This is a genomic window from Ferrimonas sp. YIN67 (genome assembly GCF_057219095.1).
The window spans coordinates 346,028-576,713 of the sequence record NZ_JBXVVJ010000001.1; the positions used below are offsets into that span (position 1 = coordinate 346,028).

The following is a 230,686-nucleotide window of genomic DNA, read 5'->3' on the forward strand; positions in this document are numbered from 1 at the left end:
GGTAGGCCATGGCGATAAAGCTCGGCATATCGCCACGCAGATAGAGGGACAGTGGCTTGATCATCACATCCTGCGCATCAAAGTGCTCCGCCTGCTGTCTGGCACACAGCACCATGGAGCCATGCCCATCGGTATGGTGGGTAAAAGCCCCATCGATCACCTCCTCCGGCTCGACCACCCAACCGGCGTGATCCGCATCGCTGGCTAAAGCCTCCAATTGCCCCATGGTCACTGGGGCCATCGCTCCATCCGCCTGGAACAGGGGCCCATAAGTGTTCGCGATCTGAGTAAACAGCGTCTTCAGGGCCGCCCCCTGCCCCTGAGTGCGCGCCTGCTTTTGCCATGATTTCAACTGTTTGGCAGTACTATGGGGGAAACGTTGAGTCTTGATTGCCCGGGTCACCCAGTTACTGAAATAGTGAGCCTCGCTCACCGGGGCGCTAGGGATCTTTCCCTCGGACTGCGCCTGACTTAACTCTGCCAGGCCTGTGGTGACCAGGATATGGATGTCGTGATTAAAGGTACTCATGTTGCGACAGGCTGATAAAAACATTTGGCAAGGATCGCACACCCCGTCCCATCCGCAAAGCCGGTTCAAACACTGGAGCACTGTTTATGCAATGTCACAAAAAAGCCCACCGCATTGGTGGGCTTCTCTCTTATGCTGTGGGGCTCAACGCACCAATTGCCGGACGGCTCGTCGTGTCGTCTCCAACTCCGTCAGCAAGCGCTGACGCTGTTGAGTCAAAGAGCCACTCGCCTCTTCGGGCTCATCCCCAAGAGCAACGGCGATCTGCTGGCGCTGCCATTGGTTGTCCAACTCCCGCATCTGTTGACGCAGACGCAGGCTGTGTTGCGTATGTTCGAGTAATGCCTCGCGAAACGCCTTATCCTCGCTCATACGAGCCGCGTCTTTAAATACCCGCTTGTTGAGCCGGAACTGCACATCCAGTTGCAATGAAACCTCGCCCTCGGCACCGAACTGTTCCACTTCCTGGCTTTCCAGGCTTTGCATCAAACTGCTACCCAGCATCATCAACTGAGCGTGCGGCAAGCTGATCCCAACCTGACGAAGCTCTGGATCCAATTGACGTTTGATATAGTAAGCCCCTTTTAGCCGAGCCGTATGCAGTGCCTGAGTCCGCATCAGGCTCACAGGCTCTCCAACAGGGATCCCAACCCGCTCACTGACTTTAAGGATCAAATAGGTCTCATCATCGGAGAGCGGTGCGACCACGCTCGCTGCCCCAAGGCTAAAAGACAGCAACAGGGTCAATAACCCCAATAGCTTTCTCATAGGATTCTCATTAAGTTCTTGTTATGACGAGCTATGCTACAGAGTTCAACCTGGATAACCAAGACTGCCCTCACGAGTTTTGAGCCCAATCAACGCCGTTCCCGTTCAATCAGCACAGTACACCACTGCCTCGAAGGTTCTTGGCGTAGAGATACAAAAGCAGGGCGACCACAAAGATCAGCGAACTAAAAAAGAGTGAAAACGGGTCTCCCATCACCTCCAAGCCGGAAGCAAAAGCAAAGTTACGTACCATGACTGCGGAAAGGGCACACCAGGAGACCAAGAATACCGGCACCGCACTCGCCCGCCGCAGGAGTAACATGGCTGATCCCAGGAATCCGCCCCAGACCGCAACAGCCCAGATCGCCTCAACCCAAGCCGGAAAGCCATAGAAAAACGCCTGCTGCTCCAGGGAAAATGCGTTCATATACTCAGGATCACGGATCTGAGTCAGGTAGTAATCCACCCCTCCCATGGCATGCCACAACAGTGAGAGCAAGCCCACAGGCCAGAGGTGCCAGGGGGTTGCAGCACGACGCTCCATTCTTGCCATACTCCTCTCCTTATCCGCAGGGTACTCACGTCAGCTTAGCTGGCCCTCTTGCCTTATGCCTGAGGTTTCGAGAGTAGTTAGGCAGCAGAAGGTGACAAATCACAAGGACAAAAAAAGCCCGGCTTTCGCCGGGCTTTGCTACGTCGTGCAGAGAGATGAGAGGGTTTGCTTAGGCAGCTGCGGTGTCTTTCTTACCTTTCACAGCCTTCACTTTAACGACTTCCGCTTGAGCAAAATCTTTGCCATCTTCGTAGGCTTTACCGTAGAAGGAGGCCAGCAGTACCTGCTTAAGCTCGGCGATCAGCGGGTAGCGCGGGTTCGCACCGGTACACTGGTCATCGAAGGCATCCACGGCCAGATCGTCCAACTTGGCCAGGAAGTCCGCTTCGTTGACGCCGGCATCGCGAATGGACTTAGGAATGTCCAGGTCGCCTTTAAGTGCTTCCAACCAGCCGATCAGGGCTTCAACCTTGGCTTTGGTGTCGTCACCGGCCTTGGTCAGACCCAGGTGGTCGGCCACTTCGGCGTAACGACAGCCGGCTTGCGGACGGTCGTACTGAGAGAAGGCAGTCTGCTTGGTCGGCTTGTCAGTGGCGTTGTAACGGACCACGTTGCTGATCATCAGGGCGTTCGCCAGACCGTGTGGCAGGTGGAACTCGGCACCCAGTTTGTGAGCGATGGAGTGACACACACCCAGGAAGGAGTTGGCGAACGCCATGCCAGCGATGGTCGCCGCATTGTGTACCTTCTCACGGGCAATTGGGTCGGCCGCCAGGTGCTCGTAGCTGCTTGGCAGGTAGCCTTTGAGCAGTTTCAGCGCCATCAACGCGTGGCCGTCGGAGTACTCGTTGGCCAGAACCGACACGTAGGCTTCCAGGGCGTGAGTCACCGCATCGTAACCACCGAAGGCGGTCAGAGATTTCGGCATATCCATCACCAGATCGGCATCAACGATGGCCATCTGTGGGGTCAGCTCGTAGTCCGCCAGTGGGTACTTGGCACCGGTCTTGTCGTCGGTCACTACGGCAAACGGGGTAACCTCAGAGCCGGTACCTGAGGTGGTGGTGATACACACCAGCTCGGCTTTCTGGCCCATTTTCGGGAACTTGTAGATACGCTTACGGATGTCCATAAAGCGCATGGCCAAGTCAGCGAAATCGGTTTCCGGGTGCTCGTACATCACCCACATGATCTTAGCGGCATCCATCGGAGAACCACCGCCCAGGGCAATGATGGTATCCGGCTGGAAGCTCTTCATCGCTTCGGCACCCTTCTCAACCACAGACAGGGTTGGATCCGCTTCTACGTCGAAGAAGGTGTGGACTTCCATGCCTTGAGCTTTCAGCAGCTGAATCAAGTTGTCAGCGTAACCGTTGTTGAACAGGAAACGGTCGGTCACGATGAAGGCACGTTTCTTACCTTCCAGATCACCCAGGGCTACCGGCAGAGATCCGCGACGGAAGTAGATGGACTTAGGCAGTTTGTGCCACAGCATGTTTTCGGCTCGCTTCGCTACAGTCTTCTTGTTGATCAGGTGCTTAGGACCTACGTTTTCGGAGATGGAGTTACCCCCCCAAGAGCCACAACCCAGGGTCAGGGAAGGCGCCACGTTGAAGTTGTACAGATCACCGATACCACCGTGGGTAGTTGGGATGTTCACCAGAATACGAGCGGTCTTCAGCTTGTCACCGAAGTACTTGATGCGATCCTGCTGGGTGTCCTGGTTGGTGTACAGGCCGGAGGTGTGGCCGATACCGCCCATCTCTACCATCTTCACTGCCATATCAACGGCTTGCTCGAAGGTTTTAGCGCGGAACATACCCAGAGTCGGGGAGAGCTTCTCGTGGGCAAACTCTTCTTCAATCTTAATTTCCAGACCTTCACCGACCAGGATCTTGGTGTCGGCAGGGACTTTTACACCGGCCATTTCGGCGATGCCAGTCGCTGGCTGGCCTACGATCTTGGCGTTCAGGTTACCGTCAATCAGCAGCACTTTACGTACTTTATCCGCTTCGGCCTTGGTCAGGATGTAGCCACCGGACTGAGCAAAACGCTCTTTCACTGCGTCATACACTTCATCCATCACGATCACGGCTTGCTCGGAGGCACAGACCACACCGTTATCGAAGGTCTTGGACATCAGTACGGAAGCGACCGCACGCTTGATGTCAGCGGTTTCGTCGATAACAACCGGTACGTTACCCGCACCCACGCCGATGGCAGGCTTACCGGAGGAGTAGGCGGCTTTCACCATACCTGGGCCACCGGTGGCCAGGATCAGGTTGATGTCATCATGCTTCATCAGGGCGTTGGACAGCTCAACGGAAGGCTGATCGATCCAGCCAATGATGTCTTTTGGCGCGCCCGCTTCAATCGCCGCATCCAGAACCAGTTTGGCCGCATCATTGGTGGAGTTCTTGGCACGTGGGTGTGGCGAGAAGATGATGGCGTTACGGGTCTTCAGGGAGATCAGAGACTTGAAGATCGCGGTGGAGGTCGGGTTGGTGGTCGGTACGATACCGCAGATCAGGCCAACCGGCTCGGCGATGGTCATGGTGCCCATGCAGTCATTCTCTTCCAGAATGCCGCAGGTCTTCTCATCTTTGTACTTGTTGTAGATAAACTCGGAAGCAAAGTGGTTTTTGATCACCTTGTCTTCGACGATCCCCATGCCGGATTCGGCAACGGCCTGCTGGGCCAGCGGGATCCGCGCATTGTTCGCCGCCAGGGAAGCCGCACGGAAGATCTTGTCCACCTGCTCCTGAGAGAAGGTGGCAAATTCTGCCTGTGCCGCTTTAACGCGAGCGATCATTGCGTTGAGTTCAGCAATGTTAGTTACAGCCATGAGTAGCTCCTAGAAATAATAAAACTTAAAAACCTTTTAGTAAGCGCATTGGAAGTCAGACTTATTATAGATAGCTGGGCTAATCCACGGGTCCGGCTGCGTTTACACACTTAGTAAACAGCTTTCGAAATTGATTATATGAGGTCAGTTTTGAAAATAGTATGACGTAGATCACCTGCTGCAACAAAGGGGGCATAATGTTAACGGCGTGACGAATGGCGCAGTTATCATGACTAAAAAGCCAATTTGAACGATCCGGATCACTGTAATGGTCAATTTGTCCCACTTGGGGGGAGACGGATTGTCCCACCATTTGTGTAAAAACATTACGAAATGTTGAGTTTTTCACCCGGCATCATAAGGGAAAAGATGGTCGGTCTCCACGCACACTTTTGCACTTCATTGTCTCCAAGATCACGCCTTGGCCGGCATTGGGGGCAACTAACTTTCCTCAACCCGCAAAATTTGACGGCCTTCGGCAAGCCGCATCCGCCCATGACTTGGTTTCAATGAATACGGCTCACCGCCGAGGTTCATCTAGCACCGAGGATCGTGAGCCCATTCACAATCCGGCAATCCGTCAACATGAACTCTCTCTTGGGACAAATTTGACCTCTCCTCTTTCGTGCAAAAAACACTCGCCCCTTAAAAGTGACTCACCAGATTGAGTGTGCCGCACGAAGGTAAGCTGACGGTTTCAGGATCCGAGGAAGCGGCGTACATTCCAATGTCTAGCCCACTCCCAAATGAGGCGGTAAGAACGTCAGGATAGGCTGCTCACAATGCCCCAATCCCAAAATGCACTGCTCGGGACAGCGGCCGCTGGGGCAATGTAAAGCCACTGCAGTCGAAGGAGCCTTGATGTAAATGCCATTCACCCAACTGGGGAGCCGGTAGGCTGGTAAAATTGGCAGTGATATAAGTCACAAAGTTTCAACTGCCCCCTGAACCACGCTCACACTTTTCCACTGAGCATTACTTACCGCCCTTCGAGTAATCGCGGTTAAGTTATTGTTTCCTATCACATTAAGCCAGTTAACACCCGTTTCTTCCGAAGGTGTATCCATCCTTGACTCGACACCTAAAATCCGACTAAATCCTCCCCCATAAGGCGCGACGGCAGTATAAAAATCGGCGTCAACAGCAATAAGCAGAACAAGTAAAGAAGGTAAATTGGATGGTTAAGTTTAAGCTGTCAGCACTGGCTGTGATGACCAGTTTGGCCCTGAGTGGTTGTGGCACCGAGTTTGAGAAGGCTCCAGTCCCTGATGAGTGTGATTACCCGGGTATGAACTGCGAAGCACTGCCGCCGTTGCCACCGGAAGAGAATGACAAACTCATTCGTCTGGCCACCCTCCCCGATGGCGCTCGAGTCGCTGGCTTGACGGCCGACAGCCAAGGGCAGTTGTTTATGAATGTCCGGAATACCACAATAGGCGAATCCAATGTGGCAGGCATTCTTGGGCAAGCGACCGTTGGCGTATTCCATAACACCGACATCAACGCACTGCCTGAAGCGATGATTTCTATCAGTTATCCCGCAGGAAACGACGTCAAAGATCTGCGCTGGGTTGATGAGTTGAACGCCTACACTCCCTTGACGCATACCACTTTTAATTTTGGACCGGGTCCCAATTTTGGTCTCGTCCCAAAAGTGATCGGTACGACTAATCTCGGCGTTACCCGAAACCTGGGGTTCAACCTGATCCGCGAAAGTGAAGACGGCCAGAGCGCCACCCTGTTTACCAGCCTGAACAACGCGCCGGCCGCGATCAACAAGCTGGAGTTGGTGCGTGATAACGAAGGAGAATGGCAGGCCGAGTCGCTGAACGTCATGAACCTGGGCGAAGTTCAAGGCTCAACCAGCCTGAACGGTGGTGTATTCTCCCCTTGGGGCAGCATCATCGCCACCGAGGGCTTCACCTATACCGCTACCCCAGCCGGCGCCTCCTACACCTCCAACACCACCAACAAAGATTGGAACAAGGCCGCCGATAATGGGACGAGCGCCAGCAACACTCAGATCGATCGCCTGTATCAGTTGTATGATCGCACACCAGAGCACTTCCCAAATCCCTACCGCCACGGTTACATCACCGAGATGACCGCCGAAGGTGATCTGGTCAAGCACTATGCCATGGGTCGAATGGATCACGGCCAGATCGCGATGATGCCGGATCACCACACCGTGTTCTACAGCGTCGGCGGCACCAACGGCATGCTGCTGAAGTACGTGGCCGAGGAAGCCGGTAAATTGGGCCAAGGGACCGTATACGGCGCCAAAGTCACCCAGAGTGCGGAAACCGATCCAGCCGAAGCGACCTTCACCATCGACTGGCTGCCGATCTATTCGGCCAGCAACAGCGACGTCGAGGAATTTATCGCCAAATGGGACGGCATCAACTTGGATGACTATGCGCACAATGACGGGGCGAACCACGAGGCCGCCAGCTCCTACCTGACCCACCTGGATACACAGGACCGGCAGGACGGTGAGCCCACCTTCCGTGCTCACGCTGACGGTGGCAACTATGTCACCGGCAGCCGAGATGGCCTGCAAGATATGGATGATCGCGCGCTGATCCTGGAGCTACGCCAGGCGATGAACAGCAACACCGAGGAAGGTGGCGCAGAAAACGCGAACCCGATGCCAACCAATGAGTGGAATCACATTCATGGCATCACCTTCAATGAGAGCCGCCTTGAGGCTACCCTCTCCGGTGACGGTGAGATCGAGCAAGCCTACATCTACTTCGCCGTCGGTAATCTTTCCGGCAGCATGAGCGAGGAGGGTGATATCAACCTGGACGACCGCATCGGCGCCTGTGGGGGGATCTATCGCATGCCGATCATTCAGACCGATGACAACCGTTTTGATGTCAACTTCATCGAGCCGGTCCTGATGGGTGCCGAGGATCAGGGTGACGAGGACCAGGGTGGTGAGAACTCCTCCGAGCCGCGCTGTTCCAACGAACTGCCTGCCCAGGTGAACAACCTGCTGGTGCTGGATGATGGCCGAGTGCTGCTGGGCGAAGGTCTTGCCGGCGTCGCCGCTGCTGCGCAGGCCAACCGCTCCCTGTGGCTGCTGGCTCCTGATGCCGAGTAAGCGCTAGCCCTGCCCGCTTGCCCAACAAAAACTCGCCAATCGGCGAGTTTTTTTATGGGCAAAAGCGCATTGTAAGACAAGCGGGCTTGGTAAGTGCGTCAATAGGCTCTCGGTGGGAAACGGCTTATTTTGTCTGAGGTTTCCCCTTCCTCCAGACGCCGAATGACAACCTGTTCCTGTTAGATAAAAGGGGATCGGCGTGGGCTATGCCATAAAAACTAACGCTCCCGCTAGCTCCTGGCCCCCAAACGCCGTGAAGAGTTCTCTCACCTGTCATCAACCCTACCGTTGGCGAGCTCTAATGCGATAAAAAAAAGCCAGCTGTGAGTCACAGCTGGCTTGATAACCGCGTAAAAACACCCTCAATGCGCTAGGGGCTTATTTTGCCTTACGCTCGGTGCCCTTGGCTTGTTCCGTGTCACGACGATCCCGCCTCGCTTCCTGCTTGGCCTTGATCTTATCCAGCTGTGCCCGTGGCATCAGGGACCCCTTCTTGGGGTAATCCGTTGCCATCAGCTGATACACTTTCTCTGGGTTGTCCTGATGATCCATCATCACTCGCACCGGATCATCATGGGCTTCCATCCAGTCGATCAGACGTGTCCGGTACTCGGCGATCTTCGCCTGATATTCCGGGTTGTCGATCAGGTTGTTGAGGCTGCTTGGATCGGCATTGAGATCGTAAAACTCCACCATCTCACGCTCACGGAACATGCGCAGACGCTCCAGTTGAACCTCGTCGCCGGACGCGGCCCACTCCGCAGTGATCTTGCCTTCATTGGCGTTGCGGTAGTTGGCGCCCTCTTTACTCCAAGGGTTGAAGATGTAGATAAAGTCCTTGTCCTGAACCGCGCGCATCGGCGTCGCCGGGCCGCCGATCTTGTAGTCGATCTGGGTGAACACGTAGTCGCGGTTGTCCTGCTTCTCGCCACGCAGCAGCGGGATAAAGGACTGGCCGTCAAACTCGGCGTCGATCTCGATCCCCGTGGCCTCCAGCACAGAAGGCATAATATCGATGAAGGAGATAAAGTTGTCTTCGTCTACATAGTCCTGCTTGATGTCGCCATTGGGCCACTTGGCAAAGAACTTGGTACGGCTGGAGAACATGTAGGTGTTGGCCTTGGCGAAGGGGAACGCCGAACCGTTATCGGACAGGAACATCACCAGGGTGTCATCTGCCACGCCCGCCTTCTCCAACTCGGCGATCACCAGGCCAAAGCTGTCATCCAAGCGACGCACCGAGTTGTAGTAGTGGCTCAGCTCCAGACGGGTCCGTGGTGTATCCGGCAGGTATTCGGGGACAATCACTTCATCGGTGGTGAACAGCTTTGAGGGCTGTGTCGCTTCTGCCCAGCGCGGGTTCTCCGGATCGTGGAATCCCCGGTGCGGATCGTGCGAGTTGACCATCAGGTAGAATGGCTGGCCCGCCTTCTTGCTCTGCGCAATGAATTCCGCCGTGTACTTGGCGTACAACTGGCCATCACGACCGGCCCCCAGATCGCCGTAATCCTGAACGTAATCCCACTGGTAATCCAGATCCGGCGTGGAGTGCGGCACTTTCCCCAACACCCCTGTCTGGTAACCATGATCAGACAGTACCCCCATCAGGGTCGGGATGGATTTATCCTTGAGATTCATAAAGCCCATCATGCCTGAGCTCACGCCATACAAGCCGGTGGCCATGATGGAGCGGCTGGGCATGCAGATGGAGGTGTTGGAGTGGGCGTGCATAAACTCCACCCCCCCTTTCACATAGGCATCCATATTGGGGGTCAGATCCGGCAAGCCATCGGTAAAACGGCTAAACACCTCGTAACCCAGATCATCGGCGGTGATCAAAACGACGTTGGTGGGGGCCTGCTCAGCCCACGCCATCGGCGATGCACCAAGCGCCAGGCAAGCCGTCGCAATCAAGGTTTGACGCATTATCCTCTCTCCTTTTCGGCCACTCACAGCAGCCTAATTGTTATTATTTGTGCACTAGCACCATCAACAAAAAAGTGTACCGACAAAGGTTCATCGAGGTTAGCCAAGGGCGCATACCTTAAATTACTTTACCTGCCTCTGTGATCCTCAGAGGAAAACGAACTCATATCTTGAAGCTAATCAAAGCGAGTCCGGCTTCAATGCCGGGCTCGAGTACCCACAAATCCAGATAAAAAAACTCGCCAAGTGGCGAGTTTTTTTATGGTTTATAGACCAGACGAGTGACTCATCCAGCCTCTTTGGGAACACTACTTGGCATTGGCCTCGCGCTTCGCTTTACGCTTAGCCTTGCGGTCGGCATCACCTTTATTGGCACCCGCACGCTTCGCCTTCTTCGCCTTCTTAGCATCCTGCTTCGCCTTCTGCTCGGCGATCTGAGCCGCAGGCATCAGGGAGCCTTTCTTCGGATACTCGGACGCCATCAGTTCATACACTTTCTCAGGGTTATCATGATGCGCCATCATGGCCAGGACAGGATCATTATGATCTTCCATCCAACCGGTCAGTCGCTGGCGATACTCTTCAATCTTGGCCTGGTACTCGGGATTATCGATCTGGTTGGTCAGGCTGGAGGGATCGACGCTGAGATCATAAAACTCCTCCATATCCCGCTCGCGGAACATTCGCAGGCGCTCCAACTGGACGGCATCGCCAGAGTTTTGCCACTCCTTAGTGATCTTACCCTCGTTGGAGTTACGGTAGTTCGCGCCCTCTTTCGACCAGGGGTTGAAGATGTAGATAAACTCCTTGTCCTGGATCGCCCGCATCGGCGTCGCCGGCCCACCGATCTTGTAATCGATCTGGGTATAAACGTAATCCCGGTTCTCCTGCTTCTCGCCCCGCAGCAGCGGAATGATAGATTGGCCATCGAACTTGGCGTCGATCTCGATACCGGTGGCGTCCAGGATGGTGGGCATCAGATCCACGAAGGAGATGAAGTTGTCCTCATCCACGCTGCCATTTTTGATGTTGCCGTTTGGCCACTGAGCGAAAAACTTGGTGCGGCTGGAGAACATGTAGGTGTTCGCCTTAGCAAACGGGAAGGCCGAGCCATTGTCCGACAGGAACATCACCAGGGTGTCATCGGCCACGCCAGCATCTTCGATGGCGTCGATGATCATCTTGAAGCTGTCATCCAATCGACGAACCGAGTTGTAGTAATGGCTCAACTCCAGGCGGGTTTGCGCGGTATCCGGCAGATAATCAGGAACGATCACCTCATCGGGAGAAAACAGCTTGGAGGGCTTAGTCACTCGACCGTTCGACATCGGGTTTTCCGGATCATGGAAGGCCCGGTGAGGATCGTGCGAGTTCACCATCAGGTAGAAAGGCTGGCCCGCCTTTTTACTCTGCTTGATAAACTCCGCCGTGTACTTGGCGTAAAGCTTACCATCACGGCCCGCACCCAAGTCGCCATAGTCCTGAACATAATCCCACTGGTAATCCATATCCGGAGTAGAGTGAGAGACCTTACCCAGCACACCCGTGCGGTAACCATGCTCGGACAGGGTACCCATTACGGTGGGGATGGACTTATCCTTCAGATGCATAAAGCCCATCATGCCGGAGCTGATCCCATACAGGCCGGTGGCCATGATTGAGCGGCTGGGCATACAGATGGAGGTGTTGGAGTGGGCATGCATAAAACTCACCCCCTCGGACGCGAACTTCTCCATGTTCGGCGCCAGATCCGGCAATCCATCGGTAAACTGGCTGAAGACTTCGTAACCCAGATCATCGGCAGTAATAAGCACCACGTTTGTCGGGGCTTGATCCGCCCATGCCATGCCGCTCAGGGAAACGGCCGCCATCGCCAATGCTGTCTTTCTCATGACGTCTATCCTTTTATGTCCCCTGCTGTGGGGTAAGTTATTCTTGTTGGTGAATTAAAAGTTAAAGGTTCTAGCCACTTCTACGCCAAACCTGTTAATAGCAAAAGCAAACTCACCAAGCTTTACCCTAGAGTAAACATCTATACAAAGGATAACGGGTAACAAAAATATCCCACCTCCCCTCACTCGGCTCTATTTCCGCAAACAGCCAAACCTTATTGCAAACGTGTCGGCAAACACCCGGTCGGACTGTCGGGAATACAATCGGCTTCATCAAACAACCGTTGTTTCTCTAAACGCAAATTATCCAGGTAGAGCCTCGCCTGCCCCTCACTCTCTTTGCTGTTGCGCTTTAAACGAAAGCCGATGCGATAGGTATGATCGCCAGGCTGACGACGATAGGTGAAGATAGAGCCCCCCTGCTCCCCCGGCACCACATCACCCAGATCCCGCCGTTCATTCAGGCATTGAGTCCCAAGCGCCTTACATTCCAGGAAGCTTGTATCATCTGCCGGGGTTCGAGGGCCATTGAGTACATCGATCTTGACCTCGAACTTGCTGTCGGGCGCATCGGTGGCATCCACGTCAAACTGAAATAGATAGCGGGTTCCCAGCGGGTCTTTCGAGACATCCAGATAGTAATAAGCCGCCCCCCAGGTGGTGACCCCCGCGCCTCGGTAAAAGCGCAAGACCGTGTCCCCTGAGGTAGCGATCTGTGGCTGCGACTCCAACACGGTCCCACCCGCCAGCAACCAATTCGTCTCAGCCAACTCAAGATCACCATTCTCCAGAACAGATAAGGCACCGAAACGCAGGGCCGCGGTATTGGCAAAACGCACAGGCAGAGTGCCATCGACCCCGTACTCTATCTGCAGATACTCGCCACCCGCCGGTTTGTTGCTGGTCAGTTCCAAAGCCTGCCAGCGTCCATTGGCGTTGAGTGCGACACGTTCGACCGGTCCGATACTTGGCCCCTGGCCAGCCTGATCGGCGGTCCAGCGCAGTTGCAGCCAGCCCTGTGCCCCGGTTTCACCATGAGCCATGGCGCTCACCACGAAACGGGTATTGTCCAGATCGACGCTCACATCCAGTCCCTGAAACAGGGTAAATTCACCGGCAGGATTGAGTTCAACCGCCGGTCCCAACGTACTCATCCCCACGGTTGCCGAGCCCGCTCCCGTTTCCTGCCAACCCTTTAAACCGTCTTCAAACCAGGGATTACGAAAACGTTCAGGTTTGCCATCCAGGCGATTGACCAGATCATCGAGTTCAATCCAATCACCACTTGGATCGCTGATCTCATAATCGGCGTGCGTTCCCCCCAAAGGCGGCGTAAACGGAGAGAACCGATAGCCATAGTCTGTCCGAGTGGCGCCGTCGATCCCCACAACGCGTCGCGGCGTGATCTTGGAAAAGTGCAGCGTCTGCCCTCCCGCCTGCGACACAGTCTTTGGCTCAGGCAAATAGAAATCGTTGCGCAACTTCGCCACCGTCCCCTCTTGGAGGGCCTCAGCCAACCCGATAGCGCCGTACCAGAAATCCGCGATCCCGACGGAATTCATTACAAAATCGGGATCATCCATCATCCAGCGAGTTAGCAAGCTTATCGGCGCACCGCCAGCCATATTGCTCATGCTCTGCCGCAGGCCATCCCGGTAGGCCAGGTAGCCGCCCACCATGGGAGAGAGGTGCCCATGCTGGCCAAAGCCAAGCAGCGCGGGGAAATGCAATATGTTATTGGGATGATCCGACGGGCCGTCATTGTAGTAAGAGCTGCAGGAGTCGGGTTTAAAGCAGGTGTTAGGGTGGTTCCCTGCCGAGAAGGCGGCAAAATAGGGCGCACCGAGTTGATCTGAAGCCGCCATGGTGATCCCATAGTAGTTGTGGTTCTGCTCCCGCCATTGTGCCCCGTCGAAGTGATGACGCAGGATCATCGTGGCTCCCATGATGATAAAAGCCGAATGAGAGGCCTTGATCACCGGCTCCCCTCCTGCCCACTGATCGTAATCAAAGTTCTCTCGTTCATAGGTGTAACGGGCGTAGTCCCTAGTGGCGAGCGGATCCTGCGCGGCCCCCAGATCACCGAAGATCCAAGTCTCGTTGGACATGCCATTGTTTGCCGAGCCTGGGCCATGATCATCATTAAGCCAAGTGATCCGCCGCTCGGCCCGAATGGTGTCACTGGAGCGCTTAAACAGCTGACGCAGGTACTCCTTGTACAACACCAAACGTTCATTATCCGGGTAAAGCTCTGCTGCCTTGTAGGCCGCTGGCAGGAACTTCATGCTGATGTAGACCTGAGGCAAGGGCGCCGTTGCATTAGGAAGCCCATCGTCCGTGTACTGCCGGACGAAATGACCATCAACGCTGCGCACCCCACCGTACCCATCGGGGTGGAGACCGGCATGACGTTTGATCAGACGCTCCAGCAACAGCTCAATATCGTCGATGGGACTCACCTGGTCAGCCGCCATCAGGGCATATAGCGCCCAACCGACGTTATCGGCGATGGGCGTCCGGTTATCGCTGACATTGATGTCGGAGATCTTACGAATAAGAAACCCAGGAGCGGCCACACTATTGGTACCGGGCAGAGCTCCGTCCGAAACGAGACTGCGCAAGGCGGTGACGTACTGCTGCAACTCATCTCGCAGCCAGGCATCAAAGCTCAGTCGTTCGTCCCGCCCATCGGCCATCAATATTGCACCGTCGCCAGCCAGCAAGAGTTTGCCATCCGCCGTCGCGGCAACAGAGCGCGTGGCCACGGACACCTCACTGTAGAGGCTCATTGTCGGCACGGACTCCGAGCGCAACTGCGACAGAGGGATCGTTTGTAATTGCCGCGTATTGCCTTCAGCCATCAAGGCAAACAGGCCCTGAGTCTCCTGGGCACCATAAGTTCGCCCCATGGTCAGGCCAATCAAACCCGAGGTCGTCAGCACAGGCTCGGCATTGGTAGACAGAGGGGCAAAACGATACAAGCCCATATCGGTTGCCGCATAGATCCGTTGCGCCACCATGTCCACCGCCAACCCAGTGACCGTGCCAGGCAGGGAGATCAACTCGGGCGCTGACACCATACCGCCATACACCGTATTGAGGTCCACCTCGTAGCGCAACACCCCCTGCGCACTGCCCACATAGAGTTGGCCGGCGAAGAAACTCAAGGCCCAGCCGGCCTCAGAGGGCTCACCCAGCACCGGCTGGGCAAGCAGGCTCAGTGCCCGGGTATTGGTATTGAGCGCAATAATGGCATCGCCTTCGCTCCCGCACAGGGCCGCAAACAGGAAGCGGCCACTGGGCGTCAGACTCATGCCGCACAGTTCCACTTCAGCGTGGTCATCGCCCAAGGGCTGGCGAAGCTGTGAGGCACTCAAGTCAATCAGGAGTTTGTGGCGAATATCGCGTATCTCGATGGCACCTTCGGCTGACGCCGTCCCATAGAGGCCGGCCACTTGAGTGGTCGCCACCCAATGGCCGCTGCCGGCTTCAAAAGGCCAATCGCTGATCAGCGCATTAGGGTTATAGGTTGGCGGCGCGGTGGCGCCACAATCGTCGGTCGCGGGATCACACTCTGGCGGCTCCGGTGGCGTGGTGGTACCACAATCGTCGGTCGCCGGATCACACTCTGGCGGCTCCGGCGGGGTCGTAGTGCCACAATCATCCGTCGCGGGATCGCACTCTGGCGGCTCCGGTGGCGTGGTGGTACCACAATCGTCGGTCGCCGGATCACACTCCGGCGGCTCCGGCGGGGTCGTAGTGCCACAATCATCCGTCGCGGGATCACACTCTGGCGGTTCCGGTGGCGTGGTGGTACCACAATCGTCGGTCGCCGGATCGCACTCTGGCGGCTCCGGCGGGGTCGTAGTGCCACAATCGTCGGTCGCCGGATCGCACTCCGGTGGCGTGATGGTGCCGTTCCCACAATCAGTCTGGTTGGGATCACAAGTCGAGGAGGACTCGCCTCCGCCACACCCACTAAGCGTCAAGGCGCCCAATATTACCAGGGCGAGTAACCCTGTCCGAGTGTTCAAGTGCGTGTGTCGTGACATATTGCTTCCATTCTTATTGTGGAATGACAACATCGAGCAAAAGATCGTAGTGAAGACCACCATTAAGCAGGGAGCGGCCCGGTCTTTGATGTCTGCCCGGCAGTGCAGGCCACAGTGTACAAACACAAGGCATCACAACCCCTCAACATTTGCACAACTTTTCAGAGCCCAACGAGGGGTTTTACTCACCGGGCTATCAAAAAAATAAAACTATAAATTTGAATAACTTAGGAAACCAATCAAGTCCAAGGATGTGGCGCCGCCAAGTGCTTAACCTCCAGCGGCGAAGAAGAGCACGATATGAGGACCCAACGAAAAAGGGAGCCTTTCACTGGCTCCCTTTAGACTCACCTAGCCTGTCTAATTGGCTAACCGCCATAGCCCAGGATGATCTGATCGGCCCGGTACTCCACCCGGAGATCGAAAGTCAGCTCTATAGCCTCAAACAGGGCCTGGGTTTCCCCCACGGCGAATCGACCATTGAGCTTAAGGGCGCCAATTTCCGGGTCTTGGATCACTATGTGCTTATCGGTATAACGTCCTACCTCACTCACCACTTCTGCCAGGCTCTGATCACGAAAGATCAAAGCCCCCTGGGTCCATGCCAACTCCTGCTCTATCTGAAACTCGGGCAAACTCAGAGGCTCAAGCAGTACCTCATCGGACAATTTCATTGCGGCCTGCTCGCCCTTAACAAGCATCACCGCATCCCGGCTTACCACATCTGCGATCTCCGCAGTGGGCATCGACGCTGGTTGACGAGAAAAGGCAACCGTCCCCTCCGTCACGGTCACCTTGACCTCCGCGTCACTCATGCGCACCAGGAAGGCTGTTCCCACGGCCCTGACCGTACTGTCACCGGCATACACCAGGAAAGGTCGCATTGGATCATGGGCCACCTCAAACAGGGCCTCCCCCCGCTTCAGGTGAACCACCCGGGCCTCGTCAGTGAAGCGGATCTCCAACTCACTGTCGGTGTTAAGAACGACTGTACTGCCATCATCCAGAGTCTGGATCCGCTGACCACCAACCTGAGTGATCAAATGTTGACTCGGGGCCGTTGGTTGAAAACCGGGATAGATCAGGAAGAGGGATACCGCCAGCACCAGCGATAACCCAAGGGCCAGTGCCGGACGCCAGATGCCGCTACGACAACGAGATTCCATCGGCACCGGAGCCGGGATCCTCTGGCCCTCCAGAGTCTCGGACATCTGTTGCCAGAGCCCCATATATTGTTTCAGTGCCAACGCATGCTCCGGGGCCTGACGCAACCAGGCATTAAGGGACTCCCGCTCTTGCCTCGATAGGCACTTGCCATCCATCTTGGCCATCCACTCTGCCGCTTCCTGCTTGATCACTTCCGGATCGCGCAATGAGGTCACCCGTGTCTGATACCGCATCCCTACTCTCCTCTCACCCGACATTGGCGTTCCCTGCCAACATCCAAATCAAACCCTTCGGCCAAAAGCATATCACCACAGTGGCGCAGCGCCGTCGCAATGTATTTCTCCACCGAACTCACCGAAACCCCCAGTTCGGCAGCGATCTGTTTATGGCTTAACCCGGAGCATTTACGCAACAGCACAGCTCGGCGAGGGTTTTCTGGCAATCCTTCCAGCGCCCGATTGAACGCTTCCAACTTTTGCCTATGGTGTAACTCATGATCCATCGGCGTATCGCTAAAGCCCACCAGGGCATCTTCGATCTCCGTCGCTATCTCCTTGGACTGACGGCTCAGATCCCGATGCATCAAGTTTCGAGTAACAATAAAGAGGTAATCCTTAGGGGACTGAATCGACCTCTTTTCCTGCTCACTGAGCACCCGGGTTACGGCCTCTTGCAGGATGTCCTCCACGTCATGCCGGGCAACACGCTTGTTAAGCAAGAACCGCGTCAAGCTGCCGCGACAGTGTATGAACGCCTTCAAGACCTGGTTGTGCTCATCCGACATCCCAGTTTTCTCCAAAAAATCCCTAAGCACTCTCTTTACGCAAGTGGTTACTCTACACCCGCGCAACTGTTCTCTCTCAACTAAAGATCTCAAACCCGGACAGACCCACAAGACACTTACACAACTTTACAATCGGGCCGCGCACAAAAAAACGGCCCCGAAGGGCCGTTTAAGACTCAGCGAACACTTAACGGTGGATCGACGGCAAACAACCGGTCGGACTGTCGGCGACACAATCCGACTCTCGGAACAGACGCTCCTTGTCCATCCGGAAGTCATCGACATAAACCCGGGCCGAGCCGACGATGTCGCTGCCAGCACGCTTCATATCCAGGGTGATCTCCAAGGTATGATCCGCCGGCCGTTTCCGATAGGTAAAGGTCCGCTCACCATAGTGACCCGGCAGAATATCGCCAACGTCATTGCGCAGCACGGTACGTTCACCATTCTCATCCTTGGCCTCCAGATTCACCGCAAACTTGAAGTTTTTCGCATCAGGCTCGGTCGCATCGGCGTGGAAGCGGAACAGGTATCGGGTCCCCACCGGATCGGCGGAGATATCGAAGCTGCGCTTCAGCCAGGCGCTGCTGGTTGCCGTGGCGCTACGAACAAAGCGAATAACCTTGTCACCACTGACGGCCAGAGTCGGATCCGTTACCTCGATAATGCCACTGCCACTGGCTTCCCAACCAGCCAGCCCCTGTTCGAAGTCGCCATTATCAATCGGCTGGTCGGCCCCGCGCAGGGTGACTGCGGTGCTCTCGAAGGTCACCGTCCCCGTGTTGGCAACAAACTCAATGTGCAAGTAGTGGGCATTCTCTGGCTTGACCGTTTTGACATCGATCAGCGCATCCTCACCCTTCACTAGATCGCTCAGAGTTTCCGCCAGAAACGGGCTGTTGCTGTCGCGATCCGCACGCCAGCGCAGGCGGATCAGCCCCTCGCCCTGGGTCGCACCAATCAAGGCATGGACGATATAGCGTGAGCCATCCAGCGCCAGGGACACGTCCAATGGCTGGCCGATAACATCCCCCGCACTCAGTTGCACTGCGCTACTGCCAATGCCGTTCACGACAGAGACGCCATTGCCCTCTACCGTCCACCCTTCGATACCCTTGGTGAAGCTTGGGTTGCTAAAGCGCGGCGTCTTACCATCGAGTGGGTTGACCAGATCGTCCAACTCAATCCAGTCACCGACCGGATCCATCACTTCGTATTGAGCATGGGTTCGAGGCAGGGTGTAGGGCGATAACTGGAAGCCGTATTCGGTACGGCTGCCATCGTCATCGATCCCCACGACGCGACGCGGCGTCATATTGGAGTAGATCAGTTGACCACCCTCTTCCTTCACATAGGGACGGAAGAAATCGCCGCGGAACTTGTCAATGGTGCCGGGCTTGAGGGTTTCCACCAGGCCGATACCGCCGTACCAGAAGTCGGCGATCCCCACCGAGCCCATCACGAAATCATCGTGCTCCATGGACCAGCGGGTCAGCATGGGGATGGGCTCTCCGCCCGAGGCGTTGTTCATCGCCTGACGTCGGCCATCCCGGTAAGCCATATAGCCGCCGACCAGGGGCGCCGTATACTGGTGCTGGCCAAAGCCCAGTACCGCCGGGAAGTGGAGGATGTCGTTGGGGTGATCGGAGGGCCCGTCATTATAGTATCCGCCGCAGGGCAACTTATCCGGGTTAGGGCTGGGACAAGGCGGGTGGTTACCGGCGGAGAAGGCGGCGAAATAGGGCGCGCCCATATCGTCGGTTTCAGCCATGGTCAGGCCATAGTAGTTGTGGTTCTGCTCCACCCAGCCATCACCATAGAAGTGGTGATTAAGGATCAGCGTCGCCCCCATGACAATAAAGGCGGCGTGGGAGGCCATGATCACCGGCTCCCCCTTGATGTAATTATCCACCTTGAAGCTGTCGCGGTTGTAGGTGTACTGGTAGTAATCCTGGGTGACGTAGGGATCCTGAGCCGCGCCAATGTCACCGTAGATCCAGGTCTCGTTCGCCATCAGGTTGGCCGCCTTGCCACCGGTGGGAATAGGACCAAAATCGTCATTGGTCCAGGTGATCCGCTGCTCCGCCTGCACCGTATCCATCGCCCGTTTAAACAACTGGCGCAGGTACTCCTTGTACGTCTGCAAGTTGGCATTATCCGGGTATAGCTCAGCCGCTTTGTAGGCCGCAGGCAGGTACTTCATGCTGACATACACCTGTGGCTGCGGGTTGGTGGCATTGGGCTTACCGTCACTGGCATAGACGCGAACGAAGTGACCATCCACGGTGCGCTCACCACCATGACCGGGAGTCAGGCCCGCATGAGTGCGAATAAGCAGCTCCACCACCCGCTCGATGTCTGGATCGGGAGCCACCTGATCGATCGCCATCAACAAGAACAGCGCCCAGCCGACGTTGTCGGCAATGGGGGTGGAGTTGGGGTTGCTCCCTGCCGCCTCAATCTTGCGCATCAGCATGCCGGGCTTGTTGATCAGGTTGCCAGTCCCGGGGATCCCATCCCCCTCCACCAGGCTGAAGATCGCCTGCTTATAGCTGTCGAGTTCATTGTGCAGCCATTGCTCATAGCTCAGGCGTTGATCACTGGTCTCATACATCATCTGCACATCGGACTGAGCCAGCATCATGCGGCCGTCGGCGGTCGCCGCGATATCGCTGAGGGTTTCGTCCAAATGCGCCGTGTAAAGCTCTGGGCTAACGTTGCCGCCACGCCTTAGTTCGTCCAGGCCGACACGCAAGATCTGCTTACCTTCATTGCCTTGTTGCAGCAGATACAAGCCGCCACTTTGCTCCGCACCATAGACCCGGCCCATGCTGAGGTTGCCCAGGCCGTCCAGCGCAGCGATCTGTTGCAGTGCCGTGCCATTTGCCGCCATCCGGTAGAGGCCGGTGTCGGTGCTGGCATAAAGGGTTTGATCCACCATATCCACGGCCAGGCCACGTACCGGACTGTCAGTGCCAATCTGTACCCCTTGACCCATCGCGGCCTGCTCATGCACCACATTGCGTGTCGCCGGATACCGGATCACCCCGGCTTCGCTGCCCACGAACAGCTCCCCCTGGAAATAGGTCATGCCTAAGTGCGCGCCGGACTCCCCCCGCAGGGCCCGGCGATCAAACAAGGAGAGGGTGTCGGTGTTGGTGTTGTAGGCCAGGATCGCATCCTCCTCACCGGCGCAAACGGCCAGGTAGAGGAAACGCCCGGACGGGGTAAAGGTCATGGCGCAGATCCCGCCATCGGCGGCGAAGTTTGCCTCGGGCACCAGCGCCAGGATCCGATCCGTACTAATCGTCACCTTGAGGTCTTCATTGATGTTACGGATCTCGATGCTCAGTGCCTGGTCATCGGCCACGGCGTACTTACCCGCCACCTGAGCCGCTGAAACCAGGGCTGCCTGGCCCGAGTCAAACGCCCAATCGGTAAAGGCGACTTCTGGAGGCAGGGGCGGCAGCTCGCCGCCGGAGCCTCCGTCTCCCCCACCGCTACTGCCGCTACCGCCACCACAACCGGCCAAAGTCAGGCTCAACCCGGCCAGCAACCCCAGACGCACGGCGCGTCCGAGTGGCACCAGAGAGTGTGCTTGTTGAATGTTCATACTGCTATCTCTTGAACGTAAGTTTTTATTATTGATTGGTCACTCAGGACCTGATGTCATTCTCACAGAGGCAGGCATTCGCCCCTTCCTGTGGTGTTTCGTCAACCCTCGAAAACCACGGAAGTGACTACATTTTTATAGAAAAATCATGCCCTGCGAGCGCCTGCCGACAGTAACTCAGTTCATTGATGGATACCAGTGAGGAAGCGTCAGGTTGTGCCCTGACCAGCAGAGGGAAAGCTCGGCCCCAGAATATGGCGCAAAAAAACGAGGGAACCTGAGGCTCCCTCGTTTTCAACATTAATAGGATCGATTTAGAACAACTGCTCCTTATCCAGACGCAGATCATCGATCAAAACATGGGCCTGGCCTATGCTGTCTGCACTGGTACGCTTTAACCGGAAGGTCAAACGGTAGCTCGCATCCTCAGGCCGTTTGCGGAAACTGAAGATCTGCTCACCGGCACTGCTGCTGAGCAGATCACCAACATCATTGCGGGTGATCAACAAGGCACCGTTGCTGTCATAGGTCTGGATCATCACTTCGAAATCCGCTTCATCCAGGCCAATCTCGCCCACCGTAAACCGATACAGGTAACGGGTGCCATCGGGATCACCACTGACGTCCAGGACCCGGTAGGCGTTTTGCCACTGGGTCTCGCCCGCTCCCGCCTCGAAACGCAGGGCCTGCTGGCCCTGAGGGGCGTTCTCGGTCACCAGGAAGACACCCGGTGCCGCCAGGGTCCAGTTGGCCACCCCCTGCTCAAAGTCACCGTTATCCAGTGGCAGATCCGCGCCCAGACGTACCAGAGAGAGATCATCAAACAGGTAGCGATGGTATTCGGCTGCGCCGGCCTCCACCACGAAGCTGATGTGCATCACCTCGGCACCCGCCGGCTTTTGCGTGTTGATGAGCAACTCGGTGCGGCGCTGGGCATCACTGAGCACGTTGCTTCGCTGCGTGCTCAGCACACCGTTGGCAGGATCCGTATCCGTATCCCACTGGATCTGCAAATACCCCTGTCCCGGTGCCCCGGCCGTCGCCAGATGGCCGTTGGCGCGAACGATGTAACGAGTTCCGTCGAGACCCGGCGTCACCACAAGACTCTGGCGAAGGCTGGATTGGGGATCCAGCACATTGCCGTTGGTTCTCAGCTCGGCGCTCTTGCCATTGATGCTGACGCCCTCGGCCTCTGGGGTAAAGAAGAGGTAGTCACCGCTGTGGATCCAGCCGGTTTTACCCTGAGCAAAATCCGGGTTAACAAAGCGGGCTGTCTCACTGGTCAGATCGTTGAGCTCCAGCCACTCCCCTTCGGGATCGTCCACCCGATAGCTGGCATGGGCCGCGCCTACCGGCAGCAGGTAAGGCGACTGCTGAAAACCGTAAACGGTTTCACTGCCATCACTGTCGATGCCAACCACGCGACGAGGTGTCAGCCTGGAGTAGCTCAACTCGGTGCGACCATCGACCAGACTCTGCTCAAGCCCAGGACGATAGAAGGTGTCACGCAGTTGATCCAGAGTCCCCGGAGCCAGGGTCTCCACCAGACCGATACCGCCGTACCAGAAGTCGGCGATCCCCACTGAGTTCATCACATAGCTGGGATCCTGGAAACTCCAGCGGGTCAACATGGAGAGTGCATTCCCCCCAGAGGCATTGAGCATCGCCTGGCGGCGGCCATCCCGGTACGCCTGATACGCCCCAACGACCGGGGCACTGTAACCCAGCTGACCCAGTCCCATCACCGCCGGGAAATGCAGAATGTCATTGGGGTGATCGGACGGACCATCGTTGTAGTAGGCGCTACAGCTGTTGGGTTTAAAGCAGGTATAGGGGTGGTTGCCAGCGGAGAAGGCGGCAAAATAGGGCGCACCCAACTCATCACTGGCTGCCTGAGTCACCGCATAGTAGTTGCGGTTCTGTGCCGCCCAGTCCGGAGATTCGAAATGGTGACGCAGGATCAAACTGCCCCCCATCACGATGAAGGCGGAGTGGGATCCCTTGATCACAGGCTCACCGAGCAACCATTGATCGCTGTTGAAATTGTCCCTGTGGTAGACATATTGCGCGTAGTCCTGGGTAGCCAGGGGATCCTGGGCCGCGCCCAGATCGCCATAGATCCAGGTCTCGTTGGCCATCAGGTTGTTGTTAGCAACCGGACCGTGATCGTCATTGGTCCAGGTGATCCTCTGGTTGGCCCGAATGGTGTCACTGGAGCGCTTGAACAGCTGACGCAGGTACTCCTTGTAATGCTGGATATTGGCATTATCCGGGTACAGCTGTGCCGCCTTGTAGGCCGCCGGCAGGAACTTCATGCTGATGTAGACCTGAGGCTGGGGATTGCTGGCCGGACTGCCGTCACTCTGGTAGTTACGGAAGAAGTGACCATCCACCGTCCGTTTGCCTCCCAGGCCATCGCCATGCAGACCGGCATGACGGCGGATCAAGAGCTCAACCAACGGCTCGATATCCGGATCCGGCGCCACCTGATCCGCCGCCATCAACAGCAACAGGGCCCAACCCACGTTGTCGGCAATAGGCGTGGTGTTAACCGCACTGCCCTCGGAAACGATCTTCCGCGCCAGGAAGCCTTGGGGGATCAGGCTGTTGGTCCCTGTAATACCCCCGTCGCCGATCAGGCTCTTAATGGCCGCCACATACTGACTCAGCTCATCGGCCATCCAGGCGTCGAAATCCAGGTTCTGATCCCGGCTGTCCGCCATCAACTGGGCACTGCCCTGGGCCAGCAGGATCTTGCCATCCGCCGTTGCCGCCAGTTGCTTCACCGTCGGCTCCAGATCGGCGTAGGTGATCAGCGTCACGCTGCCACCGGCGTCCAGCTCCCCATTGGCGATCCGATGCACTCGCGCCGAAGCCGTAAGGCTCTCCAGCAAAAACAGCCCACCTGTGTCACTGCCGCCGTACAGGTGCCCCATGGTCAGGCCGGCAAAACGGCTGCCATTGGCGATCCCGCTTGCCCTGTCGGCGCTCAAGTCCAGCCGATAGAGGATTTGATCGCTGTTGGCGTAGAGGGTCTCATTGGCCAAGTCCACCGCGATGCCAGAGATGGCGCCGTCGGTGGCGATCAGACTGGTGGGCTCAGCCCCGCCCAGGGCCACCACATTGCGGCCCGCCGGGTAGCGCAGAACGCCCTGATCACTGCCGACGAAAAGCTCACCACGGAAGTAGGCGATACCAAAGCGGCCGCTGCCCTGGGTCGCCAGGGTCTGGCGATCAAACAGGCTGAGGGTGTCGGTGTTGGTGTTGTAGGCCAGCACCGCATCCTTATCACTGCCACTGCTCGAGGCACAGGCCGCCAGATAGAGCATACGGCCACTGGGGGAGAAGCCCAGGCCACACAGGCTATCAAACCCAGGCACCAGGGCCGCCACATCTGCGGCAGGGATCTGATGGGTGAGGGCCTGACGAATGTCACGGATCTCCACCTCACCGGCATCGCTGGCCAGGGCATAGTAACCGGCGGATTGCGCTGCGGCCGTCCAGTCCGCGGTGATCCCGCTGCTCCAGGCAGCCAGGGAAACCTCTGGCGGAATATTCACCCCGCCAGCGGCCGTGGCGGTGATCGCCACATCATCCACATAGGCTTTTTCGGTGTTCAGGTTGGAGGTGACATTGAAGCGAAGCGTGACCGAGGTTTCCCCATTGAGGATCACTTCATGCTGTCGACTGGCCCAGTTGGTATCCGTCGTGCGCTCCAGTAAGGTCCAGTTACTGCCATCGCTGGACCACTCCACCGCCAGATCCTCGACACCGGACAGCCCGGAGGTGGCACGCTGGTAACTGATGTTCAGAGCGTCGTAGCCCGAGGTCTCCAGAGTGGTCTGCAGGCTCGCGCCTCGCTTGATGCGGGCACCATAGTTACCCCTGAACGCCGCCTGGCTTGCGGCCTCTATGGTACCACTGCCGCCATTGTGCCATTGGCTGACGGTGCCATCCTCAAAGTCATCGATCAGCAGCGGTGTGGTCGTCGCGGCCTGCGCCGTCACCAAGGCTGAGAGTGTCCCCAGCAATAGGGCACTGGCCAGCCTTCCGCTCGACTTACCATTCACCTGTATCCGTTTTCTGTTTTCCATATCTCTTCCATTTAAAGTGATACTGATGGAGTGATACAAAATCACTCCTGTCCATCCATTCGAAGTCAGTTCGACGGCTGTTATCTTTATGGGTCCGCCACTTCGAAACGTCAGGTCTTACGAAAACATCCACTGTCAATCTGCCCGGGCAGACTCGCCCGAACTCAGGGGCTCCCTGCCCCCTCCCTCAATCCCTATCTCTACGACCGCCATGGGTCGGTTTATCCCTGCTGTTCGCGTTCCCCCTCCTCTCCCCCGAGAGCACTGCCCAGAGGCTGCTCAGAAAACTCGGCAAACCGTCATCGATATCAAGCAAAGCGGGGGACGCACCAAGCCCAAAGGCCCAATGCCGTAACAGGGGAAAATGTGAAAAAGCGGCCCCCGTGGGGGCCGTGTATGCGCTTGGGCTCGTCATCGACGCGATCCGGAGCGATCGCGGCCCAAACGACCGCGATCGCCCTTTCCTTAGAAGGTCATCGCCAGACCGGCATTGACCCGGATCCCGAAGTCGTTAAAGGCCCGGGAGGTGCCATTCTCGTGGTAGACGAAAGAGCCACCATCCAGCACATTGCTCACCGAGAGGGAGAGGCTGGTGCGCTTAAACGGCTTGTAGGAGGCACTGACGGTCAAACGCTCGCTGGCATCCCAGTAGGTGGCGGAGAACTGATCCTCGGCGGGATCCTTGAGGTACTCGTCCCGGTAGGTGTAGGCGATGCGGGCATCGAACTTACGGACAGAGTAGTAGAGCACCATGTTGTAGTTGTGCTTGGAGGCCGCCCGCAACACGTCTGGCGCCGAGTTGTCGATATAGGTGTAGTTGGCCTTCACCCCTGTGTTGCTCAAGAAGCCAGGCAACCCGTCAAACGGCTGCTGGATGGAGACTTCATAGCCCTTGAGCTTAACCCCCTCGGCGTTACCCTTGCCCTTGATGGTCACAGGGTGATTCTCCTCCACCAGCTGACCCGCCTCGTCATAGACACTCATAAAGTCGGGACGCTCGATGGTACCCACCAGGCTCTTGAGATCTTTATGGAACAGGGCCACGGAGAACAGCGCCTCCGGGTTGTAGTACCACTCCCAGCTCAGATCCAGATTGTCCGACATAAAGGGCGCCAGCTCGGGATCCGAGGTCGCCACCGTGTCGGTATCGTCGTTAAAGCTGGCCTTCAGGGAAAGATCGTTCTTGTTGGGCCGGGCCAGGGTGCGGCCGGCGCCAAAGCGCAGGAACATGTCCGGGGTCATGCTCCAATTGAGGTTAAAGCTGGGCAACCACTCATCATAGCTGCGCTCCCGCACCACCAGGCCGCCTTCAGGATCGATCCCTCGAAGATCCATGGTTCCGTCACTCTTCAATACCAACCCCTGATCCAGATCGGCCAGACCTGTGCCATCGGCCTTCACCGTCTGATCGGTGCGAATGTAGCGAACGCCCAGGTTACCCGTGACGTTGTCAAACAGGATAAAGTCGGTACGCAGATAGGCCGCCCAACTGTCCTCCAGCAGATCATTGATGGGGGCCTGGGTAAAGTTACCCGCGGCCTTGATCTGCTCATAGCTGAAGGTATCCAGGAAATCGTGGACATCGGCGGTCAGAAAGGTCAAGGGGGCCCCCGTGGTGCCCTCACGGCCATCGAACCAGTCACCATTGGCCGGCTCTGCGGGCACAAAGTTCAGCGCATAGTCGTTGTCCGCCATAAAGGCGCTCAGTTGGGCCGCATTCATCGCCACCCGGGGCTGACGATGCAACTGCTCCTCATCGCTGTAGCGGGCCCCCCACTTGATGCTGTCCAGCAGCAGTGGCCCCAACTCCGCCTCCAGGGCGTATTGGAAGTCCAGGTTGTAGGAGAGGGAGTTGTTCTCCTGGGTTGTGCCAAACTGGATGGCGTTGAGCTTGGTGTTTTTGTAGTTGGCCTCATCCAGCAGGGCCGCCGCCGCATCCTCGGCGTTGTAGTTCACGCCCCAGGGGCCATCGTGCAGGCCATCGAAGCTGACATTCTGGGCGGGCAGGAAGGATTGCAGCAGCAGGGAGTTCAACAGCAGATCGGATTTGGCCAGGTTGATCCCGCCGGAAACACTCAAGCGTTGCCCCTCGTAGCGGGCGTTGAGCGAGTGCAGCCAGATATCGCTCTCCCGAGCGATGGGGGTGTTGTCCACAAAGGCGCCGGCATTGGTGACGTTGAACTGGCTGGCGTAGTCGTAACCGTTGGCCGAGGTGGTCACCAGACCGTCGCTCTGAAGCGCCTTGCCCTTGAGGTTGAACACCTGGCGAGCCCGGTTCTCGGCGCTCTCATAGTTGGTGTAAAGGGTCTCTGCCAACAGGCTGAGGCTGTCGATGGGGCGCCACTCAATGTTGGCAAAGGCGGACTTACGCTCTCGCTCGTTGTCGTGGTGTTCGATACGGATCTGGCTGGGCCCGTAGATCTTATCCTCAGTATCCCCATCCTCGTTGATATCGGCGCCCAGCTTGGTTTCGGTCCAGTTGGCACTGCCCATGGCCGCGGAGGTGGTGTGCTGGCTGGCGTTCTTCTCATTGAGATAGTTCAGGCCAAAGGCAAAGCCCAGGCTTTCATCGGCAAACACATTGGAGTGAACCAGAGAGAAGTCCGGGCCGATATCTCCACTGTTACCCTGATAGCTGCCCTTGAGGATCACCTTGGTGACCGCCTCACGGTTGTCAAACGCCCGGTGACTGCGCATGTCCACGGTACCAGCAATGCCCCCCTCCTCCAGATCGGCCGAGGTGCTCTTCTGTACCGCCAGTTTGGAGATAAAGGCGGAGGGCATGATCTGGAAGGAGAAGTTACGGTTGGGGTTGATGGCGGTGGTGATGGTACGACCGTTGTACAGCACCTTGCTGAACTGCCCCGGCAGGCCCCGTATGTTCACATCCCGGGCCACGCCGTTCTCCCCCCGCTGGATCTGCAACCCGGTGATCCGCTCCAGTGAATCCCCAATGTCCGGATCCGGCATTACGCCGATCTCCTCCGCGGAGATCACATCCACCACGCCATCGGCAAAACGTTTTTCATTCAGTGCCCGCCCCAGGCTTCCCCGGGTCCCTGTCACCTTGATCACCTCAATCGATTCCTCCACCTCTTCGGCGACGGCCGTCGCACTGCCGGTGGAAAAGAGCAGCGCCATCAATGCTGCTAACGGGGTCAATTTCGAAGATTGTGCTGTCATTGTCGTTATCTCTTTATTGTGGTTTGGCCGATCACGGATCAGGATCACCCCCTGTCGGCTCAACACGGCTTCCAATGACGTGTTGGCCAGCAAGTGATCCAGCGCCGCCGCCAGGCTGTACTCTCCCCGCAGGGCTGGCGTACGCACCGAATCCAGCTTGTCGGCCGGGTAAAGCAGGTTGCGTTCTGTCTGCGCAGCCACCGTTTCCAGGGCGTCGGCGGCCGGCCCCCGGGACAGTTGGAACCGGTATACCGGTTCCTGAGCCCTGACAAGACACGAGACCAGGCAGAGCAGAGCCAGCAGGCTCCAACTCGCCAGGCGCGCTATCCAGATCGCAATCCGGTGCCAACCCACACCGTTCACAAGCCGTCTTCCACAATAAAGAGTCGTCAACCCCTCACACCCACAACATTTTGTTTACCAAAGGTGACACCTTTACACTCATTGACAATACTGGCGTTATTTATCGTTGTTTTTCAAGCGATTAAAACGATTGCCGTTCGCTCGACTTAACAAGCAAACGAAACACCTTCACATCTCCGCAACAGCTGACGCTGAAACTAACATGCGGTTCGGCGCACAAACAAGCCTGCATCACCAAGGAATCTTGCCTGCCACCTCGGCCAACAGAGAGGCCCTTTTGAACAATCAAGAAAAAGGGCCTCTTTGTTCAAGACAAAGAAGCCCTTGAGCAAGGAGCGATAAGGTCCCCCAACACCCGATGCAGAAACGCAAAATACAAAAAAGGGCAAAGCGTTACCGCTTTGCCCTTTTCCCTCACCGACAAACTCAGCCGTGGTCGTAGAACCAGGCAGCGGAGCCCATCAGTGCCGTGTCACTCTTAAGTGCCAAGGAGACAGGTACCGGATCCAGATACCCCGTCATTACCCCTTTATGGCCAAAGGCCTGGGTAAAGTCGCTGTGCTGCAGGAAATCCTTGATACGAGGCAGGATCCCACCACCCAGGTAGGCGCCGCCCAGGGCGCCCTGGGCCAACACCATATCGGCGGTAACACTACCGAGCCAACGGCAGAACTCCCTCAGGGTCTCCAGTGCCAGGGGATCATTGCCGCTTTGCGCTGCCGCGGTGATCTCCGGTGGCGTAGTCAGGGTCGCTTCCATGGAGAGCAGGATCCCCATGGCCCGGTAAAGGTTCACCAGGCCGTTGCCACACAGCACGGTTTCCACCGAGACATGGGCAAAACGACGACGCAGGATCTCGATGAGGGCCGCCTGGCGCTCATTGGTGGCGGCCAGACTGATGTGCCCCCCTTCGCAGGCGATGGGCTGCCACTTACCATCTCGTGGGCTCAGGGAAGCCACACCAAAGCCGGTGCCCGGACCCAGTACCACCATGGGCGCACCTTCGGCGGACTCCCCCGGCTTAACGGTCTGCATCTGATCTTCCGGCAACAGCGGAATGCTGTAGGCGTAAGCCACAAAATCGTTGATCACGGACAACTTAGGCAGTCCCAAGTTAAGCCCCAGATCGCTGATATTGGCGTGCCAGTTAAGGTTAGTCAGGCTGACGTTCTGAGCCCCGACCGGACCCGCCACCGCCAGACAGGCGCCATCAAGCTGGATCCCCTCGGGCAGTGTGGCCATGTAGTGACGTACCACCTGCTCCAAAGAGGCAAAGTTGCGGCTGGGGAAGTGATCCACGTGATCGACGATGATCTCGCCACCCTCTTTATGCGCCAAGGCAAAGCGGGCATTGGTGCCACCGATATCGGCGACGATGATGTGATTTTGCTGTTCCATAGTGATCCAATCTGGCGCCAGAACGAAACCGGGGCGTATCGTACGCCCCGGTTCAGTGTCTTTAGGCGTCGGTCATTTTTTCCAGTTCAATGCCTTTGGTTTCCTTCACAAACTTAAATACGAAGATAAAGGCAGCGAAAGAGAAGAAGGCGTAAACGCTGTAGCTTGCGGCCAAACCCAGGCCAGCCAGCATCAGCGGGAAGCTCATGGTGATCAGGAAGTTCGCCACCCACTGGGCCAGGCCGGCAACCGCCAGGCCCGTACCCCGGATCTGGTTGGGGAACATCTCACCGAGCATCACCCACATTACCGGACCCCAGGTCATATTGAAGAGGAATACGTATGCATTGGCCGCCAACAGGGCCACAATCCCGTTGTCCCCCAGGATCAGGTTGCCATTGGTATCCACATCGGACACACCGAAGACATAAGCCAGGATAGCCAGCATCAGGCCCATGCCGATCCCGCCCAGGTAGAGGAAGGGCTTACGACCGATACGATCGACGTAGGCGATGGTAATGATACAGGCCACGATGGACACCATGGGGCCGAGGATGTTGATCAGCAGGGCATCCTGTTCGGTAAAGCCGGCGGCTTGCCACATCACAGCACCGTAGTACATCACCACGTTGATCCCCACCAGCTGCTGCAGCATGGCCAGGCCGATGCCGATCCACACCACTTTCTTCACCTTGCCGGCCGCGTCGAGCAGATCTCGGAATGCCGGCTTGTGGTGATCGGCAGCCAGGGAAGCTTCAATCTCCTGAACCTTCTGACGCCCGGTAACCTTACCGTACAGTTTGGCCAGCACGCCTTCGGCCTGAGCGGTGCGCTGCATCGCCATCAGGTAGCGCGGGCTTTCGGGAATGAGCAGCAGGCCCGCGAAGAACAGGGCCGCAGGGATGATCTCCATCCAGAACATCCAACGCCAGGCCAGGATCCCGCCCCACAACTCGACGGTAGAACCACCGGCGTAGGAGGCCAGGATGTAGTTATTCAGGAAGGCCGCAAACAAACCCAGGACGATGGCGATCTGCTGAATGGAGGTCAGGGTACCCCGGTAGCGGGCCGGAGCCACTTCGGAGATGTACGCCGGGGTCATGACCGATGCAGCCCCTACCGCCAGGCCACCGAGGATCCGGTAAAGCACAAACTCCATCGAGCTTCCTGCCGCACCTGAGCCATAGGCACTGACGATGAAGAACAGTGCCGCCACGATCAGCAGGGTCTTACGACCGTAGACATCCGCCAGGCGACCGGCGAAGAAGGCACCAAGGGCACAACCGAGCAGCATGGAAGCGACATTGAAGCCGGTGCCGATATCATCGGAGCCGAACGCTTGTTGCAGGCCATCTACGGTGCCGTTGATCACACCGCTATCGAAGCCAAACAGAAAGCCGCCGAGAGCGGCGATGCAGCTGATCAGGACGATAAAAAGGGTATTCTCTTCCGTCTGAACCGAGGCTTGGGAAACTGGGCCGTTTGCGGCCTTCTGTAGGGTCAAAACCATCTCTCCAGAAATTAAATTCTTGTAATAAAACGACACAAAAGTCGACCGCTAATACTATCCGTTCAGAAAGGAAAGAAACACTGAAAAGCATGAAAATTTGCAGAGCCTGACAGAACTGGCATTTCTTAGGCTCTTACGGCGAAACCTGTGTTCTCGTAGATGAACAGCCAAGCTCACCATAGGGCCCACGTTGCATCGCTCTTTTGGGACAAAAACGAGGTTCTTTTACATTACCGAAACCTAATGACACAAAAAAACCGGAGCCCTGGGGCTCCGGTTTGCATTCAGATAAAGACGCGCTTACTTAACGACGTTGACCACTTTGCGGTTGTCATCGTAGCTGTTTGGGTACAGCTCATGCAGCTTCGGCTTCGGAGAGCGATACTCACGCAGGTTCATCTTGCGCCACTCCTTCATCGGCGGCACATCGTACTGAGCTTCCAGCTTCTTCAGCTCCTGCTTCAGGCGCTTGATCTCACCAGCGTACTCAGGGTTATCGATGGCGTTGTTCATCTCCTGAGGATCTTTTTCCAGATCGTAGAACTCCCAGTCGTCGGTGCGGAAGTAGAAGTGCATCAGCTTGTAACGCTCATCACGAACACCGTAGTGACGACCCACCTGGTGGATAGCCGGGAACTCGTAGAAGTGGTAGTACAGGGCATCACGCCACTCGGTGGCCTGACCTGCGATCACGTCCACCATGGAGGCACCATCAACGTCGCCATACAGCTCGACACCGGCATACTCCAGGAAGGTCGGGGCGTAATCGATGTTCTGTACCATGTCTTCAACCACGGTACCCGCCTTGATCTTGTTCGGGTACTGGATCAACAGCGGGGTACGGAAGGACTCTTCGTACATGAAACGCTTATCGAACCAGCCGTGTTCACCGGTGTAGAAACCCTGATCTGAGGTGTACACCAGGATGGTGTTGTCGCTCAGGCCATTGGCTTCCAGGTAATCCAGTACCTCACCGACGGACTCGTCCACGGCGATGATGGTGGCCAGGTAGTCCTGCATGTAACGCTGGTACTTCCAGATCGCCATCTCTTCTTCGGACCAGTTCGCCTCGTTGGCGTTCATATGGTCGTTACGGGCCTGGTAGGCGTCGTCCCACTCCTTACGCTGCTCGTCGGTCAAACGGGCCAGCAGGTGTGGCCAGATGTCCTGACGCCACTCGGTCTCGCCCACGCCAGTGGTCATCTTCAGATCGTGACCTTCCTGCGCGTCGCGGTAGATGTTCATCTCCTGCTCGCCGGCGGCCTTACGTCCCTCGTAGTTATCGAAGTAGGTGTCAGGCACCGGGAACTCGACGTTCTCAAAGGTACGGGTGTGGCGCGGTGCCGGCATCCAGTTACGGTGCGGCGCCTTGTGGTGCATGATCAGGGCAAACGGCTTGGACTCATCGCGCTGCTCGTCCAGCCAGGTGATGGTCTTCTCGGTGATCATGTCGGTGGTGTAACCGTGCTCTGTGGTCACACCGTCTTTGGTGATCCAATCCGGGTTGTAGTATTCACCCTGATCGTTGAGCAGCTCCCAATGGTCCAGCTTGAAACCGTCCGGCAGGATATTGATGTGCCACTTACCGATGGCCGCCGTGTTGTAGCCCGCATCGTGCAGAGAGTTGATCCAGGTGTCCTGAGAGCCATCAAAGGTCTGACCGTTAAAGTTAAAGCCGTTCTTGTGGCCAAACTTGCCGGTAAACATGGCCGCACGGGACGGACCACACAGGGAGTTGGTTACGAAAGAGTTGGTGAACAGAGCACCATTTTGTGCGATACGGTCGATGTTTGGCGTTGGAGCCAGATCAGCCAGATCGCTGCCATAGGCACTCAGGGCACGAATGGCATGATCATCGGACATGATGTAGATGATATTTGGACGTTGATCTTCCACCTTGGCGGTGGTGGCGCCGTTGTCGACACCCTGGCCGGAGCAACCAGCCAGAACCGCAGTACCGGTCAGCAGCGCAGTGCTCGTCATTACTTTTTGCATCGTTATAACAACCTAAGTCGTGTTTTTCTTGGGCCTGAAGGCTCAGGCGGGCAACACCATGCCGGATCACACCGGTCAGGTGAACCACCTTTATACCGCTTTACGTCGCTTCACAGTCTGCACTGCACCGCGCGCTCAGCACTTCAGGCCAAACCAAACGGGATACTGATGCATCCCGATCAATAACACCCCGGTCCCCATCCCGGGACCTGGGCGTGAAGTTTACTCAATCAGAGTAAATTCGGCTTGTTGAACCCGATCCGATGCTGTCCCTACAAACAGCAGGAAACGGCCGGGCTCACTGCCCCAACTCATATCGGCGCGATAAAACGCCAGATCGGAGGGAGACAGAATAAATTCAATGGTCTTGGATTGGCCGGGCTCAAAGTGTACTTTTCGCCAGCCCTTGAGCTCTTTAACCGGACGGATCACCGATCCCACCCTCTGATGAGTGTACAGCTGGATCACCTCTTCGCCGGCGTGCTTGCCCTTGTTGGTCACCTCCACCGACACGGTCAGCTGGCCGCCCATGGTCAGGGTATCTGAGGACAGACTCAGCTCGCCGTAGTGGAAATCCGCATAGCTCAAGCCGTGGCCAAAGGCGTATAACGGAGTATTCGAGCGACCGCCGTGACGGAAGGCATCCTGATCCTGACGCGGGTTCGGATCCTGTGGTTCATACCGCCGCCCGGTGCCCTTCATGTTGTAGTAGATCGGCACCTGGCCCACGCTACGGGGGAAGGTCATCGGCAGCTTACCCGACGGCGACACATCCCCAAAAAGCAGATCCACAATGGCATGGCCGCCCATGGTGCCCGGGTACCAGGCATGCAGGATGGCATCCAGATTCTCATGCTCCCAGCTCAATTCATTGGGACGCCCTGACATCACTACCAGGACCATGGGTTTGCCCAAGGCTTTCAGTCGTTTCATCAAGGCCAACTGGTTACCCGGCAGACCCAGGCCGGTGCGGGATGCCGCCTCCCCGGTCTGACGCTCGTGTTCACCCATGGCCAGCACAATCACATCCGATCTGCGTGCCGCCCTGATGGCGGCACGGAATCCCGAGTTGCTGTCAGGATCCAGATCATGATGATAACCCGCGCCCCGAGCGTAATGTACGGTGACACGCTCCCCGAGGCGTGCCTCGAGCCCCTCCTTAAGGGTGACCGGGAGTTGTCGACGGTCCCCCATGGCGGCCCAGTTGCCGATCATGTCCCGCTTGGAGTCTGCCAGCGGTCCGATCAGGGCAATGTCGTTGATCTGGTATTCATCCAGGGGCAAGATCTGCCCCTCATTTTTCAGCAATACCATCGTCTTGCGAGCCGCATCCCGGGCTTGCTCGCGATGTGCTGCAGAGAGGCTCTGCTCCCGGGCCCGATCCATATCACCATAGCGAAAAGGATCCTCGAACAACCCCAGGCGCCATTTCATCTCGAGCACCCGTCGAACGGAAGCATCGAGTCGCGCCTCGGAAACCACCCCTTCACGCACCAGCCGGGGCAGAAAATTCAGGTAGCTTTGTCCCACCATGTCCATATCAACGCCCGCCTTAATGGCCAGTTCGGCGGCATGTTTGTCATCCCGAGCAAAACCATGGGCCACGAGATCGTTGATGGCGTTGTAATCGGTGATCACCAATCCTTCAAACCCCCACTGCTCGCGCAACACCTGGGTCAACAATGGGTATGAGGCGGTGGAAGGCACGCCATTGAGTTCATTGAACGCGGTCATAAAAGAGGTCACACCGGCATCGAGCATCGCCTTAAAGGGCGGCAACTGGGTGTTCCATAACTCATGCCGGGAAACGTCCGCGGTATGGTAATCGCGCCCCGCCTGCGCCAGGCCATAGCCGACAAAGTGTTTGGCGGTCGCCATCAGAGTATCTTCGGCCGCTAGGCTGTCGCCCTGAAACCCTTCAACCCGGGCCACCGACACCTGCGAAGCCAAATAAACATCTTCGCCGGCACCTTCGGAAACTCGGCCCCAACGCGGATCCCGGGAAATATCGGCCATGGGTGCAAAGGTCCACATGACCCCCTCGGCCGTCGCTTCCCGCGCGGCCATACGGGCATTGGCACGGATCAGCTCGAGATCCCAGCTGGCAGCCTCGCCGATGGACTGGGGATAGATGGTTCGAAAACCGTGCACCACATCATGGCCGAACAGCAGGGGGATCCCGAGGCGTGAGTCATTGACCGCGCTCGCCTGCATCCGTTGGATCCAGTCCGGATCCGAAGCGTTAGAGATCGCCCCCACACGCCCATCCCGTACCCGCTGTTGCAACGACCCATTCCCCGCTGGACCGACAAGGTCCAGTTCGCCGGACTGAAGATCCAACTGGCCCGCCTTCTCCTCCAGAGTCATTTGGGCAAGCAGTTCAGTAATAAACGCGTCCATGGTACTGCGCTCGTCCTGCCAGTGCGCAGCAGATACCGAGATCTCGGCTTTCGCCGGATCCAGGATCCGTCCGGCGTCCGAGGCTTTCGCCGTGATCGCCAGAGAGAGAAACAACAGAGACACTAAGGGGGTTTTCATGAACAGCGTTATTATCTTTCGGATTGTCTTTCGTACCTGAGCAGTCCTACCGGCTATGCCGTCGGCACTGATCCCACAACATACGAGTGGGGCACAATTGAGCCAGGTTTCTGAGGGATATTCGGCATGGAGCTTACCCTCTCACTCACCCCAACTCCGTTGGCTTTACGTAGTCTTACACGTGATTGTGACCCTCTCCCCACTGGTTATTACCGAGACCGCTCCTGGCGATGTTTGAGGCATCAAACTGCGCCACCCATCAGGGAACGCGCGGACACTCACGAGCAGGAAAACGGCTCTTTCATTGCAAATGACTTAACCCCAACTGCCCTCGGTGCCTGCCACTGAGTCTCCAAGGATTTTTGCTGTGCTCCAAACAAAAGGCGCTGCCTAAGCAGCGCCTTATCAAACCATCAGCTCTTATCGCTTAGGTTACTCAACCAGTTTAAAGTCCTTCCGCTGAACCTGATCGGACGCCGTGCCCACCATCACCTGGAAATCGCCGGGCTCACTGCCCCAGTTCATGCCAGCCCGATAGAAGGCCAAGTCTTCGGCGGTCAGAGTAAAGCTGACGGTCTTGGTCTCACCGGCATTAAAGTGCACCTTATCCCAGCCTTTGAGTTCCTGTACCGGACGGGTGATGGACCCCACCATCTGACGGGTATAGAGCTGCACCACCTCTTCCGCGGCGTGCTTGCCTGTGTTGGTGACATCGACCGACACGGTCAGCTCGCCGTCCATGGTCAGGGTGCTGGAGGACAGGGTCATCTCACCGTACTGGAACTCACCGTAGCTCAGGCCGTGACCGAAGGCGTACAGCGGGGTATTCGGGCTGTCGTCGTAACGAGACTTGTAGTGCTCCTGGCGCTGGTTCGGGTTATCCGCCAAGTAGGGACGACCTGTGTTCTTCATGTTGTAGTAGATTGGGATCTGACCAACAGAACGTGGGAAGGTCATCGGCAGCTTACCGGACGGGCTGACGTCACCGGCCAGCATGTCGGCGATGGCGTGGCCGCCCATGGTGCCCGGGTACCAGACATGCAGCAGCGCATCCAGGTTCTCATGCTCCCAGCTCAGATCGTTGGGGCGGCCGGAGAAGATCACGCCCACCATCGGCTTGCCCAGCTTCTTCAGCTCGGTCATCAGCTCACGCTGGGTGCCCGGCAGGGTCAGCTCGACGCGGGACGCCGCCTCACCGGACATGCGCCACTCCTCGCCGATGGCCAGGACGATCACGTCAGACTGCTTGGCGGCCTTGACCGCATCTTTGATCATCTTGGCGTGCTCGGGCTTGCCCAGCACATCACGGGAGATGGAGCGGGTTTCCACATGGCTGGAACGCTCGTCCTCGGCGTGCAGGTGGGCGTAGGTGGCCCCCTTGGCGTGATGGATGGTGATCTTGTCACCGAAGCGCGCTTCCAGGCCCTCCTTCACGGTCACCATCTTACCGGTCCCGCCGCCGGCACCGGCCCAGTTGCCGATCATGTCACGTTTGCTGTTGGCCAGGGGGCCGATCAGCGCCACGGACTTGATGCTGTCCAGTGCCAGCGGCAGGGCGCCGTTGTTCTTCAGCAGCACCGAGGACTTGTGGGCGGCATCCCGGGCCAGCGCCAGGTTTTCCTCGGTAAGGATCTCACGCTCGGCGCGCTCTTTGTCGAAGTAGCGGTAGGGATCCTCAAACAGGCCCAGGCGCCACTTCATCTCCAGGATCAGGCGCACGGAGTGGTCGATCTTCTCTATCGACACCCGTCCCTCTTCCACCAGCTCCTTCATGTACTCCATGTAGGACTTGCCCACCATGTCCATGTCGGCGCCGGCATTGAAGGCGATCTCGGCAGCGTGCTTGTCGTCACGGGCAAAGCCGTGAGGAACCAGTTCGTTCACTGCGGTGTAGTCGGTTACTACGAAGCCCTCGAAGCCCCACTTGTCCCTCAGAACATCTGTTAAGAGGTACTTGGAGCCGGAGGCCGGAGTACCATTCAAGTCATTAAAGGCGGTCATAAAGGTGGCCACACCGGCATCCACCATCGCTTTGAACGGCGGCAGCTGCTGAGACCACAGCTCGTGCTGGGAGACGTCGGTAGAGTGGTAGTCACGACCGCCCTGGGACAGGCCATAGCCGACAAAGTGCTTGGCGGTCGCCATCATGGTGTCGTGGGCGGCCAGATCATCGCCCTGGAAGCCCTGTACCCGGGCGACGGACATCTTGGTGGCCAGCAGCACATCTTCACCCGGGGCTTCGGAGACCCGGCCCCAGCGTGGATCACGCACCATGTCGGCCATGGGCGCGAAGGTCCACATGATCCCATCGGCAGTGGCTTCCTTGGCGGCAATACGGGCACCGGTGCGCGCCACGTCCAGATCCCAGGAGGCCACTTCACCCAGCGACTGGGGGAAGATGGTCTTGTGGCCGTGGATGATGTCGTGACCGATGATGATCGGAATGCCCAGACGGGACTCCTCGACGGCACGCTTCTGCAGCGGGTAGGCACGCTCGTAAGTGAAGTTATTGAAAACAGAACCGACTTTGCCTTCGGCCACCCAGTCTTCGTACTCGTAGTTCACCAGAGAGCCGGTGTTGGCCATGATCCCGGATTGCAGATCCAGCTGACCGATCTTCTCATCCAGGGTCATCTTGGCCATCAGTTCGGTGATAAAGGCGTCCATCTTGGCCTTATCATCCTTCCACACCGCCACCGAGGCCGGCGCTCCCTTTTGCGGATCCAGGACCTGACCGGCGCTTACCGCCAGAGCGGTCGTCGGTGCCAGGGCGCAGGCCACCAGCAGGGAAACGATTCCTTTTTTCATGCTGCTCGTTACTCTTCTTCTTAGGTTTATAGTTTTTGCTTCAAGGCCAACCGTTATAGCCAAAGATGCGCAAAGCCCTGAGCGCTTTTACCAATAATGACGTTCATTCGCTGCGCGCCAGCCAGGCCCCCGAAGGGGGGCCAGGCTGGCCTCAGGCTGGCTCAGAATTTCAGGGTAAAGGGCTTACGCTGGACCCGATCGGAGGCGGTCCCCACCATCACCTGGAACTCGCCGGGCTCGGCGCCCCAGCTCATGTCGGCGCGGTAAAACGCCAGATCATCCGCAGACAAGGTGAAGCGAATGGTCTTGGTTTCCCCTGCATCGAAATGCACCTTCTGGAACCCTTTGAGCTCCTGCACCGGGCGGGTGATGGAGCCCACCAACTGGCGGGTGTACAGCTGGATCACCTCTTCCCCGGCGTGCTTGCCGGCGTTGGTAACCTCAACAGACACCGTCAACTCGCCATCCAGGGTCAGGGTGCCTGAGGACAACGTCATCTCACCGTACTGGAACTCGCTGTAGCTCAGGCCATGCCCAAAGGCGTACAGCGGCGTGTTGGGGCTGTCGTCGTAACGGCTCTTGTAATGCTCCTGGCGCTGATTCGGGTTATCGGCCAGGTACGGACGGCCGGTGTTCTTCATGTTGTAGTAGATTGGCACCTGACCGACGCTGCGGGGGAAGGTCATCGGCAGCTTGCCGGAGGGATTGGCGTGCCCCAGCAGAATATCGGCCACCGCCGGACCGCCCATGGTGCCCGGGTACCAGGCATGGACGATGGCATCCAGATTTTCATGCTCCCAGCTCAGATCATTGGATCGGCCGGAGAAGATCACGCCCACCATGGGCTTGCCCAGTTTCTTCAGCTCGATCATCAGCTCACGCTGATTGCCCGGCAGGGTCAGCTCGACCCGGGAGGCCGCTTCGCCGGACATGCCCTGATGCTCACCGATGGCCAGCACGATCACGTCGGACTGCTTGGCGATCTTCACCGCTTCGGCAATGTCGGCGGCCAGTTTGGGATCGTTCGGATCGGCGTAAGTCACCATGTGATCGGCGCGGGACTCGGCAAAGGCGTCATCCACAAAGAAGTTGAAACTCGCGCCCTTGGTGGTCCGCAGCACCGCCTGATCGCCAATGGCCGCCTCCAGGCCACGTTTCACCCCGATCGGCTTGGAGCGGCCACCCCGGGCCCTCCAGTTACCGATCATGATGCTGTCAAAATCCGCCAGGGGGCCGATCAACGCGATGTTGTCGAGCCTGTCCAGATCCAGCGGCAGCGTCTGGTTGTCGTTTTTCAGCAGCACCATGGAGCGACGCGCCGCGTCCTGACTGGCGGCCAGGTGTTCAGGGGCCAACAGGGTGTCTTTGGCACGCTGCTCATCGAAATAGCGGTAGGGATCCTCAAACAGACCCAGGCGCCACTTCATCTCCAGGATGCGACGTACCGAGGTGTCGATGGTCTCCATCGATACCCGGCCTTCGTCCACCAGCTCCTCCATGTAACCCAGGTAGAGCTGGCCCACCATGTCCATGTCGGCACCGGCATTAAAAGCAATTTCCGCCGCGTGCTTGTTATCGCGGGCAAAGCCGTGGGGCACCAGCTCGTTGATGGCGGTGTAGTCAGTCACCACGAAGCCTTCGAAGCCCCATTGATCGCGCAGCACGTCGGTCAGCAGGAACTTGGAGCCGGAGGCGGGAGTGCCATTCAAGTCATTAAAGGCGGTCATAAAGGTGGCGACACCGGCATCGACCATCGCCTTGAACGGCGGCATCTGGGTGGTCCACAGCTCATGCTCGGACACATCCGTGGTGTGGTAATCCCGGCCCGCCTGAGACAGGCCATAACCGACGAAGTGCTTGGCGGTGGCGGCAACGGTGTCGATGGCGGCCAGATCGTCCCCCTGGAACCCCTCGACCCGGGCCACCGACATCACAGTATTCAGATACACATCCTCACCGGCCCCTTCGGACACTCGACCCCAGCGGGGATCCCGGGTGATGTCGGCCATGGGCGCAAAGGTCCACATGACGCCATCGGAAGCGGTCTCTTTGGCCGCGATGCGTGCCCCTTGCTTGACCAGCTCAGGATCCCAGGAGGCGGCCTCGCCGATGGACTGGGGGAACATGGTCATGTGACCGTGGATCACGTCATAGCCGAACAGCAGTGGGATCCCCAATCGGCTGTTTTCCACCGCCAGTTGCTGCAGGGTACGGTTGAACTTGGGCTCAAAGGCGTTAAACACCCCGCCCACCCGGCCGGCGCGCACCAGCTTCTCATACTCGGCATTGACGGTACCGCCGGTGCGATCCTTCACACTGGTCTGCAGATCCAACTGGCCGATCTTCTCGCTCAGGGTCATCTTGGCCATCAGCTCGTCGATGAAGGTGTCCATCTTGGCCTTATCGTCTTTCCAGATGGCGACCGAGGCGGGCACCTCGGCCCGGTTCGGATCCAGCAGGCGGCCAGCATCGGAAGCCAGGGCGCTGGAGGCGACGGGCGCAGCCAGGGCTACTGACACCATCAGGGGCAAAAAACGCAGTTTCATGGTACGGGGTCTCTTATCGTTATTGTAATGCAGTACTGGACAGTGCCAGTCAGGTGGCAAGCTCTTTGCCAAGCGCTATTTCAAGCCGTTCCCTTTATATCAGCCCCCCGAAATGAAGGTTGTTCAACCAGACATTTTGATTGAATTCCGTGGGGTGATTCACATTTACCGAACCCATGAAAGCGACGCCTAATTGCGGGCTCCCAAACCCAGCCTTTCCCGGTACTTTTGGGTCTAAATTCAAAGCAAAAAAAAGGCGCTGCAACTGCAGCGCCTTGAAGGCTTGTTCTAACTTAAGGGGTCAATTACTCAACCAGCTTGAAGTCTTTACGCTGAACGTTGTCAGACGCGGTACCTACCATGATCTGGAAGTCACCGGCTTCGGCGCCCCAGCTCATGTCGGCACGGTAGAACGCCAGATCGTCGGCGGTCAGGGTAAAGCTGATGGTCTTGGTCTCACCAGCCTCGAAGTTTACCTTCTCCCAGCCTTTGAGCTCCTGTACCGGACGGGTCACAGAGCCCACCATCTGACGGGTGTACAGCTGGATCACCTCTTCACCGGCGTGCTTACCCTTGTTGGTAACGTCAACGGATACGGTCAGCTCACCGCCCATCTTCAGGTGATCAGAAGACAGCTTCATCTCACCGTACTGGAAGTCAGCGTAGCTCAGGCCGTGACCGAAGGCGTACAGCGGAGTGTTCGGGCTGTCATCGTAGCGAGACTTGTAGTGCTCCTGACGCTGGTTCGGGTTCTCGGCATCGTACGGACGACCGGTGTTCTTCATGTTGTAGTAGATTGGGATCTGACCAACAGAACGTGGGAAGGTCATCGGCAGCTTACCGGACGGGCTGTAGTCGCCGACCAGCAGATCGGAGATCGCGTGGCCACCGGAGGTACCTGGGTACCAGGCGTGCAGGATCGCATCCAGGTTCTGGTGCTCCCAGCTCAGATCGTTAGGACGACCGGAGAAGATCACGCCAACCATTGGCTTGCCCAGTTTCTTCAGCTCTTCCATCAGCTCACGCTGAGTACCCGGCAGGGTGATCTCAACACGGGAGGCGGCTTCACCGGACATGCGCTGCTCTTCACCGATGGCAAGAACAATGATGTCAGACTTCTTGGCGGCCTTAACGGCTTCCTTGATCATCTTGGCGTGCGCAGGCTTGCCGATCACATCACGACCCACAGAGCGAATGCCCACGTGAGGAGAGGTGTCATCTTCCGCGTGCAGGTGCGCGTAGGTGGCGCCCTGGGCGTAGTTGATGGTCACGCGGTCACCCAGACGCGCTTCCAGACCCTCTTTCAGGGACACTGGCGCCTTACGACGGTCACCGGCACCAGCCCAGTTACCGATCATGTCTTTCTTGTTGTCGGCCAGAGGACCGATCAACGCGATGGAGTTAATGTCATCCAGCGCCAGAGGCAGGGCCGCGTTGTCGTTCTTCAGCAGAACGGCAGACTTACGGGCCGCATCACGAGCCAGCTCCAGGTTCTCAGCGGTCAGGATGTCACGCTCGGCACGATCCTTGTCGAAGTAGCGGTACGGATCTTCGAACAGACCCAGACGCCATTTCATTTCCAGGATCAGACGTACGGAGTGGTCGATCTTCTCTTCGGAAACCTTACCTTCGGCAACCAGTTCCGCCATGTAATCCATGTAGGACTTGCCTACCATGTCCATATCGGCACCGGCGTTGAAGGCGATCTCGGCGGCGTGCTTGTCGTCACGGGCGTAACCGTGAGGGACCAGCTCGTTCACTGCGGTGTAGTCGGTTACTACGAAGCCTTCGAAGCCCCACTGGTCGCGCAGAACGTCGGTCAGCAGGTACTTGGAGCCGGAAGCCGGGATCCCGTTGAGATCGTTAAACGCGGTCATGAAGGTGGCTACGCCAGCGTCAACCATCGCCTTGAACGGAGGCATCTGCTGAGACCACAGCTCGTGCTCGGAGATGTCGGTGCTGTGGTAGTCACGGCCACCCTGGGACAGACCGTAACCAACAAAGTGCTTGGCGGTGGCAGCCATGGTGGTTGGGGAAGCCAGGTCGTCGCCCTGGAAACCCTGTACCCGGGCTACGGACATCTTGGTGGCCAGCAGTACATCTTCACCCGGAGCTTCGGACACACGGCCCCAGCGTGGGTCGCGAACCATGTCGGCCATTGGCGCGAAGGTCCACATGATGCCGTCGGCAGTCGCTTCCTTGGCCGCGATTTCGGCGCCTACACGGGCCACTTCCAGATCCCAGGAAGCCACTTCACCCAGAGACTGAGGGAAGATGGTCTTGTGACCGTGGATGATGTCGTGGGCGATGATGATTGGGATCCCCAGACGGGATTCCTCTACGGCGCGCTTCTGCAGCGGGTAGGCACGATCGTAGGTGAAGTTGTTGAAGATAGAACCGACTTTACCTTCGGCAACCCAGTCTTCGTACTCGTAGTTCACCAGAGAGCCAGTGTTCGCCATAATGCCGGACTGCAGATCCAGCTGACCGATCTTCTCAGCCAGGGTCATCTTGCTCATCAGATCGGAGATGAAGGCATCCATCTTGGCCTTGTCGTCTTTCCAGACAGCAACAGAAGCCTTTTCGCCCATAACAGGGTTCAATACAGCACCGGCATCGACTGCCATGGCGGCAGGCATCACCAGGGCGCTGGAGATCAGCAAAGGTAAAATACGTCGTTTCATAACAACTCTTCGATTAATTATCGTTGGATTTCACTTTTCACTGTTGTCAGTAAGAAGTGAGGAAAATGTACACCTGGCATGAAGGAGTGAAAGTCAGGCTGGCTGTACGCTGCAAGCCTGTCGCCATCCCCTCAAGCAAGGCTAAATTTGGCGTGAAGCTTACCCTCTCACGCGGGCTGATTCCGGCTCATTTACGAACTCTTACACGCTGATGTGATGCCGAGCGAACTGAAGTTCACATTCAACCACGGAGCGTGACACTCCCATCATTTTTGACGTTTTAATGTATAGAAATTCCATGCACGAGCGGAAAAGGAGCCCTGCATTGCAAAGGGGATCACAACGCGCCGGAATGCGAGATCCGGCTCCCTTATGCTCAGACCCGCCCGGTGACCACAGCGCATTTATGGGTAAAGCGGTGATCCCAAGCGGCTCTGACCTAAACCGGCGGTAACAAAAGAGGCCCCGAAAGGCCCCTTTTACTGCTAAGTCAGTTACCCGTCTGATCAGTCGACCAGGGTAAACTCGGCTTTTTGTACCTGGTCCGATGCGGTGCCCACGAATACGTGGAAATCACCGGCTTCGGCACCCCAGTCCATCCCGGCGCGGTAGAACGCCAGATCGTCGGCGGTCAGGGTAAAGGAAACCGTCTTGGTTTCGCCCTTCTCAAAGTGCAGCTTCTCGAAGCCCTTCAGCTCCTGTACCGGGCGGGTGGTCGAGCCCACCAGCTGACGGGTGTACAGCTGAACCACTTCTTCACCGGCGTAGTCACCGCTGTTGGTCACATCCACGGAAACGGTCAGTTCACCGTCCATGGTCAGGGTGCCGGAAGACAGTTTGATCTCACCGTATTCGAAGTTGGTGTAGCTCAAACCATGACCGAACGCGTACAGCGGGGTGTTCGGAGAATCATCGTAGCGAGACTTGTAGTGCTCCTGACGCTGGTTCTCGTTATCCGCGTTGTACGGACGACCCGTGTTCTTCATGTTGTAGTACAGAGGGATCTGACCTACAGAGCGCGGGAAGGTCATCGGCAGCTTGCCGGATGGGTTGTAGTCACCCACCAGCAGATCGGCGATAGCGTGACCACCTGAGGTGCCCGGGTACCAGGCGTGCAGGATCGCATCCAGGTTGGCTTGCTCCCACTGCAGATCATTTGGACGGCCTGAGAACAGGACACCGATCATCGGCTTGCCCAGTTTCTTCAGCTCAACCATCAGCTCACGCTGATTGCCTGGCAGGGTCAACTCAACGCGGGAAGAGGCTTCACCGGACATGCGCTGATCTTCACCAATGGCCAGTACGATCACATCAGACTTCTCAGCAGCAGCAACCGCCTCGGCGATCATCGCGGCCAGTTCGGCCTCAGACAGGTTGTTGTAACCCACCATATGATCGGCACGGGAGGCAGCAAAGTCGCCGTCAACCATGAAGTCGTAGGTGGCGCCGGTGGCGTAGTGGATCGCCACCTTGTCACCCAGGCGTGCTTCCAAGCCAGACTTAACGGATACCGGCACGGTTTCACGGTCACCGGCCGCAGCCCAGTTACCGATCATGTCACGCTTGTTATCCGCCAATGGACCGATCAAAGCGATGGAGCTCAGCTCCTCCAGCTTCAGTGGCAGGGCGGCGTTGTCGTTCTTCAGCAGAACCGCAGACTTACGGGCCGCGTCGCGGGCCAGCTCCAGGTTCTCGGCAGACAGGATCTCTTTCTCGGCACGCTGTTCATCGAAGTAACGGTAGGGATCTTCAAACAGACCCAGACGCCACTTCATTTCGAGGATCAAGCGTACGGAGTTATCGATCTGCTCGATGGACACCTTGCCCTCTTCCAGCAGCTCTTCCATGTAATCCAGGTAGACCCGGCCTACCATGTCCATGTCGGCACCGGCGTTAAAAGCGATCTCGGCCGCGTGCTTGTTGTCCCGAGCGAAACCGTGAGGCACCAACTCGTTGATGGCGGTGTAATCGGTTACGACGAAGCCTTCGAAGCCCCACTGATCACGCAGGATATCGGTCAGCAGCGCCTTGGAGCCGGTAGCCGGAATGCCGTTAAGATCGTTGAAGGCGGTCATAAAGGTCGCCACACCTGCGTCCACCATCGCCTTAAACGGTGGCAACTGGGTAGTCCACAGCTCCTGCAGGGAGACGTCGGTGGTGTGGTAATCACGGCCGCCCTGGGCCAGGCCGTAACCGACAAAGTGCTTGGCGGTGGCCAGTACCGTATCGGTGGCGGACAGATCATCGCCCTGGAAACCGTGCACACGGGCAACGGACATCAGGGTGTTCAGGTACACATCTTCACCGGCAGACTCGGACACACGGCCCCAGCGTGGATCACGGGCGATGTCAGCCATCGGCGCAAAGGTCCACATGATGCCGTCAGCAGCAGCTTCACGGGCCGCCACACGGGCACCAACTTCCGCCACTTCCAGATCCCAGGACGCCACTTCACCCAGCGACTGAGGGAAGATGGTCTTGTGACCGTGGATCACGTCGTAGCCAAACAGCATAGGAATGCCCAGGCGGGTCTCTTCCACAGCCATCTTCTGCAGGTTGCGGTTGAAGTCCGGCTCGTAGGCGTTGAATACCGCGCCGACGTGACCGTCTTTGATCTGCTGCTCGTAGTCTTCGTTGATGGATGGACCGGTCAGATCGCGGAAACTGGTCTGCAGATCCAACTGACCGATCTTCTCTTTCAGGGTCATCTTACCGATCAGCTCATCGATGAAGGTATCCATCTTGGCTTTGTCATCGTTCCAGTGCTTAACGGAAGCCGGAACCTCGGCACGTACGGGATCCAGGGCAGCGGCTGGACTGAGGACCTCAAAGGTCGCGGTGCTGGCTTGCGTATCAGTGCTCGGCGAACAGGCGCTGAGCCCGCCTACCAGGGCACAGGCAATCGTTGCCGATAGAATTTTCTTTTTCATAGTTGCTCTTAGTCTTGAAGGAAGATCGTCTTCTGAGGGCGGCGCCACCATTTGGTGTAAACATCCGCCCATCTCAACTCTGCTTTCGCATTTATAACAATAATTCCCGCTTGAATGCAGTTTGCTGTAAGAAACAATCCTACATTTTTGTCCAGATCACAATTTAACATTGCTTACAGTCACTTACGTTTGCTTTGGCGCTATCGTCCCGAACGTTAATCTGATGACAAATTGAGCGCTTTTCAATCATTCAAACAAAAAAACCGAAGCCTTGAGGCTTCGGTTTACAGAGCTGTAATTAATGTTCAGCAAATGCCTTGCAGAAGGTCACTCGCAGTGGCTCTTAATGCGCGTTATCACGCTCGGGCTTATCCAGCACCATATGAGCTGGGAAATCCGCGGCCTTATCGCCACCGCGGACACGGTAGCGCTTGTTGCGCTCCCAGCCGTGTGGCTTGTTCATCGGGATATCCATGCCACCGGCTTCCGCCAGGATCTCAAACAGGGCGTCCTGCATCTCTTCGATCTTGGCCTTGTACTTAGGATCGGCGATCAGGTTGTTGGTCTCACGGGGATCTTCCTGCAGATCGTACAGTTCATCGGTATCCCACAGACCGTAGTAGGTGGTGTACTTGTAGCGATCGCCACGCAGGGAGAACACGGTGGGGGACTGCGGGAAGTTCTTCTCCCAGTAGTAGACGTAGAGGAAGTAGTCGCGCCACTGGATCTCCTTGCCCTGTGCCAGCGGGATGTAACTCTGACCGTCCATGTATTCCGGCTTCTCCAGGCCAGCCGCTTCAAAGAAGGTCGGGGCGATATCGATGTTGGCGACCACCTCAGAAACGGTCTGGCCCCCCTCGATCTGTGACGGCCACTGCATCAGCATGGGCACTCGAATGGAGGGCTCGTAGGCCACCCGCTTGTCGATCAGGCCGTGCTCACCGAACATAAAGCCGTTGTCACCCATGTAGATGATCAGTGTATCTTCATACACGCCCATCTCTTTGAGGGTCTCTTTGATCATGCCAATGCCTTCGTCCACAGAGGCGAACGCTTCGGCGTAGTTCTGGTAGTAGGTGGTGATGTCCACCTCGGAGTGATACGGGAAGTCCATACCGTGCCAGGAGTTACGCTGATCCCGCAGCCAGCGTGGGGTGTTCGGGCCGTAATCGGTGGGCTTGTGGTTCTCCGGCAGTTCAACCTTACCGTCGTACATGCCGACATGACGCTCGGCCGGAGTGAAGTTGGCGTGTACCGCCTTGTGGGACAGGTACAGCATAAAGGGCTGATCCGAGCCCTCCTGCTCTTTCAACCAGTTGACCGCGTGCTCGTTGAGCATGTCGGTGATGTAGCCTTCCTGCTCGATACGACCGCCATTGAGGTTCAGGGTGTAGCCCTCGTACGGCGGGTAGTATTCACCCTGCCCTTCGAAGCTCATCCAGTGGTCGAAGCCGGCACGGGGGTGATCGGACTCCTCGCCCATGTGCCACTTGCCCATCAGCGCGGTTTTATAGCCGGCCTTCTGCAGGTACTGGGAGAAATAGATGATGTCTTCCGGCTCTTCCCGCTGGTTGTCGATCACCCTGTGCTTGTGGGTGTACAGACCGGTCAGAATGGAGGCACGGCTCGGTGAACACAGTGCCGTGGTCACAAAGGCGTTCTCCAGGTGCACCCCTTCGGCAGCGATGGAGTCCAGGTGCGGAGTCTTCATGAACGGGTGGTCCATGAAACCCATGGCGTCGTAGCGATGATCATCGGTCAGGATGAAGACGATGTTGTGCTGTTTCTTGCCCGGGATCGGTTTGATCTCAACGGTCTCAGGGAAGACCGATGCCATCGCCGTGCCACTCAGGGCGGCCAGGCTGCCCAGCACTAAAGAGGAGGTCGCAGATCTACGCATTCTGTATCCTACAATGGTTATGATTTTTATAGATAAAGGGGCTTTCTCGGAAGACTCCGAAAAAACCCCTTTTAACATCCCTTAGGCCGACGTTATACCGTCAGGCTCACAAGGTGTGACCGTCATTTGGCCAGCCCATCAAGATTTGACATTGATAACCTTGCGGTTCTCGTCGTAACTCTCCGGGTAAAGCTTAAACAGGGGCTTCTTCTTACCACGGAACTCACGAAGATCCATGTTGCGCCACTCTTCCATCGGCGGTACGTCGTACTGCTTCTCCAACTCCTTCAGCTCGCGCTTGAGACGGGCGATCTCACCGGCATACTCAGGGTTGTTGTAGGCATTAACCATCTCGGAAGGATCCGCGTCCAGATCGTAGAACTCCCACTCATCCATCTTGAAGTAGAAGTGCATCAGCTTATAGCGGCCGTCTGAGATCCCGTAGTGACGGTTCACCTTGTGTATCGCCGGGTACTCGTAGAAGTGGTAGTACAGGGCGGAGCGCCACTCGGTTTCGTTGCCCGCCAGCAGATCCGTCATTGAGGCGCCATCCACATCGTCATACAGGTCGACACCGGCGAAATCCAGGAAGGTCGGCGCGTAATCGATGTTCTGGACCAGCTCTTCGACCACGGTACCCGGCTTGATCTTGGCCGGGTACTGCATCAGCAGAGGCGTGCGGAAGGACTCTTCATACATGAAGCGCTTGTCGAAGAAACCGTGCTCGCCGATGAAGAAGCCCTGATCCGAGGTATACACCACGATGGTGTTGTCGGTCAGACCGTTGGCATCCAGGTAGTCCAGCACCTCACCGACTGACTCGTCCACGGCGATGATGGTGGCCAGGTAGTCCTGCATGTAACGCTGGTACTTCCACACCGCCATCTCCTCTTCGGACCAGTTCGCCTCGTTGGCGTTCATATGGTCGTTACGGGCCTGGTAGGCGTCGTCCCACTCCTTGCGCTGCTCGTCAGTCAGACGGGCCAGCAGGTGTGGCCAGATATCCTTGCGCCACTCGGTCTCGCCGACACCCGTGGTCATCTTCAGATCGTGACCTTCCTGGGCATCGCGGTAGATGTTCATCTCCTGCTGACCGGCCGCAACACGCCCCTCATAATCATCGAAGTAGGTGTCAGGCACCGGGAACTCGACGTTCTCAAAGGTACGGGTGTGGCGAGGTGCCGGCATCCAGTTACGGTGCGGCGCCTTGTGGTGCATGATCAGGGCAAACGGCTTGGACTCGTCGCGCTGCTCGTCCAGCCAGGTGAGGGTCTTCTCGGTGATCATGTCGGTGGTGTAACCCATCTCTGTGGTCACGCCTTCAGCGGTGATCCAGTCCGGGTTGTAGTACTCTCCCTGATCATGAAGGATCTCCCAGTGGTCCAGCTTGAAGCCTTCCGGCGTCAGGTTGATGTGCCATTTACCGATGGCCGCCGTGTTGTAACCGGCATCGTGCAGGGAGTTGATCCAGATATCCTGAGTTCCATCAAACACCTGACCGTTAAAGTTAAAGCCATTTTTGTGGCCAAACTTCCCGGTGAACATGGCCGCTCGAGAGGGACCACACAGGGAGTTGGTGACATAGGAGTTGGCAAACAAGGCACCATTGGCGGCGATCCGATCAATATTGGGCGTCGGGGCCAGCTTAGAGATCTCGTGACCATAGGCCGATAACGCCTGAACGGCATGATCATCCGACATGATGTAGATGATGTTTGGACGTTCCTGCGCCGACGCTTCACTGCTCTCGGGTGCTTGGGCATTACCCGTACAGCCCACCAGTGCTGCAGTCCCCGCCACAATGGCGGTGCCTGGAAGCAGTTGTTTCATGGTTTTCACAATTGTTCTCCAATATTGCTGTGATTAAATCCATTGCAAGTGCGACGGGTTTCCCTCTTACCACGGGGCAAAACGAAAGCCTGAACGCACTTAATTATTCTAAAAAACGGTCTTATCCGCTCACTCCACCAGGGTGAATCCGGCTTTTTGCACCCGATCCGAGGCCGTGCCTACCATCACCTGGAATTCACCCGGCTCACTGCCCCAGCTCATGCCAGCACGGTAAAACGCCAGGTCATCGGCGGTCAGGGTAAAGCGGATGGTCTTGGTCTCACCTTGAGCAAACGCCACCTTCTGGAAGCCCTTAAGCTCCTGCACAGGTCGAGTGATGGATCCCACCATTTGGCGGGTATAGAGCTGGATCACCTCTTCACCGGCGTACTGGCCCTTGTTGGTCACCTCCACGGAGATGATCAGTTCACCATCCATCTTCAGGGTGTCGGCGGAGAGCGTCATCGGGCCATACTCGAACTGGGTGTAGCTCAAGCCATGGCCGAAGGCGTACAGAGGCGTGTTCGGGCTGTCATCGTAACGGCTCTTGTAATGCTCCTGACGCTGGTTCGGGTTATCGGCCAGGTACGGACGACCGGTGTTTTTCATGTTGTAGTAGATTGGCACCTGACCCACGCTGCGTGGGAAGGTCATGGGCAGCTTGCCCGACGGACTCACCTCCCCCATCAGCACGTCGGCAACGGCGTGGCCCCCGGAAGTCCCCGGGTACCAGGCATGCAGGATGGCATCCAGGTTCTCATGCTCCCAGCTCAAGTCATTGGGCCGGCCGGAGAAGATCACCCCAACCATGGGCTTACCCAGCTTCTTCAACTCCATCATCAGCTCGCGCTGGTTGCCAGGCAGAGTCAGCTCGGTCCGGGATGCCGCTTCACCTGACATGCGCTGCTCTTCACCGATGGCTAAGACAATCACGTCAGAGTGTTTGGCTGCTTCGATCGCCGCCAACAGATCCCGCGCCAATACCGGCTTGGTATTTTCCATGCGCGCAACCGAGTTCACCTTGACATGACTGTCCTCGCTACCCTCTTCATGCAGGTAGGCATAGGTCGCGCCCTTGGCGAAATTGATCTTCACACTGTTGCCCAGTCGGGCAGTCAGGCCCTCTTTCACCGAAACCGGGACGGTGCGACGATCACCCGCCGCAGCCCAGTTGCCGATCATGTCCTTCTTGTTGTCCGCGAAGGGACCGATCAGGGCGATGGAGTCCAGTTGGTTGGCATTTAACGGCAGCGCCTGGTCGTCGTTTTTCAGCAACACCATGGAGCGGCGGGCCGCATCACGGGCCAGTTCCAGGTTTTCCTCGGAGAGGATCTCACGCTGCGCACGGTCTTCGTGAGAGTAGCGGTAGGGATCTTCAAACAGACCCAGACGCCACTTCAGCTCCAGGATCTTGCGTACCGAGTCATCGATCTTCGCCTCAGACACCTTGCCCTCGGCCACCAACTCCTCCATGTAGGTGATGTAGGAGAGGCCCACCATATCCATATCGGCACCGGCGTTGAAGGCGATCTCCGCCGCGTGCTTGTCGTCACGGGCAAAGCCGTGGGGCACCAGCTCGTTAACCGCGGTGTAGTCGGTCACCACGAAACCCTCGAAGCCCCACTTGTCCCGCAATACATCGGTCAGCAGGTACTTGGAGCCGGTCGCCGGGGTGCCATTGAGATCGTTAAACGACGTCATAAAGGTGGCCACGCCTGCGTCCACCATCGCCTTGAACGGCGGCATCTGGGTGGTCCACAGCTCCTGCTGGGACACATCGGTGGTGTGGTAATCACGGCCGCCCTGGGCCAGGCCGTAACCGACAAAGTGCTTCGCCGTGGCGGCCATGGTGTCGTGACGGGACAGATCTTCCCCCTGGAAGCCCTGTACCCGGGCCACGGACATCTTGGTCGACAGGTAAACGTCCTCGCCCCCGGCCTCCGAGACCCGGCCCCAGCGCGGATCCCGCACCAGATCCGCCATGGGCGCGAAGGTCCAGGCGATGCCATCGGCGGTGGCTTCCCGCGCCGCGACACGGGCGCCCATGCGCGCCACTTCCGTATCCCAGGAAGCCACCTCACCGATGGACTGAGGGAAAATGGTCTTATGGCCATGAATGATGTCATGAGCGACGATCAGCGGGATCCCCAGGCGGGTCTCCTCCGTCGCCATCTTCTGCAACTGACGAGTGAAGTCGGCACCATAGGCATTGAACACGGCGCCGACCCGTCCATCGCGGATCTGCTTCTCGTAGTCCTCGTTGACGAATGGCCCCGTGGCATTGCGATAACCGGACTGCAGATCCAACTGGCCGATCTTCTCCTGCAGCGTCATCTTGCCGATCAAGTCGGAAATGAAGGCATCCATCTTCGCCTTGTCGTCTTTCCAGATGGCGATCGAGGCCTTCTCGCCCGGCGCCGGATCCAGCACCCGGCCCGCATCAGTCGCCAAGGCAGCCGGGGCGGCGAGCGTCATACCGACCACTGCAGATAACAGATGTAACTTCATGACTCTTCTTCACTCCATTGTTGTAAAAACGCAAAATGCCGCACCCATCGAGCCGGTGCGGCATTAACAGAACGAATCACAAAAAAAGCGGGCTCCCGCCGCCCCGTCCCGAAGGAGGGGCGGTGGAAGACACCGCCTTGATTTGGAAATCCGTTTCCCCTCATAGTCTCTTTCGCTTTAGAAGCTGTACACCGCACCCAAGTTGAACTTACGACCCGAGTCATTAAAGGCACGAGTGATGCCACCATCGGTGTAGATGTAGCTGTCCTGATCAAACAGGTTGCTTACCGAGGCAGTCAATCGCAGGCCACGCACCGGACGATAGCTGGTCGCCAGGGTGGTTCGATGCTGATCATCGTAGTAAGTCGCCGGGTTCACACCATCCGCAGCGTTTTGCAGGTAACCGGCACGATAGTTGTGGGACAGGCGTACATCAAACTTGCGTGTGCTGTAGTACCAGGTCATGTTGGCATTGTGCTTAGACGCCGCCGCCAACAACTCAGGCTCAGAGTTATGGATAAAGGTGTAGTTAGCCTGCATACCGGTATCGCTCAGGAAACCGGGCAGGTTGGTAAAGGCGGTCTGGTAAGCCAGCTCAATGCCGTGCAGGTCCAGTCCTTCTTCGTTGTTACGGCTACGCACCAGCACATCGATAGGGTCTTCCTGCCCTTCGACGGCAACTTGCTCATAGCGCTCAACCATACGAACGAAAGTTTCCAGGTTCTTATAGAAGTACGCCGCAGAAACCATAGAATCTTTATCGTAGAACCAGGACCAGGTCATATCCAGGTTGTTGGCAATGAACGGATCCAGAGTCGCTTCGGTGGTATTGATGGTCGGCTCACCATCCGGCGTGCTCACGCGAGTGGACCCCACCAGATCGTTCTTGTTCGGGCGTGCCATCGTACGGCTAGCACCGAAACGGAAGTCCATATCATCACGCATGGCGTACTTCAGGTTCATACTCGGCAGGAACTGATGGTCGGTTTGAGTTGCGGTGTGGAAGTCACGCTCGCCGACAAAACCATAGGTTGGGCCGTTGTTATTCTCGCCAGTGACAACCAGCCCCTTGCGCCAGTCCACATCGGTCTTCTCGGTGGTTTGCTCGGTACGAACATAACGCAAACCAACGTTACCGGTCAGGTTGTAACCAATTTCAAAGTCGGCACGGAAATAAGCGGCCAAAGTGTCTTCAAACAGGTTGTCCTCATAGGACTCGAAGGTTTTCTTACAATTGCCATTTGGCAGCGGTACACAGTTTTCCTGCTCATAACGGGCAAACTCACGCACAGCGTCAAAGCTGGTCATGTCGAACAGAGCATTCACGTTCGGTGTAATGAAATTACGCGGCCCGTAAGCAATTCCACCATTCGCACCATCAAACCAGTCGCCGTTAGACGGACGAGCATGAACAAAACCAGGGGTATCCAATCCCATTTGTTCCATCATGCGCGCAAACTGAATTTCGTCCAGGTTTACGTCATAACTGCGTTCTTTCATCTCTTCCATGGCGTAGCTTGCACCAAAAGAAACCTTGGTGATCACCGCATGATTGCCGATCTCAATGTCAGTAAAGCGTGAGGCGTCGAGAGAAACAGTGTCTGAATTATTTTCCGTTGTGGTGCCGAAGTTGGAGCTATCCAAGTACAGGTTGCCGTATGAGGCAGGGTTAGACAGGTCCAGGCTCAGATCACCGTAATCCACTCCCCAAGGGCCGCGACCACCGCTGTAGAAAGTCACGTTGTCCATCGGGTTGATAAGATCTGCCTTCAGACCTGATGCATTCCACAGCATGTCGGAGCGGACCATGCTGTAAGCGCCCTGGATCTGCCAGTCGCCCAGTTCGTACTCCGCTTCAAAGGTGTTCACCATGACGTCAGCATCACGGCTGATCGGGGTCATCTCGACGAAGCTGTTCACACCATCCAGAGTCATCTGATTGGCGTAGCGGTTACCATTGACGTTGACTTCTTCCCAATCGGTTAGAACAGTCTGAGTCCCAGTGTTAAAAGCGTGACGTTGACGATTTTCTGCGCTCTTATAATCTGTGTAGAAGGTCTCGGCAAACAGAGAAAGGTTGTCGGTCGGGCGCCACTCGATGTTTGCAAACACAGCCGCACGTTCACGCTCACTATTATTCAGTTCATAACGTAGCTGGCTAGTACCGTAAATGCGCTCACGGTTTTGGGTATCCGCTGGGTCATCCCACCACCATTTGGAGCCATACTGGTTACCGTTTTGGATCTGAGTGTGATTGTCTTCCTTCAGGTAGTTAGCACCAAAGGCAATACCAATGGTGTCGTCGGCAAACTTGTCGGAGAAGATAAAGCTCAGATCCGGGCCGAATTCTCCAGTGTTACCATCGTAAGTGGACTTGGCCACTGCACGTACCACGCGATCGCGGGACATAAATGCACGATGGCTGCGCATATCTACGGTACCGGAGATCCCGCCTTCGCCTAGGTCAGCAGAGGAGCTTTTTTGCACGGACACCTGAGAAATAAAGGCAGACGGCATGATCTGGTACGAGAAATTACGGTTGGAGTTCAGCGGTGTAGAGATGCTACGACCGTTGTACAGGGTCTTGGTGAAGTAACCTGGCAGACCACGAACGTTCACTTCACGGGCTTCGCCGTTCTCGCTGCGCTGTACCTGAACACCAGCCACCCGCTCCAGAGAGTCACCGATGTCCGGATCCGGCATCACACCGATGTCTTCGGCGGCGATCACGTCCACCTGAGCGTCGGAGAAGCGCTTTTCGTTCATGGCTTCGGACAGGGAGGCACGGGTACCGGAAACGCGGATCACCTCGACGTCTTCCGCCATTGCGAAGTCATTCTCAAACTCTTCGGCAACGGCATGGGCGCCGGAGAAGGTCAGTGCCAGGAAGGCGGCCACTGGAGTCAATTTAGTTGGGTTTACTGCCATTATCTTTGTCTCTTCAGAGTTAGCCGACGAGATGTGCTTTCTACTGTGCACTGTCGCCATCGTCGTTTATTCCAAGAACCCGGTAACCACTGCCGATGCAGGCCACAACGTTTCAACCTAAATAACGATGCGCCCTCCAGTTCAATTCCTTCCATGGACAGTTGCCAAACTAACATTACGACAACATCCGGAAGGCGATATCACCTTCCAACTGAACTGGGCTCGATTCACTTCGACCGGAATCTTAAATCACCGCCGCACTATCAACACTCCTGCCTATGACTTCAAGGCCCCAACTGTAATTTGCCTTCACAAATTTTAAAAATAAATCTCCGAAGGGGTCCTTTTTAACCCGCAGGACAAGCCAAACCTCAGAGAAATTACATAACATTCACAAGTAATGTAATTCACTTAAAATCACTTACATTTGCGCCCCATTGTCAATTAACTTCAACTCAGGAAGAAGATTCTAAAATTACTCCTCTGTCCCCGCCCTCCAGCACAACATTTTTGTCACACACTTGCGAAATTCTGACCTGGATTCCCGGCAACAGATTGGTAAGACCAATTCCCCAAGCATTCCCTTAAACCCCGGTAAACACACGATTCTTTCCACCCGCGACTCGAGGTTCTGCGGCCCAACCTCCTCCTCTATCCCCATTTCATTTACAACCTCGACCTGCGTCAGGGATGTAAAGCGATACGCAGTCTTTCGACGACAAGCTCCCTTTCACAGGGAAAAAGGAAAATAACCATCACGAATTCAGCTCATGCGAGCGTGAAGTGGCGTTGCTAAGGGATTTCATGGCTCATCGACTGGATTGCCCGTATTCCCGGCGAAATTCACAACATTTCACACAGATCCTGCCCCCCCTTTCACTCACCTTTAGAAGTGTGAAGCGGTTTTCATGCCGACTTAATTCATTCGGTGCTGTCTGCGCCGCCCGATTCAATCCCAGGCCCATCGCCAACGGGATATGGATGAACATGGTATGGACCACGCCTTCGCCTCTATAAGCGCCCTGGGCAGTAAGGTGTGCCCATATCGTTATACCTTCTTTCGGATTGCGACCGTCGAGCATAGACAAGCACTCAAGCTTCAGGCTTGTCAGCAGCCCGCCTTTTTTGTTGTGAGCCGGACAACATACCCACCTCGTATCGCCTACCCAAGACGCCAAGGCGCAACTGGGGTAGGATCGCCTTCTATTGCTTCACGCAGATTTAATTGGGCTTTTATGCGGATCCTCCACACCTCCGACTGGCACTTGGGCCAGTACTTCTATGGCAAAAGCCGGGCGGCTGAGCATCAGGCGTTTCTCGACTGGCTGCTTGAGCAGATCGACCACCTGGACATTGATGCGCTGATCGTCGCCGGCGATCTGTTCGACACCGGCACCCCGCCCAGCTACGCCCGAAGCCTCTACAACGCCTTTGTGGTGCGGATGCAGGCGCGGCGCTGCAAGCTGATCTTGCTCGGCGGCAACCATGACTCCGTCGCCATGCTCAACGAATCCAAGCAGTTGCTGGCCTGTCTGGGCACGGACATGGTGGCCGCCGCTAGCGAAACGCCGGAGCAGCAAGTGGTGACGATCAGCAATGCCCAGGAGCAACCCATCGGCCTGGTGTGCGCCATTCCCTATCTGCGCCCGCGGGACATCACCCGCTCCGAAGCCAATCAGTCCGCCGAGCAGAAACAGCGTAGCCTGCAACAACAGATCGAACGCCACTACCGTGAGGTGTACGACGCCGCGGTGGCACAGCGCGACGCGTTAGGTCAGCCGTCGCTGCCCATTATCGCCACCGGCCACCTGACCACCGTCGGCGCCAGCAGCAGCGAATCGGTGCGGGATCTCTACATCGGCACCCTGGATGCCTTTCCCGCCAGCGCCTTTCCGCCCGCCGACTACATCGCCCTGGGCCATATTCACAGGCCACAGAAAATTGGCGGCAGGGACACCATTCGTTACTGCGGCAGCCCCATTCCGCTGAGCTTCGATGAGTTGGGTCGGGACAAGGAGGTGCTGCTGATCGAGTTTAATGAGACCGATGCGCCCAAGATCTCCGCGCTGAATGTGCCACTGAGCCAGCCGATGGCGATGCTCAAAGGCGATCTGGCCAGCATTGAGCAGCAATTGAGCCAATTTGAGGGTCAGGAGTCGATCACCTGGCTGGACATCGAAGTGGTGGCCCAGGACTACCTCAGCGATCTGCAATCGCGCATTATCGCCCTGACCGAAGCCCTGCCGGTGGAAGTGCTGCTGGTACGCCGCGCTCGCAACCGCCGCACCGATCAGATAGAGCAACAGGACAAGGAAACTCTGGCCGAATTGACGGTGCAGGATGTCTTCGCCCGCCGCTTGGCCAACGAAGTGTTCGAAGGCGACGCGGCCGAGCAAAGAAAACAACGGCTGCAGGCCCGCTTCGAGGAGACGCTGGCACTGCTTGACGAACCGGACGCCGAACCTGAGCCGCCAGAGACCGCGCCCACGCCTTCCGGCCCGAAGGAGACGCAGTCATGAAGATCCTCAGCCTGCGCTTTAAAAACCTCAATTCCCTCAAAGGCGAATGGAAGATCGACTTTACCGCCGAGCCCTTTGCCAGCAACGGCTTGTTTGCCATCACCGGCCCCACCGGCGCCGGCAAGACCACCCTGCTCGACGCCATCTGTCTGGGGCTGTACCACGAAACCCCAAGGCTCAAAGTCTCGCCGACCCAAAACGAGCTGATGACCCGCCACACCGCCGATGCCTTGGCGGAAGTGGAGTTTGAAGTCAAAGGTGTCGGCTATCGGGCCTTCTGGAGCCAGCGCAGGGCCCGGGGCGCCAGCGACGGCAAACTGCAGCCCCCTTCGGTGGAACTGGCCCAACTGAGCGACGGCAAGATCCTGGCGGATAAGGTCAAGGACAAGCTGGCGCTGATCGCCGAGCTCACCGGCCTGGATTTCGGCCGCTTCACCAAGTCCATGCTGCTGTCCCAGGGTCAATTCGCCGCCTTCCTCAACGCTGACGCCAACGACCGGGCCGAGCTGCTTGAGGAGCTGACCGGCACCGAGATCTATGGCCGGATCTCCGAGCGGGTGTTTGAACAAACCGCCCAGGCCAAGGTGCGGCTCGACACCCTGCGCGCCAAAGCCGAAGGGGTGCAACTGCTGACCCCGGACGTGCGCCAGGCGCTCGGTGACGAGCTAGAGCAGCTGCAGCAACAACATCAGACACTCACCGCAACCTTGGCCGAGCTGCAGGCGCAGCAGCAATGGCTCAGCCAATCCGAAGCGCTCGAACAAGCCACGCAGCAGAGCCAACAAGGCAAACTCGAGGCCGAGCAAAATATCCGGGATCACCAGACCGAACTCGACCGGCTGAAGCTGAGCGAGCCGGCCGAACAACTGCGGACCCAACACGACCAATTGCTCCACGGCCAGAAGGCCCTGGCGGCACTGGAACAGGAGCTGGCCGAGCGCAGCGCACAACTGGCCACACTGGGCGACACCCTAAGCCAGCAACAGCGTACCTTGGCCCAGAGCCAGCAGGCGCTGGCCGAGCAAAAGCTGCGTCAGGAGTTGGAAGAGAAACAGATCATCGAGCAGATGATGCCGCTGGATCACAGCATCCACCAGCTGGACAGGGAGCAGGCCCAACTCAGCCAGCAACAGCAGCAGCTGGACAGCCAGCTTGAACAGTTGCAAGCCAATGAAAAGCAGGCACAAGCAGCCCGCCAGGCGCTGGGGCAGGAGCTGGGCCAGTTACAACACTATCTGAGCAGCCATGCCCACCTGGCACCGCTTGGCAGCCAGCTGTCCGCCTGGCAGCAACGATTGCAAGGCTATCAGCAGCGCCAGCGGCAGCTAGGCCCTCTGGATCAGCAGATCCAAAGCCATCAGCAACAGCTGGAGCAACGCCGTGAGCAAAGCCGCCAACGACAACAAGCACTGAGCGAGCAACAACAGCGGCGAATTCGGGCCCAGCAAGCGGCCGATGAAGCACAAACGCAACAGCTTGCGTATCAGCAGTCACTGGACGCCCAAGTGAATGCCGATGCACTGGAGCAGGCCCTGCAACAACAGCAAGCCCAAGCCAAGCACTGGCAGGAGCTGCAAACCCTGGCCCGGCTGTTCGACAAAGATCAGCACAGCCTGCAGCAGCTGGAACAGCAGAGGCACCAACTAAACCAGCAGCTGGATCAGGCCCAACAGGCGCTGGCCGAGAAGCGCCAGCAGTACGCCGCTCAGGTGCCGCATCTGAAAGATCTGGAGGCCCGCTTTGCGCTGGAGCAGCAGATCCAGTCACTGGAAGCCGAGCGCGCCAAGCTGCAGCCAGACAGCCCCTGCCCGCTGTGCGGCGCCACCGAACACCCTCTGGTGGAAGCCTACCAGCAGCAACAGGAGTCCGATACCCAGCAGCGCCTGGCACAGATGCGTGAGCAGGCCGAGCAGCTCAAGGCGGCGGGCCTCGCGGCCAAGCAGGCGGTCAGTCTCCATGAGCAGCAACTCACCCAACTTAACCATCAAAGGCAGAGCCTGACGGAGCAGTTAACCAGGCTGGGCGAACAGTGGCAGACGCATACAGCAGCGCTGGCCCTCACGCTGACCATCGAGCAGGGTGAAGCGCTGATCCAGCAACATCAGCAGTGGCAGCAAGAGATGGAGCAGCACAGCCAGCAACTGCAACAGCTGCGCCAGCTCGACGCACGGGTGCTGCAACAGGCCCAGCAACTGGCTGAGGCCATCAATGGCGAACAGCAAGCGCAAGCGGCGCTGGAGCAATGTCACAGTGAAGGCAAACACCTGGCCAAACAGAGCGAACAGTTTCACGTCCAATATCAGCAACTGCAGCAGGAGCAGACGGCATTGCTCGAACTGTGGCAAGCCGAAGCTCGGGAACTCGCCCTCGAACTGCCCGCCGCCGACCAACTTGAAGCCTGGTTGGGACAACTGGCCACCCAGATCCAGCAGTGGCAGGAAAGCACCACCCGGCAGCAGATCCTGCAGCAGCAACAGGCCGTGCAACAGGAGCAGGCTCAGCACAGCAATACGCGCCTGGGCGAGCTGCGCCAGCAGCGCCAAACTGGAAACGAGCAACTCAACCAGATCCACCAGCAACTGCAGCAGGCGCGCAATGAACGTAGGGTGCAATTTGGCGATCTAACCGTCGAGGAGGCCCGCGTGCAGCTCAAGCTGCGGACCGAACAGACCGAGCAGACCCTCACTCAGGCGCAGACCAGCCTGGCCAGCACCCAGCAGCAACACCATCAGCTCAGTGGCCAGCAGCAATCCCTCAGCGCACAGCAGCGCCAGAGTCACGAGGAGCAGCAACAGCGCCAGCGGGATTTCGATGCCGCCCGCACGGCAGCCGGATTTGCCGACGATGCGGCCTTCACACTGGCCCTGCTGGCACCGTCTGAGCGTGAGCAACTGACCGCCCTGCGCCAGCAACTGGAGCGGGCCAGCAATGAAACCCAGGCGTTGCTGGCACAGGCGCAGCAGCGCGTCGCCGAGCATCAGCAGTCGCGGCCGCAGGCACTAATTGAGGACAATAAGCGGACCCCGCAGGAGCACCTCGAACAGCTGACGCAACAAAGCCAACAACACACAGAGCAGCAGCAGGCGAATCTGGCCCAGCAGGGCCAGCTCAAAGAGCGGCTGGACAGCGATCAACAGCGCCGGGACGGGCTGCAACAGCTGGTGGCGGAGATCGAGCAGCAGCAAGAAGCGTTTGATGACTGGCAGGGACTCAACAGCCTGATCGGCTCCGCCAAAGGCGATAAGTTTCGCCGGTTTGCCCAGGGTCTGACCCTGGAACACCTGATCCACCTGGCCAACCGCCAGCTCCAGCGCCTGCATGGGCGCTACCAGTTGCAACGCAAGTCCTCCGATGCGCTGGAGCTGCGGGTACTGGATACCTGGCAGGGCGACTCGGCGCGGGACACCAAGACCCTGTCCGGTGGCGAAAGCTTCCTGGTCAGCCTGGCCCTGGCCCTGGCCCTGTCGGATCTGGTCAGCCACAAGACCCGCATCGACTCGCTGTTTCTCGATGAGGGCTTTGGCACCCTGGATCCGCAAACTCTGGACACCGCACTGGACGCGCTGGACCAACTCAACGCCAGTGGCAAGATGATTGGCGTGATCAGCCACGTCGAAGCGCTCAAGGAGCGCATTCCGGTGCAGATCGAAGTGGAGAAACGCTCAGGGCTTGGTCACAGCCGATTAAGCAAAACCTTTGCCCTGGGCTGAATTGGCTGAAAAAACAACGCAAAGTGGCTAAGGCCGCGAGCCGGATCTACCTTTAAGGCGTGCTCCTGAGGAACAGGACGTCGACAAACGGGAACGTGGCGCCATGGAATGGTTAGATCTGACTCAGTATCGGACTCGATTGCTCGGCCTGCTGACATTGCTCAGTTTGGCCGGGCTGTCCCTATGCTGGCAGGTCTATCAAACCGGCCAGCAGCTGCACACCAATGCCTACGAGTTGACCGATCACCACATTCCCCACCTGCTTCAGATCCAACACCTGATGGAGTCGCAGCAGGAGCTGGTGCTGATGCTGTACCAACTGACGGATACCGATCCCCCCCCTTCGCAAGCCCTTGAGCAGCAACGGCAGACCGCCCAGCAAGCCCTATCCATACTCGGCAATGAATATGCCGACGATCCCCGCCTGGCGGCACTGTGGCAAAATTTTGAGCAGCTGTGGCGCATGGAGCAGATATTGTCACAGCAAGACCTCGATGCCCAGCAACGGAAACAAACCTGGGCGGCCATCCAACAGGCCCACTTCAACAGTGAGGCCCTGCTCAACGGCCTTCGTGAGGAGCACCAAAATGCGAGCCGACACCTGCTTGAAGACACCATCAACAAGTCAGGATCGAGCACCGGCCTGGCGACTACCCTGATCCTCTTGCTGCTCAGCGCCACCTTTATCCTGGCCATGGGGCTCGCACGATTCCTGGCCGATCGGGCCGAACGGCAGAAACTGGCATCCTTTGCCGAACAAAGCCCTGAACCCATCCTTCGTTGCACCCCCCAGGGTAAGCTCCTCTACCACAACCTGGCACTGCAACAGTTGATCGCCGAGCAAGGACTCACGCCCGAGAGCCTGCTCTGCCAACTGGGCCATCGACTGGCACACTTGCAGCAACACGACAGCGCACAAACACAATGGCAATGCAAATTGGGGCAGAAACAGTTCCGGGTCTATTCGGTGATCTTACCCGGGGAAGACCAGATCCAGCTTCACCTCCTCGATGAAACCCTGGCACAAAGGGCCCGTTCCGAACTGGCTTATCGAGCCAGCCACGACCAGCTGACCGATCTGCCCAATCGCCACCATTTCCTTGAGCTGGCCACCGAGCGTTTTCACACCGGGCAAGCTCCCGGCTCTTTGGCGGTCTTGAACGTCATCAATTTTCAACGGGTCACGAGCCAGATCGGTTTTGTTCTGGCGGACGAGATCCTGGTCCAGATCAGCCAGCGGCTGACCGATAACCTGAGTCGGGTCAAGCGGGGCAACCATGCCTTGTTACTGTTCAGTTTCGAAGCGACGCATTTTTCCTTGATCATCGACGAGCCGCCGGATCTTAAACGCTTAGCCCAAATCGCTTCTGCGCTGCAGCAGGCCTTCACCGCCCCCTTTGTGACGGAAGATGGCCTGAACACCTTCTATCTGTCACTCAATCAGGGGTATGCCTGCTACCCCAAAGATGCCGATACCCTGGATGATCTGGTGCGCTGCGCCGACGTTGCCATGCGCGAATGTGGCCTCAATGCCAACAGCACTCATTGCGTCTTCTCTGCGGAGATGGACGCCAGGGAAGCCAAGTTGATCGAGCTTGAAAATGCATTGCGCACCGCCGAGCAAAAGCAGCAGCTGCAGCTCTACTACCAGCCACAACAAAACCTGAACGATGACACCCTGTGTGGTTTCGAGGCGTTGATCCGCTGGCGACACCCGGAGAAAGGGCTGATCTCCCCGGCAGAATTCATACCCGTCGCGGAGCAGAGCGGTCTGATCCTCTCCATCGGTGCATGGGTACTGAGAGAAGCGTGCCAACAGGCTCATCTCTGGCATCAGCAGGGCCATCCGTTGCAAGTGGCCATCAATCTGTCTGCAAAACAGTTTCAACAGCCGGATTTCGTCAAGCAAGTCGCGACCATCTTGAAGGAGACTCTGGTAGAGCCCAGCCTGATCGAACTGGAGCTGACCGAGAGCCTTCTGATGGACGATCTGGAACAGGCCCAGCGCACGCTATTGGGGCTCAAGGCCCTAGGGCTAAAACTGGCGATTGATGACTTTGGCACCGGGCACTCCTCCCTGGCCTATCTCAAGCGTTTCCCCGTCGACACCCTGAAGATTGATCGCAGCTTCATCGCGAATCTGCCCAACGATCCCCAGGACAGTGCCATCATCAACAGCATTCTTGCCCTGGCGCGTCACCTGAACCTGACGGTGGTGGCCGAAGGGGTAGAGACCCAGGCTCAACATGACTGGCTCAAATCCCAGGGCTGCCAGGTCCTTCAAGGCTTCCTGTACAGCCGTCCCCTGCCGACAGCGCTTTGCCATACCCTGCTCACCCAGGACAATACACCCGTCACCCAGCCAGGTTAAGTCGTTGCACTCGGGGTAAAGCAGCCGGTAGACTCAGCAGATCACTTGGCATCTTGCCAACATCAGGAAAGTTCATGAAAGTTACCATCAAGGATGTGGCCCGTCATGCCGGGGTCTCCTTTAAGACCGTGTCCCGTGTGATCAATAAAGAATCATCCGTTCGACAAGACACCATCGATAAGGTGGAAAAGGCGATCGCCGAGCTCAACTACCAGCCCAATAGCGCAGCAAGGAACCTGGCCAGTGCCAAGGCCTATGCCATCGGCTTCGTCTATGACAACCCCAATGCCTACTACGTCATCGACATGCAAAACGGGATCCTGGATGCGTGCCGACAGCATCATTATGAACTGATGATCTACCCCACAGACGCCAAGGCCAAGTCGATCTGCCAGCAACTGGCCGATCTCGTCAAACGTTCCCGGGTTGCCGGACTGGTGCTCACTCCACCCTTTTCCGAAACACCGGCCATCATCGAGACCCTGGAGCAACTGGATGTTGCCTTTGTGCGCATCGTGTCCGGCTCCGGAGAGAATCAATCGGATCCCAATTGCCTCTATATCGACGATCGATCCGGCGCCTACGCCATTACCGAGCACCTGCTCTCACTGGGGCACACCCAGATCGGCTTCTTGTGTGGTGATAAAGAGCACCAATCCAGCGATGAGCGGCTAAAAGGCTATAAACAGGCATTGGCCGATCATGGACTCGAGGTACAACCTCAGTGGGTTTTGGAAGGTCACTATTCGTTCGACTCCGGGGTGGCCAATGCACAGACATTGATGGCGCAGGACCCCCCCCCCACCGCCCTGGTTGCCTGTAATGATGAGATCGCGGCGGGTGCCCTGTTTGCCGCCCAGTTAGGCGGGGTCAAGGTGCCCGAACAACTGTCCATCGTCGGTTTCGAGAACAGCCCCTTCTCACGCCAGACCTGGCCTAAGCTGACAACCGTGGATCAGCCCATCGTTCAGATCGCCCGTCAGGCCACGGAGCAGCTGTTGCGCCAACTGCGTGGTCAGAGCGATAAAAGAACCCAGCGCTTTGTTCCCCAGCCCGTTGTTCGGGACTCCAGTACGGCTCCATCTTGAGGCGTACCAGGCAAAAGCGTTTAAGCCAGGATCAAGGCCTCATACCTTGATGAAGATCCGCTGCCGGGCCATATACCAGAGCAGACTCCACTGCAGCCCCAGCAGGGCACAGACACTGAGCAGCGCTTGCACCTGGGTGGGCACCGCTGTGATCCCACCACCAAACAGGCTGTGCACCAGGTACTGCCAGTCAAACAGGGCACTGGCCAGGTAGATAGCAATCGCGTTGACACCGATCAAGCCAAACGCAGTACCGAGGCGGTGCCAGCCGAGACCATCGATCAAGGCCAGAAACAGCACCAGCAACAGGGTACTCCAGCCGGCGGTTACCAGCACAAAGCTGACGGTCCACAAGGTTTTATTCACCGGCACCCAGGGCTCCAGCCCCCAGCCCAGTAGCAACGCTAAAACACCTGCCAGGGCCAAAACGCCACAGCGATGCCACAAGCCGTGAGGCTGGCGGAGCCAGAGTCCCGCCCAGACGCCCAGCAGGGCATTGAGTGCCGCGCTGAGGTGAGACAAGAGCCCTTCCGGATCCAGCGGAGCCCCCTGATAGGTGGTACCGGGTAGCCAAGCTTGATCCACCCAGGTATTAAGGGAGGCGTGAACGCTGTAGGGCTCCATCCCCCACATCCCCTGCCCCACCCCGTAGAGCAGGGCCAGGATCCCACCGGCCCACAACTGGGCGCGCAGCGGCAGGTGCCACACGATCATGGCAGCAATAAACCAGGCCACCCCGATCCGCCCCAGCACACTGGCAAAACGGATCTGCGACAGCTCGGCGGGGATACCACTGCCCCAGCCATGGTTGTAGATCACCCCCAGCAGGCACAGCAGCCCCAGGCGACGCAGGGCTTTGAGGTAGAGGGATCGGCGCTGTCCCGCGGGCATTGCCGGCAGGAAGCGGGGTCTCAACCCAAGGGTGACGCCGGAGAGAAAGATAAACAGGGGAAAGATCAGATCGTACGCCGTCAGGCCATGCCAGGAGCTGTGGGTCATCTGCTCCGCCGCCAGGGCAAAGCCCTGCCAGCCGGTCAGCAACAGCAGAGCGGCAAACAACTTCTCACCGCCGAGGATCCAGAACATATCGAAACCGCGCAGGGCATCGATGGCCAGCAACCGCTGCTGCTGGCCCTGAACCGCCGACGCCATTACTGGCCCCAGTGGCGCATCTTATGACCCTTGATGGCATAAAACAGGATAAACAGGTAGCAGGGCATGCCAACCCAGTAAGCCAGCTGAGTATCGCCGCTAAAGTGCGCCACCTTACCAAACACCAGGGGCAGGATCGCCCCACCGGAGATCCCCATGATCAACAGCGCCGATCCCTGGGCCGTGTACTTGCCGAGCCCCTCCAGCGCCAGCGGCCAGATAGAGGGCCATACCAGGGCATGGGCCAGTCCCATCAGGGCGACAAAGGTGACGCTATTGGGGATCACGGGAATGCCACTCCAGCCCCATAAGAGTGTCGCCAGTGTCGTACTCTCACCTGAACTGAACACCACGCCAAGCACACAGAGGATCCCGGCCAACGCCGAGCCAAGCAGGGCCTTCTCCTGGCTGAGGAAGCGAGGAATACAGGTCACCCCGATGAGGTAACCAATCACCATAAACACCATGGTGTAGGAGGTCAGCGAGGCAAAGTTGTTGACCCCGAGGCTCGCGCCATACAGGCCGATGGTATCGCCGGCAATCACCTCGATCCCGACGTAGGCAAACAGCGCCACGGCGCCGAGTACCACCTGTGGGAAATGGGTGATGTTACCTTTGCTTTGATGGGACTCATTGGACTCAAACTCCAGCTCTGGCAGAGAAGAAAACTTCACCAGGCCGATCAGAAACAGCAGCGCACCGGCCATGTAGAGATAGGGAACCACCAGGCGGGAGGAGAGTTCGCGGATCTGGGCCTGACGCTCGATTTCCGGCAGGGCCGCCAGATGTTCCGCGGTAAAATTCTCGAACCCGGCCAGGACCAGAGCGGTAAAGAGTACGGGTACAATCACCCCGGCCCCCTTGTTGATCAGCCCCATGATGCTGATCCGCATCGCCGCACTCTCTTTCGGGCCGATCATCACCACATAGGGATTGGACGCCGTCTGCAGAATGGTTAAACCCGTCCCCAGCACAAACAGCGCCGACAAGAACAAGGGATAGGCTGCGCTTTGGGCGGCCACAATGAACAGCAGCGCCCCCACCACCATCAATGCCAGTCCCAGGGCCATGCCATTCTTATAACCGGTACGCTTGAGAATAAATGACATGGGCAACGCCATCACCGTATAGGCGATATAGAAGGCGAAGGTGACAAAGAGTGCCTGGAACTCATTGAGTTCACAGATGATCTGCAAAAAGGGGATCAGCGAGCCGTTGAGCCAGGTGACAAACCCAAAGATGAAAAACAATACCCCTATGATGCACATGGGCAGAAAACTGCCCCGGGTTCCCGTTTTCGCGGGCGCTGCTTGTGTCATATCCATATTCCGCCTCTCGTTATGTTCCATGTGTCGTGGGTCGACTCAGGCGCTTTCGCCCTGTAGCCAGGTTTGGCGAACGCGGTAATCGTCCGCCAGCAGGACCATATCCGCCGGGCTCCCCACCCGTAATCGGCCATGATCAGTCAATCGTAAAAAGTCGGCCGGGTAGGCCGAAGCCATGCGCAGTGCCCGTTCGGGCGCTACGCCAAGACGTTCGATGGTGTTTCGCACCGCACTGGCCATATCGAGTATCGAACCCGCCAGTTCGCCGGTCGGTGCCACCAGGGCATCACCACGACGCAAAATTGTCCGGCCCATCAGCTCAAATTGATCTCCCGCCATACCCACAGGCGGCATGGCATCGGTCACCAGCACCATCTTCTCCTGTGGGCGTACCTTAAGGGCCAACCGCAAACTGGCATCGTGGACATGTTGACCATCGACAATCAAGCCACACCAGGCTTGCTCGTCCAGCAGGGCCGCGCCCACCATGCCCGGCTCCCGGGAGGTAAAAGGTGACATGGCATTAAACAGGTGAGTAAACCCAGTGGCACCGGCCGCCAAGGCCGCCTGCACCGTGGCAAAATCCGCATTGGAGTGGCCCAGGCAAACGCGCACACCGGCTTCGACCAGGGTGTGGATCTGAGCCGGTGTTACCGTCTCCGGTGCCACCGTTACCATCACCCGGCCCAGATCGGTGCGGCAATACTGCGCCATCTCCGCCTCGCCCAGGGGACGAATGTACTGGGCACTGTGTACCCCCTTCTTGGCCACCGACAGATGCGGCCCCTCGAAGTGCACGCCAAGCAGGCCGGGCAGCCCGAGGGCGATCCCCTTAGCCACCGCGTCGGCACCGCGACGGATCACCGCCAGCTCATCGGTGATCAGTGTCGGCATCAGCCCGGTACTGCCAAACGCGGCATGGGCCTGGATCATCCGCTGTAAACACTCCACGGAGGGATCGGCATTAAACAGAGCGCCGCCACCGCCATTGACCTGAAGATCGATAAACCCGGGTACCAGCAGCCCATCAAGGCACTGCGCCTCCTTCGGCCCCTCGCCCTGGCCCATGGCCTGGATCTGGCCATCGGCCACGGTCAGCCAGGCATCACTCCACCACTGCTCCCCATCAAACAGTCGGGCGACGCGATAACTTCGGAGTGGTTCTGCCTGTTTCATCATTCTCTTCACTAAGTTTTTGTCCCTTTGAAGGGATCATTACAGGGTCTGGGTGACTTTTTTCAGGCCTTTGGGACTGTCGGGATCGATCCCCCGGGCCCGGGCCACACGCTCCACATCCAGATAGAAGCGCTGCATCAAAGACAGGGCCGCCACCCGGGGATGAGCCGCACCAGTTTGCCCCAACTCCACCACGGCTGCACCCCGTCCCTGGATCTCGGCCATCTGCTCCCTGTGAGCGGGTGCAGACTCATCCTCGATATTCAGGCTCAACAGCGCCAATTGCTGCTCTACCAGGGTCACCGGGCCATGAAGAAACTCGGCACTGGAAAACGCTTCGGCATGGATCCCGCACACCTCCTTGAGTTTAAGCGCGATCTCCTTGGCCACGGCATAACCCAGTCCACGCCCAAGTACCACCAGGTTAACCAGCCCCTCGACGCCATCGGCCGTCAACTGCTGCGGGGCCTGGATCGCCTGCCTGAGTAGCTCGGGGATCCCCTGTACCGCCTGTTGCAGCTGCGCATCCCCTTTCCAGGCGCTGATCAGATGAAGCAGCGCCGACAGGGTCGCGAGGTAACTCTTGGTCGCGGCCACGGCCTTCTCCTCCCCCGCACCAAGCGGCACCACATGATGGGCCAGCTCCGCCAGGGGTGAAGACTCATCGTTGACCAAAGCCACCACCCGTGCCCCCGCCTGGATGGCCTGCTGAGCCTGCGCCAGGATATCCGGGCTGCGGCCTGACTGGGAGATCAGCAGCACCAGTCCTCCCTCCAGCGCCAGGGTCCGGCCATAGATACTGGCCACTGAGGGTGCCGAGGCGAAAGTGGGCACCCCGAGTTCGATCTCGATCAAATACTTGGCGAACACTCCGGCATGATCCGAACTGCCACGCCCCACCCACATCACGAACCTGGGTGGGCAGGCGCGCAGCTGTGCACCCAACTGCTGCAGGGCGGGATCATTGCGTTCCAGTTGCTCGGCGATCCGCTGTGGCGCTTCACGCGCTTCCCTTTCCATAATGCTGCTCATCATTACCAACCTTGTGCTTCAAACCTGTTATTGCCGGCCCATCTGGGCATCTTGTGCGTAGTAAATCGCCCCCATCTCCGGGGTCGCTATGGCCGGAGCCATGGCGCTTTGAACCGTCTCGTCAAGATAGGGCAGCAACAGGGGGCCGAGCCCACCCAGCAGGGCCAGGCGCGGGGCACCATCCCGCAGTAACTGCTGAGCCAAGCGTGTCATGTAACTCGCCCCCTCCTGCAGGATCTGCAGGGCCACGTCATCGTCATTTTTCACGGCACTGAACACGGTTCCTGCCAGGCGAGCGTAGGCTGTAGAGCGTTGCCCGGCGAGCTGCTCCACCCACTGCATGGGATCGGCACTGTCAAAGTGCTGGCTCACCCCCTCCACCAATGCGGTATGGGGCCCTAAACCATCGCAGGCCTCCAGTGCGCGCTGCACCGCCATCAGGCCAAACCAGGCGCCACTGCCCTTATCCCCCTGGGGAAAGCCATGGCCACCATAGATCTTGCCTCTCCCTCCCAGGCTGATGTAGCCACAAGAGCCGGTGCCCGTGATCATGATTGCTCCGTCCTGCCTGCCGTGGGCCCCCAGGCAGGCGATATGAAGATCTGTGGTCAGGTGAAGATCGGCAAAGGGGTGCTGCCAGTTCTCCATCGCCGCTTGGCAGGAGGGTAGGTTCACCCCGGCCAGACCCGCGCCCACCACGCAGTGGCGCAGGGTATCGATCCCAAAACCCGCCACCTTCAGCGCCTGCTCACAGGCATCCAGAATGGAAGCCTGCGCAGCGCCCAAGCCATTGACCGGGTTGGCCGCACCGGACAAGCCGCTGCCGATGACCCCCTCATTGGCGTGAAACAATACGGCCCGGCACTTACTGCCACCACCGTCGATCCCTAACATCATCGGAGTACTCCCCTTTTCCATGATTGCGTCCCCCACTACCCCTGTGTATCCCGTTGAGAGAAACGCTGCCCAGCGGCCTCCTGTTTGAGGAGTAAACTGCGCCCGGGTCTGCGCCCATCGGCCGAGCGGGCGCGGATCTGGACGGATCCCTCAACCGCCACGGGGGCTCGGTATGGCCGCCAGGCCCCGCCATCCTTGCGATATTCCAATGCCAATCCAGGGTAGAGGCCCACGGCGTGCAGCAAGCCCTGCTCGAATCGAGCCCCAACCGTTGGAATGCGATAAGCCACTCCTGCCCTATCCAGCTTGGCCAGCTCCTGCTGACCCACCAGAGCGGCAAAGCGTTGCCAATCCTCCAGCATCATCGACTGTCCCTGGAAATACTGGCTGTGTGCATCGTAACTGCGCCCTCCGATATAGGCCTGTTCCCACGCCGCCCTGTGCCAGGCCCGCTCAGCCAACGCCAGCAACCGGGGGAACAGCTTGTACTCGATCTCCTCGGGGTGACGAACGGTTTCGGTCCACAGCTGAGCCTGGATCCCCTTGACCCTTTCTCCCGACAGGACAAACTCCGTGTCTTTTGCCTGATAGGGGTTGCCCTGACGGTCCCGCCAGTACTCCGCCAGCAGCGGCAGATTATCCGGCTGAAAGGTAAAGACCTTATGAGTGTCAATCCGGCGTGCGCCCCAGTAATAGCCCCCTTCGTCCGGATCCGCTTCATAGGGGAAGTCAAAGTAGAGGACATCCGGGCTGGACAGCACCACATCCCAGCCCAGCTTGAGCTGTTGATGAGTCTTGTTGTGGCCGCCCCAGGACAGCAGATCCCAGCTGTAAGAGGTAACGGGTCCCGCCAGCCCTTCTCGGGCCTCCAGCAGCCCATCACTCCAACCGGCGGCACCGATCCCCCGCTTTGCCAACAGCTCACTGACCCGCCCCAGGAAGTAACCGGTCAACTGCTCAGTACTGTGCAGATCCGGGTTTGAGGCGATCAGTGCCTGACAGGCGGGCGAATGCTCCCAGGCCTGCTCCGTCTCATCGGCGCCTATGTGGTAGAGGCTCAGGGGGATCCCCGCTTCTGCGTGCATCGCGCTGATCTCATCCATCACCTTATCGATAAAGGCGTAGCTCGAGGCCAGGCAGGGGTTGATGGTGTTGTCTCGATAATACTGAACCGACAGATAGTCCGGCTTATCCAGGGGATCCTTAAGCCGATACTGCTCGGCAGCCGCCAGCTTCCCCTGAGCCGCCAGACGGCGGTAGCGCTGCTCCATGGCGACCACGGCGGCGCGGGCATGGCCCGGCATGTCCAGTGATGGGATCACCTCGATATGTCTCGCCTTGGCATAGCGCAACAGGGCGATATAGTCTTGGCGGCTGAAAAATCCATTGTTCACCGCATCGGGATCGGGATCGGCGCCCAACTGGGGCAATAGGCAGGTTTGCTCCGTTTCATCCAGGCAGCGGAAGGCCCCTATCTGGGTTAACTCGGGCAGATCCGGGATCGCCAGGCGCCACCCTTCGTCGTCCCCCAGGTGGAGGTGCAGCTTGTTCAGCTTGTAGGCGGCCATCTGATCCATCAGCTTCTCCAGAATTGGCGCCGCCGAGAAGTTGCGGGCCAGATCCAGGTGCAAGCCGCGATAATCGTAGCGGGGGCGATCGGAGATCCGCACCGCCGGCAGGCTCGGCCGCTCAAGATGGATCAACCCCGCCAGACTCTGCAGGGCATAGAAGGCACCGCTGTCTGAGGCCGCCTCGATGCGGATCGCCTCATGTCCCAGCTCCATCCGATACGCCTCATCGGCCAGGGAGCTTACCCGCTGAATGTGCAGCGGCACGCCTCCCTCCGCCGGGGCAAAACCCAACCGCGCGAGTCGTTCCAGGGCCGCATCAAGCCGGTCAAAATCATGGGGTAACAAACGCCAGCCTACGCTGAGTGCTGGCCCGGCACCATCGAGCCATTCAAGGGCGTCAGGGGTGGGGATCAGCCCGGGAGGCAGCGGCTCCTGGCTATCCCCGCCCAACTGCTGATAGCGTTGAAACAGCCAGTCCGGCGACGCGATCGGTGTGTTGTCATCCGCACTGCGGCGCAGATGGCGAACCGGATCCCAGATGGGCACAACAAAGGGCAAACGCCACAGGCCCGTTTCGTCGTCACGTTGCTCACGCGTGGCTGTGATCAACTGGGGAGCATGGCCCTCCACCAGCAGTTGGTAATTGGGCATGGCATCACGATTAGACAGGCTCCAGTAGTTCGCCCGCAGTAACAGCTCGACGCTTTCCCCCGGTGCCAGCCCCTTAAACTCGCTCCCAGGTGCCAGGCTGTGCAGATCGCCATTGATGTGGGTCAGCTCGAGGGGTCCTTCGACGCTTTGGACGTAAGACACTTGGCTAAAGCGGATCGTCCAGCCCGAGGCAGGCAGCGGCTGCTCCCCGGCCGTCAGGGTTAGACGGATCCGGTAGCAGGCCCCATCGGCCCTGGCTGGATCGCACAGAGGATCCGGTCGATTGTCGACCACCTCGTAGCGAACCTGAAGCTGCTCGGCCAGACGCAGGGGCTCCACAGTGCTGAGCGCCAAGGGTGCTGCTCCCTGCTGGCATCCGGTCAAGCACAGGAGGACCAGCCACCCGAAGTGTCGAACGTGTTGCAACATGCTGTCTTCCCTGTGTCGTGTTGCCCGAAGGCACAATAAAAAACGCCGCCCATCAGTACGTCATAAGCAGCGGGTGCCAGGACCGCGGGGGAGTGGCAAGCGTGTCGAGGCATTGACTCACTATAGGGAGAGAGACCCCGCCGAACCCTGCTGGCACCGAACTGTCTGCCGAATGCCCGATTCCGTGGCAAACGACTCAATCATCATGGTGAGAAGACCCGCTCTTTTCGGTCTTTCCCACCTCACTTGAAACCCATAATGACAACGCTGTCATTTGCTGTCCAGCATAAATTTCACTTTTTTGTTACTTTTCGCCTTTACCCCCTTTCAGCAAAGGTTCAATTTTCCACCGTTGTAGATTCGAAGCCGGAAATCCTTATCTCGTCTCAGCCAGGTTTGGGAGCAATGCAAGCCGGACCCGGTAAACTTCCCAAAAACAAGACAGCTAGCGACAAAAAAGGGGGGTCCTAGTTAACTGTTGCACTGAACTGCCTTATGCGGCTCATAGACTTAGCCGCCAGCATCCGTGTCGCGTTGGCGACAGGGCAAGTGGCACTGGAGTCCATGCACCCAGAATGACAATAAAATGCACAACGGTGAGTTGATACACAGCCCAAAAAAAGGGTGACCCTTCGGCCACCCTATTTCCTCTGGAACAATGGACTTAGCTCGCCAGTTGAGCCTGCATATGTGCCAAGCGATTGATCTGCTGCAGCGAGCCCAGGTGGGCATAGATGGGGCCCAGGGCACCGCGCTTACGCAGATCGGCAAAGGTTTCATCACTCAGTTCGTTGAGCTTCTTCTCATCGACGGTGTAGATCCCGTTGAGGTTGATCTCCTGCTCATTCACCCGAACGGTCAGGGGCTGGGTGGTCAACAGATCCAGTTCTACCAGCAGGGCAAGGAATGCACGGCTGATCTGATCGGACTCCACATACTGACCCAACTTGTCCTTACGTTGTTCAACGTAGGCAGAGAGCTTGCCCTCCTCATCAAACACCGGCTGGCCCTCTTCCTCGTTGACCAACTCACTGCTTTCATTCAGTGCCAGGATCATGGAGCCCTCCTGCTTCGCATCGGGCACCAGAACAAAGGGGTAGTGACCCACGGCGGCCGGAATGTAGATCCCCTTCCAGCGTTCACCCACAAACAGGTTCTCACCGGGCTTGAGGCCCATCATTACCACAGATTGGAACTGACCGTTTTCACTGTTCTTGACGAAGATAATGGGAAACTCAGTGGATGCAGAGACAAACTCATGCACGACGACCGGCGCAATATGCTGATCTTTAACGTGAGAAAAACCCGGGTCTTGCTTAATTTTGGTCTTGGCGTGCTTGCCTTTTTGCACTGCGGCAATTGCTGCGGTCATTCAATGACTCCGAAATAATAGTTGTCGTTAGCCGCTCTAAAACTACCGGCCTTGGGGAGCAGAGAAAAGGGGGGGACTGCACATTTTCTCCCGCTCACCGTCGTGAAGGCCAATAACATCGAGTCGATCAAGATACTCAGATCTGCTGCAGGCCGTACTTATGGATCTTTTCAATCAGGCTGCGGTGGCTGCCCAGCTGTGACAGGACCCGCTCCGCCTGCTGCAATACGGCCCGATGATGCTGGGCAAAGTGTCGTACCCCGTCCCCCCACCGGACACGCTGCTGACAGAGGCTGTCGAACTCCATGCCGTAGAGTACATAACAGTAACTGGCCAAATTAAAGACCTCGATCCGGCTATCAAAATCAAACGGGGCCGGGGTACGATAACGCCACATGGACAACCGTTCCTGTAGCCGTTCTGACATAACCGGGTTATGTCGGTTATCACGCCAGAAGTCGCTGTCTTCCCGGCGGCTCAGGCGGTAATGCAACTGGATAAAGTCCACGACTCCCTCCCAGATCTCCGTAAGCTGGCGATTGAAGCGTGTTTGTGCCGCATCCATATCGAGGCGGGAGCTGGGCAGCAGGTCGACCAGGGCCCGACACGCCGTGTCGGTCACCAAAATGGCCGTGGCTTCCAGCGGCTCAACAAATCCCTGAGACAGGCCGATGGCAACGCAATTGCTCTGCCAGAAGCGCTGGCGATATCCGATCTTCATCGGGATCTTGCGACATTCACGCCCATCCGCCACCGGTCCCAGATACGCCCTTAATGCTTGCTCTGCCGCATCGTGGCTTTGATGGCTGCTGCTGTATACATGGCCGACCCCACGACGCTGCAACAAACCTATGTCCCAGATCCAGCCTGCGCTCTGTGCCGTGGCCAGGGTAGCACTGGGGATCGCTTGATCCGCGTGTTCATAAGGCACTTGGATGGCCAACGCCGAGTCCACCATCAGCTGAGAGGACTTGTCGACGAAGCCTACCCCTTGCTGCTGGCCGATCAGGTAGCCGGCAAACCCGGAACAGTCGATAAAGAGATCGGCGGCCAGTGCCCCATGCTCCGGGGTGATCAGCTCGGCAATCGCGCCATCGGGGTGGCAACGTACATCAATCGCATTGCCATAAAGGTGTTTCACCCCTAATCGTTCCACCGCGTTATCCCGCAGCAAGCGGGCAAATTTGCTGGCATCGAAGTGATAGGCGTAATCAAACAGCCCGTCGTACTCTTTATGGGTAATGCTCTTGGGCGCCAGCCCCGCATCAACCCCCCTTCCCTGCCATGATAGGCTGTCGACAAAGCTGGCATCACCCTCGGTATTTAACCATTGGGTTGCCATCTCACCGTAACGTATGGGCTGGTGCTCAAAGGGATGGTGATAATAGTGTTTGCCCCGGCGGGCCGGATCGTCCAGCCAATTGACGAAGCAGATGGATTGCTTAAAGGTCGCGTCACACTGACGGATCACATCGCTTTCCCGGATCCCGAAGCGCTGCAGGGTTTCTCGGATCATCGGCACCGTCCCTTCCCCTACGCCTATGGTCCCTATCTCTTCAGACTCCAGCAGGGTGATCTCGATATCACTGCCCTGGGTCGCCACCGCCAGGTGATTGGCCGCCAGCCACCCTGCCGTACCTCCCCCCAGGACCAGAATTCGCCGGATCTCGCTCATTATGCACTTCCTTGTTTCGGCTTCAGTGACTTCATGCTAACGAAGGCACCGGGATAGAAAAAGACAAAAAAGCTCCGCAGTCAGACTGCGGAGCTTTCCTCTGACGCCCTGTTAGAACCTCAGGTTCACACCCACGGTGTACAGGGAGTCACGCTCGTAGGAGGTGACCGGATAACCCTGGGTAAATCGCGGGGCACCGGTATTACCGCCCAGGGCGGCATTATCATTGCCCAGTTCGATATCATCCTCACCCGTCACATTCACCGCATCGAAGGTAAACGTCAGGTTGTCGTTGAAGGCGTAGGTCAAACTCAGATCCAGGGTGCCGATATCGTCATGCAGACGATTGGCATAGAAGCCGACCTCTCGCACCATATACTCACTGCGCCAGTTGTAGGCAGCACGTGCGGTAAAGGCGTCGTTTTCATAGAAGGCCACGACATTGACATAATTCTCGGAACTGTCAGAGAACACGCCGTTACGGTCCGCAAAGTTCTCCGGATCAATGGGCGCATCGGCATAGGTGTAGTTAAATACCCCACCAAAGCCGTTATCAAAGGTGTGCATCCATTGGAACTCAACGCCCTTGATCTCGCCACCATCGCCGTTGACCCGGCTGTCTATGGTCCAGCAATCCGCACTGATACAGCCCTCAGGCAAGTTTTCCGGGGCCACACCGACCAGATCCGGCGCCTCGATCCCTACCTGCTGAACCAAACGGCGGTCGATGCGGGTGAAGTTGTCCACGTCCTTGTAGAACACACCCAATGCCACCATGGAGTTTGGCGTGTAGTACCACTCCACACCCAGATCGGCCTGATCGGCCAGATAGGGATCAAGCGCCACCGTCCCCTGGATCAGGGTTTCATTACCCGGCGTATTATCCTGCTGGCCGGCAAACTTCAAGTTGCTGAACATGTCGTCGTAGTTTGGCCGAGTCAGGACCCGAGCCGCACTGGCACGCAGGATCAGATCAGGCGTCAGATCGAAGGCAAAGTTAACGCTGGGCAACCACTCACTGTAGTCGTACTCGTCATAAACCAGGCTATCGGAGAACTGAACCCCACCATCCACAAAGCTCTGCTGGTAATAGCCGCCCTTGGCATCGGTATTGATATAGCGCACACCAAAGTTGCCGCGCATCCGATCGGCCTCATAGGTCGCCATCACATAGGCAGCCGTATTCTTCTCTTCGATCGTCGCCGTCGCCGTCTTATCTTCATTCCAGGAGGCGATCTGAGCCTGGGTGTGGGCCAGCATAAAGTCCCAGTCCGGTGCCGCGATCCGCTTACCGTCCATGCCCGCTTCCAGACTGCCATCGGTCATCTGGGATCCCGTCGGATGGAAATCGGCATCCTCTTTGTATACGGGACGGAACTGCAGAGTTTCCACCTCGTGCTTGGCATAGCGCACGCCCAGATCCAGCGCAGTGATGATCCCCCAGTCCGTATCAAACTGCAGATCCGCCTGGATGTAGCTCTCTTCATCCGTGTTGGGCTGACGCACCACCTGACTGCCCTGCAGGCCAAGCCAGCCGGTGATCTCCTCGGGTACCGCATCGGCACCGTATCCCGGGGTGTCAATCACGGCGACATCACCGGTGGCATCGATGGTCCCAACCGTCAACGACGAGTCCAGCATCGCCGCATAGTTGGTCTCAAAGGCGGTGCCACCTTTGGCCTTGGTATTGCCAAACTGGGTGCTGAAGGTATAGCTGTCACCGCTGTAGGTCAGTTTGAAATCGATGGTTTCTGAATCCATGGTGCCGCTACGGGGCCGCACATCCCAGAATACCTGATCTTCGGTATCGGCCCCCGTGGTCTTACGCAAACACAGATCACTGCCGGTCTGGCTCTGAGACGGAACGTCACAGTTTGCATCGTTGGCAATGCCGCCCTGCTGTGGCACCCAACTGGCGGTGTTGACGTTATCGGCCCCCAACTCCAGATCCAGGTAGTGCAGCGTCATATCCAGATTATCGGTCGGCGCATACTGCAGGGTCACATCGTAGGCACGGCGCTCCCGCTCCTGGCGGAAGTTTACGTCGGCGTAGCGTCCGCCCCAGACCACCAGGGCTTCCTGCCCCTTACGTTCCAGGGTGTAATCCTGATAAGCCGCTCCCACCAGGATCCCAAAATTCTCTTCCTCATTTTTCCAGCTGTAGAGGCCAGACAGGGCAGGCTCAAACTCCTCCGAACCACTCGCATATTGACCCGCAACAGAGCCAAATACCGAATTGGCATCCAATTCCAGTGGTTTACGTGTATTAACCTGAACTGTTCCCCCGACACCGCCCTCGACCAGGTTGGCCTGAGAGCTCTTGTACACCTGAACACTTGAGACCATCTCCGAGGGCAGGAGGGAGTAATTAAAAGAGCGATCGATCGCCTGCTGTGAATACCAACCGGTCGACGCGACACTTTGGCCGTTGAGCGTGGTTAAAGTCTGCTGGTTGCTCGCCCCCCGGATCGACACGGTGGCGCCTTCACCAAATTGCTTGGAAACGGCAACCCCGGGGATCCGGCTCAGTGAGTCTGCAATATTATTATCGGGAAACTTACCAATATCCTCGGCCGTGATCGCATCCACAGTCGCATTATTAAAACGCTTTTCGTTCATCGAAGCCGTTAGTGACGCTCTAAGACCCCGCACTTCGATCACTTCGACATTTTCACCGGCTTCCGCAGCGACTGCCGGTAATACGGCTCCCGTGCCTAACGCGGCCGCAATGGAGGCCGCCAACAGATGGCGCTTGTAATTATCTGAACCCATCGAGATCCCCTTCCTTGTGCTTGTTATCTGTCACTTATGTTCCATGGCGAATGACAGCGTTGTCATGGATAGAGCTTAAGTTACACAAGGCTGGTTAAAATGGCTACAGTTTTGAACAATTTTTTTAACCTTTCATATTCATTAACTTAGCTTCAAAGATTGCCGGCCTTAAAGGGAGCTCGATGCTGTAGCCTGTGTAAGCTCCCCGACAAAGTATCCCAGTTCGAACGAAGAAATGACCACAAGGTTGGCACCAGGTTAACCCTTCGTGAAGTTATATTTGGCATCGCTCGCCATCTCGAACCTTATTCGCAAAAAAGGGATTAAAATTTCATTTTTGACCTCCAGGCGGTGATCTGATCGATATTTTGATGCAGGAATCAGTAAAAAATTAACTTCTGATCAGAAAGAGTGTGTAAAATCGCTCACCAAGACGCCCAAAGTGAAAGAAAATGACATTTTGAGCCCATGTGCTCTGTCACCCCTACTCCCGACACCTTGGACCGCGCAAAAACGTGGCTATCTTCTAAGGCTGAGTCGGCGTCAAAAGAATTCTTAATACTTATAAATCGGAGTCAATAATGACCAAGATCGTAGTTGTCGGCGGTGGTGCTGGCGGTATGGAGCTGCTGGGTAAGATCGGCCGTAAACTGGGTAAAAAAGGCAAAGCCGAAATCACCCTGGTTGACGTGTGTGATCACCACATCTGGAAAGCCCTGCTGCACGAACTGGCAACCGGCAGCCTGGACGAAGGGATCAACGCCGTTGATTACCGCGTTCACGGTGCCAACACCGGCTACAAATTCGAGCAAGGTGCCCTGGCTGGCGTCGACCGCGAAAACCGCAAGGTTATCCTGGCCCCAATGAAGAACAAGGAAGGCGTTGAGATCCTGCCTGAGCGCCAGATCGATTACGACTACCTGGTACTGGGCATTGGTGCGGTAACCAACGACTTTGGGATCCCTGGCGTTCAGGAACACTGCAACTTCCTGGATCTGACCACTCAGGCCATGGATCTGCGCCAGAAGATCCTGACCAGCTTCCTGCAGTACGCGAAAAACCCGGATCACGACCACTTCGAGATCGCCATCGTAGGCTCAGGTGCCACCGGCGTAGAAATGGCCGCCGAGATGCACCACGCTGCAGACATCCTGCGTGGTTACGGCTACGAGATCCGTCCTGATCTGCTGAAAGTGAACCTGATCGAAGCCGCTGACCGCATCATGCCAGGCCTGGAGCAGGAAAGCCTGCAGCAAGCCGTTGACAAGCAACTGCGCGATCTGGGCATTGAGCTGCACACCAGCACCATGGTGACCGAAGTGACCGCCGAAGGCATGCACACCAAGTGTGGCAAGTTCATCCCGGCCGACATGATGATCTGGGCCGCTGGCGTAAAAGCCCCTGAGGTACTGAGCACTCTGGATCTGCAAACCAACCGTGGCAACCAGATCAAGGTCGGTCAGAACTGTCAGTCCATCGACGACAAGCGCATCTTCTCCTTTGGTGACTGTGCCGAGTGTCCTCAGCCAGACGGCTCTTACACTCCACCACGTGGCCAGACCGCCCGTCAGATGGCCCTGCTGATCGGTGATCACCTGATCAAGCTGCTCAAAGACGAGAACGCCGAGCTCAAGCCTTACGTCTACCACAACCTGGGCGGCTTCGTGAACATGTCCAAGTTCCACACCGTGGGCAACATGTTTACCTTTATGAAAGGCGGCGTAAACGTGCATGGCTGGCCAGCCCGCTTCGTCTACACCACCCTGTACCGTCGCCACATGCTGGCCCTGCACGGTCCGGTTAAAGGTGTCTTCATGCTGGCACTCAACGGCATGCAGCGCTGGATGCGTCCTGAGCTGAAGATCTGGTAATTCGTCCTTCGGACTCGAATTAGCGAAAAAAGGGGGAAGCCATCGGCTTCCCCCTTTTTCATCTTTTCATCGCTGGGTGTTGAACGCGAGTTCCCAGGGCTAGGCTCCGGGAAAAAGCCTGGGTTCCAGGAAAGGGCCTGGGTGCTAGGGAAAAGCCAAGGTCCCACGTCCTGGCACAACACCACTCCCCCTCATTCCAGCGTTCATCCAAAATAGAGAAGATTTAAGAACCGACAGCTAGGCACCGTATTGGGACTCGAAATAGCTTTCGATGATCACCGCCGCCGATTGGGCATCCACCGCCCCCTTGCTCAGCGCCTTATAGCCGCCCCGCTCAAACAACCTTGCCTTCGCATCTGTCGTGGTGAGACGCTCATCGTGAGTGACCGTTTCCACCCCGAACCGACCAAAGAGGCGGTTGGCAAATTTACGGGCCGCCCTGGTCACATGCTGCTCAGTGCCGTCCATATTCAGCGGCAATCCCACCACCAGCTTATCTGGCTGCCACTCCTTGATCAGCGCCTCGATCTGGTCCCAGTTGGGGATCCCATCCTGGGCTTTGATCCCCACCAGGGGGCTGGCCGTTCCAGTGATGGTCTGACCGACGGCCACCCCAATGCTCTTGGTGCCAAAATCGAATCCGAGAATTGTGCTCATGAATGTCCTACGTCGTTAGAGATCTGCCACACGTTCACGCCGAGGCGGCGGGTCGCCTCCTCCCAGCGCTGTGCATGGGGTACGGTAAAGAGAAGATCCCGAGAGGCGGGAATGACCAGCCAGGAGTTATCGGCCAGTTCCTGTTCCAGTTGACCGGCGCCCCAACCGGCATACCCCAGGGCGACCAGGGATTCACTGGGCTGACTGTCACTGCCAAAGGTACCGAGGATATCTCTGGATGTGGTGATCATCAGGCCATCAGGCAAAGCATGGCTTTGATCAAAGCCCGCCGCCGCCGTATGCAGGACGAAACCGCGATCCGGCTTCACCGGCCCACCGAGCAGAACCTGATTGGCGATGCCCGCAGGCAGGGTAAACTCCTCCCCCTTAACCGACATCTGCCGCAGCAGGTCATCCAGGGTTACATCCACAGGACGATTAATGATCAATCCCATCGCTCCCTCCTCGCTGTGGTCACACAGGTAGGTGACCGAACGGGCAAAATAGGGATCCTGCAAGGAGGGCATGGCGATCAACAGGTGGTGCTCAAGACTTTGCATAGCGAATTCCTCACCGGCCCTCACCGGGTTTAGCCCCCAGCCAACTTAACCTTATGACCTTGCTGTTCCAGCAGTGCTTTGACCTTGGCACGGTCATCCCCTTGGATCTCGATATCAAAACCTTTGACCGCCCCACCACAACCAAGTTTCTTTTTCAGTTCGCCGGCCAGTTTCTTCAAGTCCGCGGCAGGCAGACCCAGGCCGGTGATCACCATCGCCCCCTTGCCCTTGCGTCCCTTGCGCTCCATGCGGATCCGGACGATGCCGTCGCCTTGGGGGACCTCATCTTGCTGGGCCTGTGGTTTGATCCGGCCAGAGTCGGTGCTGTACACCAGATTCGAGTCACTCATAATCAATCTTCATCGAGGAAACAAGGAACAGATTGTACCAAACCCTCCCTCCTCTTGGGATCGCGGTGTCGTTCCCATGACACCTATGCCATGCTGAACACAAGCTGTGCATGGAAACAAAAATCCGGAATAAATCGCCTCGATGCGTTCCTCTTGCCGCCATGGACTGGCAGGATATGGAGAGTGCCCAGATCTCACACTGGAACAAAGCCCTGTCTGACAAGGTCTTCTCTTTAAGACAGGCCGTAACCAAGGTAAGCCCATGATGAAAAATTTATTCCTCGCCGCCACCGCCCTGTTGATGGCTGGTTGCAGCACCATCAGCACCGATGCCGATTTCGACACCGGCACAGACTTCAATCAATACCGCAGCTGGGCCTGGGTGGAAAACAGCGAAACCCCGGGTAACAAGCAATATCACATGGATGGGCTAATGGATCAGCGGATCCGGGCGGCCATAGAACGGGAGCTAACGGCCAAGGGCTTAACCCAGGTGACAACCGGTGATGCCGAGTTGCTGGTGAACTATCTCACCGAGATCGAAAAGAAGGTCAACGTCGACACCTTCTACTCCAGCTTTGGCTACCACCCCTATTACTACGGTCGTTATCCCTTCCACGGTAACGTTCAAACGGAAACTCGGGTGCGCGAATATAAAGAAGGCACCATCCTGGTGGATCTGATCGACAAGAAAACCCAGTCACTGATCTGGCGTGGCAGCGGGACCGATACGGTCAAGACGAAGCAGACACCGCAACAGCGCACCGAGCAGGTCAATACCATCGTCAACCAGATCCTGGCCCAGTTTCCGCCCCAGTGATCCCTGGGCTCGGCCCACAAATCACAACGCCCGAATCGGTAAGACTCGGGCGTTTTTAATCCGGACGAATAACCATGCCTAGCGTGGCTGAGGCAAGGCCCGGGGGCGGCCCAACTCGTTGATGGCCACGTAACTGAAGACCGCTTCGGTCACGCAATAGTGCTCATCCGAGTCCTCCACCACGGGGCGTACCCAGACTTCGAGTCGGATCTTCATCGAGGTACGCCCCCGGTGCTGCAGCTCACCGTAGACGCAGACCGCATGTCCCACCGCCACCGGCCGATGAAACGTCATGGCATCCACCGATACGGTGCAGATCCGCCCCCGGCTGATCTGCTTCGCCATCAAGCCTCCGGCGATATCCATCTGCGACATGATCCAGCCACCAAAAATATCCCCATTGGCATTGGTATCCGCAGGCATCGCCAGGGTACGCAGCAACAGTTCCCCCTGCGGGCTCTGAATCATCCAATCACTCCTTCTCAAAACGTGCCAGGGTCGATAACAGTTGCTCGACACCGGCTCGACTGATGTCCCGATGCAACACCAGGCGACTGGCCCGGCCTTCATTCAGTGACACGCGAAACCCTTCCTGCTCGAGTCTGGCCTGCAGCTGGGCTGCCTGGGTAAACTGAGCAAACACCATATTGGTATGTTGTGCCTCGAGTGTCACGCTGTCCAGATTTGCCAGCCCCTGGGCAAGATAAGTCGCATTATCATGGTCCTGTGCGAGGCACTCAACCTGCTCCCTCAACGCCAGTCGACCGGCTGCCGCCAGGATCCCGGCCTGGCGCATGCCGCCGCCCAGCATCTTACGCCAGCGCCGAGCCTTGTGGATCAACGCTTCGTCGCCGATCAGCACTGAGCCGACCGGGGCCGCTAACCCCTTGGAGAGGCAGATGGTCAAGGAGTCGAAATGCTGCGCGATGGTGGCCACGGGTACACCCTGTGCCACGGCCGCATTCATCACCCGAGCACCGTCCAGGTGAAGCTTCAAGCCTCGCTCAAACGCAAAAGCCTGCGCCTGGGCCAGGTAGTCCAACGGCAAGACCTGGCCACCTATGGTGTTCTCCAGGCTCAGCAGCCGAGTGCGGGCAAAATGGATATCATCGGGTTTGATCGCCGCAGCCAGCTTAGTCAGACACAGGCTGCCGTCCGCCTCATTCTCTATGGGCTGAGGCTGGATAGAGCCGAGCACTGCTGCACCGCCCCCCTCGAACCTGTAATTGTGGGCCTGCTGACCGCACAAGTACTCATCGCCACGCTCACAGTGGGCCATCAATGCCAGCAAGTTGGCCTGGGTGCCGGAGGGGGTAAAGAGCGCGGCCTCAAAACCGGTCAGCTGAGCCGCCTCGGCTTCCAGTGCGCACACCGTGGGATCGTCACCATAAACGTCATCCCCTACCTCGGCGCGGGCCATCGCCTGGCGCATCGCCTCGGTGGGCTGGGTCACGGTATCGGAGCGAAAATCAAACATCTGTCATTGGCCTGGAGAAAATGTGGCCATAGGGTACCAAAAGTGAAACAGGATACCGTGATCCTCGACGCCACATGAGCAGCGATCATGCGAAGGGGATTTTTCCTCGTTTTACCTCGGCTCAAAGTCAATGCAAAATGCGTCCCATCAAAACAGTTCATGTCGATACGGCTGTACTGGGGAGTTCGAGTTAGCGCCAAACTCCACCGGCATCAGCGGCACGACAGCGGCACAGGCAAAGCCTGTGTCGACCCCTTTTCAAGGAGTTCCTTATGTTGAGCGTTACCCTGTTTTCCCTGGCTCCTTTGGCCGCCGTGGCTCTGCAACGACACTTCTCTGTTGCCCCAAAGATCAACGCCTGGTGGAGCTAACGCTTCGCAAGCCAAACAAAAGCCCGCCCCCTTCCACAAAGGGGCGGGCTTTTTTGATTCTTGCGATTATTCGGCCTTGGGCATCGACTGGACGTGGAGATCCATCTGTGGGAAGGGGATCCCAATCCCGGCGGCATCCAGGGCCAGTTTGATATCCCGGGTGAGCGCGAAGTGCACCGCCCAGTAATCGGCCGTCTTCACCCAGGGGCGCACCACAAAGTTGACGGAGGAATCCGCCAGGGCCACCACCTCCACCACAGGCTCAGGACTCGCCAGCACCTGCTCGTTGCCCTTCACCGTCGCCAGCAGCACCTCTCGGGCCTGCTTAAGATCGGCATCATAAGCCACACCTATGGTCAGATCGACCCGCCGGGTCTCCTTGGCGCTGTAGTTGACGATCACCCCATCGAGGATGGCCGAGTTGGGTGCCACGATCCGCTTATTATCCGGGGTCACCAAGGTGGTAGAAAAGATGGAGATCTCCTCCACCACGCCGGCTGTGCCGGCCGCCTCAATAAAATCACCGGCCTTGCAGGGACGAAACGTCACCAGCAGAACACCGGAGGCAAAGTTGGACAGGGAACCCTGCAGCGCCAGGCCCACGGCCAGGCCAGCGGCACCGACTACAGCCACCAGCGACGCAGTCTGAACCCCAAGCTGACCCAAGACGGCGATCAGAGTGATCACAGTGATCAGCGCACTGACAATATTGCCAATAAAGCCCACCACGGTGACGTCCATCCCACGAGACGTCAGCACCTTGCGTACCATGCTGGACACTATCTTGGCCACCCAGCGACCCAGAACAAAGATCACCAGCGCCATCAAAACCTTGGTGCCATACACCATGATCAGATCCGGGCCTTTATCGACCCAGCCTTCAAACATTTCCATCGATGTCTCCTTCGACCAGAACTCTCGCCGCCACACCACGGCCACACACAGCTAACAAGTTAGCATCATGAACTCAGTCGCGCCCGAAATCTGCCAACTTCTGCATAAAAAACAGTTATAAGTGTGATCTAAACAGGGAGAGTCAGAAAAGCTGATCCTGCCTTGGCCCCTCACGGGTCATGGGCTGAATGTCACAAGGAGGGCCAGGCTCTACCCCAAGGGGCAGTATCGAGGAAAACAGCCAGGCAGACGCGGTTTCCCTTGTCAGCAGCAAAGGCATGCGGGCATGGTAGTTGGCGACCGGGTCCGTCGCGGCCGTGGTAAGCAATACCACGGCGCCCTCCTCCATGCCCCGTTGCGGCGGCCACCACAGCCCCGCCACCTGCAACAAGGGCTCGCGGGTAAAGCGGTAACCCACCTTGCCGCTTCCCTCCTGTCGCCATTCGAACCAAGCTGTCATGGGGATCAGGCAGGGGTGAGAAATACAGGCATCCCGAAACAGAGGCTTGTGCTCCACGCTCTCCCGGCGGGCATTGATCACCGGCCGGGACAGGCCAGGTAGCCGCAAGCCCCAGGGCAAACGCTGATGCATCGCCTGTTCAGCTTGGTGGTAGATCACATCGATCCCCTGGGTTGGACAGCAGCGGGCCGACGGCGTCAGTCGAAAGTATCCCCCGCCCACACCCAATTGGGTACGCACGTCGTATGCCACCGCATCCTGGGCAAATTGACCACACATGCTCTTCATCCCCTCCTCGACTTTTCGGCGGCTAAGGTGTTGCACCTGCTTAAGTTATTCAGGATATGCTAAAAATAGATAACCCCTTCAGCCAGTAAGTTACCTGCGCTTGAACCTTATTAGCCTCTTACACCTACAACATCGGCGTAGCTTGACCCAGATGCTCTGCTGCATCCTATTGGTCGGCTGCAGCAGTGTGCCCAAAGAGCAGCACCTGTCGGCCAGCTTCGCCCGGCCTCAGGCCTACCCAGGCACCCTGGCAACTGTGCTGGCCCCAGCCAAGGAAGCCCATCCTCAGCTCAGTGGCTTTGGCCTGGTTGAAAATGCCGAGGATGCCCTGCTGGTTCGGCTGGCCCTGGCAGACACCGCCGAGCATACCCTGGATCTCCAATACTACATCTGGGAGGGCGATCGGGGGGGCATTGCCCTGCTGGAGCGCATCGCCGAGGCCGCCGCCCGGGGGGTAAGAGTGCGACTGCTGCTGGACGACCACACCATCACCAGCAAGGATAAAGGCCTCAAACAACTGGCCTCCCTGCCCAACCTGCAGATCAAGCTCTATAACCCCTACGGCAAGCGCCGCTCCGGCAGTTTTGCCCGTACCCTGGCGTTTCTTGGAGAGTTTGGTCGGCTTAACCACCGCATGCACAACAAGATGATGGTGGCCGATAACCAGATCGCCGTGGTCGGCGGCCGCAACATAGGTGATGAATACTTTGGCCTGAGTCCCCAGCGAAACTTCCAGGATCTCGACCTGTTTGCCGCGGGCCCCGTGGTGGGGGATCTGTCCGCCAGTTTCGATCACTACTGGAACTCCAGCTGGTCGGTCAGCATCGAGAGCATCCACCAGCGCTCGGTGCCCCCCATCGACTTCGATGAATTGGCCGACAGGATCGAGGCGGCGTGGCAGAGCGAGGCCCCCTTGCCCTACGACATCCGCTTTAGTGAGAGCGAGCTGGAGGCGGCGATCGCGGCCCTCCCCGGCAAGCTGATCTGGGGAAAGGCCATGGTCACCGCCGATCCCCCCCGTAAGGATCTGAAAAAGAAACTGCCTGAGCACGCCGTCGCCGAAGTCATGACGGTGCTGGGAGCCGATGCCCAGCGGGAGATCCTGGTCAGCGCTCCCTATTTTGTGCCGGGGGATCTGATGATCGAAGGGATCCGTCGGCTCACCGATAAGGGGATCCGGGTGAAGATCCTGACCAACAGCCTGACGGCCACCGACGTCAAGGTGGCGCACTATGGCTATGTCAATCGCCGCCGTGAGGCACTGGAGGCCGGTGCCGAGCTCTATGAATTCCGTCCCGATGCCGCCAGTGGACGCGCCAAGCAACCCCTTGCCAAGGCTCGGGTTCCGGTCGGGTTGCACGCCAAGGTGGCGGTATATGACCGTAAGCGGGTCTACGTCGGCTCGGCGAACCTGGATCCCCGCTCCCACCTGATCAATACGGAGATCGGCCTGGTGGTGGACAACCCGGAGTTGGCCGAACTGATCGCCGATCTGATGCTGGCCGATATGGCTCCAGACTCCGCCTATCGGGTGACGCAGGAGGAGGGTCAGCTCTGCTGGCACTGGCTTGAGACAAACGCCGAACAAACGCAATGCAGCGAGCCGGACAAGGGCTTCTGGGACAGCCTGGGGATCTTCTTCAACTGGCTGCTGCCGATAGAGGGCCAGCTATAAGCCAGAGTGTCATGTTGGAGTCCGAAGGGCCTCTTTGTCTCACTGGCCGAACCGGGGCGCCCCGTTAGCCAGGTAAGCCGCTTCCTCTTCGCTATCTTCACGGCCCAGCACCGCATTACGGTGGGGAAAGCGACCGAAGCGCTCGATGATCGCCAGGTGGGCCTTCTGAAACCTCAGGGTATCGGCCACCTTGGCCAGTGCCGCTCCCTGCAAACCGGTTAACATCCGCTCCAACTGCACCACCCCCAGGAACTGATCTTCGATCTGCTCCGAATGCTGCAACGGCATATAGAAAAACAGCTTCTGCGCCAAAGGCAGGGCCTGATCCTCTCCGGACTCTATCCCCTGTTTACACAACCCCAGGGCCGTGACGTCATAGGCAAAGGCCTCGGCACGGCCCCGGTAGATATTGCGGCTGAATTGATCCAGCAGGATGATCAACGCCAGCCGTCCCTGAGGGCTGGCCAACCAATGACTCAGTTCCCCCTGAGCCGCCTGTTGATGCAGGGCGCCGAAGTGTTGGCGAATAGCACTGTCGGACAACTCGCTGGCACCAAACCAGAGCTTATCCATCGGCTCAACCGGCATCCCCTGCTCATCCAACCGGCCAAACCAAAACTCCAATACGTGATTGATCTCCATCGCCCTTTTCCTTCGCCGCATGCACTGCCCCTATCCTGCCTTGGCAAGCGGCGAAAAAAAAGCCAAAACGCGTTCCCAACGGAACAAGAAGGCTCGATTTTGCCACTCAGGATTACGGACGACCGCGTACGCCTAGGTGTTTTTGGCGCCACTCATGCCAACCCGGCGTAACCGACACGAGAAATCGACGTGATCCCGCTCGCATTTTCAGCATGCCAATCGAGCTAAAAGGCGAACAACCCACCCACTGGCGATTGCAACCCGTTTGGGATCCAGGCTCTTGCAGACGAACCCTAAGGGAGAAGCGGTTTTTTCAATTTGTCCTCTATTGACCCATCTCCAGTGAAAAAGCCATCCATGCACCCATGAGTTCGACGGCCTTAAATCTCATTCACCCGGTCACCAAAAACTTTCAAGCCATTGAATCAAAATGCTTCTATCCAGTACTTTTGCCTCAACCGAAGCGGCATACCCAGTGAAATGGATCCCGATCCGCCATAACGACTGCCGCTTCATCCTGCGCTCGCCCTCATTCGTAGGTACCCGGCGCACGACACAGCAAAAGGAATGTCACCGCCATGTCCATGAAACGCACCGCCCAGGCTGCCGCCCTCGTTACCCTCCTGCCAGCCACCAGTTTTGCCAATGACATTGATCTCTATGGCCGCCTGGTGTTGACCCTGCAAGCCAACGAGATCGCCGGGGAGAGTGAAACCAAAGTCGCCAGCCATTCATCCCGCTTTGGCGTACGGGGTAGCCACGAACTCTCCGACAGCCTAGAAGCCATCTATCAGGCCGAGTTTGGCATGAGCGTGACCACAGGCACCGCATTCAGCAACCGCAACCAGTTTGTCGGCCTGAAGGGCGACTTCGGCATGACCACCATCGGCCGCCGTGACACCGCGCTGAAAATGTCCCGAGGCAATGTCGACCAGTTCCTCACCTACGACGGCGATCTGAACAAGACCATGGGCGGCGAAGTGCGTGCCGCTCAGCAGGTGTCCTACTCCACCCCGGTGATCGCCAACCTGCTGCGCGGTGAAGTGACCTACCTGGCCGAAGAGGGCAACGGCGAGCACGGCGTCTCCATGGCCGTCATGCTGGGGGATCCCCGCTACGGCAAACAGCCCTTCTATGCCGCCATGGCCTACGACAGCGAGGTCGCCAACCGCGACATCCTGCGGATCACCGTCGGCGGCAAGATCGCCGGCCTGGAATTGGGTGCCATCTACTCCGATGAAGAGATCATCAGCGACGACAACGCCGCTCCGGCGGGCGCCAGTGGCGATGCCTATCTGGTGTCTGCCGCTTACGGCTTCGGCGACTACCGCGTCATGGCCCAGTACAGCGATGGCAACGTGCCCGGAAAAGCCAGCACCACCTATACACTGGGGGGTGAGTACAAACTCTCCCGTCAGCTGCGCCTGAACACCTACTACACAGGCGTCGAGTTCGACAATCGGAATGACGACGACCGCTACCTCGCCGTCGGCCTGCGTTACGACTTCTAAACCCTATTGGTTCGCACCACAGACGGCTCACTCAGGCGCGTCTGTGGTGTGCACGCCCTAGCCCTATTGTTTCGAGACCCGCTTATGTTCATCAACAAAAAGTCCTGTGCGGCCCTGCTGCTCACCGCCCTCCTGCCCTTTACGGCCCTGGCTCACAGTGGTAACCACACCATCAAGCTGGCTACCACCACCAGCACCGACAACTCAGGTCTGCTGGCCTACCTGCTGCCCACCTTTGAAAAGCAGAGCGGCTACCAGGTCCAGGTGATCGCCACCGGCACCGGCAAGGCCCTGCGCCACGGTCGCAATGGCGACGTGGATCTGGTGATGACCCACGCCCCCGCCGCCGAAGCCGCCTTTGTCGAAGAGGGCTACGGCCGCCAACCCCGCCAACTGATGGCCAATGACTTCGTGGTGCTTGGGCCGAAAGCCGATCCGGCCGGACTGCGCAACGCCAAGAACGCCATCGAAGCGTTCAGCAAGATCGCCAAGCAAAAGCAGGGGTTTGTCTCCCGGGGCGACGAGTCCGGCACCCATATGAAAGAGCTGGCACTGTGGCAACAGGCGGGGATCAGCACCGACTTCACCGGCTATGCCGCCATCGGTCAGGGCATGGGCCCGGCCATGCTCACCGCCAATGAAATGGGCGCCTATGTGCTGGCCGACCGGGGCACCTACCTGGCCTTTATCCACAAGCTGGATCTGGAGGTGGTGTTTGAAGGCGATGCCAGCCTGCTTAATCCCTACCAGGTGATCTTGCTTAACAAAGAAAAATACAGCGATCTCAACCATGAAGGCGCCCGGGCCTTCAGCGACTGGCTGGTCAGCGATCAGGGTCAGCAGATGATCGACAGCTTCACCATCAACGGCCAGCCGCTGTTTAAAGCCAGCTATCAATAACAGCCTCCGGCAAGCCCCACCTCAAAAGGGCCGAGATGGAACGCCATCTCGGCCCTTTCTGTTTAAAGCTTTCACGCACAGCATGAGCGGGTGCTCGGTACCAGGATCGCTGCGCTGCAGGGCTCTCGGAAGCGCCAGCTCGATAGGCCGGTCGGTGGCCAAAAGCGGCCATTCGGTTGGAGAAAAATGCTTGCCGTAGGTTAGGTTAGCGAGCGCTTTTTTCGCGTAACCTGACATTGAGATCTGGATTCGGTCTCGTGAAGCTGTGCCAGTAGAGAAGCCGCTGCCGTAGGTCAGGCGAGCGCTCTTTTCGCGTAACCTGACATTGAGATCTGGGTTCAGCCGCTGTGTCAGGTTACGGCACATTGAGGTTTATGGTCATGGCTACATAAGTGCGCGCTCTGACCTACGTCGAGATCTTTATGCCTGTTCGACATAGTTACCCGTGCCCATACTTCGTGTTTCGGTAGGCGACGATCCCATGTGGTGAGGCCGGTAGGTTACGCCGCTGCGCGGCTAACCAACCCTACGAAGCGCGGCATCTGATAGTTGGCCGGTGTGTGGCGAAACCGGCCTCCTAAATCCAATGCCCCACCTTGTACTTTCGCCGACTTCGAGGACGGCGCTGTCCTCGAAACTCAGTGCTCGTGCGTTAACGCCAATCCGAAATAGACCCACGAACAGCGCCGCCGCAGGGAGGCAAAGGGGGTTGTTAGGGGGCGAAGCCCCCTGGCCTGCCGTCGCCAGCGCGACAACCCAGGTTGGTGAACCACAAAGCGAACATGCCGCAGGCATCCACCACATAGAGTGTGATGACCCCTTTGGGGCACAACCAGCCCTCCGCAGGCGTGTTCAACTACGTTGGGCTTCGCTGTGCTCAACGCCAACCTTCGCGAAGGGGCCATATACAGGGGAAAAAGGGCTGTTATGGACCGAAACCAGCCCTCGGCGCCTGAGATCCCCAAAACGGCCAATGCCCAATACAGGAAAGCCTGCACAGGGCAGGCTTTCCACGATATCACTCTGTCAGAGTCAGCATCAGGCCGACACTCTTTCCTCCGGATGGTGTGACCCATCCCGAAGCCAGCCCATGTCGCCCATGATGGCGTAGGCACAGGGGATCATAAAGAGCACCAGCAGGGTCGAGGCGAAGATCCCAAAGACGATGGAGACCACCATGGGTTTCACTACCTGGGCCTGCAGGCTGGTTTCCAATAGCAGTGGGAACAGGCCCGCCGCCGTGGTCAGCGAGGTCAGGAACACGGCACGGAAACGCTCCCGGCTGGCCTCCACCACGGCGTCGAGCACCTCGGCGCCCCGCTCCATATGGTGACGGATGTACTGCACCAGCAAGATGGAGTCATTGACCACCACCCCGGCCAAAGAGACAAAGCCCATGATGGAGGGCATGGAGAGATCGTAGCCGGTCAGCCAGTGACCCCAGAGCACGCCAATAAGCGCCAGGGGGATGGCGATCATCACCACCGCCGGCTCCCGGTAGCTGCGAAACTGCAGGCTGAGGATGGCGTAAATGCCAAACAGGCCGAGCAGGAAGCCACGCTTCATGGAGTCCCCGGTCTCCTTGTTGTTCTTGGCCTCGCCTTCGAACTCAAACCGCACGCTGGGGTACTGCGCCTGAAGCTTGGGGATCTCGTCCACGATCAACTGACGGCGAATGTCACTGGCGTTGGCCACCCGATTGTCGACGCTGCCAAACACGGTGACGGTGCGCAGCCCCTCATAGCGCTGAATACGCACATAGCCCCGTTGCCAGGTCAGGGTCGCCACACTGGCCAGAGGAACCTGACTGCCGTCGGCCAGCATGATGGGGAAGCGCGACAGGGCATCCAGATCGGCGGCATCGCCTTTGTCCAGCTGCACCATCACCCGCAGGTTTTCCGCGCCCAGCTGGATCTCATCGGCCAAAGAGCCGTAGTAAGCACTTCGCAACTGACTGGCCACCAGCTGGCCGGAGATCCCATAGCTTTCCGCCCCGGGGCGCAGCTGTACCAGCAGCTCCTCCTTACCCGGCCGCATGTCATCGAGCAGGTTATGGACGCCGTTAAACTGTCCCAGGTATTGCTGCACCGCCACGGAGACCTGTTTCAGCTCGGCCAGATCGTCGCCCCGCAGGCGCAGCTCGATGGCGCGACCGCTGGGACCGTGCATCGGCTGGCTGAATACCAGAGAGAGGGGCTCCGCCAGCTCACCGGCTTCGATGCGCCAGTCCGCCAGAAAATCCTCGATGCGACTGCTGCGGATCTCCGCACCGCGCAGATCCAGGCGCACGGTGGCCACATGAGGGCCGGACTCCCCCGCGTCCATGTTGAAGTTAAACTGCTCGGCCCGGTGCAGGATCAGCGGCTCGCCGCCCTCAAACTCTCGGCTGTAGCGCTCGGCCACCCGCTCGGCGGCGGCACTCAAGTGAGCAACCACTTGCTCGGTACGGTGCAGCGGCGCGCCCGGTGGCAGGATCACCCGAGCTTCGGCCACATCACCATCCAGCTCAGGGAAACCGCTGAACTTCACCGCGCCCCCCGCCACCAGGGCAATCGAGGCAAACAGCAAGCCGATGACGCCGCCGAAGAAGCCGTAACGACGCTGCACCGCCCAGCGCACCGCAGGCACCAACTTGTCATTGCGAAACCCTTCGAAGCCACCGATGAAGTCGGCCTTGGCCTGCTCTGCCCTCAGGCGCCAGCGCGGCTTGGCCTTGGGCAGGATCCCTTGTTCGATCCGGGCCTGAGCCGCTTGTTGCCGAGCCTGCTGCTTGTGCATCGAGTGAGCCAGGTGAGCGGGCAAGATCAAGAAGGCTTCCAGCAGCGAGATGGAGAGCACCAGCAGCAATACCCGAGGCACCGCGCCGAGCACGGCGCCCATCTGGCCATCGAGAAACAGCATGCCGCCGAAGATGCAGATGGTGGTCAGGTAGCTGGACAACACCCCGGGAAACACTTTCTTGACCCCGGCGATCACCGCCTCGTCCACCGACATTCCCCGCTCCATATGGGCGGCGATGGACTCGGAGATCACGATGGCGTCGTCCATCAGGATGCCGATCGCCATCAACAGGGCCACCAGCGACATGATGTTGATGGAGATCCCCAGTACCGACATCAGGTAGATGGCGCCGAGGAAGGAGACCGGTAGGCCCGCAGCCACCCAGAAGGAGTAGCGCAGCGAGAAAAACAACCACATCACCAGAAACACCAGGACGATCCCCTGGGCGCCGTTGTTGATCATCATGGTGAGACGATCCCACAGCAGGGATGAGAGATCGTTAGAGAGCACCAACTCCAGGCCATCCGGGGCACGCAACTGCTCCTGGGCGATAAACTCGGCCACCTTCTCCTTGACTCGCAGCGCATCCTCCGCCTTGTTTTTGCTGATCTTCAGCACCGCCGACGGCTTGCCATCAAACAGCGTCTTGGCTTCATCCAGCTCAAACTGATCGGTGATGGTGGCGATCTCATTCAGGCGCACCACGGCGCCATCGGCACTGGCCGCCACCACCAACTGACCCAAGGTTTCCGGCGTCACCCGGCGCTCGTCGAAGCGGACCATCAGGTTACGATCACCGGTCTCGATGTTGCCCGCCGGCATCATGGTGTTCTGCTGACGCACCTGAGTGGCCACATCATTGACGGACAAGCCGTGGCGGCGCAGCGCAGACTCCGACAACTCGACTCGCAACAGATGGTTGGAAAACCCGGCAACATTGACCAGGGCTACGCCGGCGTCCACCTTCAGGCGGCGCTTAAGATCTTCCGCATAGGCCTTGATCTGGGGCAATGGCAGATCGGCGCTGATCGCCACATCGATCACCGGCTCGGTCCACTCCAGCTCCTCCACCACAGGGGGTTCGATCTCACTGGGGAAGTCTTTGATGGCACGAATGCGGGTCTGAACGTCCATCAGCATCCGGGTCATGTCGGCCTTGTCATTCACCTTCAACCGCAGGCTGGCCAACCCTTCACTGGCCTGACAGCTGGTTTCGTCGATGTTGGACAGGCCATCCACCGCATCTTCCATGCGCAGACAGAGGTTCTGCTCCGCCTGCAGCGCGGTCGCCCCCGGATACACAACGGTGGCGCCGATGTAGTTGAACTTAAACTCAGGGAAAGTTTCCCGTTTGACGCTGCCAACGCTGAGCAGGCCCACCATCAACAGCAGCGCCATCAACAGGTTGGCCGCGGTGGGGTGGCGTACGAACCAACGGATCATGGTGCGGTCTCCTCAGCCACATCCTCGGCCGGCGCACCGTCAAGGACAGTGTCCTGTTTGGTGCGCAGGCTCATGCCCGGCACGGCGGGCAGCAGATCATTGAGCACCACCCGCTCACCGGCTTGAATGTCCCCCTCCACGGCCACCCTGTCACCCTGGCGGAAGCGCACGGTCACCGGCACGATACGCAGTTGATGGTCTTCACTCATCAGGTACAGGGTGTCACCACGCAGGGCCCGGGCCGGAACCACGTAGGCGGACTGCTCGGCTCCGACGATCGCCGCGCTGACAAACAGCCCGCTGATCAGCGGCGGCTTCTCGGCCAGATCCAGATTGGCGTAGTCTTGTTCGATCTCAAGGACCACGCCGACGGTCGCCTGGTTGGGATCCACCGACTCACGCACCCGCACCACGGTGGCGGGCCAACTGGCGGCGAAACGACCGCTGTCCAGTTGTACCGACGCGCTCAGACCCAGGTTTGCCACATCCAGATCCCCGCGTACCGGCATGGGGCCGTCCAGCAGGCTGCGAATGTCATGAAGGGAGACAGCCGCCTCCACTTCCATCACGTCGATGCCGTGCACCTCCACCAGTACCTGGTTGGCGGTCACCACCTGATCGGTCTCCACATTTACCTGGGCAATGCGGCCATCAAACGGCATCACGATGCGGGTCTGCCTGAGGCGGCGCTCGGCATCCGCTACTCCGGCCTGTGCCACTTTCAGCTGTGCCTGCGCTACTTTGCGATCGTCCGGCAGCAGCAGCCGTTGATTTTCCAGCTCCTGCACCAGCTTACGCTGGGCCAGCAGGCTCTGCCGCTGGCCGTCCAGCTCGGACTCAGACACCAGGCCACGGGCTTTCAATGTGGCTTTGCGTTCGGTTTCCGTTTGGACCAACATCAGACGGCCCTGTTCAAGCTCCAGGCTGGCCTTCAGGTTGACCTCATTTTGCGCCAACCGGGTCAACTGAGCCTTAGCCATGTTGCGATCCGCTTCGGCTTGGGCCAGGCGCAGCTCATACTCCAGCGGATCCACTTCAAGCAGCACGGTCCCTTGTTTGAGCAGACGACCGGTCTCCAGCTCAGCATGGCGTACCCGCACCGGACCACTGATCTCCGCCACCGCCTGCCAGATCACCTTGGGCTGCACCCGGCCAAAGCCGGTGATCTGCGGCGCCAGAGTCTGTTTTTCCAACGCAACGACTTCCACCAGGCGAGCCCGTTCATAGGCCTCGTTAACCGGTGCACCAGGCCTCAGTACCACGGCCAGCACCAGGATCAGGACACCAGAGAGGATCCCTAAGGGGAGCCAGCGTTTCTTGGGAATGCGTTTCATCGTCGTTCTGCCAAAAGTCTATTACGTGGGGCGCCACAAGGTGTCGCACCAGTCCAGATAAATAAGGGGAGCTCAATGCGGGGAACACCAAACCTTTGCCACGCGGGTCTAAGTAAAATGCATTGCTCTGTCACCCGATGGGGAATAGCCCATAGAGGGGCCGCAAGGTCATCGAACGCAAGGCCCGACGCTTCGGCGAATTCTATGCCTTAGCAAGAGTCCAAGGCAGGGATTAAATTCCTTTATTGTTAGGATTTTGGTGAATATCCCGGGTGGGATCACACTTCCCGCCGCCTTGCGATCAGACGTTAGCAGCAGGGGGATAAGGCCAAAGGTAAGAGGAGCAACGATGGGCGAACGCTGGCGGGGGTACGACCCGCCCTGCCAGCGTCCAAGCGAGAGATCAGAAGGTGGATTTGCGACTTTTCTTGCTCAGGGCATCATCCCGGCTGATCAGGCCCTGATTGAGCAGCTGATCCAGGGATTGATCCAGGGTCTGCATACCATGAGCCATACCGGTCTGAATGGCGGAATACATCTGCGCGACCTTGTCCTCGCGGATCAGGTTACGGATCGCCGGTGTGCCCAGCATGATCTCATGGGCCGCAACCCGCCCCCCCCCAATACGCTTGATCAGTGCCTGGGAGATCACCGCCTGCAGCGACTCCGACAGCATGGTGCGCACCATGGACTTCTCGGCGGCAGGAAACACATCCACGATTCGATCTATGGTCTTGGCCGCCGACGTGGTGTGCAGGGTACCAAATACCAGATGGCCGGTTTCCGCCGCCGTCAGGGCCAGGCGTATGGTTTCCAGATCCCGCATCTCGCCCACCAGGATCACATCGGGATCTTCCCGCAAGGCGCTGCGCAGCGCCGAGGAAAAACTCAGGGTATCCCGATGCACCTCCCGCTGGTTGATCAGGCAGCGTTTGTTCTCATGCACAAACTCGATGGGATCTTCGATGGTGAGGATATGGTCATGACGGGTGTTGTTGATGTGGTCCACCATGGCGGCCAGGGTGGTACTCTTGCCTGAGCCGGTCGGCCCGGTCACCAGCACCAGGCCCCGTGGGTATTCCGAGATCTGCCGAAAGATCTCCGGCGCACCCAACTCCTCCAGGCTCATGACCGTGCTGGGGACGGTACGAAAGACCGCGCCTGCCCCCCGGCTCTGAGTGAAGACATTCACCCGGAAGCGCGCCAGGCCCGGCATCTCGAACGAGAAATCAAGCTCCAGCCGCTCTTCGAACTCCTTGCGCTGCTTATCGTTCATGATGTCGTAGATCAGCCCATGCACCGTTTTATGGTCCATCGCCGGCAGATCGATCTTGCGAATGTCCCCATCCACCCGGATCTGTGGCGGAACACCGGCAGAAAGGTGCAGATCGGAGGCGTTGTGCTTTACACTAAAGGCAAGTAATTCCGTAATTTCCATATCAGTGATCTGTCCATAAACTATCTATGACCACCATAGCAGAGCGAGTAAACCAAGCCCAACAACGGATCGCACACGCCTGTGCGCAGGCCGGGCGCCCGACCGACAGCGTACAGTTGCTGGCCGTCAGCAAGACCAAACCCGTAGCGATGATCCGCCAGGCCCATGCCGCCGGTCTGAATGAGTTCGGCGAAAACTACCTGCAGGAGGCCGTGGAGAAGATCGAGCAATTGCAGGATCTTCCACTCATCTGGCACTTTATCGGCCCGCTGCAATCCAATAAAACCCGGCCGGTGGCCGAACGATTCCATTGGGTTCACAGCGTCGACCGTTTAAAGGTAGCTCAACGCCTGAGCAGCCAGCGTCCGGCCCAGATGCCACCACTCAATGTCTGCTTGCAGATCAACATCAGTGGCGAGCAGAGCAAGTCCGGTGTAACGCCTGAGGCACTGCCGGAGCTGGCCGCCGCCGTGGCCGCCCTGCCCGGCCTGACCCTGCGCGGCCTGATGGCCATTCCCGCGGCCAATGATGATCCTCAAGCCCAGCAGAGTGCCTTTGCCCAAATGCAGGCCCTGTATCGGCAACTGAAGGAGCAATTCCCAGACGTGGACACCCTGTCGATGGGCATGAGTGGCGATCTGGAAAGCGCCATCGCCCAGGGCAGCACCCAGGTTCGGATCGGCACCGCCCTGTTTGGTGTCCGTCAGCCCAAACCCCAATCACAAGCATGAAGGATCGACCGTGAGCAAGATCACCCAAGAGCGCCGTATCGCCTTTATCGGTGCCGGTAACATGGCCCGCAGCATCATCAGTGGCCTGGTTCACAATGGCTATCCCAGCGATGCCATCCTGGCCGCCAACCCCAGTCAGCCCAAGCTTGATGCCCTCAAGCAGGAGTTTGCCATCCACACGGGCAACGACAACCTCGCCGCCTGTGACTGGGCGGAAGTGATTGTCCTGGGCGTCAAACCCCAGTTGATGTCCGAGGTGTGCGCTCCCATATCCACCTTAAACCTGAAAGGTAAGCTGGTGATCTCCATCGCCGCCGGGGTAACCTGTGACAGCCTGGCCGGTTATTTGGGAAGCGACCCGACCATAGTTCGCACCATGCCCAACACCCCGTCGTTACTGGGCCAGGGCATGACCGGCCTGTATGCTCCCGAGGGCACCGCTCAAACCGATCGGGACTTTGCGGGAACTCTAATGCAGGCCGTCGGTGAGATCCTCTGGCTGGATCGGGAGTCCGGGATCGATCAGGTGATCGCCTGCGCCGGCTCGAGTCCAGCCTATTTCTTCCTGATGATGGAAGCGATGCAGGAGGCCGCCGTGGCCATGGGGATGAGTGCGGACGATGCCCGCCAGTTGATCCAGCAAGCCGCCATCGGCTCTGCGGCCATGGTCAAAGCCAATCCGGACCTGTCCCTGGCGCAGCTGCGCGCCCAGGTGACTTCCAAGGGGGGCACCACCGCCGAGGCGATCGAAACCTTTGAACAACAAGGCCTGCGCAACAGCGTAGCCGATGCCATGAATGCCGCGGTGCGCCGTGCGCAGGAGATGGCCAAACAATTTTGATGCGGACCCAGTTCGTTTTTACACGGAAACAGACGAGATACTTATGACCGAAGCCCTTACTTTCCTTGGCACTACCCTGCTCAAGCTGTACCTGATGGTGGTACTGCTGCGTCTCTGGTTGCAGTTCGCCCGGGCAGACTTCTACAACCCCTTCAGCCAGTTTATCGTCAAGGCCACGCACCCCATCCTGGCCCCCATGCGCCGGGCCATTCCCGCCATGGGCCGATTCGACAGTGCCACCCTGTTGCTGGCCCTGCTCATCGGGATCGCCATCTGGGTACTAAAGCTGCTGTTCTCCAATAACCCGCTTGATCCCCTGATGTTGCTGATCCTCGGTGCCGTCACCGTGCTCAAAGAAGCGGGGTTGCTGCTGTTCTGGATGCTGCTGATCCGCGCCATTCTCAGTTGGGTCTCCCAAGGGCACAATCCGGTTGAAGCTGTGCTGCAGCAACTGACCGAGCCACTGCTGAGCCCAATCCGCCGCATCCTGCCTCCCATGGGTGGCCTGGACTTCTCCATGCTGGTGGTGCTGATCGGGATGAACTTCCTCAACATCCTGCTGCACAACTACCTGCCCTTCTGGGGCGTGGTGTGAGTCAGCCGGTAATGCAGCAGGACGACGTCCTGCTGCTTAACCTCTACATCCAGCCCAAGGCCAGCCGAGACCAGCTGGTGGGGCGGCATGGCGACGAACTCAAGGTGGCGATCACCGCGCCACCGGTGGACGGCAAAGCGAACAGCCACCTGATCAAATTTCTGTCCAAACAGTTTCGCGTCGCCAAGGGCCAGATCCAGATCGTCAAAGGCGAACTGGGCCGGCACAAACAACTACGGATAGACCAGCCCAAGGTGATCCCCGAAGTGATCGCCGATCTGCTATAAAACCTCACTCGCCAGCTTTTCGACATATTATTTGAAGACAAACGGGCGATCACAGGGTCTATAGTTTTGATCCGGGCGACTGAAAAGAGGAATTCCCATGCTTCGTGCCCTAATGACCCTGATCCTGTCAGGCCTGCTGATGATCGCCCCTGCCCTGGCAGAGCAGAAGATGCAGGTCGGCAAGTACGCCATCCACTATGTCTCCTTCGGCAGCACCTTCCTGACGCCGCAGATCGCCAAGAACTACGACATTACCCGCAGCCGCTTTACCGGCCTGGTCAATGTGTCCGTGATCGACACCAGCCTGAGCAGCGACAAGACCCACGCCGTTGCGGTAACCATCTCCGGCACCGCCAAGAACTTGCTCGGCAGTACAAAGTCGCTGGACTTCAAAGAGATAAGAGAAGGCGACGCGATCTACTACATCGCCGAGCTCAAGCACGCCAACGAAGAGTCTTTCATCTTCGATATTGAACTGACCAATGGCAGCGATCTGCATACCAAGCTGAAGTTCGAGCAAAAGTTCTTTGTCGATTGAGTCGGCTTTCTAAAGCCGGAGTGATTGGTATAAAATCTGCGCCTCGATTTTACGGGGCGCTCGAGGTGCTCCGATCCCCAAGGAGAGCCCATGTCCCAACGCATCGTCCTGGCCACCGGCAACGCCGGCAAGGTCAAAGAGTTCGCCCAGCTGCTGGCCGACTATCCGCTGACCATACTGCCCCAGTCCGATTTTAATGTCGGCAGCGTCGCGGAAGACGGCACCACCTTCATCGAAAATGCCATCATCAAGGCGCGCCATGCTGCCCGTGCCACCGGCCTTCCGGCCATCGCCGACGACTCCGGCATCGAAGTCGATGCGCTGCAAGGACGCCCCGGGATCCACTCCGCCCGCTACGCCGGTGACCACGCCAGCGCCGAACAGAACTGGCAGAAACTGCTGGTCGAGATGGACGGTAAATCCCAGCGCAGTGCCCGCTTCCAGTGTGTTCTGGTGTACCTGCGTCATGGCGAAGATCCTTCGCCGGTGATCGCCCAGGCGAGCTGGGAGGGATCTATCACCGAGGCGCCCCGTGGAGAGCAGGGTCATGGTTACGACCCCGTGTTCCAGGTGTCCGGCGACAGCCGCAACGCCGCCGAGCTCTCCAGCGACGAAAAAAACGCCGCCAGCCATCGTGGCAAGGCCATGGCTCTGCTGCTTGATGGCCTCAAGGCCAAAGGGATCCTGTAAGTGAGCAAACTGCCGCCGCTGTCGCTCTATATCCACATCCCCTGGTGTGAGCAAAAATGTCCCTACTGTGACTTCAACTCCCACGCCCGCAAGGGGGTGATCCCGGAAGCCGAATACATTGATGCCCTACTGGCGGATCTGGAACAAGATCTGCCTCTGGCGGCAGGCCGCACCCTCAGCAGCATTTTTATCGGCGGTGGCACCCCTTCGCTGATCTCCCCACAAGGCATTAAAACCCTGCTCCAGGGGGTTCACCAACGTCTGCCGCTGCAGCCAGGGTGTGAAGTGACCATGGAGGCCAACCCTGGCACCCTTGAAGCGGATCGTTTTCGCCCCTATCGCGAAGCTGGCGTCAATCGCCTGTCCGTGGGGGTTCAAAGCTTCCAGCAGGACAAGCTCCAACTGCTGGGCCGCATCCACGGCGCCGACGAAGCCCGGCGTGCCGCTACCGAGGCGCGCAAGGCAGGATTTGAACGCTTCAACCTGGATCTGATGCACACCCTGCCGGGCCAGAGTGTCGAGGATGCCCTGTACGATCTCAACCAGGCGATCGCACTCAATCCGCCCCACCTGTCCTGGTACCAGCTCACCATCGAGCCCAACACCCAGTTTGCCTCCAAGCCCCCAACCCTGCCCGACGAGGATACCCAGTGGGCGATCTTCGAGCAGGGCAAGGCGCTGCTCGAGGCCGCCGGCTATCGCCAGTACGAGATCTCCGCCTGGGCCAAACCCGGATTCCAATGCGAGCACAACCTCAACTACTGGCGCTTTGGTGACTACCTGGGGATAGGCTGCGGGGCCCATGGCAAGGTGCTCCGTGACGATGGCAGCCTGCTGCGTACCGTCAAGGTCCGCCACCCCAAAGGCTATCTTGAACCCGGTCGCAATCCCATGGACAGTCAGACGCTAGTCCCCAAGGAAGACCAGGCGCTGGAGTATTACATGAACCGGTTGCGTCTGATGGAGCCTATGCCCCTGAGCGAACTGACCGAGCGTACCCAGCTATCGGCCGCTGACGTCGAGGCCCCCCTGGCCTGGGCAAGACAGCGTGGCCTGATCCGGCAGGATGAACAACAGATGCAACTCACCGAGCTGGGGCATCGCTACCTCAACGAACTGTTGGGCCAGTTCCTGCCCGATGACTGATCCTTCCTCGTTCCAAGGTGCGAGTACCGACGCTCGGTACTCGCTGCTGCCCCACTCAGGACGCTTCCATCCGCTCTAGAGCAATCACTTTAGACCGAGTATCCTAGATTTTTTAAAAGATCATTTCCCATGCCATTGAGGCAAAGGACCGAGGAAACGCCATGTACCCCCTGATCCGCCTGCTCACCTGCTCTATGCGCGCCCTGCGCTGTGAGCCTCTGGACATTCATGACACCTGTCTAACCCAGTTCCGCTGCCGCCCTTGGGATCTCGACCTGTTTATGGAGATGAACAATGGCCGGATCCTGACCCTGTATGATCTGGGTCGGTTCGATTTCGCCATTCGCTCGGGTCTGGCCAAAATACTGAAACAAAACCGCTGGGGGTTGGTCGTTGCGGGCAGCACCATTCAATACCGAAAACGCGTGAAGCTGTTCGATGCCGTGACCATCCGTACCCGGCTCGCCGGGTTTGATCAACGCTGGATCTACATCAAGCAATCCATGTGGGTAGCAGGCCAACCCACCTCTTCCGTCCTGCTGCGCACCGGCGTGACGCACAAAGGCAGCACAATTTCTCCCGAGCAAGTGCTGAAGGCGATGGGAATTGAAGGATGGACTGCAGAGCCGACCGACTGGCCCAAAGCCTGGATAGAAAGTGAAACCCTTCGTCCCTGGCCGCCAGGCGTTGACACCAGCCTATCACCGGCTCCGTCGAACAGACGCTCAGAGAAATGAAGTCACCAAATACCCACCCTTGGTAATGGATAGTGGCTCGCAATAAAGGGGGTGGGATCATGTTTAGGGAGGCCCGATCACAGCGAAACTGCAACCGGGCCTTTGCAGGGCGGCCAGTGATGACAACAACTAACCAGTGGAGAGGATAAAACAAGGAAGGGATTTAAAACGCGAGCCGGTTAACAATTACAACAACACCTCGTTACATCCCTGGGCTGGAGGCACTATCACAGGAGCCAATGAGGGTGTCTATCTCGCCGACAGCAACGCATTCCAGCCTCGGCTCAGGAAGCGAAACCCTAGCACACTGACTTAACCTTTCATTTTTTTACCAAGCCTGGGATAGGACCCGGCCCCGCCCTGTGTCAACCTTTAGCCATTACCAAATTTTCACATTTGGCTCCCATCACAAGCGAGATCTCTAACCTGTGGGCACAAGGCGGCATTGCAGCCAGGCCTCGCGAGGACACCGCCAAGATGTCATGCCAAGGCAAGATCGACAAGGAAAGTACGACCATGAAGTTTCCCCGGCTCTTAGGTACCACAGCAGCCATGCTCAGCATCGGCTTTGGCTCGGCGCTGGCAGTAGAGCGTCCCAATATCATCGTCATCATGGCCGACGACCTCGGGATCGGCGATCTCAGCTATAACCCGGACGGTGAACAAGATTTCAAAACCCCCAACATCGACCGGATCGCCGAGCAGGGCGTCTCCTTCAGCGACGGCTATGCCATGAACATGGTCTGCGGTCCATCCCGTGCCGGCTTTGTCACCGGGCGCTACCAACAGCGCTTTGGTTACCACGACAACACAGGCCCCCGGGTTCGCAAGCTCGGGGTGAAACAGGGTCTGCCACTGGAGCTCGATACCATAGGCGACTATCTGAGTGAGGCGGGTTACAAAACCGGTCTGATCGGCAAATGGCACGATGGTGACGAGCAGGAATTCTGGCCCTATAACCGAGGCTTCCAGGAGTTTTACGGCTTCAATAACGGTGCCGCCAACTACTTTGTCGGTCCGGAAAACCAGCGACAGAAGAACCCTTGGCAAGGGGTTTTCCGGGAAGACGGCAAGCGCGTCCCCAACTTCCCAGAGTACATGACCGACGCCTTTGGCAAGGAATCCGTGGCCTTTATCGATCGCCACAAGGAGGATCCCTTCTTCCTGTTCCTGGCCTATAACGCCCCTCACGGGCCGATGCAGGCGACCGAAGAAGACCTCGCCAAGTTTGAGCACATCGACGATAAGATGCGTCGAACCAATGTTGCCATGGTCCATAACATGGATAACAACATCGGCCTGCTGATGGACAAGCTGGAAGCCGAAGACCTGCTGGATAATACCCTGATCTTCTTCACCAGTGACAACGGCGGAATGGGTTATCCGCAATCAAGTAACAAGCCCCTTAAAGGCAGCAAGGGGGGCACCCTGGAAGGGGGGATCCGCGTCCCCTACCTGGTGATGTGGAAAGGGGTCGTGATGGAAGGGGTCGAACTGGGCGAACCCGTCAATGGCGTCGATATCACCGCCACCCTGCTAAACGCCGCCATCGGCGAGATCAAACCTGAGTGGGAGCTGGACGGAGTCGACCTGCTGCCCTACGCCAAGGGCAAGACCGATGCCCTCCCGGAGCGCTACCTTTACTGGGACAACATCACCAACTCCGCCGTTCGCAACCGGGAATGGAAGTTCGTCGATACCTCGGTAAAGCAAAAGGATGGCTTCGCCCGCAACGGCCGCCACCAGGCACTCTACAAGATCTCCGAGGACCCGGGAGAAACCACCGACGTCAGCCGCCAATACCCGGAGATGGCGGAAACCCTGCGTAAAGAGCTGGAACGCTGGCGCGGTGAAAACGAATCCCCGCTGTTTGGCTGGGGCACCCATATTGGCCCCAAAGTTGGCTACCGGGGGAAACACATGCCCGGTGAAGAGAACAAGAAAAAGAATAAAAAGAAGAACCGCGATAAGGATCGCTTCAAGTAAACCCACCAATTAGCCCACACCTAGTGTGGGCTGAATCTGCTGACAAAGGCCTGGCTTTCGAGCTAGGCCTTTTAGCTTATGGAAGAGATCAATAAGCGCTCAACATTGGCGTTCAAATCAATCCCTGGATGATGCTCCGGGCCCAAGCCTCACGCTGTCCGCCCCATATTGCGATACTTGGACCGACGCTTCCGACTGGCTTCCTGCCAACGCTCATGGAGCGCCAGCACCTGCTGCTGGATCGGTTTCATCGCCGGCTCTAGAGTTGCCTGAGCATAATGGCGCGATACGCTGAGCAGCAGCAACTCGAACTGGGATAAGTCCTCACCTTCGATCCCTTTGAGTACCGCTCCCTGAAATGCCACCGACAAAAGCAGCATCAAACGCGCATCGGTCAGCTCCCCTTCCAGTAACTCCGGGGCCTGGCTGCCGATCAACGACGCCAACAACTCGCAGAATTGATCCAAAGTGGTGGCCCCGGCAAACAATCGCGGGAGCCGAGGATCCTGCTTCAACTGGAGTGCCAGGCGTTCGCCGTGTCGGGCCGCCTGCCATCGTTGCGCGACTTCTCGACGTACCGTCATCCTTCCCCCTAACGATACAGGGGAAGGATCTGGGGTGAGGCGTCCAACTCGATGCACCAATGCTCCAGGAACTGAGCCAGCAACTGGGCAAAACCGGCATAGAATCCCGTCTTCGCATGTTCACGAACGGCATCCGTAAATCGGTGACTCCAAGGCAACAGATGCTCCTGCAACAGGATTTGAGCCCCTTCATGGTCGTCCTGTTCGAGCAGCGCAGACAAAGCCGCCAGGATCAATCCAATGTGGTCCAGCGGCTCCCGATATGACAGCTCGAATTTAAGGCCTAAGCCCCGGCAAAACCGCTCGAACGCGACACAACTGTCGCCGAACATCAGGTTTTCCTTGTCGGTATACACCGAGCCCCATGGGTAGGCCTGCATGGGCCCCGGGCCGATAAAGAGCCGATAGTAATCACGCTCCAACGCCTCGATGCTGTCCTGCTCGAGGCTTGTCTGGATCAACTCCATGCTCTCCTGGGACGGTCCACCAAAGTCGGGCCAGCAAGCCAACAGTTCAGACTGGATCAATTCATAAAGAAAAGGCGGGGTGGGTTTGGCGTAAAACACATTATGAAAAACGCCACAGGCACTGGCGGCGTATAGGTGCTGATTGTTCAAGCAAGGTTCCCTTTAAATCGATTGGATCGGCAGCGTAACACTCAGGTAGAGGCAGCCATAAAGCCCTATTGTCGAGAGACAAAGGAACACGACTGCCGTACCGTGTATTACGGCAGTCGTAGCTGGCCTCTAAGGGCAATCAAACCTCATCCCAGTTCTCGATTTTCCCTGCCGTACTACCGACGGGTTGAGTAATCTTGCTTTTACCGATCAGCAGGTTGGGGCTGGTGATCCCAGGACTGGCCAAGGGCGCAATGTCCCCGACACCGGCACCCGGGTATTTGGCTTGCAGCTCCTCCATAGGACCGAAATCCAGTGCCCGGTGAGGACAGCCGGAGACACACAAGGGTTGCTCGCCCTTTTCAACCCGATCGCTACAACCATCGCACTTGACCATCACCCTGCGAATGGGATCGATCTGAGGGGCATCGTAGGGGCAGGCACGGCTGCAGCTCTCACAGCCGATGCACACCGGCTGATCGATCACCACCAGGCCAGTGCTGCGCTTTTTGTAGCAGGCCCCAGTGGGACAGGCTTTGACACAGACAGGGTTGCTGCAGTGGTTACAGGAGATGGAGGTGTAGTAACCAAAGGTGTTGCAGCTCACCGTGCCATCACCATTGTCAGAAAAGCCGCCTCCGACATACTCGTAAACACGACGAGGGATCACCCCCGCTTCCGCATCGAAACGATCCTTACAGATGATGTGGCAGGTTTTACAGCCATTGCATCTGCTGGCGTCAAAATAGAAGCCGTATTGAACATTTTGCATGGTTAATTCCTACCTTACGCTTTGTAGATTTTTACTCGATTGGTGTGTTGAGGATTGGCCTTAACATAAGGGCTACAGAAATCCTGGCTGGTCAGAGAGTTAATACAACCACCGACATCAATGCCGTTTTCCGGCTTAAACCAGGCTCCCTGGGAGAGGGAAACGACCCCCGGCATGATGCGATGGGTAACGCGCGCCCGCACCTTCACCTTGCCGCGAAGGGATTCGACAATGACCCAGTCGCCATCGACAAAATCGGTCACATCATTGGGGTGCAACCATACGGCGTCATGCACCGCCTCCCGCAGCCACTGGACACTGTGATAGGAGGAGTGGGTACGCCCCTTGGTATGGTGGCCGATCAGCTGCAGCGGCATATCCGCCAGCTCGGGACTGTCATCCTCAAAGCCTTCAGGGTGCTTCACATACTTGGGTACAGCATTGATGTAGTTATCCTGATCAAGCCAGTAGGCGGGCACTTCCCAGGTTTGAGCCATCTTCGCCAGTCGATGGGAGTAGATGTCGATTTTTCCCGAGGCGGTATTGAGCACACCGCCGTTCTGTACATAGTCGTACATGCCGCAGTTGGTGTTGGCAGCACCCTCCGACAGGTCATTGGCAACATGCTTTTTGACCACGCCGATCTTCTGAAACTCCGCCAGTGATTCGGGGAACAGTTCGGGATCTCTGGGACGCACATTGTCGTAGTAGTGATCTTCCAGCATCTGTCCGTAGCTCTTACCACCGGTGAACTCCTGCCCAACGCCCATGATCTCGGCCAACTCGGCGCACACCTCCCAGTTGTTCCGGCACTCCCCCATCGGCTCAATGGCCGCCGTCATGGCGGTGATATAGGTTTGAGACCCCGCAGAGTAACTCTGGTTGGCGAAGTCGTCCGTCTCCAACCAGGTGGTATCAGGCAGCAGATAGTCGGCGTAGCGGGCGGAGGGGGTCATGTGGTTTTCACTCACCACAATCAACTCACATTTGCTGGTGTCTTTCAGGAGCTTATCCGTGCCAAAACAGTCGGAGTGCTGGTTAATCATGGTATTACCGGCGTAGTTGATGATCGCCTTGATGTTTTGCCCCAGCTTACCGTCACCGTTTTGATCCAGTTCACCGGCCGGCAACCGGATCCCATCCTTGAACACCGTCATGTTCTCACCATCTTCCACCGCCTTGGTCCAGAGGAAAACCGGAATAACGGCAGATTCGGCGTTCTTCCCCGTTGCCAGACCAGGGGTTGAGACCGGCGGGCGGGAGTTGGGCATGTGGCCCCCGGTATTGGTCCCGCGCTTACCGACCGCCCCCAGCAATAGGGCCAGGGTGCTGACCGAGCGGCAATTGTCCTCGCCGTTGACATGACGCTGGATCCCGTAGCCAGAGGCGATATAGGGGGCCTCGGCGCTCGCCAGCTGATCGGCAATATGACGGATCTTGTCGGCAGGAATGCCACAGATGGCGGCGGCCCACTCCGGAGTACGCTCAGTACCATCCTTGAGGCCCATGATGTGGCCGTAGTAGCTCTCTTCACGGGAAACCGCGGGCAGGGTTTGGCCCGGATTGTGCGGATCGGCCCTCTCCGGCTCGGCATCGAAGCCGTAGCACTTGTCGGCCAGGAAGGCCGCATCAGTCTGGGCTGTGGTGATCAAGTGATGCGCCATCCCCTCGCACAGCGCCGCATCGGTTCCCGGTCGGCAGGGGTAATACTCATCCTCACGACCGGACATGGAATCACTGTAGCGGCAATCGATCATGATCACCTTCTTGCCTTTCCTCAGGGCATCAAACTCATAGCCCTCGCCGCTGCCTCCGTGGCGACACTCCATGGGGTTGTAACCAAAGAACACGATCAGATCACTGTGTGTCATCTCATAGACCGAGGAACGCGCATTGCTGCCGAAAACGTAGGGCATGATCCCGGCCACTTGCGCCGAGCTGTAGGTGCCGTAGCGCTCCAGATACCCCCCCTTGAGATTAAGCAGGCGTTTCCAGGCTGCGCTGCCACTGAGATCGTAGTAAGCCCCTGACTGGTATTGTACATACACGGCCCGACTGCCATAGGTATCGTAAATCCCGTTGAGCTGACTGCCGATCTCCCGGAGTGCCTGGTCCCAGCTGATCCGCTCGAACTGACCCGAGCCGCGCTCGCCAACCCGCTTCATCGGGTAGAGCACGCGGTCCTTGTTATAAACCCGGCGTTTGTTGGAACGGCCTCGAGCACAGGGCCGGACATGACGATCACTGAAGGTGTCTTCGCCATAGGTTTCATTCTCGATACGGACGATCCGCCCTTCGGAGGTGATCACCTTCAACGGACAGTTGGAACCACAGTTTGCCAGGCAGGCACTCCAGTTCACCTGCTCTTCGGCAGGCAGTTCGGGAATGACATTTTCCGGCTTGTTGCCACCACAAGCGGTGACACAGGAGACCGCTCCAGCGGTCGCACTCAGTTTTAAAAAATCACGACGTTGCATCAGGTCTACCTCGGTGATCAAAATATATGGGAGTAAGTCAGCATCAACTGATGGGCGTTGTAGTTATGTCCCTGGCTACCCAGGGTAATTAGCCCGGAAATGCTGCTGTCAGTAACTTCGGCATAGTTGGTGTCGTAGTAGCGCTCGTAGCGATAATCCAACCGCAGGGCATTGCGCGGATTAAGCTGATAAGCGGCGTAGCTCCGCACACTGTGGGACCAGTGGAAATAATCGCCATAGGTTCCCGTTGGTTGCTGTGCCTCGATATTGGTAACCGACTCACTTTCGCTGTACTGATAGTCCAGACCCAGTTGCAATCGATCGGCCATCAGCCCCTGCCAGATCACACCCGCGCCAAGATAATCAAAGCGATCCGCTACGCCGTAGCGCCAATCTGGAGCCGAGAAGCTCTGGGAGCCCGACTGAGTGCTGTCGATCCATTGCTGTCCACCAAACATCTGTAGATGGATCGCCTCATGGAGCTGCCAGGCAGCACTGAGGTCGTAGCTGAGGTTATCGGCTTCCAGCAAGCCGATGGCGGAGTTGCGGTAGTCATCCTGGGCATAACGGATATCGGCATCCAGGCTGAGTCCAGGCAGCGGGGCGTAACCCAGCTCCAAGGTCAGCTCGGTCCGGTCCCGATCTGCCAAGTAGTACTTACGCAACAGTGCGTTATCCTCCGAAGAGGTGGCTTCACTGGCCTGGAAACGGGATCCATCGCGCTGGCCATAGCTGGCCTTGAGGGCCACATCCAGGTTATCCACTGCCGTGATCCGGGTACGGGCAAAGACACTGTTGTCACGGGTCGTTTCCCGAGTCGCATAACTTCGCTCGGTCTGCTCGCCACGATAGCCAGCTTCAAGGCGAATGCCTTGATTGAGACGGGTATTGGCATCCAGGCTATAGCGGTGACGAGTGACGTCCAGGGGAGCATTTTCACGCAGACGACCATTAAAACTATCTAGGGTATAAGACTGCTCATAAGCCAGGACCTGAGTGCGGTTATCCCGATCACTGTAATCATAGCGAGCCGCCAACCGCACCCCGGCCAGGTCGCTGATCAGACGCAGATTGGCATTACGAGTCCGAACCTCAGCGTTAGCCTTGGTGATCCCATTGGGAACCCCTCCGAGCTCGACGAAGCTGGTGTCATTCTGGTACAGCCAACCTTGATTAACGCGAGCACTGAGCCGAGTTTTGCCGATGCGATATTGCCCGGACAGGTTCAACTGGTGCGCCTCATTGTCCGGTGCCAGTGCCTTAACCGCGCCTCGCTCACCGTTGTACAAACCGTCATAGCGGTTCTCAAACAATGAACCCTGGTAGCTCACTTGTGTCAGCCACCGCTGCCCACCAAGCTCAGCCCCCGCCTGAAAACGCTCGGTGGTGTGGTCCACCGGGGCACCAATGTTGACCGGAACTTTCAAGTTCACGCCAATACCTGTGACCGAGTCCCGACGCAAGCCGGTTTTGGTTTCATGGTCATAACGGGCATAAGTGCGCCAGTTCAGCTCATGGACCGTATCCTGCAACGCCAGTCCAACCCCTGCCCGCTCACGCTGCTGTGCAAGGGAAACCGTCAGTGGCTCATCGACATTCACCATATTTCGGCCATCAAACCCGAAATCGGTTTGTGCGATCGCCTCGTGATAACGCAGCTGACCGTAGTCCGCATCCAAACGCAGTGATCCGCGATCGATCCGAACAGCACCATAACCGTTATCCATACCCAGCTGATCGGCCTGCAGTTGCAGCCGGGTACTGCCCAGCAAAGCCCTGGCATTGGCATCGACGCCTGCGGCGAAGCCGTCACGACTGCCAAGCCGATCCGCGGCATGGTAATCATCGGCTTTAACGCTCCCCATGGCGACACTCACATGGCCAGCCCGTTGTGGACTATCACAACGTTTACAGTCCCAACCACTGGTATCGAGCCGGTCGGTATTCGCATCGGACAGACTAAAAGAGGCGTATGCCGGGCTTGCGATAACGGCCAGAATGGCAACGGCAGTCGGTGAGAGTTTCAGTTTCATCATGATCTCTCCTATTTATCCAGTCGGCTGCCAGCGGGGTGGTTAGACCCATGCACCTGACTGTGACAGTTGAGACAGCTTTGCCCACCCACAAACGCGGTGCCGACGCCGTCATACACTCGACTGGCATGGCCATCACTGGCATGACAGCTTTGACACAATTGCGGGGGACGACGGGTAAGCAGGGCTTCATTGACGCTGCCATGGACGCTGTGACAGCTGGCGCAATTATCGGTAACCGGCGCATGCTCCCACAGAGCCGGTCCACGCTTCTCCGCATGGCATTCAAAGCAGGTATCGTTGAGTGTTACCTGGGTTAAACCGGACTCCGTCATACTGCCGTGCGCACTGTGACAACTCGTACAACTCATGCTCGAACCCAGGGCGGCAAAACTATTGCTACCGGCCAACGGATGGCTGGAACGTTTAGCCATATCGGCCCTCTGACGGCGATGGCAACCCGTACAGGTGTCCACCTCTCCAGCCGGACTCAGAACGGGATCCGTCTTGGCGTGGATGGTATGACAATCGGCGCAGGCCAGATCGGCGCCGTCATGGCGACTGCCATGCCAATCGCCACGGCCACCGTCCTCATGACAACTCAGACAAACGGAGTTCTGCAACTGCCCACTGACGTTGGCCTTTTCACCGAAGGCGATCATCGGTTCATTACCGCCTCGATGTTTACCCTGTGGCCCGTGGCAGGTTTCACACTGCATCTTGGCCATCGGCGACTGGCTGCTTTGGATACTGCCGTGGGGGGTGGCGAACAGCTCGGTAAGTTGTTCATTCCGACCGTGACACATAAGACAGCCATCGGCCCCTTTGCGCGAGTACTGACCTTGCTCGAATTTCGCCAAGAGCTCGGCTTCAGCCTCCTGGGCCAGCACCGCGTGGCTTGGCAAGATCAGCAATCCAGCCATAACGCAGAGGGCAAATAGGTGTTTGGCGCGTTTCATAGGTTCTCTACTGCATAAGAAACGTGGAAAAGGTGTCCCCGATCCACCCACAGGCCACGAGTGAACTGATCTGTCGGTTTAGAGACGGTTTGGGCCTAAGCCGTGGCACGGAGTTTTACTGATGAAAAAATTTCGGAATGTCACTGAGGTTGCATTGTTAACGGACAGATACAAGATTCAGCGATGGCATCACAAAATGAGGTTGTCGGTGGTGGCGCCGGCCATTGTGCAGTAGGTAAAAAAACGCTCAAATACAGGGCATTAGAGTTAGTTATCTCCCCCAGTCCCCATTGAATAAACCAATCAAGCCTGATATTCGCGAAGATCAGCTCCTGCGGTTCCGGCGACAGAACTTATGTCAACGCAATCTGGCCTATTGGCTGGCGCTCAGCATCCTCCAACCCGCTCACCCTTACCGATCCCATGGAGTTGCTTTTGCCGATTTCCTGTAAAGAACCCTGCCCCCTCTCTTCCCGCCCCAAGTGGCAACAGAAACTCTGCGAGGGGGGCGTTCATCCAGACACCTTATCCAGACTGCAGGAGGGCAGTAGCTCTCTTCAACTGACAAAACGATCCCAATCCCTTCAGCTCAGCTTCGGCCTTGCCTGGCTCGATTCGGGAACCCTGTTACGTACCGTTGCGTTTCACGAGGGCACAGAAGTTGGCACCAGTCTGCTGTACTCCGGCCATTTCCTTTTCGGCAGCGATTTCTCCGAACCGGTTAACGCCAACCTGTACTACCGAAGCCTGGAAACAGCCCAGTTAACCCTCATCCCCCAGCAACTCCTCTTGAGCAACTGTGCCAAAGATCCAGCCTTACTCCGCTTTGTCTTTGAACACCGCCACCGCTACGAGCGCATGAGGGAAGACTTCTCCCTCCTGCGCATCGTCATCAGCAAAAAAGAGCATATCCTCCTGACTCTGCTCATGATCTTTTCCGCCAAGTTGCGTCGCGGTGAACAGCAGATCCGACTCACCATCGAAGATCTGTGCTCCATCAGCGGCGTCACGCGCCAGTACTGCGGCAAGGTTATCGCTGAACTGTCTGGCCAAGGCCTGTTAGACAATGATTACGGTTCGTTAAAGATCCGCGATTACAAGGGACTGAAGGCCCAGTTGGATCCCAGTGCTCGGTGCCACTATGACGCGATCAGAGCCAAACCCCTTTGCAAGCAATCTAAGCCAGACTGCCAGAGACCCGCCTTACACTGCCCAGCAAGTCACATTATCGAGTCAACATGTGCCAACCCGAGGGGTTCCATCACTCACTAGAAACCACAAGCACCTGAAAAACAAGCATATTTCTACAACCATGGTCCAAATGGCCGAGGTTTTCGAGGTGTAGATCAAAGTATCCTACCGGGGTGGCTCCTATAGTGGCTGGGTAAGGCGATTAACCAGGTTACCGACATGATTCCAGGTTGGAGCATGGACACCCTCGGCAGCTAGAGGGACAGTTCTCACAGTACCCGAAGAGCCTGCGATGGTTCACGGTTCAACTGGGAATGCCTGCCTCAGTGAGATCCGAGTCGACACTTGGAGTGAGATCCAGGGCTCAATTATGGCCAGCTCAAGGTTTTGAGCAATCAAGGATAAATGGAGTAATTCGATGAAAGAGTTTAACCAGAAAGTGGCGGTGATCACCGGCGCCGGAGGGGGCATTGGCCGTGAATTGGCTCTGCAATTGGCGCGTCAGGGGTGCAACCTGGCACTGGCTGACATCAGCGAAAAAAGCGTGGCGGAGACTCAGCGTCAGGTGCAGGAGTTCGGGATCAAGGCCTCCATGCACCTGGTCAACGTAGGTAATGCCGAGGCATACCAGTCCTTCGTGGACGAAGTAATGGACGCCCACGGTAAGGTGAACCTGTTGTTTAACAATGCCGGGATCACGCTGCAGCGCAGCTTTGAAAACCACAGCCTGGATGACTGGGAGCTGGTCCTGCGCGTCAACCTGTGGGGGGTGATCCACGGTTGTAAGTACTTCCTGCCCCATCTCAAGGCCGCAGACGAAGCCCACATCGTCAACCTGTCTTCCATGGCCGGTTTCTTGGGCCTGCCCAATCAAGCGTCCTACTGCGCCACCAAGGCGGCCGTCCGTGCGCTAACCGAAAGCCTCGGCGCCGAACTGTCGAAATTCAACATCGGCGTGACCAGCGTGCATCCGGGGGCCATTGCCACCAATATGATCCGCAACACTCTGGACCGCGCCGACGATGCGGCCAAGGCAAAGAAAACGCTGGCCACGGTCGAGAAGATCGCCATGCCCGTGGATAAGGCCGCCAGCCGGATCCTGTCTGCGGTCAACAAAAAATCCTTCCGGGTTCGCGTCGGTAAAGACTCCGTCCTGTTGGATCTGCTTAAGCGCTGGATGCCTGTGCTGTTGCACAAACTGATCATGCGCTCCATGAACAACCGAAAACAGCCAGCGAATCAGTCATAAGTGAAACGCCTGCCCTTCTTGGCACACTGTGTCACTGCGCCAAGAAAGGTTACTGTGGATCGCGGGATTGGGGGCGCCCTGCTCCCCTCTTCGTCTACCGGCAGCTTACGGAGTGGGTAGCCCCTAGGGGAATCGTCAGATTCTTCGCATGGGGCGCCGAGGAAACAGTCAGACCTCAGGCGAAGTCCAATCACTGCCGGAACGCATTGCCGTGATCAGCGCAGGCCGTGTCCGGAAGAACGCCAGGAGGAAAGGAATGGGGCAATGCACTTACTTCCGCCCTCTCTGGCATTCGATAACCTTCGCCATTAATGACCCTGCCTGAGTCCGACCAAAATCATCATGGGAACCAGGATCCCGGCAATGACGCCGGCCCACAGGCCCTTGAACAGGGAATAGCTGCCGGGGCTGAAGGTCTCTACGCCCACAATCCATAATCCCAACAGGGTGATAGGCGCCAGGATCAACAGGCCGGCACCGCCGAACAGCAGGCCATTTTTGAACAGGGATTGGGGGAAACGTGCCAGCAATGACATCAAGGGTGCGCCGGTGTTCAGCGCAACCGCATCCCGCTTGCCCGCGCGTACCTTTTTTCGCTGCACGGCGATCATGATCAGGGTCACGATAAAAGGCATCAAAAAGGCGGTGGCGAGCAGATCACCGGCAAAACCTTTATCACCGCCCCAGATCAAGGCATCACCGCCCTTAAGCAGCATCCAACTGATCCCGGCATTCAGTAATACATTGAGAAATACATTGAGTGCGACGTCTTTTTTAATGTGAGTTTTGGTCTGTCTGCTCATGCACATGGCGAGCTCTCCTCAGGGTTGAGCCTGTAGACTGGCAAACCCCGGATCCGGCTTCATCATTCGAATAGACGATGTGGGTGGCAATTTTCAATCCGGATAGGATCCCCCCTGATGCTGTGCCGGTAACGCTCTGTCGTACACGATATAAACACAAGGGCACTCCGCGTACGCAAAAACGCTACCGGTAATGGAATTCAGTCAAAGAAGGGGCAATCGAGTCGAGCCTGAAAAGCCTGAGAAGCCTGAGATCCCAGGGTAAGTGGCCCGCCTTAACGCGAGCCGATCCATTCGGGCAGCAGCGTCAGAACGTCGCCCAGTGAGGGACTGATCGCCAGGGCCTGGCGTCGTACGTCGTCCGCCGGTGTCTGCCTGTCCGGCACCATCACCGCCCGGCAGCCTGCGCCAATGGCGGCGCGCATGCCGTTGTTGGAGTCCTCCAGCGCCAGTGTCTGCCCGGGGGTGACGGCCAGCTGCTCACAGCCGAGCAGATAGCAGTCCGGCGCAGGCTTACCGTTTTGCACCGAGTCGCCGCAGACATGGGTATCGAATCGGTGCAGGTAGCCACTGCCGGCGAAGTTGTGCTCCACATCCGGCCAGTGGGAGGAGGTGACGAGGGCCCGCTTGATCCCGCGCTGCTCCAAGGTGTCGAACAGGGCTTCGAATCCCGGCTGAAACTCAAGTCCCTGCTGGCGAAGCTCATGAAAATGGGTGTCGCGCTCCCTGCGGTAGCGCTCGACATCCAATCCCGGGCCGAGCTGCTCGAGGATGCGAGGCTCGAAGTGGGCCCGCTTCATTCCGATGGTGGAGCGGTACAGGGCCAGATCCAGGCTTCGTCCCTGCAGCCTTGCCGCGTGTTGCCAGGCCTGCTCAAAATGGGCTTCGGTGTTAAAGATCAGCCCGTCCATGTCGAACAAAACGGCACGCAGGCTCATGGCGCCTCCTGACTGAGATCGATGGCGGTTTCAAACTTGACCGTACGCAACGACACCGAGGTGTGGAACTTGCGGATATTAAAGTCGGTGCGCAGGGTGTTTTCCACGAAGTCCTCGTAGGTCTGAATATCCTTGACACAGACGATGATCATAAAGTCGTAGCTGCCGGAGATCTGGTAACACTGGGTAACCTGTGGGGCCTTCATGATGGACTGACGGAACAGGCGGTAGATATCGTCCCGATCCCGCTCCATCTCGATGGAGACGATCAGCGTCATATTGTTGCCCGCCAGCTCAGGATCGATGCGGGCAACATCGGCGATGATCACCCCGCCTTCGCGCAGGCGTTTGACCCGCTTGAGGCAGGCCGGCGGCGACAGGCCCACTTCGGCGGCCAGTTCCACATTGGGGATCCGATTGTTGCGCTGCAACAACGCCAAAATTCGCCGATCCAGACGGTCTAACTCCACATTTCTCTCCAGCATCAATTTACCCAACTCAATGTCATGAAGCTTACCAAATGAGAAACTTTGCGACCATTGTTTGGCAAAATACAAAATTTAATTAATCACCGTCTGCGTATCCTATGCGTCCTCTTTTCAACCATTTTTGTCCGGCAGTGACTTGCTCAAAGCACTACCGGGCCTTTTTATGCAAGTAGGTAACAATGGCAAGCGTGGCACGGCAGTGTGGACACTCGGTAAAGCAGTTCTTCGGTGAAGTCACCTCTGTGGTCTGGACCCTGTTTAAGGTGATGATCCCGATGATCATCTTGGTCAAGATCATTGAGGAACTTGGCGGTATCGAGCTGCTCGGCCAGTGGCTGGCCCCCCTGATGAATGGCATAGGTTTGCCCAAGGAGATGGGGATCGTCTGGGCCACGACTCTGGTGACCAATATCTACGGCGGTTTGCTGGTGCTGATGGATCAGTCGGTGGCGCTGTCGGTATCCCAGATCACCGTGCTGGCCAGCCTGATGTTGCTGGCTCACGGCCTGCCTGTGGAGGGTGCCATCGCCCGCAAAGCGGGCAGCCCGTTGTGGGTGACCCTGTTGGTGCGCATTGGCGGCGGCCTGCTGTTTGCCTGGCTGCAGTTCCAGTACTACCGCTGGTCCGGCAGTGGCCAGGAGATGGTGCAAATGGCGTGGCAGCCAGACGCCAGCGGGGATGGCAGCCTGCTCGGCTGGGCCATGACTCAGCTGCAGAATCTGGCGATGATCGTCGTGTTGATCACCGTGCTGATGGCCACCCTCAAGCTGCTTAAGGCGCTCGGCATCGAACGAGTTATGGCCTTTATGCTGCGCCCGGTATTTAGGCTGCTGGGCGTCGGCCAGGCCGCAGCCAACCTGGCCATCATCGGCATCACTCTTGGGGTGTCCATCGGCGGCGGCTTGTTGATCAATGAGGCTCGAAAGGGCGAAGTCTCCGGCTACGATCTCTTCATCACCGTCATGTTGCTTAACCTGATGCACAGCATGATCGAGGACACCCTGTTGCTGCTGCTCATTGGCGCCGACTTCAACATGGTGTTCTGGGGACGCATGGCGTTCTCCATCACCCTGGTGTTCCTGGTCTCCCTGGTGGTACGGGCGCTCAGAGAGCCCACCCGCCAGCGTTATTTGTACCAGCCGGTCGGGGCATAACGGCGCTCACCGGACCCATGGCCGGCTGAGTAAAAAATGCTTGAGCTCACCCCAACTTGAGGTTGTATAGTGCGCCCCGTCATTGTCGCGCTGTTTCGACAATGGGCATGCATGGATCAACAGGAGATCAAGGTGAGCGAACAACAGGCCGGTACAGTTGTCGGCACAAAAGAAACATTGAAGGCGCATCTGGGGGCCTTTACCGCCACACTGCTGGTGGCGGGCTCCTTCCTGGTCTCCGCCCGCCTGGCCGACACCATCAACCCCATCTCACTCACCCTGCTGCGTTTCGTCCTGGCGGCCCTGTGCCTGGCCCCCTGGGTCTTGGCCAAACCGGGCTACCGGCGGGCCATCGTCACTACCCTGCCCCGGGCAGCGTTGATCAGCCTGTTCTACGCCCTGTATTTCATCGGCTTCTTTGAAGCGCTCAAATCCACCACCACCCTCAACACCGGCACCCTGTACACCCTGGTGCCCTTCGTCACGGGCCTTTTGGCCTTCGCGGCCTTCGGCCAGGCGATGCCCAAGCGTCAATGGCTGATCTATCTGATCGGCGCGTTAGGCACCGTCTGGGTGGTGTTCGGCGGCGATCTCAATGCCCTGCTGGCCTTCGAGTTCAATCCCGGCGACCGCCTGTATATGCTCGCCGCCCTGTCCATGTGCTGCTACTCCATCGCGATGAAGACGCTGTACCGCAACGACTCTGTGCTGGTGCTGAGCTTCTGCACCCTGCTCACCGGCGCACTGTGGATGAGCGCGGCACTATTCATGGCGGGCCAACCGCTGCAGTGGGACCAGTTGGCCATCGGCGACTGGCTGGATATGGCCTACCTGGCGGGACTGGCAACGCTTGTCACCTCCTACCTGTTTCAAAAGACCACGCTAGTGATCGGTCCGAAGAAAGTGATGGCGTACATCTATCTGAATCCGGCGTTGGTGGCAGCCATGGTGTGGCTGTTTTTGGGGATCCGCATCCCCCTGGCCGTGCTGCCGGGGATCGCCCTGTCGGCGTTGGCGACGGTTCTGCTGCAGCAGCAGCGCAGTTAGTCTCGATCACCGCCCTGCCCTACCGCAGTCATCCAAAGTGCGGTGATCAACTGCTAGCCTTACTCTTTGAGCGCGGTGATCGACAGGATCCCCTGCCGGTCCGGACCAGAGGAGTCACACGCGATGGCATTAGCAAAGATCGTCCAGCGGGGCTGGGAAGCGGTCGGGGCTGGAGAGTTCGATGCCCTGGTGGCGGATTACGTGGAAGATATGCGATTTATCATGCCGGGACAGACGGATCGGCTGTTGGGGCGTTCGGCCTTTCGCGCCGCCCTCGACGGCCTGGCAACGCTGCTGCCGCCGGGTTTCGAGATCACCGGACTGCGTCACCTGGAAGGAAACAATGAAGTGGTCTCCATCGTCGAATGGCGCAGTGACAAGGTGGCCGAATCGCAACTCTCCGTCCTGTTCACATTCCGTGGCGATAAGATCGAGGAAGAGCGCTGGTTTGTCGATACCGAGCAATGGAAGGGGGCCTTCTAACTCACTCAGGGAGTGTCTGACGTTTATGCCCGCTCATCTTTGGGCGACTCCATCACCACATGGGTACTGATGGTGGACACCTGAGGCAGCATACCCAGCACTTCGCTGTGAAAATGCTTATAGCTTTTCAGATCTCGGGTTTCGACCCGCAACAGGTACTCGTATGCGCCGGTGACATTGTGACACTCCAGCACCTCCGTGGATTGGGTAATGGCTTGCTCAAAGCCCTTTTGCGCTTGCTTGGTATGTTTGGACAACGAGATGGTCACGTAGGCGACAAAGCCCACGCCCAGCTGCTGGTTATCCAACACCGCCCGGTAGCCTTTGATCACCCCTTGGCGCTCCAGCTCCTGTACCCGACGCAGGCAGGCGGAGGGAGAGAGTCCCACGCTGTCCGCCAGCTCGGCGTTGCTGATCCGACCGTTCACCTTGAGTGCTTGCAATATTCTGTCGTTATGGCTGTCTTTTTTCATGGTTTATTGCACGTGGACACTTGTCACTAGACAATAAATGCAACCATTCACCTTGGGAAGCGGCTTAAGCTATTAATCACAATTTACAACTTCATGGAGAGGTAGGGATGCCACTGGAGATCCTGCTGGCCCTGTCGCTGTTTGCCCTGGTGTCGGCCATCACGCCGGGGCCCAACAACATGCTGTTGCTGACCTCCGGGGCCAACTGGGGCGTTGTCCGGACGCTGCCCCATATGCTGGGGGTGATCTTTGGCTTTTCGCTGATGGTGATCTTGGTGGGCATTGGCGTGATGCAGTTGTTTGAGCGTTTTCCACTGAGCTATCTGCTGCTCACCACGGCCAGTGTGCTCTACCTGCTGTACCTGGCCTATCAGATCGCCACCTCGGCCGCCCCCAAAGCCAATGGGAAAGGCCGAGCTAAGCCGATGAGTTTCCTCCAGGCGGTGATGTTTCAGTGGGTCAATCCCAAGGGCTGGACCATGGCGCTGACCAGCATCAGCCTGTATGCCCCGGGTCGCGAGTTCGGCGCGATCCTCTGGGTGTCGCTGGTGTTTGCTGTGGCGAATCTGCCGTCGGCGAGCCTATGGACGGTGCTGGGCCAGCAGATGCAGAAGCTGCTCGGCAGTGAAACCCGGCTTCGAACCTTTAACCTGTCGATGGCGCTGCTGCTGGTGGCGTCGATGATCCCCATGCTGCTGCCCATACTCGCTCCGCTGTCGGGCAAGCTGTGAGTGTGCACCACTGGCTAACCGTAAATTAAGCCTTCGGCTCTGCTGTGCCGATTCTTATGCGGATCACCGGCACTCGGGTGCCGGTGATGGCTTTGCTTCGAACGCCGTCGACACCCCCTAACGTAAGGCTGAGCCTGTGATGGTGCCAGAGCAGGCTTCGCCCATAACGGAAACACTCAAATGGGCAATACGAGAAATCTCTCTATCCTTGATGGCTGTTCGCAACGACCGCGTTTGACGCTAGCTGAGCAGAAGGTATCGAGGCGTGTTATTGCCATTAGTGACGGTACTGTTGCAGGTAGCTTTCGGTGATCTGGCGCAATCGGGCTTTATCATCCTCGGCAATAAAGCTGGCTTCGATGGCGTTGAAGGTAAATTGAGCGATCTCATCACAGCTCATCGGATGGGCCTCGGCCACCGCGATAAAGTTATCCTTCATATAGCCACCAAAGTAGGCGGGATCGTCGGAGTTGAGGGTGACACACAAACCCCGACGCAGTAACGCGACCACATTGTGTTGACCCATATGGTCAAACACCTTGAGTTTGGTGTTGGACAGGGGGCAAACGGTCAGCGGGATACGCTGCTCACGAAGTTGCTGCATCAACACAGGATCCTCGACACAACGCACGCCATGGTCGACCCGGCTCACGCCCAGTAGCGTCAATGCATCGACGATATTTTGCGCCGGTCCCTCTTCTCCGGCGTGAGCGACGGTGAGAAAACCGTGCTGCCGGGCCTGACGAAAGACCCGCTCAAACTTCTGCGCAGGATGGCCGATCTCGGTTGAGTCCAGGCCGATGCCGATGATCTTATCTTGGTGAGGCAACGCCTGTTTCAACGTCTCAAGCGCTGAGTCTTCATCAAGGTGACGCAGGATACACATGATCAGCCGACTGCTGATCTGCAGCTGAGACTCGGCCTGTTTGAGGGCCCGATCGATGCCATTTACCACGGTCTCGAAGGCGATCCCCCGGGCGGTGTGGGTCTGGGGATCGAAGAAGATCTCTGTGTGCATGACGTTATCGTCGGCACAGCGCAGCAGATAGGCCCAGGTCAGATCAAAAAAGTCCTGCTCGTGGATAAGCACATTCGCCCCCTGATAATAGATATCGAGGAAAGATTGCAGGTTGTTGAACTGGTAAGCATCACGCACGGCTTGCGGACTGTCGAAGGGGATAGAGACCTGATTGCGTTGGGCTAATTCGAACATCAGCTCAGGCTCCAGCGAGCCTTCGATATGCAGGTGCAGTTCGACTTTGGGTAAACCGTGGATAAAGGATCTCATAATGGGCTCTCGATCTAAAAAATCAGACAAAAAGCTCTTCTGCTTGCAGGAGAAGGATCAAACATACAAAGAGAAAAGCCATAGATAACTTCACTCTTCGTAATCAGGATTTATCGGATCCTGGTAGAGACCCCCGAACCCTATTATCGGGGTTATACGAAGTGCTTTGGCCCGGGCATTCGCCCCACACCAAATCGCGCCAATCTTCCCATCTTTTGTTGCGGCCCGCAAGCCAGGGCGTTGCCCGAGCAACACCTGGCCGTCACGTCCGCCAATAATCGGATCATCGCGGCGGTGCCGGCCAGTACAGAGAGAGAACCACGACTTTGATGGGCGCAGACGAGATGGGATCTCCGATCCCCTTGTCACTGCAACAGGGCATTTACTCTGCGTAGTCCACTTGTCGGTATACCCTCTCCTGCGGATCTGGGTGGGCCATACCGTCCATGGGGATCGGCAGGCGCTCGTATCGCACCATCAACTCTGGCTCCAGCGGAGCCAACTCAAACGGCAGTACCATGTCCGGAGGGAGCCTGGCGACGTGATACGCCAGTGACAGCAACTGCTGGGGCTCGGCATTGAGCTTTGTCCAACTTCGGGCACCACCCAGGCTGCCCTTGGCATGATAAGGCACCAGATCCGGATAACGCGCCAGCGTATCGGCATCCACCGGCAGATCATGATGGTACGCGCACAGGGGCAACACCTTGAAATGGGCGTCCGGTTTGGTGCGGCCGTCGAGGTGATGCAGGGAGATCACCGGGCTGTAGCGGCCATGAATGGCGCAGCACAGGCAGGGCAGCTGGCCGATGGCATCCATCGCGCGGCGCTCCGCAGCGGTAGCCATGCGGCCGGTCATCCCCGGGCCTCGGTTGGCCTTGGGCTTGATGCCTGCACGATTTTGCAGCGGCTTGCTGTTTTTCAACCCTTCGCCTTTTCGCTGCAATGGTGCGTTTTGCTTCAACGTGCTGTGCTGCGCCACCCCAGATCCGGTGAGACGACTGCGACTCTCCATCGGCTTCTTGTTAACCAGAGGCTTGCGCTGCCGCACCGGCTCCGCCCTGCGTTGCAGCGGGGCACCCTGACTGAGTGAAGCACTTTGGCTGAGCGATCCCTTGCTCGACAAAGGGCTCTGATTGGCCAACCCCTTCCCGTTGGCCAAAGGTTGTTTATTGACCAAAGGCTTACGCTGTCGCACCGGCTCCGCCCGGCGTTGCAGTGGGGCACTTTGCGTCAGCGTGCCGCCGCTTACCAAGGGTTTCTTGTTAGCCAATCCCTTGTTATTCGTTAACGGCCTCTTGTTGGTCAGGGGAGTCTTGCTGACCAGAGACGCTTGCCCCCGAAAACCCTCGCCGCCTTGTGGTGACGGCGCCCCCCCTTCGCTGCGGGTATCACGCCGTGCCTGGGCCTTAAGCTGTGCCCGCTCCCGCGCCTGTAACTGCTTTTCCCTTTGAGCGGCAATGTGTTCGGGATCGGTCATTTTTGCACGTTGACGAGCGATGGCACGCTCCTTGGCTTCCTGAGCCTTTTGCAAGGCGCGGGCACGTTTTTCTTCGAGGGTGAGCTTGGCCATAAAACAGCGACGGGATCCCTAAATCGGTATGAACATAAGCGATTGAAACCGGCATCCAAGGATGCGGGGTGGAGACGCTACCATGTATATATATACAGGTAAATTACCCGTCGACGAGGAAGGTCAAAAAGCCAGCCATCTGGCTTTTTTTCATTCAGAAATCGCCATTTAGCTCAGATCTTGAGCCTCAAATGGTCAGCATCTTTGGATAGCGTCCGCACAACCACACTGGGGCTCGGTCACTGAAGGCAATCGTCATTAAGCACTGCAGGCACTGGAAGCATCAGCCATTCGGATCGCCTTTCACGCCAGTGTCTCCAACCCCGAATGGGTTGACTTACCGTTAAGGCGGTATGACCCCCTGGGTCAAGCCTCGCACTTCTTTACGTACCCTTTCGTAGCCAAAGATTGAGCAGCCGTTCGCCATGATATAAGTGAATGATGATGTTCATTTTATTGGCAGTGATAGCCAAGGAACTCATTTTTAAGAGCTTTGAGCGCTTGCGGAGACAGGAGAGGTCCCTCGAACGCCCGGCTCAATGGACGAACAACCAATAAGAAAAGCAGTTATGACACAACATTTGCGTTTCCCTTCCCATCGCCTGAGTCGGGCGATCACACTGGCGCTGGCCGTCGGCTCCGCTTCCCTGATCGCCGGCTGCGGCAGCCAGCCAGAAGTTCCCAGCAGCACGGCCTTGAAGAACATCGAGCGAATACAGGATACGCTTCATCTGGCGGACTGGGCCTTCGACGGACAGCAAGCCGATTGGGTTGCGGCGGCTCAGATCGCCGGTAAATACGCGGTGGCCGACGCCCAGGGTGAGCGGATTGAGATCCGCAATATTCAGCAAAAACTCAAGTACAGTCTGGATCGCGATGCCATCAAAGCCGCAGTCCCCGGGCTCAACCTGGCCGAGGAAAACGCCCTGTGTGGCATGGCGTTCTCCTCCTCCGGCCGTTTCCTCTACCTGGCCCTGTGTGGCACCGGTGAGGGGCAGGACAAGGACGCCATCCTGGCCTTTAACACCAACACCCAGAGCCTGGATCTGATGGACCGTGTCACCCTGTCCAAGCAAGACGGCGGCCGCTTTGGCATAAGCTACTTCAAGGGGGAGCTGTTTGTCGGCAGCGATGCGGGACTCTACCGTTACCCCGCAAAGCGCAATACCGTCGCGCTCGGCGAGGCCAAGGGCAACCGAACCCTGATCCAAAGCGACGCACCCATCAATGGCGTGGCCGTGGATATGGTCGCGCGCAATGTGTACGCCAGCACCGAGCAGGGCCTGTATCGCGTGGATAACGATAAGCTGACGTTGGTTGCCGAACAGCCGGGCTTAACCGGTTTGAGCATGGGCCGAGTGTTTGGCGCCCAGGGAGAAGGCGGACTGTTTGCCCTCAAAGGCGATCAACTGCTGCGCGTCGAGTTGGCAAATTTGCGCAGTGGTAAAGCCGTTGAACTGAGATCTTTTGCGCAGCTCAACGGTGCGCAGAGCATCGCCGCCACCGCCGATGGCCGCATGCTGCTGGCGGGCGAGCAAAGCCGTTTGCTGTATGACGCCAGCGACAAACGCCTGAGCTATGAAGACTGGATGCGCAATGAGCTGGACAGCTACCTGACCGCCATCAAGAGCCTGGTGGTGCACGGTGGCATGGACGGCACCAGCACCCTGACCGGCAAAGCGGGTTTGCTCAATCGCGGCATTGGCGCCAAGGATGCGGGGCCGATCCAGTGGCCTATCGCCGATAACGTCGGCTGGGCGCTGTTTTTGCTGATGGCGATCGATCAGGTCGCGCCGGATCCGGACATCGAGAAGATCGTCGAGCTGCTCATTCAGACCCACGCAGGCCTGAACCCGGACGGTCACGGTGGCGAGCGAACCGTCGATGGCCACTTTGTCCGGGTCTACAACCGCGATGGTGATCCCTCATTGGGCATGCACCGACACGGCTATCCCAATTCTCAGCCTCAAGTCTACGTCAGCATGAAATACCTTCCGGCGGCCTACAAGGCGGCGGAAATGTACCCGGATAATGCAAACCTGCAGATCTACAAAGAGTATCTGCGCCAGCTGGTGAAACGCTCCTCCGACACCATCCGGGCCGAGCAGCGCATCACCTGGACCAACGATGATCACGGCCCGGTGGACATCAACAACCGAATGTCCAACGAGACCTGGATCTTCGGCGATATCGGCGCCGCGCAGGATCCCACCGTGTCCACCGACTATCACACCTACAGCTATGATCGCGACAGCTTCAAGGTGGACAACTGGCTGGTGGGTGAGCCGGTGATCCTCGCCTCCCACGCCGCCTTTATCGTCAATGGCGCCACCCTGATCCTCAACCACCACTTCGACGGCGATGGCTGGATCGATCAAAACACCAACTACTACGGCATTACCATGGCCACCACGGATGAGGATGGCTTCCCCTACTTCGCCGCCTTCTCCGCCGGTAACCACCCAGGTTGTCCCGGTGAGAAGGCCACCCGGGAGCGGCCCTGTGGTTATTACAACGAAGGTCCGTCGGATCACCCCCACAACATCATCCATTTCCCCGCCGTCTTGGGCCTGGGCCAGCACGGCCACAGCGCTCCCATGGTGGGTGGCTACATGGCCTATCGCGACGGCCTGCGCCAGGAGATGAACAACGCCGCCGGTGGCGATGAGATCCAGATGTTGACCCGCTGGTCCATGGACTTGCCGAACTTCGTGATGAATGGCGTCGGCATCGCCGACTTCTGGTATGGCGGCATTGGTCTGGTGGAAGCGATCATGCCGGGCACCATCGCCAAGCTGCGTGGCGACTTCTACCGGCCCTACGTCAAGGAGCAAGATGGCCAGTTGCTCTACTCCAATATGACGCCCCGCCGGGTGATCGGCATCGACGCCGACGGTTCGCGCACCGAGTACGGTTTCCAGATGGCGCCTTTCACTCTGCCGCGATCCCATGCCGAGTATGAGGTGATCGATCCGGAAGGGGATTGGATCGAGCTGGAAGATCTGGTGGCCCAGCTGGACGGCAAGCCGATGCGCTTCACCAACCCGCAGTTCGAGCGGGGCCTGGAGGCCTGGCAGGTTCAGGGCGACGCCAAGGTGATCGATGGCGTGGGTAGCAAGGCCGTGCAACTGTCCGGCGACAGCCTGATCAGTCAGCCTCTGGCACTGGCGATGGACTTGGACGACACCCGCTTCGTGGTGCGCGCCCAGGGCCGCATGCTCAAAGCCGATGGCGATGCCAGGGGCGTGCTGCGCACCCGTTGGTCAGTCGATGGCACCCTGGAGACACTCGTGGGTGAGGCCACCGAAAGCCAGGCGCTGACCGCTGACAATGTGCAGGACGCACTGGTGCTGAAGAGCCACAAGCCGGCTGGCGCCAACTACCTGCACCTGGAGTACGTCTCCGAGCAGGGCCAGTTTGCCTTTGAGAGCCTCGCGGTGATGCGTCGTGGTGCGGACTCCGGCCTGGCCAATGGCGACTTTGCCCAGGGCGGGCAACACTGGCAGTTGAAAGGGCCACAAGTGGTGACAAAGCCACAACGGGCCACCGCCGGTGACAAGGTACTGCGCTTTAACCGCAGTGCCGGTGACACTGGCTGGCAGAGCGCTAGCCGGGAGATCGATGTGTCGGTGGATCCTCTGGGTACCCGCTACCTGGTGCGTTTCGATGCCAGCACCGAGGGGGAGGACTTTAAGTTTGAGGTGAAGGCCGACTTCTATGACGCCGAAGGCAATCGCATGGTGGAGCGCCGGGACATCGGCGATATCCTGCCGGGCCATGAAGGGGAGCGGGTCGCAACCCTGCGTAAACGTCCGGGTTACCACAAGATGGTGCTGACCCTGCAGATGCAGCGCACCAATGCCAAGAGTCAGGGTGAAGCCAGCGTCTTTGTCGATAACGTACGGCTGGACAAGGAGCGCCTGTTCCACGCCGCCGAGTGTGTCGAAGACAGCCCGACCAATTGCCTGCCGTCGCAGCATGCCCGCCAAGGTGAGCAAACGGCCAAGCGTTAAATCTCAGCCATGATCCATTGAAACGCCGCCACTCATTCCGAGTGGCGGCGTTTTCCTTTCTGGGTATCATTCATCTGGTGAACCGTTGGGGGATGGCTATCGGCTTTGAACCTGGGCTCCGCCAGTTTCACCCTGTACTCGGCCCCATTAGGTGCCCCCGGCACCACCCGTTCCCCCCCTTAGTCCTTTGACGTTCGCCGCCGCAGTACGCGCGCCCCGTTTTCGACGAGCATCAGGCTCGTTGTCACCATCAGCCCCAGACTCATCAGTGCCATCAGCCAGGCAAAAGGGGTGTTAAAGCTGCCCTGGTTAAAAAGATCCATGAAAGCAGGCTGAACATCCAGTCAGCCACCACGAAGGCCACATAAACATCTCCCTTTGCCTGAGGCAGAGCATCAAATAATGGAACTCAGAGGGAATAAGGCGAGCTAACAGCGACGCTTTTAACTGGATGGCAGTGGGGAAGCCGTCTTGCGATCCAAAGCATAAGAAAGGGGGCCCCCCTCTAAAGAAGCCCCTTGACCCACCAGTCCAAGGGGGCAGATCACAGGAATAATAAAAGGGCTGCATTGGCCAAATTTTCTAATGTCGTCAAGCGCCTCCACTTGTTGCCTTGGCCGCTGTGGGTACACTCAGGTTACGACAAACACAATGAAAACAATAACGGTAACCATGACCCCTTCCCAGAACTCTCTTATTGCCGGCGCGGTGGCCCTCGGCCTCGCCAGCCCCGCCATTGCCACCGAACCATCACAGCCCAATATCATCGTCATCTACTCGGATGATCAGGGTATGGGTGACGTCGGCTATCACGGCGTCGATGACATCAAAACCCCGAATATCGACAAGCTGGCCGCCGGCGGCGTTCACTTTCCCCAGGCCTACGTGTCTGCGTCGGTCTGTGGCCCCTCCCGTGCGGGCCTGCTCACCGGGGTGTACCAGCAGCGCTTCGGGGTGTATGGCAACTTCAAAACCACCCAGATCCCCCATGAACAGCCGATGATGACGGCCATGATGAAGGAGTTTGGTTACCAGACCGGTGTGGTGGGGAAATGGCATATGACCCGCCTGACCGGCACGCCCAATGAGCGTGGCGCCGACTTCTTCTACGGCTTTATCGGTGGCTCCCACGACTACTACAAGTCCGATGCCGAAGAAGGCGGTAAGCCCTGGTTGTCCCCCATCTATCGCAACGAGGTGGCCGAGCCGCCCATTCAGGAGAAGAATGGCTACCTGACCGAGCTGTTTACCGAGGAAGCGGTTGGCTTTATCGAGCGCAATGCCGACAAGCCTTTCTTCCTGCACCTGGCCCACTTTGCCGTGCATCACCCCTGGACGGTGCCCCAGTCTTACGTCGATCGGGTACAGCACCTGGATGCGGGTGACGAGCGTAAACTGTTTGCCGGCATGGCGCTGGCCATGGATGACGGGATCGGAGAGGTGATGGAGACGCTGAAGAAGCACGATCTCTACGACAACACCCTGATCTTCTTTATGAGTGACAATGGCTCTCCACGGGGCCAGGGTTTCGCCCAGCCACGCACCAAACAGCGTGGCGAGACCACCATGTCCAGTCCTGGGATCTATAACGGCTTTAAGGGTGATACCTATGAGGGCGGGATCCGGGTGCCCTTCGTGATGCACTGGCCCGATGGGTTACCGGCGGGGGCAGTCTATGAGCATCCGGTGATCAATCTGGACATTATGGCCACCATTAACGCCATCCTGGGTGGCAAAGAGGGCGGTGCCGGTCCGGTTCCCTTTGATGGGGTCAATTTGATGCCGTATTTGTTGGGGGAAAAACCGGCCGAGGCCAAGCCCCATGAGACCCTCTACTGGCGTCGGGATATGGATTACGCCATGCGCGACGGCGACTGGAAGATGACCTGGAACGATCAATCCGGCCCACAGACCATACGCCTGTTCAACATCGCCGAAGATCCGGGCGAGTGGAACGATCTGGCCTTCAAGATGCCGGAGAAAACCCAGCAGATGAAAGACAAGTTCGATGCCTGGGAAGCTGAGCTTCCCGTCAATGAACACACCAAAAAGCGCACCAACCGCAACTATGACTACCACAAGGGCCACCGGGTCAATGTGATGAAGTTCAATAACGAGATGTCTCAGCAGTAGACACTTGCCCCGGACGCCGTCGATCTCTCAATGAGGGCGGCGTCCTGCGGTAGCCAACAGGCACGAACCCAGAGCCCATGGATTCATTCCTTGCTACCAGATCCGCCTCCCCTCTTTTCACCGTCGATTTCACCCCCTGCGCCTTCGATGCAAGGCATTGGGAAAGAGACTGTGCTTGAATCCTGGCTCATCGCCGCCGACACAAACAAAACCTTTACTTTCACAACTTTAATTTCCAACGGTTCTCCTCCCCTAATCCAACACGTAGAATCAAAATCCCGCGCTCTAGGTTTGGACAATAATGAAAACAATCCGCATCTTAGGCCCTTCTCTTATCGCCAGTGCACTGGCGGTCGGCCTCGCCCCGCCAGTCTTAGCAGAGACACAGCAACCCAACATCATCGTGATCTATTCGGATGATCAGGGGATGGGCGATGTCGGCTATCACGGCGTCGAGGACATCAAAACCCCAAATATCGACAAGCTGGCCGCGGGGGGCATTCATTTTCCCCAGGCCTATGTCTCTGCGTCTGTGTGTGGCCCTTCCCGTGCCGGGCTGCTGACTGGGGTGTACCAACAGAAAATGGGGGTTTACGGTAATTTTGATCAGAGTTTGATCCCCCATGATCAGCCCATGATGATGGAGATGATGAAGGGGTTTGGCTATAAAACCGCGGTGATCGGCAAATGGCACATGGGAACGCCAACCGGTTCGCCCAATGAACGGGGGGCCGATTTTTTCTACGGCTTTCGTGCCGGTTCCCACGACTATTACAAGTCCGATGCCAAACCCGGTGGCAAGCCCTGGCTCTCCCCCATCTATCGCAACGACATTCCCGAGCCGCCGATCCAGGAGAAGAACGGTTTCCTGACGGAGCTGTTCACCGACGAGGCCGTGGCCTTTATCGATCGCAACGCCGACAAGCCTTTCTTCATCCACCTCGCCCACTTTGCCGTGCACCATCCCTGGACCGCGCCTCAGCCCTACATCGACCGGGTACAAGATCTGGACGCCAGCGACACCCGAAAGCTGTTTGCCGCGATGGCGCTGGCCATGGACGATGGGATCGGTGAAGTGATGGAGGCGCTGAAGAAGCACGATCTCTACGACAACACGCTGATCTTCTTTATGAGTGACAATGGCTCTCCGGCGGGTCAAGCCAACCATCAGCGCGGCCAGCACACCATGTCCAGCCCCGGGATCTACAACGGTTTCAAGGGTGATACCTACGAGGGCGGCATTCGTGTGCCGTTTTTGATGCATTGGCCGGCAACCTTGCCGGCCGGTGGCGTCTATGAGCACCCGGTGGTGAATCTGGATATCATGGCCACCATCAATGCCATCCTCGGCGGTGCAGAAGGGGGCACAGGCCCGCTAAAGCTTGATGGAAAAGATCTCATGCCCTATGTGCTGGGCGCCAAGCCCGCCACTGAGAAACCCCACGAGACCCTCTACTGGCGTCGGGATGAGGACTACGCCATTCGCGACGGCGACTGGAAGCTGACCTGGAATGACGATCACGGCCCACAAACCATTCGTTTGTTTAACATCGCCGAAGATCCGGGCGAGTGGCACGATCTGGCCTACAAGATGCCGGAGAAAACCCAGCAGATGAAAGATAAGTTCGATGCCTGGGAGGCGACCTTGCCGATCAATAAGCTCAGCGACAAACCCACCAATCGCAACTTCAACTACGACAAGGGCCACCGGATCAATGTGATGAAGTTCAATACCGAGATGGGCGTTCAGTAAACACCGACGTCTCACTCTCCTAAAAAGCGGGTGTAGCCTGATGTCGCTCTACCCGCTTTTGCTTTTTCCCGAGGCAGCCATTCGCAGAGCATGGCGGTCGACCCTTTCCGTATCGCTGAATGGAGTGTGCGTGACGCTTTGTGGCATCGACGCAAGCAAGGCAGCCCACCCTTGCGAGGAATTAGTTGACCAAGTAAACTAAATACCCTCTAATAGCCGCTATCCGACTGCCGTGAGGTGCCTTCGATGCCCAATGATCTGCACACCATCCACCAGGATCTGATGGATCTGGCCCTCTACTTCAGCAACAGCTGCTGTCAGGGTGACACCTGCGACGAGTTCTCCCTACTGGAGTTCAAGGCGCTGCGCCATATCCAGAACCAGCCCTGCTGCCCGGTGCAATCCATCGCCCAGACCCTGAACATCAGCAAAAGCGGTGCCACCCGACTGGTCAACCGCCTGATCAAGCGGGAGCTGATCGAGCGTACTGTCTGTGATGAAGACGCACGCATCCGCCTGCTGAAGATCAGCCCCTGCGGCCAGCAGTGTCTGGAAGCGGTGGATCGGTTCCAGAGCGAACGCATGACCCAGTTGCTGGAGCGGGTTAAGGGCATCGATGCCTGCGACATTAAGACCGTCCTGCGGGCGTTGGCCAAAGCGATTTAACGCCCGCTGAGCAACCGACAGACCCACGAAGAGCAAACGGAAGCTGCCGCTTAGAGCGGACAACCTCCTAATTTTTTCCGCAATTAGTTGACGAAATCAATTAAATGGTTGACGTCGTCAACTGAACCGCGATGAACAGAGAAAGCCATAGGATCACCATGAGCCCCATTCCTTTTCAGCAACGACTCGAGCAGTTGCGTGACTTCCCCTCGGTGTTTGCCGGCATCCGCCGTGGCATCGAGAAGGAGGCGTTACGGGTGCAGCCCGATGGTCAGCTGGCTCAGACCGCCCACCCCAAGGCGCTGGGCTCGGCCCTGACCCACCCCAACATCACCACGGACTTTGCCGAGGCGCAGCTGGAGTTTGTCACCCCGGCGCTCACTGAGCCGAAGCAGGCGCTCGACTTCCTGGCAGATCTGCACCGCTATACCGCCGCGCACCTGGCCGATGACGAGGTGTTGTGGGGTGCCAGCATGCCCGCTGGCCTGCCGGCTCAGAGTGAGATCGCCCTGGCCCAATACGGCAGCTCCAATACCGGGCGGATCAAAACCCTCTATCGTCGTGGCCTGGCCAACCGCTATGGCAGCGCCATGCAGACCATCAGTGGCATCCACTACAACTTTTCCCTGCCCACCGAGTTCTGGCAACAACTGCATGCCTGGGACAACAGCCCCCTGCCGATGACGGAGTACATCTCCGCCGGTTACTTTGCGCTGATCCGCAATGTGCAGCGCCATGGCTGGTTGATCCCATACCTGTTTGGTGCCAGCCCGGTGCTGGACCGCACCCTGGTGCAGGGCGTCAGTGACGAGACGCTGGTCCAATACGATTTCGACACCCACTTGCCGGACACCCTGGCACTGCCCTGGGCCACCTCCCTGCGCCTGAGCGATCTGGGTTATACCAGCGAAGCTCAGTCGAAACTGACGATCCGTTACGACAGTCGCGAGACCTACCTGGCCGATCTGACCGCCGCCCTGCTCAGCCCCAGTGACGCCTATCGTCACCTGGGTCGCCAGCAGCAGATCAACAGCCATGTCCTGCAGCTGGAGAATGAACTCTACAGCAGCATCCGGCCCAAACGGATCAGTCAGGGCCAGCGTCCACTCTACGCCCTGTGCCGGGATGGGGTGGAGTACATCGAGCTGCGCAGCCTGGACATTAACCCCTTACTGCCACTGGGACTGGACGAAGCCCAGAGCCACTTTATCGATCTCTTCCTGACCGCCATGGCCCTGCTGCCCAGTCCGATGATCTCGGACGCCGAACAGACGGTGATCGACGACCGCCTCAAGCGGGTGATCCACCGCGGCCGTCAGCCCGGCCTGACGCTGCCCATCTTTGACGAAGCAAAGCACGACGCCACCGGCCAGACACCGGAGCAGCCATTGGAAGCTCTGGGGCTGGAACTGCTGGATCAGATGGCCGAGCTGGCCCGGTTGCGGGACCAACAAAACGCCGAGCGGGGCGAGGATCCCCTAGGCTTGCAATGGATCCTCACCGCGCAGATGGCCAAGCTGATGGATCCCGCGCTGACGCCGTCGGCGCAGATCCTGGCCCAGCTGAATGGATCATCAGCGCAGGACGCACCCGGGCCCTGCTCCTATCGTCAATGGATGACCGACTTGTCGCAACAGCATACTCAGGCATTTGCCCGCCAGGCGAAACAGCCCGAGGCGCAGGCACGCATGAGTGAGCTGACGCGCTTGGCTCCCGACTCCCTGGCTGAGCAGGCCGAGTTGGAAGCCCGGCCACAGCCGAACTTTGATGAGGTCGTCGCGGCGCAAGCCCTGCTGAGTCCGGAGCAGGCCAGACAACACTGCGCGGCGGCAACGACCGACCACGACACCCAGCCCAGCCTGCAGGAGGCCTGTTAAATGGGACTGCTTTGGCACCTACGCCACTACATCCGACCCTACGCCGGACGCTACCTGCTGGCCTTTGTCCTGCTGCAGGTGGTCGCCGCGCTGAATCTGCTACCCCCCTGGTTGATCGGCCGGGTGGTGGATGCCATCAGTGAAAACACCCTCACCGGCCCCGAGCTGGCCCTACACCTGGGGGCCATCGTCGCCGCCGCGTTTGCCATGTATGGCCTGCGTTTTGGCTGGCAGACCCTGCTGTACGGCGCCTCCATCAAGATCGCCGCCACCATGCGGGCCGATCTGTTCGCTCACTTTACTCGCCAGAGCCCGGCGTTTTATCAGCGCCACAGCAGTGGCGATCTGATGGCCCACGCCACCAATGATCTCAAGGCGGTGGAGCAGGCCACCGGCGGTGGCATTATGGTGATGGTCGATTCCCTGGTGGCCGGCTTTACCGTGCTGTTTGGCATGGTGTTTGTCGTCAGTGGCGAGCTGAGCCTGGTGGCCCTTTTGCCCTTCCCGCTGCTGGTGTGGTTTACCCACCTGTACGGCGGCGCGCTGCACAGCCGCTTCGCCACGGCCCAGGGACGCTTCTCCGCCTTTACCGAGGAGGTGCGGGAAACCGTGTCCAGCATCCGCGCGGTACGGGCCCACGGCATTGGCGAGCGCCAGCAGCAACGCTTTGCCGAGGCCACCGACGCCACCTTCGACGCCAATATGGCGGTGGCGCGGGTGGACGGCCTGTTCTGGCCCACCATTCAGGTGATCTACGGCCTCTCCTTTGTCATCGCCCTACTGTACGGCGCCTGGATGATCAGCCTGGATCAGCTCACCGTCGGCCTGCTCACCAGTTTCACCCTCTACCTGGCCCAGTTGCTCGGCCCCCTGTTGCAGTTTGGCTGGCAGTTCAACATCTTCCAGCGTGGCGCCGCGTCCTGGGACCGATTGCAGAACATCTTGCGCCAGCGGCCGGAGATCACCGATGGCGATGCCGAGCTGAGCGCCGGCGCCTTTGACGCGATCCACTTCAATCTGCCCACCTTCCACTACCCGACTGCGGGGAAGGAGGTGGACAGCGAAAAGCATCCGACAGTGCCGCAAACCGTGTTACACGGTATCGATCTGCGGGTGAAACAGGGCCAGTTTATCGGGATCACCGGGCCCACCGGTGGCGGCAAGAGCACCCTGATGAACCTGTTGCAGCGCCACTACCCACTGCCCACCGGCGCCAGTATTGAGATCGGCGGCCAACCCGTTGAGCGCTACACCCTGGACTCGCTGCGTCAACGCATCGCCTGGGTGCCACAGCAATCGCAACTGTTCTCCGGCACCATCGCCGCCAACATAGGTTTCGCCCGGCCCCACGCCACCCAGGCGCAGATCGAGCAGGCGGCAAAACTGGCGGGGATCCACGATGAGATCGTCGCCTTCCAACAGGGCTACCAGACCCTGCTGGGGGAGAACGGGATCAACGTCTCAGGCGGACAGAAACAACGGCTCAACCTGGCCCGTGCCCTGCTCAGCTGCCTGATCGGCGAGCAAGAAGGCACGCCCGGTGCCGATATCCTGCTGCTGGATGACGCCTTCAGTGCGCTGGATATGAAGACCGAGGCGGCGATCCTCGCCCACCTGCGCGAGCACTTTCATCGCCACTCGGACAAGACCGTGATGCTGATCACCCAGCGTCTGCCCGCCCTGGCCGAGGCGGATCAGATCTGGGTGCTGGATGAAGGTGTGGTTGTCGAGCAGGGCACCCACGCCGAGCTGATGGCCCAGGGTGATCTCGAGGGCGGCTGGTACCGCAAGATCTTCATCCAACAAAGTCGTCTGCTGGGCGCCAAGGAGTCAAGCCGATGAGCCGGAGTCACAACACAATGAAGCACCAAACGCACCACGCCGGCGGCAGCACCCGCCGCCTGCTGGGCTACGCCAAGCCCCATGCACCGCGCTTTGGGCTGGCACTGGGACTGATGCTGCTGGCCACCCTGGCGGAGATGACCATCCCCTGGCTGGTCAAGGTGATGCTGGACGAGGTGATCCTGCCCAGCAGCGAGCCGATGCAGACACTGGACTGGAACCAGCTCGCCCTCTTAGGTGGTGCCATGTTCGGCCTCTACGTCGTTGCGGCCGTGATGCAGTACCTGCAGGTGCTCAACTTTCAGCGCGGCGCCTTGTCCGTGGTCAACACCCTGCGCCGGGACCTGTTCGCCCACCTGCTCATCTTGCCGATGAAGGTGTTCGACAGCCAGCCAGTGGGGCGTTTGATCTCCCGGGTGAGCAACGACACCGAATCGATGCGGGATCTGTTCGTCTCCGTGTTGCCCACCATCATCCAGGGGGCGCTGCGGATCCTCGCCATCTTTATCGCCATGTCGCTGCTGGACTGGCGCCTGATGTTGCTCTCCCTGGTGCTCATTCCCATGCTGCTGGGCGCGATGCAGCTGTATCGCAAGCTGTCGGCACCGCTGTTTAACGGTGCACGGGAGCGGATCAGTGAGATCAACACCCAGATCAGCGAATCCCTGCAGGGCATGCCCATCATTCAGGCGTTTCGTCAGCAGGGCGAGATCCGCCGTCAGTTTACCCGGACCAACGACGCCTGGAGCAAGGTGTCACGCCGCACCATCGGCCTCAACAGCCTGTTGTTGGCCCCCTACACCCGGCTGATCGGCCTGCTGGCCAGTGTCATGGTGGTGGCCTGGTTCGGCCAGCAAAGCGGCCTTACCGGCGAACTCGGCGCGGTGGAGGTGGGCAGCCTGTACGCCTTTATGATCTACCTCGAGCGCTTCTTCGAGCCCTTCCGTCAGCTGTCGATGGAGCTGAGCAAGCTGCAGATCAGCACGGTGGCCGCCGATCGGGTGTTCGAGCTGCTGGATGAACCGGCGGATCCCCATGCCGATAGACAACCGGCTCCGCGTCAGGGCGTGCAAGCCGAACAGCACAGCCCGGCCAGTGAGATCGTGTTCGACGGTGTCAGTCTCTCCTACGACGGTCAACACCAGGCGCTGCGCAACGTCAGCTTTACCGCCCCGGCAGGCAAGATGACCGCCATTGTCGGCCACAACGGCAGCGGCAAGAGCTCGCTGATCAACCTGCTGATGCGCTTCTATGCCCATCAACAGGGCGAGGTGCGGATCGACGGTCGGTCGCTGGCGGCGTTTGATGATGCCGAACTGCGCCAACGCTTTGGCCTGGTGCAGCAGGAGCCGGTGATCTTCAGCGGCAGCATCGGCGACAACATCCGTCTGGGCCGGGACGATCTGAGCCAGCAGACCGTGCAGGAGGCGGCCGAACAGGGTCAGGCGAGCCGCTTTATCCAGCGTCTGCCCGGTGGCTTTGATCATCAGCCGGGCAATGCCGGACAGTCCCTCTCCATGGGTGAACGCCAGTTGTTGGCCTTCGCCCGCACCCTGGCCCACGCCCCGGGGGTACTCTTGCTGGATGAGGCCACCGCCAACATCGACAGCGAGACCGAAGAGCAGATCAAGCGGGCGCTGGCCAATCTGCGCCAGGGCCGCACCACCCTGGCCATCGCCCACCGCCTCTCCACCATCGTCGATGCGGACCAAATTCTGGTGATGGATCAGGGCGAGATCGTCCAGCGCGGTACTCACGCCGAGTTGGTGGTGCAGGAAGGTCACTACCGGGAGCTGTATCTGGCCCAGCAGGTGGAAGAGGAGCTCACCCATCACTGTCACCAAGCTGACAGCGCGGCGTCGGCCGGGTAATGACGGACACGGCATTGCGTCTTTTCACCATGCCGCGCGTCTTAGCAGTAAGCATGAGCAAGACAGAAAGAATTGAAGGTAGAGAGCATGAATTCAAATCTCGATCCCCGCACTCAGGATATGATCGACAGCGCTAACGAGTGGGCGATGCTGCACGGCATGGCGATGAAAACCGGGCCAGGCACAGCCCGCCACTGCGCCTTCAGCCTGGCACCGGTCACCATCAACCACGCCATGTTTGCCCAGCTCAAACAAGTGACGCCCCTGATCGCCCGGCTGATCGATCGGATCTCGGAGGATCACCCCTTCCTGCAACAGGCGCTGGGGCCCATGGGCCAGGCCGATCCCTTCTTCGGCCACCTGCTGCGTCTGCACCAGCGGATCCATGGCACGAGCGCCCAACCCAAAGTTGCCGCCCGTCAGCCGCTGCTGATGATGCGCACCGACTATATGGATGATCGCGAGCAGGGCCCGAAGGTGATCGAGTTTAACGGCATCGCCGCCGGCATGGGCCCCTTCGGCCAGCGGGTGCATGAGCTGCATCGCTACCTGAAAACCCAGTGGCCCGAGGCGTATCAGCAGTGGGCCGAGACCGCCGTGGATACGGTGCTGGCCAGCAATCACGCGCTGGAACAACTGGCCCACGGCGTGGCCAGGGCCGCCCATCAGATCCGCTTTGAGTCCGGCGAGTCCGGCTCACCCGTGTTTCTGATGATCGTGCAGGACAATGAGGACAATGTGTACGATCAGCGCCTGCTGGAGCTGGCGCTGCAGGCGCGGGGCGTGCGCACCGTACGGCGCAGCTTCCGTCAGCTGCACGGCCACTTAAGTACCGGTGACGATCAACGCCTGCTGCTCGAGGGTGTCGGCAGCATCGACGCCGTCTACCTGCGCGCCGGTTATCAATACGAGGATTATTGCGCCACCGACATCGTCGAGGAGGCCTGCTGTGAAGCATTGACCAGCACCCGGGTCTTTATCGAGCAGCACAAGGTGGCGGTCAACGCCACGGTGAGTCAGCAACTGGCCACCAGCAAAACCATTCAGATGCTGGTGACTCAGATGAGCACAGCTGAGCTGGCCCGCTGGGGATTGAGTGACGTTGAAGCCGAGCAGGTCAAACAGGTACTGGCCGAGATGAAACCGGTCAACGCCGAGACCATCGACTGGTTCGCCACACAGGGCGATGCCAGCCAGTGGGTGCTGAAGAACCAGGGCGAAGGTGGTGGCCACTGCATCTTCGGCGACGACATACGGCCCAAGCTGCAGACCCTACCGGCAGCCGAGCAGGACGCCTGGGCACTGATGTTACGCCTGCATCCCCATGAGCGGGAGCGTCCGGCCCTGGCTATCCGCGACGGCAAGGCCAAAATCGTGGATAACCTGATCAGCGAACTTGGCCTGTTCACCGTGCATTTTAACGGTGAGCCAATGACTCAATCCGAGCCCGCCGAGTCCGGCTATGCCGGTTACCTGATCCGCAGCAAGCCCGCCACCGCATCGGAAGGCGGCGTGCACAGCGGCGAAGGGATGCTCGATTCCCTGGCGCTGGTGGAATAACTCTGGATATCTGTGCGAAAGTATTGGAAAGATCACGGCGTACCAACCCATTGCGCCGTGTCTTTACCATGCACCGCACGAGCAACCTTACATACAGCCAACTCACTGACGATGAGACCACGGAAGGCGACCTTGCCGATCCATAAGCTCAGCGACAAACCCACCCATCGCAACTTCAACTACCACAAGGGCCACCGGGTCAATGTGATGAAGTTCAACACAGAAATAGGCGTTCGGTAAACGCCGACGTCTCACTCCGGAAAAAAGCGGGTTTAGCCTGATAACGCTAAGCCTTCTCCATCTAACTTTTGCCGCGACCAGATATGAGCCAATGACCGGCGTGCCCTTCCCTTCGTCAAACTACGCTTTATCGCTCTCCTATCACCTTAACGACGCCATTCACTGCCCAGGCGTTGCCCAAGGAAGAAATTCGATGGCGTCGGGAAGCTGGGGGGTCGAAGCCAGAAAAAGCACCACCCTCAAGCCATCGGTATAATAGGGATCTTTGGTGTAGTTGAAACTGGGACTGTCCACGCTTGCCTGCCCAACACCCTCGACATACCCCACAGAGGCGAGGTAACGGGAGGCAACCAGATCTAGGCTGATATAGAGTCGGGCTTCATCGACAACGGGATCGATCTTATGTGTCACCAGGGTCTTGCTGCTCAACTTGATCCCAATGTCTCGACTGATCTGACCAAGCCAGACAGCCTGTCCATTGACGGTCACCGGTGCCAACCAGAGACGTAAGTGATTGCGTTCGTTTACGCTTAACCGCGCCTTTTGCAAGGCCAGATCTTGTGGGCGATCGAACAGGTAGAGCGGAGATACCGGCGAAGTGCGGTACTTAGAACCAAACAATGACGATGTCATGGTGCGCCAGGCCGAGTCTCTTCGTAGGGTTTCGGTCAGATCCCAGCCCCGGCGGACCAGGGTTGCCAGCAGGTGCCGACCCTCCCCTACGATCACCAGATTGAGCGGATCACCGTTACTGCGCTGGTCGCCGCCCAGGGTGCAACAGGGCAAGGTTTGCAGGTATTGCCGAAACTCGGCCATATCCAGTTCACGGTAGGTCTCCGATCGATACAGCGACTCAAAATCCACCTGCACAAAGTCGGCTTCCAACCCTGGGATCCGCTGAGCAAACTCAAAACTTCGATGCTCCTGCTCGCCAAATAATTCAATGGCGTATGCCTTGGCGCCAGGATCCTCATTGGTAAACACAAAGCCGGACCGTGTCTGTCCCGGGGGGTGCAACACCGATATGTGCTGTTGCAAAAGCTGCTTCTGCAATAGCGCAAAGCTGAGCTGACTGTTCCGACGTAGCCTCCACGCCACCTCTGATGGTGCAAAGTAGTTTGGATCGACACTCAACAATTGCAGATACAACTGGGTGTGGCTGTTATTGCTGATGGACACCCAGATCGGCTGGATGCCTTTCTCTGCCAGAGGCAAACCAAAATGATGCCGCGACTCCTCCGGGCTCAGCGCAACCGCCGAGACACGCACGCCGCCCTGCTCCTGCTGTTCGGAACGGCTCAGGTAGTCGAGGGAGTCGGTCTGTCGAGGGGCGGCACAGCCGATGATCAGGCATGCAAGCTGCAGCGCTATACAACAGAGCACCGACTGCCGGAAGTAGAACGTACGGTAATCTCTTATGTCCACTAAACCCAAGGGATCCAAGTATTCGAACTGGAAGCGTAGCAAATAGAGGAAATACGTCTGACTGACCACGAGCCCATTTGTGTGACACAGCGCGACTTAGCTTCACATTCACCCCTATGCGGACCATCAACGCCACACAGCTTCACGTCGACACTTGGTCTTCATCGATCTGCGGAACTCGCGCCGTCCGACCGATTGTCTGTACTCAGTAGGCACAACGACACGCGCCCGATCTTTTTAACAAGAGTGACACCATGATTCGACTGCAAAAGATAAGGGGGTTGCCGAGGATTGGCTTTGACTTGAAGGGAAAGTTGTCGCGTTTGAACCTGCCAAAGTGTGCCACCGAGTGTATCACCAGAGGCTCTTCGGTATATTTCGCATTGAAATCAAAGATTTTGTCGCTTAAACCATAAATCTGCATAAGCGACGCCCGAACATCAGGCACTTACCTGTAGTTTTGAACCATATGCGTGCATGGAATTAAAGCAAAAACCTGCATAGCGTCGCATTCGCTGACCTTGTTGTGATCAAAAAAACAACTATGTAGAAAGCCACCTAGCTGATGGGCATCGTCAGTAGCGTTCACGCACTGGTTCGATTAAATACCCACTTTCATTTTTTTTGATGCAATGCGCTTGACCTTCCCGCAACGGGAAGCTTTATGCTCCACCGCATGAAATCCATTCTCTCACATCGTCGCTCATCGCTTCACTGGCCGCTGCTGGTGTTGACGCTGATGCTTTTGCTGTTCACCGGGTGGCCGACACATGCCAGCTCAGCCGGCTCGGAGCCGTGCCCGATGATGGCCATGCATGGCGGCACCATGCACGAGTGTCAGCATGATATGAGCGACGGCCACGACTGCCAGATGACCCACAGCTGTCTTGCCTTGCTGCAAGCGTCGGTCATGGTGGGAGAGGCGCAATTTGTTGGGGTACTCGGCGCACTGGCCATCGGCCATCAACGGCTGCGCCCTGAGGCCCTGTATCGACCTCCAAAACACTAAGAGTGCTTCGCCACGGGCCTATCGCCCCCTGTAAGACATTCTTTTAATTTTGGAGTTTAAAATGAAAAAACTGATCTCAATCCTGGCTTTGTCTACCGCCTTGCTGGGTCTGCCAGCCGTCGCTGCCAACCTGATTATCCCGAAAACCGTCTCTGTCCACAGCGTAAACGGAGAGCCTGTCAGGGGTTTGGTGCGCGATCTGGATTTAAAAGCGGGAAAACAGGTGATCGAAGTGCGCTACCAAGATGGTTTTCGCACTCAAGGTGATGATTTTGAAATGTTTCGTTCCCAACCGGTCTACTTGACCTTCGACATTGAGTCAGAGCAGCAACTGCAGTTGAGCCACGAAGACGTTAAAAGCTATGCACAAGCCAAGGACTTTGCCCGCTCGCCCGCCTTTGTGCTGCTCGACAACGGAGAGCAGCAAGCGCTGGAGCAGGTTAACCATGACCAGATGATGTATCAGTTCGCACTGGGTCAGCACTAAACCAAGCCTGTCTAAGCAATCAAATTTAAGAGTAATTACCATGAAGAAAATAGTGATCCCAGGCCTGCTTGCCGCTCTGACAACCCCTCTCGCCCTTGCCGGCAGTTGCCACGGCAGCAGCCATCACCCGGCGCTGCACGGCGACGATCATGGGATAATTGAACATCACCATCAAGCTGACAGCTCCGTTGGCCGACCCGGCGATGCCGATGCTGCCACGCGTACCATCCAGGTGGATGCCTATGACTCGATGCGCTTTGAGTTTTCCGAATCGCTGGATTTCGTTGAGGGGGAGGTGGTGACCTTCGTCATCACCAACCATGGACAAATCAGTCACGAACTGTCCATCGGCAACCCGGCGGAGCACAAAAGACACCGGGAGATGATGCGCCGGATGGTGGGTATGAACCATAACCACGACGATGGGCAAACCCTGACCGTGGCCCCGGGACAAACCGGTCGCCTTACCTGGCAGTTTCAGTCCGGCGACGACCTGCTCTTTTCCTGTAACATTCCCGGACACTTTGAGGCGGGAATGCATCGAGCAGGACAGATCGCCAAGGGCGGAGATCGCCACTGATAGCCCTATAAGCCGTTAACGAAAATGAGTGGCCCAATGCCGGGCCGCTCTTACCATTTTCACAATTCGTCTTGAGTTTGTATCGACCGATGATACACTCTCAGCCGAAACCATATTTTGGATATAGCCACATGCGAAGCTGCAGTTACATCTTGCTGATTTTCGCCTTGCTGATGCAGGGAGCGGTTGCCCGTACCCTGCCGGTGGCTCTATCCGGTGACATGCTGCCCCAGCAGCATCAAACCATGGCCCCTTCGTGCCACGATGTCGTAACCGCAGAGATCGCCTCCAGCGCAGACTCGGCCCACTCCTGTTGTGACAGTAGTGAAGGCTTGACCCACAACTGCCATGCTGACGGAGAGGCGACTGCCTGTTCGGACGGCTGTTCTCAGTGTCAGGTTCACTGTGCCTCCTTCGCCGGACTGGCCTCGACCTCTTTCCTCGCCTCCCGATATTCGAGCGGGCTTGCGCTGTCCAATGCGATCGCGCTGAGCACCCGCTTCTGGGGTGTTCCGACCCCGCCTCCGAGCGCTTAAGCCTTCCCTGTTCGCCTTGATCCCTCTTGACTAGGATCAGGGTACGTTCACGGAAGGTCAGTGTGTGGGGGTAAGATTCTAAATATGCCTCTCGTGTGAGTTCGCGCTCAACGCCCGCCTCTGATCTTCTTCAGCTCAGATCCTTGATCTGATGGTTTGGCCCCAGGCCAACTGAAGGACCACTCCCATGTGTAAACACTGCCGCCGCAACCGGCCCCTGATCGCGCCCGCTCTGGTATTGAGCGTTGCCTTGACTCCCATCGCCCAGGTGATGGCGATGGATGCCGAACACTCGGCCCATCTGATCCCGACCGCCGCTGCTGCCGAGCAATCTCTGGCTCAGTCCGGAACTCACGAGCACCATGAGCACCAGGCCACCCACGCCTGCCCGATGCACCCGGAAGAAACCGGCCAGGAAGGCGATCGCTGCCCCAAGTGCAACATGTTTCTGACCCCCATCGAAGAGGAGGAAGAGGAAACCCAAGCGCCCCACGCCGGGCATACCGCTGCGAGCGATCCTCATGCTGACCACGATCAGCCCAGGATCTCACCGGTTGATGCCAGCGGCAGCGAAGGCACCGTGAAATACGTCTGTCCCATGCACCCACACATCATCTCCGATGAGCCCGGCACCTGCCCCATCTGCGGCATGAACCTGGAAAAGGTCGAGATGGGCGCACCGGCAGAAGAGATCGTAGTCGGCGTGGCCGGCGGCATGCAGCAGGCCCTGGGCATGCGCACCGAGCGGGTTGAGCGGGGCACCCTGTGGCGTTACGTCAAGACCCTGGGTACCGTGGAGTACGATCAGGACGCGATCAGTCACGTCCACGCCCGAGTCAGCGGCTGGGTGGAAAAACTGGCGATCACCAACGTGGGCCAGCAGGTGAACCAAGGCGAGCTGATGTATGAGCTTTATTCGCCGGAGCTGGTGAATGCCCAGGATGATTACCTCCAGGCATTGGACTACCTCAAGAGTGACCGGCAGCGTGGCGCAGAGCTGCTGCGCAAAGCCCGCCTGCGCCTGGAACTGCTGGGCATGGCCCCGTCGGTGATCAAGCAGCTGGAGCAGTCTGGCCAAAGCCTGTACCGGGTCCCCTTCTATGCGCCGCAAGACGGTTTCGTCAGCGCCCTGGCGCTGCGCGACGGCATGTATATCCAGCCCGGCGACACCATGATCGAGTTGGTGGACCTGTCCACCGTCTGGGTGATCGCCGAAGTGTTCGAAAATGAGCAGAGCTGGCTGGAAGCCGGCCGTCCGGCAGAAGTGACCGCCTCGGCCCAGGGCCTGTTCAATATCGAAGGCACCATTGATTACATCTACCCGGAACTGGACACCACCACCCGCGCCATGCAGTTGCGGGTCAAGCTGGACAACCCGGCGCAAAAGCTGCGTCCCGGCTCCCTGGTCGATGTTGCCCTGTTTGGTGGCCCCAAGCGCAATGTGCTGACGATCCCCACCGAGTCCCTGATCCTCACCGGTCGGGAAAACCGCGTGGTGGTGCAACGGGACGACACCCGGTTTACCTCGGTGCCGGTCAAGCTCGGCATGATCACCCAAGGCCAGGCCGAAGTCCTCGAGGGACTGGAAGAGCAGGATAAAGTGGTGGTTTCCGGCCAGTTCCTGCTGGACTCCGAAGCCAGTATCCAGGGCAGTCTGTTACGACTCAGTGGGGCGGCACAAGACGCGGCCGATCCCCACGCCAACCACTAAAGGGGCGCTCCATGTTAGAGAAAATTATCAGCGCTTCGTTGCGCCACCGGATGATGGTACTGATCATGACGGTCGTGGTGGCCCTGATCGGCTACCAGGCGATGCGCACCACCCCTCTGGATGCCCTGCCGGACCTGTCCGATGTGCAGGTCATCGTCAAGACCTCCTATCCGGGTCAGGCGCCGCAGTTGGTGGAAGATCAGATCACCTATCCCCTGTCGAACGCCATGCTGGCCGTACCGGGGGCACAGACCGTCCGGGGCTTCTCCATGTTCGGGGATTCCTACGTCTACATCATCTTCGAGGATGGCACGGACATCTACTGGGCCCGCTCCCGCGTGCTGGAGTACCTGTCGCAAACCCAGGAGCAGTTGCCGGAAGGGGTGACGCCGACGCTGGGGCCGGATGCCTCCGGGGTGGGCTGGGTGTTCCAATATGCCCTGGTCGATCGCACCGGCAGTCATGATCTGGCCCAGCTTCGCAGCTTGCAGGACTGGTTTTTAAAGCTGGAGCTGCAAAGCGTGGCGGGGGTTTCCGAGGTCGCCACCATCGGCGGGATGGAGCAGGCCTACCAGATCGTGATCGATCCTCACAAGATGGCGCTCTACAAGCTCGACTTGATGGCAATCAAGCAGGCGCTGGATAACGCCAACGCGGCGGTGGGCGGCTCGGTCATCGAGATGGCGGAAGCCGAGTACATGATCACCGCCTCCGGCTATCGTCAGTCGCTGGAGGATTTTGCCGAGATCCCGTTAGGGATCGTCTCCGAGTCCGGCAGCCCGGTGCTGATGAAGGATGTGGCTCAGTTGCGTACCGGACCCGCCGCGCGGCGAGGCATTGCCGAGCTGGATGGTCAGGGCGAAGTGGTCGGCGGGATCGTCGTCATGCGCTATGGCGAGAATGCCCTGGCCACCATCGACAACGTCAAAGCCAAGCTGGATGAGATCGCCTCCGGTCTACCCGAAGGGGTAGAACTGGTGATCACTTATGACCGCTCCGAGCTGATCTTAAGCTCCGTCGACAACCTGATGAACAAAGTGATCGAGGAGATGTTGGTGGTGGCGCTGGTCTGTCTGGTGTTTCTGCTGCACGCCCGCTCGACCCTGGTGGCGGTAGTGACCCTGCCGCTGTCGATCCTGATCAGCTTCATCATCATGGGCTTTATGGGGGTGAATGCCAACATCATGAGCCTGGGGGGGATCGCCATCGCCATCGGCGCCGTGGTGGATGCCGCCATCGTCATGGTGGAGAACGCCCACAAACATCTCGAGCATTATCGGGAGGAGCATGGCAAGGCCCCGGAGGGGGAGGCCCATTGGCGCCTGATCAAAGAGGCTTCGGTGGAGGTCGGCCCGGCGCTGTTTTTCAGTTTGCTGATCATCACCCTGAGCTTTGTTCCTGTGTTTGCCCTGGAAGCCCAGGAGGGGCGCCTGTTCCACCCCCTGGCCTACACCAAGACCTTTGCCATGGCGGCGTCCGCAGTGCTGGCGATCACCCTGATCCCGGTACTCATGGGTTACTTCGTTCGGGGCAAGATCCCCGATGAGAGAAAGAACCCCATCAGCCGCGTTCTGATCGCCCTGTACCAACCGACACTGGATCTGGTGCTGCGCTTTCCCAAGATCACCCTGCTGGTGGCCCTGCTGGCCCTGGGAAGTGCCTATTACCCCATGAGCCAGATGGGCTCGGAGTTTATGCCCGAGTTGGAGGAGGGGGATCTGCTCTACATGCCCACCACCCTGCCTTCGGTCAGCGCCGGCAAGGCGGCGGAGATCCTGCAGCAGACCGATCGCCTGATCAAAACCGTACCTGAGGTGAAACGGGTGTTTGGCAAGGTCGGTCGTGCCGATACGGCCACCGATCCGGCGCCCCTGACCATGCTGGAAACCACCATCATGCTCAAGCCCAGGGAGCAGTGGCGTGAGGGCCAGACCATGGAGGGGATCATCGCGGATCTGCAACGCACCGTGAAGGTGCCGGGGATCACCAACGCCTGGGTACAGCCGATCAAAACCCGGATCGACATGCTGTCCACCGGGGTACGGACGCCGGTGGGGATCAAGATCTCCGGCGCCGACGTCGAAGAGCTGCAGCGGATCGGCACCCAGATCGAGGCGGTGCTGGCCAAGCTGCCCAACACACTCTCCGCCTTTGCTCAGCGCACCGGTGGCGGGCGTTACATCGACATCGAGCCGGATCTCACCACTGCCGCCCGCTACGGCATGACCCTGAGAGACATTCAGGATGTGGTGCAGATGGCCATTGGCGGCATGAAGGTGGGTGAGTCCATCCAGGGGCAGGAGCGCTACCCCATCAATATCCGCTACCCCAGAGAGCTGCGCGATAACATCGAAAAACTGCGCGCCCTGCCGGTACTCACCAAGACCGGCAAATACGTGCCCCTGGGCAACCTGGCGACCCTCTCCATTCGAGATGGCGCCCCCATGCTGGCCAGTGAAAATGGCCGCCTGATCTCCTGGGTATTTGTTGATCTGCAGGATATCTCCATCGGCGAGTACATCGAGCAGGCCCGCGAAGCCCTGGATGCCAGCATCCAGTTGCCGCCACGATACAGCTACAGCTTCGCCGGGCAATACGAGTACATGGAACGTGTCGAAGCCAAGATGAGCATGGTGATCCCACTGATGCTGGCCGTGATCTTCATGCTGCTGATGATGACCTTCGGCTCCTTTGCCCAGGCCTCGGTGATCATGCTGAGCCTGCCCTTTGCCCTGATCGGCAGCGCCTGGTTGCTGTTCCTGCTGGACTTCAACCTCTCGGTGGCGGTGGCCGTCGGCATGATCGCCCTGGCCGGGGTGGCCGCGGAATTTGGCGTAGTGATGCAGGTGTACCTCAACAACACCATCAAGCATTACCGCAAGCAGGGCCGTATGGCCAGTCAAGCGGATCTGAAAGACGCCCTGATCGAGGGTGCAGTGATGCGGATCCGGCCCAAGGCGATGACAGTGGCCACCATCTTCTTCGGCCTGCTGCCCATCATGTGGGGCAGCGGTACGGGGAATGAAGTGATGCAGAAGATCGCGGCCCCTATGGTGGGCGGCATGGTGACGGCCCCTCTGCTGTCGCTGTTTGTGATCCCCGCGGTGTACCTGCTGCTCTATGGTCGCGGACTGGAAAACACCAAAGCAGGAGAGAAGTGATGCACAAATACCCACGCCCCCATGGTGGGCGGCATGCGCTTTTACAGAGCCGAGCCCCTCTGCTGTCGCTGTTTGTGATCCCCGCGGTGTACCTGCTGCTCTATGGCCGTGCCCTGCCCGCAGCCAGCCCAGCCAAGGAGGCGGCATGAAGATCGGCGAAGTGTCCAAGCTCACAGGACTGAGTACCAAGGCGATCCGCCACTATCACGATATTGGTCTGGTGATGGCGGCCCGTAGCGACAACGGATACCGGGAATACACCCCGAAGCAGCAACAGGAACTGATGTTTGTCGCTCGCTGCAAGGCGCTGGGCTTCAGTCTGGATCAGTGTGCCCAACTGTTGTCGCTGGATCAGCAACCGGACCGCACCGCCGAGCAGGTCAAGGCCCTGGCCAACCAACAACTGGTCGGGATCAGGGACAAGATCCACCAGTTACAGCAACTGGAAAGCCGTTTGGGCCAACTGGTTAACGGCTGTCGGGGCGGGAACCAAGCGCACTGCCCCATTCTCGATGCATTAAACGGCGAACCGTGCGCCACAAAACATGAGTCTTTAGACAATACCAAATAGGAAAACACCATGATGTTTAAGAAAACCTTTATCAGCGCAATGATGGTCATGGCACTGGCTGCCTGCAGTCAGGCCGACGCAAGCTCTGAGCAGGCTAAGGCCTTTAGCCAACTGGATCACGAGCAGGCCGTGCTTCAGGGGCACCAGTGGTACAGAAACGATGATGGCATTGTCGTACGCGTCCACCCGGACAAGGTAACTGCCACCTTTGCCAACGGCGAAGAGGCCGACGTGGCGATCCCGGAAGATCAGTTCTTCCTCTCCATCGCCCCCTGGCTGACCTACACCCATCCCTGTGGCAACCACGTTCCGACCGGTTGTACCGGCGAACTGATCGGCGAGCAGATGCACATGTCGGCGATGGATGTGGAGACCGGAGAGGAGATCCTAAACCAGATGGTAACCCTGCAGCACGACGGCTTTATCGACTTCTGGGTGCCCCGCAACCGCAAGCTGGAATTCACCTTCCACCATGGCGATGGCAACGGCGTCTGGCGGGAAGCCAAAGAGGTGCTCACCACCTATGACGACAGCCGTACCTGCATTACCACCATGCAACTGCTGGCGATGAACGAGAGCGTCCAGGACGGTCAAGCCGGGCAGCACTCAGGTCATCACGGCCACCACTGATCAATCCCACTGCGCGCGGTTGCCTGGCTGCAAACCGCGCGTGACGTTTTCCCGGAGAATTATCATGACCAGACACTACTGCGCCTGGACGGCCGCGGCTGCACTATTTTTCAGTGCCAACCCCGCCCAGGCGGACGATTTGATGCAGATCTATCAGCAGGCGCTGGGCAGCGATCCCGTGCTTTTGCAGGCCCGTGCCAACCTGGATGCCAGCTATCAAACCCTGGGCCAGTCGCGAGCCAACCTGCTGCCACAGATCAACGCCAGCTTAGGCTACAGCAACACCTTTAAGGCGGCTCAGCCCACCCAGGAAATGAGCGGCTACCAGGCCAGCTTATCTTTGAGCCAATCTATCTATGACCACGCCAATTACGTCTCGCTGGACATCACCAAGCAGCAGATCAGCCAGGCAGAGCTGCGCTATGAGCAGCAGAAGCAGCAGCTGATCTTGAGAGTGGCGACGGCCTATTTCGATGTGCTGTTTGCCGAGGATACCCTGGCCTTTACCCAAGCCAATACCCGAGCCATTCGACAGCAACTGGAGCAGATCCAGCGGCGCTTTTCCGTTGGTTCAACGGCGATCACCGATGTGCACGAAGCCCAGGCGCAGTTTGATCTGGCCAAGGCCGATGAGATCAACGCGGAAAACGCCTTGGCGAATCAACTTGAGGCGCTTAGGGAGATCACCGGCCTGATCCACGACACCTTAAGCCCACTGGATACTCAGCGCTTCAGCCCCTCCATGCCCGTGCCCGCCCGAGCGGAGCAGTGGGTATCCCTGGCCGAGCAAGGCAGCCAGGCGCTGCTGTCCGATAAACTGGGGGTCGAGATCGCCCGCCAACAGATCGCCCTGGCAAAAACGGGGCATCTGCCCAGCGTGCGCCTGACCGCAAACCTGGATGAAAACTTTGGCTGGGATAGCAGCAATCGCGATGGCACAAATGGCAACCTAGCCGTGCAACTGGCCGTGCCCCTGTTCAGCGGCTTTGCGGTAAGCAGCCAGATTCAGCAAGCCCAATACGATTATGTCGGCAGCCAACAGCGGCTCGAAGAGACCCACCGAAGCCTGGTACGAAGCCTGCGCAACAACCTGAATAACGTCACTGCCAGCTTAAGCTCGATCCGAGCCTATGAGCAGTCCGTGTTATCGGCGCAAAGTGCCTTGAAAGCCACGGATGCCGGTTTTGAAGTGGGAACACGCACCATCGTTGAGGTGCTCAATGCCACTCGGCAGCTTTACAATGCCAAGCAGCAACTGGCGAATGCGCGTTACCGCTATATCCTCTCCAGCCTGGCCTTGAAAGGCGCCGCCGGTACTTTGTCTGAGCAGGATCTCGCCTTGATCAACCGGGGACTGGCTAAGCGTTGAGTTCGTGTTAGCAAAAGGGGAAAGCCGATGGTCTTTCCCCTAGTCAATGCACTCCCCATCCCTCTCGCATTCAAGCACCTCGATCTCTTCACAGGATAAGCGACGCAATATGGCGCAGTCCGGCGTCTCGTCATTGGCGCAGGAGTCGGCCAATTGAGCGAGCACCGTACGGATCTGACTGAGCTGGGCGATCTGCTCATCAATGGCTTGGACTTTCTCCACCACGGAGTCATGGACATCGTGACTGTGGCGGTTGGGGTTGTCGAGCAGAGCCAGTAAGATCCGGCACTCCTTCAGATCAAACCCCGCCGTTCGCGCACGCCGGATCAACCTGAGCCTCGCCAGTTGGCTGTCATCATAGTCCCGGTAGCCGTTGTCTTGCCGGGCGGGCGCTGGGATCAACCCGATGGCCTCATAGTGGCGCACGGACTTGGTGGTTAAGCCGGCTTTGTCGGCGATCTCGGCAATTCTCATCGTTGCACTCCTCTTTTAGCTTGACCTTACTGCAAGGGTAAGGTCTAGAGTCAAACTAAGCCAACAAGAGGGGACATTAAGATGCGCTGTTGTCTACTTATGCTGTTTGCCGGCATTGCACTGCTCTGGTGGTCAGGCTGGCCTCAACTTGCCCTGACTTTTGCCATATTCTTGCTGTTTGCCCTGGTCCTGATGCGCAAAAGCCGCTCTGGTGGCCGCAGTTGTTGCAGCGGCGAGCAACCAACCCAAGGGGAGCACGATGACAGAACGTAAAGCCGGATCGCACGGCTTGGCCCAACCCATAAGGAGTATCGAATTACTCATTGATGGCGCAACCTGCGCCAGCTGCGTCGGCAAGATCGAGTCTGCACTGAAAGCGGTACCCGGCGTGGCGACAGCCCAGATGAACTTCGCCCAGCGCACCGTCACCGTCACAGGCTCTGCCGCGTCCAATGATCTGATCGGCGCCATCGAGCAAGCCGGCTATCACGGCAGGTTGAGTGAAGCGGACAGTGACCATGCCGCCCTGACGGAAAAAGAAGCCGCAGATCTGGCCTACTACCGAAAGCTGATGCGTGAAATGGTCATTGCGCTGGCCTTGGGTGTGCCCCTGATGATCTATGGCCTGATCGGCGGCGATATGTCGGTCAACAGCACCAGCGCTCAGATCGCCTGGCTGCTGGTCGGCATTTTGACTTTCGGCGTGATGGCCACCTCAGGACGCCATTTCTATCTGGGTGCCTGGCAATCGTTTCGCAACCACTCGGCCAATATGGATACCCTCATCGCCTTGGGCACCGGGACGGCATGGCTCTACTCCATGGTGGTCGTCCTGGCCCCTCAAGTGGTGCCTGACATGGCCCGCCATGTCTATTTTGAAGCCACCGCCATGATCATCGGTTTGATCAACCTGGGACTGGCGTTGGAACTGAAAGCGCGGGGACGGACCTCCGCGGCGATCAAGCGGCTGATCGGCCTTGCGCCGAAAACGGCACGTGTCGTCCGTGATCATCAGGAGCTGGATGTCGCCATTGAGCAGGTTCTTCGAAATGATGTGGTGCGGGTTCGCCCCGGGGAAAAGATCCCGGTGGATGGTGAAGTGACTGATGGCCATACCAGTATTGATGAGTCCATGCTCACGGGAGAACCCATGCCCGTAGAGAAAGGGATAGGCGATGAAGTCGTGGCCGGAACCATCAACAAAACCGGCTCCGTGCTGTTTCGGGCCACCCGCGTCGGCAAAGATACCGCACTGGCCCAGATCATCCAGATGGTCAAACAGGCGCAGAATTCCAAGCCGCCCATTGGCCGACTGGCAGATCGGATCTCCGCCTACTTTGTTCCGACCGTGATGATCATCGCCGTCGTTAGTGCCTTGATCTGGTTGAACTTCGGCCCCAGCCCCATCGTTGCCTACGCCATGGTTTCAGCCACCACAGTACTGATCATCGCCTGTCCCTGTGCCCTGGGTCTGGCCACGCCCATGTCGGTGATGGTGGGCGTGGGCAAGGCGGCAGAAGCCGGCGTATTGATCCGCAACGGCGAAGCCCTGCAGACGGCGTCCAAGATCACCGCCATGATCCTGGATAAGACCGGCACCATCACCCAGGGGGCGCCAAAAGTGACCGAGATCCTCACCAACGAGGGCTTTGAGCAGGATGAGGTGCTGCGACTGGCGGCGACCCTGGAAAGTGGCTCGGAGCATCCGCTGGCCCAGGCCATTATCGAGTCCGGCCAGGAGCGGGGCCTGGCGATCGGTAAGGTGTCTCACTTTAGCGCCATCGCCGGGCACGGTGTCCAAGCCGAGGTTGAGGGCAAGACACTGCTGTTTGGCAACGAAAAGCTGATGCGAGATCGCGGTATTGCTCTGGATAACTTTGTAGAGCGCGGCCAGGCTCTTGCCGCCGAAGCGAAAACGCCTATGTACTTTGCCATTGATCAGACACTGGCGGCGATCATCGCCGTAGCGGATCCCATCAAAGCCGATTCCGTTGCGGCGATCCAACGACTGCAACACAGGGGGATCCGCGTCGTGATGCTCACCGGAGACAATCGAGCGACGGCGAAAGCGGTGGCCCGGCAGGCGGGGATCACCGAGTTTTTTGCCGAGGTGATGCCTGAGGATAAATCCGCCAAGGTACAGGAGTTGCAGAGGCAAGGAGAGATCGTCGGCATGACCGGCGACGGCATTAATGATGCGCCGGCGCTGGCAACGGCCAATGTCGGCTTTGCCATAGGGACAGGTACCGATGTCGCCATTGAAAGTGCAGACGTCACATTGATGCGTGGCTCCCTGCATGGCTTGGCCGATGCCATCGCGATCAGCCGTGCGACCCTGCGCAACATCAAGCAGAACCTGTTTGGCGCCTTTATCTACAACGTGGCCGGTGTACCCATCGCGGCGGGGATCCTGTATCCCTTCTTCGGTCTGCTGCTGAGCCCGGTTATCGCGGGGGCGGCCATGGCGTTCTCGTCGGTAACCGTGGTCACCAACGCCAACCGACTGCGTTTGTTCAAAGCTCAAGAGCACTGAACTCAGTGCCTGGACCGCTGCTCATTGGAGGCGATCATGATGTTGATTAATCTTGTCGGGATAGCGCTAATCGTAGGGATCCTATGGTGGTTCTGGCTCTATCAACCAAAAACCGAAGTGATGACAACAGAGCAGGTGATCAGGGTTGAGAATGGGATCTATAGCCCGGCGCGGATCCAGTTGCCCGCCGGAACACCAGTCAGCATTACTTTTTTGCGAAAAGACCCCTCGCCCTGCAGCGAAACTCTGTTGATCCCCGAACTGGAGATCAGCGAGATCCTGCCATTGAACCAGCATAAGGTGATCTCGTTGCCGGCGATCTCTGCCGGCGAATACGAGTTCCACTGCCAGATGCAGATGTACCGAGGGCAGATCCTAGTGCGGGAAGAGAGGGGGTAAAAGACCGCTCAAAACGGCGGCCTTGGGGGCACTCGGCCACTTTTCAGTCATCCCCTCAGTGCCACAGCCACTGGCTGAGCAAATAGAGCACGACGACGCAGATGGCATTCACCACCACACCCACCCGCATCATGTCCGTTTGCTTGATATGACCCGAACCAAACATGATGGCGTTGGGCGGGGTCGCCACCGGCAACATAAATGCACAACTGGCACTGATCCCGATCAGTACCGCCAAGATAACCGGCGAGAGCCCCAGCACCTCGGCAACGGAGGCGAACACAGGCACCAGCAGGGCGGCACTGGCCGTATTGCTGGCAAGCTCGGTCAGCATGATGACAAACAGGATGATCGCCAGCATCAGTAAGGCAATACCGGCGTTGCCCATCAAGGCTATGATGCCATTGGCCATAAACACCGAAGTACCTGTGCTTTTCAGGATACCCGACAGGGTCAGACCGCCACCAAACAACAGCAGCACTCCCCAATCCGTCTGACGTTCAATCTGCTTCCAATTCGCCAGTCGAAAGACTCCGAGGGCAACAACCGCCGACAGGGCTACCAAGGTATCAAACTTGCCATCTCCCCCCAGAGCGGTAGAAAGAGGCTTGGAAAAGATCCACGCCACCACGGTTAACAGAAACACCACCAGTGTCAGCTTCGCCGAACGCGTCATTCCACGGGTTTCAGGCCGAAACTCGAACTTGTGGCTCAGATCCGGCCTCAGGATCAGATACAAAGAGAGCATCACCAAGGGCCAGAGGATCGCTACGGCGCTCAAGCCATACACCATCCAGTCGGCAAAACCCAGGCCCACCTGAGCCGCAGCGATGGCATTGGGAGGGCTCCCCACCAGGGTGCCGATCCCTCCGATATTGGCACTGTACGCACAGCCCAGAAGGACAAAAGTGTAGGTACGACGATGTTCACCCGGCTCCAGCTGAGACAGCATACCCAGGGCCAGTGGCAGCATCATCGCCGCCGTTGCAGAGTTGCTGACCCACATGGAGAGCACGCCGGTCGCGATAAACAGCAGCAAGCTGGCGGTTGCCAGCTTGCCCCCCGCCAGGCTCACCACCCTGTTGGCAATGCGCTTGTCGATCCCCTGCACGTGAAGAGCGGCAGCCAGGGCAAAACCACCGAAAAAAAGGAAGATAATGGGGTTGGCAAAATGACTCAAGGCATCAACTGTGTTGGTTAACCCCAGGGCAACGGCCAGGAGTGGCACCAGAACGGCAGTGATGGTGATATCGATGGCCTGAGTCAGCCAAAGCACGCCGATAAAGACCAACATGGCCAGGCCCTTATTGACTGCTGGTGCAAAGGGCAGCAGGGTGATCATCGAGAGAAACAGCAGGGTATTGATCCCCAGGATCAGCACGCGATGCTCGCGCCCTGCCCCCAAACGCTCCCTCCGCGCTGACATACCGTCTGAATCCATTATTTTCCCCTCAACTCGACCTCGCCCGTGACGAACTTCGGGCGGGAGTCGGTACCTCTCTATTGAAGCACAGAGTCCGTCATGACATAAACCCGGGAGGGTATTGAAAAACAAGCCTGGATTGCCCAGTGAAAGCCACCTTCTGGCAGCTTGCCCCCTGGCTGTCATGGTCAACGCCAAAGAAGCCTTGCCCCGGATCGCATCCTTGACTAATGCTCAACGCTCCACTTTTAGTGTGCCACTACACCCTGAACGTGTTACGGCTTCGCGTCGATACTTAGTCTTCAATGGCTTACGGACTTCATGCCGACCGGTTGCCTCAACTCTGAGGGAGCAACCAAGCGTGCGTACCAGACGCCATGGCGGGACTGAAAAAATACGGGGGTTGCCCGTGAATGGTCAGATTTTTGGGAGCGCTTAAACCATACCTCTGCATAAGCGACGCCCGAACATCAGGCACTTACCTGTAGTTTTGAACCATATGCGTGCATGGAATTAAAGCAAAAACCTGCATAGGGTTACGGCCACGGATTTGAGGTGATGAAGAGTAACACCATATCGGCTGGCCGGTATGGTGCTCGCTCTTCGTTCCGATGCAGGGGCGAATGATCAGCCACTCATCCACCATGGGCACAGGGACCACGTTCCTTCGCCCCGCCTCGATTGAACGCCATCACGCTCACTTTATCGTCGAGAAGTGCCGTTCCAAACACTCTGATAGCAGCGTTTCAAACTGCGCTTGGGTGTATAAGCCTAAGATCTCAGCCGCGGCCGATAACGGGATATTTTGCTGCTGTGCGGTACGGGCGATCTCGGCGGCCACGTCATAGCCCAGATCCGGGGCAAGCAGGGTGATCAGCGACAGATTGTTGCGCATGTTCGTCTCGATCTGCGCGTGATTCAGCGTCAGCCCGGCAATGCAGTGCGCGCTGAAGGCGTTGATGGCATCGGACAGCAAGTCGATGCTTTCCAACAGGTTGTGCAGGATCACCGGCCGATAGGTGTTCAGTTGCAACTGGCCGCTGGAGACGGCCAGAGACACCGTCAGATCGTTGCCGAAGATCTGCAGACACACCATGCTCAGCGCCTCACATTGGGTCGGGTTCACCTTGCCCGGCATGATAGAGCTGCCCGGCTCATTGGCGGGTAGGTGCCACTCGTTGAAGCCGCAACGTGGCCCACTGCCGAGCAATCGAAAATCGTTGGCCATTTTTTGCAGGTAGGCCGCCAACTGCTTTAACGCCGCGCTGTAACACAGCAGAGCGTCCTCACTCGATACCGCCGCGTACAAATTGGGGTGCTGGCTAAAGGGCAACTGATAATGCTCGGCCAACCGTGCGATCACCTGCTGGCCGAATTGCGCCGGCGCATTGGCCCCGGAGCCCACCGCCGTGCCCCCTAGCGCCAGTGAACACACCGCCTCCAGACTCTGCTCTATCGCGCTTCGAGCCGCCGTTAACTGGCTGAGGTAGGCCGAGAGTATCGATCCGGCACGGATGGGCAAGGCATCCATCAAGTGGGTGCGCCCGACCGTGTAAATAGAGTGAAACTCGGCCTGTTTTTGCGCCAGGATCCGCTCCATGTGGATCAGCGCAGGCAGCAATCGTTGCCGGGTTTCGGTGGCCACCAGGATATGCATGGCACTGGGAAACAGATCGTTGGAGGATTGCGATCGGTTGACGTGATCATTGGGGTGAATGGGCTGTCGCAGTGACTGTGGCTGCGCCCCGCCCTGGCCACTGTCCACCAAATAGCCGTTGGCCAGCGAGGCGATGACCTCATTGACGTTCATATTGGTTTGCGTGCCGGAGCCGGTTTGCCATATGCGCAGGGGAAATTGGGCCTCATGATCGCCCGCCAAAATGGCCTCACAGGCCAGCACGATGGCATCACACTGCTTGGCCGTTAGCCGTTGATGCTGGCGGTTGACCAGCGCACAGGCCCGCTTAATGGTGACCAACACGGCGATAAATCGCGGACTAAATCTGTGTTCGCCGATGTTGAAATAGCGCAGCGACGCTTGCGTCTGCTTGCCCCACAGGACTTCGCCATCCGCTGGCTGCGCATTGCTCTGGCACGGCGCACTGCTCTGGGACGGCGGGATCTCTGCGGCCTGTGCCTTTTTCGGGCCAGCGCCATGCTGGTGGCGCTTTTTCATCCCCGCCCCCGCATTTTCATCCCCTGCCCCGATTGGGCGAACAGAGTTGATCGGCCACGTAGGGCAAGATCCCCCCGGCGAAGAAATACGCCAGCTCACGCTCATTGTCGATCGCCAGCGTCACCGGGATCCTTTGTACTGCCGCCGGTTCAAGCGGCGATGGAGGGGCCGCAGCGATCTGCAGGGCGAGGATCTGCCGTGGTGCCAGCGCTTCAAACCCCTTGGCCGATGGCGCGGGTATGCTGATCCGCTCGTCGCCCCTGAGCTTTAGTGCAGCCAGATCGAGATCGGCGGGCAGCAGCAAGGGCATGATCCCCATCCCCACCAGATTGCTGCGGTGGATCCGCTCAAAGGAGCGTGCGATCACCGCCTTGATGTTCAACAGCAGACACCCTTTCGCTGCCCAGTCGCGGCTTGATCCGGTGCCATACTCCTTACCGGCAAAGATCACCAGCGGCACACGATGGGCGAGATAGTGTTGACTGGCCTGATAGATCGAAACCGGCGCTGGCGGCGCCGCCGCTTGCCCTTCCAGTCGGACCGATCCGCCCGGCGCGTTCCAAATGCGGGTGAAGCCCCCTTCCATCGGATCCACCAGGCGGTTCTTTAAGCGCCGATTGGCAAAGGTGCCGCGCACCATCACTTGATGATTGCCACGGCGCGCGCCGTAGCTGTTAAAGGCCTCGGTCTGCACCCCCTGACTCAGCAGATATTCGCCCGCCGGCGTCTGCGGATCGATCTGACCCGCAGGCGAGATATGATCCGTGGTGATGGAGTCACCCAAAATAGCCAGTATTCGGCCATCCACAATCGGCTCAGGAGGCGTGTTGCAAGCCACAAACGGGGCCTGGCGGATGTAGGTGGAGCTCGCTTGCCAGGGGTAGCACACCGCGTTGTCGGTCTTGAGCCCCTCCCAGGTGTCGTCACCAGTGCTCATGTTTGCATAGGACTGGCCGTAGAGCTCACGGTTGATCTGCGCCAGCACCGCCGCCACCTCGGCGCTATCGGGCCACAAGTCGTGCAGGAACACCGCATTGCCATCGCGATCCGAACCCAACGGCTCGGTGTCCAAATCGATGCGGGTATGGCCCACCAGAGCAAACGCCACCACCAGCGGCGGCGAGGCCAGCCAGTTCAAGCGCACAAAGGGATGAATGCGCCCTTCAAAGTTGCGGTTGCCGGACAGCACGCCACACACCTGCAGCTTGTCTTTGGCGATCACCGCCTCCAGTCCATCGTTGAGTGGCCCGGAGTTGCCGATGCAGGTGGTGCAGCCAAATCCCACCCGCTGAAAACCCAGCTGATCCAAATACCCCTGCAGGCCGGACTGATCCAGATAGCGCGCCACCACCTGAGAGCCGGGCGCCAGCGAGGTTTTGACATGGGGTTTGACCCTCATGCCTCTCGCCACTGCCGCCTTGGCCAGCAACCCTGCCAGCACCATCACCTGCGGGTTGGAGGTGTTGGTGCAGGAGGTGATGGCGGCGATCACCAGATCGCCGTCGGACAGCACTTCGTCAGACAGCGCCTCATCGTCCGCGCCCACGCCCAGGCTTCTGGGCGAGTGCTCGCCCGCCAAGGCGATCTCATCCAGGGTCTTCTGCTTGATCGCCGCTAACGGCAGTCGGTCTTGTGGCCGCTTCGGCCCGGCGACACAGGGGACGATCTCGCCAAGATCAACCGTCAGGCTCTCGCTGTAGATCACCGGATTGGCCTGCTCACCCGGCTGATAGAACAAGCCCTGGGCATGGGCATAATCGCGCACCCGCTTCACCAGATCGGCGGGACGGTGGGTCAAGGTGAGATAGTCGATGACCTGATCATCGATGGGGAACAGCGCACAGGTGGCGCCATACTCAGGCGCCATATTGGCGATGGTGGCACGGTCCGCCACACTCAGGTTGGCCAGCCCCGCGCCGTAAAACTCAACGTACTTGCCCACCACACCGTGGTTTCTCAGTAACTCGGTCAGGGTTAACACTAAGTCGGTGGCGGTCAGGCCCGGCGCCAGCGCCCCCAGCAAATTCACCCCAACCACCCTGGGTGCGTTGAGGCTCAAGGGTTGGCCGAGCATGACGGCTTCGGCCTCGATGCCGCCAACGCCCCAACCGAGTACCCCTAGGCCGTTGATCATCGTCGTATGGCTGTCGGTGCCCACCAGCGTATCCGGAGACAGGACGCCATCCGCCTGGCGCACCACCTGAGCCAAATACTCGAGATTCACCTGATGACAAATGCCTCGGCCCGGCGGCACCACGGTCAGGTTGTCAAAAGCGCCTTGCGCCCACTTTAAGAACTGATAGCGCTCTCGGTTGCGTTCCATCTCCCGCTGCCGGTTGAAAGAGAGCGCATCGGCGGTTCCGGCCCTATCCACGATCACCGAGTGATCGATCACCAGATCGACCGGACACAGCGGATTGATCCGTTTGGCATCGCCCCCTTTGGCGTGCACCGCATCGCGCATCGCCGCCAGATCGACGATCGCCGGCACACCGGTATAGTCCTGCATCAGCACCCGGCTGGGGAAAAACGAAAACTCAAACGCCTGTGATGCGTTCCTCGCGCTGAGCTGCTGGATGATCTTGGCTTGGTCGTGATCCCCCGGGCCATGCCTCATGACGTTTTCCAAAAACAGCCGCACGATAAACGGTTGCTGTTCGAGCGAGAAGTGGTGATCCTGCGCCAGTTTCGGCAGCGACCAATAACGCCATGTTTCACCGTCGCTGACGTGCTCGGTCAAATAGCGTTGGCGCCATTGCAGTGCTTGTTTAGACCTCATGATCTTTGGCCTCTATGGATCGTCGCTCAAGGGAAGTCTGCTCTGCGCCCGTTGGGCACTCAGTTCGCGCAAGCGAAGACGGCGTGAAGTAACGCAACAAAGTCAGGCCAAACAGCGCCGACGCAACCGACGCAAGCAAGATGGCCAGTTTCACGGCGTTGATCTGCTCCGGGCTATACGCCAGCTCGGCGATAAACAAGGCCATGGTGAAACCAATGCCGGCTAACGCGCCACCACCGAGGATCAACCGCCAATTGAGATCCGGTGGCAAAGCCGCAACACGCAAGCGCACGGCCAGCCAGCTAAAGAGGAGAATTCCGACCGGCTTGCCGAGCACCAAACCCAGAAAGACCGCCATCATCAATGACGGCGTAAACGGCGTCTCAGTCAGCTGTACCCCCGCATTGGCCAGGGCAAATAAAGGCATCACGACAAAACCGACCCAGGGGTGCAGCAGCATTTCCAACCGCTCCACCGGAGAGAGCGCTTCGCGCGCCGCCGCTTCCGCCGTTTTCAACACCCGGCGACCGGGCGTATCCCCACTCCAATGATCGCCCGGCGGATAAGCCACCACACAATCCATGATGGTATGCAGACGATCATCGGTGACCCATTTACGGGTGGGGGTCATCAAACCGAGCACCACGCCCGTGACGGTCGGGTGAAGGCCTGACGCATCGACCGCCAGCCAGACCAATCCGCCGATCAGAAAAAACAGGGGAATACTGCGCACCCCGAGAAAACCGATAAGCCAGATCAACACCAAACCCAGCAAGGCCAGTCCGATAGGGAGCCAATGGATCTCGGAGCCGTAACCTATGGCCACCACGATAATGGCCCCAATGTCATCGACGACCGCGAGCGACAGCATGAAGATCCGCAAACTTTTCGGAATGCGCCGACCCAGCAGCGCCAAACAGCCGATCACGAACGCCGTGTCCGTTGCCATCACGGTGCCCCAGCCATGCTGGCCGGGCTCGCCAAATTGCAACAGCAGATAGATAAATGCGGGAAACAACATGCCACCCAGAGCGGCACTGATCGACAACATGGCCAGGCGCGGTTGACGTAACTCACCGAGCACCAGCTCACGCTTGAGCTCTAACGCGATTAAGAAGAAAAACAGGGTCATCGTGGCGTCATTCACCCAGCCATGCAGCGACCGTTCAAACACAAGGGTGCCGAACTTGATCCCAACTGAGGTATGCCACACGGCGGCAAATGGCTCACGCCAGGCAGAGTTGGCAAGCGCCAAAGCGAGCAACGTCGAAAAGAACAGGACCAGTCCTGCAGAGGCTTCGAGCTTAACGAAGCGCGTGACCGGGTGAATGATCCAATCGATGTGTTCCTTCGGCAGCTGAGTCGCATGACCCCGTTTCATCCAGGATGACTTGTTACCGTCGGTATTCATGATGACCGCGGGCCCGGCCCCGGTAAGCGCCGGTTATGATGACACACGGCTCCGCACACGCAGCACCTGCAACCGCGTGGATACTCACGCTCGCCATTGATCCACGGCATAGATCACTCCCGTGTACAGCAGAAACCCCACTTACTCAGTCTAGTCCCTTAGCCTCATCGTCCCTGCTTTGATGGGATTGGCCCCACTTCAACAGAAACCTGCAGAGCCAGCTTCTTATGGCTTGTGGCCTTAGGGTAAGGGGTACGATTTGCTGCTGGAGGATCGCTGAGGGGCATTCATGGCGTGTATTCGGACCTGCTGTAACACCGACTGAGGGATCTGGCCATGAGCCCGCTGGGAAAGGGTGTCTAATACCGCCCATGAACGCCGGACAGCTTCGCGTCGACACTTGGTGCCCAATGACTTACGGACTTCACGCCGACCAACCGATTGCTGGAGAGCAACAGGGACAGCTACACGTGCCCGACCTTTTTAACAAGAGTGACGCCATGACGGGGCTGAAATATATAAGGGGTATTCGCCGAGGATTGGCTTTGATTTGAGGGGGAGTTTGTAGCGTTTGAACCTGCCAAAGTGTACCACCTAGTGTATCACCAAAGGCTCTTCGGTATGTTTCGCTTGAATTTCAGAATCTTAGGAAAAGATTTGGGTGGCACCCCAGCCGCATCCCGGCACATGCGTCCTAAGCCGTGGCTGCTCCCTTCCGGGCCTGACCAGGGTAGACAAATTAGCATTGCGAGAGGACCGGGGCACCATAGAAAGGTGCGTCCGAGAACGCAGGGGCATTATCACTATCCCGACGATGCGATGCAAGTAAAGGCCGCCCTAAATGGCGGCCTTTGGGTGCATTCGCACACTTTTCGGTCAGCGCATTAGCTCCACAGCCACTGGCTGAGCAAATAGAGTACGACAACGCAGAGGGCATTGACCACTACGCCCGCTCGCATCATATCGGTTTGTTTGATATGGCCCGAGCCAAACATGATGGCGTTCGGTGGCGTGGCAACCGGCAGCATGAAAGCACAGCTGGCACTGATCCCGATCAGAACCGCCAGGATCACGGGCGAAACGCCCATCACCTCGGCGATGGATGCGAAAACCGGCACCAGCAAGGCGGCGCTCGCCGTATTGCTGGCAAACTCGGTGAGCATGATGACGAACAGGATAACCACCAGCATCAGTAACGCAATGCCGGCGCCCCCCATCATTTCCATGATGCCATTGGCCATAAATACCGAAGTGCCGGTACTCTTTAACACGCCGGACAGGGTCAAACCGCCACCGAATAAAAGCAACACCCCCCAATCAGTCTGACTTTCTATCTGCTTCCAGTTGGCCAGCCGCAGGACACCCAGGGCGACGACCGCCGACAGGGCGACAAAGGTATCAAACTTGCTGATCCCCCCCAGCGCCGCAGACAGGGGCTTGGAAAAGATCCAAGCTGCAACGGTTAACAAAAACACCAGGAGTGTCAGTTTCGCCGATCGGCTCATCTCCTGGGTCTCGGCACGAAACTCAAACTTGTGACTCAGATCTGGCTTAATCATCAGGTACAGCGCCAGCATCACCAAGGGCCAGAGGATCAACATGGCGATCAAGCCATATTCCATCCAGCCCGCAAAATCGAGGCCTACCTGGGCGGCCGCAATGGCGTTAGGCGGACTCCCCACCAGGGTGCCGATCCCACCAATATTGGCACTGTACGCACAGCCCAACAGGACAAAGACATAGGTTCGGCGATGTTCACCCGGCTCTAACTGAGACAACATGCCCAGCGCTAAGGGCAACATCATCGCTGCCGTGGCGGTGTTGCTGATCCACATGGAGAGCGCACTGGTCACAGAAAACAGCAGGAAGGTCGCCGTTGCCAGCCGCCCTCCCGCCAGGTTCACCACCTTACTGGCGATGCGCTTGTCGATCCCCTGCACATGCAGGGCGGCTGCCAGGGCAAAGCCGCCAAAAAACAGGAAGATAATCGGGTTGGCGAAGTTGGCCAGGGCCTTGGTGGTATCGGTCAGACCCAGCCCCACCGCCAAGAGGGGCACCAGAATGGCCGTGATGGTGATGTTAATCGCCTGAGTCAGCCAAAGCACCCCGATAAACAGGAGCATGGCCAGGCCTTTATTCACCTCACTATCAAACGGTAGCTGGGTGATCATCAAAACAAAAACCAGTAGATTGACAAGAAAAATCATGGCATTGCGATCAAGCCAAGTTCCACTGGCTGTCCATTCCTGAACCGTCTTGGTGTTTTCTGATTGCATCCGCTGTCCCTCTCATTGAGTGAGCTGTTCTCTATGCACATTCGTGGTCCGCCACGTTCGCGCATTGAAGCACAGTTAAACCAACGAGATAAGAGTCAAAAATGGTGTTAGACCAAAGGATGATTGCGTGAAACACCCACAAAGCGAACCCAGATCACCCAGGTAATTTCAGAGTATTACTCCACCAGAGCGGGCCATAGCAGTGGAAACAACCGGTCCAATTCGGCGATTCAAGCCGCCACAATCCACACCTTCCTTGATCTGGGTCATTGGCCAACTGACTAGATTCAGAAGCTCGTCACAACACAAGGAGTGTGTCATGAAAAAGTGGTTATTTATCTGGCTGGCATTACTGAGTGCACCGCAAATTTTGACGCCCGTGATGGCGGAAAGCGCCAAGTCCACATCACAGGCGCAGATCCAACCGGTCAACATCAATACCGCTGATGCCAAAACCCTGGCGAAGCAACTCAAGGGAGTTGGCGAGCGCAAGGCCGAGGCAATCATCCAATATCGCGAAGCGAACGGTCCCTTTACGGCCATAGAGCAGTTAAACAAGGTCAAGGGGATCAGCCCAGCCATCATCGCGAAAAACCGGGAGCATATCGCCCTATAGGCCCCATGCCGGAGTTTCGCTCCGGCATTTCCCTCCATTTATCCGTCACCTCTCGCTAACAGCAACTACACTGCAGATCCAGTCAATCACTCTGACACAGAGCATTGCGGAGGTGTTTATATGACGAGAAAAGTGCGTAAAGCGGTGATCCCGGTTGCCGGTTTGGGGACGCGTATGCTGCCTGCAACGAAGGCCATTCCTAAAGAGATGCTGCCCGTTGTAGACAAACCTTTGATCCAGTATGTGGTTGCGGAAACCATCGCGGCCGGGTTCAAGGAGATCGTCCTGGTCACCCACTCATCAAAGAACTCCATAGAAAACCATTTCGATACCTCATTCGAGCTTGAGGCAACCCTGGAAAAACGGGTAAAGCGCCAATTACTCAGGGAAGTTAAAGCGATCTGTCCCGATGATGTGACGGTGATCAGCGTCCGTCAGCATGAGGCCCGAGGGCTGGGTCATGCCATCTTGTGCGCTCAGTCTGTCGTCGGGAACGAGGCCTTTGCCGTGATCCTGCCGGACGTTCTTATCGATAAATACAGCAGTGATCCCGTCGTCGATAACCTGGCTGCCATGGTCCAACGCTTTGAGCAACGGGGCCATAGCCAGATCATGGTCGAGTCGGTTCCCATGGAGCGCGTCTCCAGCTACGGCGTGGTGGACATCAATGGCCATCAAATAGGACCCGGCGATGATGCGCCTATCCAGGCCCTGGTCGAAAAACCCCACATCAGCGAAGCACCGTCCAACCTGGCCGTGGTCGGCCGTTATGTGCTTTCTGCTGCGATCTGGCCCCTGCTGGCGGCTACGCCTCCCGGCGCCGGAGACGAGATCCAGCTAACGGATGCCATTGCCCAGTTATTGGCAAGTGAAACGATCGATGCCTATTTCATGCAGGGAAAAAGCCATGATTGTGGCTGCAAAATTGGTTATATGAAGGCCAATATGGAATATGCGCTGCAACACCCGGAGCTGGGCGAATCGCTGCTTTCCCATCTGCGCCAGTGGACCGCATGACCGGTTCCATCTCGCTGTTGAAGGGTGCGCTGAGCACCCTTTTTTCTTTCAGTAAAAGAGGCATCCTCGGCAACGGCTCAGCACCAGTCGATTTTCCCTTCGAGCTTCAGTTTTCCATGGTTCGGGTCGCCATACGGAGTTTATGACGGTGGATTTTTTCTGACATCGGCTGCATATTCGCACCAAGCCGGTGGTGATTTTGTTCGATCGCCGTACACTGCCTTGAACCTTAATTAGAGACTGACCGACGACCATGTTTGGAAAGAAAACCAATACCAATACCAAAAGCAAAAGCAATGCCGCCCCGACCTACATCTCCACCGATTGCCGCCTCAGCGGTGAGCTGACCCTGGACAGCGATTGCATGGTAGATGGCAGCATCGAAGGCACTGTGATCGCCAAAGGCAGCGTACTGATCGAGGAAGCTGGCCGTATCGAAGGGGAACTGGAAGCGGAAGAGGTGCGTGTATCTGGCCACTTCAAAGGCAAGATGAAGTGTAAGCGCCTGTCCATCACTGCGAACGGCATGGTAGATGGCGAAGTCCTGTCCGAAAAGATCGAGATCTTCGAGGGTGGTCAGTTTGTCGGTACCCGTCTCAAAGAAGAGATGCTGCGCCTGGAGAGCCCCAAAGAGGCCCCGGCCAAGAAAGCCGCCAAGCTGGACACCAAGGCCGCTGCAACTGCCTGATCCCTTATGCTAGGCTGATCGTATGAAGACGATAAGCCTAGCCCCGATGAGCCGTCGCAACAGCATTACCTTGCTGCTGGGCGGCTTTTTACTTTGCGCCTTCTCCCTGCTCCTCTACGCTTTCCAGCTCAACGCTGCCCTGGCCTTCTCCTTCTGCGTGATCGCCATCGCCCTACTCTTTCTCGGCACCATTAAACGGCTCGATCCCGAGGTGAGCCTCACACTCACCCCTGAAGGCCTGCATTATTACCATCGCAAGGGCCATTGGTTCGTGCCTTGGGAGCAACTGCAACGCTTCGATCAGCCCCGCCACCAAGACAACCATGAGCCCATGGCCTTCGTCGGCTTACGCCTACGGCAGAATGAACAGCATATCCATACCATAGAGCCCAGGCTGGCCCTGGCCCTGCTGATGGAGCAACGCCCCCTGCAGCAGATGGTACAGCCCTGTGACAACGGCAGCTGCATGCCCACCATGACCGAGTCTCGAGCGGGCCTGACCGGAATCCTGGCGGCCTATGCCGGCCATATCAACCTGCTGCGCCAGGGCTTGGGGTTTGATCTCTACCTGCCCATGTCCATGCTCGACCGCTCGCCAGAGCAGATGATCAACTTGTTGCGCCACTACCAGGCCGAGGCCCTGGCGCCCGACGGCTCAGCCACAGCGACAAGGCCATAACCATACCTCCCAGGCCCAGACGCAGCAGGTCGGCATCCCGATCCCACAACACCAGGTTCACCAGGATCCCGGCTGGGATCAGGATATTGTTCATCACTGCCAGCTGATCCGCATTGACCCGGGTCGCCCCAAGGTTCCAGGCAAAATAGCCCACGCCCGACGCCACCAGCCCCAGCCAGAGGAGAACGCCCCACTGCAGCGATGTGTTGGGCAGGCGTTCGGCGTTACCCAGCAATAACCAGTTGATCAGGGCCAGGATACAGGCACCGACAAAGAACCAGCCAAACGCCTGGTGATGGGGGACCTCATGCCGGGGGGCAACGGCCCGGTAAGCCACCTGGCCAAAGGCAAAGCTCAGGTTGGCGCCCTGAACCAGCATAAAGCCGAGCCAGAAATGACTTTCGATCGACTCGTAACGAATGATCACCGCCCCCAGTACGGCGGCCAGCGCTGGCAACAGGCCGCGCCAGTGGAAACTCTGGTATCGCAGATCTTCCAGCAGGCGCACCCATAGCGGGGTCATCACGGTAAACAGCAGCACTTCCGGCACCGACAGGAAGGCAAAGGCGTGGTACAGCAGGGTAAACATCAGCCCCAGTTGTACCGCCCCGATCCCGGCCAGGCGGACGGCGAGAGAAACCGGCACGGGCCGCAGTAGGGGAATAAACAGCAGACACGCCAGGATCATGCGTGACAGTACGGCAAAGTAGGGATCCACCTGGCCGGCAATGTAGACATCGATCAGGGAAAAGGAGAATGCCCAGATCAGGGTAACAAACCAAAGGAGAGACATAGATAAACTTCAGTGTTGCAGTTGCAGCCAAAGCAGGCCGAGGTATTCGTGGATCGCCCGTTGGCTGCTCCACAGATTCAAAGAGGTCAGGTACCAGGGGTGCGTCGGCCTGGCGATAAAGTCCGTGGGTGCCGCCGTGGGGGCCAATCCGGCCTTTTGATAGCTGAGCATGGAGCGGTGCATATGGGTGGCCGAGGTCACCAGTACCGCCGGGGCCTGATCGATCAGGGCCGAGGTCATCTTCGCTTCTTCGAAGGTGTCCCGGGCCTGTGCCAGCACCTTGATCTGAGCGTCGGGGATCCCCAAGCTCAGCGCTGCCTGGCGCATCAAGTCGCCATGGGCCACGCTATCCGTCCCACCATACCCGGAGACCACCAGGGTGGCCGTCGGATTTGCCCGCCAGATCCGAACCCCCTCCATCAAGCGAGCCAGTGCCGTCGTCGACAGTTGCTGCAGCGGATGGCGAGCGGGATCGCTGTGGTGAGCACTGCCCAGCACCAGCACATAGGCAACAGGCTCCCCCGGCTGCCAAACCGGGTAACGCTGCTCCAGCGGCCCCGCCAAGATCTGGCTGACGGGTGAAAAGCTCAGCAGCAGGAGGTAGAGCGGTCCGGCCAGGATCAGCCCGAGACCCAAACGCTGCCGACGCAGGATCAGCAATGCCCCCAGGGCCATTACAAGACAGGCCAGGGGCACAGGTAACAGGGCGGCCGTCACCGCTTTTTTCAACCAGAATCCCACTATGCCCGACCCCACAGCCAAGCCGCACCCCGAACCCCGGAGGCATCCCCGTGCTGGTTGCGCAAGATCGGGGTGACACACTCGCCACCAATCACATATTGAGGCAAGCGGGCGGGCAACTGGGTGTACAACCACTCCAGGTTGGAGAGGCCACCGCCGAGCACGATACAGTCGGGATCCAGCATGTTGATCACCTGGGCCAGGGAACGAGCCAGTTGATCGGCATAGGCGTCCTGAATGGCCAATGCCCTGGGCTCGCCTTCACGGGCATTTTGCTCAATCTCCGTGGCGGTGAGCGATTCACCAAAACGCTCGGCGTACTGGCGGGCCATGCCGCTGCCCGAAACATAATGCTCAATGCAGCCCCGCTGACCACAGAAGCACTCGGGCCCCGGGTATTCGGCTTCGCTCATCCAGGGAAGTGGGTTGTGCCCCCACTCCCCGGCGATCCCATTAGCGCCGACGTGTGCCTGCCCATTGATGGCGATCCCGGCACCGCAACCGGTCCCCAGGATCGCCCCAAACACCAGCCGGTGTCCTCGACCCGCCCCATCCACCGCTTCGGATACGGCAAAGCAGTTGGCGTCATTGGCACTGCGCACCGGCCGATCGAGCAGGAGGCCCAGATCGGCATTCAGGCTGTGGCCATTGAGGCACTGGGAGTTGGCGTTCTTGACACGTCCGGTCACAGTGGAGAGTACACCGGGGATCCCGACGCCCACGCTGCCCTGCTGACCCAAAGCGCGTTCACAGCCAAGTACCAGTTCGACGATGGTATTCAGGGTTCCCTGATAATCGCCCTTGGGGGTGGGTTGACGCTCACGCCAAAGGATCTGACCGGCCGGATCCAGGGCGACCAGCTCAATTTTGCTGCCACCGAGATCCACCCCGATCCGCATTCGGCTTGAAGTAGCCATAGACATATTTTCCAAATTCCATTCACTCCCCCGTGAGTTTAACAAGCTCACAGGGGAGCGTCGTGAAAGACAAAAAAGCCCGCAGATGCGGGCTTTTTCCTGGCGTTATCGTCAGCCCTGGCTGTCGATACGCTGCACTTCATCGGCGATACGTTGCGCCAGCGCCGCCACATCGAAGCTGGGCTGGGCTTCCACCATCACTCGGATCAGCGGTTCGGTGCCGGATTTACGCAGCAACACGCGCCCCTGCTCGCCCATCTCGGCCTCCACCTCGGCCACGACGGCCTTGACCGAATCGGCCTCCAATGGCGCCGTTTTTCCGGAGAAACGTACGTTCACCAGGATCTGGGGCAACATGGTGAGATCTGCACGGGCCTGACTCAGGGTTTCCCCCTGCAGCTGCAGGGCATTGAGCACCTGCAAGGCAGCGATGATCCCATCCCCTGTGGTGTGATGACGCAGACTCAGGATATGTCCGGAGTTCTCGCCCCCCAGTTGCCAGTTGTTTTCCTTAAGCAACTCGACCACGTAACGATCGCCCACCTTGGAGCGGGCAAAGGGAATGCCCAGCGCCTTGAGTGCCAGCTCCAGACCCAGATTGGCCATCTGGGTACCGACCACGCCGCCTTCCATCACGCCACTGCGCTGCCAGTGGCGGGCGATGATGTAGAGGATCCCGTCACCGTCGACGATGGTGCCGTCACGATCCACCATCATGACCCGATCGCCATCGCCATCGAAGGCGATCCCCATGTCGGCACCGGTTTCCGCCACCTTGGCCACCAGGGCATCCAGGTGAGTGGCGCCGCACTCGGCATTGATGTTCAGGCCGTTGGGCTTGTCACCGATCACGGTGATCTTGGCGCCCAGCTCGCGGAATACCGCCGGGGCAATGTGGTAGGTCGCGCCATGGGCACAATCCAGGACGATGTGCATCCCCTTAAGGCTGCCAGATTTGGCAAAGCTGCTCTTACAGAACTCGATGTAGCGTCCTGCGGCATCGTTGATCCGGCGTACCTTACCCAGTTGATCCGAAGCCACACAGCCCATGGGCTGATCCAGCTGGGCCTCGATGGCCAACTCGTTGGCGTCGGTCAGCTTGGTGCCCGTGGTGGAGAAAAACTTGATGCCGTTGTCATGGTAGGGGTTGTGCGAGGCACTGATCACCACACCGGCGTCGGCCCGAAAGGTCTGGGCCAGGTAGGCGATGGCCGGGGTCGGCAGTGGCCCGGTCAGGGCCACGTTAACGCCAGCGGCAATAAAACCCGCCTCCATGGCAGATTCCAGCAGGTATCCGGAGATCCGGGTATCTTTGCCGATGATCACTTCACGGGTGCCCGCCTGGGCCATGATGGAGCCAGCGGCGTACCCGAGGTGCATGGCAAACTCAGGGGTGATCGGGAACTGGCCTACCAGGCCACGAACCCCATCGGTTCCAAAATATTTTCGACTCATACGCTTCTTTTGATCTTAAGGGCAGCGCAAACTCTGTGCACTGCCGGAACATCCTTGCAGACCGTTTATCGGTATCTTTGCGGTCAGTTACCCGCCATTTTGCCACCGTTTACCGCGAAAACCCAAGTTCACGTTACGGCAGCTTGCAAGCAAGGGACGGCATTATGCCACTAAAAAGCGATGAAATTCTGCCTTACTGGGCGTAATGCTGCGCTAAATGACGTAAGAGATCACCCCGGCGCGCGTTGGGTAAACGATTGATCCCCGCCGCCAGCGTCCGTCCTCCACCACTGGCATACTGGCGACAGAAAGCATCCGCTCCTTGAGGGTCGTTGAGGGGCGCGCGCAGAGACACCATGCAATGATCGTCATCGAGATCGATCAACAGGAGCACGGCCCGCTCGGGATGGGCTCGGGCCAGGCGATTGGCCAGGGTGCCTGCGATCCTGTGGGCCCAGGCCTGATCCGGCAACGCCACCCAGAGCACGCGCTCCCCCTGTCGATGCGCCGTCCTTTTTTGCGCCTTGGCCAGATCCTGTTCAAACCCATCCGCCAGCTGATGCACCACGGAATCCGGATCGGCCCAGGCAGCCAGGGGCGACTCATACTGCAGCAGGGCACGATAGAGGGCCTCCGGCGTGATGTGCAGATCGACCAGGGTGCGCCCATAACCGTTGTAATTGACCAACTCACCCAGGCGCCGCAGTTGACTCGCCTGCTCCGGGGTCAGTCCCGACTCGGCCGCCAGTGCATCGGCACGAGGGATCAGGTTATCGCCATAGGCTCCGGCAATGGCCCATTGACGCTGACGACCCGACAGCAATCGATCGATCAGCAAACTGGTGCACCAATCTGCCCCGGTTTCGATATGGGCCGTCAGGTTGGGCAGCGCCGGGATCGTGCCGGCAAAGTGGTGATCGACATAGAGCACCTCACTGCCCGCCGCCAGCATCCGCTCAAGTGGGTCGCGGTTCTTGTCCAGGGAGAGATCCAGCACGGTGACCGAGTCGCCCGGCCGGGCGGGAACACGGTCTAGCAGGGCGATGTCCCGCTTCACCCCGGTGATCAAGGTGGCATCGAGGGGGTGGCTCTTGCGCAGCTGCAGCAACGCGCAGATCCCGTCCGCATCCCCATTGAACACATCAAAATGGCTCATAGCACGCCGCGGCTCTCAAGCAGCCCCAGCAGGCTGTCGATACAGGCATCCAGGCTCTGCTCGGCCGTGTTCAGACGCAGCGCCGGGGCGACCGGGGCCTCATAGTCGGAGTCGATCCCGGTAAAGTGGCGGATCTCCCCGGCTCGAGCCTTCTTATAGAGCCCCTTGGGATCGCGCTTTTCACACTCGGCCAGCGGCGTATCCAGGTGGATCTCAAGAAACTGCCCCTGGGGCAGAAGCTGCTCTACCAGGGCACGGTCGGCTCGAAAGGGTGAGATAAAGGCGGTGAGCACCACCAGGCCGGCGTCGGCAAACAGCTTGGCCACCTCGCCGATGCGGCGAATGTTCTCTACCCGATCCGCATCGGTAAACCCCAGATCCCCGTTGAGCCCATGGCGCACATTGTCGCCATCGAGCAGATAGCTGTGCACACCTCGCGCCGCCAGTGCCGCCTCCAGGGCATTGGCCACGGTGGACTTGCCCGAGCCGGACAGTCCGGTAAACCAGAGTACGGCCGGGCCGTGCCCCTTCTGCTCCCGCCGCTGGGCGGGGGAAACACTGTGTTGATGCCAAACGATGTTTTCGGTCATTCCATTACTCATTCTTGAAAAGCAGTTTTTAGCTAACAGCTAACAGCTAACAGCTAACAGCTAACAGCTAACAGCTAACAGCTAACAGCTAACCACTAATCGCTAACCGCTAACCGCTAACCGCTAACCGCTAACCGCTAACCACTAACCACTAACCACTAACCACTAACCACTAACCACTAACCACTAACCACTAACAGCTAACAGCTAACAGCTAACAGCTAAACGCTAACCACTAACCGCACTCGCGGTTAGCGGTTAGAAAGGGAACACCCTGGGGATCAACACCAGAACCAGGGCGCTGTACAGCAAGGAGAGCGGCACACCCAGGCGGACGTAATCCCGCTTACGGTAATTTCCCAGGTTCATCACCATCATATGGGTCTGGTAACTGAAGGGGCTGACAAAGCTGGCACTGGCACCGTAGGCCACCGCCATGATAAAGGGCATGGCGGAGACACCAAAGGCATCGGCCAGCCCCAGGGCCAGGGGCAGCACCAGGGCCGCCGCAGCATTGTTGGTCATCAGCTCCGTGGTCAGCAGCGCCGCCAGGTAAACCCCAACCATCGCCGCCAGGACGCCTCCACCGGCCAGGTGACTTTGCATCGCCAGGGCCAACTGCTCAGCCAAACCCGTCTGGGTAAACGCCTCCGCCAGGGCCAGGGCGCCGGTGATGATCACCCACAACTCAAAGGGGAAGCGCTGGCGGACATCGTTACCGGTAAGGATCCCACTGGCCAGGAAAGCGGTCAGCAAGACCCCAAGACCAACAAACAAGGAGAGATCCAGCAACAGATTGGCTGCCAGGGTCAGGGCAAAGCCCCCCAACACCAGCACCTCCTGCCAGCGCAACAAGGGCCGCTGCAGCACGGTGCCGCCGATCTGATAGAAGTGGCGGTTGACGCTGCGCCTTGCCTGGTAGCGTTCTCCGGCAGCCAGCACCAGGATATCCCCCCCCTGCAGTGCCACGTTACCCAGCTTGCCAGACAGACGCTCCCCCCGACGCCGCATGGCCACCACGGCGGCATCGAAACGGGCCCGGAAGTCACTGTCTTTTAATGTCCTTCCCACCAGGTTTGAGGTGGGACTGAGCAACACTTCCACCAGGTTGCTGCCGAGCAAGCCATTGCTGCCGGCAAACAGGCTGAGCCCCTTGAACCGCTCAAGCTCATTGATCTTTTCCACTTCGCCACAGAACACCAGCTTGTCATGGGCCTGCAGGGCCAGATCGGGCGAGACCGGCGCAATTAGACGCCCCTCCCGGACGATCTCCGCCAAAAACAGGCCCTGCAGTGAGCGCAAGCCATTGTGCTGGACCGAGCGGCCGATCAGGGGGCTACCCGGCTCGACTTCGGCATCGATAAAGTAGGGGGGCTCCTCGTTCGCTTCCCCTTCGCGCACCGGCAGGGTTCGAGCCAGCATCAGCAGCAGGGCCAGTCCGGCAACAGCCACCACGATCCCCACGGGAAAGAAATCAAACAGCGCCAGCGCCGGACGCCCCTGCTCCGTCAGCACCGAATTCACCACCAGATGAGTCGAAGTACCGATCAGGGTCAGGGTGCCGCCCAGGATGGCCGCATAGGAGAGGGGCAGCAGCAGGCGGGAGGGCAGATGGTCCGGATGACGACTGACCACCCCCGCCATGGTGGCGACCACGGCGGTGTTGTTCAAAAAGGCGGAGCTGATCATGGTGCCCGCCCCCATGCGTGCCAGGGTGTGGGTATAGCCCTGGCGAAACAGATGGCGACCGATCAGGGCCAGCAACCCGGTTTTTTCCAGGGCAGCGGAGACCAGCAAGAGCAACAGCAGGGTGATCACCGCCGGGTTGGCGGCCAACTGTGGCAGCCGGGCGGCGGGGACCAGTCCGGTCACCGCCAGCGCTAACCCTAATGCCGCAAACAACAGCTCAGGTCGAATACGGGTCAGCACCAGGCCGGCGATCAAGCCCAGCCCGAGGACGAGCACCGCCAGTTGGGGCCAGGCCAGTCCGCCCGAATCCAAGGCTGCCCAGAGTGTGCTCATTGATCCGACTCAAACAGCTCATCCAGGCTCAGATCCCGCGCTCCCCAGTGTGGGAAGTGTTTGCGGACCAGGGCATTGAGCTCCAACTCAAAAGCGCTGTAGCGCTGCTCATTGGCCCTCTCTACCGCTGCGTTCAGGGGATCCTGCACCATGCCGGCCGCCACGGTGACATTGCTGATCTTGTCGATCAGGATAAAGGCCCCGGTGGTGCGGTTATCGCCATAGCGATCAAACAGCAGCGGCTTGGCGGCACTGAGCTCCACCGTGCCGATCTCATTGAGTGCCAGCTGACTCGCCCCCTGACGCTCCAGGGTATTCACATCCACCCGCTCCTGCACCTTGTCCACCCAGGCCGTGGTGGACTGGGTCGCCAGCTTGATGCCGTACTCCCGCCCCGGCTGCATCGGCTCATCCGCCATCCAGACCAGGGTCGCCAGCAGGCGAGCACTATGACAGGGCAGTTGCTCAGGGCTGACCAGCATCTCGCCGCGACTCACATCGATCTCGTCATTGAGGGTCAGTGTCACCGCATCGCCCGCCTGGGCCGACGCCTGCTCTCCGTCGAAGGTCACTACCGCCTTGACGGTGCTGCTCTTGCCCGAGGGCAGCGCCACCACGACGTCACCCGGTGCCACCCGGCCCGCCGCCAGGGTACCGGCGAAGCCGCGAAAATCCAGGTTGGGACGGTTAACGTACTGCACGGGCAGTCGCAGGCCCGACGCACCGCTCTGCTCACCACTGTGGGCGGGCTCGACAGGCAGGGTTTCCAGCAGCGTCATCAATGGCTGCCCACGATACCAGGGGGTGTGCTCACTGACGCTGACCACATTGTCCCCCTCCAGCGCCGACAGGGGCACATAGTGAACATTTTCCAATCCCAATTGGCTGGCCAGCTCGGCGTAATCCGCCTGGATCCCAGCGTAACGGGCCTGGTCGTAACCGATCAGATCCATCTTGTTGATGGCCACCACCACCTGCTTGATCCCCAGCAGGGACACCAGGTAACTGTGGCGCCGGGTCTGCACCTGTACCCCATGGCGGGCATCGATCAGGATGATGGCCAGATCGGCGGTGGAGGCACCAGTGGCCATGTTGCGGGTGTACTGCTCATGCCCAGGGGTGTCGGCAATGATGAACTTGCGCTTATCGGTGGCAAAGTAACGGTAGGCCACGTCGATGGTGATCCCCTGCTCCCGCTCCGACTGCAGACCATCCACCAGCAGGGCCAGATCGATCCGCTCCCCCGTGGTGCCCACCTTCTTGCTGTCGGATTCAATCGCCGCCAGCTGATCTTCAAAGATCATCTTGGCATCGTGAAGCAGCCGCCCGATCAGGGTGCTCTTACCGTCATCGACGCTGCCGCAGGTGATAAAGCGCAGCAGCTCTTTGTTTTCATGTTGATCCAGATAAGCCAGGATATCCTGCTCGATCAGTGCATTTTGTGCGTTCATAATCATTCCTTTCAGGAAGCTATCAGCGTCTAGCTACTAGCTACTAGCCATGCATCACTCCCACCAGATACTGGTGGAATTTCCTTATTTGCTCTGCTCAAGCCGCTTCATCAAGCCGGTGAGCATGGCACCGAGTTCTCGGCTTTCTGCCAGGCAATAGCGAGAAAACTCGGTGTCTAAATATCCAATCTCTGCGCCTATCAAGACCTGCGTTCTCAGCTCTGCTAAAGAGGCCCTGGCAATATCCAAAAAACGCAGCTTGTCCCTATCGCTTTTTCTGGCCATGCCTTCGGCGATATTGCTGGGAACAGACAACCCGGAGCGTGTTAGCTGGCTGCGAAAAGCCAAGTCAGAAAGCCTATTGGTATGCTTGTACAGCTGACACGATAAACTGACCGCCCGTTGCCAAACTTCCAGCTTCTCAAAGTCCATTTCGTCCGCCCCGCTCCTTGCTCTTAGCTAACGTCTAATGGCTGCCAACTAACCGCTGCTCCTCAGAAGTAACCTTCGACCTTTTTCTTTTCCATGGAGCCGGCACTGTCATGATCGATCACCCGGCCCTGTCGCTCGGAGGTTTTGGTCAGCAGCATCTCCTGGATGATCTCCGGCAGGGTCTGGGCATTGGACTCCACGGCACCGGTCAGCGGGTAACAGCCCAGGGTGCGGAATCGCACCATCTTGTGCTCGATCACCTCGCCCTCCTCAATCGGCATACGCTCGTCATCCACCATGATCAGGGTGCCATCACGCTCCACCACCGGACGCTCTTTGGCCAGGTAGAGGTCGGGGATCTCGATATTCTCCAGATAGATGTATTGCCAGATATCCAGCTCAGTCCAGTTGGACAGGGGGAAGACGCGGATGCTCTCGCCCGGGTTGACCCGGCCGTTGTAGAGATTCCACAGCTCGGGGCGCTGGTTCTTGGGATCCCAGCGATGGTGTTTGTCACGGAAGGAGTACACCCGCTCCTTGGCCCGGGACTTCTCTTCGTCCCGACGAGCCCCGCCAAAGGCGGCATCAAACTTGTAATGATCCAGCGCCTGCTTAAGGCCCTCGGTTTTCATCACATCGGTGTGGGTGGCACTGCCATGGGTGAAGGGACCGATCCCCATCTCCAGCCCGCGGGGGTTTTTATGCACCAGCAGTTCAAACCCATACTCCTTGGCGATGCGATCGCGAAACTGGATCATCTCCTTGAATTTCCAGTCGGTATCCACATGCAAAAGGGGAAAGGGGATCTTACCCGGGTAGAAAGCCTTTCTGGCCAGGTGCAGCAGCACCGAGGAGTCCTTACCGATGGAGTAGAGCATCACCGGATTATCAAACTCCGCCGCCACTTCACGCATGATGTGAATGCTCTCCGCCTCCAGGCGCTTTAAATGGGTGCGGCGCTCATGATCTTGCATCCCTGTACCTCAATCTCTGGAACGGCAACCGGCCTATCCGCTGCCGAATGAGGGGAATTATTGCTTATAAGAACCATGCCTTCTATTCCCTTATGGAATAACAAAGAGCATCCTTTCCTAGGGACAAACTTAAGGGGTCCACTGCATCAGATAATAGACCTCATTGGTCAAACCGATGATCTCAAAGCCCATTCGCTGATAGAGCTGCAAGGCGGGGTTGTACTGCTCCACATGGATGGTCAGTGGCAGGGAACGGGAGCGGGCTTCACCCATCGCCCCCTTGAGCAAGGTGCCACCTATCCCATGACCGCGATAGGCTTCCAGCAGAGCGATATCGACAATGCGGATCTGATCGCGCCAATAATCCAGGTAAAATCGTCCAATCGGTGTGTTATCGGCCCAGATCACATAAAAGTGCTGAGTGTTGTAATGGCTGAAATAGTGGTGGGTCTGCGCTCGATACTGCTGCTCAAGAAACGCCAGTCGATCGGCAGGGGTTAATTGGGTCTGCTCAAACTCCTCCTGCCTCAGGGCAAAATACAAACGCCGCAGAAAAGCCTCATCCTCCGGACGTACCGGTTCCAACCGTACTGCGGCCACCGCCTGTCCTGTCATCATATTCACCTCCCTGTGTCCCTCCGCTCCACGCTGATCGCCAATATTCAGCGTGAAAAATGGGCATTTATGCCCAGCTTACGCCCATAGCCAGCCAAAAGTTGATCAATCCCACTAAAAACACGCGCGAATTCAAACCACCTGTATTAACATGTTATTTACAACAAGCAGAGAAGGATCTCGGCAATGTCTCAATATGACTTTGAGCACTTTTTACAGCACCTGGCCCACCCCTTGTGGCTCAGTGACCATCAGGACAATCGAGTGGAAGTCACCGTCAGTGACGTCGCTCGACAGCACTCAAACGATCAATTTGAGGCCTTCTCAGTCACCCTCGACACCCAGATCCCGGTGCAATGCTCTCAAGGCCAATACCGGCTCAGTAGCGACAGCTTCGGCGATCATTCCTTCTTTCTTGTCCCCATCGGCCCACAACAGTTGCACCTGGTGATCAGCCGGGTTCGCACCATGGAACCTGCCTGACGGCAGCCCCCCAGTCAACGAAAAGGAACTTCCACATGGCTGAACCCTTTATCAGTGAAATTAAGATGTTTGGATTTAACTTTGCGCCCAAAGGCTGGGCGCAATGCGATGGTCAACTGTTGGAGATCAATCAAAATCAGACACTCTATGCCCTGCTTGGAACCCAATTTGGTGGCAATGGCCGCACCACCATGGCACTGCCCGATCTTCGAGGTCGCGTGCCGGTCCACGAAGGGGATTTGGCGGGCCAGGTCTTCCAGCGCGGTATGCCTTTTGGCCGCGAAAACGTGACCCTCAGCGCCAACGAGATGCCGGGTCATAGCCATAACCTGGTGGGATCTCAGCAGGATGGGAAAAACAAAGACTATACCGGTCAAGTACTTGGCGCTGGCAGCCTGGTTTACAGCACAAAGACACCGGATGTCAGTCTGAACGCACTGCAGATCACGGCAAGCGGCGGTGGCCAGCCCCACACCAATGTTCAGCCTTCTCAGGTGATCAATTTCTGCATCGCCCTGACCGGCCTCTTCCCATCCCGTAACTGAAGGAGAATTCATCATGGCAGACCCCTTTTTAGGCGAGATCCGCATGTTTGCAGGCAACTTTGCCCCCAAAGGTTGGGCCTATTGCGATGGGCAATTGATGGCGATCTCCCAGTTTGATGCCCTCTTTTCCCTGCTGGGTACCGTCTATGGTGGCGATGGCCGGGTAAACTTTGCCCTGCCGGACATGCGCGGCCGCCTGCCGATGCACATGGGCGCCGGACCCGGCCTGACCCCCAGAGCCCTTGGTCGACGCTTCGGTGTTGAGCAGGTCACTCTGCAACCTGAGCAGATCCCCAGTCATACCCATACCCTGCAGGCCAGCAGTCAGCCTGCAACGGATACCCAGCCTGATGGCAGAGTTTTGGCCCAGCAGATGGACGACACCCTCTACACCGCTACCAACCCCACGGTCGAGCCCGGCACTCTAGTGGCGCTCGCCGATGAAGCGGTAGCACCCAGTGGTGGCAATCGAGGGCATAGCAACCAGATGCCCGCCCTGGGATTGCACTTCATCATCGCCGTGCAAGGTAGCTACCCTTCACGTAACTGATTTTCGACCCGGAGTTTAAGGAGAAACCCATGGCCGATCCCTTCCTTGCCGAAGTGAAAATGTTGCCCACCAGCTTTGCCCCCAGGGGCTGGGCCTACTGTGATGGCCAGCTGTTGCCGATCAGTGAAAATACCGCCCTGTTCTCCCTCATCACCACGACGTATGGCGGCGACGGCCGTACTGACTTTGCCTTGCCCAACCTGCAGGGGCGGGCGCCGATCCACCCGGGTCGCGGCCCGGGCCTGAGCTCGGTGCGTCTTGGCGAGCGGCTGGGCACCCCCAGCGTTGCCCTGACCGATTCACAGCTGCCATCCCATACCCATACCATGACGGCGCTTAATGAAACCGGCACTCAAGCAGCACCTCAGAGCAATGGTTTTCTTGCCAAGGACAAGGGGGGAAAACCTGAAAACATTAAACTCGCCGTCCCACCCGAGTCCGGCCAATTGACCAACATGAGTCCATACGCCCTGGGGGCTGCCGGCGACAGTGCTGCCCATGAAAACCATCAACCGGCTCTGGTGATCCCCTTTTTCATCTGCCTCAATGGGCTCTACCCCGCTCGAAACTGAACCCGAACCAGCATGATGTTGACGCGCTCACGCCAAGCCCCCTCTAGGTCGCGCCTGCCGACAGGGGGCAGGATCGCCCTGGCCGCCCTGGCACTGCTGGGGCTGGGCGCCTGTGCGAGCAAACCGGCGATCCCCGCCCTGGAAAACTTTCAACAGCAGCTTGTGTTGCTCCCAGTTCACTCATCGAACTCCTCCGCCGAGGATCAGTCCCTGCAACTGCACCTCAAGCAGGGCAGATTACGAGTGCGTTTAAATGGTGCACTGGTGATCAAGGCCCGGCCCGATCTTGGCCTCCAGCAACTGGGCAAGGCCTGTGGTTGCATCCTGCAGCAGCCCCCCCAGCAACTCTACCTGGGCCATGACTTTCATTACGTCAAACTGACTCTGGCCGCCCAAGCGTCATCCGCCGAGTTGTTTGCCCTACAACGTCGCCTACAGCAACACCCAGATATCCTTCTGGTCCAGCCCGATCTGCTGCAACTGGCCTATGACGTCGCGCCCAGCGCAAGGCCAACCGCACCATCCACGCCACCAAGCCCGTCAGCGTGGCGAGGCAATCCGTTTGCCACAATGCCGTCGGCCAGCGCCAGCGGCCGAGGGACAGTGATCGCCATCATCGACGATGGCTTCACCCTGTCCCACCCACAGTTGGCCGAACTCAAGCTGCGCTTTGGCTTCGATGTCACCCTGGGAGCGTTCGACGTCGCCCCGCCCACCCCGTCACTGCACCATGGCAATCGAGTGCTGGGCCTGCTGGCGGGCCGCCACGACGGCATAGAACCCGAGGGGCTGGCTCCCGCCGCCGAATACGTGCTGATCCGCCAGCCCGACAGCTGGACCAGCAACACCCTGATCGCCCTGCAACTGGCCAAACTGGCCGGTGCGGACATCATCAACAACAGCTGGCACACCCAAATGCTGCTGGAGCCCATTGCCGATGCGGTGGCCGATCTGCGTCAGTATGGCCGCCACGGCAAGGGCATTGCCGTGGTGTTTGCCGCCGGTAACCAGGGCCAACGCCTTGGCCCCGACAGCCATGAGGCCAGCCTGCAAAGCGCCATCGTCATCGGCGCCGGTAATGCCCGGGGCCAGGCCCGCCGCTACAGCAACCTGGGCCCCTCCGTCGATGCCCTGTTCAGCACACCACCAACCCTGTCCCTCGGCCCGGATGGCGGCTACCGGCGATTTACCGGCACCTCAGCCGCTGCCGCACGGGCCAGTGGCTGGCTGGCCCAACAGTTGACCCGTGATCCCGAGTTGACCATAGACCAGCTCGAACACACCTTACGCCAGCGATCTCAGCCCCCAACACAGCAGGACACGCCGTAATGAGCCGCGAACCGCAAAAAACCAGTGATCACCATGCCGAAACCGAGGCCCATACCGCCCGGCAGCAAAGTCCCTATGCCACCATGGATTACCAGTGTGAACACTCGGGTAATCTGCCCGGCCTGCTCAAGGCACTGAACATCTCCCTGGCTTTTACCTCCTACCAGGCGGCGCGGCTGATGCTGGTGCGCAGTGACGGCGAGTCCATCGATGTCAACTTCACCCAGTTTCCCCGACCCATGGGCCTGGCCGCGAACGAACAGGGCCTGACCCTGGGCACCTTCACCCAGGTGATCCACTTCAGTCGGGAAGATCACCTGCTGGATCAGCTGAAACAGCCCCTACCGGGGATCGAGCAGGATATCACCGCCCCCAAGCTGCATCGCCTCGATAAAGAGGAAGGCGCACCTGCCGATGAACCAGAATTGACGCCCGAGCAATTAAAGCGCCAGGAAGAACACCAAGCCTTTGTGCGCCAGCAGTTTGAGCCGGTGGACGCCCGGACCGATGCCTGCTTTATTACCCGCAGCAGCCACCACACCGGCATGATCAATATCCACGATATTGCCTGGGGCGAGGCGGGCCTCTGGGCGGTCAATTCGAGCTTTTCCTGCCTCTGCACCCTGGAAGCCGACTACAGCTTCGTGCCCCGCTGGCAGCCCCATTTTATCTCCGACTTAGTCCCCGAAGACCGCTGCCACCTCAACGGCATGACCCTGCGCGACGGTGTACCGCGCTACGTCACCACCTTCTCCACTTCCGATGCCCCGGGGAAATGGCGTGACAGCGACAAGTCCACGGGCACCCTGATGGATGTGCAAACCAATGAATTCCTGCTGCAGGGGCTGACCATGCCCCACTCGCCGCGCTGGTATGACGGCAACCTCTATCTCTGCGACTCCGGCCATGGACTGTTCTGCCGCTACAACTTTGAGACCGGGGAAAAAGAGGTGTTGGCCGAGTTACCCGGCTTTACCCGGGGCGTCGACTTTATCGGCCCCTTCGCCATCGTGGGCCTGTCCAAGGTGCGCCAGTCCGATGTCACCCGCCCGGCGCCACTGGCACAGAAATACCCCGAGACCCAGTCAGGACTCTGGTTTATCGATCTGCGCAGCAACGAGGTGGTCGCCACCCTGAGCTTCAGCGGCAACGTGGATCAGATCTACGACGTGGCGGTTTTACCCGGTTGCAGCTTCCCGACATTAATAGAACCGACGCATCCAAGAATGCGCAATCACTTCACTTTCTCAGAATTACAACCTTTATAGGACAACGACCATGGACCACTCCAAGGACGGAAAGATGTCAGCCAATAAAATCAAAAAAGACACAACCAAACGTAACGGTAAAAAACTGGCGTCGGGGTTGCTGCCAATGATGGCAGCATTCATTCCCAACGCCGTAGCCAGCAGCCGTCCCGGCTCATTCGCCAGTATCAGTCGGCAAAGGTTGGCACTATCAACGCAACTCAACGGGCAGAATAAAGATCCTCTTAGAAAACAAAATCCCAGTAACAAGTACAAAACCAGCTTCCCCAAGACCCGAACTCAGGTCGTTCAAAGCAAACCCATCAACAAACCCAGAGTGCAAACCAAGCAAACGGGTCCATTTCGCTCCTTTGGCAGCTACGCTGCGAAAAGCATGAGCACCACCGAGCCGGGAACAATAAAACAAAAAAGCCAAGACCCCACTCAGCTCCCTATAGATCTAATGACCTACCTGACAGAGAACAGGCTTCTCACCCTAAAGAGTTCACAGCCTGCGGCACTGACCGGCGCAACCAACAATTTCGAAAGTGGTAACAAGTTGCTTGCTACGGTCTCAACCTACATAAACTGTAACGCCCCAGGACTCATCGGTCAGCGCTATGCTCGAACTAACTCCTCTTGTTGGCTGTCTGGCGTGGCTTATATCGGTAATCATGATACCCGCTTCCCGGCCTACTGCCCCAACCTTAAAGCACAATGTACTGTGTCTGTTGATTCCACAGCCCCGGTGGTCACAGATATCACCCTTTCGGGCAGCCCGGCCGCCAACGCTAGCAGTGTAGACTTCGTCGTCACCTTCGATGAAAATGCCAACAACATCAGCACCGACGACTTTGCCTTGACCGCGGCGGGCACGGCTACCGGCACCATCGCCTCGGTCTCCGCCGGTTCGGGCAGCTCGGTCACCGTCACCGTCAACGCCATCAGTGGTACCGGCTCCCTGCGGCTGGATCTAAACAGCAACAGCGGGATCGCCGATGATGCGGGCAACCCCATGACGGCGGGCTTTACCAGTGGCTCCTCCCACACGGTGGACCTGGATCAACCGATAATCACCGCCAACACAGGGTTAACCCTTGATGAGGGGGCTGCGGCCACCATCGGACTTTCTGCCCTGGCCGCAAACGACACAGGGAGTGCCAACACGAGCCTGACTTACACCCTGAGCTCAAGCCTCAGCAACGGTCAACTGGAAAACAGCGATAACCCAGGCAACCCGATCACCAGCTTTACCCAGCAAGATCTGACAGATAACAAGATCCGCTATCTGCACGATGACAGTGAAACCACCAGCGACAGCTTCACCTTCAAAGTCAGTGACGGTAATGGCAATGAGCTGACCGGCCAAACCTTTACCTTCACCATCACTGCCGTGGATGATCAGGCACCCACCCTCAGCGTCAACAACGGCTTAACCCTTGACGAGGGAGGGACGGCCACTATCGGACTCACCGACCTGGCCGCAGACGACGCCGATAGCGACAACAGCACCCTGATCTACACCCTGACCTCAGCCAGCGCCAACGGCCAACTGGAAAACAGCGATAATGCTGGCGTCTCGATCTCAAGCTTTACCCAGCAAGATTTGACGGATGACAAGATCCGCTATCTGCACGACCACAGTGATACCACCAGCGACAGCTTCACCTTCAAAGTCAGCGACGGTAATGGCAATGAGCTGACCGGCCAAACCTTTAACCTCGCCATCAATGCCATCGATGACACCGCCCCAACCGTCACCTCGGTATCGGTTCCAGCCAATGCCAGTTATGGCGTCGGCAACAACCTGGATTTCACCGTCAACCTGGATGAAGCCGTCACCGTCAACATCGGCGGCGGCACACCCCGCCTGGCCCTGACCGTGGGCGGTGACACTCGCTACGCCAGTTATCTCAGCGGCAGTGGCAGCAGCGCCCTGCTGTTCCGCTATACGGTGCAATCCGGCGATAACGATAGTGATGGCATCAATCTGGGCGCCAGCCTCGATGCCAACGGCGGCACCCTGCGCGATGACGCAGGCAATCACCTGACTCCCACACACAACAGCGGGGGCCACCTCAGCGCCGTGCTGGTGGATACCACGGCGCCGATCGCCCCCACCGGGCTGGATCTGGCCACCGGCTCCGACAGCGGCAGCAGCGACAGCGATAACCTCACCAACAACACCACCCCGACCATCGGCGGCAACGGGGAAACCGGTGCCACCGTGACCCTGTTCAGCGATCTCAACAATAACGGAGTCCTCGATGGCGGTGAAGTCAGCGCCACAACCGGCGTCAGTGGCGGCATCTGGAGTGCGGCTCTGCCCACCCTGGCCGAGGGCAACCACAATCTGAAAGCTTTCCAGGCCGATACGGCGGGCAACGTTTCGCCGGTTAGTGCGGCGTTGAGCATAGAGATCGACACCACAGCACCGATCGTAGGCGGTGCCACCCTAGATCAGGACCCAATCAACAGCGGGAATGAGGGGACCGCCAGCTTTACCTTAAGTGGTATCGATCACAGTGCAGGCGATGGCTACACCTACGAAGCCGCTATCTTGGATAGCGGTGGCACCGTGTTGCCATCGAGTGGGGATATAACCGGTGCCAATACACAGATCACTGGAATCAATCTGAGCGGCATGCAGGATGGCTCCCTGACGTTATACGCTACCGTCAGCGATGCCGCTGGGAACAAGTCCGCCCCCGTTACTGATACTGCAACCAAGGATACCACCGCCCCCAGCGGCCACAGCGCGGCACTGGATGAGAATACCTACAATGCCGACAACGCTGGTGCCGCCAGCTTTACCGTCACCGGGGCTGAGCCCAATACCAGCTACAGCTATCAGATCAGCAGCAGTGGCGGCGGCACCCCGATCACCAGCAGTGGTACGCCCTCCCTTGCCGCCAATGGTGAAGTCAGCGGGATCGATCTCAGCAGCCTGCCCGACGGCACCCTGACCCTGTCGGTCATACTGACCGACACCAACGGCAATGCCGCCCCACCTGTGTTCGACACCGCCAACATGGATGCCCTGGCGCCACAGATCAGCACGGTGTCCCTCAATAGCGGCGATCTCAAGGCCGGCGATATTATCACCGCCACGGTTAACTTCGACGATGTCGTTACCCTGTCCGGCAGCAACAGTACCGCCAGCCTGAACATCGGCGGCACTGCCCAGAGTGCCAGCTACGTCAGTGGCAGCGGCAGCAGCAGCCTGATCTATCAATACACAGTGCTTACAGGCGATAACGACGCCGATGGCGTGGCCCTGACCGCCCTGGCACTCAACGGCGATACCGCACGGGATGGCAATGGCAACGATGCGGATCTCAGCTTTACGGCCCTGACCGAAGTGGCCCTGCGGGTGGACACGCAAGCTCCGGCGGCGGTCGCACCAGACCAGGTCCTGAGCCAGACACTCAATGCAGACAGTCTCCCCCTGTCCCAAAGCGGTTATAACGAAGATGGCATTACCATCACGCTGCTGGCCGACGCCAATGGCGATGGGGTTGCCGACAACAGCACTTCACTGGCCAGTGATACCGTCAACGGCGGCAGCTGGTCACTCAGTGCCAGTTTGGCCCAGGACAGCGCCAACTATTTTGTACTGAGAGCACAAGATGCGGCAGGTAACATCGCCGATCAGCCTATTGGAAATTTCTACGAAGATTCCACACCACCAGCAGTTCCCGCGATCACTTATCCGGTGACGGAAGCATTTCAACAAACGACACATGTTCCTTTATCCGGCACCCACTCTGAGGATCAGGTCGCTATCGTACTGTTCGCCGACAGCAACAATGATGGAATTGCCGACAATAATACCCAGCTAGGCACTACCACCGTTTCCGGAGGCTTGTGGCGACTGGATCTGACGCTAACGGAGAACGCTACCTCAGACTATGTCGTCGCCGCACAGGATAGCGCAGGCAATCGCTCCGAAGATGTTGCAGTTGTTAGCCTCACCCACGACGACATAGATCCGACGGCCAGCGTCATCAGCCACCTGACCAATGACACCACGCCCGGTCTGTCCGGCACCCTGACCGATGTCGGGGGTGTGGCCAGCCTGACGGCCATCCTGGAGAACGTTGGCGGCAATCAGTTTGGCCCCTACAACGTGAACATCACGGCGGGCCAGCAAAGTGGCCCCTGGAGCCTCGCCGAGGCCGGTGACACCCTGAGTGAAGGCGTCTACGACATCCACCTGAGCGTGACCGATAGGGCCGGCAACAGCCAGATGCTTAGCAACGCCGGGACGGTGGAAGTGGATACCACGGCGCCCGAGGGCTACGGCGTGGTCATCGATCAGGGCCGTATCGACGGCAGCAATGAGGATGCCCTGAGCTTTACCATCAGCGGCGCTAACCGCGGCGAGATCTACCACTACCGCATCAGCAACGGCAACGGAGAGGTGACCGGCACCAATACCCTTGATGACAACCACAGTGTGACCGGCGTCGACGTCAGCACCTTGAACGAAGGCACGTTAACCCTAAGCCTCACCCTGACGGATGCCGCCAACAACCTCGGCAACCCGGTCACAGCGACCGTCACCAAGATCTACAATCTGGCTCCCGAGATCGCCCAGGGCACCAGTACCAGCGTCACCATGAGCGAAGATGGCGCACCAACGCCCTTTGCCCTGACGCTGGATGCCAGTGATCTGGATGGCAATCCGCTGCAATGGCGGATCAGCAGTGTTGCCAGCCAGGGCAGTGCGGCAGTGACGGGCAACAACACCCAAGCCTCTATCGCCTACAGCCCAGCGGCCGATGTCAGCGGCAGCGACAGCTTCCAGGTCGAAGTGAGTGATGGTGCCCTGACCGACACCATTACCGTCAACGTCACCATCGAGGCGGTCAATGATGCGCCATCGATGACTGCAGCCCAACTGAGCACAGATGAGGACCAGCCGGTCCCTTACCAGCCCGAGGGCAGCGACAAGGAGAGCGATGCCCTGAGCTTCCGCGTCACACAGGCGCCTGAGCACGGCACCCTGGACGACAGCGGATCCCCCTGGATCTACACACCGGATCCGGACTTCAATGGCACGGACTTTTTCACTGTGGTCGCCAGCGACCTCAGTGCCGATTCCCTGGCCGAAACCATCGCCGTGGCCGTCTCGGCGGTCAACGATCCTCCCGTTGCCCAAAGCGATCACCTGACACTGGCGTTTGATCCCTCCGGGACCTACCGCTTGCCGGTGCTGGCCAACGACACGGACGTGGACGGTGATCGGCTCGCCCTGCTCAGCGCCCAGTCCAGTCAGGGCAGCCTCACCCTCGATAACAACGCCATCGTCCTCACCCTGGCCAGCGGCACCACAGGCGCCATGGAGCTTAACTATGTGATCGCCGATCCCGATGGAGAAACCGCCCGCGGTGCGGTGGCACTCAATATCGAAGCCGATCCATCCCAGCTGCCGAGCCTGACGCTTCCCGCCGATCTTCGCGTGCCCGCCAGTGGCCTGTTTACCCGAGTTGAACTGGGCACGGCAACGGCGCTGGACACCGATGGTACGCCGCTGCCGGTCACCCTGCGCGACAAGAAGCCCCTCTATGCTCCGGGTCGTCATCGGGTGTTCTGGGAAACCCAAAGTCAGAGTGGTCTGAGCGCCGTCGACAGCCAGCAGATCGATGTCATGCCGCTGGTGAACTTCCACAAGGATCAGACGGCCACCGAGGGCAATACCGTCACCGTGGGCGTTTCGCTCAATGGCGATGCGCCCGAATATCCCGTCACCATAGGCGTCAGCCTGAGCGGGGATGCGACACAAGGTGAGGACTTCCAGATCACCCCCGACCTGTTAACCCTGGAGAGCGGCCGCACGGCGCACTTCACCGTAACTCTGCTGGAGGACGACCTCGATGAGGGCGAAGAGCAACTGGTACTGACCCTGGATCCCGCCCTCAACGTCGGTGTCCACAATGAACACCGAGTCACCATCACCAGTGACAACCTGCCACCGGCACTGACCCTCTGGACCGAGCAGGAGGGTGAACGGCGCACCCAGTTGAGTCAGCAGGGTGGCCCGGTAACCGTCCAGGCACAAGTACGGGATCCCAACAGCCAGGACAGCATTGCGCTTCGCTGGGACTGGGGCGATCTGACGCTGACCGATCTGGACCTCGCCGATGAGGTGTTCCGCTTCGATCCCGCCGAGTTGGCCAGCGGCAGTTACCCGCTGGAGGTGGTGGCCTCGGACGGCACCCTGGAAACCCAGGCGCGCCTGAGCCTCACCCTGCAAGCTGCCCTGCCCACGCTTGGCGAAGCGGACAGTGATGGCGATCTGATCCCCGACCGCAACGAGGGCCTGGGAGACGACGATCAGGATGGGGTGCCCAACTACCTGGACGCCTACAACGACTGCAACATCCAGCCAGAGCTGGCCGACAGCAGCCGCTTCCTCTCCGAAGGGGAGAGCGGTGTCTGCCTGCTGCTGGGCAACCGGGCCCTGGGAGGTGAACAAAATACCCTGTTGCTGGATAGCGCCGATCCCCTGCCGGAGGATCTCAGCCACCGCTTTGTGGGAGGTGTCGCCGACTTTATCGCCACGGGACTGCCGATCCAGGGCGGCCAATACCGCCTGGTTCTGCCTCAGCAAGCGCCGGTTCCCGCCCAGGCGGTGTATCGCAAATACAGTGAAACCCTGGGCTGGTATGACTTTGTCGAAGACGCGGATAACCAGTTGCATACTACCGCCGGTGAGCCCGGCGTCTGCCCGCCTCCCGGCGATCCGCTGTGGCAGCCGGGGTTGACCGAAGGCCACTGGTGTCTGCAATTGACCATTACCGATGGCGGTCCCAACGATGACGATGGCGTCGCTAACTTCCGGATCAGCGATCCGGGTGGCCTGGCCATCGCCAACAATGGCAACCTGGCACCCGAAGCGTTCGACGACAACCTGGCGCTGATGGCCGCCACCCGTTTGGTGTTTGATCCCCGCAGCAATGACAGGGATCCCGAGCAGGACACCCTTACCCTGCAGCATGTCGCCAGCCGGATCGGCCAGGCCAGCATCGGCAACGATGGCCTGCTTCACTACCTGCCCCCGGTCGACTTCCTCGGCCTGGATGAGGTGGCTTACCAGATCGGTGACGGCCAGGGCAACAGTGCCAGTGCCACCGTCTTTATCGACGTCCAGGCCAACCAGGTGCCCATCGCCGTGGCCGACAGCGCACACACAGATGATCGCACCCCATTGATCGTGGACGTGCTGGCCAATGACACCGACGCCGATAACGATCCCCTGAGTCTGATCGGCGTCAGCGCCGTCCATGGCCAGGTCCGGATCACCCAGGACCACCAGATCCAATACCAGCCACCGGCCGGTTTCCAGGGAGAGGATATCGTGACCTACCAGATCCAGGATCGTCTCGGTGCCCAGGCCCAGGGTACCCTGACCGTGACCGTCGATGCCTATGAAACCATCACCGTCACCCACAAGGGCAGCGGTGGCAGTTTGGGCTCCGGGGCCCTGCTGCTGGCCCTGGCTGCCCTGTTGCGTCGCCGTCGCACGGTCCGGCTGCTGGCCCTTTCCACCATGCTGGTAACCAGCCAGGCCGCCGCCAACTGGGCACTGTCCCTGCAAACCGGCTACAGCCGCACCTCGGATGACACGGCCCGCTATATCGGCCAGTTGAACGGTGTGGGATTTGAAGTGGAACAGGCAAGAGTCCATAACACCGACTGGAGCTGGGGGGCTGGCCTGGGCTATGAGTTCCGCCCCCAGTGGTGGCTACGCCTGGGTTATCAGGATCTGGGGGAGTACAGCCTGAGCTACATCGCAACGGCGCTGGATCCGGCGGCCAGCCAGAAAGCCGGTACAGGGATCGGCCCTCGCTCCACCACAGGGGTCAACCTCGGACTGCACTATCGTTGGCAGTTCAGCCAGCCACTGGCCCTGGAGTTTGGCGGTGGCCCCTGGTTTTGGGACAGCGAAGTCACGAGCCAATCCAACCTCACCAAGGGTATTCACAAGGAGGATGGCACCGACTGGTTCACCGATATTACCCTCTCCTGGCAAGGGGGAGAGCGCTGGTCCCTCGATACCGGGTGGCAGCACTTCTTCCAGGATGGGCGATACAGCGAGGCGATCGACAACCTCTATCTGCGCCTGCAGGTAGGGTTCTAAGGTGAGCGAGCTTAAGCAAACGCTCAGATCGATCATAGGGCGCCTGCAGCGGATCCCGCTGGAGGCACCCGGACTCATCAAGCAGGAGCAGGACGCCTACCTGGAACACCTGTGCGATCACCTGGGGATCGCACTGCGCCCCAGCCTCTTTATCGATCACGGCTACAGCCATACCGAGGCGGGCAAGGCGGTCTCCCCCCAGGTGGCCGCCATGTGCGCCATGGAGTACCGCAGGGTCCAGCAGTTCCAGCAGGGGATCCTGGCCGCGATCCAGGAGAAAGCCTCATCGGGCCAACCGGTAGAGCTGCTCTATGCCGGGACCGGTCCGCTGGGCACCCTGGTCTTGCCCCTGCTGCTGTTGCTCAAACCTGAGCAGGTCCGGGTAACCCTGCTGGATATTCATGCCGAGTCACTGGCGGCTCTGCGCCGACTGCTGACCGATCTGGATCTCTGGCCCTTTGTCGGTGAAGTCGTTCAGGCCGATGCCATCCACTGGCACACCGATCAGCGCTTCGATCTGATCGTCTCGGAAACCATGAAGGCCCTGCTGGAGCAGGAGCCCCAGGTGCGGATCTTCGCCAACCTGGTTCACTGCCTCAAGGCCGACGGCAGCCTGATCCCCCAGGCCATTTCATTGGCCGCCACCGGTTACCATCGAGGCGAAGGAGAGACCAGGCCTGAGGCCACCCCCCTGGGGTCCTTCTACACCCTGGACAGGTCAAGTGCCCAACTCCTGTCACAGGATCTGACCATCGCAGGGCAAATCGACTGGCCTGGCGAGGGGCTGCCGGAGTGCCTCGATCTGCACACCCATATCCAGATCTACCGCGACACTTGGCTCACCGACAACCAGTGCAGCCTGAACCTGATCAAGACTCTCCCCCTGACACAGTGGCAACACCTTGAGCAGATACGTTTTCACTACCAGTGGGGGCAGGAGCCCAGCTTTCGGTTTGAACCCCAAGGAGTACTGAGACATGACACTGCCCTTTGCCCGGCTTGAGCAGGTTGATCCCCAGCCCCTGTTACGCGAGCTGGCACCGGTCCTGAGCCAATGCTGGTACGCCCATGTCAACCAGCGCGACTACCAGGGGCAGTGGGATGCCCTGCCGCTGCGCTGCGCCCAGCCTCACCTCGACGCCCACCCAATCCTTCAGCTGTTTGCCCTGGAGGGACAGAGCCACTGGCACGATCTGCAGGCTCTGCAGCAATGCCCTACCCTGCTTAACCTGCTGGCCCGGATCCCCGCTCAGATAGGCGCCGTTCGCCTGATGCGCCTGGCACCGGGCAGCCACATTCGACGCCACCGGGATCCCGGACTGTCCCTGGAGCAGGGCGAAGCCCGCCTGCACCTCTGCCTTAAGGGCGGCGCCGGGGTTGAATACCGGATCGATGATCAGTCCCTCTCCATGGCCCCCGGCGAGCTGTGGTATTTCAACGCGGATCTGCCCCATGAGGTCCGCCACACAGGCGAGCAGGATCGCATCCAGCTGGTGGTCGACTGCCAGGCCAGCCCGGCATTAAGGGCGCGGATCGAGCAAAGTGCCGCCGCTTCGGCCAGCCACCCCTAGCCCCAGGATCCATTCAGACGTTGTCGTTCCACGGTCATGGCATTAGGATCGCCCCACGCGTGACGACTTTGCCTTTTGGAGCCCTGGATGCTGGACCAGCAAGAATACCTCTCCCAACGTTTTGAACAGCTTGCGCTGTCCGGTGACACCCTGGAGGATCAGCAGTTCGATGACTGCACCTTTGTCGACTGCGACTTCAGCGAGGCACATTTCGATGGCTGCACCTTTATCGACTGCCACTTTATCCGCTGTAACCTCAACCTGGCTAAATTAGGCTACAGCCAGTTTCGCGACGTCGCCTTCGAACAGTGCAAGATGATGGGGCTGGACTGGACCAAGGTGAACTGGCCCAGCTTCCAGTTTTTTGCCCCGGTTCAGTTCGAGCAGTGCATGCTCAGTGAAAGCAGCTTCTATGGACTGAATCTCAAAGAGCTCAAGCTGCTGGAGTGTAAGGCCCACAACGTGGATTTTCAGGAAGGGGATTTTACCGGCGCTGACTTTGGCCACAGTGACTTTACCGGCAGCACCTTCCATAAAACCAACCTCGGCGGCGTCAATTTTGCCGAGGCCACAAACTACGAGATCGATATCTACGCCAATACCATCAAGGGCGCCAAGTTCACCCGTTTCGAAGCGGTCAGCCTGCTGGAGAGCCTGGATATTGAGTTGCTGGATTAACGGTTGAGCATGTCAAACCTGAGCGTGAACGAGCGGTCTTGCCACTCTCTGGCAGGTCGCGGTGGGATGGCGATACCGTTTTCGCCCAGCTGAATAAACGCTTTTATAACGGAGGCATAGGCTAAATTTATGCCTATGCCCGTCAATTTAAGTGCAAAAAAATTATTTATTTTTCTTTTTCCGCTTTTCCCTTTGGTACTGATTGAACTTATCGAAACGTTCCTGACCTACCACAGCACGGACTTCGTCATTGTAAGCCTTGAAGTTCTTTTTATTAACACTTTTTAGCTTGTCACCGGAATATTTTGCTTGGGCATCCTTCTTGGCCAGCGCTAATTCCCTCTTTGCCTGATAGACTCGTTCCTGTTCGTTCTTATTCAGACCAATAACCTTGGTCATCTCACGAGCCTGGGCGCGAAACGCTTTTTCTTCCTTGTCATTAAGCTCCGCGGCTTGAATACCAAAAGATAAACACAAGGCAAGCATGACAAAAATGGATCTGGTTAGCTTTTTCATCAACAACAACTCCTTTTATTACATACGCATCAGTACAGATCGGTAAAGCAAGAATGCCATGCCGATGGGCGGCACCCCCATTAATCATTTAAAGCTCAGTGGTAAAGGTGGCCATTGGCAGGTTTGCACTGTTGTAGATCAGCACATCGCCAGGCATATCTGACCAAGCGTACCTCAGCGCTTTGGCCTGCTTGACGACCGAGCTGCTGGCCTTAAGCATTCCTTTCCCCAGTTCAATCTTGTCAGCCCAGTGCCATCGCCCCTTCTCATCTTGAATGGCAATATGGGGATAGCCATCAACATCGTAATCAACGATCTTTCCAGGCTTTTTCTGTCCCATCCTCAGCCCTTCGGCAACGAAATCAAACTCGACGGTCACAGAAGCCCCCTCCAAGCGATGGGTGCGGTAAAGTGGACCGGAAGGGACTCGATCCAGGCCATAATCCTGTGCAAGAGCCTGTTGAGCCAGGCGGTAACCAACCGTCATCTTGTCGTGCGGGTGAATGTCTTTCGACTCTCCAACGTCCAACGCAGAGCTGATCCCGACCCCGGATAACGCGGTGGCCCGGCGCTGCTGATCACGAATAACAGCAGATGATGCCTGCTCGGACGGCTCTCGACTCACGCTTTTAAAACCTGCCAGCTCAACCTGGTAGAATGAAAACTCCTGTCCCCAGCGTTGACGCCAACTACGGATCATGGTCTGCAAACGCTCGGCATACTGATCACTAAAATGGCGTGTATTCGATTCGCCCTGATACCACAATGCTCCTTTGATCCCATAACCTTCCAGGGGGGCGATCATGCTGTGATAAAGGGTACCCGGGAACTGCTTATTCGACCGAGGCGCCTTTTGTTTTCTGGGTCTTTTCGGCTTCTTCCCCTTTCCCTCGGCCTCGTAGGCTGCCGTCTGTTGTTTCCACCGAGCCAGGGCGTTCTGCTGAGCCTTGTCAGCCGCTTGAGCATCAAAGGAACGCTCCTGCGTCAGCCACTCCTGATAGTAAACCTCCAAAGTCGGGTCGGTGGTAAACGTCTGTGGCGGGATCCAGGCTTCGACACGCGTGCCCCCTACCGCAGCACTGAGCAGGCCCACTGGGACATTGAGTTCACGACGTAATTCACGACCGAAGAAATAAGCTGTCGCACTGATCTGCTCTAGGGTCTCGGGTTGGATCGAGTGCCACTCTGTATCTGCATCATCAAGGGGTTGAAAGGCCGACACGCGATCTTGTGGCAGGGTAAAAACCCTTAACAACGGATCCTTATCCTCTTTAATGATTCGACGCAGATCCTTGACCAAAGGCTGATAGATAGACTCCTTGGCATCTTTCTTGGTTAATGTTCCCAGAGTAAAACGCATATTGGATTGACCACTGCACAGCCAAACCTCACCAACCACGACATCCTGCACTTTCACTCTATGCTCGCCCTGCTGAACCTCGAGAATTCGGCTCTGAGCGCTGACCGCCAGCGCAGGCAAAGTCACTCGCCAATGGCCCTGCTCATCGACAAGCCCCTGCACCTGCCGCCCGGCAAAACGTACTTCGACGCTTTCTCCCGCTTCTCCCCAGCCCCAGATCGGCACATCCTGCCCCTGCTGCAGCACCATGCCATCGGAAAACAGCGAAGCCAGGCGAAGATCGGCGGCCTGAAGGGGAATAGCCAGTAACAGCCAGAAAAGCAGTATGGTCCTAATCATTTCAAACTCTCAGATCAGCAATCAAAAGCCAGAACCAACGTAACGCAACAAGGCGATGCCGATCACCTTTGCGTAGGATTATTTACCTATCTTTAGCAACTAGAACAAAAATGAAACGACACTCATGCAGGCAGGAACAGAACACCCTGTCTTGAGATCCTGAACCAGATATTTAAAGAGCATCAATGACAGCACACAATAATTCGCTCAGCTTTGCCTTGACGAATAGTGACAGCCGTGCAGACAGCCCTCTGTTATCGGGGCTGTCCTAATGGTTCCTCTCACTCAACAGATCCGCGGCAGTTGCTCTCCCACTGGCATCGGCAGCAGGCGCTGGCCGCCAAACAATCCGCTGACCGACACCTGGCCCGCGGGGCCCTCGGTCACCTCGCCGATCAACGCCGCATCGGCACCGCTGGGGTGGGCACGCATGGCGGCCAAGACCGCCTCAGCGTGCGGCGGCGGCACGATGGCGATCAACTTACCCTCGTTGGCCATCAGCAGGGGATCCAGTCCCAGGATCTCGCTCACCCCCCGCACCTCGGGATGCAGCGGAATGGCGGCTTCATCCAGGCGAATGGCCACCCTGGCCGCGTCGGCCATCTCGTTGGCGACGGCGGCGACACCGCCTCGGGTGGCATCGCGCAACGCCCTGATCTGTCCCGCCGCCAGCATCGCTTCCACCAGGGCGTTGAGCGGCTGACAGTCGCTTTGCAGCGTACCGGACAAGGCGAGCTCGCCTCGGGCCTGCAGAATGGCGGCACCGTGATCACCAACGGTGCCGGATACCAGCACCTTGTCACCCGGTTGAATAAAGCGGGCGCCTAATTGGCGGTCGCTTGGCACGACGCCGATCCCGGAGGTGTTGATAAAGAGCTTATCGCAGGCGCCCTTATGCACCACCTTGGTATCGCCGGTGACGATCCGCACCCCGGCTTCCCGCGCCGTTTTCGCCATGGAGGCGACGATCCGCTCCAGTAACGCCAGTTCCAGCCCCTCTTCGATGATAAAGCTGCAGGACAGGTACTTGGGGTGGGCCCCGGCCATGGCGACATCGTTGACCGTACCGCATACCGCCAGCTTGCCGATATCACCACCGGGAAACTCCAGGGGATCCACTACGAAGGAGTCGGTGGCAAAGGCCAGGCGATCCCCTTGTGCGGTGAACTCCGCCAGGGTCAGCTGGGCCTGATCTTCCATCAGTGCCAGCTCGGCGTTATCAAACGCGGCCACAAAGTGTTGCTCGATCAACTGCTGCATGGCGGCCCCGCCACTGCCGTGGGCCAGGGTTATGATCTCAGACATTCCGTTCTTCCTTCCTAATTCGCCGCGCGGTACTGATAGTAGGCGGCACAGGCCCCTTCGCTGGACACCATCAGGGCACCCACCGGGGTTCTAGGCTGGCAGGTGCTGCCAAACAGAGGGCACTGATGGGGTTTCATCTGACCACGCAACACCTGGGCACAGCCACAACCTTCGGGCTCGGCCACACTGGTACGGCCGATCCCAAAGTGGGCTTCGGCATCGTGAGTACGGTACGCCTGGGATAACATCAACCCGGACTCGGGGATCGCCCCCAGCCCGCGCCAATCAGACTCCGGGGCCGGGGTGAACACCTCGGCCATCGCGGCTTGCGCGATGCGGTTCCCCACGGTCGTCACCGCACGGCGGTACTGGTTCTCCACCCGGGCTTCCCCGTCGGCAATTTGCCGGACCACCATGGCCAGCGCCTGAAGCAGATCCAAGGGTTCAAAACCGGCGATCACCAGGGGTTTGCCATACTCTTCGGCAATAAAATCGTACACCGCTTCGCCGGTGATCATGGAGACATGACCCGGGCCGACAAAGCCATCGATGCGAATGCCGGGATCGTCCAGGATCGCCCGCAATGGCGGCCCAATGGTGATGTGGTGGCACAGTACGAAGAAGTTGCTCACCCCCTCCATCGCCGCCTGCTTCAGAGTCAGGGCCGTGGCCGGTGCCGTGGTCTCAAAGCCCAGGGCGAAAAACACCACCGGCTGTTGCGGGTTCTCCCGGGCCAGGGCCAGGGCATCCAGCGGTGAGTAGACCACCCGCACATCGGCACCGCGACTCCGGGCATCCTGCAGGCTGCCCTTGTCACCGGGTACCCGCAGGGCATCGCCATAGGAGCACAGGATCACCCCATTGTCTTCGGCCAGGGTGATGGCATCGTCGATGCGGCCACGGGGCAGCACGCACACGGGACAGCCCGGGCCATGGACAAACTCGATGTCATCCGGCAGCAGCTGACCCAGGGCGAACTTGAAGATGGCGTGGGTATGGCCGCCGCACACCTCCATGATCTGCAACGGCTTGCGCTGGGCCGGTACCCGCTCCAGGCACTGCTCGATCTGCGCCAGGGCCGCCTGTACGGCCACGGGATCACGAAACTCGTCGACAAACTTCATCCGCTTACCTCCCCATTTCCGACCGGCGTCGACAGATCCGCCAGTTCATGCTCCAGGCCGCCGATCTCCTCCAGCGCCGCCAGGGTGGCTTGGGCTTCCTCCTCGGACAGGATCCCCAGGGCGAACCCCACGTGGATCACCGCCCACTGCCCCACCAGAGTCTGAGGGTCGCCATCGGGCCAGATGCAGGCGGCGTTGGCACTGCGACTGACGCCATTGACCGCCACGGTGACACTGTGCCGTGCCACATCATCGATGGATTGAATTTGTGCAGGGATCCCTAGGCACATACCGGCACCTTCTTGGCCACCCAGGCCAACCACTCCTCCATGCCTTCACCGCTCTTGGCGGACACCTGGATCACTTCGATGTCGGGATTGACCGCACGGGCATTGGCGATGCAGGCCTCGACGTCGAACTCCAGGTGTGGCAGCAGGTCGCTCTTGTTGAGCAGCATCACCTCGGAGGCGGCAAACATATCGGGGTACTTCAGTGGCTTGTCTTCGCCCTCGGTCACCGAGAGGATCGCCACCTTGGCCGTTTCGCCCAGATCGAAGCCCGCCGGGCACACCAGATTGCCGACATTCTCGATAAACAAAATGCCCGCTTCTTCCAGATCGAGTTGGTCGGCGGCCCGACCCACCATGGCCGCATCCAGGTGACAGCCCTTGCCGGTATTCACCTGCACCGCCTGAACGCCGGTGGCGCGAATGCGCTCGGCGTCGTTGGCCGTCTGTTGATCTCCTTCGATCACCGCCACCGAGTAATCTTCTTTCAACTCGTCAACGGACGCCGTCAGCAGGGTGGTCTTGCCCGACCCCGGGCTGGAGACCAGATTAAGGACCAGCAGACATTCGTTGGCAAAGCGGGTGCGATTGATGTCCGCCAAGGCGTTGTTGGCCCCCAGAATATCCTGCTCCACCTGGACCATCTTGCGCTGGCTCATCCCCGGCGCATGGGCATGGGCCGGGCCATGGCCATAGTCCAGCTCACCCGCGTACTCGACGGGCTCGAACTCATCGGGCTCGAACATGGGTTCAAAGCCGAGATCCCGCAACTCCTGGGCCGACTCGTTCCCGGCATGTCCGTGCTGATGGGGATCTGCATGCCCCGCCACCAGCCGCTCGGCCTCAGCCATACTGGCGACATGGAAGTGGTAGTGGTGGTGCACATCGCCCTGATGAGAGTACTTGTGCAGGGTCTTGTGGATCACCTTGGTTTTACCCTGTCCGGATGGGGCCGGCTCGTGATGATGGTGATGGCCATGATCATCTTGATGGCCGTGGTGGTGATGACCATGCTCATGGTCGTGATGATGAGTGTGTTCGCCCTCGATGGACACATTCCCTTCGGCGCAGCCGCATACAGTACACATGGTTATTCAACCTCCAAAGACGTCACTCTCATGGTATCGCCGCCACACACGTGCAACCGATATCCGCCACAATGGGGACAGGGTACGCCACGCCGTGACAACGGCACCTCCTTGTCGCAGCCGAAGCAGTGTGCCCGGCCCGCCACATGTTCGATTTCAATGCTTGCCCCGTCCGCCACTGTGTTAAGAAACACGGCCTCCAGGGCAAACTCCAGGGCATCGATCTCCACCCCCGCCAGCTCGCCAATGGCCAGCTGGACACTCTTCACACAACCAAAGGGCTCGGCCCGGCGCTGTTGTTCGACGATGGCGAGGATCCCCTCTGCCAGAGACATCTCATGCATCGGTGCCCTCCTGCCATTCGATGGCGACCTCGAGACATGGGGCCACGCCCAACACCAACAACTCAATGGCCAACTCCGCCTGTTGACGACTGGAGAACTGGGATTGGCCGACGGTCAGTCGCAAGCTTTTCAACAAAGAAGGGCTGGGAATGGTGATCCGGTAATCATTGGCTCGGCCCTCTTGCCAGTCGCACTTATGTTCAAGCTGACCTCGGGCCGCCAGAACCCGGCCCGGGGCATCCAGCAGGGACTGGCGCCGGGGATGGGCAAAGCCGTGCAGGGCCTGGGTCATCTCTCCGCGCAGCGCCTCGAACCGGCCGAGCAGGGTCGCATCCCCCATCAGGCAGCGAGCGGTCGGACCTGTCTCCAATGCCTGGATCTGCGCTTCATGGGTCGGGCACAAATCGTCGAGTCCCTGTTGTTCGAGGGCCTGGATCAGAGGGTGATAGATGGACTGGCAGAAGGTATTGAGGGCCGGGGCCAGGTCCAGGCCAGAGAGGGGGGAAGTGTCATGGCCCGGCTGCCAGAGTTTGGGATCCTGCATCCTGGCAACGCGTTCCAGATTTTGCTGCCACAGGGCCAGGGCCTGCATCAGTTCGGGGCGTTTACCCAATACCAGCAGGGCGGCGCGAAACAGCTGCCAACCGTGCTCACGGAGCCACTCGAGCCAGACGGCTTGATCCCGGGCAGCCAGGGTATTCCCGCCGGGGCACAGCTCCAGGGCGCGCTCCTGCAGATCGACCCCGGCCCGAAGCTGGGCCTTACCACAAAGGCGGTAGAGCAACGCCAGCCGTTGCCGGATCTGCTCCGGCGTGCGGCCGTTCAGTGACCCGGCCACATCCGGTAGGAAACAGTGCCAATTGCGCTCAATGACGCGTCCATCTTGCCAAGCCAAACAGAGCTTAGCGGCTGCCATCGTCATGCCGTCTCGCTCCTTATCCTTGTGATCTGCGCCGGTCGGATCCGGGGCAGGGATCTCTGTTACCCGGTTCATTCTAGGGGGCAATCAGCATGGCGTTGTGTGACATTCGTCACTGTTACAACTCTTTTTTTGGCGATCATTTTCACATTTCCTTCTCCCATCCATGCTCGAGAGCGGCTGAGTCAGGCTCAGGGACGAAGAGTTTTGCCAAGGGGACCGATGGGAGGCGGTTGGCATCACCGAACTTTGCTGTTGGTCGGCACGGGGCATTCGCTTGGACCGGCCCCGGAGCATGAGGCCAATCGGCCCACTCCCCTTTGACAGAAGGTCCAGGACGGGAGTATGGCCCTGGTTGGGTTGGCTAACGACAGGCAAGGTACTTCCTCTACGTCCAGGGGAAGAGGAATGGATGAGTATTCAGTGCGACTGGATTTCCACACACGGGGCCGGGGACTGACATGCCACCGGCCCCTGACCGTCCTAGTCGGCTTTGAGCATCTCAAAGATGATGGGGGCAAAGTCGGTGTTGTTCAGGTGACCGGCAAAACGCTCAGCCTGAGCACCGTAGGCCATCACAGGCACATCGACGGCACTGTGACCCCCCGTGGTCCAGCCGGTGCCGGAACGGGCGGAAACGACATCGGCAATGGTGCTGCGCAATGGGCCGTATTCCTGATCACGCTGCGCTTCGATGCGGGCGCTTTCCCCGGGGGTCAGAGGCCAATCGGCGTGCTCGGCCCAGATCGCCTGAACCTCACGTTCGGGCTGCGCCTGCAGCGCTTCCGTCAAAAAGTGCGAGGTCTTGTGGGTGCCCAGTGCGACCGCCGGTTGCCAACCGCCGCGGGTACCCAGGCGACCCAGGGCGAGTCCGCCGGTATCATGATCGGCGGTGGCGATCAGCAAGGTATCAGGGTTGGCATCGACAAAGGCCTTGGCCGCTTTCAACGCCTGAGCAAAGTCTTCCACCTCTCCGAGGGCGCAACGGATATCGTTCCTGTGACCGCACCAGTCGATCTGACTGCCTTCAATCATCAGGAAAAAACCGTTGTCGTCGGTGGACAGCAACTCGAGGGCTTTTTCCGTCATAAGGCGTAAGCGGTGCGGTTCGTCGGTATCGATGGCAAAAGGCATGCCGTCATCGGCAACCAGGCCCATGGCCGGCAACCGGCTCAGCGCGCGGATCCCATCCAGATCCCAGGCTTGCTCGAAGCCGTACGTTGCCAATTGCTCTGACAGACCCCCTTCGGTTCGAGGGAAAAACTGCTGGCCGCCCCCCAGCATCAGATCCAGCATGGTGCGATCGGCGATGCGTTTCTGGACATATTGCTCCGCGATCAGATCCTGAAAACTGCGTCGCTTGGCGTTGGCCACAAAGCCTGCCGGGGTGGCATGGGTAACGGCGGATGTGGCGACGATCCCGGTGGCTTTGCCGGCGATCTTCGCCTGCTCCAGGATAGAGCGCACCGGTTGGTGCTCGGCGTCCATACCCACGACGCCTTTACGGGTCTTGAACCCCGATGCCATCGCGGTGGCCGATGCCGCCGAGTCCGTGATGAACGAGCCGGATGCCGGGTAGGTTCGGGCTGAGCCCACCAGGAGTTCATCATAGATGGTGGGTTCGACCGGCTGGCCCGGCGTCCCGGCTTTGGCATACCGGTGGGCCGTGATATAGGCCGGCCCCATGCCGTCACCAATCATAAAAATGATGTTCTTGGGCGGATGATTCTGGGCGGCTTGTTGGATCTGGGTTTCGGATCCGCAACCGTTCAGCAACAGGGCGGCGGACAGGCAAGCCATATAATGACGCTTCATAGTTCCTCGGAGGCAATATGGGGAAACAGGGTTGAATACCATATCTTTGGCTCAACCGCTTGGCTGCCTTTTGTCGGACGTAAAGTAGGGATCTGCGAGCTCGACCATGAACGCAACTCACACCTTGAGGGGGAGCACCAATTGCGTCGTCGCGGGGCGGTCAGGGAAAAGAGGGAAGCTCCACCGGCTCTCCCCCGGTGAGAGGACACATCCAAAGGATATGGTGGACGCGCTTCGAGGGACTCGAAAGAACAGGGGTGCGGCCACGAACTGTGCGTCGGGGAGACGGAAGAGATCTCCCCCTGCCACGACTCGACCGGGCTTTGATGTCGATGCGCCGAGGGGCAGCCGGAGCCCTTCACACCGTTTCCCTTCGGCAAACGACGGCCCTAATTACGGTTGACATGAGCTTGGCTCAGAGGGACTTTTCCTTCAGTAAATCGAATTTGGCCCAGGCCGTTATCGCGACCTTGCAAGGTCGGATAAGCTTGTAAAGTCCGACTAATATATTGTTATCTTTACAAGGAGGTTGTATGAACAGGTGCTTAAGAGAGCCAATCCCAGAAATATTAGATGCAGCACGCTATCTGGATGCGGCAGTATCTGCGCATCTAGCAGGGAAGTTTGGTGTTGCTGAAGAACTAATTCGGCTTGCTGATATGCCTGAGCTAAGAGAGTGGACAGAATCTCTCTGGGGAACTAATAGTCCATATGTACAAAGACGCACAATTACAAATTCAAGACCAAATCTTCCAAAAAATGACCGTGTAAAAGTTCGCATGCCGAACGCTTCAGAAAAACAACAATGACATAATAGAGATGGGTTCCATTGCCGCTTTTGTGGCATTCCTGTCATACGTAAAGAAGTAAGAGAATATTTTAAGGTTCGATACCCTTTAGTGCTTGAGTGGGGAGGAAGAAACCCGGAGCAACATGCTGGGTCTCAGCTAATGCGGTTATAATATGATCACGTGATACCACATGCGCGAGGTGGAAGTAACGACATTGGCAATATCGTTATAACATGTGCTCCCTGTAATTATGGGCGAGCTGATAGCTTGGTCGAAGAAGTTGGTATATTAACCCCATTTGCCTACGAGCCTGTGCGCTCAACATGGGATGGGCTAGAGCGAGTGCTGCAAGATAACACATCTGAACCTTCCCAGTTCAAGAGGTAAAAGCCACTCCCACCGACAAATAAGCCAGTGCAATGAGTTAACCGAATGACCCTGCTTCGTCTGTCTCAGAAAGCGTTTGCCGCAAAGACAGTTAGAGGCTCCCTTCAACGGCGTTTGCCGATATCTTACTTGCATCCCCATGCCATACAACGCCCCTCTGGTGCCGGAACACCCGAGGGGCGTAGAAAACGAGTGAAGGCGTCAGCGAATAAGCTCGCTCAGATCGTCCCCGCCTCCATCTTTTCGACGATCTCGGCGTACAGGGCCAGGCTGTCCCGGGCCTGCTCCGGGGCGATCTTCTCCATGGCAAAGCCGTATTGCAGCAACAGGTAGTCGCCTATCTCAACGGACTCCGCCAGCAGATGGATGGAGGTCTCCCGCTCACGTCCCAGGGTATCGACTCGGGCGGTCTGGGCCTGCCGGTCAACCGACAGTACTCGGGAAGGGATGGCAAAACACATGTCTCCTCCTTAGCCCTGGGCCAGCATCTTGTCGTCACACGCCAGGGCCGCCGGATCCACAAACAGGGCGCCGAGGGCCAGGGTACTGCCGGCAAAGTCCAGCGGGGTCGGCAGACGAATGGCGACATTGCGATTGAGTCGTGAATAGAGGCGATCCAGCAGGACCGGATTATCGAACTCGTCACCGGCCAGGATCACCTGATCCAGCCCGTAGTCGGCGTCCAGCTGCTCGACCCAGGTACTGACAAAGTCGCAGAAGGAGTCGATAAAGCCGTAGGCCAGGGCGCTGGGCGATTCACTGCCCGCCAGGCGGTAGCTCAGGCAGGACTGCAATGCCCGGTGCCACTGCAACTGGAGGATGCCGTCGACGGAGCGCAGATCGCCGTCGATGCGCGGGGCTACCGGCGAGTCATGTTTGAGCGCGGTCGCCATCAGGGCTTCGGCAGCCAGTGTGGGATCCTGCCCCGAGTCCAGCTGCAGTAGCCAGGCTGCCATGGCCATGGCCCCGCTCAGGGTGCCGGGTACGGCGGTCCGTATCTGTTTTAGCTCGTCCAGCAGACCGCCGGGGCGCTGTTCACATCGGGCCAGCAGACGGGCCGCGGTGTCGCTACGCTGGCGAACCTGTGCCAGCCATTCGCCCGGCGTCTGGCTGTGCGTCGGCAAGGTCGCGAGCCAACGATAGACGCCCTCACCATCTTGATAAAGCAGGCCGGAGTCATGTTCACGACTCAGGTAGAGTACGGCGCTGCGTTTGACGATCCGATCCTGCTGACGCACCCCTTCCAGGGCGCAAGCGGCGGGCAGGGGCATGGGGGTGTCTGGCGCCGAGGTTGGGCCAAACCGGATCCTGTCCTCCTGCCAGCGAGCCTCGGTACCCCGGTAGCAGGCCCGCTGGATCCGGGGAGGATGGGTGATCAATGGGCGTTGCGTCGGCAGGGACAGGGCAACGGGCCGATCATCACAGTAGCTCAGCAGCAGCGACGGCACCTTGGAGCGGATCGCCACCGCATCGATCCCCCGCTCGGCCAGGGCCTGGCACAGCGCCAGGGTCAGGCGATCGTCCGCCAGCTGCACCTGGTAGAGGGGCCGAGGCAGTTGGTGCCGCTCGATGAAGGCCTGGCGCGGTGCCAGCCGCAAACGGGGCTTTTCCAGGCCACTGAGGCACAACTGGCCCTGAGTGCCGATATGCAGGACGTCGGTCAGTGCCTGGGGACGGCAGATCAGCAGGGCCTGATCCTGGGGCTGGATCTGATCCAGCAAGCGCAGTTCCCGACGACCGTGGCGGCAGACATAAGAGGTGCTGCCATCGAGTAGCAGGGCATCCAGGTGACGCTGAGTCCAGCGGGCCTGGCTCTCCTCGCCCTCGAGCCAATGGCTGTCGCTGGTGCTGTCACAATGACGGCAGGAGTGTAAGGGCTGATCCTGGCAATGGCGGCAAAAGGGCAGATCCAGTGGCCCTTCACTCAGCAACTGGGCATCGCCCTGAAATGCATCGATGGCTTGCGTCTCGGTGCCGGTCAGCCAGCAGGAGACGGGAAAGGTCTGGCCGATCAGCTCTGCCAGGGCCTCGAGCTGGGCCTCGTCGCCCTCAGCTTCGATGGCATAGCCCTCGGGATCTCGAGCTAGGGTCTTAACCAGCGGGTGGTGCAGGATCTGGTTGCACAGGCGATCATAGATGGGCACGGCCTGGGCCGTATTAAAGCGAAACCTCAGCTTCATGGGCTCCCTCCGCTGCTGGTAATGTGTCTTGCTGGCAGGACGCCGCCGCGATCACCGTGATATCCGGCTGAGTCTGCTCGGTGAGTGTCAGGCCCAGTGCCGTCAGGTGTTGCACCAGGGCACGCTCCATCAGGGGCACTGCCGCCACCACCTTGTCGGTCAGCTCAAAGCTCATGGCCTCCAGCACTTCGGGGATCACCCCGAGGATAAAGGTCTGGGGCCGGTCCCCCACCATGTCCATCATGGTCAGGGTATGCAGCATCTCCACTTCGTGGGCGCTGCCCTGGAAATCGATGTGGGCCGGTGCCTGGTCGAAGTCAAAGAAGTAGACATCGCCGTGCTGGCCCTGGTTGGAGTGGATGGTATCGAGCACGATCAACTGATCGTACTGGGTGATCATGGGGATCAGGGCGTGGGCCAGGGTGCCGCCATCGGCAAACTCCACTCGGCTGGGCCCCTCGATCCGGTACTTACGTTGGAAATAGTGGGCAAAATGTACGCCGACTCCCTCGTCGGCGTACAGGACATTGCCTATCCCAAGGATCAGGATAGTCTCAGGCATCAGCTTCCTTTTGCTTTCGTTTCAGCTGCATGATCTGCAGCATGCGTGTCGTAACCGGACACTATGGTGTCCATGGAGCTCTTCAGCCGCACCGCGGAGAAGATCGCCATATAGACGTGGATGGGCAGGAAGATGATAAACACCCAGGTGCCGATATGGTGCCACTCACGCACAGGGGCCAGGCCACCAAACAGCGCCACGCCCCACTCGGCCAAGGGATAGATCGCGCCCCCCAGGCCTTGGTGGTAGACGTTGGCGTGCAGGATCAACCCGGTCACGCACATAAAGGCGGCGGCGAGGCTCACCATCAGGTAGCTGACGAACTGCAGCGGACCATAGATCCCCCTCTTATGCAGCTTGGGTCCCATAAACAGATAGGACTTGAGGTTGACGATCCAGCTTTGCGGGCTGATCACATCCCCAAAGGAGCGGCGCTCCACGTCACTGCGGCTGAAGAAGAACAGGTAGGCCCGGTACAGTGTCACGGCACAGAGCACGAAGCCCGCCACCAGGTGGCCGAAGCGCACCCAGCCCTGCTGCAGGTTGTCCGTACCGCCGTAGGGCGTCAGAAACGGCCAGGCGATGTAGAAGCCTGAGATCACCAACACCACGATGCTCAGCGCCCGCAGCCAGTGTCCCCACATGATGGCGGGGCCAAAGACCTTGTCCCGGGTGTATAACGGTTTGCTAGACATACCCCCTCCTTAGGCGGTCACCGCGCCTACTTGGAACTGGCCGAGATCTGTCCCCTTGTAATCCATCACATGGACCGCACAGGCCATGCAGGGATCGAAGGAGTGGATCACCCGGATGATCTCCAGCGGCTGCTTGGGATCCTCCAGCTTCATGCCGATGAGCGACAGCTCGTAGGGCCCCTTCTTGCCGTTGGCATCCTCGGGACCCGAGTTCCAGGTGGTGGGCACCACCGCCTGGTAGTTGGCGATCTTGCCGCCCTGGATCCGCACCCAGTGAGACAGCATGCCACGGGGCGCCTCGATCATTGAGTGACCCACGTACTCGCGGCCGTCGTCCATGCCCGGATCGACGAAGGTCTCCTCGTCCACCAGGATGTTGTCCACCAGGGACTCGAAGGTCTCCAGGGCTGCTTCCGTGACCAGGGTGGTTTGCAACAGGCGCGCCGCCGTCCGTCCCAGGGTGGTAAAGAGCGCCTCGATGGGCAGGCCGGTGGCCGCCAACAGGCCGTCGACGGCTTCGACCACGCGCTTGTTGCCCTTGGCGTAGTTGACCAGCAGACAGGCCAATGGACCCACTTCCACCGGTTCGCCGTCGTAGCGCGGGGATTTCACCCAGGAGTACTTGCCGTCGCCATCCACGGTCGGCAACTCGCCATACACGGTATCGCGCTTAGTAAAGCCGGTGTAGTTGGGCTCGGTCACTCCGTCGTAAGGGTGCAATGCCGGGCCATCCTGGTACCAGGCATGGCTGACGTCTTCCTTGATCAGTTCCGGGTTGATCTCGGCCACGCCGGCCAGGTCGCCTTTCATGATCACGCCACCCTCGAACAGGTACTGACCGCGACCGATGGCGAAGTCCTGGCAGGCCAGGAAGCTGTTGATCCCCACCCCCTTGAGCACTGAGTCTTCGGTCTTGTACTGGGCGGCGGCCATCAGCACGTCCGGCAGGTAGGCGCGGTTGATGAAATCGGCCACCTCGGTGTGCTTCTGCTTCCACTCCTGCAAACGGGCCGGACTGAGGGCATCACGGACACAGGTCACCCCGCCCACCACCAGAGATTGCGGATGGGGCTGCTTACCGCCGAAGATCGCCAGCATCTCCGCCGCCACCCGCTGCACTTCCAGTGCCTTGAGGTAGTGGGAAACGGCGATCAGGTTCTGCTCCGGGGTCAGCTTGTAGGTGCCATTGCCCCAATAGGCGTTGGCGAACGGCCCCAGCTTGCCCGAGGCCACCAGTTTGGCGACCCGCTCCTGCACGGCGCGCAGATCCCCTTCACCGGCGGCGACGGGTTTATCGGTCCACTTCAAGGCTTCCTGGGCGGCAGCGGCGGGATCGGCGGACAGGGCCGAGACCACATCCACCCAGTCCAGGGCGTGCAGGTGATAGAAGTGCACCACATGGTCATGCATGTAGAGGGAGGACTGCATCAAAGAGCGCAGCAGCTCAGCGTTATAGGGGATCTGAACCCCCAACGCATTCTCCACCGCCTCGATCCCGGCCCGGTAATGGGAATAGGTACAGACCCCGCAGATCCGCTGGGTCAGCAGGCCTGCGTCCATGGGGCTGCGCCCCTTGAGGATCACCTCGATGCCACGCCACAGGGTCGAGGAGGACCAGGCATTAGTGATCACATTGTTTTCATCGACTTCCACCTCAACCCGCAAGTGCCCCTCGATACGGGTGATGGGATCAACAACGACTCGCTTGCTCATACCTCTTCCTCATCCTTGTTCTTCTTCAACACCGTGGTCACGGCATGGGCGCCGATCCCCACTGCGGTCAGTCCCAGCACCGTCGCGCCGATGGCATCGGCGGTCTTATCCAGGCTATGGATCTCGCGGCGTCCCAGGGGCTTCTCAAAGTCCGCCATGGTGTCCCAGAAATGGGGCTCGGAGCAGCCGATGCAGCCATGGCCTGCCAATACGGGCCAACTGGTGTGATGGTTAAAGCGTTCGGTGGGACAGTTGTTGTAGGTGTAGGGGCCCTTGCACCCCACTTTGTAGAGGCAGTAGCCCTGCTTGGCGCCTTCATCGCCAAACTGCTCGACGAATTCACCGGCATCGAAGCGACCACGACGCTCACAGTTGTCGTGCACCCGGGCACCATAGGCCCAGCGCGGTCGGTTGAACATATCCAGCGGCGGCAGCTTGCCGAACATGATGAAGTACATCAGGGTACCGACGATGTTCTTCTCCGACGGCGGGCAGCCGCCGAGGTTGACCACCGGCTTGTTGATCACCTCCATGATCCCCTTGGCACCGGTTGGATTGGGCGCAGCGGCCTGAACCCCACCAAAGGCGGCACAGGTCCCGACAGAGACAATGGCGGCGGCGCCGTCGGCGGCGTCGCGGACGATCTGCAGGCCGGTATGGCCCTTACACCCGACGGTTAGGAAGGCGCCATTGTTGGCGGTGGGCACGGCTCCCTCGACGGCCAACAGGTACTGACCCTTGTAGGCCTCCAGGGCGTGCTCAAGGTTCTCTTCCGCCTGCCAGCCGGACGCGGCCATCAGGGTTTCATGGTATTCCAGGGAGATGTGATCGAAGATCAGGGTGTCGACGGTGGGGGTATCGGCGCGAATGAGGGATTCACTGCAGCCGGTGCATTCGGCCATGTGCAGCCAGATCAGCGGCACCCGGTTGGCCAGTTCGGCCGCCTGGGCCACCATGGGGGCAAACTGCATCGGTAGGGAGAGTACCGCGGCGGTGGTCGCGCTCCACTTCATAAAGTCCCGACGGGAGATCCCCTGGGCCTCCATGCTCTCCTTGAGTGAAGCCTGTTTCAGTGGGGGTTGCCCCGCCAGCTCATCCAAACGCTGGCGGCATCGCTCCATTAAGGCATCGTATTTGTTCACAACGCATCCTCCAATCCCTGTGTTAGCGACGCTTGTACCAAGCGAAACCCGCCACGGCACCCACCACAATGATCAGAGTGATCACCTCAACGGCATGGTGAAACAGGCCCAATCCTCCGTGGCCCGGATGCGCCAGCGCAAGCCCGGGAACCATCGCCAATGCCAGTAACCCTTTTTTCATCTCATCATCCTCGTATTCCGTGAAGGATCGTCGGCAAATGGCCGACAAAAGCGCTGGTCAATCTCTGCTCTGACCAGCAGTTAAGTGAATCCTAATGCTTATGAGATACGACATGGCGTGATCCATGTCACCACCGCGTTCGTTGCGAATTGATTTAGGTCAAAGGAGCAGTGAACTTTTGTTCATGACGCAGGTTTTTCCCTAACGTTTCACCAACCTCGCCGCCAGAATGGCTGCCTGGCCCAGGGCGATCCCACCGTCATTGGCGGGCACCAACCCATGCTGAAGGACCCTCAAGTCGCAAACCTGAAGCTGCTGTTTCAACAAACGGTGCAGCAGACGGTTTTGCATCACGCCCCCGGTCAGCAGGATGGTCTCGATGCCACAATTCTGGGCATGAAAACGGGCCACCGAGGCCAGCTCGGTGGCCAGACGGGCGTGAAACAGGTAGGCGAGATCCGCCCTCGAACGCCGTCGTGCCAGGCCATCGAGCAAGTCGTGCCACAATGCGGTGACATCGGGCTCGGCCTTGGCCTTCGGCGGCGGCAGGTGACGCTCGGGCACCGAGCTGGCCAAGGCTTCCAGCGCCATCGCCGCCTCGCCCTCATAATTGAGGGTATCGAAACCACAGTCCAGCAGGGCCGCCACCGCATCGAACAGGCGACCGGCGCTGGAGCCCTTCGGCGATTGCATTCCTTGGGCCATCGCCCGGCGCAAGATCGCCAGTGGCTTGGCTTTGAGCCGACGCAGCGGAGCCAGGGAAGCTTGCTCCCAGTCGGCAACATGGTGCTCCAGATGGGCAAACAGGTTGCGCCAGGGCTGGCGGGTGGCCAACTCCCCGCCGGGCAGGGCGATGGCAGGCAGGCCGGTCAACCGCTGACATTGTCGATAGTCTCCCAGCAGCAGTTCGCCACCCCAAAGATCATGCTTGGTCGTGCCATCGCCATAGCCAGTGCCATCCAGGGCCCAGCACAGCACGGGGCCATCCTCCCGTCCCCAGGCATTGTCCACCAGACCGCTGGCCAGGTGGGCGTGATGGTGGGCGACCCGTTCACTGCCCTGGGTCCGGGCGAGCTGGTGGCTGTGGTAGCCGGGATGGGCGTCGCAGATCCTGTGCGACGGCTCGACATCAAAGAACTCGGCGAAGCGGGCCAGGTTGGCCCGGTAGGCGGCGAAGAGATCGGGATCAGCCAGATCCCCCAGGTGCTGAGACAGCAATGCCTGGCCCCGTCGCACATAGCAGAAGGTGTTTTTCAGATCCGCACCGTAGGCCAGCAGTCCATCGGCCTGCTCGAACCCCTTGGGCAGGGCAATGGGCGTGGGTACATAGCCGCGGGCCCGGCGCAACAGCTGGGGCTTACCATCGACAATGCGGGCGATGGAGTCGTCCACCCGGTTGACGATGGCCCGGTTGTGCACCAGCAGGAGATCGGCGATGGGGCCGAGCTCGGTGAGTGCCACCCCATCATCGATGCAGGGCGGTCGTCCCGAGGCGTTGCCCGAGGTCATCACCAGCGGGGCCTCGAAGGCCGTCATCAGCAGGATCTGCAATGGATTGGACGGCAGCATCAACCCCAGACAGGCCTGCCCCGGGGCAACCGAGTCGGCCAGGAGTGCGTGATCCCGGCGCCGATCCAGCAACACGATGGGGGCGGCCGTATCCTCCAGCAGCGCTTGCTCTGCCTCATTCAGCCGGGCCAGACGATGCGCCCACTCGCTGCTTGGCACCATCAAGGCAAAGGGTTTGCCCGGTCGCTGCTTGCGATGACGCAGGCGTTGCACCGCCGCCTCGTTGGCGGGATCCACCGCCAGGTGGTAGCCGCCCAGCCCCTTGATGGCCAGGATCTGTCCCTGCCTGAGTCGCGATATGGCTTCGTTGAGGGCCGCGTCCCCCGCAAGCCCGGCGATGGGCGAGGCGTCTTGTTGAGGATCGAGCAGGCGGATCTGCGGGCCGCACACGGGGCAGGCGTTGGGCTGGGCATGGAAGCGTCGATCCGCCGGGTGCTCATACTCGGCACGGCAATCGGCACACAGGGGAAAGGCCTTCATGGAGGTGGCGGGCCGGTCGTAGGGAACGGACTCGATGATGGAGAAACGGGGGCCGCAATGGGTGCAGTTGATAAAGGGATAGCCGTGACGACGGTCATCGGGATCCTGCAACTCGTCACGGCAGGCATCGCAGGTCTTGCTGTCCGGCGCTACCCGGGTATCCGCCTTGCCCCCTTTTGAGGGGGTGATCACGAAGGGATAGGGCAAGGCTGCGTCCAGCTGTGACGCCTGTGGCAACACTTGGTCCACCCGCGCCAACGGCGGCAACCGGGCCCAGAACAGCTCAAGGAAGGTGTCCAGCCGCTCGGCCGGGGCTAAACGGATCACCACCCCTTCGGCGTCGTTGAGCACCTCCCCGGCGAGATCCAGTTGATGGGCTAACTGCCAGACAAAGGGGCGAAATCCCACCCCCTGTACCTGACCGCGAACTCGAATTGATACCCATGCTTGCATCAGCCTCTCCTTGTGCTCGTCTCCAGGCTCAGTCTAACCAAGGCGAGCCCTTGGGGATCGGGAGTGGGATCACAAAGCGGACCGATAACCCCCTACGCGCGACACATCCACTGCCACTCCTGACGCGGACAAGTCCTGCACCCAGGGCCACGTACCCGATCGAAGTTGTACTCGCGCCTTTTTGCGGTGCTTTATTGATCCCGGCACTGAAGAACTCGCCCGGTCAAGTCGCCCTGAAAGAAACAGGAAAAACCATCGCAACCGCGCTTGCCACTCCTGGGCTCCCCGGACCCATTCCCAGGCGTATTCCATCGATAGAGAGAAAGATATGATGTCGAACTTACTGCGCTGTGCACTCTTGGTCTGTGCCGCCACCCTCACCACAGGCTGCGCTACCCAAACCACGGCCTTCGTGGCGCCCAACAGCCAAATCACACTGGAGGAAGCGGACAGCCTGTATGTGATCCGTTCCCTCTCCGACAAGCGTGGCCTGGATCGAGAGATCGCCGACAGCCTGTCGCTGATGGGACTGTCCGCCGTATCCGTGCTGCCACGGGAACTGCCCAAGGATGCCAAGTACGTATTGACCTACTCCGACAGCTGGCGCTGGGGGATCAGCGCCAAACTGGATCAGCTGCGCATCGAACTGCGCCAGGCCGATGACCATCGGCTGCTGGTTCGGGCCGAATCCCTCGAACAGTTTCATGGCTGGGCCGATACGGACGGCGTGATCCGTTTGACCCTGGAAGCCCTGCTGGAGAGCGGACAGATCCCATATACGCCGAGCGTTGCGGCAAACAACCTGAGTGATACCGGCGGCGACAACCTGAACGACAACGACAATCTGAGCAAGTCAGACGGCGAACACCTTGTCGCCCGTGAGACCAGCGAGGATCCGGGCGACAACCTGAGCGCCGAGTAAGGATTAGGGGCTGACGTTCGCGCCCCGTCAGTCCCCACATCTTCACGCCTGGCAGACCAATCCCCACCTGTTCATATTTTTTCATCTTCTATTCATATTTCTTCATACCCTGGCCTGTCCTGTTCATATCCCGCCGCTACCCTAAGCCTCAGAATTGTGTTCACGCCGATCCCGAGGAGTCCCCATGCAACGGCGAGAGTTTCTGAAGATGAGCGCCAGCTTAGGTGGGGCCGCCGCCCTGTCCGGCTGCAACCCGATTGCCGGCAAGTTCAGCGGCAAAGCCAGCCCGGACGCGATCCCGCTGAGCGAAGAGCAAGTTAACTGGAGTGCCTGCCTGGTCAACTGCGGCTCCAACTGCCCGCTGAAGGTCTACTCCCGCGACGGCGTCATTACCCGCATCGAGACGGATCACGCCTTTGAGGACCAATACGGTAATCACCAAGTGCGCGCCTGCCTGCGTGGCCGCAGCGTGCGTCAGCGCGTGTACGCGCCGGACCGTCTGAAATACCCGATGAAGCGGGTCGGCCCCCGTGGCAGCGGTGAGTATGAGCGGATCTCCTGGGACGAGGCGCTGGACACCATCCATCAGCGTCTGGGCGGGATCATTAAGGATCACGGCAACGAGTCGGTGTTCTTCACCTACAACTCCGGCGCCTACTACCACTTCGGCGGCAAGCAGAACTACTACCGCCTGATGAACCTCATTGGCGGCTACCTGAACAGCTATGGTGACTACAGCTGGGGCCAGATGTACCAGGCCGCCAAGTACACCTACGGCAGCGAAGCGCTGGCCTACGCCGGCAGTGGTATGAGCGAGATGCGCAATGCCGATCTGGTGCTGATGCTGGGCTACAACCCCTCCGAAATTCGCATGTCCGGCTCCGGCGAGGCCTACGACTTTTTGGTGGCCAAGCAGGAGATCGGCTTTAAGACCATCATCGTCGATCCCCGCTACACCGACTCCGCCCTGGGCAAAGAGGACCAATGGCTGCCCATTCGCCCCGGCACCGATGCGGCGCTGGCCGAGGCGATCGCCTATGAGCTGATCACCGCCGAACGCGTCGATCAGCGCTTCCTCGACACCTACTGCCAGGGCTATGACGAGCGCACCCTGCCGGACGGCGTGGATTACGCCAAGAGCTACAAAAGCTACATTCTGGACAATACGCAGCCCGGCAGCCTGACGCCGGGGGTGGCCGCCAAGACCCCGGAGTGGGCGGCGAAGATCACCGGTATTGCGGCGGACACCATCCGCTCCCTGGCCAAAGATCTGGCCGACACCGCCGAGACCGGCAAGGTGTATGTGCAGATCGCCGCCTCACTGAACCGTCACGCCGCCGGGGAAAACACCATCCGCGCCATGTACATGTTGCCGCTGCTGCTGGGTCAGATCGGCCTGCCGGGCACCAACACCGGCGCCCTGCCCTCCGGTGCCGGTCTGTTTGCGCCCACCATGCCCACCGGCAGCAACCCGGTGGAGAAGGCGATCTCCTTCTTCACCTGGACCCAGGCCATCGAAGACGGGGCCAACATGTCCGTGCTGCGTGACGGCGTGCGCCTGCCTGAGGGCGAGCTGGACGCCAATGGCGACGGCAAACTGGGCACCGGCATTAAGGCGATCATCAACTACGCCGGCAATGCGCTCATTAACCAGCACGCGGACACCAACCGCACCGAGCAGATCCTCTCGGACGAGTCCAAGTGTGAGTTCATCCTGGTGGTGGACAACTGGATGACCCCCTCCGCCCGCTACGCCGACATCATCCTGCCGGACGTGACCTGGCTGGAGAGCGAAGATCTGATCTCCCAGGGCTACGCCGGCGGCAACACCGGCACCCTGGTGCAGATGAGCTCCAGCGTCGGCCCCCTATTCGAGTGCCGCAACTCCTATGACGTGTGCACCGAGTTGGCCAAGCGCTTTGGTGTGGAAGCCGAATTTACCGAAGGCAAAACCGGCCAACAGTGGCTGGATCAGTTCTATGCCGAGGCCCAGGCGGCCCAGCCGAACCTGCCCAACAAGGACGTGATGCTCAAGCAGGGCGTGTACCGCGAGTACCTGCCCGGCGGCAGCCACATCGCCCTGGCGGATTTCCGTCGCGATCCGCAGGCCAACCCGCTGGCCACCCCGTCGGGCAAAATTGAGATCTACAGCAGTGCCCTGGCCCACAAGGCCAACACCTGGGAGTTGCCGGATGAGCAAGTGATCAGCGCGATCCCAAAATACAGCGCCACCAAAGACGGTTTTGAGGACAGTGAGACCAAGGCGCACTACCCGCTGCAGCTGACCGGTTACCACACCAAGGGCCGGGTGCATTCGAGCTACCACAATGTCCCCTGGCTGCGTGAGGCGGTGCAGGACGCGGTGTGGATGAACCCGGTGGACGCCGCCGCCCGTGGCCTGCAAAGCAACGACACGGTCCAGGTGTTTAACGATCGCGGCACCATCGAGGTGGCGGTCAAGGTGACGCCGCGGATCATGCCCGGCGTGGCGGCTCTGGGTCAGGGTGCCTGGTTTCAGGGCGGTCAGTTCAGCCCGCAGAAAGACGCCAAGGGCAAAGGCGTGGACACAGGGGCCTGCCTCAACACCCTGACCAGCCAGCGTCCAACCCCGCTGTCCAAGGGCAACGGCCAACACACCAATCTGGTGGAAATTCGTAAAGTAGAACGCCAGGAGGAGCCAGCATGAGCGCGCCGTCCATTCTCAATCCGAAGCAGTACGGCTTCTACGTCGACACCAGCAAGTGCACCGGCTGCAAAACCTGCCAGGTGGCCTGTAAGGACAAGAACGATCTGCCGGTGGGGATCAACTACCGCCGGGTCTACGAGTACGGCGGCGGTGGCTACCAGGTGGATGCGGATCAGGTGATCCAGGTGCAGGACGTGTACGCCTACTACGCCTCCATCTCTTGTAACCACTGCACTAAGCCCGCCTGCGTCAAGGTGTGCCCCACCGGTGCCATGCACAAACGTCGCAAGGACGGCCTGGTGCTGATCGACGACGAAGTGTGCGTCGGTTGTGGTCGCTGTCATAAAGCCTGCCCTTATGATGCGCCGCAGATCGACCTCGACAACGGCCGCATGACCAAGTGCGACGGCTGTCATGAGCGCATTGCCTTGGGCCGCAAACCGATCTGCGTCGAGTCCTGCCCGATGCGGGCGCTGGATTTTGGCCCCATGGACGAGCTGCGGGCCAAGTACCCGGATCATATGGACGTGGCGCCGCTGCCCCACAGCAAGCGCACCCTTCCTAACCTGCTGGTCAAACCCAGCCGAGATGCGCGCGAGAGCGGCAAAGGCGACGGCGAAGTGCTGAACTGGGCCGAGGGCCTGGTGAGCTTCCCCTGGGAGAAACAGGGCTCACTGAGTTGATCTGGATTAAGCCCGGACCGATCCAGATCGAAGAATGAAGTCTTTTCTTGATCTGGATCGCGCTCTCTTTCTGCTTGCTACACATACTCTACAAAAAACACACTGGCGGCGGCCTAAAGCGCCGTCAGCCCATCAGCCAGCCCAAGGGGGTTCCATGGACAATGAGTTGCGTGCCAACCTGCAAGCCGCCGCCCAGGTGCTCTACCATGCCCTGTACCGAGCCCCGACCGACGCCTTTCTTGGTCAGCTAGAGGGCGCCCATGCCGATCGCTACTGGCCCGAGTACCAAGGCAGCGCATCACTGCAGCTGGCTCAGCAGGCTGCACTGGAGTTGCTTCACCAGGCCCTGACCAAGCCCGTAGATATCGAAAGGCTAAAACGTGACTACACCGCCCTGTTCGTTGGTCCGGGTCCGCTTAAGGCGATCCCCTGGGGCAGTCCCTATCTGCATGAGAAACGCCTGCTGTGTGGCCCCTCTACCCAGGCACTGTCACACTGGTTGGAACACAATGGGATCCGGGTACTCACCGACAGCTCTGAGCCGGTGGACCACATAGGTCTGCTGCTCTCGGTGATCGCGTCCCTGGTGGTTGAGCCCGAGCGGGACCATGCCCTGCGCCAGCTACTGGGTGAGCACCTGTTGCCCTGGTCTGGACATATGCTGACCCTGATGGAGGAGCAGGCCGAGACCGACTACTATCGTGCCATCGCCGCCCTGACCCAGGGCCTGCTTGAGTGCCTGGCTCAGCAGCTCAATGTCGAAGTGACGCCACAACGTCTCTACGCCTGAACGTCCGATCCACTCACTCCTGCGCCAGCGCCTGGGTAACCGCCTCGATCCACAGGCGTGCTACCACGGCATCACGCCGCTCCGGTCGATAACAAGCCTGATAGAGGACACTGCGACTGTTGTCGGCGTGTCTGAGCGCCTGAAACTTCCCACGACGCAGGCGTTCTCCGAGCAGGGGGGCCGGTAACCAGCCCCACCCCACGCCTTGTTCGATCAGATCCCTCAGTTGCTCGAAACTCGACATGGCCACGTGATCCGGGCTGAGCAGCTGCGCCACCACCACCCGCTCTCCCCGCCAGTACGACAAGGCCACCTGGGTATAGGCCCGCAGATCGGCATCCGTCAGTGAGGAGAGGGCCGACAGGGGATGCGCGGCGGCCGCCACCAGTTGCAATCGTAGATGACCCAGCTCCTCCAGTGCCATACCATCCAGGCGCTGCAGATCCAGGCCAAAGGCCAGATCCACCGCCCCACTGTGCACCATCGCCACCAGCTCCTGGGGCGGCGCCAGCACCATGGTGATCCGAGTCTGCGGAGCCTGACGCTTGAGGCGGGCCATCATCGCCGCCCAGCTCGACTCCGGCAGGGTGTCGTCCCGGGCGATACGGATCTCCCGCTCACCGCCAAGCTGCCATTGGTGACAGCGTTGCTGGATCTGCTGCCCCAGCAGCAGCAAGCGCTGGCAGTCTGCCTGGATCGCCTGCCCCTCATCGGTCAGTTGCACCCGGTTGCCACTGCGTGTAAACAGGCGAACCCCCAGATCATCCTCCAACGCCGAGATCGCCACACTGACGCTGCTGCGGCTGCGATCCAGTGCCCGTCCAGCGGCGGCCAGAGAGCCTTCCTGTGCGGCCGCCACGAAGGCTTGGATCTGCTCCAGTTTCATTGTCTTACCCTATCTTCATCACCACCACGGCCAATATCATCACCGCGATCCCGGCCCACCCTTTGGGCCCCATCTTATCGCCATTGACCCAATATCCCAGCATGGCAGTCCCCAGGATTCCCATGGCCCCCCAACTGGCATAGGCAACGGCCAGCTCGATATGCTCAACCGCAAAGGAGAGCAGGGTAAACGCGGCCCATACCAGGAGTACGGCGACGACCGCGAAGCGCTTCTTGCGAAAGCCATCGCTGCGACTGACAAAACCATTGGCTGCCACGTCCAACAGGGCAGCGCCCATGACAAAACCAAAACCTCCGAACAAAATACTCATGGATGACGCTCCTGCTCATCCAGATGCAGCAGGGCCATACCCAGCAGACACAAGCCGATCCCACACCAGATCACCGGATTGAGCGTCGAGCCCAACAACAACACCGACACCAGGGCGATCAGCAGCACCCCCAGCCCTTCCCAGAAGGCAAAGGCCACGGCAATGGGGATCCGCCGCGCCGCCCTGGCCAGGAAGAAATAGGAGAGCCCCAATAACAGATAGAGGGCCGAGTATCCCAGCACAGGCGCCCAGTCCTGCTGCACCATTAAACTCATCACACTGGTACCGGCGATCTCGGTCATCACCGCCAGCCCCAGAAACACCCATGCCGTTCGCATTCTCCACCTCAAACTCAGCTACCCATCGCAGCGGCACCGAGTTTAAGGGGGAAAATCCTAACGCAAAAATCACTGAGCGTTTGATTACCTAACGCTTAGGCGCTCAGGCTTCAATGCGTACCGGTAGCCGAGTCGCTCCCCAGTTACCTGGCTGGGCCTCAAAGACACCGGGAATGGCATGGCCACACTGACCGCAAAGTCCCCGCCCTAAGGCATCCAAAGTGATCCCCCAGTGGCCCAGTTCATACCAGTCCCGCTCGATCAGGAGTGCCTGGCAGTGAGGGCAGTGAGTACTGCCTCCCTGAGAGTCATGCACATTGCCGGTATAGACATAATGAAGTCCCACCGCCTGAGCTTGCGCTCGAGCCCGGCTCAACGTGGCCATCGGCGTGGGCCCGGGCTCCTGCATCTTGAAGTCCGGATGATAGGCACTGAAGTGGAGGGGGATATCGGCCCCCAGATTATCGAGGATCCAGCCACACATCCGCTCGATCTCCGCTTCGCTGTCATTAAGGCCAGGAATAAGCAAAGTGGTGATCTCAAACCAGCAGTCGGTCTCGTGCCGCAGATACACCAGGCTGTCCAGCACGGGCGCCAGATCCCCCCCGCAGATCTTATGATAAAAGTCCTGAGTGAAGCCTTTCAGATCCACGTTCGCCGCATCCATGGCGGCAAAGAAGTCGCGCCTGGGCTCGGGATTAATGTAGCCCGCGGTGACCGCAACGGTGTGAATGCCAAGCTCCCGGCAGGCCGCCGCCACGTCCAAAGCATACTCATAGAAGATCACCGGATCATTGTAGGTAAAGGCCACGCTACGACAGCCCAGTTGCCTGGCCTTGTGGGCCAGGGCCCGGGGCGTCGCATTGCTGGCCAGGGTATCCATCTCCCGGGACTTGGAGATATCCCAGTTCTGACAGAACTTGCAGGTCAGGTTGCAGCCGGCCGTACCAAAGGAGAGCACAGGTGTGCCCGGCAGGAAATGGTTGAGGGGTTTCTTCTCGATGGGATCCACACAAAAGCCCGATGAACGACCATAGCTGGTCATCACTATCTCGCCACCTCGTGCCATACGGACAAAACACACCCCTCGGTGCCCCTCACGCACAGTGCACAAACGGGGACACAGGGTGCACTGCACCCGCCCATCTTCCAACTTGCGCCAAAACCTGGTGGCCACCGTGCTCATACCCGCTCCCGTCCATACACGCGCCTTCTATAATTTTAGAGTGTCCCGAGCCGGATCCGAAAGCGATGAACAACAGCACCACCCGACCCGCCGCCGTTGCCGGTGCCTTCTACCCCGGCGAGCCAGAGGGGCTCAGTTCCCAACTTGAGCAGCTGCTGAAGGCGGCATGCCCCGCTGCCGACGCCCCGCCACCCAGGGCCCTGATCGTCCCCCACGCCGGCTACCTCTATTCCGGTGCCACCGCCGCCAAGGCCTATGCCCGGGTGGCGGGACAGCCCTACCGCCGGGTGGTACTGCTGGGGCCGACCCACAGGATCGCCATCCGCGGCATGGCGGGCCCCCAATGGCGGCGATTTAACACCCCCCTGGGCCCGGTTGAGCTGGATCCCGCTGGCCTGGCGGCCGTCCAGCAGCACCCGGAGGGTACGCTGCGCAATGACACCCATGCCCTGGAGCACAGCCTGGAGGTACAGCTGCCGTTCCTGCAAACCTGTCTGCCCGGTGTCCCCATCGTTCCCATCCTGGTGGGCGAGATGGCGCCGCAAGATCTGCAGGCGTTCCTTATTCAGCTGTTACAGCCGGACGACTTGCTGGTGATCAGTACCGATCTGAGCCACTTCCATTCATTGAGTGATGCTCGGCAACGAGACAAGGCAACCGTCGACAAGATCCTGGCCCTGAACAATGATCTCCATGGCCACCAGGCCTGCGGCGCCCGCCCCCTTAACGGTGCCCTGGGCTGGGCCCGTTCCCAGGGGCTGGCGATCGAGTTGCTGGCCCAGACCACCTCAGCCCAAGTTAATCAGGATACCCAACAGGTGGTCGGCTATGCCGCATTCGCCCTCCATTGATCCCCCAAGCCCGCAAGAGGTGCAGCGCTGGTTTCAACGGGTGCGCGACAGCATCGCCTCTCGCTGGCAAGCACAGCCCGAGCCCGTCCCCCTGGAGTGGGATGGAGTGATCACCAATGCCTTTGTCAGCCTGCACATTCAGCATCAGCTGCGTGGCTGCATCGGGACGACTAACAATCGGGATCGCCCCTTTAACGAGCTACTGCCTTACCTGGCCCGGCAGTGCGCCTTCGCCGATCCCCGTTTCCCGCCCCTGACCCAACCCGAGCTGGCCCAGTGTCAGATAGAGATCCATATTCTGGGCCCCCGCCACGAGGTTGCCGCCCGTACCCGCAGCGAACTCAGCGCCCAACTGAAAAGCGGACAGGGCTTGGTCTTAAAGCAAGGATCCCGTCAGGCCCTGTTCCTGCCCGTAGTGTGGAAACAGTTGCCAGATAAGGACGACTTTCTCAATGCCCTGCTGCGCAAAGGCGGCTGGGATCCTGGCGCCTGGCCGGAAGGAATGCGGGCCGAATGCTTCGAAGCTCTGGAGCTGGAAGAAGTGCCACCCAGGGGTGAATAAGATTCACGCCCATTGGCCAATCAGGACCCCTCACCCCCCGGCCTTTGTGTGATCCGGATCGGCACCCAGTTCAGTTTTTCAGCAAATCTCTTGCTTTTATGTTTGATTCCGTTATGATCCGCGCCGCTTGAGTTCCCCCCCTTGAACGGAACTTGATTACCGGGGTGAGAAGCGCCATGCGACCGTATTTTTTTAATGGGACCGTCGCTGGGCTATCACCTCCTCGAATTTCCGCAGGATCCTCTCCTGCCTATATACAGAGCATCTAATGTCAAATAGCTGTGATTTTTCCAGCCTCGGTCTGCCCGAAGCGCTGCTGAACGCCATTTCCGCCATGGGCTTTACCGCCCCGACCCCGATCCAGGCTCAATCCATCCCGTACATGCTGGATGGCAACGATATCCTGGGTGAAGCCCAAACCGGTACCGGTAAAACCGCCGCCTTTGGTCTTCCGGCCCTGGCTGGGATCGATCCGCGTCAGCGCACTTCCCAAATGTTGGTGATGGCACCAACCCGTGAACTGGCAATTCAGGTGGCGACCGCCCTGGAAGAGTTTGCCGTCAACATGAAAGGCCTGCGCGTAGCCACTATCTACGGCGGTCAGCCTTACGGCCCGCAGATCCGCGAGATCGAACGTGGCGCCCAAGTGATTGTTGCCACCCCGGGTCGTCTGATGGATCACATCCGTAAAGGCACCCTGTCTCTGGACAGCATCCAGTGCTGTGTCCTGGACGAAGCGGACGAGATGCTCAATATGGGCTTCCTCGAAGATATCGAGTGGATCCTGGAACACCTGCCAGAGCAGGCCCAGATGGCGCTGTTCTCTGCCACCATGCCAAATCAGATCCGCCGCATCGCCGAGCGCTTCCTGAAAGATCCTAAGCACGTGAAGATCGCGGCCGATAAGGCCAAGAAAGCCAACATCGTGCAGAAGGCGTGGAAAGTATCCGGTCTGAACAAGCTGACCGCCCTGGAGCGTTTGGCCGAGACCCTGGACTACGACGCCATGATCGTGTTCGTACGGACTCGTAACGACACCATGGAACTGGCCAACCACCTGAACAACCTGGGCTTTAAAGGCGCTGCGTTGAACGGTGACATGAGCCAGCAGCAGCGTGAGCACACCGTTGCCCAGCTGCACAAAGGCAAGATCAACATCCTGATCGCCACCGACGTGGTTGCCCGTGGCCTCGACGTGCCACGCATCACCCACGTACTGAACTACGACCTGCCGATGGACTCCGAGTCCTACGTACACCGTATTGGCCGTACTGGCCGTGCTGGTCGCAGCGGTACTGCAATCCTGTTCGCTCGCCCACGTGAGCTGCGTCAGCTGCGCTTCTACGAGCGTCAGACCTCCAGCACCATCGAAATGATGGAGCTGCCAACGGCTGAGGAGCTGGGCAAGCACCGCATCGCCAAGCTGAGTGTTGAGCTGGCCGAGTGCGTCGCTGGCACTGAGCTGGCCGAGATGCAGAAGATGATCGCCGCCATGGCCGAAGAGAACGAACTGACCATCGAACAGCTGGCTGCGGCCCTGCTGTTCCAGCGTCAACGCACTAAGCCGCTTCAGCCAAGCCCGGATCCGGCCCCACGTTTCGAGCGTGACCGTGGCGAGCGTGGCGAGCGTGGCGAACGTCGCGAACGCCGTGAGCGTCGTCCTGCCACCGATTTCGAGACCTACCGTCTGGAAGTTGGCCGTGAGCACGGCACTCAGGTGAAGGACATCGTCGGTGCCATCGCCAACGAACTGCAGCTGGATTCCGGCAACATCGGTCAGATCCGTCTGCACGATGGTCACTCCCTGGTACAGCTGCCTAAGGCGATGCCAAGCGAAACCCTGGCCAAGCTCAAGGCGATTCACGTGCGCAACCGCGCCCTGAACGCCGAGCAGACCAACGAAGTGATTGAACCACGCCGTGACGGCGGTCGCCGTGAAGGTGGCTTCCGTGGCCGTGATGGTGGTCAGCGTCGCGAAGGCGGTTTCCGTGGTGAGCGTCGTGAAGGCGGCTATCGTGGTGAGCGTCGTGAAGGCGGCCAGCGCGGTGAGCGTCGTGAAGGCGGCCATCGTGGTGAGCGTCGTGACGGTGGCCAGCGTGGCGAGCGTCGTGAAGGCGGCTTCCGCAGCGAAGGTCGTCAGGACCGTCGCCCACGTCGTGACAACGACAACTTCGGCAACCAGTAAGCTGATCGTATCGTCAGCTTACGCGGCCACGCCGCTAAGCTAACCTACGAAGCTGATAGCTGATTGATGAAGGCCGCTTCCCTCGGGAAGCGGCCTTTTTGCTGCCTCATCGCCAACAAGACACTTTGATACATTCCCCGACAAAGGATCCCAACGCCCTTGGGTCCGTCCCGGTAGGCTGAGCACTTGAGTTCAACGGAAACCGGAGAGATCGAGATGTACCATTCCGTTCGCCACTGGGTATGGCTACTGCCCGCCGTTACCCTGATCTTATCCCAGGCGGCCGAGGCGGCCCCCGCCCCAAAACACAGCCCCCACGCCACCAAGAAGCGGGTAGTGGTGGTGCACCCCAAGTACAAACCGCTCAAGCGCCAACCCAGGGTACGCGTCTACTCCCGTCAGACCCTGCCTCGGGCCGCCAGCTATGTCATCATCGCGGGGGCAACCTACGCCGTACTGGACAACCTCTACTATCGGCGCCAGGGCGACACCTATGTCTATGTCGAGCAGCCGCCGGTCGCCAGTGTCACGCCTATTACCGATGCCGAAAATAACCCCACCCCTGCCGCCAATATCGGTCCCGCACCCGGCACCCTGGTCGAAGGACTGCCCCGTGACACCACAGTCGTTACCGTTAATGGCGCCAGCTACTATGTGGACGGCAGCATCTGGTATGCCCCCGTCGCCGGAACCGACCAGTTTGTGGTGATCGCGCCACAACTCTAGAAAAGTCGGCGATCCACCACGGACCAGGCCAGCTGCATGCTGGCCTGGTGCCGTAACTCCCTTTTAACACCTTGAATCTCCAAGGCATCTTGATAAGCTGTCGCCCCCACCCTTGAAGAGAGCCCAGTTATGCGTCAGCTGTTGCCTTTGCTTTTCGTTCTTGTCTGCCTGCCGGCACGCGCCAGCAGCGACGATCTGGCCCATGCCCTGCGCATCGCCCTACCCGCCGTCGCCGCTGGCACCAGCCTGTACAAGGCCGATACCGAGGGCCTGTGGCAGTTTGGCCTGAGCTTTGCCGCCAGCAGTGCAACGGCCCTGGCCCTCAAAGCCACGGTGGACGCCGAGCGCCCCGATGGCAGTGGCAACGACAGCTTCCCCAGCGGCCACGCCACCAATGCTTTCTCTGCCGCCGCCTACCTGCAGCGACGCTATGGCTGGGAATACGGCCTGCCAGCCTATGCTCTGGCCTCCTGGACCGCCGTCAGCCGGGTCAACAGCGACGCCCACCGTTGGGGGGACGTACTGGCCGGCGCGGCCATCGGTATCGCCTTCAACACCTGGCTGGTCGAACCCAGCGACAAGATACAGCTGGTCCCTCTGATCGGTCGACAGCAACTCGGCCTGGCCGGCCAAATCCGCTTCTAACCAGACTGCCGCCAAACCGAAAGCCAACTACACTGAATTCAATACGGATTTAGATGGGAAACGGCTTTCTTGGCTCGCTCCGATACACCCCCACCTCTGCGTCGACAGATCGTGTGGCAGCTGTTGCTGCCCATGGTGCTGCTCCTCGCCCTGGGCATGGGCTCCAACCTCTACCTGGAGCAAAAGCGCTGGTATCAGGCGGTCCATCAGGGACTGGAAGATGAGCTGGTGCTGGTCGCCGAACGGTTGGAAACCCTGTTGGCCAGCGTCAGTGCCACGGTCAACGCCACCGTCTCCCACCTGAGCAATCAGCCCCTGCCGGAGGACGACCGCCTCTATGCCCTGACCCGGCGTCACCTGGATGATAATCCCCGCCTGTACGGCAGCGCCATCGCGCTGGAGCCGCTGCGCCACAACCGTTTGTTTGCCCCCTACAGCTGGCAGGATCCCACGGGGCGTCACAGCATGGACATCGCCGCCAACGCCTATGACTACAGCGACGGCAACTGGTCCTGGTGGGATCTGCCCAAACAGAGCAACAGTGCGGTCTGGACGCCGGCCTACTTCGATGACAGTGCCGGAAACATCCTGATGACCAGTTACAGTGCACCTGTGTTTTTCAACGGCCAGTTCCACGCCGTGGTCACCGCCGATCTGGCCCTGGCCGATCTGGCCAAGCGCCTGGATCTGAGTCAAAGCGAACTGGTGGTAGCCGATGCCGCGGATCGCCTGCTGGCCCACCCGAATACCGAGCTGATCCTCAATACCCGGCTGGCCGATCTGATGGCGGACACCGAAGAGAATCGCCGCCTGCTGGCCGAATCCAAACAACAGGACAGTGGTATCGTCCGGATGCAGCTCAAGGATCAGATGGAGATCGTGTTGGCCTATCGTCGCCTGCCGCGAACAAACTGGCTGACGATCCTGCTCAGGCCAGCAGCCCAGGTCGACGCCCCCATCTACGCCGAGTACCGCCGCAGCGTGACTCAACTGCTGATCTACAGTGGCCTGTTTGCCCTGATCAGCTGGCTGCTGTCACGCCGTCTGGTCCATCCCATGGAGCAGCTGCGCTACCGAGTGATCGCCCTGCAGCACGGCAGCCGCAGCCTGACGCCCCTGACCAACCCGGGTACCGAGGAGATCCGGGCATTGGATCAGGGCCTGCTTTCCATGGCCGCCAGCCTGCAGGAGCGGGAAAAGCGGCTGCAGGACGCCCACGGCAATCGTCTTGCGGGTCTTCTGGAGGGGATGGGAGACAGGGCCTTCTACTTCTCCATGGACACCGAAGGGCGTCTGCAGCAAGCCAGTGACAGTGTCACCGCCGTGCTGGGCTATGAGCCAACCCTGTTCTGCCAAAAGTTCCCCCGCCTGTTGACCGACAATCCCGGCAATGAGGCCAACTGGCGCCACCAACAGCAGGTACTGGCGGGCTCCAGTGTACCGCCCCATCCTCTGGAGCTGCGCCACAAGGATGGTCGGCCACGCCAATTCAACGTCTACCTGCAGCCGATCCGCGACGATCAGGAGGCGATCCTCGGTGCCGAGGCGCTGCTGATCGACATCAGCGATGAGATCGAAGCCGGTCGCTGGTACCAGTCGATCATCGAGGCGGCGCCCGATGCCATCCTGCTGGTGGAAGCCGACGGTCGCATCATCTACCTCAACCACCAGTTGGAGCAGCTCAGTGGCTATAAGAAGCGCGACCTCATCCACCAGAGCGTGGAGATCCTGCTGCCGCCAGACCGGCGTGAACGCCATCCGGCACTGCGGCGCCAATATCTGAGCGATCCTCGCCCCCGGCCCATGGGTCAGGGCCAAGATCTGGCCCTGCGACGGGCCGACGGCAGCGAAGTCAGCGTCGAGATCAGCCTGAGTCAGTTACCTCAGACCCCGGGGAAAAGTGCGAAAACAGCGGCCATTCTGCGGGACATCAGCCAGCGTAAGCTGGGTGAGCAGCAACTCAAACAGGCCAAACAGCAACTGGAGCTGATCACCGAATCTGTACCCGGCGTCGTGTTCCAACTGGTGGCCGATCCGGTCCCCCCCGGGGTACGCTTCAGCTTTATCAGTGGTGGGATCACCAAGGCTTTGGGCCTGGAGCGGGAGCAGGTCCTGGCGGATCCAAACCGGGTCCTGGAGCGGGTACTGGCCGAGGACAAGCCGGCTTTGGAGCAGGCGATGCGTCGCTCCATTCGCCATGGCCAGGACTGGCATATGGAGCTGCGCCTGCGCAGCCTGGGCGGAACCCCGCGCTGGTTCAGCATCGGTGCCCGCTTGACCCGGGAGCCCGACGGTCCCCCCCACTGGAGCGGCTTCCTGCTGGATATCGACGAACGTAAGCAGATGGCCCAGATGCTGGTGGAGTCCGAATCCCATTTCCGTGCCCTGTTCGATAACGCC

169 protein-coding genes, 1 other RNA gene, 1 pseudogene and 1 riboswitch (2 of these 172 cut by a window edge) are annotated in these 230,686 nt (G+C 58.7%); of the genes and pseudogenes, 72 read left to right on the top strand and 99 right to left on the bottom strand.

Annotation, left to right across the window (positions count from 1 at the left end; translation table 11 throughout):
- From AC2D8U_RS01355 to adhE, 4 genes are all read right to left on the bottom strand, one after another.
- On the bottom strand, positions 1-529 hold the 5' portion of the coding sequence (locus AC2D8U_RS01355) for a DUF2913 family protein (RefSeq protein WP_484617237.1). Its footprint begins 122 nt before the window's first position; the window shows 529 of its 651 coding nt (coding positions 1-529); its start codon is at positions 527-529; its stop codon lies off the left edge, out of view.
- A 144-nt stretch (positions 530-673) separates the two neighbouring features.
- Positions 674-1,297, bottom strand: a complete 624-nt coding sequence (locus tag AC2D8U_RS01360; RefSeq protein WP_484617238.1) for a hypothetical protein — start codon at positions 1,295-1,297, stop codon at positions 674-676.
- A gap of 109 nt (positions 1,298-1,406) precedes the next feature.
- Positions 1,407-1,850 (bottom strand): hypothetical protein, encoded by a 444-nt coding sequence (locus AC2D8U_RS01365; protein ID WP_484617239.1) that lies wholly within the window; start codon positions 1,848-1,850, stop codon positions 1,407-1,409.
- A 169-nt stretch (positions 1,851-2,019) separates the two neighbouring features.
- Positions 2,020-4,695 carry a bifunctional acetaldehyde-CoA/alcohol dehydrogenase gene (adhE, locus tag AC2D8U_RS01370; protein WP_484617240.1) on the bottom strand — a complete coding sequence of 892 codons (2,676 nt, stop codon included), beginning with the start codon at positions 4,693-4,695 and terminating at the stop codon, positions 2,020-2,022.
- A 1,177-nt stretch (positions 4,696-5,872) separates the two neighbouring features.
- Here adhE and AC2D8U_RS01375 point away from each other — a divergent pair.
- Positions 5,873-7,801: a hypothetical protein gene (locus AC2D8U_RS01375; protein WP_484617241.1), complete on the top strand. Its 1,929-nt coding sequence runs from the start codon at positions 5,873-5,875 to the stop codon at positions 7,799-7,801.
- A gap of 378 nt (positions 7,802-8,179) precedes the next feature.
- On the opposite strand, the gene AC2D8U_RS01380 is transcribed toward AC2D8U_RS01375, so the two are convergent.
- From AC2D8U_RS01380 to AC2D8U_RS01475, 20 genes are all read right to left on the bottom strand, one after another.
- A complete protein-coding gene (locus AC2D8U_RS01380; protein ID WP_484617242.1) occupies positions 8,180-9,727 on the bottom strand; it encodes a sulfatase family protein in 1,548 nt (515 codons plus the stop codon).
- Between the two features lie 308 nt (positions 9,728-10,035).
- Positions 10,036-11,619, bottom strand: a complete 1,584-nt coding sequence (locus AC2D8U_RS01385; protein WP_484617243.1) for a sulfatase family protein — start codon at positions 11,617-11,619, stop codon at positions 10,036-10,038.
- Positions 11,620-11,834: 215 nt separating this feature from the next.
- Entirely contained in the window at positions 11,835-15,671 is a 3,837-nt protein-coding gene (locus AC2D8U_RS01390) for a hypothetical protein (protein ID WP_484617244.1), read from the bottom strand.
- 368 nt (positions 15,672-16,039) lie between these two features.
- The gene (locus tag AC2D8U_RS01395) at positions 16,040-17,071 is read right to left on the bottom strand and encodes a FecR family protein (protein WP_484617245.1); all 1,032 of its coding nucleotides are present in this window, start codon (positions 17,069-17,071) and stop codon (positions 16,040-16,042) included.
- Between the two features lie 2 nt (positions 17,072-17,073).
- Positions 17,074-17,622 carry a sigma-70 family RNA polymerase sigma factor gene (locus AC2D8U_RS01400; protein WP_484617246.1) on the bottom strand — a complete coding sequence of 183 codons (549 nt, stop codon included), beginning with the start codon at positions 17,620-17,622 and terminating at the stop codon, positions 17,074-17,076.
- A 187-nt stretch (positions 17,623-17,809) separates the two neighbouring features.
- The gene (locus tag AC2D8U_RS01405; RefSeq protein WP_484617247.1) at positions 17,810-21,235 is read right to left on the bottom strand and encodes a hypothetical protein; all 3,426 of its coding nucleotides are present in this window, start codon (positions 21,233-21,235) and stop codon (positions 17,810-17,812) included.
- 314 nt (positions 21,236-21,549) lie between these two features.
- Positions 21,550-25,329, bottom strand: coding sequence for a hypothetical protein (locus tag AC2D8U_RS01410; RefSeq protein ID WP_484617248.1), 3,780 nt, complete (start codon positions 25,327-25,329; stop codon positions 21,550-21,552).
- 465 nt (positions 25,330-25,794) lie between these two features.
- Positions 25,795-28,875 carry a TonB-dependent receptor gene (locus AC2D8U_RS01415; RefSeq protein ID WP_484617249.1) on the bottom strand — a complete coding sequence of 1,027 codons (3,081 nt, stop codon included), beginning with the start codon at positions 28,873-28,875 and terminating at the stop codon, positions 25,795-25,797.
- 426 nt (positions 28,876-29,301) lie between these two features.
- Positions 29,302-30,273, bottom strand: a complete 972-nt coding sequence (gene glk / locus AC2D8U_RS01420) for a glucokinase (protein ID WP_484617250.1) — start codon at positions 30,271-30,273, stop codon at positions 29,302-29,304.
- Between the two features lie 61 nt (positions 30,274-30,334).
- The gene (locus AC2D8U_RS01425) at positions 30,335-31,777 is read right to left on the bottom strand and encodes a sugar porter family MFS transporter (protein WP_484617251.1); all 1,443 of its coding nucleotides are present in this window, start codon (positions 31,775-31,777) and stop codon (positions 30,335-30,337) included.
- 306 nt (positions 31,778-32,083) lie between these two features.
- Complete coding sequence (locus tag AC2D8U_RS01430) at positions 32,084-33,766, bottom strand: sulfatase family protein (RefSeq protein ID WP_484617252.1); 1,683 nt, start codon at positions 33,764-33,766, stop codon at positions 32,084-32,086.
- A 234-nt stretch (positions 33,767-34,000) separates the two neighbouring features.
- Positions 34,001-36,316 carry a beta-glucosidase BglX gene (gene bglX, locus AC2D8U_RS01435; protein WP_484617253.1) on the bottom strand — a complete coding sequence of 772 codons (2,316 nt, stop codon included), beginning with the start codon at positions 36,314-36,316 and terminating at the stop codon, positions 34,001-34,003.
- Positions 36,317-36,748: 432 nt separating this feature from the next.
- Positions 36,749-39,124 (bottom strand): beta-glucosidase BglX, encoded by a 2,376-nt coding sequence (bglX, locus tag AC2D8U_RS01440; protein ID WP_484617254.1) that lies wholly within the window; start codon positions 39,122-39,124, stop codon positions 36,749-36,751.
- 161 nt (positions 39,125-39,285) lie between these two features.
- Positions 39,286-41,670 carry a beta-glucosidase BglX gene (bglX, locus tag AC2D8U_RS01445; protein WP_484617255.1) on the bottom strand — a complete coding sequence of 795 codons (2,385 nt, stop codon included), beginning with the start codon at positions 41,668-41,670 and terminating at the stop codon, positions 39,286-39,288.
- Between the two features lie 305 nt (positions 41,671-41,975).
- Positions 41,976-44,354 (bottom strand): beta-glucosidase BglX, encoded by a 2,379-nt coding sequence (gene bglX, locus AC2D8U_RS01450; protein ID WP_484617256.1) that lies wholly within the window; start codon positions 44,352-44,354, stop codon positions 41,976-41,978.
- Positions 44,355-44,860: 506 nt separating this feature from the next.
- Positions 44,861-47,284 (bottom strand): beta-glucosidase BglX, encoded by a 2,424-nt coding sequence (gene bglX, locus AC2D8U_RS01455; protein WP_484617257.1) that lies wholly within the window; start codon positions 47,282-47,284, stop codon positions 44,861-44,863.
- A 343-nt stretch (positions 47,285-47,627) separates the two neighbouring features.
- Complete coding sequence (locus tag AC2D8U_RS01460; RefSeq protein WP_484617258.1) at positions 47,628-49,184, bottom strand: sulfatase family protein; 1,557 nt, start codon at positions 49,182-49,184, stop codon at positions 47,628-47,630.
- Between the two features lie 138 nt (positions 49,185-49,322).
- Positions 49,323-51,014: a sulfatase family protein gene (locus AC2D8U_RS01465; protein WP_484617696.1), complete on the bottom strand. Its 1,692-nt coding sequence runs from the start codon at positions 51,012-51,014 to the stop codon at positions 49,323-49,325.
- Positions 51,015-51,143: 129 nt separating this feature from the next.
- A complete protein-coding gene (bglX, locus tag AC2D8U_RS01470) occupies positions 51,144-53,522 on the bottom strand; it encodes a beta-glucosidase BglX (protein WP_484617259.1) in 2,379 nt (792 codons plus the stop codon).
- A 177-nt stretch (positions 53,523-53,699) separates the two neighbouring features.
- Complete coding sequence (locus AC2D8U_RS01475; RefSeq protein WP_484617260.1) at positions 53,700-56,450, bottom strand: TonB-dependent receptor; 2,751 nt, start codon at positions 56,448-56,450, stop codon at positions 53,700-53,702.
- Positions 56,451-57,685: 1,235 nt separating this feature from the next.
- Between AC2D8U_RS01475 and sbcD the strand changes: the two genes are divergently transcribed.
- From sbcD to AC2D8U_RS01495, 4 genes are all read left to right on the top strand, one after another.
- Positions 57,686-58,969, top strand: coding sequence for an exonuclease subunit SbcD (gene sbcD / locus AC2D8U_RS01480; RefSeq protein ID WP_484617261.1), 1,284 nt, complete (start codon positions 57,686-57,688; stop codon positions 58,967-58,969).
- Positions 58,966-62,679: an SbcC/MukB-like Walker B domain-containing protein gene (locus AC2D8U_RS01485; protein ID WP_484617262.1), complete on the top strand. Its 3,714-nt coding sequence runs from the start codon at positions 58,966-58,968 to the stop codon at positions 62,677-62,679. Before sbcD ends, AC2D8U_RS01485 begins: the two co-directional genes overlap by 4 nt.
- A 103-nt stretch (positions 62,680-62,782) precedes the next feature.
- Entirely contained in the window at positions 62,783-65,050 is a 2,268-nt protein-coding gene (locus AC2D8U_RS01490) for a putative bifunctional diguanylate cyclase/phosphodiesterase (RefSeq protein ID WP_484617263.1), read from the top strand.
- 74 nt (positions 65,051-65,124) lie between these two features.
- The gene (locus tag AC2D8U_RS01495) at positions 65,125-66,138 is read left to right on the top strand and encodes a LacI family DNA-binding transcriptional regulator (RefSeq protein ID WP_484617264.1); all 1,014 of its coding nucleotides are present in this window, start codon (positions 65,125-65,127) and stop codon (positions 66,136-66,138) included.
- Between the two features lie 39 nt (positions 66,139-66,177).
- Here AC2D8U_RS01495 and nagX read toward each other — a convergent pair whose 3' ends face one another.
- From nagX to AC2D8U_RS01540, 9 genes are all read right to left on the bottom strand, one after another.
- Complete coding sequence (nagX, locus tag AC2D8U_RS01500) at positions 66,178-67,290, bottom strand: transmembrane glucosamine N-acetyltransferase NagX (protein WP_484617265.1); 1,113 nt, start codon at positions 67,288-67,290, stop codon at positions 66,178-66,180.
- Positions 67,290-68,615, bottom strand: a complete 1,326-nt coding sequence (locus tag AC2D8U_RS01505) for a sugar MFS transporter (RefSeq protein WP_484617266.1) — start codon at positions 68,613-68,615, stop codon at positions 67,290-67,292. The genes nagX and AC2D8U_RS01505 overlap by 1 nt, the downstream gene beginning before the upstream one ends.
- A 39-nt stretch (positions 68,616-68,654) precedes the next feature.
- A complete protein-coding gene (gene nagA / locus AC2D8U_RS01510) occupies positions 68,655-69,791 on the bottom strand; it encodes an N-acetylglucosamine-6-phosphate deacetylase (protein WP_484617267.1) in 1,137 nt (378 codons plus the stop codon).
- A gap of 39 nt (positions 69,792-69,830) precedes the next feature.
- On the bottom strand, positions 69,831-70,826 hold the full coding sequence (gene nagB-II, locus AC2D8U_RS01515; protein WP_484617268.1) for a glucosamine-6-phosphate deaminase NagB-II: 996 nt from the start codon (positions 70,824-70,826) through the stop codon (positions 69,831-69,833).
- Positions 70,827-70,850: 24 nt separating this feature from the next.
- On the bottom strand, positions 70,851-71,741 hold the full coding sequence (nagK, locus tag AC2D8U_RS01520) for an N-acetylglucosamine kinase (protein WP_484617269.1): 891 nt from the start codon (positions 71,739-71,741) through the stop codon (positions 70,851-70,853).
- Positions 71,742-71,755: 14 nt separating this feature from the next.
- Positions 71,756-74,296 (bottom strand): family 20 glycosylhydrolase, encoded by a 2,541-nt coding sequence (locus AC2D8U_RS01525; RefSeq protein ID WP_484617270.1) that lies wholly within the window; start codon positions 74,294-74,296, stop codon positions 71,756-71,758.
- Positions 74,297-75,035: 739 nt separating this feature from the next.
- The gene (locus AC2D8U_RS01530) at positions 75,036-75,743 is read right to left on the bottom strand and encodes a SapC family protein (RefSeq protein WP_484617271.1); all 708 of its coding nucleotides are present in this window, start codon (positions 75,741-75,743) and stop codon (positions 75,036-75,038) included.
- 136 nt (positions 75,744-75,879) lie between these two features.
- A complete protein-coding gene (locus AC2D8U_RS01535) occupies positions 75,880-77,418 on the bottom strand; it encodes a tryptophan halogenase family protein (RefSeq protein ID WP_484617272.1) in 1,539 nt (512 codons plus the stop codon).
- Positions 77,419-77,529: 111 nt separating this feature from the next.
- Complete coding sequence (locus AC2D8U_RS01540) at positions 77,530-80,190, bottom strand: TonB-dependent receptor (RefSeq protein WP_484617273.1); 2,661 nt, start codon at positions 80,188-80,190, stop codon at positions 77,530-77,532.
- Positions 80,191-80,771: 581 nt separating this feature from the next.
- Between AC2D8U_RS01540 and AC2D8U_RS01545 the strand changes: the two genes are divergently transcribed.
- The gene (locus tag AC2D8U_RS01545) at positions 80,772-82,061 is read left to right on the top strand and encodes an NAD(P)/FAD-dependent oxidoreductase (protein ID WP_484617274.1); all 1,290 of its coding nucleotides are present in this window, start codon (positions 80,772-80,774) and stop codon (positions 82,059-82,061) included.
- 237 nt (positions 82,062-82,298) lie between these two features.
- On the opposite strand, the gene ruvX is transcribed toward AC2D8U_RS01545, so the two are convergent.
- Genes ruvX through yciH form a run of 3 tightly spaced genes read right to left on the bottom strand, consistent with a single transcriptional unit; the run spans position 82,299 to position 83,628 of the window.
- Positions 82,299-82,718 carry a Holliday junction resolvase RuvX gene (ruvX, locus tag AC2D8U_RS01550; protein ID WP_484617275.1) on the bottom strand — a complete coding sequence of 140 codons (420 nt, stop codon included), beginning with the start codon at positions 82,716-82,718 and terminating at the stop codon, positions 82,299-82,301.
- Positions 82,715-83,278 carry a YqgE/AlgH family protein gene (locus AC2D8U_RS01555; RefSeq protein WP_484617276.1) on the bottom strand — a complete coding sequence of 188 codons (564 nt, stop codon included), beginning with the start codon at positions 83,276-83,278 and terminating at the stop codon, positions 82,715-82,717. The genes ruvX and AC2D8U_RS01555 overlap by 4 nt, the downstream gene beginning before the upstream one ends.
- A 29-nt stretch (positions 83,279-83,307) precedes the next feature.
- Positions 83,308-83,628: a stress response translation initiation inhibitor YciH gene (gene yciH / locus AC2D8U_RS01560; protein WP_484617277.1), complete on the bottom strand. Its 321-nt coding sequence runs from the start codon at positions 83,626-83,628 to the stop codon at positions 83,308-83,310.
- Between the two features lie 262 nt (positions 83,629-83,890).
- Between yciH and AC2D8U_RS01565 the strand changes: the two genes are divergently transcribed.
- Positions 83,891-84,448 (top strand): DUF4136 domain-containing protein, encoded by a 558-nt coding sequence (locus AC2D8U_RS01565; protein WP_484617278.1) that lies wholly within the window; start codon positions 83,891-83,893, stop codon positions 84,446-84,448.
- A gap of 78 nt (positions 84,449-84,526) precedes the next feature.
- Here AC2D8U_RS01565 and yciA read toward each other — a convergent pair whose 3' ends face one another.
- The 4 genes from yciA to AC2D8U_RS01585 all read right to left on the bottom strand — a co-directional run bounded on the left by yciA (position 84,527) and on the right by AC2D8U_RS01585 (position 87,938).
- The gene (yciA, locus tag AC2D8U_RS01570; protein WP_484617279.1) at positions 84,527-84,916 is read right to left on the bottom strand and encodes an acyl-CoA thioester hydrolase YciA; all 390 of its coding nucleotides are present in this window, start codon (positions 84,914-84,916) and stop codon (positions 84,527-84,529) included.
- Positions 84,917-84,920: 4 nt separating this feature from the next.
- Complete coding sequence (gene ltaE / locus AC2D8U_RS01575; RefSeq protein WP_484617280.1) at positions 84,921-85,925, bottom strand: low-specificity L-threonine aldolase; 1,005 nt, start codon at positions 85,923-85,925, stop codon at positions 84,921-84,923.
- A gap of 437 nt (positions 85,926-86,362) precedes the next feature.
- Positions 86,363-87,190: a mechanosensitive ion channel family protein gene (locus tag AC2D8U_RS01580; RefSeq protein WP_484617281.1), complete on the bottom strand. Its 828-nt coding sequence runs from the start codon at positions 87,188-87,190 to the stop codon at positions 86,363-86,365.
- Positions 87,191-87,332: 142 nt separating this feature from the next.
- The gene (locus tag AC2D8U_RS01585; RefSeq protein WP_484617282.1) at positions 87,333-87,938 is read right to left on the bottom strand and encodes an SOS response-associated peptidase; all 606 of its coding nucleotides are present in this window, start codon (positions 87,936-87,938) and stop codon (positions 87,333-87,335) included.
- 151 nt (positions 87,939-88,089) lie between these two features.
- On the opposite strand from AC2D8U_RS01585, the gene AC2D8U_RS01590 reads away from it, so the two are divergent.
- Positions 88,090-89,613, top strand: a complete 1,524-nt coding sequence (locus AC2D8U_RS01590) for a phospholipase D family protein (protein WP_484617697.1) — start codon at positions 88,090-88,092, stop codon at positions 89,611-89,613.
- A gap of 39 nt (positions 89,614-89,652) precedes the next feature.
- On the opposite strand, the gene AC2D8U_RS01595 is transcribed toward AC2D8U_RS01590, so the two are convergent.
- Positions 89,653-90,255 (bottom strand): DUF924 family protein, encoded by a 603-nt coding sequence (locus AC2D8U_RS01595; protein WP_484617283.1) that lies wholly within the window; start codon positions 90,253-90,255, stop codon positions 89,653-89,655.
- A gap of 578 nt (positions 90,256-90,833) precedes the next feature.
- On the opposite strand from AC2D8U_RS01595, the gene AC2D8U_RS01600 reads away from it, so the two are divergent.
- Together AC2D8U_RS01600 and AC2D8U_RS01605 are read left to right on the top strand one after the other, a co-directional pair.
- Complete coding sequence (locus AC2D8U_RS01600) at positions 90,834-91,766, top strand: porin (protein ID WP_484617284.1); 933 nt, start codon at positions 90,834-90,836, stop codon at positions 91,764-91,766.
- Between the two features lie 84 nt (positions 91,767-91,850).
- Entirely contained in the window at positions 91,851-92,666 is an 816-nt protein-coding gene (locus tag AC2D8U_RS01605; protein ID WP_484617285.1) for an ABC transporter substrate-binding protein, read from the top strand.
- Between the two features lie 1,038 nt (positions 92,667-93,704).
- On the opposite strand, the gene AC2D8U_RS01610 is transcribed toward AC2D8U_RS01605, so the two are convergent.
- The 3 genes from AC2D8U_RS01610 to AC2D8U_RS01620 form a co-directional block, all read right to left on the bottom strand.
- Positions 93,705-96,890, bottom strand: a complete 3,186-nt coding sequence (locus tag AC2D8U_RS01610) for an efflux RND transporter permease subunit (RefSeq protein ID WP_484617286.1) — start codon at positions 96,888-96,890, stop codon at positions 93,705-93,707.
- Positions 96,887-98,224 carry an efflux RND transporter periplasmic adaptor subunit gene (locus AC2D8U_RS01615; RefSeq protein WP_484617287.1) on the bottom strand — a complete coding sequence of 446 codons (1,338 nt, stop codon included), beginning with the start codon at positions 98,222-98,224 and terminating at the stop codon, positions 96,887-96,889. The genes AC2D8U_RS01610 and AC2D8U_RS01615 overlap by 4 nt, the downstream gene beginning before the upstream one ends.
- A gap of 403 nt (positions 98,225-98,627) precedes the next feature.
- On the bottom strand, positions 98,628-99,662 hold the full coding sequence (locus AC2D8U_RS01620) for a type IV pilus twitching motility protein PilT (protein WP_484617288.1): 1,035 nt from the start codon (positions 99,660-99,662) through the stop codon (positions 98,628-98,630).
- Between the two features lie 26 nt (positions 99,663-99,688).
- Between AC2D8U_RS01620 and AC2D8U_RS01625 the strand changes: the two genes are divergently transcribed.
- From AC2D8U_RS01625 to AC2D8U_RS01665, 9 genes are all read left to right on the top strand, one after another.
- A complete protein-coding gene (locus AC2D8U_RS01625; protein WP_484617289.1) occupies positions 99,689-100,393 on the top strand; it encodes a YggS family pyridoxal phosphate-dependent enzyme in 705 nt (234 codons plus the stop codon).
- 19 nt (positions 100,394-100,412) lie between these two features.
- The gene (proC, locus tag AC2D8U_RS01630; RefSeq protein WP_484617698.1) at positions 100,413-101,234 is read left to right on the top strand and encodes a pyrroline-5-carboxylate reductase; all 822 of its coding nucleotides are present in this window, start codon (positions 100,413-100,415) and stop codon (positions 101,232-101,234) included.
- Positions 101,235-101,277: 43 nt separating this feature from the next.
- Positions 101,278-101,829 (top strand): YggT family protein, encoded by a 552-nt coding sequence (locus tag AC2D8U_RS01635; protein ID WP_484617290.1) that lies wholly within the window; start codon positions 101,278-101,280, stop codon positions 101,827-101,829.
- On the top strand, positions 101,826-102,116 hold the full coding sequence (gene yggU / locus AC2D8U_RS01640) for a DUF167 family protein YggU (RefSeq protein ID WP_484617291.1): 291 nt from the start codon (positions 101,826-101,828) through the stop codon (positions 102,114-102,116). The genes AC2D8U_RS01635 and yggU overlap by 4 nt, the downstream gene beginning before the upstream one ends.
- 97 nt (positions 102,117-102,213) lie before the next feature.
- On the top strand, positions 102,214-102,654 hold the full coding sequence (locus AC2D8U_RS01645; RefSeq protein ID WP_484617292.1) for a DUF4426 domain-containing protein: 441 nt from the start codon (positions 102,214-102,216) through the stop codon (positions 102,652-102,654).
- 90 nt (positions 102,655-102,744) lie between these two features.
- A complete protein-coding gene (rdgB, locus tag AC2D8U_RS01650) occupies positions 102,745-103,344 on the top strand; it encodes an RdgB/HAM1 family non-canonical purine NTP pyrophosphatase (protein WP_484617293.1) in 600 nt (199 codons plus the stop codon).
- Positions 103,345-104,490: a radical SAM family heme chaperone HemW gene (hemW, locus tag AC2D8U_RS01655; protein ID WP_484617294.1), complete on the top strand. Its 1,146-nt coding sequence runs from the start codon at positions 103,345-103,347 to the stop codon at positions 104,488-104,490.
- Between the two features lie 161 nt (positions 104,491-104,651).
- Positions 104,652-105,227, top strand: coding sequence for an acyl-CoA thioesterase (locus AC2D8U_RS01660; protein WP_484617295.1), 576 nt, complete (start codon positions 104,652-104,654; stop codon positions 105,225-105,227).
- A 516-nt stretch (positions 105,228-105,743) separates the two neighbouring features.
- The gene (locus tag AC2D8U_RS01665; protein WP_484617296.1) at positions 105,744-107,213 is read left to right on the top strand and encodes a sulfatase-like hydrolase/transferase; all 1,470 of its coding nucleotides are present in this window, start codon (positions 105,744-105,746) and stop codon (positions 107,211-107,213) included.
- A gap of 149 nt (positions 107,214-107,362) precedes the next feature.
- Here AC2D8U_RS01665 and AC2D8U_RS01670 read toward each other — a convergent pair whose 3' ends face one another.
- The 6 genes from AC2D8U_RS01670 to AC2D8U_RS01695 all read right to left on the bottom strand — a co-directional run bounded on the left by AC2D8U_RS01670 (position 107,363) and on the right by AC2D8U_RS01695 (position 114,655).
- Positions 107,363-107,797 carry a hypothetical protein gene (locus AC2D8U_RS01670; RefSeq protein WP_484617297.1) on the bottom strand — a complete coding sequence of 145 codons (435 nt, stop codon included), beginning with the start codon at positions 107,795-107,797 and terminating at the stop codon, positions 107,363-107,365.
- An 8-nt stretch (positions 107,798-107,805) separates the two neighbouring features.
- Positions 107,806-108,414 carry a TorD/DmsD family molecular chaperone gene (locus AC2D8U_RS01675; protein ID WP_484617298.1) on the bottom strand — a complete coding sequence of 203 codons (609 nt, stop codon included), beginning with the start codon at positions 108,412-108,414 and terminating at the stop codon, positions 107,806-107,808.
- A gap of 139 nt (positions 108,415-108,553) precedes the next feature.
- Complete coding sequence (locus AC2D8U_RS01680) at positions 108,554-109,186, bottom strand: DMSO/selenate family reductase complex B subunit (RefSeq protein WP_484617299.1); 633 nt, start codon at positions 109,184-109,186, stop codon at positions 108,554-108,556.
- Between the two features lie 14 nt (positions 109,187-109,200).
- Positions 109,201-111,663, bottom strand: a complete 2,463-nt coding sequence (locus AC2D8U_RS01685) for a DMSO/selenate family reductase complex A subunit (RefSeq protein ID WP_484617300.1) — start codon at positions 111,661-111,663, stop codon at positions 109,201-109,203.
- Between the two features lie 17 nt (positions 111,664-111,680).
- Positions 111,681-113,699 (bottom strand): MtrB/PioB family decaheme-associated outer membrane protein, encoded by a 2,019-nt coding sequence (locus AC2D8U_RS01690; protein ID WP_484617301.1) that lies wholly within the window; start codon positions 113,697-113,699, stop codon positions 111,681-111,683.
- An 8-nt stretch (positions 113,700-113,707) separates the two neighbouring features.
- Complete coding sequence (locus AC2D8U_RS01695; protein WP_484617302.1) at positions 113,708-114,655, bottom strand: DmsE family decaheme c-type cytochrome; 948 nt, start codon at positions 114,653-114,655, stop codon at positions 113,708-113,710.
- Between the two features lie 435 nt (positions 114,656-115,090).
- Here AC2D8U_RS01695 and AC2D8U_RS01700 point away from each other — a divergent pair, with 435 nt between their 5' ends.
- Both AC2D8U_RS01700 and AC2D8U_RS01705 read left to right on the top strand, forming a co-directional pair.
- Positions 115,091-115,927 (top strand): Crp/Fnr family transcriptional regulator, encoded by an 837-nt coding sequence (locus tag AC2D8U_RS01700; protein WP_484617303.1) that lies wholly within the window; start codon positions 115,091-115,093, stop codon positions 115,925-115,927.
- Between the two features lie 337 nt (positions 115,928-116,264).
- Complete coding sequence (locus AC2D8U_RS01705) at positions 116,265-117,095, top strand: SDR family NAD(P)-dependent oxidoreductase (protein ID WP_484617304.1); 831 nt, start codon at positions 116,265-116,267, stop codon at positions 117,093-117,095.
- Between the two features lie 308 nt (positions 117,096-117,403).
- Here AC2D8U_RS01705 and AC2D8U_RS01710 read toward each other — a convergent pair whose 3' ends face one another.
- From AC2D8U_RS01710 to AC2D8U_RS01720, 3 genes are all read right to left on the bottom strand, one after another.
- The gene (locus tag AC2D8U_RS01710; RefSeq protein WP_484617305.1) at positions 117,404-117,898 is read right to left on the bottom strand and encodes a hypothetical protein; all 495 of its coding nucleotides are present in this window, start codon (positions 117,896-117,898) and stop codon (positions 117,404-117,406) included.
- A 275-nt stretch (positions 117,899-118,173) separates the two neighbouring features.
- Positions 118,174-118,836, bottom strand: a complete 663-nt coding sequence (locus AC2D8U_RS01715; RefSeq protein WP_484617306.1) for an HAD family hydrolase — start codon at positions 118,834-118,836, stop codon at positions 118,174-118,176.
- Entirely contained in the window at positions 118,833-119,306 is a 474-nt protein-coding gene (locus AC2D8U_RS01720; protein WP_484617307.1) for an Lrp/AsnC family transcriptional regulator, read from the bottom strand. The genes AC2D8U_RS01715 and AC2D8U_RS01720 overlap by 4 nt, the downstream gene beginning before the upstream one ends.
- Before the next feature lie 197 nt (positions 119,307-119,503).
- On the opposite strand from AC2D8U_RS01720, the gene AC2D8U_RS01725 reads away from it, so the two are divergent.
- The 3 genes from AC2D8U_RS01725 (at position 119,504) to AC2D8U_RS01735 (ending at position 122,008) form a co-directional block, all read left to right on the top strand.
- Positions 119,504-120,478: a nucleoside recognition domain-containing protein gene (locus AC2D8U_RS01725; RefSeq protein ID WP_484617308.1), complete on the top strand. Its 975-nt coding sequence runs from the start codon at positions 119,504-119,506 to the stop codon at positions 120,476-120,478.
- Between the two features lie 132 nt (positions 120,479-120,610).
- Positions 120,611-121,525: a DMT family transporter gene (locus AC2D8U_RS01730; RefSeq protein ID WP_484617309.1), complete on the top strand. Its 915-nt coding sequence runs from the start codon at positions 120,611-120,613 to the stop codon at positions 121,523-121,525.
- 123 nt (positions 121,526-121,648) lie between these two features.
- A complete protein-coding gene (locus AC2D8U_RS01735; RefSeq protein ID WP_484617310.1) occupies positions 121,649-122,008 on the top strand; it encodes a nuclear transport factor 2 family protein in 360 nt (119 codons plus the stop codon).
- Positions 122,009-122,031: 23 nt separating this feature from the next.
- On the opposite strand, the gene AC2D8U_RS01740 is transcribed toward AC2D8U_RS01735, so the two are convergent.
- The gene (locus tag AC2D8U_RS01740; RefSeq protein ID WP_484617311.1) at positions 122,032-122,481 is read right to left on the bottom strand and encodes an Lrp/AsnC family transcriptional regulator; all 450 of its coding nucleotides are present in this window, start codon (positions 122,479-122,481) and stop codon (positions 122,032-122,034) included.
- A gap of 107 nt (positions 122,482-122,588) precedes the next feature.
- Here AC2D8U_RS01740 and AC2D8U_RS01745 point away from each other — a divergent pair, with 107 nt between their 5' ends.
- Positions 122,589-123,212, top strand: coding sequence for a LysE family translocator (locus AC2D8U_RS01745; protein WP_484617312.1), 624 nt, complete (start codon positions 122,589-122,591; stop codon positions 123,210-123,212).
- A gap of 277 nt (positions 123,213-123,489) precedes the next feature.
- Here AC2D8U_RS01745 and AC2D8U_RS01750 read toward each other — a convergent pair whose 3' ends face one another.
- A complete protein-coding gene (locus AC2D8U_RS01750; RefSeq protein ID WP_484617313.1) occupies positions 123,490-124,500 on the bottom strand; it encodes an adenosine deaminase in 1,011 nt (336 codons plus the stop codon).
- 80 nt (positions 124,501-124,580) lie between these two features.
- A riboswitch (purine riboswitch) is annotated at positions 124,581-124,680 on the bottom strand.
- A gap of 202 nt (positions 124,681-124,882) precedes the next feature.
- Positions 124,883-126,073 (bottom strand): Ref family recombination enhancement nuclease, encoded by a 1,191-nt coding sequence (locus tag AC2D8U_RS01755; protein WP_484617314.1) that lies wholly within the window; start codon positions 126,071-126,073, stop codon positions 124,883-124,885.
- Positions 126,074-126,642: 569 nt separating this feature from the next.
- On the opposite strand from AC2D8U_RS01755, the gene AC2D8U_RS01760 reads away from it, so the two are divergent.
- Together AC2D8U_RS01760 and AC2D8U_RS01765 are read left to right on the top strand one after the other, a co-directional pair.
- Positions 126,643-130,086 carry a hypothetical protein gene (locus tag AC2D8U_RS01760; RefSeq protein ID WP_484617315.1) on the top strand — a complete coding sequence of 1,148 codons (3,444 nt, stop codon included), beginning with the start codon at positions 126,643-126,645 and terminating at the stop codon, positions 130,084-130,086.
- 651 nt (positions 130,087-130,737) lie between these two features.
- On the top strand, positions 130,738-132,219 hold the full coding sequence (locus AC2D8U_RS01765) for a sulfatase family protein (protein WP_484617316.1): 1,482 nt from the start codon (positions 130,738-130,740) through the stop codon (positions 132,217-132,219).
- Positions 132,220-132,302: 83 nt separating this feature from the next.
- Here the strand turns inward: AC2D8U_RS01765 and AC2D8U_RS01770 are convergent, their stop codons facing one another.
- Entirely contained in the window at positions 132,303-132,458 is a 156-nt protein-coding gene (locus tag AC2D8U_RS01770) for a hypothetical protein (protein ID WP_484617317.1), read from the bottom strand.
- 62 nt (positions 132,459-132,520) lie between these two features.
- On the opposite strand from AC2D8U_RS01770, the gene AC2D8U_RS01775 reads away from it, so the two are divergent.
- The 6 genes from AC2D8U_RS01775 (at position 132,521) to AC2D8U_RS01800 (ending at position 141,788) form a co-directional block, all read left to right on the top strand.
- Entirely contained in the window at positions 132,521-133,972 is a 1,452-nt protein-coding gene (locus AC2D8U_RS01775) for a sulfatase family protein (RefSeq protein ID WP_484617318.1), read from the top strand.
- 246 nt (positions 133,973-134,218) lie between these two features.
- Positions 134,219-134,638, top strand: coding sequence for a MarR family winged helix-turn-helix transcriptional regulator (locus AC2D8U_RS01780; RefSeq protein WP_484617319.1), 420 nt, complete (start codon positions 134,219-134,221; stop codon positions 134,636-134,638).
- Positions 134,639-134,769: 131 nt separating this feature from the next.
- On the top strand, positions 134,770-136,515 hold the full coding sequence (gshA, locus tag AC2D8U_RS01785) for a glutamate--cysteine ligase (RefSeq protein WP_484617320.1): 1,746 nt from the start codon (positions 134,770-134,772) through the stop codon (positions 136,513-136,515).
- On the top strand, positions 136,516-138,357 hold the full coding sequence (locus AC2D8U_RS01790) for an ABC transporter ATP-binding protein (RefSeq protein WP_484617321.1): 1,842 nt from the start codon (positions 136,516-136,518) through the stop codon (positions 138,355-138,357).
- Positions 138,358-138,374: 17 nt separating this feature from the next.
- Entirely contained in the window at positions 138,375-140,228 is a 1,854-nt protein-coding gene (locus AC2D8U_RS01795) for an ABC transporter ATP-binding protein (RefSeq protein ID WP_484617322.1), read from the top strand.
- 87 nt (positions 140,229-140,315) lie between these two features.
- The gene (locus AC2D8U_RS01800) at positions 140,316-141,788 is read left to right on the top strand and encodes a glutathione synthase (protein ID WP_484617323.1); all 1,473 of its coding nucleotides are present in this window, start codon (positions 140,316-140,318) and stop codon (positions 141,786-141,788) included.
- Between the two features lie 399 nt (positions 141,789-142,187).
- Here AC2D8U_RS01800 and AC2D8U_RS01805 read toward each other — a convergent pair whose 3' ends face one another.
- Positions 142,188-143,453, bottom strand: coding sequence for an LssY C-terminal domain-containing protein (locus AC2D8U_RS01805; protein WP_484617324.1), 1,266 nt, complete (start codon positions 143,451-143,453; stop codon positions 142,188-142,190).
- Positions 143,454-143,579: 126 nt separating this feature from the next.
- Complete coding sequence (locus AC2D8U_RS01810; protein WP_484617325.1) at positions 143,580-143,669, bottom strand: hypothetical protein; 90 nt, start codon at positions 143,667-143,669, stop codon at positions 143,580-143,582.
- Between the two features lie 586 nt (positions 143,670-144,255).
- Here AC2D8U_RS01810 and AC2D8U_RS01815 point away from each other — a divergent pair.
- From AC2D8U_RS01815 to tolC, 10 genes are all read left to right on the top strand, one after another.
- Positions 144,256-144,462, top strand: a complete 207-nt coding sequence (locus AC2D8U_RS01815) for a hypothetical protein (protein ID WP_484617326.1) — start codon at positions 144,256-144,258, stop codon at positions 144,460-144,462.
- A 61-nt stretch (positions 144,463-144,523) separates the two neighbouring features.
- Entirely contained in the window at positions 144,524-144,949 is a 426-nt protein-coding gene (locus AC2D8U_RS01820; protein ID WP_484617327.1) for a DUF2057 family protein, read from the top strand.
- Positions 144,950-144,989: 40 nt separating this feature from the next.
- Complete coding sequence (locus AC2D8U_RS01825; protein ID WP_484617328.1) at positions 144,990-145,529, top strand: cupredoxin domain-containing protein; 540 nt, start codon at positions 144,990-144,992, stop codon at positions 145,527-145,529.
- A 131-nt stretch (positions 145,530-145,660) separates the two neighbouring features.
- On the top strand, positions 145,661-146,065 hold the full coding sequence (locus AC2D8U_RS01830; protein ID WP_484617329.1) for a hypothetical protein: 405 nt from the start codon (positions 145,661-145,663) through the stop codon (positions 146,063-146,065).
- Between the two features lie 187 nt (positions 146,066-146,252).
- Entirely contained in the window at positions 146,253-147,776 is a 1,524-nt protein-coding gene (locus AC2D8U_RS01835; RefSeq protein WP_484617330.1) for an efflux RND transporter periplasmic adaptor subunit, read from the top strand.
- An 11-nt stretch (positions 147,777-147,787) separates the two neighbouring features.
- Positions 147,788-150,937, top strand: a complete 3,150-nt coding sequence (locus AC2D8U_RS01840; protein WP_484617331.1) for an efflux RND transporter permease subunit — start codon at positions 147,788-147,790, stop codon at positions 150,935-150,937.
- A complete protein-coding gene (locus AC2D8U_RS01845) occupies positions 150,937-151,086 on the top strand; it encodes a hypothetical protein (RefSeq protein WP_484617332.1) in 150 nt (49 codons plus the stop codon). The genes AC2D8U_RS01840 and AC2D8U_RS01845 overlap by 1 nt, the downstream gene beginning before the upstream one ends.
- Positions 151,083-151,508, top strand: a complete 426-nt coding sequence (locus AC2D8U_RS01850) for a MerR family DNA-binding protein (protein ID WP_484617333.1) — start codon at positions 151,083-151,085, stop codon at positions 151,506-151,508. The genes AC2D8U_RS01845 and AC2D8U_RS01850 overlap by 4 nt, the downstream gene beginning before the upstream one ends.
- A 9-nt stretch (positions 151,509-151,517) precedes the next feature.
- The gene (locus AC2D8U_RS01855) at positions 151,518-152,138 is read left to right on the top strand and encodes a CueP family metal-binding protein (protein ID WP_484617334.1); all 621 of its coding nucleotides are present in this window, start codon (positions 151,518-151,520) and stop codon (positions 152,136-152,138) included.
- Between the two features lie 64 nt (positions 152,139-152,202).
- Positions 152,203-153,507 (top strand): outer membrane channel protein TolC, encoded by a 1,305-nt coding sequence (gene tolC / locus AC2D8U_RS01860; RefSeq protein ID WP_484617335.1) that lies wholly within the window; start codon positions 152,203-152,205, stop codon positions 153,505-153,507.
- Positions 153,508-153,546: 39 nt separating this feature from the next.
- Here tolC and AC2D8U_RS01865 read toward each other — a convergent pair whose 3' ends face one another.
- A complete protein-coding gene (locus AC2D8U_RS01865) occupies positions 153,547-153,981 on the bottom strand; it encodes a MerR family transcriptional regulator (protein WP_484617336.1) in 435 nt (144 codons plus the stop codon).
- Between the two features lie 81 nt (positions 153,982-154,062).
- On the opposite strand from AC2D8U_RS01865, the gene AC2D8U_RS01870 reads away from it, so the two are divergent.
- Genes AC2D8U_RS01870 through AC2D8U_RS01880 form a run of 3 tightly spaced genes read left to right on the top strand, consistent with a single transcriptional unit; the run spans position 154,063 to position 156,913 of the window.
- On the top strand, positions 154,063-154,254 hold the full coding sequence (locus AC2D8U_RS01870) for a hypothetical protein (RefSeq protein WP_484617337.1): 192 nt from the start codon (positions 154,063-154,065) through the stop codon (positions 154,252-154,254).
- Positions 154,241-156,514: a heavy metal translocating P-type ATPase gene (locus AC2D8U_RS01875; RefSeq protein ID WP_484617338.1), complete on the top strand. Its 2,274-nt coding sequence runs from the start codon at positions 154,241-154,243 to the stop codon at positions 156,512-156,514. The genes AC2D8U_RS01870 and AC2D8U_RS01875 overlap by 14 nt, the downstream gene beginning before the upstream one ends.
- A gap of 36 nt (positions 156,515-156,550) precedes the next feature.
- Positions 156,551-156,913 carry a cupredoxin domain-containing protein gene (locus AC2D8U_RS01880; RefSeq protein WP_484617339.1) on the top strand — a complete coding sequence of 121 codons (363 nt, stop codon included), beginning with the start codon at positions 156,551-156,553 and terminating at the stop codon, positions 156,911-156,913.
- A gap of 55 nt (positions 156,914-156,968) precedes the next feature.
- On the opposite strand, the gene AC2D8U_RS01885 is transcribed toward AC2D8U_RS01880, so the two are convergent.
- The 7 genes and pseudogenes from AC2D8U_RS01885 to AC2D8U_RS01915 form a co-directional block, all read right to left on the bottom strand.
- A complete protein-coding gene (locus tag AC2D8U_RS01885) occupies positions 156,969-158,339 on the bottom strand; it encodes a DASS family sodium-coupled anion symporter (RefSeq protein ID WP_484617340.1) in 1,371 nt (456 codons plus the stop codon).
- Positions 158,340-159,033: 694 nt separating this feature from the next.
- Positions 159,034-160,512 carry a class II fumarate hydratase gene (locus AC2D8U_RS01890; RefSeq protein WP_484617341.1) on the bottom strand — a complete coding sequence of 493 codons (1,479 nt, stop codon included), beginning with the start codon at positions 160,510-160,512 and terminating at the stop codon, positions 159,034-159,036.
- Between the two features lie 16 nt (positions 160,513-160,528).
- A complete protein-coding gene (gene acnA / locus AC2D8U_RS01895) occupies positions 160,529-163,291 on the bottom strand; it encodes an aconitate hydratase AcnA (RefSeq protein WP_484617342.1) in 2,763 nt (920 codons plus the stop codon).
- Positions 163,281-164,672 (bottom strand): Na+/H+ antiporter NhaA, encoded by a 1,392-nt coding sequence (gene nhaA / locus AC2D8U_RS01900; RefSeq protein ID WP_484617343.1) that lies wholly within the window; start codon positions 164,670-164,672, stop codon positions 163,281-163,283. The genes acnA and nhaA overlap by 11 nt, the downstream gene beginning before the upstream one ends.
- 270 nt (positions 164,673-164,942) lie before the next feature.
- Positions 164,943-165,161: pseudogene (locus AC2D8U_RS01905) on the bottom strand (DUF6538 domain-containing protein); the annotation flags it as partial.
- A gap of 205 nt (positions 165,162-165,366) precedes the next feature.
- Positions 165,367-165,464, bottom strand: an RNA gene (ffs, locus tag AC2D8U_RS01910) — signal recognition particle sRNA small type.
- A 122-nt stretch (positions 165,465-165,586) separates the two neighbouring features.
- On the bottom strand, positions 165,587-166,978 hold the full coding sequence (locus AC2D8U_RS01915; protein WP_484617344.1) for a DASS family sodium-coupled anion symporter: 1,392 nt from the start codon (positions 166,976-166,978) through the stop codon (positions 165,587-165,589).
- Positions 166,979-167,297: 319 nt separating this feature from the next.
- On the opposite strand from AC2D8U_RS01915, the gene AC2D8U_RS01920 reads away from it, so the two are divergent.
- The 4 genes from AC2D8U_RS01920 to AC2D8U_RS01935 all read left to right on the top strand — a co-directional run bounded on the left by AC2D8U_RS01920 (position 167,298) and on the right by AC2D8U_RS01935 (position 169,978).
- Positions 167,298-167,594 carry a ComEA family DNA-binding protein gene (locus AC2D8U_RS01920; RefSeq protein ID WP_484617345.1) on the top strand — a complete coding sequence of 99 codons (297 nt, stop codon included), beginning with the start codon at positions 167,298-167,300 and terminating at the stop codon, positions 167,592-167,594.
- Between the two features lie 120 nt (positions 167,595-167,714).
- Positions 167,715-168,611, top strand: a complete 897-nt coding sequence (galU, locus tag AC2D8U_RS01925; protein ID WP_484617346.1) for a UTP--glucose-1-phosphate uridylyltransferase GalU — start codon at positions 167,715-167,717, stop codon at positions 168,609-168,611.
- 253 nt (positions 168,612-168,864) lie between these two features.
- A complete protein-coding gene (locus AC2D8U_RS01930; protein ID WP_484617347.1) occupies positions 168,865-169,299 on the top strand; it encodes a bactofilin family protein in 435 nt (144 codons plus the stop codon).
- A gap of 22 nt (positions 169,300-169,321) precedes the next feature.
- A complete protein-coding gene (locus tag AC2D8U_RS01935) occupies positions 169,322-169,978 on the top strand; it encodes a DUF2982 domain-containing protein (protein ID WP_484617348.1) in 657 nt (218 codons plus the stop codon).
- Here the strand turns inward: AC2D8U_RS01935 and AC2D8U_RS01940 are convergent.
- The 11 genes from AC2D8U_RS01940 to AC2D8U_RS01990 all read right to left on the bottom strand — a co-directional run bounded on the left by AC2D8U_RS01940 (position 169,908) and on the right by AC2D8U_RS01990 (position 181,127).
- The gene (locus AC2D8U_RS01940; protein WP_484617349.1) at positions 169,908-170,771 is read right to left on the bottom strand and encodes an EamA/DMT transporter family protein; all 864 of its coding nucleotides are present in this window, start codon (positions 170,769-170,771) and stop codon (positions 169,908-169,910) included. The two genes, AC2D8U_RS01935 and AC2D8U_RS01940, sit on opposite strands and share 71 nt — an antisense overlap.
- A gap of 9 nt (positions 170,772-170,780) precedes the next feature.
- The gene (locus AC2D8U_RS01945) at positions 170,781-171,500 is read right to left on the bottom strand and encodes an ElyC/SanA/YdcF family protein (protein WP_484617350.1); all 720 of its coding nucleotides are present in this window, start codon (positions 171,498-171,500) and stop codon (positions 170,781-170,783) included.
- 11 nt (positions 171,501-171,511) lie between these two features.
- Positions 171,512-172,429 carry an ROK family protein gene (locus AC2D8U_RS01950; RefSeq protein ID WP_484617351.1) on the bottom strand — a complete coding sequence of 306 codons (918 nt, stop codon included), beginning with the start codon at positions 172,427-172,429 and terminating at the stop codon, positions 171,512-171,514.
- Between the two features lie 111 nt (positions 172,430-172,540).
- Entirely contained in the window at positions 172,541-173,884 is a 1,344-nt protein-coding gene (gene glmM / locus AC2D8U_RS01955) for a phosphoglucosamine mutase (protein WP_484617352.1), read from the bottom strand.
- Positions 173,885-174,077: 193 nt separating this feature from the next.
- On the bottom strand, positions 174,078-175,040 hold the full coding sequence (locus AC2D8U_RS01960) for a DHH family phosphoesterase (protein WP_484617353.1): 963 nt from the start codon (positions 175,038-175,040) through the stop codon (positions 174,078-174,080).
- Positions 175,037-175,630, bottom strand: a complete 594-nt coding sequence (gene cysC, locus AC2D8U_RS01965; RefSeq protein WP_484617354.1) for an adenylyl-sulfate kinase — start codon at positions 175,628-175,630, stop codon at positions 175,037-175,039. The genes AC2D8U_RS01960 and cysC overlap by 4 nt, the downstream gene beginning before the upstream one ends.
- A 258-nt stretch (positions 175,631-175,888) precedes the next feature.
- Positions 175,889-177,652, bottom strand: a complete 1,764-nt coding sequence (locus AC2D8U_RS01970) for an SLC13 family permease (protein ID WP_484617355.1) — start codon at positions 177,650-177,652, stop codon at positions 175,889-175,891.
- Entirely contained in the window at positions 177,649-179,103 is a 1,455-nt protein-coding gene (gene cysN / locus AC2D8U_RS01975; RefSeq protein ID WP_484617356.1) for a sulfate adenylyltransferase subunit CysN, read from the bottom strand. Before cysN ends, AC2D8U_RS01970 begins: the two co-directional genes overlap by 4 nt.
- An 84-nt stretch (positions 179,104-179,187) precedes the next feature.
- Positions 179,188-179,535 (bottom strand): four helix bundle protein, encoded by a 348-nt coding sequence (locus tag AC2D8U_RS01980; RefSeq protein ID WP_484617357.1) that lies wholly within the window; start codon positions 179,533-179,535, stop codon positions 179,188-179,190.
- Between the two features lie 62 nt (positions 179,536-179,597).
- Complete coding sequence (gene cysD, locus AC2D8U_RS01985; RefSeq protein WP_484617358.1) at positions 179,598-180,509, bottom strand: sulfate adenylyltransferase subunit CysD; 912 nt, start codon at positions 180,507-180,509, stop codon at positions 179,598-179,600.
- A 129-nt stretch (positions 180,510-180,638) separates the two neighbouring features.
- Positions 180,639-181,127, bottom strand: coding sequence for a GNAT family N-acetyltransferase (locus tag AC2D8U_RS01990; protein ID WP_484617359.1), 489 nt, complete (start codon positions 181,125-181,127; stop codon positions 180,639-180,641).
- Positions 181,128-181,310: 183 nt separating this feature from the next.
- Here AC2D8U_RS01990 and AC2D8U_RS01995 point away from each other — a divergent pair, with 183 nt between their 5' ends.
- The 10 genes from AC2D8U_RS01995 to AC2D8U_RS02040 all read left to right on the top strand — a co-directional run bounded on the left by AC2D8U_RS01995 (position 181,311) and on the right by AC2D8U_RS02040 (position 196,245).
- On the top strand, positions 181,311-181,607 hold the full coding sequence (locus AC2D8U_RS01995) for a DUF6916 family protein (RefSeq protein ID WP_484617360.1): 297 nt from the start codon (positions 181,311-181,313) through the stop codon (positions 181,605-181,607).
- Between the two features lie 35 nt (positions 181,608-181,642).
- Positions 181,643-182,152, top strand: coding sequence for a phage tail protein (locus AC2D8U_RS02000; protein WP_484617361.1), 510 nt, complete (start codon positions 181,643-181,645; stop codon positions 182,150-182,152).
- Positions 182,153-182,165: 13 nt separating this feature from the next.
- Positions 182,166-182,702, top strand: a complete 537-nt coding sequence (locus AC2D8U_RS02005) for a phage tail protein (RefSeq protein ID WP_484617362.1) — start codon at positions 182,166-182,168, stop codon at positions 182,700-182,702.
- 29 nt (positions 182,703-182,731) lie between these two features.
- Complete coding sequence (locus AC2D8U_RS02010) at positions 182,732-183,274, top strand: phage tail protein (protein WP_484617363.1); 543 nt, start codon at positions 182,732-182,734, stop codon at positions 183,272-183,274.
- 12 nt (positions 183,275-183,286) lie between these two features.
- A complete protein-coding gene (locus tag AC2D8U_RS02015; RefSeq protein WP_484617364.1) occupies positions 183,287-184,603 on the top strand; it encodes a S8 family peptidase in 1,317 nt (438 codons plus the stop codon).
- Positions 184,603-185,871, top strand: coding sequence for a TIGR03032 family protein (locus AC2D8U_RS02020; protein ID WP_484617365.1), 1,269 nt, complete (start codon positions 184,603-184,605; stop codon positions 185,869-185,871). Before AC2D8U_RS02015 ends, AC2D8U_RS02020 begins: the two co-directional genes overlap by 1 nt.
- 703 nt (positions 185,872-186,574) lie before the next feature.
- Positions 186,575-193,996: an Ig-like domain-containing protein gene (locus AC2D8U_RS02025; protein ID WP_484617366.1), complete on the top strand. Its 7,422-nt coding sequence runs from the start codon at positions 186,575-186,577 to the stop codon at positions 193,994-193,996.
- Position 193,997: 1 nt separating this feature from the next.
- The gene (locus AC2D8U_RS02030; RefSeq protein WP_484617367.1) at positions 193,998-194,999 is read left to right on the top strand and encodes a methyltransferase domain-containing protein; all 1,002 of its coding nucleotides are present in this window, start codon (positions 193,998-194,000) and stop codon (positions 194,997-194,999) included.
- Positions 194,974-195,567 (top strand): aspartyl/asparaginyl beta-hydroxylase domain-containing protein, encoded by a 594-nt coding sequence (locus AC2D8U_RS02035; protein ID WP_484617368.1) that lies wholly within the window; start codon positions 194,974-194,976, stop codon positions 195,565-195,567. The genes AC2D8U_RS02030 and AC2D8U_RS02035 overlap by 26 nt, the downstream gene beginning before the upstream one ends.
- An 87-nt stretch (positions 195,568-195,654) precedes the next feature.
- Complete coding sequence (locus tag AC2D8U_RS02040; protein ID WP_484617369.1) at positions 195,655-196,245, top strand: pentapeptide repeat-containing protein; 591 nt, start codon at positions 195,655-195,657, stop codon at positions 196,243-196,245.
- 162 nt (positions 196,246-196,407) lie between these two features.
- On the opposite strand, the gene AC2D8U_RS02045 is transcribed toward AC2D8U_RS02040, so the two are convergent.
- From AC2D8U_RS02045 to AC2D8U_RS02085, 9 genes are all read right to left on the bottom strand, one after another.
- The gene (locus AC2D8U_RS02045; protein WP_484617370.1) at positions 196,408-196,761 is read right to left on the bottom strand and encodes a hypothetical protein; all 354 of its coding nucleotides are present in this window, start codon (positions 196,759-196,761) and stop codon (positions 196,408-196,410) included.
- Between the two features lie 88 nt (positions 196,762-196,849).
- A complete protein-coding gene (locus AC2D8U_RS02050; RefSeq protein ID WP_484617371.1) occupies positions 196,850-198,460 on the bottom strand; it encodes a sialate O-acetylesterase in 1,611 nt (536 codons plus the stop codon).
- Positions 198,461-198,745: 285 nt separating this feature from the next.
- Complete coding sequence (hypE, locus tag AC2D8U_RS02055; RefSeq protein ID WP_484617372.1) at positions 198,746-199,765, bottom strand: hydrogenase expression/formation protein HypE; 1,020 nt, start codon at positions 199,763-199,765, stop codon at positions 198,746-198,748.
- A 14-nt stretch (positions 199,766-199,779) separates the two neighbouring features.
- Positions 199,780-200,889, bottom strand: coding sequence for a hydrogenase formation protein HypD (gene hypD / locus AC2D8U_RS02060; RefSeq protein ID WP_484617373.1), 1,110 nt, complete (start codon positions 200,887-200,889; stop codon positions 199,780-199,782).
- Positions 200,886-201,179: a HypC/HybG/HupF family hydrogenase formation chaperone gene (locus AC2D8U_RS02065; RefSeq protein ID WP_484617374.1), complete on the bottom strand. Its 294-nt coding sequence runs from the start codon at positions 201,177-201,179 to the stop codon at positions 200,886-200,888. Before AC2D8U_RS02065 ends, hypD begins: the two co-directional genes overlap by 4 nt.
- Positions 201,170-202,264 carry a hydrogenase nickel incorporation protein HypB gene (gene hypB / locus AC2D8U_RS02070; protein WP_484617375.1) on the bottom strand — a complete coding sequence of 365 codons (1,095 nt, stop codon included), beginning with the start codon at positions 202,262-202,264 and terminating at the stop codon, positions 201,170-201,172. The genes AC2D8U_RS02065 and hypB overlap by 10 nt, the downstream gene beginning before the upstream one ends.
- Before the next feature lie 2 nt (positions 202,265-202,266).
- Positions 202,267-202,608, bottom strand: coding sequence for a hydrogenase maturation nickel metallochaperone HypA/HybF (locus AC2D8U_RS02075; protein WP_484617376.1), 342 nt, complete (start codon positions 202,606-202,608; stop codon positions 202,267-202,269).
- Entirely contained in the window at positions 202,601-203,602 is a 1,002-nt protein-coding gene (locus tag AC2D8U_RS02080) for a hypothetical protein (protein ID WP_484617377.1), read from the bottom strand. Before AC2D8U_RS02080 ends, AC2D8U_RS02075 begins: the two co-directional genes overlap by 8 nt.
- 408 nt (positions 203,603-204,010) lie before the next feature.
- Positions 204,011-205,342: an alkaline phosphatase gene (locus tag AC2D8U_RS02085; RefSeq protein ID WP_484617378.1), complete on the bottom strand. Its 1,332-nt coding sequence runs from the start codon at positions 205,340-205,342 to the stop codon at positions 204,011-204,013.
- Positions 205,343-205,875: 533 nt separating this feature from the next.
- On the opposite strand from AC2D8U_RS02085, the gene AC2D8U_RS02090 reads away from it, so the two are divergent.
- Together AC2D8U_RS02090 and AC2D8U_RS02095 are read left to right on the top strand one after the other, a co-directional pair.
- Positions 205,876-206,151, top strand: a complete 276-nt coding sequence (locus AC2D8U_RS02090; protein ID WP_484617379.1) for a hypothetical protein — start codon at positions 205,876-205,878, stop codon at positions 206,149-206,151.
- Positions 206,152-206,313: 162 nt separating this feature from the next.
- Positions 206,314-206,520, top strand: coding sequence for an HNH endonuclease (locus tag AC2D8U_RS02095; RefSeq protein WP_484617380.1), 207 nt, complete (start codon positions 206,314-206,316; stop codon positions 206,518-206,520).
- A gap of 218 nt (positions 206,521-206,738) precedes the next feature.
- On the opposite strand, the gene AC2D8U_RS02100 is transcribed toward AC2D8U_RS02095, so the two are convergent.
- From AC2D8U_RS02100 to hypF, 8 genes are all read right to left on the bottom strand, one after another.
- Complete coding sequence (locus tag AC2D8U_RS02100; RefSeq protein ID WP_484617381.1) at positions 206,739-206,981, bottom strand: HypC/HybG/HupF family hydrogenase formation chaperone; 243 nt, start codon at positions 206,979-206,981, stop codon at positions 206,739-206,741.
- A 9-nt stretch (positions 206,982-206,990) separates the two neighbouring features.
- Positions 206,991-208,700, bottom strand: coding sequence for a hypothetical protein (locus tag AC2D8U_RS02105; protein WP_484617382.1), 1,710 nt, complete (start codon positions 208,698-208,700; stop codon positions 206,991-206,993).
- The gene (locus tag AC2D8U_RS02110) at positions 208,678-209,262 is read right to left on the bottom strand and encodes a HyaD/HybD family hydrogenase maturation endopeptidase (RefSeq protein ID WP_484617383.1); all 585 of its coding nucleotides are present in this window, start codon (positions 209,260-209,262) and stop codon (positions 208,678-208,680) included. The genes AC2D8U_RS02105 and AC2D8U_RS02110 overlap by 23 nt, the downstream gene beginning before the upstream one ends.
- Complete coding sequence (gene cybH / locus AC2D8U_RS02115; protein WP_484617384.1) at positions 209,262-209,957, bottom strand: Ni/Fe-hydrogenase, b-type cytochrome subunit; 696 nt, start codon at positions 209,955-209,957, stop codon at positions 209,262-209,264. Before cybH ends, AC2D8U_RS02110 begins: the two co-directional genes overlap by 1 nt.
- Before the next feature lie 9 nt (positions 209,958-209,966).
- Entirely contained in the window at positions 209,967-211,670 is a 1,704-nt protein-coding gene (locus AC2D8U_RS02120; RefSeq protein ID WP_484617385.1) for a nickel-dependent hydrogenase large subunit, read from the bottom strand.
- On the bottom strand, positions 211,667-212,812 hold the full coding sequence (locus tag AC2D8U_RS02125) for a hydrogenase small subunit (protein ID WP_484617386.1): 1,146 nt from the start codon (positions 212,810-212,812) through the stop codon (positions 211,667-211,669). The genes AC2D8U_RS02120 and AC2D8U_RS02125 overlap by 4 nt, the downstream gene beginning before the upstream one ends.
- 22 nt (positions 212,813-212,834) lie before the next feature.
- Entirely contained in the window at positions 212,835-212,993 is a 159-nt protein-coding gene (locus tag AC2D8U_RS02130) for a hypothetical protein (protein ID WP_484617387.1), read from the bottom strand.
- Positions 212,994-213,194: 201 nt separating this feature from the next.
- Positions 213,195-215,495: a carbamoyltransferase HypF gene (hypF, locus tag AC2D8U_RS02135; RefSeq protein ID WP_484617388.1), complete on the bottom strand. Its 2,301-nt coding sequence runs from the start codon at positions 215,493-215,495 to the stop codon at positions 213,195-213,197.
- Positions 215,496-215,823: 328 nt separating this feature from the next.
- Here hypF and AC2D8U_RS02140 point away from each other — a divergent pair, with 328 nt between their 5' ends.
- The 4 genes from AC2D8U_RS02140 to AC2D8U_RS02155 all read left to right on the top strand — a co-directional run bounded on the left by AC2D8U_RS02140 (position 215,824) and on the right by AC2D8U_RS02155 (position 220,576).
- Positions 215,824-216,417, top strand: coding sequence for a hypothetical protein (locus AC2D8U_RS02140; protein WP_484617389.1), 594 nt, complete (start codon positions 215,824-215,826; stop codon positions 216,415-216,417).
- A gap of 184 nt (positions 216,418-216,601) precedes the next feature.
- Positions 216,602-219,103, top strand: a complete 2,502-nt coding sequence (locus tag AC2D8U_RS02145; protein ID WP_484617390.1) for a DMSO/selenate family reductase complex A subunit — start codon at positions 216,602-216,604, stop codon at positions 219,101-219,103.
- Entirely contained in the window at positions 219,100-219,786 is a 687-nt protein-coding gene (locus AC2D8U_RS02150) for a DMSO/selenate family reductase complex B subunit (protein WP_484617391.1), read from the top strand. Before AC2D8U_RS02145 ends, AC2D8U_RS02150 begins: the two co-directional genes overlap by 4 nt.
- A gap of 154 nt (positions 219,787-219,940) precedes the next feature.
- Positions 219,941-220,576 carry a TorD/DmsD family molecular chaperone gene (locus AC2D8U_RS02155; RefSeq protein WP_484617392.1) on the top strand — a complete coding sequence of 212 codons (636 nt, stop codon included), beginning with the start codon at positions 219,941-219,943 and terminating at the stop codon, positions 220,574-220,576.
- 13 nt (positions 220,577-220,589) lie between these two features.
- On the opposite strand, the gene AC2D8U_RS02160 is transcribed toward AC2D8U_RS02155, so the two are convergent.
- From AC2D8U_RS02160 to amrS, 4 genes are all read right to left on the bottom strand, one after another.
- Positions 220,590-221,462, bottom strand: coding sequence for a LysR family transcriptional regulator (locus AC2D8U_RS02160; protein WP_484617393.1), 873 nt, complete (start codon positions 221,460-221,462; stop codon positions 220,590-220,592).
- A 4-nt stretch (positions 221,463-221,466) separates the two neighbouring features.
- Positions 221,467-221,793 carry an SMR family transporter gene (locus AC2D8U_RS02165; RefSeq protein WP_484617394.1) on the bottom strand — a complete coding sequence of 109 codons (327 nt, stop codon included), beginning with the start codon at positions 221,791-221,793 and terminating at the stop codon, positions 221,467-221,469.
- A complete protein-coding gene (locus AC2D8U_RS02170; protein ID WP_484617395.1) occupies positions 221,790-222,131 on the bottom strand; it encodes a DMT family transporter in 342 nt (113 codons plus the stop codon). Before AC2D8U_RS02170 ends, AC2D8U_RS02165 begins: the two co-directional genes overlap by 4 nt.
- 103 nt (positions 222,132-222,234) lie before the next feature.
- Complete coding sequence (amrS, locus tag AC2D8U_RS02175) at positions 222,235-223,317, bottom strand: AmmeMemoRadiSam system radical SAM enzyme (protein ID WP_484617396.1); 1,083 nt, start codon at positions 223,315-223,317, stop codon at positions 222,235-222,237.
- A gap of 65 nt (positions 223,318-223,382) precedes the next feature.
- Between amrS and amrB the strand changes: the two genes are divergently transcribed.
- The 6 genes from amrB to AC2D8U_RS02205 form a co-directional block, all read left to right on the top strand.
- A complete protein-coding gene (amrB, locus tag AC2D8U_RS02180; protein WP_484617397.1) occupies positions 223,383-224,168 on the top strand; it encodes an AmmeMemoRadiSam system protein B in 786 nt (261 codons plus the stop codon).
- On the top strand, positions 224,146-224,730 hold the full coding sequence (amrA, locus tag AC2D8U_RS02185; protein WP_484617398.1) for an AmmeMemoRadiSam system protein A: 585 nt from the start codon (positions 224,146-224,148) through the stop codon (positions 224,728-224,730). Before amrB ends, amrA begins: the two co-directional genes overlap by 23 nt.
- A gap of 268 nt (positions 224,731-224,998) precedes the next feature.
- Positions 224,999-226,915 carry a DEAD/DEAH box helicase gene (locus tag AC2D8U_RS02190; protein ID WP_484617399.1) on the top strand — a complete coding sequence of 639 codons (1,917 nt, stop codon included), beginning with the start codon at positions 224,999-225,001 and terminating at the stop codon, positions 226,913-226,915.
- Between the two features lie 216 nt (positions 226,916-227,131).
- Entirely contained in the window at positions 227,132-227,641 is a 510-nt protein-coding gene (locus AC2D8U_RS02195; protein WP_484617400.1) for a hypothetical protein, read from the top strand.
- 129 nt (positions 227,642-227,770) lie between these two features.
- A complete protein-coding gene (locus AC2D8U_RS02200; RefSeq protein WP_484617401.1) occupies positions 227,771-228,286 on the top strand; it encodes a phosphatase PAP2 family protein in 516 nt (171 codons plus the stop codon).
- Positions 228,287-228,355: 69 nt separating this feature from the next.
- Positions 228,356-230,686: the 5' end (the start) of a PAS domain S-box protein gene (locus AC2D8U_RS02205; protein ID WP_484617402.1), read on the top strand. 2,550 nt of this gene lie beyond the right edge of the window; the window shows 2,331 of its 4,881 coding nt (coding positions 1-2,331); it begins with the start codon at positions 228,356-228,358; the stop codon falls past the right edge of the window.

Excerpts from the sequence above, each read along its gene's own strand:
- AC2D8U_RS01360 (WP_484617238.1), bottom strand. The coding sequence starts at position 1,297 with ATGAGAAAGCTATTGGGGTTATTGACCCTGTTGCTGTCTTTTAGCCTT.
- AC2D8U_RS01365 (WP_484617239.1), bottom strand. The coding sequence starts at position 1,850 with ATGGCAAGAATGGAGCGTCGTGCTGCAACCCCCTGGCACCTCTGGCCT.
- adhE (WP_484617240.1), bottom strand. The coding sequence starts at position 4,695 with ATGGCTGTAACTAACATTGCTGAACTCAACGCAATGATCGCTCGCGTT.
- AC2D8U_RS01375 (WP_484617241.1), top strand. The coding sequence starts at position 5,873 with ATGGTTAAGTTTAAGCTGTCAGCACTGGCTGTGATGACCAGTTTGGCC.
- AC2D8U_RS01380 (WP_484617242.1), bottom strand. The coding sequence starts at position 9,727 with ATGCGTCAAACCTTGATTGCGACGGCTTGCCTGGCGCTTGGTGCATCG.
- AC2D8U_RS01385 (WP_484617243.1), bottom strand. The coding sequence starts at position 11,619 with ATGAGAAAGACAGCATTGGCGATGGCGGCCGTTTCCCTGAGCGGCATG.
- AC2D8U_RS01390 (WP_484617244.1), bottom strand. The coding sequence starts at position 15,671 with ATGTCACGACACACGCACTTGAACACTCGGACAGGGTTACTCGCCCTG.
- AC2D8U_RS01395 (WP_484617245.1), bottom strand. The coding sequence starts at position 17,071 with ATGCGGTATCAGACACGGGTGACCTCATTGCGCGATCCGGAAGTGATC.
- AC2D8U_RS01400 (WP_484617246.1), bottom strand. The coding sequence starts at position 17,622 with ATGTCGGATGAGCACAACCAGGTCTTGAAGGCGTTCATACACTGTCGC.
- AC2D8U_RS01405 (WP_484617247.1), bottom strand. The coding sequence starts at position 21,235 with ATGAACATTCAACAAGCACACTCTCTGGTGCCACTCGGACGCGCCGTG.
- AC2D8U_RS01410 (WP_484617248.1), bottom strand. The coding sequence starts at position 25,329 with ATGGAAAACAGAAAACGGATACAGGTGAATGGTAAGTCGAGCGGAAGG.
- glk (WP_484617250.1), bottom strand. The coding sequence starts at position 30,273 with ATGGAACAGCAAAATCACATCATCGTCGCCGATATCGGTGGCACCAAT.
- AC2D8U_RS01430 (WP_484617252.1), bottom strand. The coding sequence starts at position 33,766 with ATGACGAGCACTGCGCTGCTGACCGGTACTGCGGTTCTGGCTGGTTGC.
- bglX (WP_484617253.1), bottom strand. The coding sequence starts at position 36,316 with ATGAAAACCCCCTTAGTGTCTCTGTTGTTTCTCTCTCTGGCGATCACG.
- bglX (WP_484617254.1), bottom strand. The coding sequence starts at position 39,124 with ATGAAAAAAGGAATCGTTTCCCTGCTGGTGGCCTGCGCCCTGGCACCG.
- bglX (WP_484617255.1), bottom strand. The coding sequence starts at position 41,670 with ATGAAACTGCGTTTTTTGCCCCTGATGGTGTCAGTAGCCCTGGCTGCG.
- bglX (WP_484617256.1), bottom strand. The coding sequence starts at position 44,354 with ATGAAACGACGTATTTTACCTTTGCTGATCTCCAGCGCCCTGGTGATG.
- bglX (WP_484617257.1), bottom strand. The coding sequence starts at position 47,284 with ATGAAAAAGAAAATTCTATCGGCAACGATTGCCTGTGCCCTGGTAGGC.
- AC2D8U_RS01460 (WP_484617258.1), bottom strand. The coding sequence starts at position 49,184 with ATGCGTAGATCTGCGACCTCCTCTTTAGTGCTGGGCAGCCTGGCCGCC.
- AC2D8U_RS01465 (WP_484617696.1), bottom strand. The coding sequence starts at position 51,014 with ATGAAACAACTGCTTCCAGGCACCGCCATTGTGGCGGGGACTGCAGCA.
- bglX (WP_484617259.1), bottom strand. The coding sequence starts at position 53,522 with ATGAAGTTACATCTGTTATCTGCAGTGGTCGGTATGACGCTCGCCGCC.
- AC2D8U_RS01475 (WP_484617260.1), bottom strand. The coding sequence starts at position 56,450 with ATGGCAGTAAACCCAACTAAATTGACTCCAGTGGCCGCCTTCCTGGCA.
- sbcD (WP_484617261.1), top strand. The coding sequence starts at position 57,686 with ATGCGGATCCTCCACACCTCCGACTGGCACTTGGGCCAGTACTTCTAT.
- AC2D8U_RS01485 (WP_484617262.1), top strand. The coding sequence starts at position 58,966 with ATGAAGATCCTCAGCCTGCGCTTTAAAAACCTCAATTCCCTCAAAGGC.
- AC2D8U_RS01490 (WP_484617263.1), top strand. The coding sequence starts at position 62,783 with ATGGAATGGTTAGATCTGACTCAGTATCGGACTCGATTGCTCGGCCTG.
- AC2D8U_RS01495 (WP_484617264.1), top strand. The coding sequence starts at position 65,125 with ATGAAAGTTACCATCAAGGATGTGGCCCGTCATGCCGGGGTCTCCTTT.
- nagX (WP_484617265.1), bottom strand. The coding sequence starts at position 67,290 with ATGGCGTCGGCGGTTCAGGGCCAGCAGCAGCGGTTGCTGGCCATCGAT.
- AC2D8U_RS01505 (WP_484617266.1), bottom strand. The coding sequence starts at position 68,615 with ATGGATATGACACAAGCAGCGCCCGCGAAAACGGGAACCCGGGGCAGT.
- nagA (WP_484617267.1), bottom strand. The coding sequence starts at position 69,791 with ATGAAACAGGCAGAACCACTCCGAAGTTATCGCGTCGCCCGACTGTTT.
- nagB-II (WP_484617268.1), bottom strand. The coding sequence starts at position 70,826 with ATGATGAGCAGCATTATGGAAAGGGAAGCGCGTGAAGCGCCACAGCGG.
- nagK (WP_484617269.1), bottom strand. The coding sequence starts at position 71,741 with ATGGAAAAGGGGAGTACTCCGATGATGTTAGGGATCGACGGTGGTGGC.
- AC2D8U_RS01530 (WP_484617271.1), bottom strand. The coding sequence starts at position 75,743 with ATGACCGCAGCAATTGCCGCAGTGCAAAAAGGCAAGCACGCCAAGACC.
- AC2D8U_RS01535 (WP_484617272.1), bottom strand. The coding sequence starts at position 77,418 with ATGAGCGAGATCCGGCGAATTCTGGTCCTGGGGGGAGGTACGGCAGGG.
- AC2D8U_RS01540 (WP_484617273.1), bottom strand. The coding sequence starts at position 80,190 with ATGGGTTCAGATAATTACAAGCGCCATCTGTTGGCGGCCTCCATTGCG.
- AC2D8U_RS01545 (WP_484617274.1), top strand. The coding sequence starts at position 80,772 with ATGACCAAGATCGTAGTTGTCGGCGGTGGTGCTGGCGGTATGGAGCTG.
- ruvX (WP_484617275.1), bottom strand. The coding sequence starts at position 82,718 with ATGAGCACAATTCTCGGATTCGATTTTGGCACCAAGAGCATTGGGGTG.
- AC2D8U_RS01555 (WP_484617276.1), bottom strand. The coding sequence starts at position 83,278 with ATGCAAAGTCTTGAGCACCACCTGTTGATCGCCATGCCCTCCTTGCAG.
- yciH (WP_484617277.1), bottom strand. The coding sequence starts at position 83,628 with ATGAGTGACTCGAATCTGGTGTACAGCACCGACTCTGGCCGGATCAAA.
- AC2D8U_RS01565 (WP_484617278.1), top strand. The coding sequence starts at position 83,891 with ATGATGAAAAATTTATTCCTCGCCGCCACCGCCCTGTTGATGGCTGGT.
- yciA (WP_484617279.1), bottom strand. The coding sequence starts at position 84,916 with ATGATTCAGAGCCCGCAGGGGGAACTGTTGCTGCGTACCCTGGCGATG.
- ltaE (WP_484617280.1), bottom strand. The coding sequence starts at position 85,925 with ATGTTTGATTTTCGCTCCGATACCGTGACCCAGCCCACCGAGGCGATG.
- AC2D8U_RS01580 (WP_484617281.1), bottom strand. The coding sequence starts at position 87,190 with ATGGAAATGTTTGAAGGCTGGGTCGATAAAGGCCCGGATCTGATCATG.
- AC2D8U_RS01585 (WP_484617282.1), bottom strand. The coding sequence starts at position 87,938 with ATGAAGAGCATGTGTGGTCAATTTGCCCAGGATGCGGTGGCATACGAC.
- AC2D8U_RS01590 (WP_484617697.1), top strand. The coding sequence starts at position 88,090 with ATGCTCTGCTGCATCCTATTGGTCGGCTGCAGCAGTGTGCCCAAAGAG.
- AC2D8U_RS01595 (WP_484617283.1), bottom strand. The coding sequence starts at position 90,255 with ATGGAGATCAATCACGTATTGGAGTTTTGGTTTGGCCGGTTGGATGAG.
- AC2D8U_RS01600 (WP_484617284.1), top strand. The coding sequence starts at position 90,834 with ATGTCCATGAAACGCACCGCCCAGGCTGCCGCCCTCGTTACCCTCCTG.
- AC2D8U_RS01605 (WP_484617285.1), top strand. The coding sequence starts at position 91,851 with ATGTTCATCAACAAAAAGTCCTGTGCGGCCCTGCTGCTCACCGCCCTC.
- AC2D8U_RS01610 (WP_484617286.1), bottom strand. The coding sequence starts at position 96,890 with ATGATCCGTTGGTTCGTACGCCACCCCACCGCGGCCAACCTGTTGATG.
- AC2D8U_RS01615 (WP_484617287.1), bottom strand. The coding sequence starts at position 98,224 with ATGAAACGCATTCCCAAGAAACGCTGGCTCCCCTTAGGGATCCTCTCT.
- AC2D8U_RS01620 (WP_484617288.1), bottom strand. The coding sequence starts at position 99,662 with ATGGAAATTACGGAATTACTTGCCTTTAGTGTAAAGCACAACGCCTCC.
- AC2D8U_RS01625 (WP_484617289.1), top strand. The coding sequence starts at position 99,689 with ATGACCACCATAGCAGAGCGAGTAAACCAAGCCCAACAACGGATCGCA.
- AC2D8U_RS01635 (WP_484617290.1), top strand. The coding sequence starts at position 101,278 with ATGACCGAAGCCCTTACTTTCCTTGGCACTACCCTGCTCAAGCTGTAC.
- AC2D8U_RS01645 (WP_484617292.1), top strand. The coding sequence starts at position 102,214 with ATGCTTCGTGCCCTAATGACCCTGATCCTGTCAGGCCTGCTGATGATC.
- rdgB (WP_484617293.1), top strand. The coding sequence starts at position 102,745 with ATGTCCCAACGCATCGTCCTGGCCACCGGCAACGCCGGCAAGGTCAAA.
- AC2D8U_RS01660 (WP_484617295.1), top strand. The coding sequence starts at position 104,652 with ATGTACCCCCTGATCCGCCTGCTCACCTGCTCTATGCGCGCCCTGCGC.
- AC2D8U_RS01665 (WP_484617296.1), top strand. The coding sequence starts at position 105,744 with ATGAAGTTTCCCCGGCTCTTAGGTACCACAGCAGCCATGCTCAGCATC.
- AC2D8U_RS01670 (WP_484617297.1), bottom strand. The coding sequence starts at position 107,797 with ATGACGGTACGTCGAGAAGTCGCGCAACGATGGCAGGCGGCCCGACAC.
- AC2D8U_RS01680 (WP_484617299.1), bottom strand. The coding sequence starts at position 109,186 with ATGCAAAATGTTCAATACGGCTTCTATTTTGACGCCAGCAGATGCAAT.
- AC2D8U_RS01685 (WP_484617300.1), bottom strand. The coding sequence starts at position 111,663 with ATGCAACGTCGTGATTTTTTAAAACTGAGTGCGACCGCTGGAGCGGTC.
- AC2D8U_RS01690 (WP_484617301.1), bottom strand. The coding sequence starts at position 113,699 with ATGATGAAACTGAAACTCTCACCGACTGCCGTTGCCATTCTGGCCGTT.
- AC2D8U_RS01695 (WP_484617302.1), bottom strand. The coding sequence starts at position 114,655 with ATGAAACGCGCCAAACACCTATTTGCCCTCTGCGTTATGGCTGGATTG.
- AC2D8U_RS01705 (WP_484617304.1), top strand. The coding sequence starts at position 116,265 with ATGAAAGAGTTTAACCAGAAAGTGGCGGTGATCACCGGCGCCGGAGGG.
- AC2D8U_RS01710 (WP_484617305.1), bottom strand. The coding sequence starts at position 117,898 with ATGAGCAGACAGACCAAAACTCACATTAAAAAAGACGTCGCACTCAAT.
- AC2D8U_RS01715 (WP_484617306.1), bottom strand. The coding sequence starts at position 118,836 with ATGAGCCTGCGTGCCGTTTTGTTCGACATGGACGGGCTGATCTTTAAC.
- AC2D8U_RS01725 (WP_484617308.1), top strand. The coding sequence starts at position 119,504 with ATGGCAAGCGTGGCACGGCAGTGTGGACACTCGGTAAAGCAGTTCTTC.
- AC2D8U_RS01735 (WP_484617310.1), top strand. The coding sequence starts at position 121,649 with ATGGCATTAGCAAAGATCGTCCAGCGGGGCTGGGAAGCGGTCGGGGCT.
- AC2D8U_RS01740 (WP_484617311.1), bottom strand. The coding sequence starts at position 122,481 with ATGAAAAAAGACAGCCATAACGACAGAATATTGCAAGCACTCAAGGTG.
- AC2D8U_RS01745 (WP_484617312.1), top strand. The coding sequence starts at position 122,589 with ATGCCACTGGAGATCCTGCTGGCCCTGTCGCTGTTTGCCCTGGTGTCG.
- AC2D8U_RS01750 (WP_484617313.1), bottom strand. The coding sequence starts at position 124,500 with ATGAGATCCTTTATCCACGGTTTACCCAAAGTCGAACTGCACCTGCAT.
- AC2D8U_RS01755 (WP_484617314.1), bottom strand. The coding sequence starts at position 126,073 with ATGGCCAAGCTCACCCTCGAAGAAAAACGTGCCCGCGCCTTGCAAAAG.
- AC2D8U_RS01760 (WP_484617315.1), top strand. The coding sequence starts at position 126,643 with ATGACACAACATTTGCGTTTCCCTTCCCATCGCCTGAGTCGGGCGATC.
- AC2D8U_RS01765 (WP_484617316.1), top strand. The coding sequence starts at position 130,738 with ATGAAAACAATAACGGTAACCATGACCCCTTCCCAGAACTCTCTTATT.
- AC2D8U_RS01775 (WP_484617318.1), top strand. The coding sequence starts at position 132,521 with ATGAAAACAATCCGCATCTTAGGCCCTTCTCTTATCGCCAGTGCACTG.
- AC2D8U_RS01780 (WP_484617319.1), top strand. The coding sequence starts at position 134,219 with ATGCCCAATGATCTGCACACCATCCACCAGGATCTGATGGATCTGGCC.
- gshA (WP_484617320.1), top strand. The coding sequence starts at position 134,770 with ATGAACAGAGAAAGCCATAGGATCACCATGAGCCCCATTCCTTTTCAG.
- AC2D8U_RS01790 (WP_484617321.1), top strand. The coding sequence starts at position 136,516 with ATGGGACTGCTTTGGCACCTACGCCACTACATCCGACCCTACGCCGGA.
- AC2D8U_RS01795 (WP_484617322.1), top strand. The coding sequence starts at position 138,375 with ATGAAGCACCAAACGCACCACGCCGGCGGCAGCACCCGCCGCCTGCTG.
- AC2D8U_RS01800 (WP_484617323.1), top strand. The coding sequence starts at position 140,316 with ATGAATTCAAATCTCGATCCCCGCACTCAGGATATGATCGACAGCGCT.
- AC2D8U_RS01815 (WP_484617326.1), top strand. The coding sequence starts at position 144,256 with ATGATGGCCATGCATGGCGGCACCATGCACGAGTGTCAGCATGATATG.
- AC2D8U_RS01820 (WP_484617327.1), top strand. The coding sequence starts at position 144,524 with ATGAAAAAACTGATCTCAATCCTGGCTTTGTCTACCGCCTTGCTGGGT.
- AC2D8U_RS01825 (WP_484617328.1), top strand. The coding sequence starts at position 144,990 with ATGAAGAAAATAGTGATCCCAGGCCTGCTTGCCGCTCTGACAACCCCT.
- AC2D8U_RS01830 (WP_484617329.1), top strand. The coding sequence starts at position 145,661 with ATGCGAAGCTGCAGTTACATCTTGCTGATTTTCGCCTTGCTGATGCAG.
- AC2D8U_RS01835 (WP_484617330.1), top strand. The coding sequence starts at position 146,253 with ATGTGTAAACACTGCCGCCGCAACCGGCCCCTGATCGCGCCCGCTCTG.
- AC2D8U_RS01840 (WP_484617331.1), top strand. The coding sequence starts at position 147,788 with ATGTTAGAGAAAATTATCAGCGCTTCGTTGCGCCACCGGATGATGGTA.
- AC2D8U_RS01845 (WP_484617332.1), top strand. The coding sequence starts at position 150,937 with ATGCACAAATACCCACGCCCCCATGGTGGGCGGCATGCGCTTTTACAG.
- AC2D8U_RS01850 (WP_484617333.1), top strand. The coding sequence starts at position 151,083 with ATGAAGATCGGCGAAGTGTCCAAGCTCACAGGACTGAGTACCAAGGCG.
- AC2D8U_RS01855 (WP_484617334.1), top strand. The coding sequence starts at position 151,518 with ATGATGTTTAAGAAAACCTTTATCAGCGCAATGATGGTCATGGCACTG.
- tolC (WP_484617335.1), top strand. The coding sequence starts at position 152,203 with ATGACCAGACACTACTGCGCCTGGACGGCCGCGGCTGCACTATTTTTC.
- AC2D8U_RS01865 (WP_484617336.1), bottom strand. The coding sequence starts at position 153,981 with ATGAGAATTGCCGAGATCGCCGACAAAGCCGGCTTAACCACCAAGTCC.
- AC2D8U_RS01870 (WP_484617337.1), top strand. The coding sequence starts at position 154,063 with ATGCGCTGTTGTCTACTTATGCTGTTTGCCGGCATTGCACTGCTCTGG.
- AC2D8U_RS01875 (WP_484617338.1), top strand. The coding sequence starts at position 154,241 with ATGACAGAACGTAAAGCCGGATCGCACGGCTTGGCCCAACCCATAAGG.
- AC2D8U_RS01880 (WP_484617339.1), top strand. The coding sequence starts at position 156,551 with ATGATGTTGATTAATCTTGTCGGGATAGCGCTAATCGTAGGGATCCTA.
- AC2D8U_RS01885 (WP_484617340.1), bottom strand. The coding sequence starts at position 158,339 with ATGTCAGCGCGGAGGGAGCGTTTGGGGGCAGGGCGCGAGCATCGCGTG.
- AC2D8U_RS01890 (WP_484617341.1), bottom strand. The coding sequence starts at position 160,512 with ATGAAAAAGCGCCACCAGCATGGCGCTGGCCCGAAAAAGGCACAGGCC.
- acnA (WP_484617342.1), bottom strand. The coding sequence starts at position 163,291 with ATGAGGTCTAAACAAGCACTGCAATGGCGCCAACGCTATTTGACCGAG.
- nhaA (WP_484617343.1), bottom strand. The coding sequence starts at position 164,672 with ATGAAACGGGGTCATGCGACTCAGCTGCCGAAGGAACACATCGATTGG.
- AC2D8U_RS01915 (WP_484617344.1), bottom strand. The coding sequence starts at position 166,978 with ATGCAATCAGAAAACACCAAGACGGTTCAGGAATGGACAGCCAGTGGA.
- AC2D8U_RS01920 (WP_484617345.1), top strand. The coding sequence starts at position 167,298 with ATGAAAAAGTGGTTATTTATCTGGCTGGCATTACTGAGTGCACCGCAA.
- galU (WP_484617346.1), top strand. The coding sequence starts at position 167,715 with ATGACGAGAAAAGTGCGTAAAGCGGTGATCCCGGTTGCCGGTTTGGGG.
- AC2D8U_RS01930 (WP_484617347.1), top strand. The coding sequence starts at position 168,865 with ATGTTTGGAAAGAAAACCAATACCAATACCAAAAGCAAAAGCAATGCC.
- AC2D8U_RS01935 (WP_484617348.1), top strand. The coding sequence starts at position 169,322 with ATGAAGACGATAAGCCTAGCCCCGATGAGCCGTCGCAACAGCATTACC.
- AC2D8U_RS01940 (WP_484617349.1), bottom strand. The coding sequence starts at position 170,771 with ATGTCTCTCCTTTGGTTTGTTACCCTGATCTGGGCATTCTCCTTTTCC.
- AC2D8U_RS01950 (WP_484617351.1), bottom strand. The coding sequence starts at position 172,429 with ATGGCTACTTCAAGCCGAATGCGGATCGGGGTGGATCTCGGTGGCAGC.
- glmM (WP_484617352.1), bottom strand. The coding sequence starts at position 173,884 with ATGAGTCGAAAATATTTTGGAACCGATGGGGTTCGTGGCCTGGTAGGC.
- AC2D8U_RS01960 (WP_484617353.1), bottom strand. The coding sequence starts at position 175,040 with ATGAGCCATTTTGATGTGTTCAATGGGGATGCGGACGGGATCTGCGCG.
- cysC (WP_484617354.1), bottom strand. The coding sequence starts at position 175,630 with ATGACCGAAAACATCGTTTGGCATCAACACAGTGTTTCCCCCGCCCAG.
- AC2D8U_RS01970 (WP_484617355.1), bottom strand. The coding sequence starts at position 177,652 with ATGAGCACACTCTGGGCAGCCTTGGATTCGGGCGGACTGGCCTGGCCC.
- cysN (WP_484617356.1), bottom strand. The coding sequence starts at position 179,103 with ATGAACGCACAAAATGCACTGATCGAGCAGGATATCCTGGCTTATCTG.
- AC2D8U_RS01980 (WP_484617357.1), bottom strand. The coding sequence starts at position 179,535 with ATGGACTTTGAGAAGCTGGAAGTTTGGCAACGGGCGGTCAGTTTATCG.
- cysD (WP_484617358.1), bottom strand. The coding sequence starts at position 180,509 with ATGCAAGATCATGAGCGCCGCACCCATTTAAAGCGCCTGGAGGCGGAG.
- AC2D8U_RS01990 (WP_484617359.1), bottom strand. The coding sequence starts at position 181,127 with ATGATGACAGGACAGGCGGTGGCCGCAGTACGGTTGGAACCGGTACGT.
- AC2D8U_RS01995 (WP_484617360.1), top strand. The coding sequence starts at position 181,311 with ATGTCTCAATATGACTTTGAGCACTTTTTACAGCACCTGGCCCACCCC.
- AC2D8U_RS02000 (WP_484617361.1), top strand. The coding sequence starts at position 181,643 with ATGGCTGAACCCTTTATCAGTGAAATTAAGATGTTTGGATTTAACTTT.
- AC2D8U_RS02005 (WP_484617362.1), top strand. The coding sequence starts at position 182,166 with ATGGCAGACCCCTTTTTAGGCGAGATCCGCATGTTTGCAGGCAACTTT.
- AC2D8U_RS02010 (WP_484617363.1), top strand. The coding sequence starts at position 182,732 with ATGGCCGATCCCTTCCTTGCCGAAGTGAAAATGTTGCCCACCAGCTTT.
- AC2D8U_RS02015 (WP_484617364.1), top strand. The coding sequence starts at position 183,287 with ATGATGTTGACGCGCTCACGCCAAGCCCCCTCTAGGTCGCGCCTGCCG.
- AC2D8U_RS02020 (WP_484617365.1), top strand. The coding sequence starts at position 184,603 with ATGAGCCGCGAACCGCAAAAAACCAGTGATCACCATGCCGAAACCGAG.
- AC2D8U_RS02035 (WP_484617368.1), top strand. The coding sequence starts at position 194,974 with ATGACACTGCCCTTTGCCCGGCTTGAGCAGGTTGATCCCCAGCCCCTG.
- AC2D8U_RS02040 (WP_484617369.1), top strand. The coding sequence starts at position 195,655 with ATGCTGGACCAGCAAGAATACCTCTCCCAACGTTTTGAACAGCTTGCG.
- AC2D8U_RS02045 (WP_484617370.1), bottom strand. The coding sequence starts at position 196,761 with ATGAAAAAGCTAACCAGATCCATTTTTGTCATGCTTGCCTTGTGTTTA.
- AC2D8U_RS02050 (WP_484617371.1), bottom strand. The coding sequence starts at position 198,460 with ATGATTAGGACCATACTGCTTTTCTGGCTGTTACTGGCTATTCCCCTT.
- hypE (WP_484617372.1), bottom strand. The coding sequence starts at position 199,765 with ATGTCTGAGATCATAACCCTGGCCCACGGCAGTGGCGGGGCCGCCATG.
- hypD (WP_484617373.1), bottom strand. The coding sequence starts at position 200,889 with ATGAAGTTTGTCGACGAGTTTCGTGATCCCGTGGCCGTACAGGCGGCC.
- AC2D8U_RS02065 (WP_484617374.1), bottom strand. The coding sequence starts at position 201,179 with ATGTGCCTAGGGATCCCTGCACAAATTCAATCCATCGATGATGTGGCA.
- hypB (WP_484617375.1), bottom strand. The coding sequence starts at position 202,264 with ATGTGTACTGTATGCGGCTGCGCCGAAGGGAATGTGTCCATCGAGGGC.
- AC2D8U_RS02075 (WP_484617376.1), bottom strand. The coding sequence starts at position 202,608 with ATGCATGAGATGTCTCTGGCAGAGGGGATCCTCGCCATCGTCGAACAA.
- AC2D8U_RS02080 (WP_484617377.1), bottom strand. The coding sequence starts at position 203,602 with ATGAACCGGGTAACAGAGATCCCTGCCCCGGATCCGACCGGCGCAGAT.
- AC2D8U_RS02085 (WP_484617378.1), bottom strand. The coding sequence starts at position 205,342 with ATGAAGCGTCATTATATGGCTTGCCTGTCCGCCGCCCTGTTGCTGAAC.
- AC2D8U_RS02090 (WP_484617379.1), top strand. The coding sequence starts at position 205,876 with ATGAACAGGTGCTTAAGAGAGCCAATCCCAGAAATATTAGATGCAGCA.
- AC2D8U_RS02100 (WP_484617381.1), bottom strand. The coding sequence starts at position 206,981 with ATGTGTTTTGCCATCCCTTCCCGAGTACTGTCGGTTGACCGGCAGGCC.
- AC2D8U_RS02105 (WP_484617382.1), bottom strand. The coding sequence starts at position 208,700 with ATGAAGCTGAGGTTTCGCTTTAATACGGCCCAGGCCGTGCCCATCTAT.
- AC2D8U_RS02110 (WP_484617383.1), bottom strand. The coding sequence starts at position 209,262 with ATGCCTGAGACTATCCTGATCCTTGGGATAGGCAATGTCCTGTACGCC.
- cybH (WP_484617384.1), bottom strand. The coding sequence starts at position 209,957 with ATGTCTAGCAAACCGTTATACACCCGGGACAAGGTCTTTGGCCCCGCC.
- AC2D8U_RS02120 (WP_484617385.1), bottom strand. The coding sequence starts at position 211,670 with ATGAGCAAGCGAGTCGTTGTTGATCCCATCACCCGTATCGAGGGGCAC.
- AC2D8U_RS02130 (WP_484617387.1), bottom strand. The coding sequence starts at position 212,993 with ATGAAAAAAGGGTTACTGGCATTGGCGATGGTTCCCGGGCTTGCGCTG.
- hypF (WP_484617388.1), bottom strand. The coding sequence starts at position 215,495 with ATGCAAGCATGGGTATCAATTCGAGTTCGCGGTCAGGTACAGGGGGTG.
- AC2D8U_RS02140 (WP_484617389.1), top strand. The coding sequence starts at position 215,824 with ATGATGTCGAACTTACTGCGCTGTGCACTCTTGGTCTGTGCCGCCACC.
- AC2D8U_RS02145 (WP_484617390.1), top strand. The coding sequence starts at position 216,602 with ATGCAACGGCGAGAGTTTCTGAAGATGAGCGCCAGCTTAGGTGGGGCC.
- AC2D8U_RS02150 (WP_484617391.1), top strand. The coding sequence starts at position 219,100 with ATGAGCGCGCCGTCCATTCTCAATCCGAAGCAGTACGGCTTCTACGTC.
- AC2D8U_RS02155 (WP_484617392.1), top strand. The coding sequence starts at position 219,941 with ATGGACAATGAGTTGCGTGCCAACCTGCAAGCCGCCGCCCAGGTGCTC.
- AC2D8U_RS02160 (WP_484617393.1), bottom strand. The coding sequence starts at position 221,462 with ATGAAACTGGAGCAGATCCAAGCCTTCGTGGCGGCCGCACAGGAAGGC.
- AC2D8U_RS02165 (WP_484617394.1), bottom strand. The coding sequence starts at position 221,793 with ATGAGTATTTTGTTCGGAGGTTTTGGTTTTGTCATGGGCGCTGCCCTG.
- AC2D8U_RS02170 (WP_484617395.1), bottom strand. The coding sequence starts at position 222,131 with ATGCGAACGGCATGGGTGTTTCTGGGGCTGGCGGTGATGACCGAGATC.
- amrS (WP_484617396.1), bottom strand. The coding sequence starts at position 223,317 with ATGAGCACGGTGGCCACCAGGTTTTGGCGCAAGTTGGAAGATGGGCGG.
- amrB (WP_484617397.1), top strand. The coding sequence starts at position 223,383 with ATGAACAACAGCACCACCCGACCCGCCGCCGTTGCCGGTGCCTTCTAC.
- amrA (WP_484617398.1), top strand. The coding sequence starts at position 224,146 with ATGCCGCATTCGCCCTCCATTGATCCCCCAAGCCCGCAAGAGGTGCAG.
- AC2D8U_RS02190 (WP_484617399.1), top strand. The coding sequence starts at position 224,999 with ATGTCAAATAGCTGTGATTTTTCCAGCCTCGGTCTGCCCGAAGCGCTG.
- AC2D8U_RS02195 (WP_484617400.1), top strand. The coding sequence starts at position 227,132 with ATGTACCATTCCGTTCGCCACTGGGTATGGCTACTGCCCGCCGTTACC.
- AC2D8U_RS02200 (WP_484617401.1), top strand. The coding sequence starts at position 227,771 with ATGCGTCAGCTGTTGCCTTTGCTTTTCGTTCTTGTCTGCCTGCCGGCA.